This is a genomic window from Streptomyces sp. NRRL S-244, from assembly GCF_000717915.1.
Classification (GTDB): Bacteria; Actinomycetota; Actinomycetes; order Streptomycetales; family Streptomycetaceae; genus Streptomyces.
Genome location: NZ_JOCX01000012.1, coordinates 115,344 through 288,256 on the forward strand (window position 1 = coordinate 115,344; position 172,913 = coordinate 288,256).

Genomic DNA, 172,913 nt, shown 5'->3' on the forward strand with positions numbered 1-172,913 from the left:
AGGAGAGGCCGGCCAGGTCGATCAGGGCGTAGCCGAAGTTGACCGTGGACTGGGCGAGGACGACCGGGGCGACCCCGGGTACGACGTGCCGCAGGCAGATCTGCAGCCCGGAGTGGCCCTGCACCCGGTAGGCCTCCACGTACGGCCGCATCCGTTCGGCGAGGACGAGGGAGCGGGTGAGCCGGCTGACGTACGGGAGGTACGCGATCGCCAGCGCGATGACCGGCGCCAGCAGCCCCTCCCCGTAGACCGACACGATCAGGATGGCCAGCAGCATGCCGGGGAAGGCGAAGACGAGCTCGGTGCTGCGGGACAAGGCGGAGTCCAGCCAGCCGCCCCGCCAGGCCGCGGCCGTCCCGATGGCGACCCCGGCCAGGGTGGAGAAGGTCACCACCCCGAGCGGGCCGAGCAGGGAGGTACGGGCGCCCAGGACCAGCCGGGACAGCGTGTCGCGGCCGGAGGCGTCGACCCCCAGGAGGTGCTCGGCGGACGGCCCGGCCAGGGCGTTGCCCAGGTCGACGGCGTTCGGATCGTACGGGGCGATCCAGGGGGCGAGCAGGGCGGTGAGCACGACCAGGGCGACGAAGCCCAGGCAGAGCGCGGACAGGGGCGCGCGGGAGCTCCGGAGCCGGGCGAGGCCGGGCCGGCGCAGCAGGGCGGTGGCGCTCATGCGGCCTGCTTCCGGGGGCCGAGGGCGACCCGGGGGTCGACCAGCGGATGGAGCAGGTCGACGAAGAGGTTCACGGTCATGAACAGGGCGACCATGATGAGGGAGATGGCCTGCACCGTGGGGAAGTCCTTGGTGGTGGTGGACAGTTCGAGGAGCTGGCCGATGCCGCCCACGCTGAACGCGGACTCGACCAGGACGGTGGTGACCAGCAGGGTGGATACGATCAGCCCGCCGGTGGTGAGCACGGTGCCCAGGGCGTTGCGGAACACGTGCCGCCGGACCACGAGGTGTTCGGCGACCCCGCGGCTGCGGGCGACGGTGACGTGCTCCTGGCCGAGGACTTCGAGCATCGCGGCCCGGGTGACGCGGGCGAGCATCCCGATCAGGTAGAGGGCCAGTGCGACGGCGGGCAGCGTCAGGTGCCACAGCATCTGGCCGATGCCCTCGCCCGTGCCCCCGGTGGGGAACCAGTGCAGTTTCACCGCGAACAGGCCCTGGAGCAGCACCGCGGCCACGAACGACGGGGTGCCGATCGCGAAGGTGGTGGTGACGAGGATGGTCGAATCGGCGGCGCCGCCGCGGACCGCGCCGATCCAGCCCAGCAGCAGGCCGGCGGCGAGGACCAGTACGAGGGCCATGGCGATCAGCACCAGGGTGCTGGGCAGCCGGTCCGCCAGCAGCCGGGACACGTCGGTGCGGTACGTGATCGAGCGCCCGAAGTCGCCCTGCACCACCTGGCCGAGCCAGCGCACGTACTGCACCGCGAACGGATCGTCCAGGTGGTACTGCGCGTTGATCGCCCGCAGCGCCTCCGGGGAGGCCGACCGCCCGGCGAGCAGGAAGCTCGCCGGATTGCCGGGCGCCAGGTACATCGCGCCGAAGATGACGAAGGAGGCGCCGAACAGGGTGGCCGCCATCTCGGCCAGCCGGCGTACGGCGAATCTCAGGAAACTCATCGCGCGGCCGCCCCGACATCGGCGGCCCACGGGTGGTACAGGTACGAGATGGTGGTGGGCGCGCCGGTGATCCGCTTGCCGAGGAAGACGGCCGTCGGCCACTCGGCCACGGGGATCCACAGGACCTCGTCGGCGGCCTTCTTCTGGAGCCGGGCGGCCGTCGCCATCCGGCGGGCCGGGTCGTAGTCGGCCCGGGCCTTGGCGACGAGGTCGTCGTAGGCCGGATCGCTGTAGCCGGCGTAGTTCTGGAACGCCCCGGTCTGGAAGTTGCTCAGCAGGTCCATCGGGTCGGTGATGGAGTCGTAGTACGTCTCGGGGAACATGTCCAGGCCCTCGCGGGCCTGGGGGTCGGTGAACAGGGCGGTGAAGGCGTTCGGGGCGATCGTCTTCAGCCGGACGTCGAGACCGATCCTGCTCCCGGCGGCCTGGACCGCGGTGGCCAGCAGCGACACGTCCTGGCCGATCGCGCTCGTGGCGATGGTCACCGTCTTGCCGGTGGCGCCCGCCTCCTTGATCAGCGCCTTGGCCTGCTCGATGTTCTGCTCGGGCGACGGCAGCCCGTCGAAGGCGGCCTTGCGGACGTCTTCGGGGGCCGCGGCCCAGACGGCCTTGGTGGTGAGGGAGTTGGTGGCGGTGCCCGCGCCACCCAGGCCCGCCTTGACGAATCCGCGGCGGTCCAGCGCCATGGACAGGGCCCGGCGCACCCGTACGTCGCCGAGCGCCCCCTTCATGCTGGTGACGTTGACGTTGACGGTGCTGAGTCCCTCGCCGAAGTAGAGGGTGCCCACGCCGCTCTTGCTCAGCCGGTCGTAGCTCTCCGTGGGGATCAGGTACCCGCCGTCGGCCTCGCCGTTGAGCATCGCGTTGGTACGGGCGGACGGGTCGGTGAGGAAGGTGAAGACCGCCTTCGCCGATTTCGCCTTGGCGCCCCAGTAGCCGTCGAAGCGCTGGAGCTCGATCGACTGGCCCTTGTTCCAGGTGCCCAGTTTGAAGGGGCCGGTGCAGTCCAGGCTGCCGGAGGTTCCGTAGTCCTTGCCCGCCTTCTCGACACCGGCCTTCGAGGCCACGACACCGGCGGCGGTCGCCATGTACTGGGGGAACTGCGAGTCCGGCTGCTTCAGCTTGACCGTGACCTGGAGCGGACCCGTCTTGGTGACCGACTCGACGTTGGCGAAGTTGCTGTTCCAGGCCGATCCGCCCTCCGGGTCGGCCTGCCGGCCGAGGCTGTAGACCACGTCGTCGGCGGTCATCACACCGCCGTCGTGGAAGTTCACGCCCGCGCGCAGGTCGTAGACCCAGGTGTTCGGATCGGGGTTGGTGGCCTTCTCGGCCAGGCCCGGAGCCACGGTGAGCTGCGGGGTCCACCGCATCAGGCTCTCGCAGACGTTGGAGACGATGGTGTTCTGCGGGTAGTCGAAGGCGGCGATGTAGTCGAGCGTGGGCGGTTCGGCGTACAGGGCCCAGGTGAAGGAGTCCAGCTCGCCGGCGGCGGCCGGGGTACCCGCGGAGAGCTTGAACGCGGCGCTCCCGGGGGCCGGTCCGTCCTTGGGCGGGCCGGAGCAGGCGGCGGCCAGGGAGACGGCGGCGAGGGCGGCGGCCGTGCGGGTGGCGGCGGTGCGGGTGGCGGCGGTGCGGGCCCCGGACCGGGGAAGGGATCTCGGCATGGGTGCTCTCTCTTCCTTGCTCGGCGCTCAGCGGGAGGTGGCGACGGGCACCGGGGACGGCACCTGCTGGGTGATGCAGTGGACGCCGCCGCCCCCGTACGCGATCACGCGGGAGCGGACGCCGACGACCTTGCGGCCGGGCAGCGCGGCCGCGATGACGGCGAGCGCCCCCTCGTCCTCGGGGACGCCCGCGACCGGGACGACGACCCCGCCGTTGGCGATGTAGAAGTTCAGGTAGCCGACCTCGGTCTCCCGGCCGGCCACCTCGACGAAGGCGCTCTGCGGCAGGTCGAGGATCTCCAGCCGGCGCCCCGCGGCGTCGGTGGCCTCCTCCAGGACGGCGCGGTTGACGCGCATCCGCTCGTGGTCGGGGTGCTCCGGGTCGCTCGGCAGCTGCACGACCACCTTGCCGGGGGCGACGAACGCGCAGACCCCGTCCACGTGCCCGTCCGTCTCGGTGTCCAGCAGACCGCCGTACGGCAGCCAGATCACCTTGGTGACGCCGAGGCGGGCGATCAGCTCGGCCTCGATCTCCTCCTTGCTCATCCCCGGGTTGCGGTTGGGGTGCAGCAGGCACTGCTCGGTGGTGATCAGCGTGCCCTCGCCGTCGACGGTGATCGCGCCGCCTTCGAGGATCATCGGGGAGGTGATGCGCTCCACGCCGAGGTGCTCCAGCAGGGCGGCCGCTATCTTGTCGTCGGTGTCGTACGGGTGGTGCTTCCCGCCCCAGGCGTTGAAGCGGAAGTCCACCCCCGCACGCCGTCCGTCGGGCCCGAGCACGAAGATCGGCCCGGAGTCCCGGAACCAGGAGTCGTCCAGCGGGAGTTCCACGACGGTGACGCCCTCACCGCACCGCTCACGGGCCTCGGCGCCGGAGCCGGGCAGCGCCACCATGGTCACCGGCTCGAACTGCGCTATGGCGGCGGCGACCTGCGCGTACTCCGTCTTCACCTCGTCGAAGACCTCACCCCACAGCTCCTGACGCGTGGGCCAGGCCATCAGGCAGCCCTCGTGCTCGGTCCACTCGGCCGGCATCCGGAAATCCGTCATGATCACTCCTGTGTGAATATTCAGTCAGTGTGGGAGGGGACTGCGTATGCGGTAGGGAGAAGGCGAGGGGAGGGACGGCGGACGGTGGCCCGCCGGTGCCCCGCATCCTCCTCCGTACTGAAAATTCAGTCAATGGTTCTGGCCAGGCAGTTGCCGAATCGGCCAGAGGTGCGCCCTGCACGGGGGAGCGGCAGGCTCGCGTCGATCGGCTTCGCCCGGGCGACCAGCCCCTGATCAGGGGTGATCGAGGCAGCGTGGCGTCAGAAGGGCCCCTGATACTCTGGTCAGGAAATAGCCCCAGGTGACGAACTCGGCGGGTAGAGTGACACCTCGTGTCAGACCGTCGAACGGAAATACTCAGGGCCGCCACGCGAGTGATCGCGCGCCGCGGCGTGCGCGGACTGCGCGTGGGAGAGCTCGCCGCCGAAGCGGGGGTGTCCACCTCGCTGATCTACTACCACTTCACCGATCGCGCCGGGATCCTCCGCCGGACCCTGGAGTTCATCAGCGACCGCGCCGACCGGTACACGGCGGAGCGCGATCCCGCACTGGACTCCGTGGACCCGCGGACCGAGCTGACGCAGGTACTGCTCCTCGAACTCCAGGACACCCCGGAAGTACGGGAGAACAGCACCGCGTGGGGAGAGCTCAGGGCCAGCGCCGTCTTCGACGCCGACCTGCGCGAGGACGTGGCCAAGGCCACGCACACCTGGGTGCACGAGATCGCCGACCTCCTCGCGCATGCCCGGCCCATGGGCACGGCTCCGGCGCACGCGGCCGCGGCCGAACGCCTGACGGCCCTCCTCGAAGGCCTCAGCGTCCGTTGGCTCAGCGGCTCGCTGCCGCTGGAGCACGCACGCCGGCTCCTCATGGACGCCATCGAGGTGGAGCTGAACACCACCGTCGGGTCCGAGGTGTTCGGAGCCGGCTACAGGAAGTAGAGGCGGCCGAGCGAGACCGAATCGGCGGGTGCCGACACGAGGGGCTCGCCGTCGAGCGAGACCAGGCCCGTGCCGGGGTGTACGTCGACCGTGCCGGTACGGGCGTTGCGGAGCATGTTCCCCGGCCCGATGCCCCGCGTCCCGCGGACCGCCACGCGGCGCCGGCGCGTCGGCATCTGATCGCCGTTGCGGACGGCGGCTTCCGCGACGAACGCGACGGAGATGTCGGCGGCGGTGGCGCCGTGCGCCCCGAACTGCGGTCCGAGGACGAGCGGTTCGCACCGGTCGGTGGAGGCGTTCGGATCGCCGGTCACCCCGTACGCGGGGAAACCGGCCTTGAGGACCAGCTGTGGTTTGGCGCCGAAGTACTGCGGCCACCACAACACGATGTCCGCGAGCTTTCCGACCTCGATCGAGCCGACCTCGTGCGCGAACCCGTGGGCGATGGCGGGGTTGATCGTCAGCTTGGCCATGTAGCGCAGAACGCGCTCGTTGTCGTCCCCGCTCGCCTCCGTGCCGTACGAGCCCTCGCCGTCCAGGGGGCCGAGCTCGGCCTTCATCTTCCCGGCCATGGCGAACGTACGGCGTACCGTCTCGCCGGCGCGGCCCATGCCTTGGGCGTCGGAGGAGGTGATGCCGATGACCCCGAGGTCGTGCAGGACGTCCTCGGCGCCCATCGTCCCGGCCCGGATGCGGTCGCGGGCCATCGCGGCGTCGCCGGGCAGGTCGACCTTGAGGTCGTGCGCCGAGACGATCATGCCGAAGTGCTCGGCCAGCGCGTCCCGGCCGAAGGGCAGGGTGGGGTTGGTGGAGGAGCCGATGACGTTCGGCACGCCCGCCATCTTCAGTACGTTGGGGACGTGTCCGCCGCCGCAGCCCTCGATGTGGAAGGCGTGGATGGTGCGCCCGTCCAGCACGCGCAGGGTGTCCTCGACGGACAGGCACTCGTTCAACCCGTCCGTGTGCAGGGCGACTTGGACGTCGTGTTCCTCGGCGACCCGAAGTGCGGTGTCCAGGGCGCGGGTGTGCGCGCCCATGTCCTCGTGGACCTTGAAGCCGGAGGCGCCGCCCTCGGCCAGGGCCTCGACGAGCGGGGCCGGGTCGGAGGACGAACCACGGGCCAGAAAGCCGATGTTGACGGGCCAGGCGTCGAACGCGTTGAACGCGTGGCGCAGCGCCCAGGGCGAGTTGACTCCCACCGCCCAGACCGGGCCGAACTCCTGGCCGATGATCGTGGTGACGCCGGAGGCCAGCGAGGCCTCCATGATCCGGGGCGACAGCAGGTGGACGTGCGTGTCGACGGCGCCGGCGGTGGCGATCATGCCTTCGCCGGAGACGATGGTCGTCCCGGTGCCGACCACGACCTCGACCCCGTCCAGCGTGTCGGGGTTCCCCGCCCGCCCGATGGAGGCGATACGGCCCTCGCGGATGCCGATGCTGGTCTTGCGTATGCCGAGGACGGCGTCGATCACGAGGACGTTGCTGATGACCAGGTCGCAGGTCTCGCGGACGGCGGCGGCCTTCAGGTGCAGTCCGTCGCGGGCGGTCTTGCCGAACCCGGCCAGGAACTCGTCGCCGGGCCGCTGCGAGTCGGACTCGACGCGCACGATCAGGCCCGAGTCGCCCAGCCGCACCCGGTCCCCGGCCCGCGGCCCGTGGACGGCGACGTAGTCGTACGGGTCCGTGCCGCCGGCCGGGACCGCGCCGGGCCGGCCGTGACAGCCGGCGGCGTCGAAGATGCTGCCACTCATGCCTGCTCCTGGTATGCGGTGAGGTAGCCCGTGGCCCGGGCCTTGGCCAGCGCCGCCTCGCGGGCGCCCGGCGCGTCCAGCGGTCCGTCGACGAGCCCGGCGAAACCGATGGCGACGCGCGCCCCGCCGATCGGCAGGAGCTCCACGAAGACGGTGGATCCGGAATCGAAGCGGACCGTGGAGCCGGCCGGGACGGCGAGCCTCGTGCCGTACGCCGCCGCGCGGTCGAAGGCGAGGCGGGGGTTCGCCTCGAAGAAGTGGAAGTGCGAGGAGACGCTGATCGGCACGGTCGCGGTGTTGCGCACCGGCAGTCGCAGCGTCGGCTCGGCGGGCCGGTAGCCCTCGCCGTCCCCGGGCAGGGTCGCGCCGGGGGCGGCGAGGCCGAGTGAACCCCGCTGCCTGAACGGGTCGTCGATGACGCAGAGCCGGGTCCCGTCGTCGAACACCGCCTCGACCTGGAGGCCGGTGACCACGTCGGGTACGCCGGGCAGTACGTCGTCGGCGTCGAGAACGCGGCGCCCGGCCTCGATGGCCTCGGCCAGGCGGCGGCCGTCCCGGGCCGCCTCGCACACGGTGTCCGTGATCAGCGCGGTCGCTTCGGGGACGTTGAGCTTCACACCCCGGCGGCGCCGGGCGCGGGCCAGTTCCGCTGCCGTGAAGATCAGCAGCCGGTCCCGCTCGGTGGGTGTCAGTCGCATACTGCCTCGATTCGGTGCTCGGAGGTCTTACGGGAGCGGCTCGTGCATCGTGGAGCAGTGGATGCCGCCGCCGCCCGCCATCAGCCGGTCGACGTCGATCTGGACGACCGCCCGCCCCGGGAAGGCCTCCGCCAGGGCGCGCAGGGCGGCGGCGTCCTTCGCCGCGTCCCCGAACTGGGCGGTGACGACGGCTCCGTTGACCACGTGGAAGTTGAGGTAGGAGTCGACGAACTGGGAGTCCTTCGACCGGACGGTGTCGGGGCCCTCCACGCGGATCACCTTCAGCCGCCGCCCCCGGGCGTCCGTGGCGCGGGAGAGGATCGAGAACTGCTCGCGGGCGTCGCGGGCCCAGACGTCGTCGCGGTCCGCGGGCGGGACCTGCACCATCACCACTCCCGGGCGTATGAAGCGGGAGGTCACGTCGATGTGGTCGTCCGTGATGTCCTTGCCCTTGATGCCGGGGACCCAGATCATCTTGTCCGCGCCGTACGCGTGCAGGACGGCGTCCTCGATCTCGGCCCTGCTCATGCCCGGGTTGCGGTTCTTGTTGACCAGGCTGCTCTCCGTGGCCATGACGGTGCCGTCGCCGTCCGTCTCGATCGCCCCGCCCTCGCCGACGAAGTCCGTCCTGATGAAGGGCAGGTGGCCGTCGTCCGCGACGAGCCGTGCGACATCGGCGTCGTAGGAGTGCGTCTGCTTGTCGCCCCACCCGTTGAAGTTGAGGCCGAGGGCGTCGAGGCCGCCGCGGCCGTCACGGCGGAAGACCGGTGCGATGTCCCGCATCCAGAGGTCGTCCGTGGGGATCGAGTCGAGCACGGTGACCCCCGCTCCGCACAGGGACCGGGCCTTGGCGGCCGTATGGGAGTCCGGGGCGCACAGGACCACCGGCTCGAAGCGCGCGACGGTCCGGGCGATCAGGGCGATGTCCTCCTGTACCCCGGCGAGGCGCCGGCCGCCCCAGATGGAGGACCGCGAGGGCCAGGACATCCACGTACGCGCATGCGGTACGTCGTCCCGGTCCACCCACCGGCCCGGTATCGCGGCGCCGGCCCGCTGCGGGGCCGCGGCCATGGAGCCCAGCGCCACCCCCGCGGCTCCGAGCCCCGCTGCGCCGAGGACGCGCCTGCGGGAGGGCCGGCCGGAGCCGAACAGGCGGCTGAGGAGGGAGCGGCTGTTGTCGTGGGAGGTGCTCATGTCCCGACTCTGTCATTGACTGAAAATTCAGTCAAGACGCGAGATGAACAGAAGCCCCTGCCCGGAGGCAGGGGCTGGGGAGGTTCGGGAGGGGGCTCGCCGCGGCGGCTACCCGCCCGGCTGTCCCAGGTGCCGGAGCTCGGCGGCGATGGCCGTGGTCACCAGTTCGCGCGCGTGCGCCAGTGGCAGGCTGCCGCTCAGCCAGCGCGAGCTCAGGCCCTCCACCAGGGCGGTCAGCCGCTCGGCGGCGCCGGCGAGCGCCGCGGCTCCCGCCATGGGCCGGACCCGGCCCAGCAGTTCGCCCACTTCCTGCACCCACACGAGCGTGGCGCGGGCCAGGTCCTCGCGCAGGTCGGGATCGAAGACGGCCGTCGCGCGCAGCTCTCCCCAGGCCGTGCTGTTCTCCCGTACCTCGGGACTGTCCTGGAATTCGAGGAGGAGGGTCTCCTCCAGCTCGCCCCGGGCGTCCAGCGGGGGAGCGTCGGGCTCCCGCTCCGTGGTGTACCGTCCGGCGCGGTCGTTGATGAACTCCAGCGTCGCGCGCAGGATCCCGGCGCGGTCCTTGAAGTGGTAGTAGATCAACGCCGTGGACACGCCCGCCTCGGCGGCGAGCTCCTCCACGCGCAGGCCGCGCACGCCGCGTCGGGCGATGACCCGCGCGGCCCCTTCCATGATTGCTGTTCGACGGTCCGCCACGCCGACACCCTACCTGGGCGCACATGACGCCTACGACCCCATTCCTGACTGAAATTCCAGTCGGATAGGATCCGAGGCCGTTCGGGCGACCGCACAGCCGCCGATCCGCCCTCGTCGCCGGGAGAGCCATGACGACACGACACCCGGGTACCGCCCCGCACCACCTCCAGGGGCCCGCCGCCGACGATCCGCGCGAGGTGGGCGGCTACCGCGTGGTCGCGCGGCTCGGCGCGGGCGGGATGGGCCGGGTCTACCTCGCCTACACCCCCGGCGGCCGCCCTGTGGCGCTGAAGGTGGTCCGGCCCGAGCTCGCGGGCGACCCCGAGTTCCGCCGCAGGTTCGCGCAGGAGGTGGCCAGCGCGCAGCGCATCCACGGCCTGTACACCGCCCAGGTCGTCGACTCGGGGGCCGACGACCCCACGCCGTGGCTGGCCACCGCGTACGTGCCCGGCCCCTCGCTCCAGCAGGCGGTGCACAGCTGCGGTCCGCTGCCCGTGCGCACCGTGCTCCTGCTCGTCGCCGGCATCGCCGAGGCGCTCCAGGAGATCCACCGGGCGGGTGTGGTCCACCGCGACCTGAAGCCCGCCAACGTCCTGATCGCCGCCGACGGGCCGCGCGTCATCGACTTCGGCATCGCGCGGGCCGCCGACGCCGGCGCGCTGACCGGCACCGGGCTGCGGGTGGGCACGCCCGCGTTCATGGCCCCCGAACAGGCGCTGGGCCGCCCGGCGGGCCCGGCCACCGACGTCTTCGCCCTAGGCGCGCTCGCCGCCTATGTGGCCGGGGGCGTGCCGCCCTTCGGCACGGGCCCCGACTCCGCCGCCCTGTACCGGGTGGTGCACGAGGAGGCGGACCTGGGCGGGGTCCCGGACGGGCTGCAGCCGCTGCTGTGGCACTGCCTGGCCAAGGATCCGGCGCACCGGCCGACCACCGCCCAGGTGATCGAGGCCGTACGCAGCCACCCCGCGGTCGGCGGGGAGCTGCGCTTCACCGACGACTGGCTGCCGCACCAGGTCACCACCGAGCTCCGCCGCCACGCGGAGCTGCCCGTACCGCAGGGCGGCGCACCGGCCCCGGTGTCGGCCACGGCGCCCGCCACCGCCACCGCGCCCGCCACCGCCACGGCGCCCGCCACCGCCTTCGACGCGGCGCACACCATCGCAGCCCCGCGGACTCCCGGGCAGGCCCCGGCCGGGGCCCCGCACCCCCCGGCGCGGGACCCGAAGCCGCGCGGCCGCAGACGGGCGCCGGTGTCCGGGCGCGGGCGGGGCCGTACGGTCGCGGTCGCGGGCGCCGCCCTGCTGCTGGGCGCCGCCGGGGCCTTCGCGCTGCTCGACCCGTACTTCGACGGCGGTGAGGACGAGGACGCCGCCGCTCCGGCCGAGGCCGTCGCCGGGGCGCCCGCCTCCACGCCTGCCGCCACCCCCACCCCGCCCCCGTCCGCCGCGGCCGCCGGGTACACCGCCGTCCACACCGGCACCGAACTCACCTCCCCGGACCAGAGCTACGAGTTCGACGTCAAAGCGGGCCGGGTCGTACCGCAGGAGACCGCCTCCTGGTACGTCGGCCGGACCGCCACCGAGTTCTACGTGCCCGAGAGCAGCGACGCGTACGTCATGCAGGCCGGCAGGCAGGGGCTCGCCGACTGCATCAAGGGCATCGACAGCCAACCCGTCACGGCGCTGCCCTTCACCACGCTGCGCGCGGGCCGGGCCTTCTGCGTACGGGCCCAGGACAGCCGGGACGTCGGGGTCCTGACCGTACTCACGGCGAGCCCCGGCGACGGCCCGGTGAAGGTCTCCGTGGACTACTACCGCCACACCGGATGACCCGCCCGGCCGATTGACTGAATATTCAGTCAGTGTCACAGTGGAACCATGACCTCCCCTTCCCCCATGTCCCGTCGTACCGCTCTGCGCGCCTTCGCCGGTATCGGCGGTGCGCTCGCCCTCGGAGCCGGAGCCGGTGCCTGCGCTCCGGCCGGTTCCGGCGATGCCGGGACCGATGCCTCGCCGACCCCCGGCAAGAGCACGATCACGGCCGCCGGGCGCAGGTTCCCCGCCGAGTGGGAGAGCCACGCGCGGACGTTCATGTCCTGGCCCGCGCTGGACCGGGTCTGGTATGAGCAGCTGCCGGCGGTACGGGAGGACATCGCGCGGGTGGCCCGCGCGGTCGCCGCGTACGAGCCCGTCGTGATGCTCGCCCGGCCCGAGCAGCAGGCGGCGGCGCAGAAGGCCTGCGGCTCGGAGGTCGAGGTGATCGCGGTTCCGGTGGACGACCTCTGGGCGCGGGACACCGTGCCGGTGTTCGTCGAGGAGCCCGGCAAACTGCTCGGCATCGACTTCAACTTCAGCGGGTGGGGCAACAAGCAGGAGCACCGCAACGACGCCCAGGTCGGCCGGGTCCTGCTCGCCAAGTACGGGATCGAGCGCGTGCAGGCCCCGCTCGTCGCCGAGGGCGGCTCCTTCGAGACCGACGGCCAGGGCACGCTGCTGGTCACCGAGAGCTCGGTGGTCAACAAGAACCGCAACCCCGGCAAGGGCCGCGACCGGATCGAGGCCGAGCTGAAGAGCACCCTCGGCATCAAGAAGGTGATCTGGCTCGCCGGAGTGCGCGGCCAGGACATCACGGACGCGCACGTGGACAGCCTCGTCCGGTTCACCGCCCCGGGCGTCGTCCTCCTGGACCAGGCGTTCCCCGGCACCCCGCCCGACGTGTGGTCGCGCGCGGCCGATCAGGCGAGGACGGTGTTCAAGGACGCGACCGACGCGCGCGGCAAGCGGCTGGAGGTCGTCGACCTGCCCCAGCCCGACCTCGACAGGATCACCGGCCGCGGCGACGCGTTCGTGTCCACGTACGCGAACTTCTACGTGGCCAACGGGGCCGTCTTCATGCCCAGGTTCGGGGACGCCAAGGCCGACGACCGGGCCAAGGGCATCCTCCAGGAGCACTTCCCCCAGCGGGAGATCGTGCCCGTGAAGATCGACACCATCGCCTCCGGCGGTGGCGGCATCCACTGCTCGACGCACGACCAGCCGGGCAAACCCGCGGCCGAGTAGACGGTGGGACGGGACTTCGACGGCACGACCCAGGGGCGCGCGGGGTGGTGCGCTGCGGGGTGTGCGCGCTTCCGCGCGCCGGGGTCCAGCCCCCTGACACGCCGGTCGGCGGCGGACAGAATCGGTCGCCCGCAGGCAGTTTTCGGCCTGTGCCGCACCATCCCTGAGGGGGGAATCACGCACGTGAAGTCCATCCACACACGCCGGCTCCGGCGCTGGGGCCGAGTGGCGACCGTCGGCGCGGCCGGCGCCGTACTGGCCCTGACGGCCGCCACCCCGGCCGGGGCCGCCGCCTCTCCCAAGACCAACAGCCTGACACCCGCCTACAACAGCCCCTTCGCTCCGCAGGCCCTCGTCGGCGGCATCTTCGGCGGCTGGCCGGTGACCATGCGCTGCTGGCGCGACGGGGTGTGGGCCAACGGCACCAACCGCTGGTTCTTCGTCGAAGGGGGCGGATACAACCCGTTCACGGGCCGCCCGGCCTACGTCCGCGGCTTCGTGTCGGCCAACAAGATCACCAACCAGATCCGGGTCGACCGCTGCGCCTGACCCGGCACGCACCCCTGCTCCGGCCCGCCGCGCCTCGGTAGGCTGGAGCAGAGGGGCGATCCGGGAGCCGTAGCGGAGTTAAGAGAGTTTCGGGAGTTAAAGGAGTTACGGGAGGTACGGGAATGGCCGCGACCCGAGACAGCGCATCCGCACCGTCCCCGCCCCCGCCCCGCCCCGACCCCGGGCTCTACGGGCCCGCGTCCGTCACCTGGCAGTGCCACGGCGACCCGATCATGTGGATCGCCGGAGTGCGCGCGCTCTGCCTCCAGGCCCTGCACCCCCGCGCGGTCCGCGGAGTCGTCGAGAACAGCGACTTCCGCTCCGACGCCTGGGGCCGCCTCATCCGTACCGCCGACTTCGTCGGCACCGTCACCTACGGCACCACCGAGGCCGCCGAGCGCGCCGGCGCCCGCGTCCGCCGGATCCACCGGGCGCTGACCGCGACCGACCCCGCCACCGGCGAGCGGTTCCCCGTCGACGACCCCGAGCTGCTGCTCTGGGTGCACTGCGCGCAGATCGACAGCTTCCTGCACGTCCTGCGCCGCTCCGGGGTCCCCCTCACCGACGCCCAGGCCGACCGCTACGTCGACGAGAACCGGGTGGGCGCCCGCCTGGTCGGCCTCGACCCGGCGCACGTCCCGGCCGACACGGCGGCCCTCGCCGCGTACTTCGAGAAGGTCCGCCCCGAGCTCGCCGCCGGACCCGACGCCCGCGCCGTGATCGCCTTCCTGCGGAGCCCGCCCACTCCCGCCCTCCTGATCCCTGGCCGAAACCTGCTGTGGCGCCCGATCGCGGAACTGGCCTACGGTTCCCTCCCCGGCTACGCGCACCGGCTGTACGGGCGCGCGGCGCCACCGGCGCCCGTCATCACCCGTCGCCTGCGCCTCACCGGTACCCTGCTGCGCAGCATTCCCGCAGGTCTGCGGTGGCAGCTGCCTCCAGGTCACATCTTGAAAGCGATGCGCCGCATGGGCCCCGGGAGCCGCCCCTCGGCGTACACACTGCGTACACCAGCGGCCATACTGGACCGGCCGGGGAGGGCATAGGACGGAGCACGACAACGGGGGCGGCTTTAAGACATGGCGGAGTCCAGACTGATCCAGGGCCGATACCGGTCACTCGATCTGATCGGGCGCGGCGGCATGGGCGAGGTGTGGCGCGCCCGGGACGAGTCGCTGGGCCGGCAGGTCGCCGTGAAATGCCTCAAGCCGCTCGGGCCCGAGCAGGACAAGCACTTCACCCAGGTCCTGCGCGAGCGCTTCCGCCGCGAGGCGCGCGTCGCCGCCTCCCTCCAGCACCGCGGGGTCACCGTCGTCCACGACTTCGGCGACGACAGCGCCGCGGGCGGCCCCCTCTACCTCGTCATGGAACTCCTCGACGGCCGCAACCTCAGCCAGCTCCTGGACGACAACGAGACGCGCCCGCTCCCCGTGGACGTGGTCGTCGACACCGCCGAACAGCTCGCCTCCGCCCTCGGCTACACGCACGACCAGGGCGTCGTCCACCGCGACCTGAAACCGGCCAACATCATGCGGCTCACCGACGGCACGGTGAAGATCTGCGACTTCGGCATCGCCCGCCTCGCCCACGACATCGGCTTCACCGCCAAACTCACCGGCGGCGCCATGGCCATGGGGACCCCGCACTACATGTCGCCCGAGCAGATCGCGGGCGGCGAGGTCGACCACCGCAGCGACCTCTACTCCCTCGGCTGCGTCCTGTACGAGATCGCCACCGGCGCCCCGCCCTTCGACCTCGGCGACTCCTGGTCGGTGCTGGTCGGCCACCGCGACAACGCGCCCGTACCGCTGCGCCGGCACCGCCCCGAGCTGCCCGAGTACTTCGAGCAGGTGGTCCTGGACCTGCTCGCCAAGCGCCCCGAGGACCGCCCCGGCGACGCCCGCGACCTCCACCGGCGGCTCGTCGAGGGCCGGCTCGGCCCCGGCGGCCTGCCCGGCGCCGGGGCGCCCCTGCCCGCCTGGGCCGACGGGATGACCGCCGGCCGCAAGGCGGGCCCGGCCGCCCGCCCCGCGAGCGGCGCCTGGGCCGTGCTCACCGGCTCCTGGACCGCCGGCCGCCCCGGCGGCGAGCACCGGATCCTGCGCCCCGCGGCCGCCGAGGACCCGCGGCTCACCGTGCCGTACGGGGTCCCGTACGTGCGCCCGGCCGCGTCCGGCTCCGACGGGACCGGCCTCGACGGGGCCGGTCCCGTCGCGCTCGCCGCCGGCCACACCCGGGCGTTCGCCCTCAGCCGCGCGGGCCGCCCCGAAGAGGCCCTGGCCGTGTACGAAGCCGTCGTCGAGGGGCGCACCCGGGTGCTCGGAGCCGACCACCCCGACACCCTCGCGGCGCGCCAGGAGGCGGCGTACGAACTGGGCCGGCTCGGACGCCACCGCGAGGCCCACGACGTCTACCGCGCGGTGCTCGTCGCCCGGGAGCGCGGCATGGGCCCGCTCCATCCCGACACGCTGCGCTGCCGCCACAACCTCGCCTGCGAACTCGGGGCGCTGGGCCGGTACGCCGACGCCCACCGCACGGCCGCCGAGGTCGCCGCCGACCGTGCGGCGGTGCTGGGCGCCGAGCACGCGGACACGCTGCTGACCCGGTACGAGGTCGCGTACGCGCTGGGCCGCCAGGGCCGCTGGCAGGAGGCCCTGGACGGCTTCCGCCAGGTCGCCGCCGTACGGGAACGGGTGCTCGGCCGGGACCATCCGGACACCCTCGCCGCCCGCTACGAGGTCGGCATCGCGCTCGGTCGCACCGGGCACGCCGCCCAGGCCCTGGACCTGTTCCGGGGCCTGGTCCGCGACCGCACCCGCGCGTACGGGGCCGCGGACCCCGAGACGCTCCGCGCCCGGCACGTCCTCGGCGTCAACCTGGGCCGGCTGGAGCGCTGGGAGGAGGCGGTGGCCGAAGCCCGGCAGGTGGCCGCCGCCCGGGCCGACGCGCTCGGCGCCGAACACCCCGACACCCTCGTCAGCCGGCGCGAACTCGCCGTCGGGCTGGGCCGGCTGGGCCGCTGGGACGAGGCCCTGCCCGTCTACCGGGAGCTCTCCGGCATCCGCGAGCGCTCCCTCGGCGACGACCACCCGGACACGGTGGCGGCCCACGCCGACGAGGCGCACTGTCTGGAGCGGCTCGGCCAGGTGTGTTACCAAGAGCCATGACGAGCTTCGGGCACGATGTATACGACGACGTGATCGTGGGCGGCGGGCACAACGGACTGGTGGCCGCCGCGTACCTGGCCCGGGCGGGCCGTTCGGTGCTGGTCCTGGAGCGGCTCGGGAACACCGGCGGCGCCGCGATCTCCACCCGCCCCTTCGTCGGGGTCGACGCCCGGCTCTCGCGCTACTCCTACCTCGTCTCCCTGCTCCCGGCGAAGATCGTGCGCGATCTGGGGCTGAACTTCGCCGTGCGCAAGCGCACGGTGTCCTCGTACACGCCCGTCGAGCGCGACGGACGGGTCGGCGGGCTCCTCGTCGGCGGCGGAGAGTCCCGCACCCGGGAGTCGTTCGCGCGGCTGACCGGCTCGGAGCGGGAGTACGAGAGCTGGCGCGCCTTCTACGGGCGGACCGGGCGGCTCGCGGAGAAGGTGTTCCCGACGCTGACCGAGCCGCTGCCCACGCGGGCGGAGCTGCGGGCCCGGATCGACGACGAGGCGGCCTGGCGGATGCTGTTCGAGGAGCCCCTCGGGCGGGCCGTCGAGGAGCACTTCGCCGACGACCTGGTGCGGGGCGTGGTGCTCACCGACGCCCTGATCGGTACGTTCGCGGACGCGCACGACACCTCGCTCGTACAGAACCGCTGCTTCCTGTACCACGTCATCGGCGGCGGCACGGGGGACTGGGACGTTCCGGTCGGCGGGATGGGCGCGCTCACCGATGCGCTGGCGGCGGCGGCCCGGGCGGCCGGGGCCGAGATCGCGACCGGGCACGAGGTGCTCCGGATCGAGACGGACGGGCGGGCTCCGGCCGAGGTGACGTTCCGTACGGCGACGGGGGAGGGCCGGGTCGTCGCACGCACGGTGCTGGTCAACGCCTCGCCGCGGACTCTGGGCGAGCTGCTGGGCGAGGCGGAGCCGGCGCCCCCGGTGGAGGGCGCGCAGCTCAAGGTCAACATGCTGCTGCGGCGGCTGCCGCGGCTGCGGGACACCTCGGTGGACCCGCGCGAGGCCTTCGGCGGCACGTTCCACATCGCCGAGGGGTACGCGGAGCTGGCGCGGGCCTACGCCGAGGCGGCCACCGGGGAACTGCCGTCCGTACCGCCCTCGGAGATCTACTGCCATTCGCTGACCGACCCCTCGATCCTCGGACCGGAGCTCGTGGAGCAGGGGTACCAGACGCTGACCCTGTTCGGCCTGCACACCCCGGCCCGGCTGTTCGAGAAGGACAACCAGGGCGCGCGCGAGGTGCTGCTGACCGGCACGCTCGCGCAACTGGACGCGCACCTGGCCGAGCCGATCACCGACTGCCTGGCCTTCGACGCGGACGGCAGGCCGTGCATCGAGGCGAAGACCCCGCTGGACCTGGAGCGCGAACTGCGGCTGCCCGGCGGGCACATCTTCCACCGGGACCTGTCGTGGCCCCACGCGCAGGACCAGGGCGCGGCGGGCCGCTGGGGCGTGGGGACCCCGTACGCCAACGTCCTGCTGTGCGGCGCGGGCGCCGTGCGCGGAGGAGGCGTCAGCGGGGTCCCCGGCCACAATGCGGCGATGGCCGTCCTGGGGCACTGACCGCCGTTACGCGGCGTCCCCGAGGGGCTCGATGACGACGATCGGGATCTCGCGGTCGGTCTTGCCCTGGTACTCGTCGTACGCGGGCCAGTGCTTGACCATCACGGGCCAGTACGCGGCGCGCTCCTCGGGGGTCGCCGTGTGGGCCGTGCCCTGGAGGACCTTCGGGCCGACCTGGATGCGGACCTCGGGGTGGGCCGTCAGGTTCTTGTACCAGAGCGGGTGTTCGGGGTCGCCGCCCTTGGAGGCGACGATGAGGTAGCGGCCGTCGGCCTCGCCGTAGATGAGCGGGGTGCGCACGGCGTTGCCGGAGACCCGGCCCACGGTGGTGAGGAGCAGGGTCTGGGTGCCGTTCCAGTCGTGGCCCTCGGCCCCGTTGGACGCGACGTACTGCTTGACGTGGTCGAGCTGCCAGGTGCCCGGCTTGGGGTCCTTGGGGTGGTCCCAGTCGATGTCGGTGGTCGCCATGTGCCTGTACCTGCCTTCGCTGTTGAGCTGCCTGAGGGGGGTTGAACAGTCAACGAACTCAACGAGTGCCAACAGCGTCGGGCACGGTTTTATGCCTCAGCCAGGTCGGCGGCACAGGGCGGTTTAGGATCGGGCCATGATCGCCGAACTTCAGTGTGTGGTACTGGACTGTCCCGATCCGCTGCGGCTTGCCGAGTTCTACCGGGAGGTGCTGGGCGGGGCCGTCAACCGGCCGGATCCGCGCTGGACGCTCGACGAGCACTGGGCGACGCTGCACACCCCCTCGGGCCAGGTGCTCGCCTTCCAGCGGGTGGCGGACCACCGGCCGCCGCGCTGGCCGGACCCCACCCACCCCCAGCAGTTCCACCTGGACTTCGCGGTCCCGGACCTGGACCGGGCGCAGGAGCAGGTGCTGGCCTGCGGCGCGAAGCTGCTGGACGCCCGCACCGGCGCCGTGCCCGACGACTGGCGCGTCTACGCGGACCCGGCGGGCCACCCGTTCTGCCTGGTCCGCGAGGGCTGACGCGGCAGCGGTGGCCGTACGCCCGCTGCGTCAGTCCGTCGAGCGGGTCCAGCCGTCGGCCCGGATGCGGGACGCGTCGGCCGGGCGGTCTTCGGCGAAGAGGAGCCGGGCCGGTTCCGCCACCCGTACGACGTCCACGTACACCCCGCGGCCGACGTAGCGGCCGGTCGCGGTGTGCCGGAAGCGCAGGTGGACCGGGCGGCCGGCCCAGGCGGTGAGGGGGGCCTCCAGGCGGTGCCAGATGCGGCCGGACCAGCCGCCGGCGCTGCCCCGCGGCCACTGCTCGGGAGCGCCGCCCGTCGACCGCAGCGTGCTGAACGGCAGCGGCTCCCAGGTCTCCCCGTCGGCCGAGGCCTCCAGGTGGAAGGCGCCCTCGCCGGGCACGGTGTCCCACCACACGGCGCAGCGCAGCCGTGCCGCGGCCGTGGCCGGGGTCAGCGGCGGCAGGGCGAGGGTGCCGGAGCCTCCCGTCTCCATGCCGGAGTACCAGGCCGGGCCGCCGTGCTTCGTACGGACCGGGACGGCGCGGGCGAAGCGGTTGCCGACCGCGACGCGCGGTGCGCTGCCGGCCCGCCAGGTGCGGACGGGGTGGACGGAGTTGCCGAGCAGGATGAGGAAGGAGTCGGTGGAGGGGTCCAACACCAGGGAGGTGCCGGTGAAGCCGGTGTGGCCGGCGGAGTGCGGGGTGGCCATGGCGCCCATGTACCAGTGCTGGTAGAGCTCGAAGCCCAGGCCGTGGTCGTCGCCGGGGAAGGCGGTGTTGAAGTCGGTGAAGAGCAGTTCGACGGAGGCGGGGCGCAGGATGCGCTTGCCCGCGTAGACGCCGCCGTCGAGGAGGGTGCGGGCGAGGACGGCCAGGTCCCAGGCGGTGCCGAAGACGCCGGCGTGGCCGGCGACGCCGCCGAGGGCGTACGCGTTCTCGTCGTGGACCTCGCCCCAGACCAGTCCGCGGTCCAGGCCGGACCAGGGGGGTCGCTGTACTTCGGTGGCGGCGATGACGCGGCGCCAGGAGAGCGGTGGGTTGTAACGAGTGCGGTGCATCCCGAGTGGAGCGGTGATCTCGTCGTGGAGCAGGAGATCCAAAGGGTGACCGGTGATCCGTTCCAGGAGCAGCTGTAGCGTGATCAGGTTGAGGTCCGAGTACCGGTACACCGTCCCGGGCGTGTCCTGCGGGCGCACGCCGCACAGCATCCTCAACTGCCCCGCGCGGGTCGGCTGCTGGTAGAAGGGGGCCCACGAGCGCAGCCCCGAGGTGTGCGTGAGCAACTGGCGTACCGTGATCAGCTCTTTGCCGCCGCCGGTGAACTCCGGCAGGTACCGGTCCACCGGAGCCTCCAGCTCCAACCGCCCGCGCTCCATCTGCTGCACGGCCAGGAGCGAGGTGAACAGCTTGGTCAGCGACGCCAGGTCGAAGACGGTGTCCTCGGCCATCGGGATGCGCTGCGCCGCCGGGAACTCCCGGACCCGGTCGGTACGGCCGTCGTAGTCCGCGTACCGCACGGCCTCGCCCATCGCGCGGTGCAGGGCGATCGTGCGGCCCCGGCCGGCGAGCACCACGGCCCCGGCGTAGTACGGGTGCTCGGGTGAGGGGCCGAGGAACCGCCGGGCCTCGTCGGCCGCCGCCTCCAGGTGCCTCTCGACCAGTCCCGCCTGCCGTGCGGACCCGTACCGCAGGCGCAGCCCCTGCAAGGCCCGCCGCTCGGCCGGATTGCCCGCGGCCCCCGCGGCCCCGGGCAGCGCGGCGTGCAGGAGCAGCACCCCGCCCAGCGCCAGCAGCCGGCCCCCGAGCCGCCGCCGGCTCAGCACCGCCCCGGCAGGGTTTCTGCGGAGTGCTTCCCCGTCCCCCGTGTGCTCCTCCACCACCGGCCTCCTGTTCGCCGAACCGCCCTCCCGAAGTATCTGCCCGCAGGCGCGGCGGGCTCCGCACCGACCGGCCCGTAAAGAATCTGACGATGCATCAGAAAACCTCTTCCCTCGACCGCCGGGCTGCGGCATGCTGCCGCCCATGGAGACGGAGCTGAGCAAGAAACTGGGAGTCGAGCACGCCATCTTCGGCTTCACGCCCTTTCCGGCGGTCGCCGCGGCCATCACCCGCGCCGGCGGCTTCGGCGTCCTCGGCGCCGTCCGCTACACCGCCCCCGACGACCTCAAACGCGACCTCGACTGGATGCAGGAGCACACCGACGGCAAGCCGTACGGCCTCGACGTCGTCATGCCGGCCAGGAAGGCCGTCGACGGCATCAGCGAAGCCGACATCGAGGCGATGATCCCGGCCGCCCACCGCGCCTTCGTCCGCGACACCCTCGCCAAGCACCACGTGCCCGAACTCGCCGAGGGCGAGGCCTCCGGCTGGCGGATCACCGGCTGGATGGAACAGGTCGCCCGGGGCCAGCTCGACGTCGCCTTCGACTACCCCATCAAACTCCTGGCGAACGCGCTGGGTTCCCCGCCCGCCGACGTCATCGCGCGCGCCCACGACCACGGGGTCCTCGTCGCCGCCCTCGCCGGCAGCGCCAAGCACGCCCGCCGCCACGCCGAAGCCGGCATCGACATCGTCGTGGCCCAGGGCTACGAGGCCGGCGGCCACACCGGCGACATCGCCACGATGGTCCTGGTCCCCGAGATCGCCGAGGCCGTCGCCCCGCTCCCCGTCCTCGCCGCAGGCGGCATCGGCAGCGGCGAGCAGATCGCCGCGGGGCTGGCCCTCGGCGCCCAGGGCGCCTGGCTCGGCTCCCTCTGGCTCACCACCACCGAGGCCGACCTGCACTCCCGCGCCCTCACCGAGAAGCTGCTGGCCGCCGGCTCCGGCGACACCGTCCGCTCCCGGGCCCTCACCGGCAAGCCCGCCCGCCAGCTCCGTACCGAATGGACCGACGCCTGGGACGACCCGGCCGGCCCCGGCGCGCTCCCGATGCCGCTCCAGGGCCTGCTCGTCGCCGAGGGCGTCTCCCGCATCCAGAAGTACGAGGTCCGGCCGCTCCTCGGCACCCCCGTCGGCCAGATCGTCGGCCGGATGAACTCCGAACGCAGCGTGCAGGCCGTCTTCGACGACCTCACCAGCGGTTTCGAGCGCGCCATCGACCGCATCAACCGCATCGCCGGCCGGGCCTGAGAGGTGTGACCAGCATGAGTGAGCAGCTCCCCAACGGATTCTGGGCCCAGGCGGCCGCCGACCCCGAGCGCACCGTACTGATCACCCCCGAGGGCGAGGAGTGGAGCGCCGGCCGGCTGCACGCCGACGTCAACCGCCTCGTCCACGGACTGCGCGCCGCCGGGATGGAGGAGGGCGACGTCTTCGCCGTCGTCCTGCCCAACGGCGTCGAGTTCCTCACCGCCTACCTCGCCGCCTCCCAGGCCGGCTTCTACCTGGTCCCGGTCAACCACCACCTCGTCGGCCCCGAGATCGCCTGGATCGTCTCCGACTCCGGCGCCAAGGTCCTCATCGCCCACGAGCGCTTCGCCGAGGCCGCCACCGCCGCGGCCGACGAGGCGGGCCTCCCCGCGAGCCACCGCTACGCCGTCGGAGCGGTCGCGGGCTTCCACCCGTACGACCGGCTCCTCGACGGTCGGCCCGCGACGCCGCCCGAGGGGCGCACCCTCGGCTGGGTCATGAACTACACCTCCGGCACCACCGGCCGCCCGCGCGGCATCCGCCGCCCGCTGCCCGGCAAGCTCCCGGAGGAGACGTACCTCGGAGGCTTCCTCGCCATCTTCGGCATCCGGCCGTCCGACGGCAACGTGCACCTGGTCTGCTCGCCCCTCTACCACACCGCCGTCCTCCAATTCGCGGGCGCCGCCCTGCACATCGGGCACCCGCTGGTGCTGATGGACCGCTGGACCCCGCAGGAGATGCTGCGGCTCATCGACGACCACGCCTGCACGCACACCCACATGGTCCCGACCCAGTTCCACCGGCTCCTCGCGCTCCCGCAGGAGACGAAGGACGCGTACGACGTCTCCTCGATGCGGCACGCGATCCACGGGGCCGCGCCCTGCCCCGACCACGTCAAACGGGCGATGATCGACTGGTGGGGCACCTGCGTGGAGGAGTACTACGCGGCCAGCGAGGGCGGCGGCGCGTTCGCCACCGCCGAGGACTGGCTGAAGAAGCCGGGAACGGTCGGCAAGGCCTGGCCGATCAGCGAGCTCGCCGTCTTCGACGACGACGGCAACCGGCTGCCGCCCGGTGAACTCGGCACCGTCTACCTGAAGATGAACACCGGCGGCTTCAGCTACCACAAGGACGAGGGCAAGACGAAGAAGAACCGCATCGGCGACTTCTTCACGGTGGGCGACCTCGGGCTGATCGACGAGGACGGGTACCTCTTCCTGCGCGACCGCAAGATCGACATGATCATCTCGGGCGGGGTGAACATCTACCCGGCGGAGATCGAGTCGGCCCTGCTCACCCACCCGGCGGTCGCGGACGCCGCCGCCTTCGGGATCCCGCACGCCGACTGGGGCGAAGAGGTCAAGGCGGTCGTCGAACCGGCCGAGGGCTTCGTCGCCGGGGACGCCCTCGCCGCGGAGATCCTGCACCACTGCGAGCGGCGGCTCGCCGGCTTCAAACGGCCGAAGTCGGTCGACTTCATCGAGGCGATGCCCCGCGACCCGAACGGCAAGCTGTACAAGCGGCGGCTGCGCGATCCGTACTGGGAGGGACGCGAGCGCGCGATGTGAGCGCCCGGAGCCCCGAGCCCTGAGCTCCGGGCTCCGGGCCGCCACGCCCGACATTTCGTGAGAAGTACCACGTCAGAGGCCCGGACGTGTCCCTTGCGCCGCACTCGGGGGACACTTCTGGCAAGTTGGCTGATATGAGTACGGCATCCCGCAGATTCCCCCTGACCGACTGGACCGTCGTGGTCCCCGTGGTGGCGCTCCTCGCGCTCGTCTTCAGCTGGGGACGCGATCTGCCCGGATTCGCCGTGGCCCTGGTCGCCCTCTGCCTCGGGGGTGCGGTGCTGGCGGCCGTGCACCACGCCGAGGTCGTCGCACACCGGGTGGGCGAGCCGTTCGGCTCGCTCGTCCTGGCGGTCGCCGTCACCGTCATCGAAGTGGCCCTCATCGTCACCCTGATGGCCGATGGCGGAGACAAGACCGCCTCCCTCGCCCGGGACACCGTCTTCGCCGCCGTCATGATCACCTGCAACGGAATCGTCGGCCTGTCCCTGCTCGTCGGCGCCCTGCGCAACCGGGTCGCCGTCTTCAACGCCGAGGGCTCGGGGGCGGCCCTGGCCACCGTGGCGACCCTGGCCGTCCTCAGCCTGGTCCTGCCGACGTTCACCACCAGCAAGCCGGGGCCGGAGTTCTCCACCGCCCAGCTTGCCTTCGCCGCCGTCGCCTCGCTCGCCCTGTACGGGCTGTTCATCGCCGTCCAGACGGTCCGCCACCGGGACTACTTCCTGCCGGTGGCCACCGGGGCCGGTACGCAGAAGACGGCAGGGGCCTCCGACGGCGGTGAGGCGGCCGGGGACGGCGACGGGGAGCACGCCGCGCCGCCCACCTCCCGCGCCGCCCTGGTCAGCCTCGGCCTGCTGCTGGTCGCGCTCGTCGCCGTGGTCGGCGACGCCAAGGCCGTCTCGCCCACCATCGAGGCGGGAGTCGCCAAGGCGGGCCTGCCCAACGCCGTCGTCGGTGTGATCATCGCCCTGCTCGTACTGGCCCCCGAGACCCTCGCCGCCGTCCGCGCCGCCCGCCGCGACCGCGTCCAGACCAGCCTCAACCTGGCCTACGGCTCCGCCATCGCGAGCATCGGACTGACCATCCCCGCCATCGCCCTCGCCACCATCTGGCTGTCCGGCCCGCTGCTGCTGGGCCTCGGGCCGATCCACATGGTGCTGCTCGCCCTGACGGTCGTGGTCAGCGCCCTCACCATCGCGCCCGGCCGGGCCACGCTGCTCCAGGGCGGCGTGCACCTCGTGGTGCTGGCCGCGTACCTGTTCCTCGCCGTCAGCCCCTGAGCCCCCCGGCGGGACCGGAACGATCCGGTCCCGCCGGCCACGGTGCGGTGCGCGTCAGCGGCGTTCGCGCGGCCAGACCACCTTCAGCTGAGGCGAGGTGAGGATGTCCCGCTCGCAGAACCGCGAGGTCACCCACCGCTCCTGGGAGAACAGCCGGGTCTGGTCGGCGTAGTACGGCGAGCCCGGGTTCGACGACTGACCGTACGTCAGCAGCGTGCGCGCCACCGGGCACCGGCCGCCGTCCCAGCCGACCGCCTGGATGTGGCTGGAGCCGTGCACGACCTCCGGGTAGCCGCCGGCCGCCGCGTTCCACGGCGCCTCGATCTTGTTCCACACGCCCAGCGCCTCGGTGCCGCCCGGCACCGGCAGCTTCTGCCCGCCGCGCACCACGAACTGGTGCTCGCCCAGCGGAGCGTCCAGCGCGATGCCGGCCGCCCCCAGCTCCGCGACCGCGTCCGCGAGCGCCCGTCCGATCCCGGGCGCCGCCTGGTTGAGCGTACGGGGCGTGCGTACGGGGTCGGCCGCCGAGAACGGCACCAGCCACAGGTCCTTGGCCGGCGTGCTCGCGGTCAGCTTGCGCCAGAACCGGTCGAAGAGCAGCGCGCCGCGGCTTGCGGTGTCGGCCCGGTGGTCCCAGCCCGCTAGCACCGCACAGGCCGCCGAGACGTCCACCGGCCGGCCGTCGCTCGCGGTGGCCGCGCCGCCGGGCAGGGCGGCGCAGGCCTTCGCCGCGTCGGCCGCGGCCAGGTCACCGGCCGGCACCCGGTTCGCGAACTGCTGCTTCTGCAGGTCCGCCACGGTCAGCCCGCCCTTGGCGGCCATCGCGGAGACGTCCTCCACCGCGCCCCGGGTCCGCAGCGAACGCGGGGTGCCGAAGCTGCCCCAGATCCGCTCGTAGCCGGTCACCGGCGTCTCGGCATTGGCCAGCCAGGCGCTGTCGTTGGAGTTCTCGGCGTACGGGGCGTCGCGCAGCGTCGGCGCCTTCCCCGGGCCGAACACCCCCGGCTGCACCGCGTCCGGGTCCGAGCCGAGCGCGCAGTCGCCGCGCGCACCGTCGAGGACCGCGAGCCCGGACGCCGGGTACGTGGCCCGGCCGAGCGGGGTGGAGCAGCGGGCCGCGAGCTCGTCGGTGATCCGGGGGAGTATCTGGGACTGGGTGAACAGCGTGCCGCCGGCCGAGTCCGCGGCGATCGTGTTGACCCAGGGCAGGCCCTGCGTGCGCCGGAGCGCGTCCTGGATCCCGGCGACGGAGCGGGCCTTGCCGACGGCGAGGGCGGTGTCGGAACCGCGCAGGTTCGCCGCGTTCGGGTCGTTCAGCGCGTACGCCGTGCCGGCCGTCCAGGGCAGCGGCAGGCCCGGGCCGAGGCCGCCGACCACGGGCCCGTAGCGGGTCCACCACTGGGTGCGGCTGACCGGGGCGCCGCCCGCCACCCGGACGGTCACCTGGCGCTGCGTCATCTTCTCCGGCTTGCCGTCGACCAGGTAGGCGGTCGGGTCGGCCGGGTCCAGGGTGAGCTGGTGCAGGTTGACGGGGGTGCCGGTGGCCACGGTGTGGCTCCAGGCCACCTTCTCGTTGAAGCCGATGTTGATCACGGGAGTGCCCAGCAGGGAGCCGCCGGAGACGTTCAGCTCGCCGGGTATGGTCTGCTGCGACTGCCAGAACCGGCGGCCGCCCTGCCAGGGGTAGTGCGGGTTCCCGAGCAGCAGGCCGCCGCCGTTCGCGGTGGTGGAGCCGCTGAAGGCCACCGCGTTGGAGCCCATGTCGTAGCGGCCGGTGTCGAAGAAGGCCCGGGCGGCCTCGGCGGCGGCCGCCGGGTCGGCGGGGTCGGCGGCCGGGCCGGCCGTGAGGGAGGCCGCCTTGGCGGGCGGCTGCGCCGCGGCGATGTCGTCGACGGCGCGCCCCTGGCCGCCGATCACCGAGACGGCGAAGGCGCGGGCGGCCACGTCGAGGGCGGTCACCGGGCGCACCCAGGCGGCGCCCTTGCAGGCCGGGTCGGTGATCTTGTTCTGGGCCAGCCAGGCGTTGTACCCGGCGGCCCAGCCGCGCATCAGCTCCTTGAGGTCCCGGGTGGGACCGGCCGGGGCGGGCGTGGCCAGGAGCTTCTCGACGGTCCCGGACTCCCGGACCCCCTTGAAGTACAGGTCGCTCGTGAGGTTCTTGCTCGCGGAGGACAGCGAGCCGTCGGTCGCCGCGTCGGCGCCGAACCAGCGTGAGCGCTCGCCGGCCACGGTCACGAACCCGTCGGCGAGCACACAGGCCTGGTCGGCGGCCTGGGCCCAGCCGGTGCCGAAGCCGAGGTGCGCGTAGTCCTGGGCCAGGATGTGCGGGATGCCGTTCTCGGTGTACCGGATGACGGCCGACAGGCCGCCGCCGGAGGGCGCGCGGTCGGCGCCGGCCGCCCCGGCGGCCCGGGCCGGGGCCTGCGGGGCCGCCGCGGTGGCGGCGAGCAGGGCGGCGCCGATGAGCGCGGCGCGCCGGAGCAGCGGGCGGGTGCGACCGTATCCGTCAAGTAAGCGCAACGTGCCTCCCAAGTAGCCTGCGGATGGGCGGGGTTGCCCGCGGTACAGGCGGTGCTTGTGTGCCCCCACACTCATGCAGGCGACCTGATGATCTGTCAACGTCCCGTTTGGTGTCCCGGTCGTCCGGGTCATTGACCTCGGGTGGGCGCGCAGACGAGGATCACGCCATGACGGCAGCGCGGGCGGTGCGGCAGAACACGGTCGACGGGCTGGTGCGCGACAGCGCGCTGCGGGTCCCCGACCGGCAGGCCCTGCGCTACCGCGAACGGACGTGGACGTACGCGGAGCTCGACGCCGCCGTCTCCACCGGCGCCGCCGTCCTGCGGGAGCGGTACGGGCTGGCCGACGGGGACCGGGTCGCGACGTTCGCCCACAACTCCGACGCCTACCTGCTCGCCTTCCTCGCCTGCGCCCGCGCCGGGCTCACGCACGTCCCGGTCAACCAGAACCTCACCGGCGAGGACCTCGCGCACATCCTCGACGACTGTACGAGCGCGCTGGTCCTCGCCGATCCGGACCTGGCCGGGCGGATCCCCGAGGGCCACGCCGTACGGCCGCTGCGCGACGCGCCCGGCTCGTTCCTGGAGGACCTCGCCGATCCGCTGCCGTTCGTACCGGACCGCGATCCGTACGCGGTGGTGCAGCTGCTCTACACCTCGGGGACCACCGCGCTGCCCAAGGGCGCGATGATGACGCACAAGGCGCTGGTCCACGAGTACGAGAGCGCGATCGAGGCGCTGGACCTGGCCGCGGCGGACCTCCCGGTGCACTCGCTGCCGCTCTACCACTCGGCGCAGATGCACGTCTTCCTGCTGCCCTACCTGGCGGTGGGCGCGCGGAACACGATCCTGGACGCGCCGGTCGCCGAGGAGGTCTTCGCCCTGGTGGAGGCGGGGCGGGCGGACAGCCTGTTCGCGCCGCCCACGGTGTGGATCGGGCTGGCGGGCCACCCGGACTTCGGGAGCCGCGAGCTGGGCGCGCTGCGCAAGGCGTACTACGGGGCCTCGATCATGCCGGTCCCCGTGCTGGAGCGGCTGCGGGCTCGGCTGCCCGGGCTCGGCTTCTACAACTGCTTCGGGCAGAGCGAGATCGGCCCGCTGGCCACCGTCCTGGGACCGGACGAGCACGAGGGGCGGATGGATTCCTGCGGGCGGCCGGTCCGCCACGTCGAGGCGAAGGTCGTCGACGAGGACGGGGCGGACGTGCCGGACGGCACGGCGGGTGAGGTGGTGTACCGCTCGCCCCAGCTCTGCCTGGGGTACTGGAACGACCCGGAGGCGACGAAGAAGGCGTTCCGGGACGGCTGGTTCCGCTCCGGGGACCTCGCGGTACGGGACGCCGAGGGGTACTTCACGGTCGTCGACCGGGTGAAGGACGTCATCAACTCGGGCGGTGTGCTGGTGGCCTCGCGGCAGGTCGAGGACGCGCTCTACACCCACCCGGGGGTCGCCGAGGCGGCGGTGGTGGGCCTGCCCGACGAGCGGTGGATCGAGGCGGTCACGGCGGTGGTCGTGCCGCGCGGGGAGGTGACGGAGGCGGAGCTGCTGGCGTACGCGCGGGAGAGGCTGGCCCACTTCAAGGCCCCGAAGCGGGTGCTGTTCGTGGACGCCCTCCCGCGCAACGCGAGCGGCAAGATCCTCAAGCGCGAACTCCGCGACCGCTTCGGGCAGGAGGACCGGCAGGACCGGCAGGGCCGGTAGGCCCGGCCGGCCAGGGGGTCACTGGGGGGTCACTCCTCCAGCACGCCGGTGTCCCGGAGACGGCGGAGGGTGAGGTGCTCGTGGACCAGACGCCCGACCAGGGCGCCGCCGTAGACCACGAAACCGACGCCGACCAGCCAGGACTGGACGACCAGCAGCGTGCCGAAGGGGCCGTACGTGACGGCGTTGGAGGCGATCAGCGGGGAGAACACCAGCTGGGAGAAGACCCGCAGGCCGAGCAGGCCCAGGCTGGTCGCCACGGCCCCCGGCAGCAGGGCCCGCCAGCGGACCCGGCCGCCGAGCAGCAGCCGCTGGGAGCCCCAGAAGAAGAGGATGGTGCCGAGCAGGTCGCCGGTGGTGCCGAGGATCGTGCCGACGGCGTCGTTCGACGGTGCGGGGATCCCGACGAGCAGCCCGAGGTAGCAGACCAGCAGGGCCAGCCAGACGACGTGCCGCCACATGGTGTGCCAGCGGGCGGTGGGCAGGTCCCAGACCTTCTCGTACCCGGTCTGCACGGCCGAGCCGAAGGTCAGGCCGAAGACGGCGAGGGCCGCGAGACCGAACGCGGTGGTCCGCTCCAGTGCCAGGTCCGCGGCGGCGAAGAGCATCTCGACCCGGGCCCGCGAGGACTCGGTGACCCCGAGGGCCTGGCCGAGCCAGCGGCCGAAGCCGGAGCCGCTGCCGGGGGCGGCGGCCGCGACGACCACCAGCAGCGGCACCAGGGTCAGGAAGCCGAGGGCGGCGAAGCCCATGGCCCGGTGCATGAGCTCCATCTCCCGCCCCCGGCTCCACGCCAGCCCGGCCGGAGAGGCCTGGAGCCGGTCGTGGAGCTGGCGGAGGATCGAGGTCACGCCTCATGGACTACCCGGACGGACCCGCCCGCTCTCGGAGGCTCCCCGGAAGTGGGCCCGAAGGGGTGGTTCCGGGACCCGGCCGAGGTCGCGCCGGATCCCGCCCCTCCCTCTCCCTCCCCCTTTTCCCCCCTCGCACTCCCCGGCCGGCTACCGCGGCTCGCGGAGGTCCATCAGGCGCTTGATCTTGCCCACGGAGCGTTCCAGGGTCTCCGGGTCGACCACCTCGACGGCCACCGAGACCCCGATGCCGTCCTTGACCGCGCGGACCACGGCGGCGGCCGCGGACTGCCGCTGAGCGGAATCCGCCTCCCGGCGCGCCTCCACCCGTACGGTCAGGGCGTCCATCCGGCCTTCCCGGGTCAGCCGCAGCTGGAAATGCGGGGCCAGACCGGGAGTACGGAGCAGGATCTCCTCGATCTGCGTCGGGTAGAGGTTGACCCCGCGCAGGATGATCATGTCGTCGCTGCGGCCGGTCACCTTCTCCATCCGCCGGAAGGCCGGCCGGGCCGTACCGGGCAGCAGCCGGGTCAGGTCCCGGGTCCGGTAGCGGATGATCGGCATGGCCTCCTTGGTGAGCGAGGTGAACACCAGCTCCCCGGACGCGCCCTCCGGCAGCACCTCGCCGGTGAACGGGTCCACGACCTCCGGATAGAAGTGGTCCTCCCAGATGTGCAGGCCGTCCTTGGTCTCGACGCACTCCTGCGCCACGCCCGGGCCCATCACCTCGGACAGGCCGTAGATGTCCACCGCGTCGATGTCGAGCCGCTGCTCGATCTCGCGGCGCATCTCCTCGGTCCACGGCTCCGCGCCGAATATCCCCGTACGGAGCGAGGTGCTGCGCGGGTCGATGCCCTGGCGCTCCATCTCGTCCAGCAGTGTGAGCATGTACGAGGGCGTCACCATGATGACCTCCGGCCGGAAGTCCTGGATCAGCCGGACCTGCCGGTCGGTCATCCCGCCGGACGCGGGGACGACCGTACAGCCGAGCCGCTCCGCGCCGTAGTGCGCGCCGAGGCCGCCGGTGAACAGGCCGTACCCGTACGCGATGTGCACCAGCTGGCCCGGTCTGCCGCCCGCCGCCCGGATGGACCGGGCCACCACGTCCGCCCAGGTGGAGAGGTCCTTGTCGGTGTACCCGACGACGGTGGGGCGGCCCGTGGTGCCGCTGGAGGCGTGGATGCGGCGCACCTCGGCGCGCGGCACGGCGAACATGCCGAAGGGGTACTGGTCGCGCAGGTCGGCCTTGGTGGTGAAGGGGAAGAGGGCGAGATCGGAGAGGGAACGGCAGTCGTCGGGGTGCACACCGGCCTTGTCGAAGGCCTGCCGGTAGTGCGGCACCCGCTCGTAGGCATGGTTCAAGGTGGCGCGCAGCCGCTGCAGCTGGAGGGCGGCCAGCTCGTCGCCGCTGAGCCGCTCGCCGTCGTCGTGGACATCCGCATGCGCCGTCATGCCGTCACCTCATCTTGAACCGTGAACCCGGAGCTTCGATTCGAGTCAACCGACCGATCATTCGGTAGATTGCCCCAGCCCGGCGGCTAAATCAATGACTCGAACGAGTGATCGCATGATGGGATGGGCCCATGTCGATCTTCACCACCTACGACGGAACCGAACTCGCCTACCACGTCCGGGGCGAGGGCGAGCCGCTCGTCTGCCTCCCCGGCGGCGCCATGCGGGCCTCCTCCTACATGGGCGACCTCGGCGGGCTGGCCGCCGGACGCCGGCTGGTCCTCCTGGACCTGCGGGGTACGGGCGGCTCGGCGGTCCCGGCCGACGAGTCCACGTACCGGGTCGACCACCAGGTCGCCGACGTCGAGGCACTCCGGATCCACCTCGGCCTGGAGCGCATGGACGTACTGGCCCACTCGGCCGGCGGCAACCTCGCCCAGCTCTACGCGGCCGCGCACCCCGACCGGCTGCGCCGCCTGGCCCTGATCACCCCGACCTGCTGGGCCGTGGGCCTCGACTCGACCCCGGAGCAGCGCCTGGAGGTGGTCCGCAAGCGGGCGGGCGGCGAGCCGTACGACTCGGCCATCGCCGCGTACGAGCAGCTCCTGGGGGTCCTGGCGGCCGGCGGCGCCCCCGCCCCGGCGGACTGGCGCCGGGTGATGCCCCTCGCGTACGGGCGCTGGGACGAGGAGGCGCGGGCCCACGTCGAGGCGAGCGACCGCGAGAAGAACGCGGTGGCGGCCGCCGCCTACGCGGGCCCCGGCGCCTTCGACCCGCCCGCCACCCGGGCCGCCCTGCGGCGCGTGGCGGGCGAGGTGCTCGTGCTGGCCGGGGAACTGGACAACAACCCGACGGCCGCCCTCGCCGCCGAGCTCGCGGGGCTCTTCCCGCAGGGCGTTGCCGACGTCCAGCCGGGCGGCGCGCACTTCCCGTGGCTGGACGACCCGAAGTGGTTCGCGGCCCGCGTGGAGGGCTTCCTGGCCACCGGGGCCTGAGCGGCGGGAGCGCGCCCGGCCCACCGCGAACCCGCGGGCCGGCGCGCGCCCGCCTGCCGCAACCCCGCGGGCCGGCGCGCCCGGCCCGCCGCAGACCCGCCGGTCAGCGCGCCGCGTCCGCCTCCATCGCCACCGACTTCGCCCAGCGGTAGTCCGCCTTGCCGCTCGGCGAGCGCTGGATGGCCGGTGTCACGACCAGCTGGCGCGGGATCTTGTACCCCGCCAGCCTGGTCCGGCAGTGCCGCTGTATCTCGTCCAGGCTCGGCTCGGGCGCGCCCGTCCGCAGCTGCACCACCGCCGCCACGTGGCTGCCCCACTTCGCGTCCGGCACCCCGGCGACCAGGGCGTCGTACACGTCCGGATGGGACTTCAGCGCCTGCTCGACCTCCTCCGGATAGACCTTCTCGCCGCCCGTGTTGATGCACTGCGAGCCGCGCCCGAGGACCGTGACGATTCCCTCCTCGTCCACCGTCGCCATGTCCCCGAGCAGCACCCATCGCTCGGAGCCCTTCTGGAAGAAGGTCTCGGCGGTCTTCGCCGCGTCGTTGTAGTAGCCGAGCGGGACGTGACCGCGCTGCGCGAGCCGCCCCGGTACGCCCACCGGCACCGGCTCGTGCGTCACCGGGTCCACCACCTGCGTACGGTCGTTGACCACGAGCCGGAAGCCCTTCTCGGGGCCGGAGTCGTCGGCCGCCCTGCCGTTCGACCCGGACTCCGAGGACCCGAAGTTGTTCAGCAGCATCACGTTCGGCACCAGCCGCTGGAACTCGGCCCGCACCGTCTCCGACATGATCGCCCCGGACGAGGAGACGCTGAACAGCGAGGACAGGTCGGTCCCCTCGAGCGGGCCCTTCAGGGCGTCGATGAGCGGCCGGAGCATCGCGTCGCCCACCAGCGAGACGCTCGACACCTTCTCCTTCTCGATCGTGCGGAGCACCTCCTCCGGCGCGTACTTGCGGTGGATGACCACCCGCTGCCCGTAGTTGAAGGCGATGAACGAGGTCAGCGTCGAGGTGCCGTGCATCAGCGGGGGAGCCGGGAAGAAGGTGAGGCCGGCGCCCTTCGACGCGACCCGCTCGGCGAGCTCCTCGGGCCGCTTCACCGGCTCGCCCGAGGGTTCGCCGCCGAAGAGCCCCGCGAAGAACAGGTCTTCCGCACGCCACATGACGCCCTTGGGCATGCCGGTGGTGCCGCCCGTGTAGATGATGAACAGGTCGTCGGGGGAGCGGGGCGCGAAACCGCGTGCGGGTGAGCCGGACGCCTCCGCGTCCGCGTACGCGACCGGCGCGATCGAGGGCTCCGGGGCGCCCTCGGGGGCGGCCCCGACGCGGATCAGGTGGCGCAGCTTCGCCGTCTGCGGGAGGGCGGCGGCCACGCGCCCGGTGAACTCGCCCTCGAAGACGAGCGCGGCGAGGTCGGCGTCGTTGTAGAGGTAGACCAGCTCCTCCTCCACGTACCGGTAGTTGACGTTCACCGGTACGAGGCGGGCCTTGAGGCAGGCCAGGACGGTCTGGAGGTACTCGATGCCGTTGTAGAGGTGCAGTCCCAGGTGCTCGCCGGCCGTCAAGCCGCTGTCCAGCAGGTGGTGCGCGATGCGGTTCGCCGCGGTGTCCAGCTCCGCGTACGTGAGGCGGCGCTCGGCGCCGGTGCCGGGGTGGTCCACGTACACGAGGGCCTCGCGGTCCGGAACCACGTCGACGACCGACTCGAACAGGTCGGCAAGGTTGTACTCCACCGTTCCTCCTCACCCCCGGGGTTTTTCCCGTTGCCGGGCCGTGGCTGTGCGGCCCGCGGCGGTCATTAGAGCGCCGCTCGGCCCAAGTGGGAAGGGCGCGGCCAAGAAAACTGACTGTGTGTCAGAAAACTATTGAACTGCACCCGGCCCTCCTGCAACCTGTTCTAGGTCTTGAGACGGGAGGACGGCAATGGGTGGGACGGAACACCTGACCGTGGAGCGCCACGGCGCCACGCTGGTGCTCACCATGAACCGGCCGGAGGCGAAGAACGCGCTTTCGCTGCCGCTGCTGGTGGGGCTGTACGACGGCTGGCTGGAGGCGGACGCCGACGACACGATCCGCTCGGTGGTCCTGACGGGCGCGGGCGGGGACTTCTGCGCCGGGATGGACCTCAAGGCGCTGGCCGGGAAGGGGATGGCGGGCGACCAGTACCGGGACCGCCTCAAGGCCGACCCCGACCTGCACTGGAAGGCGATGCTCCGCCACCACCGGCCGCGCAAACCCGTGATCGCGGCGGTGGAGGGGTACTGCGTGGCCGGCGGGACCGAGATCCTGCAGGGCACGGACATCCGGGTCGCGGGCGCGGGCGCCACCTTCGGACTCTTCGAGGTCAAGCGGGGCCTGTTCCCGATCGGCGGTTCGACCGTACGGCTGCCCCGGCAGATCCCGAGGACGCACGCCCTGGAAATGCTGCTGACCGGCCGGCCGTACTCGGCGGAGGAAGCGGCGCGGATCGGGCTGGTCGGGCAGGTCGTCCCCGAGGGGACCGCCCTGGCCAAGGCCCTGGAGATCGCCGAGCAGATCAACGCGTGCGGGCCGCTGGCCGTCGAGGCCGTCAAGGCCTCGGTCTACGAGACCGCCGAGCTGACGGAGACGGAGGGCCTGGCCTCGGAACTGCTGCGGGGCTGGCCGGTCTTCGACACCGCGGACGCCAAGGAGGGGGCGCGGGCCTTCGCCGAGAAGCGGCCCGCCGTGTACCGGCGGGAGTAGCCGCCGGCCGTCCGGAAGTGGCCCCGTGCGTGATCCCCCCAGCCGTTCGGAACTTCAGAACATCGGAGAGACAGCCATGACACCCGCCGCGTCCCCGCCAGAGGTGCTGCGCGCGCCCCTCGTCGTCGAGTTCCCCTTCACCCGCTCCCTCGGGCCCGTCCAGAGCGCCTTCCTCACCGGGCTGCGCGAGCGCGTCGTCCTCGGCGTCACGACCGCCGACGGCAAGGTGATGGTCCCGCCCGTCGAGTACGACCCCGTCACCGCGGAGGAGATCCGCGAGCTCGTCGAGGTCGGCGCCACCGGGACCGTCACCACCTGGGCGTGGAACGGCTCCCCGCGCCCGAACCAGCCCCTCGCCGCCCCCTTCGCCTGGGTCCTGGTCCGCCTCGACGGCGCCGACACCGCGATCCTGCACGCCCTCGACGCCCCCGGCCCCGAGGCCGTCCGCACCGGCATGCGGGTACGGATCCGCTGGGCGGACGAGCGCACCGGGGCCATCACCGACATCGCCTGCTTCGAACCCCACGACCACCCGGAAGCCCCGGAAGCCGCGCAAGCGACCCCGCACGACGGGCAGTTCGCCGACGCCGTCACCGGCATCGTCGCCGCCGCCCGCCTCGACTACACGTACAGCCCCGGCCGCGCCCAGACCGCGTACATCAACGCCCTCGCCGAGCGGCGGACCGTCGGCGAGCGCTGCCCCTCCTGCCACAAGGTGTACGTGCCGCCGCGCGGCGCCTGCCCCACCTGCGGCGTGGCCACCACCGACCAGGTCGAGGTCGGCCCGGCCGGCACGGTCACCACGTACTGCATCGTCAACATCAAGGCCAAGAACCTGGACATCGAGGTCCCGTACGTCTACGCCCACATCGCCCTCGACGGCGCCGACCTCGCCCTGCACGGCCGGATCGGCGGCATCCCGTACGACCAGGTCCGCATGGGCCTGCGCGTCGAACCCGTGTGGACCGAGGGCGGCCGCCACCCCGACCACTACCGCCCCACCGGCGAGCCGGACGCCGACTACGACGCGTACAAGGAGCTCATCTGATGCCCACGACGAGCAGGTACGCGCGGGACGTGGCCGTCGTGGCCTTCGCGCAGAGCGACCACCTGCGCCGCAGCGACGAACTCAGCGAAGTCGAGATGGTCATGCCGGTCCTGCACCAGGTGCTCGCCCAGACCGGTCTGAAGGCCGGCGAGATCGGCTTCACCTGCTCCGGATCCAGCGACTACCTCGCGGGCCGGGCCTTCTCCTTCACCATGACCCTCGACGGGGTCGGCGCCTGGCCGCCGATCTCCGAGTCGCACGTCGAGATGGACGGCGCCTGGGCCCTGTACGAGGCCTGGGTCAAGATCCAGACCGGCGAGGCCGACACCGCTCTGGTGTACTCGTACGGGAAGTCCTCCCCGGGATCCGTACGCGACGTCCTGACCCGGCAGCTCGACCCGTACTACCTCGCTCCGCTCTGGCCCGACTCGGTGGCCCTGGCAGCCCTCCAGGCCCAGGCGCTGATCGACGCGGGCGAGACCGACGAGGGCGCCCTCGCGGCCATCGGCGCCCGCAGCCGGACCGCCGCCGGGGCCAACCCGCACGCCCAGCTGAGCGGTGGCGCCGTCCCGCAGGGCGACTACCAGGTCCGGCTGCTGCGTACGGGGGACTGCCCGCCCATCGGCGACGGCGCGGCGGCCGTCGTCCTCGCCGCGGGCGACACCGCGCGGCGGCTGTGCGCGCGCCCCGCCTGGATCACCGGCATCGACCACCGCATCGAGGCGCACGGCCTGGGCCTGCGCGACCTCACCGACTCCCCGTCCACCCGGATCGCCGCCGAGCACGCGGGCGTGTTCGACGCCCCGGTGGACACCGCCGAACTGCACGCGCCGTTCTCCTCCCAGGAGGTCGTGCTCCGCAAGGCACTGGGACTCGGCGGGGACGACGTCGTCGTCAACCCCTCCGGCGGGGCGCTCGCCGCGAACCCGGTCATGGCCGCCGGCCTCATCCGGATCGGCGAGGCGGCCGCCCGGATCCACCGCGGCGAGTCCGACCGGGCCGTCGCGCACGCCACCTCCGGCCCCTGCCTCCAGCAGAACCTGGTCGCCGTCCTGGAAGGGGAACCCGCATGACGCGTACGGGAAAGGAGCCGGTCGCCGTCGTCGGCATCGGCCAGACCAAGCACGTCGCCGCCCGCCACGACGTCTCCATCGCGGGGCTCGTGCGCGAGGCCGCGGTGCGCGCCCTCGCCGACGCCGAGCTGACCTGGGCGGACATCGACGCGGTCGTCATCGGCAAGGCCCCCGACTTCTTCGAGGGCGTGATGATGCCGGAGCTGTACCTGGCGGACGCCCTCGGGGCGGTCGGCAAGCCCATGCTCCGCGTCCACACGGCCGGTTCGGTCGGCGGCTCCACCGCCCTCGTCGCCTCCAACCTCGTCGCCGCCAGGGTCCACCGCACCGTCCTGACCCTGGCGTTCGAGAAGCAGTCCGAGTCCAATGCCATGTGGGGCCTGTCGCTGCCCGTTCCCTTCCAGCAGCCGCTGCTGGCGGGGGCGGGCGGGTTCTTCGCCCCGCACGTGCGCGCGTACATGCGGCGCACGGGCGCGCCCGACGCGGTCGGCTCGCTCGTCGCGTACAAGGACCGCCGCAACGCGCTGAAGAACCCGTACGCGCACCTGCACGAGCACGACATCACCCTGGAGAAGGTCCAGGCCTCGCCGATGCTCTGGGACCCGATCCGGTACTCCGAGACCTGCCCCTCCTCCGACGGGGCCTGCGCGATGGTCCTCACCGACCGTGCGGGCGCGGCCCGTTCGCCGCGGCCGCCGGCCTGGGTGCACGGCGGGGCGATGCGCAGTGAGCCGACGCTCTTCGCGGGCAAGGACTTCGTTTCGCCGCAGGCGGGCAAGGACTGCGCGGCCGACGTCTACCGGCAGGCCGGGATCACCGATCCGCGGCGGGAGATCGACGCGGTGGAGATGTACGTGCCGTTCTCCTGGTACGAGCCGATGTGGCTGGAGAACCTCGGCTTCGCGGAGGAGGGGGAGGGCTGGAAGCTCACCGAGGCCGGGGTCACCGAACTCGACGGCGACCTCCCGGTGAACCCCTCGGGCGGGGTGCTGTCCACCAACCCGATCGGCGCCTCCGGCATGATCCGCTTCGCGGAGGCGGCGCTCCAGGTCCGCGGCCGGGCCGGCGAACACCAGGTCCCGGACGCCCGCCGGGCCATGGGCCACGCCTACGGCGGCGGCGCGCAGTTCTTCGCGATGTGGCTGGTGGGAGCCGAACCGCCCGCCTCCTGAACGGACTCGGGCCGCGGGGCGGGCGCGCGGTGTGGTGCCGGACCGGCCACGGGTGACGCACCGTGGCCTGTGCGGCACCCGCTGCGATGGTTACTCTGGCCCCCGGACGACGTACCGGGAGTACCGGGAGGAGCACGCACGTGGCCGAGAGCATGACTTCACAGCCCCTGGCAGCCGGCTGGGACAAGCCGGACCTCGATCTCAGCGGGGCGGACTGGCAGTCGACCAGCCGGGGAGCGGGCGACGTCCAGATCGCCTTCGTCGAAGGGTTCATCGCGATGCGCAACAGCGAGCGCCCCGAGAGCCCCTCGCTGATCTTCGCGCCCGACGAGTGGCGCAAGTTCGTACTGGGCGCGAGGGGTGGCGAGTTCGACCTGACGTAGCCGGCGCGCGGAGTCCCCGGATCTACGGGAGCGGGGGCCGGGAGTCCTGCTGAGGCGTCGGCGGTGGCGGCGGTGGCGGTGGCGGTGGCGGCGGGAGCCGCTCCACCACCACCCGCGGCCACGCCGCCGCCAGCACCAGCAGCCACACCAGCTGTACGGCCGCGGCCTCCCGGGCCACCGCCCCCGCCACCAGTACGGCGGCCAGCGAAGGCCCCACCAGCAGCAGCACCTCCCGCGTCGCGCGGCCCGAGGCGGCCGCCGCCACCCCCGCGATGGCCAGGTACACCGCGGTGCTCCCGCACAACAGCCAGCGCACCGACCCGGGAACCGGGTGGTCCGTGTACTCCACCGCGTTGCCGAGCGCCGCCGCCAGCGCAGCCACCGAGCCCGCGACGAAGCAGTGCAGCGGCAGGACCAGCCGTACCGGAAGGACGTCCCACGCCAGCAGCGGCACCCCGTCCGCCCCGTGCCGCAGCGACAGCGACCACAGCAGGAGCAGCAGCAGGAACGCGCCGATGCCGACCCCGTACAGCGCCGCGTCCCACTCCACCTGCGAGGCGGCGGCCACCACCTGGGCCACCGCCTCGCCCAGCACGATCAGCAGGAACAGGCCCAGCCGCTCCCCGAGGTGCGGCGCGTCCATCAGCGCCGCCACCGGCCTGGGCGCGGCCCGCCTCCGGCGCGCCGCCCCGTGCGCGTACTGCGCGTTCACCCGGACGGCCAGGCTCGCGCCGGACACGGAGAACATGACCGCCAGATCGATGGCCAGCCCCAGCGCCCACAGCGCGTACCGGGCCGTCCCGTCGAACCACATCGACACGATCCACGGCGTCAGCCCCAGTCCCAGCTGCGTGATCGGCAGGTCCGGCACGTACTCGCCGCGCCGCTCCCACGCCTTGCCCGCCAGTGATCGCACCAGGATGTAGGCCAGCGCGAACGCCCCGGCCCGGTCCTCCCGTACGCCGTGCACCGAGGCCGCCATCACCGCCATGCCGAACATCCCCGCCAGCACCGTCCACGTGCGCGCCTGCTCCCCGCTGACGTTCCCGTACACCGTGAACAGCATCCAGCCCGTCCAGAAGGCCAGGAACATCACCACGTACAGCGCCACGTCGTCCCAGCCGGGGCTGCCGTACAGCAGGTGCGCCAGCTGGGCGACGCCCGCCACCGCCGTCAGATCGAAGAACAGCTCCAGCCAGGAGGCGTGCCGTTCGCCCTCCGCGGGCGCCGACGCTGCCGGCGCGGAATCGGTCATACCGGGATGATAGGTAGGGTGGCGGCATGAGCGGCGAGAGCGACCTGAGGAAACTGCTGAGCGGCATGCGCCCCGAGCTGCACGAGGGGCGGTACGTCTTCTGCACGGTCCCCGGAGCCACGGCGCCCCCGGCCGGGACCACCCCCGTCGCCACCGTCCTGGAGGCCGAGGGGCTCACCCTCGTCCTGCGCCAGGAGGAAGCCGACGCCGCCGGCCTCGCCTACGACTACACCGCAGGGTGGATCACCCTGCGCATCCACTCCGCCCTCGACGCCGTCGGCCTCACCGGAGCCTTCGCCGCCGAGCTCGCCGCGCACGGACTCAGCTGCAACGTCATCGCCGGGTACCACCACGACCACCTCTTCGTGCCCGCCGAGCGGGCGGCCGAAGCCGTGGCCGTACTGGAAGAACTGGCAAACCGTTCGATGTAATTGAGACACCGGTAAACGGCCCGGACCCCCGATCCCGAAGATTCCGATCTTTCTCGGCCGAACGCCTACCCGCGTGCGTGCGCGGGCGTACGCTGATGCCCCGAACCGGCCTGGGGGGTACCAGCCATGACGGAACGCCCGACCCGCAGACGGCGCAAAATGTTCGAACGCGAGGCCGAACTCACCACCGTGGACGAGGCCCTGGAGCAGCTCGGCGGCTCCGGCACCGGCGGCGCAACCGGCTCCGGCTCCGGGACCGGCGCGGGCGGCACGCTCCTCGCCTTCTCCGGCCCCGCCGGCCTCGGCAAGACCACCCTCCTCGCCGAAGTGCGCCGCCGCGCCCTCGCCCGCAACTGCACCCTGCTGGCCGCCCGCGGCGGCGAACAGGAGCAGAGCCAGCCCTTCCACGTCGCCCGCCAGCTCATCCAGCCCCACCTCGCCGGCCGCTCCGAGGACGAACTGCGCGCCGCCCTCGGCAGCTGGTACTCCATCGTCGGACCCGCGCTCGGCCTGTGCGCCCCCGAACAGGGCGCCCCGCCCGACCCCCAGGGCCTGCGCGACGGCCTCGACTGGGTCCTCACCCACCTCACCGTGCAGCGCGCCCCCGTCGCCCTCGTCCTCGACGACGCCCACTGGGCCGACCCCGAATCCCTCTCCTGGCTCGCCGCCTTCGCCCCGCGCGCCGAACACCTCCCGCTGCTCCTCGTCGTCGCGTACCGACCCGAGGAACTCCCGGCCCACGCCGAGGCCTTCCGTACGCTGCCCGGCCGCGCCGGACACCGCCCGCTGGCCCTCGCACCGCTCACCGAGGCCGCCGTCTCCACCCTGGTCCGCGAGGCCGTCGGCGACCACGCCGACGACGCCTTCTGCCGGGAGGCATGGGCCGTCACCACCGGCAACCCGTTCGAGGCCGTCGAGCTCACCGCCAAGGTCCGCGACAAGGGTCTCGACCCCACCTCGGCCAGCGCCCCGCTGCTGCGCGACCTCGCCGCCGCCCAGCGCGGCAGCGGCCTCGTCGCCCGCTTCGAGCGGCTCGGCCCGTCCACCGTCCGCTTCGGCTGGGCCTGCGCCGTCCTCGGCACCGCCATCCCGCAGGAGCTCGCCGCCCGGGTCGCCGGACTCGGCTCCGAAGAGGCCGCCGACGCCACCGCGCGGCTGCGCGAGGCCCGCATCCTGTCCGGACCCGGCGAAGAGCCCGACGCCGGGCTGGAGTTCGTCCACCCGCTCATCGCCACCGCCCTCTACCGGGCGATCCCCGACGCCCTGCGCGTCGCCCTCCACGGACAGGCCGCCGTGGCCGTCGTCGACGCCGGACTCGGGTCCTCCGCCGCCGCCCGCCACCTGCTGGAGACCCACCCCGAGAACGACCCCTGGGTGGTACGGACCCTGCGCGAGGCCGCCGCCGAGAACCTGCGGGCCGGCGCCCCCGAGGCCGCCCGCCGCCAGCTCGCGCGCGCCCTGCGCGAACCCCCGGACTTCGGGGAGCGCGCCGCCGTGCTGTACGAGCTCGGCTGCGCCTCCCTCCTCACCGAACCGGCCAACACCGTCAACCACCTGCGGGCCGCGCTCGCCGAACCCTTCGACGACCCGGCCCTGCGCCAGGGCATCGTCATCCGGCTCGCCCAGGTCCTCGCCCACAGCGACCGCCTCGCCGACGCCTCCGACTCGCTCGCGCGGGAGATCCCGTACACCCGGGACGTCCGGGCCCGGCTGCGCCTGCAGTCCGAGCAGTTCATGTGGGACGCCTTCGACGCCGTCGAGCCCGACTCCCCGGCGCGCTCGCGCCGGCTGGCCCGGCTCGCGGACCGGCTGACCGGCCGCGACCTCACCGAGCGGTACGTCATCGGGCTGCGCGCCTGGGACGCCTGCCTGCGCGGCGAGCCGGTGGACGTGGTCCTGCACCACGCGGTACGCGCGCTCGGCACGGAGTTCAGCTGGGCGTACGAGGACCGGGGCTTCGAAGTGCCGGTGCTCGCCGCCATGGTCCACATGTACGCGGACCGGCCCGGCCGGGCGGAGGAGCTGTTCGAGGCGGGCACCGCCGAGTTCGAGCGGCAGGGCTGGCGCGGGGCCCACCTCTCGTTCGCGTACAGCCTGCGCGCGTACATCCGCTACCGGCGCGGGCGGCTCACGCAGGCCGAGGAACTGGCCCGGGCCGGGCTGCGGCTCGCCGAGCGGGTCGGGCGCGGCACGCCCGTGCACTGGTACGCCATCGCGATCCTCGCCACGACCCTGCTCGCGCGGGGACGGGTGGACGAGGCGTGGGAGCTGGCGCGGGACCACGGCTTCGGGGAGTCCTTCCCGGCGGCGGTCGTCTTCCCGGACGCGCAGACCGTGTACGCCGAACTGCTGCTGGCCCGCGGCCAGACGAAGGCGGCGGCGGCCGAACTGGAGGCCGTGGACCGCAGGCTGAGCCCGCGCGGGATCCGGAACCCGTCCTGGTGCCCGTGGCAGCTGCACCTGGCCCGGGCGGTGGCGGCGGAGGACCCCGACCGGGCGAGGGCCCTGGCGGCCGACGCGATACGGCGGGCCCGCGCCTTCGGCGCCCCGTCGGGGGTGGGGCAGGCGCTGCGGGTGGCGGCGGAGGTGGCGGCTCCGGAGGAGCGGGAGGGGCTGCTGCGCGAGGCAGTGGAGCTGCTGTCCGCCTCGCCGGCGGGGTACGAGCTGGCCTGCGCGCTGGCCGCGCTGGGCAGGGAGCTCGGGGACGCGGAGCTGCTGGCCCGGGCGGTGGCGACGGCGCGGGAGTGCGGGGCGGACGGGCTGGTGGCGAGCCTGGGCGGCGCCGCGGGGGACGGGGTGTGGTCGGACGGGCTGACGGAGGAGGAGCTCCGGCTGGCGGAGCTGGCCGTACGCGACGCCCCGGCGGCCCGGGGCCGGGACCTGTCCCCGGTGTACCGAAAGCTGGGCACGGACCGGAACGGACTGGCCGACGCGCTGACGGCGATCGCCCGCAGCTCAAGCTGATACGGACGGTGCCGGCCGGGGCAGGGTGAGGCCATGGACCACATCCAGCGCCTCGCCCACTTCCGCAACGAGACGGCGGCCTTCGAGAAGGCCATCGCGCGCGCGATCGCCGACGCCGGCGGCGGACCGGTCCCGCTCGTGCCGTCCTGCCCCGGCTGGTCGGCCTCCGACCTCCTCGGCCACCTGGGCGCGGTGCACCGCTTCGTCGGCCGCATCCTGCGCGACCGCCTGTCCGAGGCGCCGGACCACACTGACCTCACGATCTTCGGGATCCCGCAGGACCCGGCGGTCCGGGCTGCCTGGCCGAAGCCCGGGACGGAGCCGAACCGGGGGCCGGTGCCGGACGCGCTCACGGAATGGTTCGCGCAGGGTGCACGGCAGCTGGAAGACCAGTTCCGGGAGCTGGGGCCCGACGTACCGGTGTGGACGTGGTCGCCGGATGCCGCGGAGCACACGAGCGGCTTCTGGCTGCGCATGCAGACCATCGAGCTGGCGGTGCACCGGTGGGACGCGCAATCCGCGACCGGGACGCCGGGGCCGGTCGACGCGGAGATCGCGGCGGACGCGGTCCCGCAGACCTTCGAGGCGATGGCCCCGTTCCGGCGGGCCGTGGCCGGGGCCCCGGCCGGCGCGGGGGAGCGGTACCGCTTCCGGCGCACGGACGGCCCCGGGGTCTGGACGGTCACGTTCTCCGGGGAGCAGGTCACCGTGGAGCACGGGGCCACCGACCCGGTGGACGTCGAAGCCGCGGGCACGGCGTCGGACCTGATGCTGTTCCTCTGGCGGCGGATCCCGGCCACCGCTCTGGCGGTCAGCGGGGCCGCGGACCTGCTGCCGCACTACTTCACCCTGGTCCCGCCGGTCTAGGCCGTTTCTTTCGGATCATGCCGGGCCCGTCTTCCGGATCCGGGAGCGGCTCCGTGCGGCGGCGGCCCGACCCGCGCCCCGAGGAACAGGGGCCCGGGGCCGGAAAGGGGGGAGGGCACGTACCATGGCGGCATGTCCTTCCTCCGCCGCAACCGCGCCGCCACTCCCGCCGGCCCGGACTTCGACGTCCTGGCCATGGACCCGGGGGACTGGCCGGGCAATCTCGGGGCCGGGCTGCTGCCCGCGCCCGACGGCAGCTGCCAGGGCGTCTTTCTCCGCTACGACCTGTTCGGCGGACGCGGCCCCGCAATGATCATCGGAAACCTCCCCGAGGGCTCCCCCGCCCGGGAGCTCTCCGACGGCCAGGTCCCCTTCGAGGTGGCCCAGCTCCTCGACGCCCTCGAGAACGACGAGGACGTCGAGGTCACCGGCATCGAGGACTGCCCCGTCATGCAGGGCGACAACCTCCTCATCGTCCGGAAGGTCAAGCTCTCCGAGGGCCGGATCAGCTGCGTGCAGTTCGACCGCAGCGACAACGTGCTGGTCACCATCGCCAGCTGGGACCGGCCCATCACCGACGACCTGTACGCCCTGCTCAAGCCGCTCCCCGCCGAGCTCTTCCAGCAGGGCTAGGCACCCGCCACTACGCGTCCGCGATGTCGTTCGCCGCCACGTAGCCGAACGTCATCGCGGGGCCGATCGTCGATCCAGCCCCCGCGTAGCTGTGGCCCATCACCGCCGCGCTCGCGTTGCCCGCCGCCCACAGGCCCCGGATCACCGAGCCGTCCGGGCGCAGCGCGCGGGCCCGCGCGTCCGTGACGATGCCGCCCTTCGTGCCCAGGTCACCCGGCACGATCTTGAACGCGTAGAACGGCGGCGCCCAGATCGGGGCCAGGCACGAGTTCGGCTGGACCCCGGGGTCCGTGTAGTAGTGGTCGTACGCCGTGTCCCCCCGGTGGAAATCGGGGTCGGTTCCGTTCCACGCCTGGGCATTGAACCGGTTCAGCGTCGCCCGCAGCGCCCCCGCCGGGACCCCGATCTGGCCCGCCAGCGCGTCCCAGGTCCACGCCTTCTTCGCCGCGCCCGCCTCGTACCACGCGTCCGGGAAGACGATCGTCGGCAGGATGTCCTTGAACAGGTACTTGTTGCGGTAGTTCTGGTCCACGATCAGCCAGGCCGGGATGTGCGAGCCCGTCGCCCCCCGGTCCTTCTCGTACATCACGTGCACCACATCGCTGTACGGGGCCGCCTCGTTGACGAACCGCGCACCCGCCCGGTTCACGATCAGCCCGCCGGGAAGCGTGCGCTCCGCCAGGCAGAAGTACGGCTCCCCGGGCAGCGGGATCGACGGTCCCCACCAGGCGTCCTCCATCAGCGCCAGCGCCGCCCCGGCCCGCTGCCCCGCCCGGATCCCGTCGCCCGTGTTCTCCTTGGCGCCGACCGACCACTGGGTGCCGATGGGCTGCTGCTGGTACTGCGCCCGCATCTCCGCGTTGTGCTCGAAGCCGCCCGAGCCGACGATCACGCCCTTGCGGGCCCGTACGACACCCCGTACGCCCTCCTTGTCCACCACGACACCGGTGACGGCGCCCCCCTCCTGCACCAGGTCCACCAGCGGGCTGTTCAACCACACCGGTACCCCCGCCTGCATCAGCCCGGCCCGCAGCCCGGCCGCCAGCGCCTGGCCCATCGTCAGCGGCATCTGCCCGCACAGCGCGGCCTTGGCGCCGCGCGCCAGGCACTCCGTGGACACCGCGAGGCCCCTGGCGTTCACGGCCGCCAGGTTGAGCCACTTGTAGTCCTGGCTGAAGACCACCATCCCGGCCGGCACCGGCATGTACGCCGGGTTCAGCCGGGCCAGTTCGGCGCCCAGGAGATGGCCGTCGATCTGGTCGGGCTCGATGGACCGGCCGTTCGGCAGCCCGCCCGGCAGGTTCGGGTAGTAGTCGCTGTACCCGTCCATGTACCGGAAGCGCAGCGGGCTGTTGGCCATCACGAAGTCCAGCATCCGGGGGCCGTTGGCGAGGAAGGCCGCCTGCCGCTCCGCCGACGAGCCGTCGCCGACGACCGCCGCCAGGTACGCCGCCGCCTTCTGCGGGGTGTCCGGCACGCCCGCCGCCAGGATCACCGAGTTGTTCGGCAGCCAGATCCCGGCCCCGGAGCGCGCCGCCGAACCGCCGAACGTCGGCGCCTTCTCCACCACCAGCACGCTCAGGCCCCGCTTGGCGGCGGTGAGCGCGGCGGTCATCCCGGAGGCCCCGGACCCGATCACGACCACGTCGTACTCGCCGAGCGGAACCCCCGTACCGGCCCCGGCGGCCCCGTCGGCGGCCCGCGCGGCGGCCGACGGCAGCGCGGCTGCGGCGAGCACCCCCGCCCCGGCCCCGGCGAGGACCGTACGGCGGGAAGGAGGGGTGGGACATGCGGACTCGGCGCTATCGGACATGGGCGGGCTCCAGCGGAGTGGGAGGGCGGGGTCGGTCGGCGGCTCCAGCATTTCTGATGCTGAGTCAGAAAAGGTGTTCGGGGGATCATGTGATGTCAAGGCATGCGCAAGGGTGGCGAGACGGCCGCGAACGCACGAAATCCCGTGGTACGCACACCGGGTGCGTACGGCACGGGATTTTCGTACGGGGTCGGGCCGCCGGGGTCAGCGGGTTCCGACCGCCGCGCGGACTGCCCTGCGGGCCATGCCGCAGTCGTCGTGCAGACGGCGCAGCAGCAGCCGCTGCTCCTCGCCGGAGGACAGGGAGCCCGCCGGAAGCGGGTGGTTCGGGGCGGTCGCCAGCATGGAGCGCTGGACCGCCGTCTCACACATCCGGATCTCCCGTGTCAGCACCAGCATCAGGTTGACCAGGAACGCGTCCCGCGAGGCCGGACCGGCCGACTGGGCGAGCCGGCTGATCTGGCTGCGGGCGGCCGGGGCGTCGCCCAGCACCGTCCACAGCGTGGCCAGGTCGTAGCCGGGCAGGTACCAGCCCGCGTGCTCCCAGTCGAGCAGCACCGGACCCGCCGGGGACAGCAGCAGGTTCGACAGGAGCGCGTCACCGTGGTTGAACTGCCGCTGGACGCCCGCCAGTTTCAGCCCGCACAGCAGCTTCTGGAGATCACCCAGATCCCGGTCGGTGAGCAGTCCCAGCTCGTGGTAACGCGCCACGCGCTGCCCGTAGTTCAGCGGGTCCCCGAAGAGATCGGTCGGCGGACGCCACTGGTTCACCCGGCACACCGCGCCCAGCGCGGCCCGTACGTCGGCCCGCGGCGGGGCTTCCACGGGGTGCCTCTGCAAAGCCGCGACCCGGCCCGCCATCCGTTCGACCACCAGCGTGCAGTTCTCGGGGTCCGCGGCGATGAGCCGCGGCACCCGGACCGGCGGGCGGTGCCGGACGAACGCCCGGTACGACGCTATTTCGTGCCGGTACCGCTCGCGCCATTCCGGCGAGTGGTCCAGTAAAACCTTGGCGACCGCGGTCATCCGGCCCGTCGTCCCGACCAGGAGGACCGACCGGCCGCTGCGCCGCAGCACCTGGACCGGCGCGAACTCCGGACAGATCCGCTGCACCGAGGCCAGCGCGGTGCGCAGCTGCGCGCCCTGCGGCCCCGAGAGGTCGATTCTTCCGCTGAGCGGCTGCGATCCGGCCCCCGGCATCCGCCGCGCCCGTACGGCGCCCTGCGCCGGTGCCGGCTGGCGGCCGGGGTCGAGGTAGGGGCCGCCGCCCGCCTGGAGCGTGCGGTGCGGCCGGACCGGGGCGGACACGGAGGACGTTGCTGCGTACATGGCGTTACGGATCCCTTCGTGCGCCGACGAGTTGCGTACGCCACCCCGCCGGTCCCGTACTTCACCCTGGGGAGTTCCGCCCGGAGACCGGGTCGGGGAGGCGCATTCCTACCTGACACCCGCCCGTGGGTGGCGGACAAGAAGCGTGCCCTGGCGAAGGCTGGCGAATATGCACGGGGCCTCTGACTGCGGGCTAATGTCAAATCAGCCGAGAACCTGGGGGCTTGACGTGAGCAAAGGACCAAACACCCGCCTGAACGACTTGTTCGGCCTGGCCGGCTGGTCGAAGGGTGAGCTGGCGAGGATGGTCAACCGGCAGGCGGCGGCCATGGGCCACCACCAGCTGGCCACCGACACCTCGCGGGTACGGCGCTGGATCGACATGGGGGAGACCCCGCGCGAACCGGTGCCGACTGTACTGGCAGCCCTGTTCACCGAGCGGCTCGGTCGTGTCGTGACCATCGAGGACCTCGGGTTCGTACGGCAGCGGCGCACCACCAAACGGCAGCCGGACGGGGCGAAGGAGAACCCCGACGGAATGCCCTGGGCGCCCGAACGCACAGCCGCGGTCCTCACCGAATTCACGGGAATGGACCTCATGCTCAACCGTCGCGGTCTGATGGGCGCGGGTGTCGCGCTCACCGCCGGCTCCGCCCTCACCCATGCCATGAACGACTGGCTCCACACCGATCCCGCCCCCGCCAAGGCCCCGCAGAACTTCGGCGACTCCTACCAGGCCGACCCGATCGGCTACGACCGCTACGAGGCCGCCCCCATCGGCTCCCAGGAGATCGATGCGCTGGAGCGCTCCGTGGAGGTGTTCCGCGCCTGGGACGCCTCGCGCGGAGGCGGACTGCAGCGCAAGGCCGTGGTCGGCCAGCTCAACGAGGTCGGCGGCATGCTCGCGTACCACCACCCCGACCACCTCCAGCGGCGGCTGTGGGGGGTGGCGGCCAACCTGGCGGTGCTGGCGGGCTGGATGTCCCACGACGTGGGTCTCGAACCCACCGCGCAGAAGTACTTCATCATCGCCGCGCACGCGGCCCGCGAGGGCGGGGACCGGCCGCGGGCCGGCGAGGCGCTGTCCCGGGCCGCCCGCCAGATGGTCCACCTGGGCAAGCCCCACGAGGCCCTGGACCTGATGAAGCTGGCCCAGTCCGGCTCCGGCGAGCAGACCCTGCCCCGTACCCGCGCCATGCTGCACACCATCGAGGCCTGGGCGCAGGCGGCGATGGGCAAGGGCCAGGCCATGCGCCGCACCCTCGGCGAGGCCGAGGACCTGTTCGTCTCGGACAAGGGCGACGTCCCCCCGCCGTGCTGGATGCAGAACTTCGACGAGGCGGACCTGCACGGCATGCAGGCCCTGGCCTTCCGCACCCTCGCCGATCACGACCCCTCGGCCGCACCGATCGCCCAGCGGCACGCCCGGGAGGCGCTGCGGCTGCGGTCCGGCGGCCACCAGCGCTCGCAGATCTTCGACTACATCTCCATGGCGTCGGCCTGCTTCATCGCCGACGACCCGGAGCAGGCCGACCGCTACGCCCGGCTCGCGCTGGTCTCGATGAACGAGACCTCCTCGCACCGGACGTGGGACCGGCTGCGCGAGATGTACCGGCTGACCGGGCAGTACGCCGGGTACGCACGGATCGAGGACCTGCGCGCGGAGATCAAACTGGCCCTGCCGAACAGCCCGTCGCAGCGCACCGTCTAGCCCCCCGTGACACCCGGCCCCGTGCCACCGGGCCCCATGACACCAGGCCCCGTGACACCCGTGCCCATGACACCTGTACGCACGACACCTGTACGGAGACGAGAACGGCCGCGCCTCGCGGCGCGGCCCTGAAGCGGTACCCGTCGGCCCGTCGAGGGGCGGTCAGCCCCCGACCCTGGCCACCAGGACGCAGGCATCGTCCTCGCGTTCACCCACACCGAACTCCTCGACCACCAACCGCACACAGTCCTGCGCCGACCGCGCGCCCGCGAACCGCGGCGCGAGGGCCAGCAGCCGCTCGGTGCCGTCCGCCCGGCTGAACTCGATGCTGCACGGCGTCAGTGCGTCCGTGTGCAGGACGAGCACGTCGCCCGGTTCCAGCCGTTCCTCGGCCTGCCCGTACGCCGCCCCGGAGGTCGCGCCCAGCAGTACGCCCTCCGGCGGCTGCAGGGCGCGGCCCGAGCCGCCGCGGAACAGCAGGGGGGCCGGGTGGCCGGCCTGTGCCCAGGACAGCACACGGCGGGCGGGATCGTAGCGGCAGCACACCGCCGAGCCGAGCGCCGGCTGGACGGAGGCCTCCAGGAGCTGGTTGAGCCAGCCCATCAGCGGGCCTGGCTCGATCCCGGCCATCGCCATGCCGCGCAGGGCGCCGAGCATCATCGCCATCCCGGAGGTGGCCGTCACCCCGTGCCCGGTCAGGTCGCCCACGGTCAGCAGCGAGCGGCCGTCGGGCAGTTCGAGCGCGTCGTACCAGTCCCCGCCGATCAGCGCGCTCGTCGCGGCGGGCAGGTAGTGCGCGGCGACGTCGAGCGTGCCGGTGGTGTGGTGCGGGAACCGCAGGGAGCCGTGCCACGGGGGGAGCACGGCTTCCTGCAGCTCGACCGCCAGCCGGTGCTCGGTCTGCGCGATCTCCCGCCGGCGCTGCAGCGAGTCACGGGACTCGCGTACGGCGCGCTGGCTTCGGCGCAGCTCACTCACGTCCCGGAGCACGGCCCACATGGAGGCCGTGCAGCCGTCGGAGTCGAGCACCGGCTCGCCTCGCATGTGCAGCGTCCGGACGCGGCCGTCGGCCCGGACGATGCGGAACTCGCCGTCGATCGGCTTCCCGTCGACCAGACAGGCCGTCACCATCGAGGTGAGCAGCGGCTGGTCATCGGAGAAGAGGGTGGAGCCGAGTTCGTCGAGGGGGAGCGGGCCCGCCTCGGGCGAGCGGCCGAAGATCTGGAACAGCTCCTCGGACCAGTTGACTTCGTCGGTGAGCAGGTTCCACTCGGCGCTGCCGACGCGGGTCTGCTGCGCCTCCGGCCCGGCCGCGTCGCTCTCCGGCGTGCCCTCGGCGAGCCCCTCGAGTTCGGGGGCGGTCGGCAGGCCCTCCTTGAGCTGGCCCAAGTGCTCGCCCAGGTCGTCGAGTTGGTGGACGGCCAGATCGCACAGCGCGCGCTGCCAGCGGCCCTGCGCGTCGTCGTCGTCGACGACGGTGTCGCGGCGCACCGCGTCCACCTCGCCGCGGAGCCGCCGGGTCTGCGAGATCAGTGCGTCCACCGACCCTGGCTCGGGCGGCTGCGCGGGACGGTCCGCGAAGAGGTGGGACGGCATGAGAACTCCGATACAGGCGGCGCGGTACGGCCATGTCTGAAGGAAGGACCGGTAACGACTGTTGCACAGGCCGCGACGGCCCGTAAGACGTTTGGCAACATCCGTCTCGGCCTTGCTTCAGGCATATGCCAAGGGCCTCCCGGCCCCCCCTTCGCGCGTACGAACGTTTCCGGTCAGCCCTTCCGGGGCCTGCCCGCGGTCTCCGGCGTCACACGCTGATCGGCACCGGGTGGATCTCGCTGGCCGGGTGCCCGGTGCGCTCGTGGATCCGCATCACCGCGTCGGCCGAGGGCGCCTCGGACAGGCAGTAGACCGTGCCGGAAGCGGGGTCGGCCCAGGCGCGCTCGAAGTGCACCTTCTCCTCGTGCTCGATCGCCAGGTCCGCCTTGTGGGCGGCCATCAGCTCGGCTGCCGTAATGCCCTTCATGCCGTGGTGGACATCCATGTACATGGTCACCGCCGCACACCTCCTCACGTGATTTCGGCGCGTACGGCCGTCTCTCCTCCCATCGTCCTCCTACGGCCGGAAAGCGGCCCTCCGGAGGGCGCGGATCGATCGTACGGGCGAGGCGTACGACACTTCCGGGCGGCGCAATCCGTACGCGAGCCGGATCAACGACCCCGCGGGGGTACCCCCGAACGAAGGACCCCGTCCGGGCGCGGGCTGGACGGCACTCGCTTCCCAGATCATCCCGTGATCGCTACGCTACGTGCCGGTAACGAGCCGGTGGAGGTCCGCGGACGCGGATCCGCGCAGGGTGGGGACGCAGAACATGACCGGGCAGAGCCGCCGCTCCTTCCTCACGTACCTCGTCGCGGCGCCGACGCTCGCCCTCGTCACCCGGGCCGGGGCCGACGCCCTCGCCCCGCAGTCCGCCCACGCCGTGGTCCCGAGCCTGCCCGCCCCCGCGGATCTGGTGGACCTCGGAGACCTGTTCATCCTGGCCGGCGCGCCCACCTCGGCCCTGCTGGCGCTCTCCGTGGAGGCGGACGGGAGCATCCGCTTCCGGCTGCCCCGCGAGGAGGTGGGCCAGGGCCTCACCACCGCCGTCGCCATGCTCGTCGCGGAGGAGCTCGACGCGCCGCTGGCCGCCGTCCGCGTGGAACTGGACGACGCGCGGCCCGAGCTGCTGTTCAACCAGCTCACCGGGAGTTCCAACTCCATCCGCTCCCTCTACGGGCCGGTCCGGCAGACCGCCGCCACCGCCCGGGCCCGCCTCGTCGCCGCGGCCGCCCGCCGCTGGAACCTCGCCGCCTCCTCGCTGACCACCGCGAACGGCGTCGTACGGGCGCCCGACGGCCGCACCGCCGCGTACGGCGGCCTCGCCGCGGCCGCCGCCGACCCCGCCCTGGTCGTCCTCGGCGCCGGCCCCAAGAAGGCGGCGGAGCACTCCCTCGTCGGCCGGCCCACCGGCCGGATCGACGCCCGCGCCATGGTGACCGGCGCCCAGCAGTACACCCTCGACCTCGACGTGCCCGGCGCCAAGCCCTGCGTGGTGCGCCGCCCGCCCAGCCTCGGCGGCAGCGTCAAGGGCGTCGCCAACCTCGCCGCCGTCCGGGCCATGCCCGGCGTCCTGCACGTGGTCACCATCCCGACCGGGGTCGCCGTCGTCGCCGAGACCTTCGGCCAGGCCCTCGATGCCAAGGCCGCCCTCCAGGTCACCTGGGGCCCCGGCCCCGCCGACCAGCTCTCCGACGCGCAGATCCGCGCCAAGCTGCGTGCCGCCACCCCGCCGCTGCTGGTGCCGCCGCTGCTCACCCCGTACGTGGACGCCGAGTTCGACTTCGCCTTCGTCAGCCACGCGCCCATGGAGACCAACTCCGCCGTCGCCGACGTACGGGAGGACCGCGCCGAGATCTGGTCCGGGCTCAAGTCCCCCATCGTGGCCCGCGAGACCATCGCCGCCGATCTCGGCCTGCCGCTCGACAAGGTCGCCGTGCACGTGGTCCAGGCCGGCGGCTCCTTCGGGCGGCGGCTCTTCTTCGACGCCGCGCTGGAGGCCGCCCGGGTGTCGAAGGCCTGCCGCCGTCCCGTCCGGCTGATGTGGACCCGCGTCGACGACACCCGGCACGGCCGGATGCGCCCCGCCACCCACCACAAGATCCGCGCCACCCATCTGCTGGGCGAGGTGCTCTCGTTCGAGCACCGGGTGGCCGCCGCCGAGACCGACTTCCGGCACGGGCTCGGCGAGATCATCACCGCCACCGCCGCCAGCCTGCCGCTCGGCATCGGCAACGCCACCCTCGCGCAGACCCTGTTCCACACCACGATCAAATCCCCCTACCACTTCGGGCTCACCACCCACGGGCTCAGCGAGGTGCCCACCGGCATCCCGACCGGCTCCTGGCGCTCGGTGTACTCGGCCAACACCCGGGGCGCCGAGGAGATCGTGGTCGACGAACTCGCCGCGCGGACCGGCAAGGACCCGTACCGGTTCCGGCGCACCTTCCTGAAGACCGACGCCCAGCGCGCCGTGCTCGACAAGGCGGCCACGGAGGGGGAGTGGGGACGGCCGATGCCGGCCGGCTGCGCCCAGGGCATCGCCTTCCACGAGGAGTACAAGTCCCGTACGGCCTGCCTGGTCGAGATCGACGCCCGGGACCCCGAGCACGTCCGCGTCACCAAGGCCGTCATCGCGGTGGACGTGGGCCTGCCCGTCAACCCGCGCGGACTGGAGGCCCAGATGATCGGGGGCCTCACCGACGCGATCTCCACCACCCTGAAGGCCGGGCTGCACCTGGACAAGGGGCTCCCGCTGGAGGGCAGTTACAGCCAGTTCCACTGGGCGCGGCAGCGCGACACCCCGAAGGACGTACGGGTCTTCGTGCTGCCGGCCACCGGGGAGGAGCCGGGCGGCGCGGGCGAGCTCGGCGTCCCGGCGGCGGTCGGCGCGATCGCCAACGCCTGGGCCAGGGCCACCGGTGCCAAGCCGCGCAGCTTCCCCCTCGACTTCGACGTCGACTTCACCCCCTACCCCCGCTAGCCGGTAGCCCGGTTCAGGAGAGTCCGCCGTGCCCTCGCACACCTTCACCGTCAACGGGCAGAGCGTCACCGTGGACGCGCCCGACGATCTGCCCCTGCTGTGGGTGCTCCGCGACATGCTGGGCGTGCGCGGCCCCAAGTACGGCTGCGGCGTGGACGTCTGCAAGGCCTGCACCAGCCATCTCGACGGGGCGGACGTCCGCCCGTGCGTGGTGCCCGTCTCCGCGTGCGCCGGCAAGACGGTGACCACCATCGAGGGGCTGGCGGACGGGGACGTCCTGCACCCCGTGCAGGAGGCCTGGCTCGAACAGGACGTCGCCCAGTGCGGTTTCTGCCAGCCCGGCCAGATCATGGCCGCGGTCGCGCTGCTGAAGCGCACCGGCACGCCCACCGACGAGGACATCGACGCGATCGCGAACATCTGCCGCTGCGGCACCTACTTCCGTATCCGGGAGGCCATCCGCAGCGCGGCCGCCCGGATGTGAGCCGCCCGGCTGCGAACCGTTCGGCTGCGAGCCGTCCGGCCGTGAGCGAGAGGGGCCCCGGCGACTCCCCCGTCGATGCCGGGGCCCGACCGCTCGGGGTCAAACCTAGGCGGCCGGTCGCCGGTTGGCAGGGTCCGCCCTGCACAGTGACGGCGCGGGACGGGTATCACCGAGCACAGTGATACTCCGGGTGGTCGACCGTACGGCGCGACCCGGACCGAAGGGAGCCTCTCATTTCGCACCCGCCCATCCCGCATACGCCCGCGGCGCCGCCTCCGCCCACGCCCCCGCCCGCGGACCGCTCCCGCAGCCGGTCCGAGGACATCCTCAAGGTGCACCGGCTCGCCCACTCCGGCGGCTCGGCCGCCCTGTTGGAGTGGCTCGCCGCCCGGCTGGACGGCTGGACCGGTGTGGTGGACGCCGACGCGGCCGCAGGTCCCGAGCTCGCCGTCCGCGGGGCCGAGGAGCTGCGCGCCCGGGGCGTGCGTTCGGCCGTCCTGCACGGCGAGCGCTCGGCCGCGCTGCTGTTCGCGCTGGACGGGGGCCGCGCGCTGGCCGCCGTACTCGACCTGCCGCACCACCCGGAAGCACCCGCCCTGCTCGCGGACTCCGCCGCCGCGCTGGCCCTCGTCCTGCGCGCCGAGGAGGCCGAGCGGCGCGAGGAGCGGGCCGAGCTCGCCGAATCGCGTGCCCGCGAGGCCGTCCTGCACCTGCTGATGAACGGCCGGCTCTCCACCGCCCACCAGATCGCCGAGGCGCTCACGCCGTCGCTGCCGGATCCGCTGCGGATGTACGTCGTGGAATGCCGGGCCGGGCAGCGGGGCGAGGTGGCCCGGCTCTGCGAGGAACTGACGGGCGGCCGGGCCTGGATCGTGCGCTGCCCGGTGTACGTGCGCCACCTCATCGCCTTGGTCCCGGCCGGTCTCGCGGCGGTCTCGGCCGAGCACGATCCGCTGTCCGAGGCGCTGGCGGGGGTGGCCCGCGACCGCGCGGTCGGGGTCAGCGGGCAGCTGCTGCTGCGCGAGGCCCCGGCCGCGTACACCCAGGCCTTCCACGCCCTGGCCGTGGCCCGCGGCCGCGCCGGGCGGCACGCCCGCTTCGGCCCCGGGCCCGAGCTGGAGCTGGCCGCCCACGCGGCCGGGACCGGCTGGGCCGAGGCGCTGCTCGCGCCCCTGCACACGTACGAACCCCGGCGTCCCCAGGACCCCGGCCCGCAGGAGCTGCGGGCCACGGCCCACGCGTGGCTGAACTTCGGCCCGCACGCGACGCGGCTGCTGAAGATCCACCGCAACACCCTGGCCACCCGGCTGCGCCTGATCGAGTCGGTGCTCGGCCGGGACCTCGCGCGGCTGCCCGAGCAGGCGGAGCTCTCGTTCGCGCTACGGCTGACCCCGGGCGGGCCGGGCACCTCCGCGGGGGTCCCGGCGGGCGCTTCCCCGGGGGCGCCGGCCGGCGCTGCGGCCGATCTGGACGGCGTACTGCGCCACCCCGACCTGGCGGCCTGGGCCCGCGCGCATCTGGCGCCGCTGACCGGGCGCGAGGCCCCGCCCGGCGCCCGCGCGACCGTACGGGCCTGGCTGCGGCACGACGCGCACCTGGTCCCGGCCGCGGCCGCGCTCGGCATCTCGGTGCCCGGCACGCGCAAGCGGCTGACCCGGATCGAGGCCCTGCTGGAGCGCTCGCTGCTCCAGTCGCCCAGCGCCCGCCACGACCTGTGGCTGGCCCACCGGGCCGAGGAACTGGCCGGGCCCGCCGGGTCCGCGGCATGACACAGTCCCGATGAGGGACAAACCGGATGAAACATGCACGATCATGCCGGGATGAGGCGTATCAATCTGAAGCGCGTGCTGGTGGGTGAACCGCTCGACACCGCACGGTTGGGCGAGACGCTCCTGCCCAAACGGCTCGCGCTGCCGATCTTCTGCAGCGACCCGCTCTCCTCCGTGGCCTACGCCACCGAGGAGATCCTGCTGATCCTCGCCCTCGGCGGCGTGGCGCTGCTCCACCTCGCCTGGTACGCGGCCGCCGCCATCGTCTTCCTGATGATCGTGGTCGTCGCCTCCTACCGGCAGACCTGCTACGCCTATCCCGGCGGCGGCGGTGCCTACGTCGTCAGCTCCGAGAACCTCGGCCAGACCGCCGCCCTGACGGCCGCCAGCGCGCTGCTCGTCGACTACGTCATGACCGTCGCCGTCTCCGTGGTCTCCGGCGTGGACGCCATCACCTCCGCGATCCCCTCGCTCAGCGACCACGAAGTCGCCCTGTCGGTGGGGTTCGTGGTGCTGCTGATGCTGATGAACCTGCGCGGCGTACGGGAGTCGGGACGCATCTTCGCCGTTCCGACCTACGGCTTCGTCCTCGTCATCTACGTCATGTTCGCCGTGGCGGCCGTCCGTATCGCGACCGGCGCCACCATCCGCGCCGAGTCCGCCGACCTCCCGATCACCGCGGAGGCCACGTTCACCGGCCTGGGCCTGGTGCTCCTCGCGATGCGGGCCTTCGCCTCGGGCTGTACGGCGCTGACCGGCGTCGAGGCGATCAGCAACGGCGTGCCCGCCTTCCGCAAGCCCAAGAGCCGCAATGCCGCCAACACCCTGGCCGTGATGGGCGTCCTGTCCGTGACCATGTTCCTCGGCATCACCACCCTCGCCATGGTCTACGAGGTGCACGTCGCCGCCGACCCGACGGAACTGGGCCTGCCGGCCGGCACGCCCATGTCCACCGCGCTCGCCCAGATCGGCCGTGCCACCTTCGGGAGCTGGCACTTCCTCTTCTACCTGCTCCAGGCCGTCACCGCGGGCGTGCTGATCCTCGCCGCGAACACCGCCTTCAACGGCTTCCCGATGCTCGCCTCGATCCTGGCCAAGGACCGGTACGCGCCGCGCCAGCTCTTCAACCGCGGCGACCGGCTCGTCTACTCCAACGGCATCGTGCTGCTCGCGCTCACCGCCATCGCCCTCATCATCGCCTTCGACGCCCAGCTGACCCGGCTCATCCAGCTCTACATCATCGGCGTCTTCGTCTCCTTCACCCTCTCCCAGACGGGCATGGTCCGGCACTGGCGCCGCGAGCTCGCCTCCCCGGCCACGCCCGAGGCGGAGCGGATCCACATCCACCGGAGGCTGGCGATCAACGCGGTCGGCGCCACCCTGACCGCCGTGGTCCTGATCATCGTCCTGACCACCAAGTTCACGCACGGCGCCTGGCTGGTCGTCATCGCGATGCCGCTGCTCTTCTTCGGCATGAAGGCGGTCCGCCGGCACTACGACCGGGTCTCGGCCCAGGTAGCCGTCGCCTCCGGGGTCAGACCGCGCAAGCCCTCCCGCCACCATGTGGTGGTGCTCGTGTCCAACGTGCACGCCCCGACGCTGAAGGCACTCGGCTACGCACAGGCGCTGCGGCCCGACACCCTGACCGCCGTCACCGTCGCCGCCGACGAGGAGGACGCGCGGCGGCTGCGCGAGGCCTGGGCGGAGCACGACCCGGGCGTACCGCTGAAGATCCTGCACTCCCCGTACCGCGAGGTCATCGGGCCGGTCCTCGCGTACGTGCAGGAACTGGCCGCGGCCGAGGGGACGGACATCCTGTCCGTGGTGATCCCCGAGTACGTGGTGGGGCACTGGTGGGAACAGCCCCTGCACAACCAGAACGCGTTCCGGCTGAAGGCGAGGCTGCTGTTCACCCCCGGGGTCGCGGTGATCGACGTACCGTACCTGCTGGAGTCGGCCCGGCCGGCGGAGCCGGCGAGGCCGAGGAGGTAGCGGGGGCGTTCGCGCGCTGGAGCACCGCCGCATGGGCGAGTGCCAGCTCCACCACGTGCGCGGGGTCGGAGAGCGTGCGGCCGGTCAGCTGCTCCAGGCGGCGCAGCCGGTTCGAGACGGTGTTGCGGTGGCAGTACAGCCGCTGTGCGGCGTACGTCGTCGAGCCCTGGCAGGTCAGCCAGGTGCCCAGCGTGCCCAGCAGCACCCGGCGGTCCTCCGCGGGCAGCGCCAGCACCGGGCCGAGCACCACCTGTCGCAGCCGGCCCGCGAGTTCGGCCTGGGAGGCGACCAGCGCGGTCGGCAGCCGCTCGTCCAGCAGGGCGGTGCACGGACCGCCGGACGCGGGGGCGGTGCGCAGCGCGAGCGTGGCCAGCCGGTGCGCCCGGGCCAGGTCCCCGGGGCTCCCCACGACCGGGCTGACCCCGGCGCGGGCTCCGAGCGGGCCGAGCAGCTCCCGTACGGACTCCAGGGGATGGTGGCCCAGTTCCACCAGGCCGGCCTCCCCGTCGGCGCGGATCCGCCACAGCACGCGCAGGCCGTCCGGGGCGGGCGGGCCGTCGGAACCACCCGCAGTTCCTCGGGCGCCCGGCGCGCCCGGCGCGTCCGGGGCGAGTACGACGACCGCGAAGCGGCCGCGTTCGGGGAGGCCGAGCCGGTCCGCCGCCTCCGTGGCCGCGGGGCCGTCCGGCGGGCCCGCGCCGTCGAACAGCGCGTCGAGCAGGGCCGCCCGGCGCTCCCGGTCGCGGTCGCGGCGCGCGGTCTCCGTGCCGCGGTACGCGTCGGCCACCGCGTCCGTCAGCTGGTCCAGTACGTCCCACAGCACGGCCGCGGCCGGCAGCAGCCGGGGCAGCGCCGCCGGGTCGTGCGCGGCCACCGCCTCGTTGAGGGTCTGCCACACCATGCGGCCGCCGCGCCGGTAGGTGCGCAGCAGCGACGCGAGCGGCAGACCCTGTTCGGCCAGGAGCGTGCCGGTGGCGCGGGCGCCGGCGAGCTCCACGGGCAGCCCGCGGATGCCGCGGTCCAGGCCCTCGACGGACTGCCGGAGGCCGAGGCGGATCCGCTCGCGCAGCCCGGCCCGGCCGAGCAGGGCGGCGTACGCGGGATCCTCGGCCAGCGTCCGGTCGGCTAGCCGGTCCGCCGTCAGGGCGATCCGGCGGGACAGGTCCTCGCGTATCTCCTCGATGATCCGCTCCATGACGGGCAGGGTGACACGGGGGAGGGGGCGGTGGGGAGGGCCGGGACCGGACCGCGTCCGCCGGCGTGTCCGAATCGCCGCACGGGAGGACCGCGGCCGGGGCGTGGTGATCTTATGTCCGGATGTGCGCGAGTCAGCTGGGATTGCGGGCCGGGAGCGACTTTCATGGGGGTGCCAGGACTCGTACCGGAGCAGGGGGAGTATTCATGGTCACCGACGGCGGTCAGAAGGACAGCGAGAGCGCACCCACCCTGATCGGTTCCGTGCAGCGGGCGCTGCGCCTTCTGGAGGCGATGTACGCCGAGGGCGAGGTGACGGCGAAACGGCTCGCGCGGCTCACCGGGATTCCGCTGCCCACCGTTTACCACCTGCTGCGCACCCTCAGCCACGAGGGATACGTCGAGCGCGAGGGCGGCGCCTTCCGGCTCGCGGAGCATCTTCCGCTTGCTTCGTGAGCCGTCGGCCGAGCCCCCCGGTGACACGCGCACTCCCTGTGCGCCCTGTGCGCCCCGTGCGCCCTCTTGCGTGACCGACGGCCGTGATCAACATTCGCGATCAGAAGTCGACGGGTTCCGGCCATGCAGCCACGTGGTTCTGTGCATGTTCCCGCGGAAAATGCCAGAAGCCCCTTCCGTGCGGTGGAACGTGAGTAAGTTCCCTCCTGTCGCGCCGTAGACCGTGCACTTCGCACGTCTGGCCGGGAGGGGAGCCCGCGTGCCCGGGATCGACGAATGCCTGCTCGAAGCCATGGCCCTGCCTGGTGCGCGGGGGGCCGCGCTGGTCGACTGGAGCAGCGGACTGGCCCTCGGCACCGCCGGGGATTCGCCGGTCGGCGACCACGAGACCACCGCCGCCGAGACCGCCGAGCTGGCCCGGGCGGCCGCCGAGTACGAGTCCTTCGCCCAGCCGGCGCTCGATTCCGCACCCGGACCGGACCTGGGCCAAACGGGCCTGGGCCTGCCCGTGGAGGACCTGATCGTCACCACCCGCACCGGCTACCACGTCCTCCGCTTCGTCGAGACCAGCTTCGACAGCAGCGTCTTCCTCCACCTGTGGCTGGACCGCACCGACGGCAACCTCGCCCTCGCCCGCCACAGACTCCGCATCCTCGCCGAGGGGCTGGTCCTCAGATGACCGCCGCCCAGGTGGGCGGCCTCGCCGCCGTCGCCGTCTCGCCCCTCCTGACCCGCCTCGCCGCGGAGCGCGCCACAGGCGCCCTGCTCCGCGACCGCGGCACCCTCTTCCTGGAGGACGGCCGCATCGTGCACGCCGAGAGCCCGGCCACCCCCGGCCTCGACGTCCTCCTCACCACCGGCGGCGGCCTCGCCCCCGAGCGCTGGCGCGAGGCCGTGGACCGGGCCGGCGCCCGCCGCCAGGTCGCCCGCTTCCTCGTGGAGAGCGGCGGCCTCGCGGGCGGCGAACTGGAGATCTGCCACCTGGCCGCCATATTCGACGCCGCCTTCTTCGCCCTCTCCCCGGGCACCGGCCCCTCCCGCTTCCGCCGCGGGGCCACCCACTGGATCGGCTCCGTCCGCTCGGTCCCGGCCGCGGCCGTCGAACGGGAGACCCGGCGCCGGCGCGAGCTGCTCGACGCCGTGTGGCCGTACCCCCTGCTGGACACCTCCCCCGTGGTGCCCCGGGCCGCCGCCCCCGGCCAGACCGTCACCGCCCGCCAGCGGATCCTGCTCGCCAGGGCGGACGGCGCACGGACCCCGGCGGACCTCGCGTGGGTGCTGGGCCGCCCGGCCTTCCACACGCTGCTCGACGTACGGCGCCTCGCGGCGGCCGGGCTCGTCGAGACCCCGCACACGCCGGTCCTGGCACCGGTCGAAACACCCCTGCCCGACTGGTTAACCCAGACCCAATCCCCGGACGTGGCGCTGCTCCGCCGGTTACGCGACGCACTGGAGGCAAGCCTGTGAGGCTCCCGCTGCGACCGGCCCTGCGCTTGGAGCGCGCCGACCGCTCCGAGCGGAGGCAGCCCGAAAGGAGAGAGGCCGACATGAGCACGGCGATGGTGCCCCCCGAGGCCGAAGCCGACATACTCGCCGAGCTCCGCAGGCTGCGCGCCCGGGTCCCCCAGCTCACCGGCGCCCTCGCCGGCAGCGCCGACGGCCTGGTCCTCGCGCAGGACAGCGCCGCCACCGAGGTGGAGTCCGTCGCGGCACTGACCGCCGCCGCCCTCGGCGTGGCCCAGCGGCTCAGCGACACCACCGGCCAGGGCGGATTCCGCGAACTCCTCATACGCGGCGAACACGGATACGTGGCCACCTACGCGGCCGGGGACGCCGCCGTCCTCACCCTGATCGCGGAGCCCCGCGTCAACGTGGGCCGGCTCCACCTGGAGGCCCGCCGCTCCAGCCTCCGCATCGCCGAGCTCATCGACCACGTCCTCGGGCGCCGCGGCCCCGAGGGCCCTCAGGTCCCGCAGGTACCGCAGGTCCGGCAGGTTCCGCCGGTCCCTCAGGTTCCGCCGGTCCATATTCGTACGGACCAGGCGTAGTCGGTGCAGACCGGGCGTGAATCGTGCAAACGCCAGAAGACCACTTGAAATCCGTAACAAACCCAGAGAAAGAATGAGGAGCCACTCATGGCCAACGTGGAAACCGCACTCAAGGAAACCCTCGCCACCATCGACGGCGCGATCGGCGCGGCCCTGGTCGACTACGGCAGCGGCATGGCCCTCGGCACCATCGGCGGCGGCAAGGACCTCGACCTCACGGTGGCCGCGGCCGGCAACACCGACGTGGTCCGCGCCAAGGTCCGCACCATGGAGATGCTCGGCCTCAAGGACGAGATCGAGGACATCCTGATCACCCTCGGCACCCAGTACCACCTCATCCGGCTGATGAAGAGCCGCGACTCCAAGGGGTTCTTCCTCTACCTCGCGCTCGACCGCGGCCGGGCCAACCTCGCGATGGCCCGGCACCAGCTCACGAAGATCGAAGCAGAGCTCGAAGTCTGAGCAGACGTTCGGTCGGACTCCGACGCCGAGGTGGCGGGCGGCTGAATTCTTTGCCGTCCGCCCCGGGGGGCATGGGGCGTATGTCCAGGATGGGGGGACTTTATCATCCTGTTACCGAGTAGGATGCTCTCATCACCTGATCATCGAAATAGCTTGAAACGCTGGAGAACCCGCCACCCATGCCCCCGCGCCTGAGCATCGTCGTCCCCGTCTACAACGTCGAGCTCTATCTCGACGAGTGCCTGGAGTCCATTGCCGCCCAGACGTTCGCCGACTTCGAGTGCATCCTCGTCGACGACGGGTCCACCGACACCAGTGCCGTCATCGCCAAGGCCTTCGCGGCGCGGGACAAGCGGTTCCGGGTCGTCATGCAGGAGAACGCCGGACTCGGCGCCGCCCGCAACGTGGGCGCCCGCCACGCCGCCAAGGACAGCGAGTACCTGGCTTTCGTCGACAGTGACGACACGATGCCGGACTACGCGTACGAGCGCCTGATCGCCGCCCTCGACGAGACCGGTTCGGACTTCGCCGGCGGCAACGTGAAGCGCTTCCGCTCCGTCGGCATGCAGCAGTCCTGGGGCCACCGGGCCGCCTTCGCCAAGACGCAGCTCAAGACCCACATCTCCAAGTTCCCGGCGCTGGTCACCGACCGCACCGCGTGGAACAAGGTCTACCGGCGCAGCTTCTGGGACGAGCACGGCTTCCAGTACCCCGAGGGCATCCTCTACGAGGACGCCCCCGTCAGCATCCCCGCGCACTACTTCGCGTCCAGCGTCGACATCATCAGCGACTGCGTCTACCACTGGCGCGTGCGCGAGACCGGCGAGCGCTCCATCACCCAGCGCTCCACCGACCCGGTCTCCCTGATCGACCGCGTCACCTCCGTCCGCCTGGTCCGCGAGTCGCTCAAGGCCAAGGAGGGCGCCAAGTACGCCCGCTACCTGCGCGACTACGACTACAACGTGCTGAGCGAGGAACTCCCGCTCATCTACAAGTACGTCGGTGAGGGCGGAGCCGACTTCCGCGCCGCCTTCGTCAAGGAGGTCGGCGGCCTCGTCCGCGAGATCGGCACCGGCCCCTGGTCCGACCTGACCGTCGCCGACCGCCTCAAGGCGTACCTGGCCCGCGAAGGCCGCGTCGAGGACTTCATCGCCCTCACGAAGCACCAGAGCGACTACTCGTACAGCGTCCCCGTCAAGGGGCTGGCCCGCCCGCAGGCCGACTACCCGTTCCTGCACGGCCGTCCGCCGGTCCCCGCCAAGATCCTCACCCTCGGCCCGCGCGAGCGCCGCGTCGTCAGCCGCCTGGAGCAGGCCGTCTGGAGCGACGGCAAGCTGCTCCTGCGCGGCTACGCACTCCCCGGCCACCTCGGCGCGGAGAGCCGCCTCGGCTCGCGCAAGATGCTCGTCTTCCGCGAGGGGGGCAAGCGCCGCCGTACCGTCGTCAGCGCTCGTACGGTCGCCTCCCCGATGGCCACCGTCAACGCCGCGCACCTCGCGCTGCGGCACGCCGACTGGGCCGGCTTCACCGCCGTCGTCGACCCCACCGCCTTCCAGTCGGGCGGCAAGTGGAGCGACGGCATATGGACCACTTCCGTCGCCGTCACCGGCGCCGGCGGCCTGCACCGCGCCCGCCTCAAGGGCGGTGAGTCCGACTCCGGCCAGAACCCGCCCGCCCACTGGGTGACCCCGGACGTCCGCATCGTCCCGAACGCCACCGGCGCCCTCACCATCCAGGTCGAGACCGTCCGGGCCCGCGCCCTCGACGTCCGCCGGGCCGGCGAGGACGCCGTCGAGGTGGTCGGCGAGCTCGCCGCCGAGATCGGCGCCGGCGCCACCCTGCGCGCCGAGCACGTCTCCACCGCCGCCGTCCTCACCTTCCCGATCGAGACCGCCGCCGCGAGCGGCTCCGGCGGCGCCGGCCGGATCCCGTTCACCGTCCGCGTACCGCTGACCGAGCTGGCCGCCGTACCGGACGCGGATGTCGAGCCCGGCGAGTGGGCCCCCGAGCCGTGGAGCCTGACGGTGATCGGCGCCGACGGCTCCGAGCACCGCCTCGCGCACGACGAGCGCGGCGGATTCGCCGGCCTGGTCGTGCCGCTGACCGGTGGGGACACCGGCCGCGCCCTCTTCGCCAAGCGCGGCAACACCGGACACCTGACCCTCTCCGTGCAGCCCTCGCCGCCGCTCGTCGACTCGGTCACCGGCCAGGACGGCACCCTCACGGTCAAGGGCCGGTTCGTCGCGCCCGCCGACGAGCCGTACGAGCTGGTCCTGCACGACGCGCACGGCACCGAGTTCAGCTATCCCGTCACCCGGGACGGCGACCGCTTCGAAGCCGTCTTCGAGCCCGTCCTCCCCGAGGCCTACGCCGGCCGCACCACGCTGCCGAAGGGCCGCTGGTGGCCCACCCTGCGCCCGGTCGCCCAGGCCGGCACCACCGCGGGCCTGCTCGGTGTCGACCGCGGCGCCCCGGTGCAGCTCGCGCCCACCGCCCTGCACGCCGGACCGCACGCGATCACCGTCGAGGGCCGCCGGATGCGGGTCGAGGCCCGCTTCTACGACCGCATGGTGCTCGTCGCCGACCCGCTGCTCAGCCCGCACGACCGCACCCGGTACGCCCAGCGCGTCACCCGCTACGAGACCTACCCGGCGCAGCGCGCCCTGCCGGTCAAGGACATCGTCGTCTACGACACCCACCAGGGGAACGGAGCGGGCGACTCGCCCCGCGCCATCCACGAGGAGCTGCTGCGCCGCGGCGAGAAGCTGGACCACGTCTGGCTCGTCCGCGACGGCCGCGCCGAGGTCCCCCCGACCGCCCGCGCCGTGCAGTACGACAGCACCGAGGCCTGGGAGGTCCTGGCCCGGGCCCGGTACTACGTCGTGAACGACAGCGTGCCGCAGCGCTTCCAGCGCCGCGCCGGCCAGATCGTCGTCCAGACCTGGCACGGGACGCCGATCAAGGAGATCGGCCACGACTTCATCCACGACTACTACACGAGCCCCGAGATCCTGGAGGCGCTGGAGCACGACAGCGCCCAGTGGTCGCTGCTCGCCTCCCCGAGCTCGTACGCGACGCCGCTGCTCAAGCGCGCCCTCGGCTACCAGGGCGAGGTCATCGAGTCCGGCAGCCCGCGCACGGACGCGCTCGTCAAGCCCGACGCGCAGCGGATCGCCGAGGTCCGCCGCCGGCTCGGCCTGCCCGAGGGCAAGAAGGTCGTCCTCTACATGCCGACCTGGCGCGAGAACCGCGAGGGCTGGTCGGGCGGTTACAAGCTCGACCTCCAGATCGACCTGGACGCGGCGCGGCGCGAGCTCGGCGAGGACCACGTCCTGCTGGTCCGCGGCCACCACCACGTGACCGAGCAGGTACGGGACAACGTGCGCGACGGGTTCGTCGTCGACGTGTCCCGCTGGCCCGACGCGACCGACCTGCTGCTCGTCGCCGACGTCCTGATCTCGGACTACTCCTCGGCGCTGTTCGACTTCGCGCTCACCGACCGGCCGATCCTGCTCTTCACGTACGACCTGGAGCACTACCGGACCACGCTGCGCGGCTTCAACTTCGACCTGGAGGCGAAGGCCCCCGGCCCGCTGCTGGCGGACTCGGCGAGCCTGATCGAGGCCGTACGGGGCGCGGACGCGGTCGGGGCGGAGTTCAAGGAGGCGCGGGCCGCGTTCCGCGCCGAGTTCTGCGACCTGGACGACGGCGGCGCCGCCGAGCGCGTCGTCGACCGGATGCTCTCCATGGCGGCCAAGCCGGCGGTGTAAGCCGTCGGAGTGCATTCAGGAAGCGTTGCCGACCGGCCCCGGGCCCACCGATGAATTTCGGGCCCGGGGCCGGTCTGTATAGGAACGAGACGGTGCCCCACCGCACGGACTCGACCACGCACCCGCCTGGAGGCAGTCATGAGCAGCAGCAACGGATTCACCACGTGTCTGTGGTTCGACGGCGACGCCGCGGACGCCGCCGACTACTACGTGTCCGTCTTCAAGGACGGGAAGATCGGGCGGACCGGCTACTACAACGAGGCGGGACCGGGCAAGGCCGGTGACGTGATGGTCGTCGAGTTCGAGATCAACGGCCAGAAGTTCATCGGCCTCAACGGCGGCCCGCAGTTCCCGTTCACCGAGGCGATCTCGTTCCAGATCCACTGCGCCGAGGAGTCGGAGTCGGACTACTACTACGACGAGCTGACGAAGGACGGCGGCCAGGAATCCGCCTGCGGCTGGGTCAAGGACAAGTTCGGGGTGTCCTGGCAGGTCATCCCGCCCGGCGCCATCGACCTCCTCAACGACGCGGACCCGGGCCGGTCCGCCCGCGCCACCGCGGCCATGATGAAGATGAAGAAGCTGGACGTGGCGGAGATGCGCAGGGCGGCCGACGCCGACTAGGCCTCGTCGCCGCCCGCGGTGATGCGGGCCAGCAGAGCCGGGAGGGCGGTCCCGATCGGCTCGCGGACCACCTCGTCGGCGAGGGAGTCGTACGGGGTCTCCTCGGCGTTCACGATGATCAGGCGGGCCCCCGCCTCGGCGGCCATCCCGGCCAGCGAGGCGGCGGGCTGTACCTGGAGCGTCGTACCGACGGCGATGAACACGTGACAGCCCACGGCCACGGCCACGGCCTGCGCCAGCACCTGGGGGTCGAGCCGCTCGCCGAACATCACGGTCGCCGACTTGAGGATCCCGCCGCAGACCTGACAGGCGGGATCCGGCTCCCCGGCGGCGACCCGAGCCAGCGCCTCGTCCATCCCCGACCGGGCGTGGCAGGCCGTGCAGACCACCGACCGGGCGGTCCCGTGCAGCTCGAACACCTTGCGCGGCGGCATCCCGGCGAGCTGGTGCAGTCCGTCCACGTTCTGCGTGATCACCCGTACCGGGGTGCCCGTGCGCTCCAGCTCGGCAACGGCCAGATGCGCGGCATTCGGCTGCGCCCCCAGGGCCCCGACCTCGGCGCGCATCAGCCAGGAGCGGCGCCGGATCTCCGGATCCGCCATGTAATACGAGTACGTCACCAGCTTCTCGGCCTCGGGGTCCCGGCGCCACAAACCCTGCGGCCCCCGGTAGTCCGGGATCCCGGAGTCGGTGGACATCCCGGCCCCACTGAACACTGCGACGAGCGGCTTCCCCATGTCCCCGACGCTACGTACGGTCGGTCCGGACCCGCGACCGTATTGAAGGGCGGCGGGTCCGAGAGGGGTGTTCCTGCGGTGAATCCCGCCCCCCACAGGAGTGAGATCCGCGGCCCACCCCTGCCCGTGAAGACGCGCGGTGGTTACACATGCCGCATGAAGAACACCCCGTACAGCCTCGGTGCCCTGCTGCTGACCCTGCTCGCGCTGTCGGCCCCGACCCCCGCCATCGCCGCCGCCGACCCCGCCGACCCCGCCCCGGTCGGCGCCCGCCACCGGCACACCGGCTCCGAGATCAGTGCCTTCCTCACCTCCTTCTACGGCCACCACGGCCCCTCGGCGCGAGACCGTGACCAGCGGGTCTCGCAGCAGCTCAAGGAGAAGCAGGCGCACGCCCCGAGCTCGGACGTGCTGCTCTGCGCCCAGAAGGAGCCCTCGAACGAGCCCTGGGAGATCGCGGTCGGCCCGGTCACCGTCGCCCAGTCGGCCGGGGTCGGCTGGGCCACCGTCACCACCCACTGGGGGGCCGGCCAGCCGGACACCTTCACCGCGTACGTGCGCCTCGACTCCCGGCCGATCAAGCTCGACGACGTGATCTGCGCCGGCTGACCGCCCGTACGCCGTCTGGTACAACACCGGACATGACAGGATTCGAGATCGGCGGCGCGAGCGCCGCCGACATGGAACTGATCCGCCGCTGGGCCGACGAGGAGGGGTGGAACCCGGGCGACTCCGACCGCTTCGCGTTCGCGGTCGCCGATCCGGCCGGCTTCCTCGTCGGCCGGATCGGCGGAGAGCCGGTGGCCTGCATCTCGGCCGTGCGGTACGGGTCCGCCTTCGGGTTCATCGGCTTCTACATCGCCCGCCCCGCCTTCCGCGGACGGGGCTACGGGATGCGGCTGTGGCAGGCCGGGATGGAGCGGCTCGACGGGCGGCTCGTCGGCCTGGACGGGGTGGTCGACCAGCAGGACAACTACCGCAAGTCCGGGTTCCGTCCGGCCTGGAACAACGTCCGCCACGAGGGCGTCCCGCAGCCGAACGGCTCGCGTGGCGGCGCCGCCGGGTCCGAGGTGGTCGACGCCGCGTCGCTGCCCTTCGGGCTGCTCGCCGCCTACGACCGCCGGTTCTTCCCCGCGTCGCGCGACGCGTTCCTGTCCGCCTGGACCGGGCTGCCGGGCCGTACCGCCCTCGCCGCCGTCCGCGACGGCCGGATCGAGGGCCTCGGGGTGATCCGCCCGTGCAGCGGGGCCTCCCGGATCGGCCCGCTGTACGCCTCCACCCCGGCCGTCGCGGCCGCGCTCTTGCACCGGCTCGCGGAGCACACCCCCGACGGGGTGGTCGCCGTGGACGTGCCCGACGCCAATCCGGCGGCCACCGCCCTGCTGGCCGGCCTGGGGCTGGCCCCCTCGTTCGAGGCCGCCCGGATGTACACCGGGCCGGCCCCGGAGGTGGAACTGGCCGGGCTGTACGGGGTGACGAGCCTCGAACTGGGCTGACGGACGCGGGGTTGCCGGTCGCTGGTTGCCGGGCGGCGGTCGCACGACGCCGCCCGGCCGGTCGCGTCGTGGCGGGTCAGAAGCCGAAGAGCGCGCCGCTGGTGTGCCGCAGACCGCACGGGTTGCCGAAGGTGTACGAGTAGCTCAGCCGGCGGCCCTGCCACACCCCGTCCGCGGTCACCGTCATCGGGTTCCACTCCCGGGTACAGTCGACGCCCGGGCCGGGCGCGGCGACCGCATCCAACTGGTGTGAATTCGCCCGCAGTTCGGCGCACGCGGCGGCCGGTGACGGGTGCGTCCCGCCCGGGGTCGGCGCGCAGACGAGCGTCACGGCGCGCATCACCGTGCCGTACGTGGTGTCCTCCCCGGCCGTGATGCTCAGGACGAGGGCGGAGGGCGCGTACAGGCTCTCCGCACCGGACGGTGCGGCGTCGGCAGCTCCGGGCCAGGCCAGGGCCGTGAGAGCGGTGAGCGCCATGGCGGCGGAACCGAGGCCGAGACCCTTTGCGATGGACCGCATTTCGAACTCCCTTGAGTGGTTGCTTCGGATAGCGGACAGGAGTCTTGCCGACACGGACCGTGAACGCCCGTTCGCACCCCCATTTTTCGTCACCGATCGTAAGTGAATGTATGCAGACCGCAGCGGTGCGAGGCGTGCTGACCTGTGGGGGAGCGGACCGCCGAAACGGCCGAACACACGCGCTGAAACATTCCCGGGGGCGGTTCCGGGCCGGTCCCGGGCCGGTCCCAGGGTGGTTCCGGTTCCGCCCCGGGGTGCCTGCCGGGTCTCCGTCCGGGGCCGCTGGCGGCGGGCTAGCGGGCCGTCGCGATGCGGGGGGCGTAGAGGTCGATCAGCCGGGTCCGGGTCTGCTGGAGCCGCAGCGCGAGCACGCGCCCGACCCAGTGCCCGATGGCGGAGCCGAAGGCGGGATCGGCGTCCATCAGCATGCGTACGGAGGTCGCGTCGAACTCGTACGAGCGCACCGGGGTCATCGCCTCGGCGCTCAGCTGCCACGTGTACGGCGGGAAGAGCCAGGACCAGCCGACGAGTTCCCCGGGGCCGAGGTTCTCGACGGGGGCGGGCCGGCGGGTGGGCAGCGGGATCTGGAGCGTCACCGTGCCGGATCGCACGATCCAGAAGGACTCGGCGCGCGAGCCCTCCTCGAAGATCCTCGCGCCCTCGGGGAAATTGACCTCGCGGGCCTGGGACATCAGCCGCCCACGGTATTCGGCGGAGAGGACGGCGGCGATTCGGATGGGGGAAGGTGTGCTCACGACGGCCTCCGATCAGGGCCCCCCGTTACCCCCAGTGTGACCGACACCCGGACGAATCCGGGCGCGGCGCATCACCCGGTTGTTCGAGTACCCCGCGGGCGGCCCCGCACACGCGTTCCGCGGCCCCGGCGGCCGACTCCCCGAAGTCGGCCGGTGGCGCCCTGCGAGGGGTCATTCCTCGGCGTTGGCCTCCAGGCAGGCCAGCTCCATCGCGTCGAGGACCGCCTCGTGGCTGCGACGGCTCAGCTCGGCGACGTTCTCGATCTGCGCCGTGGCCCAGGCCGCCAGGGTCATCACCAGGACGCGCAGCCCGTCGGTGCCGTGCTCGGCCAGGATCGCGTCGGCGACGATCATCGCGTCCTCGGGCACCTGCTCCGGCGGCTCCAGCCCGGCGAGCCCGCGCAGCATCGTCAGGGTGCGGCGGGAGATCTCCGGCGTCATCCTCGCCAGCCGCATGTCCTCTTCTTCGTCCATCCGCCCCACCCTCCCGTACGGTCCCGTCCCCCCAGGGCACGGTAGGCGCTGACGGCCCCGCGCGGGGCCGTTTCGCCAGGGTGGCCACACCTGGGGAACCGGCCCGGGCGCCGGCCCGGCCGGGAGCCGGGCCCGAGCCGACCGGTGCGGGCGGTGGTGGGAAAGTCGGTGCCCGCGTGGGTTCCATGGTCGGCGACCGGCCGGTAACTTGGCCGCGGCATCCGTCCGTTGCCCGATCCGCCAGGAGCGACATGAAGAGCCTCATCCGTGCGCTGTGCGGCGCCCTCCTGCTGCTGGCGGGGGTCCTGCCGGCGGTGGCCGGACCGACGCCCGCCGAGGCCGCGCCGGCCGCGCCCGCGTCCCCGGCCGAGGCCTGGACCCCGCCGCTGTCCACCCGCGGCCGCTACATCGTCGACGCGCAGGGCAACCGCTTCCGGCTCCGCTCCGGCAACTGGGACGGCGCCCAGGGCTCCTGGAACGGCAGCGGCGACCGCAACGACCCCGCCACCCATCACGCCGGCCAGAACTCCAATGGCATCCCGATCGGCCTGGACCGGGTGGCGCTGCCCACCCTGCTGGCCGACTTCCGGGCCCTCGGCCTCAACAGCATCCGCCTGCCCTTCTCCAACGAGATGCTCCGCACCACCGCCCCCGTCCCGGACGCGGCCGTCGCCGCCAACCCCGCGCTGCGCGGCCGCACCCCGCTCCAGGTCTACGACGCCGTCGTCGCCGCGCTCACCGACGCAGGCTTCGCCGTCATCCTCAACAACCACACCGTCACCACCCGTTGGTGCTGCGGACTCGACGGCAACGAGCGCTGGAACAGCGGCCGGACCACCGCCCAGTGGGCCGACGACTGGGTCTTCCTGGCCCGCCGCTACCGCGACAACCCGCGCGTGGTCGGCGCCGACCTGTACAACGAGGTCCGCCGCGACACCCTCGACGACCCCAACTGGGGTCTCGGCGACGGCCACGACTGGCAGGCCGCCGCCCAGGAGGCGGGCGACCGGATCCTCGCCGAGGCCAACCCGAACCTGCTCATCGTGGTCGAGGGCATCAACTGGACCGGCATCCCGCTGGACGGCCTCCCGCACGGCCGCCCCACCCTGACCCCCGTACGCACCCTGTCCCACACCCTCGTCGTCTCCAACAAGCTCGTGTACTCGGCCCACTTCTACGGGTACACCGGCCCCCACCACAGCGGCGCGACCGGCCTCGGTGAGACCCACGACCCCCGCTACCAAGACATGAGCCGGGCCCAGCTCGAACAGACCCTCTACGACCAGGCCTTCTACGTCTCCGCCGAAACCGGCACCCACTTCACCGCACCCGTCTGGGTCAGCGAGTTCGGCATCGGCGCCGACGAGACGGGCGCGCTCCCGCGCGCCTGGTTCCAGAACCTGACCGGCCATCTGAACGCCGTCGACGCCGACTTCGCGTACTGGCCGCTCGTCGGCTGGAGCACCACGGCCCAGGGCGCCCCGGGCGGCGACTCCTGGGCGATGCTCCGCTACGACGCCGCCGGCCGCAGGTCCGGCGTGCTCGACGCGGCCGACTGGCGCACGCAGCCGTGGACGGCCCTCGCCGGCACCCCCGGGCGCTCCGGCCGGATCCCCGCCACCCCCGCCTGGTACCAGCTGACCACCGACCACCGCGACCACAACGCCTCGCTGCTCACGCGGGCCACCGGCGACTGGGACGGCGGGGCCCGCAAGGCGGTCTGCCCCGACGGCTCCCGGCTGGCCGGACTCGGGCACACGGGCGGCCGAGGCCTGTGCGGCACCTCCGACCTGCGGGCCGCCACGGGCGGGCACACCGTGGTCCGCGACGAGGCGTACGTCCCGCAGGGCGGCGACTGGGCCACCGGCTATACGAAGTTCCAGTGCCCGGCGGGCCAGTTCCTGATCGGGTACAGCCTGCGCGGTGAGCGGGTCTCGGCGGCCCTGTGCGCGCCGAGCCGGACCACCCTTCCGGCGGGCGGCCGCACGCTCTGGTTCGACCGCGGCGACAATCGCCCGCCCGGCACCGCCGGCGGCGAGTTCGCGTACGGCGACTACAAGGGCCAGTGCCTGCCCTCCGAGTACGCGGCGGGCATCGCCTTCACCACCCGTGCCGCCTCCCGCCCGGGCCCGGCAGCCCTCTTGTGCCGCCCCTTGCCGCCCGCCTGACCCGTCCGCCGACGAGGCCGGCGGCGTCAGCGACCGCCGTCGGCGCCGGGAGCGGCACCGGCACCGGCCAGCAGGTCCGGGAGGTCGCGCATGTCGGTGAAGAGGACGGTGCCCGGGCCGGCGAGGTGGGCGGCCGGGGTCAGGCCGCCCGCGTAGCCGAAGGAGCGCATGCCCGCCGCGCGGGCCGCCTCGACGCCCGGGCGGCTGTCCTCGACCACGGCGCAGGCCGACGGGGCGACGCCCATGCGCCGGGCGGCGTACAGGAAGAGGTCCGGGGCGGGCTTGCCGCGGGCGACCTCGGTGGCGCTGTGGATGCGGCCCGCGAACCGCTCGTACAGTCCGGTGCGGCCGAGGGTGTGCCGCATCTTCTCGTGGGTTCCGCTGGAGGCGACGCAGGCCGGCAGGGTGATCGCGTCGAGCGCCTCGGGCAGGCCGTCGACCGGGGTGAGCCCGGCGTCCACCGCCTCCGCGTGCATCCGTGCGAAGCGCTCCTCCCACTCCCGGGCCGCCTCCGCGCCGAGCCGGCCGGCGACCGTCTCCCGGTTCGAGGCGCTGGACCGGCCGATGAACAGGCGGATCGCCTCCTCCTCGGTGAGCGGCCAGCCGAGCTCCGCGCCCAGGGCGACGTTCACCCGGGCCGCGATCCGCTCGGTGTCGACGAGTACCCCGTCACAGTCGAATATGACGAGTCCGATCGGTTCAGTGGAAGTGATCATGGCGGGAAGGATATGCGGCCGCCGACTCCGCCGATTTGGCATCCGATGCGTCAAGTGGGGTGAACGGCTCCGCAAAGGGGCTTAGGGTGCGCCCGTACGCACGGTCGCGAACGGCTGTACGCCTGTTTTCGGCCATCACCGCACAGTGACACCGAACTGGGGGGTTCATGCGTAGATCCAGAGGGCTCGCGGCCGCTCTCGCCCTGTCCCTGGCCGGGACCGGCGCGGGCATAGGCCTCGGCCTCGTCCCGCAGGCGGCGGCCGTCACCCCGCCCGTGGCCTTCACCGCCGACGCACTGTCCACCTGGCAGCCCAACGGCGTCGTCTGGGCCCTCGCCGAGGCGGGCGGCACGGTGTTCGTCGGCGGCACCTTCTCCGCCGTGCGTCCTCCCGACGGCGACGGCTCCGGCGCCGCCGAGCAGCCCGCGGTGAACTTCGCCGCACTCGACGCCGCGACCGGCGCCCCGACCTCCTGCCACCTCTCGTTCACGGTCGGCGGCGGCACCGCCACCGTCCGCGCGCTCACCCTCTCCCCGGACAAGCAGACCCTGTACGCGGGCGGCTACTTCGGCGCCGTCAACGGCACCCCGGTCTCCAGCCTCGCCGCCATCGACGTGGCGACCTGCACCGTCAAGACCTCCTTCCGCCCGGCCTTCGCGGCCACCGTGCGCGCCCTGGCCGTCACCGACGACACCGTCTACGCGGGCGGCGACTTCCTCACCGTCGCCGGCCAGCCGCGCGAGCGCTTCGCCGCCGTCGACGCGGCCGACGGCGCGCTACGGCCCTTCCGGGCCGACGCCGACGAGCCCGGCCGCGCCGTCGAGGTCACCCCCGACGGCGGCAACGTCGTCCTCGGCGGCGACTTCTTCACCGTCAACGGCACGAACACGCACGCGCTGGCCGTCGTCGACTCCACCAGCGGCGCGCTCACCAAGAGCTACCCCGGCTTCATCGAGACCAACTCCGTCGTCAAGGACATCGCGACCGACGCGACCGGGTTCTACACCGGCCACGAAGGCACCGGCGGCGGCGTCTTCGACGGCCGGATCGCGCTCAACCTGAGTGACTTCAACCAGCGCTGGCGCGACACCTGCCTGGGCGCCACGCAGGCCGTGCTCCCGTACCAGAACGTGCTGTACAGCGCCTCGCACGCGCACGACTGCTCCAGCGTGGGCGAGTACCCCGACGGGCAGCGCCACCACCTGCTCGCGCAGCCGACGACCAGCGTCGGCAAGCTGGGCTGGGCCCCCGACACCAACGACGGCATCGGCGAGGGCATCGGCCCGCGCGTGATGGCGGTCGGCTCCAAGGGCGGCGTCCGGTACCTGTGGGTCGGTGGCGAGTTCACCACCGTCAACGGCTCCGCGCAGCAGAGCCTGACCCGCTTCGCGTCCACCGGCGACGCGGGCGCGCCCACCGTGCCCGTCGCGACCGCGGCGAGCTTCAAACCCGGCGAGGTGCAGGTGCGCTGGCGCACCAGCCTCGACCTGGACGACAGCGCGCTGACGTACCGGATCTACCGGAACGGCGCGGGCACGCCCATCGCCACGGTCACGGCCGACTCGCTCTTCTTCAAGCGCCCGCAGGCCTCCTGGACCGACACGACCGTCGCCGCGGGCCAGTCGTACACGTACCGGGTGACGGCCACCGACGCGGCCGGCAACACCAGCGCCCTGTCGGCGACCGCGAGCGTGACCGTGCCGACCTCGGTCGACGCGTACCCCAACCAGGTGCGCGCGGACGGCGCCCAGCTGTTCTGGCGCTACGACGACGCCTCCCTGCCGAACGCCGCCGACTCCTCCGGAAGCGGCAACCAGAACGGCGTGCACCTGAACGCCCCCGCCCTGCGCCAGACGCCCGGCGCGGTCTCGGGCGCGAGCACGGCGATCGGCTTCAACGGCATGGACAACCGGGTCTACGGAGACCTGCGCCAGAGCATCGGCGGCAGCTACACCATCGAGACCTGGTTCAAGACGAACACCACCCGGGGCGGCAAGCTCTTCGGCTTCGGCAACAACCAGGTGCGCGGCAGCAGTCAGTACGACAAGCACGTCTACATGACCAATGACGGGCGTCTCGTCTACGGCGTGTACACCGGAGCCACCCGCACCATCACCACCGGCGCCGCCTACAACGACAACCAGTGGCACCACGTCGTCGCCACCCAGGGGCCGGGCGGCATGGTCCTCTACGTGGACGGCGCGCAGAAGGGCACCCTGGCCGTCACCACGCACGAGAACTACGCCGGCTACTGGCACGCCGGCGGCGACAGCCTCGGCGGCTGGCCGGACCGCCCGACCAGCGAGTTCTGGGCCGGCCAACTCGACGAGACGGCCGTCTACCCGAGCGTCCTGAGCGCGGCCCAGGTGCAGAACCACCACGCCCTGGCCACCGCCCCGGCCGACTCGGTCGTCCAGGTGCAGGCCGCCGAGGACACGTACGCCAACGCGGGCGCACCGGACGGCAATTACGGGAGCTCGTCCTCGCTCGCCGTACGGGGCACCTCGCTGTACACGAGCTACCTGCGCTTCAACCTGCCCACCGCGCCCGCGGGCACCGTGCTGAAGTCGGCCTCCCTGAGCGTGAAGACCAGCACGATGAGCGGGGCCGGTACGGCGGACACGGTCTCGGTGGTCCCGGTCACCGGTCCGTGGACGGAGGCGGGCACCACCTACAACAACCGGCCCGCCACGGGTACTCCGGCCCTCGGCAGCTTCGCCGGAGTCCCGGACGGTTCGGCGGTGCACACCACCGGGCTGAGCACGGCCGCCCTCGCGGGCGCACTCGGTACGGGCTACGGCCTGGCGCTGACCAGCCCGGGTACGGACGCGCTGTGGCTGTGGTCCTCCGAGGCGACGGCGAACGAGGGCACGCCGCAACTGACGCTGACCTTCGGCGCGCCGTAGCGGTAGCCGCGGCCGTGGCCGTAGCCGCGGTTGACGGGACGCAAGGGGACGGGGGCGCGGGCCGATGCGGTCCGCGCCCCCTGAGGCCGGCTACGCCGTGGTGTAGGTGAACTCGTACGCGACGGACGTGTCGCCGTGGCGGTAGGTGAACGCCCCCGAGCCCGAGAGCCCGGCCAGCTCGCCCGACCCGGAACCGGGGACCACCTCGAACGTGCAGCTGGTGCCGGCGGCGTCGAAGGTGCCGCGCTCCTCCAGGACGAACGCCCCCTTCCGGCCGTCGACGGCGCCCGACAGCAGCTCGAGGCCGGTGTAGAAGCCCGTGCCCTCCCCGGTGTAGGTGATCGTGTAGCCGACACTGGTCGCCCCGGCCTCGATGCCGCCCGTGAAGGCGTTGACGACCGTCGAGCGGGCCAGGCGCGGGGTGGAGTCGGCCGAACCGATCGGCTGCTCCTCCCAGTCGGCGAACGTGAAACGGCCGGTGGTGGTGGTGCGGGCGGACATGGAGGACCTCCTGGTTGACGGCCGGGCGGGCTCGGTCCCCCCGACACGAGAACAGCTTGTCCGGGATACCTGACACCTTCTGTCAGGTATCCCGGATCCCGGCCACAATGGCCCCATGCGCGCCGACCGGCTCCTCTCCCTGCTCCTCCTGCTGCAGAACCGCGGCCGGATGACCGCACCCGAACTGGCCGCCGAGCTGGAGGTGTCGGTCCGTACCGTCTACCGGGACATCGAGGCCCTCGGCGCCTCCGGCGTCCCCGTCCACGCCGACCGCGGACCGGCCGGCGGCTACCGGCTGATGGACGGCTACCGCACCCGGCTCACCGGCCTCACCGGCGCCCAGGCCGGCTCCCTCTTCCTGGCGGGTGCGCCCGGGCCCGCGCAGGATCTGGGCCTCGGCGCCGATCTGGCCGCCGCCCAGCTCAAGCTCCAGGCGGCGCTGCCCGCCGCCCTCGCCGAACGGGCCCGCCAGCTCCAGGACCGCTTCCACCTGGACGCCCCGGCCTGGTTCCGCGACGCCGACCCCGTACCGCACCTCGCGCGGATCGCCCAGGCTGTCTGGGACCAGCGCGTACTGCTCACCCACTACCGCCGCTGGAGCGGCCAGGAACGGGCCGGGCGCCCGCTGCACCCCCTCGGCCTCGTCCTCAAGGGCGGCATCTGGTACCTGGTGGCGCGGGCCGCCGACGAGCGCGTACGCAGCTACCGGGTCTCGCGGTTCCTCGCCGTGGACACCTCCGGGGAGGGCTTCGAGCGTCCGGCCGGCTTCGAACTCGCCGCGTACTGGGCGGAGTCCGCACGCCGGATGGAGGCGGCGACCCGGCAGGGCACCGCCCGGCTGCTGCTGTCCCCGCGCGGGAGCAGGCTGCTCCCGATGCAGTTCGGCGCCGCCGGCGTACGGGCGCTGGACGGCGCCGCCCCGGCCGAACCCGGGGACCCGGAGGGCTGGATCCGCGTCGACCTGGAGGTCGACTCCGAGGCCGTCGCGGTCGGAGACCTGCTCCGCCTCGGCACCGAAGCCGAGGTCCTCGCCCCACCCGAACTCCGCCGCGCCCTCGCGGACACCGTCGCCGCCCTGGCCGAGCGCTACGCCTGAACGCGCCGGTGCCCACCGGGCCGCCGGACGCCGGTGACGGGCGGGGCCGGCGGGCGGTGTTCCCAGCGGATCTCGCCGTCCTCGCGGTGCGGGGTCGGGGCGAAGCCGCAGGCCGCGGCGACCGCCGCCGAGGCGTGGTGGTCCGGGTGGACGTGCGCGACCAGCAGCCCGATGGGGAGTGACGCCAGCCATGCCGTGACCGTCCGGGCCGCCTCGGTGGCGAAGCCCCGGCCCTGCCAGCGCGTTCCGATCACCCAGGCCAGCTCGGCCGTGTCCCGGTCGGGCGTGACGGTGGCCTGTACGGTCCCCACCAGCGGCCCGTCCCCGCGCAGCCTCAGCACCCAGTTGCACCACACGACCGCGGGGTCCGCGGACCCGGCCGCCAGCCGGGCGTAGCGCTCGCGCAGCGCGCCGGCCGGGAGCGGGGCGCCGCCGATGAACTCGTGCAGTACGGGATCGCCCAGGACGAGGGCCATCTCCGCGGCGTGCTCGACGCCCAGGGGGAGGAGCTCCAGGCGGCCGCTGCCGGGCCCGACGAGCGCGGGGGCGACCGGGGCGACCCGGACGCGCTGTCCGCTGTGGATCAGCGGGACCATCGAGTCGCCGGCCGGCCGGAACTCCACGGTCTCGCCCCGGCCGATGCGGTCCGCCGCTGCGTCGAGCATGCCCATCGGGCGAGTGTGCCCGGTGCGGCGGGATTCCGGGAACCGCATTTCCGCGGATGCGGGCCGGGCCGGTTTGCGCCGGGCCGTCAGCGCGGCGGTTCCACCTCCAGGAAGCGGCGTCGGCGCGGCCCCCGGTAGAGCAGACAGCCCCAGCCCAGGGGTTCCAGCGCGGCCGCGCAGGCCGTCAGCCGCTCCTGCTCCGCCTCTGCCGCGCCGCCGCCGGGCGGGCCGAGCCAGGTCACCTCCACGGCCGCGCCCCCGGACGGGCCGGGCGCCACCCGGTACCCCGTCCGCGTACGACGGCCCTCCGCGTCCACCGCCGACGGCGCGAGGCCCGCGGCCTCCAGTACGAGGGCCACCGCGCGCGGCATCTGCCGCAGCTCCCACGGGGCGGGAACCGCCGTCCCCGCCCGCCCGTTCACCAGGCGGCGGATCTGCAGCAGGCCCTCGTACGCCGTCCGGACCTCGGCCGCCCGCGCCGCCGTGGCGGACCGCTCCGGTCCGTCGCCGGTCGCCGGCTCGAAGGAAGCCGTCACCACCCACCACCTCCCTCGGTACGGTCTGAGTACCTCACACCCAACGACCTGAGTATCCGCCCCGATTCCCCGCGACCCCGCCGCTGATCGAATACGGGCATGACCTTCGAAGACGCCGCCGCCGGCCGCCCGCGCCGCATGCAGCACGTGACCTCCGCCGGCTCCGCCCTGGCCGTGGCCCTGGTCCCGCTCGTGGTCGGCGTCCTGGTGGCCAAGGGCATCGCGGCAGACCCGCACACCCCGGTCAACGCCCTCATCACCGGCGGCGGCCAGCGGGCGGGCCTGCCCCGAGCCGAGTGGCGCCGCCGCGGCCACGCCACGATGCGCCGCCTGCGCACGGCCCGACAGCGCACGGCCCGACAGCGCACGGCCCGCCCCTGCCGCCGCCCCGCCGTCGTCCAACGGGGTGCGGACCGGCCCGACAGCTCCTACCCGACGGGCGCGAGCGGCTCCTGGAGTTCCGTGACCCACTGGGTCCGGTCCTCCGGGCAGGCGAGGGTCAGCTCGCGCGCGTAGCCCGCCGAGCGGTGCCCGTTCGCGTCGATCCAGCGCGCGAGCGCCTGGGCGGTGGGCAGGACGGCGTCCATCGAACCCCGGTGCACCACGGTCGCGGCCCGCTCGACCCCGGGCAGCTCGACCACGCGTACCGCGCCCCCGAGTGCCTCGGCGCGCACCGAGGCCCCCACCGGCAGCCCGGCATGGACGAGGACGGCGCCGGGCTCCGCGCCCGGGGCGTCCTCGTAGTAGGCGATCCCCGGGCCGGTCGGGACCACCCCGGCGGCCTCGATCCGGCGGCAGAGCTCGTCGTAGAGCGGGCCGATGACCGGCCCGATGTCCTGCGGTTCGTAGCTCCCCGCGACCCCGGTCAGCTCGACGAGCCGGACGGGCGGGAGGCTTTTGACGACGATGTCGACGGTGGACATGGATCCCTCGCTCTCGATGGTCCGGAGCCTCGTCTCGACCTGGGTCAGCCGGGCCGCCGCGGCGGCCGCGGCCGACTCCAGTTCCGCCCGGCGCAGGCGGAGCATGCCGCGCAACTCCTCCGCGCCCAGCCGCTCGTCGAGGATCGACCCCACCTGGTCCAGGCTGAAGCCGAGCTCCTTGAGCGCGATGACGCGGTTGAGGCGGGCGAGCTGCCCGGCCTCGTAGTAGCGGTAGCCGCTGGCGGGGTCGACACGCGCCGGGCGCAGCAGTCCGATGGCGTCGTAGTGGCGCAGCATGCGGACCGATACCCGGCCGTGCTTGGCGAAGTCTCCGATGGTGAACATGACGTCCTCCAGTGCAGGCCCTGACACGGGGGGAGGGTCAAGTCCTGAGCGATGTCTGCTGGTCAGCGGCCATACTGCCGGATGCAGAGATCCACGATGGAGGGCGGTACGGCGCCCTCGGCGGCCGCGCACAGCTCGTCCGGGCGGGGCAGCCGCGGCGGGGCCGGCTGCCGCGGGGTGCGCGGCGGCGCGGGCTTGGGCGGGTGCGCCCGGCGGGGCGCCGCGGGCGGTTTCGCACCGCGTACGGCGGGCGGCCGCTCCGGGGCGGCCCGGCCCGGGGGATCGGCCGGTGGCCCGGGGAGCCGCCCCAGCGGCAGGGGCAGGGACTCCGGGGGACCCGGCGGCAGGTCGGGGGCGGGCGGCGCCTCGGGCGTGTCCTGCGCGTCTGCGGGCGCCGAGGTACCGCGCGCCGGAGCCGGGGCCACGTCCGGGCCGACGGAGACGCAGCCGGTGCTCGCGAGCAGTGCGACGAGGGACAGGGGCAGGGCCCGGCGTAACTGCATCCGACCACCATGCCGTACCGCGGCCCGCCCGTCGGCCCGCACTCACGCGTCCGGGTGAAGCGGCAGCGGAGTCGGCTGCGGAGCCCGCAGCAGAGCCCCCCTGCGGAGCCCGCAGCGGAGTCGGCCCGGGCGCCCTGATCGTCACGGTCCGGATGCCGAGGGCTACCGGGGCCGACAAGCGGAACGGACGGATGGGGCAATGTGGACACCCGGCTTGACCCGGGCCGTCCAGGGAGGAAAGAGTGCGCCGATCAAGCACTCAAGAACCACCGCATGACCTGCACTTCGGAGATATCTCATATGTTCGCACCGGTCCGCGATTCGCTTGACCCCATGACAGCGGGAGGCGCCCTTCAGCCGGGCACCCCCACGGGCATGGTCCTGGTCGCGCGGCGGCGCAGGGCCTGACCGGCAGGGTGGGGGCCGACACCGCACCGCCGCGCCGGTCCCCACCCCCGCCGGGAGACAACCGTGTCCCACCACTCCGACGAGAGCGCAGGCGCGCCCGACGACCGCCTGTTCGTGCGCCCGTACGTCGCCCCCTCCGGGCGGCCGTCCCGGGCGACGACCCCCGCCTGGCCGCACACCGGGCCCGTCCCCGTGTCGTTCCGCGCGCCCGAACCCCGGCGTGACGACGATCCCGAGCCGGCCGGTTCCGGGCGGGAGCGCGGCAGCCGGGTTCCGCTGGTGGCCTCGGCCCTGTTCGCGCTCGCCCTCGCCGCGGCCGGCGGGACGGTGTTCCTGCTGAGCGGACCCGACCCGGAGCCCCGGCGGGCGGTGAAAGCGCCGGAGTTGTCCGTTCCGGTGCTCCCGGCGCGCAGCCCCGGAGCCGGGGCCGACGCCGGTCCCTCGCCCGAGGGCTCCGTACGGGCCTCCGCGCCCTCGGCGGCCGCATCGGCATCCGCACCGGGACCGGGACCCGGAGCGGCGGGGCCTTCCGCGGGGCAGACCTCCAAGCCGGCGCCGCCGGGCGTCCCGTCCGGGCCGCCGTCCTCGGGGGCTTCCGGGACGCTGCGGATGGGCGACCGCGGGCCCGAGGTGCGCGCCCTCCAGGAGCGGCTCTACGAGCAGGGGTTCACGTACGTCTCGGTCACCGGCGAGTACGACAGCCAGACCAAGCGCGGGGTCGCCCAGCTCCAGCGCGACCGGGACATCAAGGGCGACCAGCCCGGGGTCTACGGCCCGGCCACGCGGGCGGCCTTCGGAGGCTGACGGCGGCGTCAGCGGCCGCCCGAGATCCGCAGGACGGCGCCCGTCGTGTACGAGGCGTCCGGGGACAGCAGCCAGGCCACGGCCCCCGCGACCTCCTCCGGCCGCCCGGCCCGCCCGAGGGGGATCCCGCCGGCCGCCCGTGCCGGTCGTCCGGGGTCTCCCATCGCGGCGTGCATGCCGGTCTCGATGATGCCGGGCGCCACCGCGTTGACCCGGATCCCGTCCGGGCCGAGCTCCTTCGACAGCCCCACCGTCAGGGCGTCGGTGGCGGCCTTGGTCGCCGCGTAGTGGACGTAGTCGCCGGGGCTGCCGAGCGTGGCGGCCGCCGAGGACACGTTCACGATGGCCCCGCCGCCCGCTTCCGCCATGTCCCGGGCGGCGCGGCGGCAGCACAGCAGGTAGCCGAGCAGGTTCACCTCGACCACGCGCCGCAGATCCTCGGTCGCGGTGTCGGCGAGCCGGCCGAGCGGGCCGGTCACCCCCGCGTTGTTCACCAGCCCGGTCACCGCGCCGAACTCCGCCCCGGCGATGTCGAAGAGCCGCTCCACCCCGCACTCGTCGGAGGTGTCGCCGCGTACGGTCAGGCAGCGTGCGCCGGCCGCCCGTACGCGCTGCGCGACGGCATCGGCGGCCGCGTCGTCGCGGAGATAGCCGAGCACCACGTCATGGCCGTCCGCGGCCAGGCGCAGGCAGGTCGCGGCGCCGATTCCTCTGCTGCCTCCGGTGACGACGGTGACCGGACGACGTGGCACGGGGACCTCCTGCACGGGGGCGGCGGGGCGGTGGACGACGGGTTGGCGGGTTGGCGGCGGGGGCGCGTCAGGCTAACACCGGGATTTCGGCTGGACCAGCAGAAATGCCAGGTAGCACAGTGGACTCCCGGTGCACACGACACCATCCATCCGTCCCGGCCGAGGAGTTGCGCACATGTCTACCTTGCGGGTCACCGCCGAAGAGCTGACCGTTCACGAGCATCCCAACGCCGACGCGCTGGAGCTCGCCCAAGTGGGCCTCTACCGGGCCGTCGTCGCCAAGGGCGCCTACCGGACCGGCGAGTTCGCCGTCTACATACCCGAACAGGCCGTCCTCCCGGCCGACTTGATCGAGGAACTCGGTCTGACCGGCCGCCTCGCCGGAGGCTCCGCCGACCGGGTCAAGGCGGTCCGGCTGCGCGGCGAGCTGTCGCAGGGGCTGGTGTGCCGGCCGCGTGCCCTGGCCGATGTGGACCTGGCGCGGGCGGCCGAGGAGGGGACGGACTTCGCCGAGCTGCTCGGGATCACCAAATGGGCGCCGCCCGTCCCGACGACGATGAACGGCGAGGTGGAGTCCGCGCCCGAGCTGCTGCCGTGGGTGGACATCGAGAACCTCCAGCGCTACCCGGACCTGTTCGAGCCCGGCGAGCCGGTCGTCCTGACCGAGAAACTGCACGGCACGGCCTGCCTGTTGACGTACGTCGTCGACGGCGGCCGGGTGCTGGTCTCCTCCAAGGGCTTCGGCTCGAAGGGGCTGGCCCTGCGCGAGGACGAGCGCAACCTGTACTGGCGGGCCGTACGCGGCCACGGCGTACCGGAGGTCGCCGCGAAGCTGGCCGAGCGGCTGGGCGCCACCCGGATCGGCGTCTTCGGCGAGGTGTACGGCGCGGGCGTCCAGGACCTGGCGTACGGTACGGACGCCCGTACGGCCGCCACCGGCCCGGGATACGCCGTCTTCGACGTATCGGCGGAGATCGACGGGCGGGTGCGGTGGCTGGACCCGCACGAGCTGTTCCAGGACGGTGAACTGCCCTTGGTGCCCCGGCTGTTCGAGGGGCCGTACGAGCTCGGCACGGTGCTGGAGCTGGCGACCGGCCGGGAGACGGTCTCCGGCCGGTCCACGCACCTGCGCGAGGGCGTCGTGATCCGCCCGGTGGTGGAGCGCCACAGCCCGGTGGTCGGCGGCCGCGCCGTGGCCAAGGCCGTCAGCCCGGCCTACCTCACCCGCAAGGGAGGCACGGAGTACGAGTGACCCCGCCGGAGCCGGAGCCGGAGCCGGAGCCGTCGCCGGAGCCGGACGCCCTCGTCCGGTGTACGGAGGACGGGGGCGTCTGACCCGCAAGCTCACGGCCGCCGGGCCGGCGATCCGGCGCGGACCTCCAGGGACGTGCGCCAGCCCGGGGCTTCCGGCTGCGGGGGCCGGGGCGTGGGACGGCCGCCCGTGGCGAAGAACGCCGACAGCGGGAGCGTTGCCGCGCCGACCGTGACCGCGTCCGGGCCCAGGGAGCCCAGGTCGATGGTGACGCGCTCGGCGGGATGGCGCAGGGAGTACCGGGCCGCGTGCTCCCGTACGCCGGGCAGGATGTGCGGGCCCAGCATCAGGCCCGCCCAGCCGCCGATCAGGATGCGCTCCGGCCGGAACAGGTTGATCACGTCCGACAAGCCCGCGCCGAGGTACTCCGCGGTCTCCTCCAGGACCTCCAGGGCCACCGGATCCGCCGCGACGGCCGCCGCCAGCAGCGCCGACAGGGCCTCCTCCTCGTCCGCCGCAGCCGCGGCGCCGCCGCCCCGCTCCGACCACCGCTCCAGCAGGGACTCCGCCCCCGTGTACGCCTCCAGGCAGCCCAGCGCCCCGCACCGGCAGCGCCGTCCCCGTACGGAGACGGTCAAGTGCCCCCACTCCAGCGGGGTGCCCTCGGTCGTGCCCCCGTCGGGCGAGCCGTCCGTGATCAGGCTGGCGCCCACGCCCGAGCCGAACAGGACGACGACGGCATCGCGGGCGCCGCGCCCCGCCCCGAACCACATCTCGGCCTGGCCGAGCGTGCGCGCCCCGTTGTCGATGATGTACGGGACCTCCGGAGGCACGGCTCCCGTCGCCCGCAGCAGCGCCTCCAGCGGGACCGCGTCCCAGCCGATGGTCTGGCCGTGGACGACCGCTCCGCCCGGCCCCTCGCGGTCCACTATGCCGGGGACGCCCACGCCCACCCCCAGCAGCCGGTCCGTCCCGACCCCGGCCTCCGCGAGGACGGCGGCGATCCCGGTCCGGACGTGGTCCACGACCGGGCCGACGTCGTAGCAGCCGCGCGGTTGCAACGGCAGCTCGGCGCGGGCGAGTTCGGTCAGCGCCAGGTCGAACAGCTCGACGCGGACCCGGGTTTCGCCCACGTCGACCCCGATCATGTGGGCGCTGCCGGGGGCCACGCGCAGCAGGGTGCGCGGCCGGCCGCCGTCCGAGTCGACGATGCCGGCCTCCTCCAGCAGTCCGTCCGCGACGAGTTCGCCGACCACGTTGCTGACGGAGCCGGAGCTCAGGCCGGTGGCGGGCCCGAGTTCCTGCCGGCTCATCGGCCCGCCGAAGTACAGCCGCTGGAGCACGGCGCTGCGGTTGCCGCGCCGCAGGTCCCGTACCGTACGGCCGCCACGCGCTGTGGTCATCTGGCTCCTTCCGTCCTGCCGTCCGCCCTGTCGTCGCTCGCAACATACCCTTGCGAGACCCCTTGACGCGACCCTTTCACGAGGCTTAACTCACGTCCTGAATTAAGGCCTTGAGGCGCTGGGCTCCGATGCGGTGGGCGCCGCCGAAGCGTCCCCGCCGAGGCGTCGCCGCTGAAGCATCACCGCCGGAGCGCCGCCGCCCGAGCCGAGAACACCCGCCGGCCTTCCCCGACCCTGCCGAAAGGGGCCGATCCGCCATGCGCAGAACCCGAGCCGCCGCTGCCGCCGTCACCGCCTCCCTGCTCGCCGCCACCGCCACCGCCTGCGGCGGCGGCGCCGCGGACACCGGCGGCGGCTCCAACACCGCCCCCAAGGAGCTCACGTACTGGGCCTCCAACCAGGGCCCGGACCTGGCGGCGGACCAGGCGGTCCTCGGCCCGGAGCTGAAGAAGTTCGAGGAGCAGACCGGCATCAAGGTCAAGCTCGAGGTGGTCCCCTGGTCGGACCTGCTCAACCGGATCCTCGCCGCCACCGCCTCCGGCCAGGGCCCCGACGTCCTCAACATCGGCAACACCTGGTCCTCCTCCCTCCAGGCCACCGGCGCCCTGCTCCCGTGGAACGCCGGGAACTTCGCGGCGATCGGCGGCAAGGACCGCTTCGTGGAGTCGGCCATCGGCTCGGCGGGCGCCACCGGCCAGGACCCGGCGGCCGTCCCGCTGTACTCGATGGCGTACGCGCTCTACTACAACAAGAGGATGTTCCAGGAAGCGGGCATAGCGAAGCCCCCGGCCACCTGGGACGAGATGGTCACGACAGGGCAGCGGCTGTCCAAGGACGGCAAGTGGGCGCTCGGCGCCGAGGGTGCCAACCTCTCCAACAACATCCACCAGGCCTTCGTCCTCGGCAAGCAGCACGGCGCGGACTTCTTCGACGCGGCGGGCAAGCCCACCTTCGACTCCCCGGGCGCCGTCGACGCCGTCAAGCAGTACGTCGACCTGATGGCCAAGGACAAGATCATCGCGCCGGGCAACGCCGAGTACGCGCAGAACCAGTCCCTCCAGGACTTCGCCAACGGCAAGACCGCCATGGTCCTGTGGCAGAGCGCCGCCTCCTCCTTCAAGAGCCACGGCATGAAGGAGGGCGACTGGGGCGTGGCCCCGGTCCCGGTGCCCGCGGGCGGCACACCCGGCTCCGGCCCGGGCACCAACTCCATGGTCGCCGGCATCAACCTCGCCGTCTTCAAGAACACCGACAACATCGACGGCTCCCTCAAGTTCGTGAAGTTCATGACCAGCGACGACGAGCAGAAGATCCTCAACAAGACGTACGGCTCCATTCCGCCCGTCAAGGCCGCCCAGAACGACCCCGCGTTCGCCACCGAGGACCTCACCGTGCTCCGCACCACCCTGGGCACGAGCGCGGCCCCGCTCCCGCAGGTCCCGCAGGAGTCCCAGTTCGAGACCGCCGTCGGCACCGCCGTCAAGGAGCTCTTCGCCGACGCCGCGGCGGGCCGCCCCGTCACCACCGAATCGGTCAAGGCCAAGCTCACCAAGGCCCAGCAGCAGATGGCGAGCTGAGTCCGGCCCGATGAGCCTCAAGACCGTACGCCTGCGCCGCAGTTCCGTCCCGTACCTCCTGCTCCTGCCCGCCCTGCTCCTCGAACTGCTCATCCACCTCGTCCCGATGGTGATGGGCATTTTGATGAGCTTCCGCCAGCTGACCCAGTTCTTCATCCGTGACTGGTCCCGAGCCCCCTGGACGGGCCGGGCCAACTACGAACTCGTCCTCGACGTCAACCGGCCCATCGGCGAAGCCCTCTTGCGCTCCTTCCTCACCACCTGCCTCTTCACCCTGCTCTCCGTCGGCCTGTGCTGGCTGCTGGGTACGGCGGCGGCGGTGTTCATGCAGGAGGGCTTCCGCGGCCGCGGCCTCCTGCGCGCCCTGTTCCTGGTCCCGTACGCCCTGCCCGTGTACGCGGCGGTCATCACCTGGGCGTTCATGTTCCAGCGGGACAACGGCCTGGTGAACCACGTCCTGCACGACCAACTCGGCCTGATCGGCGGCGAGCACACCTTCTGGCTGCTGGGCGACAACGGCTTCTGGGCCCTGCTGACCGTCTCCGTCTGGAAGGGCTGGCCGTTCGCCTTCCTCATCGTGACCGCCGCGCTCCAGAACATCCCCGGCGAGCTGTACGAGGCCGCCGTGCTGGACGGCGCCGGCATCTGGCAGCAGATCCGCCGGATCACCCTGCCCTCGGTCGGCGCGGTCAACCAGGTCCTGGTCCTGGTGCTGTTCCTGTGGACCTTCAACGACTTCAACACGCCGTTCGTGCTGTTCGGCAAATCGGCCCCCGAGGCCGCCGACCTGATCTCCCTCCACATCTACCAATCCAGCTTCGTCACCTGGAACTTCGGCACCGGATCGGCCATGTCCGTCCTGCTGCTGCTCTTCCTGCTGCTGGTCACCGCCGGGTACTTGCTCGTCACGACCCGCGGAAGGAGGCGCGAGCATGCCTGACCGCAGCAGGAACGCCGACAGCGGCAGCCGCCGGTCCTCGCCGCTCGCCCCGCCCCTCACCTACCGGGTGATCCGCGCGGTCTTCCTCACCCTGCTCTGCGGCTTCGTCCTGCTGCCCGTCTACGTCATGGTCACCAGCTCCCTCAAGCCGCTCCAGGACGTCGCGGGCCGCTTCCGCTGGATCCCCGGCGGGCTCACCGTCCGCCCCTACATCGACATCTGGCACACCGTCCCGCTCGCCCGGTACTTCGTGAACTCCCTGATCGTGGCGGGCGCGGCCACCGCCGCCTCCGTCGTCATCGCCGTCTTCGCGGCCTACGCGGTCAGCCGCCACCGCTTCCGCGGCAAGCGCCTGTTCACCGTCACCGTCCTCTCCACCCAGATGTTCCCGGGGATCCTCTTCCTCCTCCCGCTGTTCCTGATCTTCGTGAACATCGGCAACGCCACCGGAATCGCCCTCTACGGCTCCCGCGGCGCGCTGATCCTCACGTACCTGACCTTCTCGCTCCCCTTCTCCATCTGGATGCTCATCGGGTACTTCGACTCGGTCCCCCGCGATCTCGACGAGGCGGCCACCGTCGACGGCTGCGGCCCGCTCGGCGCGCTGCTGCGCGTCGTGGTCCCGGCCGCCGTCCCCGGCATCGTCGCCGTCGCCGTGTACTCCTTCATGACCGCCTGGGGCGAGGTGCTGTTCGCCTCCGTCATGACCAACGACACGACCCGAACCCTCGCCGTCGGACTGCAGGGCTACTCCACGCAGACCGACGTCTACTGGAACCAGATCATGGCCGCCTCGCTCGTCGTCAGCCTCCCCGTCGTCGCCGGATTCTTGCTGCTCCAGCGGTACTTGGTGGCCGGCCTCACGGCGGGAGCCGTCAAATGACCCTTTCGGCAGGAGCCGTCGAATGACCCTTTCCGAAGCCCGTTTCGACACCGGTGAAGAACTCGGCTCCATCGATCTCGCCGCCCTGCCCCGCGCGTTCGCCTGGGGCACCGCGACCTCCGCCTACCAGATCGAGGGCGCCGTCGCCGAGGACGGCCGCGCCCCCTCCATCTGGGACACCTTCTCCCACACCCCCGGCGCCGTCGACGGCGGCCACACCGGCGACACCGCCTGCGACCACTACCACCGCTGGCGCGAGGACATCGCCCTGATGCGGGAGCTCGGCACCAACGCCTACCGGATGTCCATCGCCTGGCCGCGCGTGGTCCCCGGCGGCGACGGCCCGGCCAACCCCAAGGGCCTCGCCTTCTACGACCGGCTCGTCGACGGCCTGCTCGCCGCCGGGATCACCCCCTCCGTCACCCTCTACCACTGGGACCTGCCCCAGGCCCTCCAGGACCGCGGGGGCTGGCCCGAGCGGTCGACCGCCGAGCACTTCGCCGCGTACGCCGGGCTCGTCGCCGCCCGCCTCGGCGACCGGGTCACCCAGTGGGCCACCCTGAACGAGCCGCTGTGCTCGGCGTGGATCGGCCACCTGGAGGGGAGGATGGCCCCCGGCTGGACCGACCTGACCGCCGCCGTCCGCGCCTCGTACCACCTGCTGCTCGGCCACGGGCTCGCCGCCCAGGCCGTACGGGCCGCCGCCCCCGGCGCGCAGATCGGCATCGTCAACAACCTCTCCACCATCGAGCCCGCCACCGGCTCCGAAGCCGACCGGGCGGCGGCCTTGCGCATGGACGGCCACGTCAACCGCTGGTGGCTCGACCCGGTCCACGGCCGCGGCTTCCCCGCCGACATGCGCGAGGTCTACGCCGTGGACCTCCCCGAGCGCCCCGGCGACCTCGTCGCCATCGCGGCCCCGCTCGACTGGACCGGCCTGAACTACTACTTCCCGCAGACGGTCGCCGCCGACCCGGCCGGCCCCGCCCCGTACGCCCGCCAGATCGACCGGCCCGGCGTCGCGCGCACCGGCATGGACTGGGAGGTCGACGCGAACGGCCTCGAGGTCCTGCTCATGCGGCTGACCGAGGAGTACGGGGCCCGGCGCATCCACGTCACCGAGAACGGCTCCTCGTACCACGACACCGTCGCCGCCGACGGCAGCGTCCACGACCCCGAGCGTGCCCGCTACCTGACCGGGCACCTGGCGGCCTGCGCCCGCGCCGCCCGCCGCGGCGCACCGCTGGCCGGCTACTACGCCTGGTCCCTCCTGGACAACTTCGAGTGGGCCTACGGCTACGACAAGCGCTTCGGCCTGGTCCGCGTCGACTACGCCACCCAGCGCCGCACGGTCAAGACCAGCGGGCGCCGCTACGCCGAGGTGATCGCCGCGCACCGGGCGCTGTGAGCCCCGCGGCCCCCGCCGCGCCGCGCCGTGCCCGCGCCGCTTCTCGGGGCGGGCACGGCCTTTCGTGATGGGATGGGAGGCGGTGCTTCCACCAGCTCACGGCTCATGGCACACGGAGAGGTCGGGTAGATGTCCGAGGACACCATGCGGGCGATGGCGTACGAGACGTACGGCGGGACGGAGGTGCTCACCGAGACCGAGCTGCCGATGCCCAAGCTGGCCCCCGGCGAGCTCCTCGTCCGGGTCAAGTGCGCCTCGGTCAACCCCATCGACTGGAAGATCATGGCGGGCGGGCTCGACCTCCTGATGGACGTCATGTACCCGGTCGTCCCCGGCTGGGACGTCGCCGGGACGGTCGAGCGGGTCGGCATCGACACACCCGAGTTCGCGGTCGGCGACGAGGTCATGGCGTACGCCCGCAAGGACTACGTGCACGGCGGGACCTTCGCCGAGTACGTCAGCGTGCCCGTACGGGCCGCGGCCGCCAAGCCCGCCTCGCTGAGCTGGCAGGAGGCGGCCGGCCTGCCGCTGGCCGGGCTCACCGCGTACCAGCTGCTCACCCGGCTCGCCACCGGGAAGGACGACACCGTCCTCATCCACGGGGCCGCGGGCGGGGTCGGGTCCTTCGGCGTGCAGATCGCCCGCGCGCTGGGCGCCCGGGTCATCGGCACGGCCTCCCCGCGCAACCACGACCGGCTGCGCGAACTCGGCTGCGAGCCCGTGGAGTACGGGGAGGGCCTGGTCGACCGGGTGCGCGCGCTCGCGCCCGACGGGGTCACCGTCGCCGCGGACTTCGTCGGCGGCGTCCTCGACGTCACCCAGGCGGTCCTCGCCGCGGGCGGCCGGCACGCGTCCGTCGCCGATCCCACCGTGCTCGGCGCGGGAGGCCAGTGGATGTGGGTCCGGCCCGACGCCGAAGGCCTTGCCGAACTGGGCAGGCTCGCCGACAGCGGGCTGCTCACGGTCACCATCGCCAAGACGTTCCCGCTCTCGCAGCTCGCCGAGGCCTTCGAACTCAGCCAGACGGGACGCACCGCCGGAAAGATCGTCCTGGAGGTCTGAAGCTCCCTCAATCGTTGCTGACCGTCGCCATGTTGTGCAGATCGACCATCGTCCGCACGGCCGGGGGCAGCCAGTCCCCCTCCGGCTTCGCGTCCCCGCCGCCCAGGCGCTCCAGGATCTGCGCCGGGGTCGGCCGGGCCGCCGGGTCGGGGGAGAGGCAGGCCGTCACGATCGCCGAAAGGTCCGAGGGCAGCGACCGCAGGGCCGCCCCCAGCTCCGCTCCCGCCGGGAAGGGCGCGGCCCCGCACGCGTGGGCCAGCACCATCCCGAAGGCGTACGCGTCGACGGCCGGCGTGAGCGGAGCCCCCGTCAGCTGCTCCGGGGCGAGGAAACCCAGGGTGCCGATCAGGAAGTCCGTCCGGGTCAGGGCGGTGGCGTCCAGCGCCCGCGCGATGCCGAAGTCGATGACCCGCGCACTGGTCTCCGCGATGATGATGTTGCCGGGCTTCAGATCGCGGTGGACGATCCCGCAGGCGTGGATCCCCTCCAGCGCCTCGGCCACCCCCAGCGCCAGGGTGCGCACGGTCCGTGCGGGCAGCGCTCCGTGCTCCCGCAGTACGGTGGCCAGGGACGGGCCCGGAATGTACTCCGTCACCAGCCAGGGCTGTTCGCCTTCGGCCGACGCGTTCACCACTGGCGCCGTGTGGAAACCGCCCACCCGGCGCACGGATTCGATCTCCCGCGCGAACCGCTTGCGGAACCCCGGATCCGCCGCCAGGTCCGCCCGTACGACCTTCACGGCCACCTGCCGCTCACCCGGCGACAGCCCCAGGTAGACCGTTCCCATGCCGCCCTCGCCGAGCCGGGCCGTCAGCCGGTAGCGGCCGATCCGGCGGGGGTCTCCCGGCTGCAGCGGATCGTGCTGCACGGGTCGTACGGGCCGTACGGGCCGTACGGGAACCCCGTTCGGAGTCGCGGCCCGTGCGCCGCCGCGGCGGTGGATCTCCGCGACCGCCACCTCGGACTCGGCCCGTAGGATCGCCGCCTGCTTCTCCCCTTCGGCGCGCAGGATCTCGGACTGCCGGACGCCCTCGGCCTGGAGGATCGCGGCGCGCTTTTCGCGGTCGGCGCGCAACTGCCCCTCCATCGCCGCCCGGATGGCGGCCGGAGGCTCGATCTCCTTGAGTTTGACGCGGTTGACGCGGATGCCCCACTTGCCGGTGGCCTCGTCGAGGACTCCACGCAGGGCGGCGTTGATCTCCTCGCGGGAGGTCAGGGTCCGCTCCAGGTCCATGCCGCCGATGATGTTGCGCAGGGTGGTGACGGTGAGCTGCTCGATGAGCGGCCGGAGCGTTCGACGACCGCGGCGCTGGCCTGCGGGATCACGTGGGTCGCCTTGACCAGTGCGATGAAGGCCAGAACCACCAGAATGACCAGGACGATGATGATCGGTTCCATGCGGTCCTCCGTGCCCTTCCGGCCGGCTGTGCTGCCCCGTTGATCGGAGTCTCGCAGACCCCCGGGGCCGCGCACACCGATTGGGCGAGGTTGCCGCCGAGCAGGGGAGTGCAGGGCGGCCCCCCGGCCGCCCCGCACTCCCCGGCCTTCCGTGGGTCAGGGGAAGGAGACGACCGTGGAGGGGGTCGTGGACGTGCCCGAGGTGGGTGCGCCCGTGGTGTTGATGACGTGCTCGTACTGACCCTGGCCGCCGAGCGAGACGACGAGCAGGTCGTGGAACTTCACGCCGGGCTTCACCGGCGCCTGGAATCCGTGGTCCTGACGGATCGTCGGGTCCACGTTGTAGTAGCAGTAGCTGCCCAGGCCCCAGCCCTCGTGGACGGTCACCGAGTCGGCCACCTTGTACGCGGCGTATCCCTTGGTCGTGCCGTTCTGGATCGCCGCCTGGTTCGGGGCGTCGTACGCCTTCTCGTTCTGGAAGAAGACCGTGCGGCCGCGCTCGCCGTTCCACTGCACGTCGTACTTGTTGAAGTGCTCGACGAACAGCCCGGTGGCCAGTACGTCGTCACCGTTCACGCGGAACCCGTAGTCGGCGCGGTTGGTCTCCCAGCCCACCCCGTCGCCGTGGTCGGCCCGCCAGATCCAGGTGTGGTCGACGATCGTGTCGTGGTTGTTGATCACCATGCCGACGGTGGCCTTGCCGGGGCCGGCGCCGCCGACCCGGATGAACACGTCCTGCACGGTCGTCGGGTTGGCGCCGTGGTCCGTGGCCGTGCCGGCCGGGCCGACCTCCAGCAGGCTCGGCGAGTTGACCGGCCCGGCGTCGATCAGGAAGCCGGCCAGCCGCACCCCGTCCACGTCGGCGACCTTCATCGCCGTCACCCCGTTGTCCGGAACGATCGTGGCGAGGCCGAGACCCAGGACGACCGTGTCCGCACGGTTCACCTGGAGGGTCTGGTCGACGTGGTAGACGCCGGGAGTGAAGAGCAGGTGCAGGCCCTGGGCCAGGGCCTGGTTCATCGTCGCGGCGGTCGTGCCCGGCTTGACCAGGTAGAACCGGCTCAGCGGGAGCGAGGTGCCCTGCGGCGCGCCGTTGCCCCACGAGGTCCCGCGCGCGTTCTCGCGCTTGGCCGGGACGAAGACCTTGTACTCGGTCCCGTCGAGGTAGAGGAGGGGCTTCTCCCGGGAGACGGGAGTGGTGTCGAGCGTGGTGTACGGCGGGTTGGGGAAGGACTGGGCGGGCGCGCCCTGGACCCCGGAGAAGACCTGGTTCCAGACGCCGTTGCCCCAGCCGCCGATCGCGCTGTCGCGCGTGTACCACTGCTGCTGCGAGTAGTTGCCGACCTGTCCGTCGATCTTCGAGTCGGCGATGTAGCCGCCGGAGGCCCAGCCGTAGCCGTCGGGGGCGAGGTTGAGCCCGCCCTTGACGTGCATGCGGCGGAAGGGCGCGGCCTGGGACACGGCCCAGCGGTCGGTGCCGTTCACGGGGTTGAGCGCGAGGTTCTCGGCCGAACGCCAGAAGTTCTGGGTTGCGTTGCCGCCGAACCAGCCCGCGTCGACGGTCACGTCGCCGTTGATGGTGGTGTCGTCGGGGCTGAGGCCCAGACCCGAGATGGAGGTGTAGAAGCCGATCTGGGCGTTGAGGCCGTTGTACGTGCCCGGCTTGAAGAGGAACTGGTAGCGGCCGGCACCGAACTGGGCCGACTCCTGCTGCCGGAACACCTCGTCCAGCCTGGCCTGGATGTTCGGGGTCGACGGGTCGAAGACGATCACGTTGGGGCCGAGGTCGCCGCCGCCGGGGAGGGTGGGGCCGCCGCCGGAGGTGCCGAAGACCTGGAACTCGTAGAGGGAGTAGCCCCACTGGGTCGCGCGCTGGGTGCCGTACACGCGGACGTAGCGGGCGGTGCCGGTGATGGCGTGGGTGGCGACCCCGCCGGTGGCGGCGGTCGTGGAGTGGGCGGTGCTCCAGTGGGCGCCGTCGTCGGACAGCTCGATCCGGTACGCCTTCGCGTACGCGGTCTCCCAACGCAGTACGACCTGGCTGAGCTGGGCGGGGGCGCCGAGGTCGACCTGGATCCACTGCGGGTCGGCGAACTGGCTCGACCAGCGGGTGGCGTTGTCGCCGTCGACGGCGGCGGAGGCGGGCGTGCCGGCGTTCTCCTCGCTGGAGGCGGTGACGGGTCTGCCTTGGGACAGCAGGACGGGTGCGGCCTGGGCGGCGGCTCCCGGGAGGAGCACGAGCAGGGCCGCTATGAGCGCGGTGACGAGGGCCGCGGCCGTCAGTCGCGGCGGATGGTCCGAGAGGCGGGGCATGGGGGGCTCTCCTGACGTCGTGGATCCGGGGGGATCGAAGCGTGAGTGAACTGCCCGCCATGGGGGCCGTCAAGGGTTTCAGCGTTCATGAAGTGAACGTCTGAGAGGGTGTCAATTGCCCGTGGGGCCTGTGAACTCGGAGTTTCTTCAATCCTTGTGAAAAGTGTTGACGAAAAAAGGTGGCAGGACTCTACTGAGACGCCTGGCCGCTCTGTCCCGCCGCGCCCGCTGGGACCCGCTCGGCGGGACAGGGCTGGGTCGTCTTCGGAGAGTGACCCTGGGATGAAGGTGAGAAGTCGCGTGCGTTCGTTACTTGGCGCCACGGAGTGGGCGGTTCACCGGAGCGAGGGGACCGCTCCGCACTCCGCCCAGGTGACCTCGACGCCGGGGAGGTCGGCGGACCAGCGGTCCGCGAGCGCGGCCAGCCCGGCCGCGTCGGGCGGGGCCGCGCCGAGCCCGATCGCGTACCGGGCCGAGACGGGGGAGAGCGCGAAGGGACGGGGCCAGGCGTGCGCGTCCCGGACACCGGCCTCCGCGAGGGCGCCGAGCAGGGCGCGCATCCGGCCCCGGGCCCGGCCCAGGTGCTCCTCGAACTCCCGGGGCTCGTCGGCCCGTACGGTCACCACCGCCCATGCCGCGTGCCGGCGGTGCATCGGTGGGGTGGCGGGGGTGAAGGCGGGGGCGGGCGCGGGGGTGGGGGCCTCGGCCTCGATCTCCGCGGCGAGCTCCGTCTCCAGGAGCTCCCAGGTGTGGTAGAGCTCCCGGACCAGCAGATCGCGTAGCCCCGGGCCGACCTGGGCCGTGCAGCTGCGGACCGGCGCGGAGGGGGTGAGGACCGTGACGGGGTCGGGGTCGGGGGCGGAGCCGGGGGTTGGGGCCGGGGCCGGGGGTGTCAGGGCGACCGGGTCGCGCCAGTCCCAGGCGGCCCAGGTCCCGAAGAACTCCCGGAGCAGGGCCGCGGGGGACAGGTCGACGGCCTCCCGGACCGTACGAGCCGCCAGCACGGCCCAGGCCAGCCCCGGCAGCCCGCCGAACGGCGCCGAGTCCAGCCCCCGGGCGCGGGCCCACGACTTGACCTCCCGGGCCAGCCGGACGAACTCCGCATGCCGTTCCGCGCCCACGAAGTCCCGTACGGCATCGGCGTCGCTGACCGCGCCGAGCGCGATCGCGGCCGCCTCGCCGAGCTCCGCCCGCAACTCCACCGCCCGCGCCGGGTGTACCGCGCCCGTGGCGACGAGCACCAGGTCCACATCCCGTCCTGCCGCCCGCAGCCGCAGCCCCGGGACCCGCGCCCCGACGACCTCCCGCAGCCGCTCGGCCTCCGGAAGTGCTGCCGCGACCCGCCCCCGTACCTCCGCGATCCCGGCCGTTCCCGGCAGGGCCGCGACCAGGTCGAGGTCCGCCCCGGGCAGGGCGCAGCCCATGCGGCGGGACCCGGCGAGGTGCACCGCTCCGTCGCCCAGCGCCTCCGCGATCCGGGCGGTGAGGGCCTCCGCATCGGCCTCGACCCGGGCCTTGCGGGCCGATGGTGCTTCCGGCTCGGATTGCGGGTCCGGTACCCATCGCCACGCGCCCGTGCCGAGTTCCACCGTCGCCCGTACCCGCATCGGCCCGTCCCCGCGCCGGGACAGCACCGCGAGCTCCCCGACCCGGGCCGAAGTCCCGCTCCCGGTCCCGCTCCCGGATCCGCCGAGTCGCGCGGCGAACTCCGCCAGTGCCCGCTGCGGATCCCGGCTGCGCCCCAGCGTCAGGTGCGGGGTGAAGCCGTCGCGCCCCCGGCACCCCGGGAACCGCTCGGCGAGCCCCCGCCGCAGCTGCTGCCACGGCTGGTCGCCGGCCGCCGCCGGGTCCAGCCACAGCGTGGCGTCCTCCCGGTGCCCGAAGCTGTGCACCCCGGCCAGCCGGGCCGTGAACGGCGCCGCCTGCGCGGCCACTTCGGCCAGCAGCGGCAGGGCCGCCTCGAACGAGGACTCCGGTACGAAGCCGAACAGCAGGTTCACGTGCGCCGGCCAGCGGTGGACCGCCGGGTCGTGCGCGCGGCGCAGCTCCTCGACCGCCGGATCGTGCGGCGGCAGCCAGGCCACCGCCGTCCGCGCGGTCGCCCGTACGTCGAGCACCGCGCGCCCGTCACCCCGCTCTCCGAAGTCCACCACCGCCTCCACCCCGAAGTGGTCGGAGATGAACAGCCCTTGCGGACCAGGGGTGTTGCCCCGCAGGGCGGCCTCCCGTACCCGTGCCCCCGCCGAGCGCAGCAGGACCCGGTCCAGCCGGCCGGGCCGCCCCGACAACGAGCCCACCGCGGCCAGCGGATTGGCCACCGGATCGAAGGTCGGCGTGGTGTCCCGCGCCCCGTGCACCTCGGTCCAGGCGTCCCGCATGCCCAGTGCCGCCGCGGGCCCCTCCGGTCCGGAGCGTCCGTCGTTGAAGTCGCCGAGCAGCGCCGCGTCCGCCTCGATGCCGCTCAACCCCTCTGTGATCCGCGCCAGTTCGGTGCTGCGCCGCCCGGCGCCGTTCTCCGTGTGATCACTCGTCAGATGGACGCAGGCCACGACGAGGGGGCCGCCCGCGGTGTCCACCGTCACCGCCGAGACCGCCTTGTGCGGCCCCAGCAGGTGAAGCCCCGCCTCCCGTACGGGCAGCCGGCTCAGCACCAGCAGCCCGCTCGCGGCGACGTCCTTGCCGCGCGGATCGGTACCCACCGTGTACGCGGCGCGCACCCACGGCTGCGCCAACAGCATGTCGAGCAGCGCCGGTTCGACCTCCTGGAGGGCGATCACATCGGCGTCGGCGGCCGCCAGGTCGGCCAGCAGCATCGGCCTGCGCAGGGCGGTGCCGATGTGCGGGGCGTCGTACCGGTCCCACAGGGTGTTCCAGGTCAGCAGCCTGACGCACTGCGGCCCGGGGTCGGTTCCGGCCGGGGCCTCGGCCGGCCGCCAGGCACCGCCGCCCGCCGGATCCCATGCGTACGGGGTCCGGGCGGTGAAGAACGGGGCCCGCAGGAGCCGCGGTTCGCGGACCCGGCCCGCCTCGGTGGAGTCGATCAGGTCCACACCGCTGGCCCGGTCCCATACGAGCTCGCCGTCCGCCTCCACGAACAGCACCCGGTGCCAGGGGATGTCGCCGCCCGGCACGAAGGACGGCAGCGGGACCCGCTTCGGCGGCGCCCCGCGCTGGAGCAGCCCGAACACGAAGCGCGCGGGATCGAAGCGGGGGTCCCAGCGGACCTGGTGGTAGAGCTCCTCACTGGTACGCATCAGCCGTCCTCGCCCACTGCCGTAGCCACTGCCACTGCCGCGGCCGCCGACACCGACGCCGTCCCGGCCGCGGCTTCGATGGACCCCGCCGTGTCCTCCACCGTCCCACCCGCCCCGATGTACCGGATGCGGTGCGCGGCCCCGTGTCCCGGATACGGCGGGCTGAACCGGTGCAGCTGGGTGCTCAGTACCTCCGCCGGCACGGGATGGGGCCGGACGGCATTGCGCCTGACCAGCTCCGCCTCCTCGACCAGCACCACCGCCTGGGTGACCAGCGCGTCCCGGCGCCGCGCGACCGCACCGGCCAGGCCCCGCTGCTGTTCGGTGAGGGAGGTGGCGTCCCACACCACCGTGGAACCGGCTCCCGCCGCCGCGGCCAGCGCGGCGTCCAGCCGGTCCAGGCCCTCGCGCAGCACGTCCGCATTGGCCCGCTGGTCGGCCCGGGAACCCCGGGCGGCGCGCAGATCGTCCAGACTGATGTACGCGGCCACGCCCGGCAGGCTCCGGGCGTAGGTGCTCTTCCCGCTGCCCGAGGGCCCGCACAGCTGCACCAGCCGCGGGAAGCCGCCGTCCCGCCACCGCCAGGTCGCGGCCACCGCCTCCTCGGCGGTGGAGATCCCGCCCCGCCCGAACGCCTCCCGGGCCTCCGCCCAGCAGCGGTCCGCCGCGTCCGCGCCGAGACCCCCGAGGGCCTCCCGCAGCCCCGCGCGCAGCGGGCCCAGCGGATCGGGGCCGAGCAGCCCCGCCTCCTCGGCGTACAGCGCGGACCACTCGACGCACTCCCGCGCCTCGGCATCCGCCGCATCCCCCGCGGCCGCCCCCGCGAGCGCGTGCAGCACCCCGAGATCGGCGGCGACGGCCATCCGGACCAGCCCGGCCCGCCGCCCCTCGTCCGGGAACGGCCGCTGCAGGTACGGGTAGAGCCCGACCAGGTCGGCGACCCGCCGGGCGAGCGGCATGCCGACCGGCCCCGCTGCCAGCCACGCCCCGATCCGGGCCCGCGGCGCGCAGTGCAGTACGGCGGCCAGCACCCCGGCCAACCGGTCCTCGCCGGTGCGGCGGGATGCGAGCGCGTCGAGCCGGCCCGCCACCTCGGCGACGACCTGCTCGACTCCCGCGAGGACCGTCTCGGCTCCCGCGGCGACCGGCTCGACTCCGCCGCCGACGGGCGCGGACTCCAGGCCGAGGGCGGCCGCCAACTGCGCCGCATCGGGCTCGGAGCCCGAGCGCACCGCCCACAGCGGGGCCTGCGGACCGAGTCCGTTCGCCACCACCTGCGCGTACATCCAGTGCGTGTCCGTCTGTACGTGGCCGCCCCGCACCCACTTGGCGACGTACCGCCCGAAGTCCGCCCGCGCGAACCCGGCCACCGTCCGTACGACGTACCCCTCCTGCCGCGTGGTGTCGAGCCGCAGCTTGCGCAGCGCGCGTTCGTCGAAGACGCCGCGCCAGAGCACGCGTGGGGTGGGCACCCCGAGGCCGTGCAGGAAGCTCACGGTCCGGTCCCAGTCCAGGCAGTGCTCGCCGGCCCACACCGAGAACCCGTAGAACCAGCTGTCGAGGTCCTCGTACGGGAGCGAGTGGCGGGCGTACAGGTTCTCCCCGCACACCCGCCACCCCGCCGGTATGCCGGCGCCGATCCGGCTCTGGAGGCCCTTGACCCAGGCCCGTGAGGGGTGGTGGCCCGAGTCCAGCGAGCGCGCGTGGAGGCCGTCCGCGTACAGGGTGGTGTTCTCCCCGTCGAGCTTCTCGGTGACCACGACCTCACGCCCGGCCAGCCCCGCGAGCCCGGCGGCGCGCACGTCGTCCGCCGCCGCCCCGGGGGACCAGGGCAGGTGCGGGGTACGGGGGTAGTGCGTGCGCATGGCCGGCTCCAGCAGTGACGACATGGGTTCGGCGTCACTCTAGGTATCCGGAGCCGGGGCATCCAATCAATAACGCGGCCCCTCGGGCTTCAGGGCCTCAGGGCCTCGACCCCTCGGGCCTCAGGGCCGGCGGCCGGCCCAGGCCACCAGCCGGTCGACGGCCGGGGCGTCGGGGTCCACGGTCACGACCTCGGCGAACGGGATGCGCCCGCCGCGGGTTTCGGCCGGCAGCGCGCGACGTACGACGCCGATCACCCGCTCGATCAGGGCCGTGTCCCAGTCGGGGCTCTGGCCGGTCGCCTTGGCGAGGTCCCAGGTGTGCACGATGAGTTCGTGGGTGTACACGGCCGCGGCGGCCGCGCCCGGCAGGACGCCCATCGGAAGGCGCAGCTTCCGGTCGAGGATGTCCGGGTCCGCCCACACCTCCGCCACCTCGCGGGCGCCCGGCTCCCAGGCCGCCGCCCAGGCGCCGTCGGCGATCTCGTCGGCGAAGGAGGGGACGCTGAACGGGTCTTCGCCCCGCCCGATCACCGAGATCCGGCGGACGACGGCGACGAGGTGGCTGGACAGCCGCCGGACGTCGAACTCGTCGCAGGGGGTCTGGGCGTCGTACTGCTCGGGCCGCACGGCGGCGAGGGTACGGCCCGCCAGCTCAACGGCCGCGGCGAGGTCGAGCCGCGGATCGAAGGAGGGGGCGGAAGAGGAGGCGACGACGGTCCCGGTGTCGGTGGAGGTGGTCTCGATGAGCTGCTTGGTCTCGTTCATGTGTTCATCCTGAAAGCCAAACTGGCCACCTTCTGGCCAGTTTTCCGAAGAGAATGAAACGGACCGCGAAAGACGGGAACGTCACCGACGCGCAAGGAAAAGAGACACATGAGAGCCGACCGCTTGGTGGCGACCCTGCTGTTCCTCCAGGAGCGCGGCCGCGTCACCGTCCCCGAAGTGGCCGCCGAACTGGAGGTGTCCGAGCGCACCGCGCGCCGCGATCTGGAGGCCCTGGCCGCGTCCGGGATCCCCGTCTACTCGCAGCGCGGCCGCGGCGGCGGCTGGTCCCTCGTCGGCGGGGCCCGTACCAACCTCACCGGCCTGACCGCCGACGAGATCCGGGCGCTCTTCTTCGTCACCGGGCCCCTGACCGCCACCCCGGAACTGCGCACCACGCTGCGCAAGCTGGTCCGGGCCCTGCCGCCCACCTTGCGCGCGGAGGCCGAGGCCGCCACCCGCGCCGGAGTCGTCGACGCCACCGACTGGTCCCGCAACGCCGTCACCGCCGATGCCGCCCACCGCTCCGCGCTCCAGGGCGCCGTCGTCGACGGGATCCGCGTCCGCCTCGGGTACGCGGGCGTGGGCAAACCGGCCGGCGAGCGTACGGTCGACCCCCTCGGGCTCGTCGCCAAGGCGGGGCTCGACTACCTGGTCGCCGGTACGGACAAGGGCCTGCGCACCTTCCGGCTCAGCCGGGTCACCTCCGTCGAGCCGACCGGCGAACCCGTGGTCCGGCCGCCCGATTTCGACCTCGCCACGGCCTGGCGCGCCCTGTCCGGGGCGTTCCAGGACGGCATGTACGCGGTGACCGCGCGGGCGCGCGTCCGCCCCGACACGCTGGCCCTGCTGCAACGGTTCCTCGGCGGCCGGGTGCGCGTCGGCGGTCCGCTGCCCGACGGCTGGACCGAGGTGTGGGTCGACGGCCCGGCCGCCAAGGCGCTGGCCGGGCACCTGGCGGGGCTGGGGGACGGAGTCGAGGTCCTGGAGCCGCCCGAGGTACGGCAGCGGCTGGCCCGGCTCGGCGCCGAACTCACGGCGATGTACGCGGGGGAGGAGGCGGGGAAGGGCGCGCCGGACACACCGCCCGGTCAGTAGCCGATGGTGAACCGCTTGCCCGCGTGCGCGTCGCGCTCGATCTCGTCGACCAGAGCCACGGCGTAGTCCTCGACCGAGACGTGGCTGCCGCCGTCCTCGTCCACGACCAGGTCGTCGAGGGCCAGCCGGTACGTGCCCGTGCGCGTGCCCGGCTCGATCTGCGCGGCGGGGCTCAGACAGCTCCAGCGCACTTCCTCGACGGGCACGGTGCGCAGGAAGTCCAGGGCCTCCCCGTGGGCGTGCATCAGCGCGCGGATCGGCTCCGGGATGCCCGCCGCGTCCCAGACCAGCGGGCCGCCGGGGGTACGCAGCGAGCCCGCCCCGCCCACGACGATCACCCGGGGGCGGGGGATGTCCGGGTCGAGCGTGCAGACGCCGCCGATCAGGGACTTGGCGGCGGCCACGAGGGTTCCCGGGTCCTCGGAGCCGGGGCCGACGGCGCTGACGACCACGTCCCGGCCGGCGGCCGCCTCGGCGACCGAGTGCGGGTCGAGGACGTCGCCGGGTACCACCTCGGCTCCGGAATCCGCGAGCCGCGCGGGATCGCGGACGACCGCGGTGACCTGGTGGCCGCGGTCGAGCGCTTCGCGCAGCACGCGGGATCCGATGGTGCCGGTCGCGCCGAACAGGGCGATCTTCGCCATGGCGACTCCCTGGGGGTGGAGGCGGTACGGGCCTCAGGTCGGACCCGCGCCGCCCATCCAAGCGAACCGGCCCCCCGCCACCCGGCAGCCGGGCCGAGTCCACACGGATGATCCGGCAGGATCCACCGGACACCGCCAACCATGCACGAGCTCGTTAGTGACACAAGGCGACGATGGACGGGGAGACCGTGCCCTTCGCCGCCTCGCACAGGGGTGCCATGTCGTACGTGCGCGCCGGCGCGGGCCGGGGCTTCGGCTGTGCGGGCTGACGCTTGCGGGGCCCCGGCTCCGGGGCGGGCCGTACGGGCCGTACGGGCCGTACGGGCCGCCCCGGCCGGACCGGCGCACGATCGCGGGTCCGGGGCTGCGGCGGCCGGCCCTCCTCGGCCCGCGCCGGGGCCAGGGCCGGCGCAGGAGGCTCCGGCACCGGCGCCGACGGGGTTTCCGACTCCGGCAGCCGCCCCAACGGCAAGGCTTCGACCGGCGCCGCCGGGCCGCCGCCCGCCGTCCGGTCGGCGGCCGGAGTCGTACGGGCCGCCTCCGCGGGCCGGTCCGGCCGTACGGTCACGCACCCGGCGGTCAGCGCCACCGCGGCGAGGATCAGGGGCAGGGGCAGAGCCACCCGGCGCAACTGCATCCGCCCACCCTGCCGTACGACGGCTGCCGGAGCCTACGCACCGTCACACACACGAGTGACGGCACTCCGGGCGGGGCTCAGGGGCGGGGCTCAGGGGCGGCCCTGCGCGGCCAGGCGGAGCAGGTGTTCCAGGGGCCCCCGGCGCAGCGGGCTGTCCGCCCAGAAGCGTTGCCAGGCCCAGGCCGCCGCCAGCGCCACGCCCGCGAAGCCCGCCAGCGCGCCCCAGGACGCGGCCCCGTGGGCCGGTCCGGCCAGCACCAGCGCATGCAGGACGTACGCGCTGAGCGCCATCGCCCCGAGCGCGGTCAGCGGCCGCAGCAGCCGTGCCCCGGCCCGGCCGCGCGCGGCGAGTACGAAGAGCCCGATGAGTGCGCAGCCCACCCCCGCGTTGCCGATCGTCTCCAGAGGGGTCTGGCTGTACGGGTCCGCCACCAGCAGCCAGTCCCACGAGGTGCTCGGCACGGCGCCGAACTGCCCCCGCAGCACCTCCCGTACGGGATCGGCCGCGCCGAGGGCCTCCGGGTGGCGGGCCGCGATCACGTCGAGCAGCCGCTCCCGGCCGCCGAGGAGGTGGGTGGCCACCCAGGCAGAGCCGTAGCCCGCGGCCGCGGCGGCCGCGCCCCACACCGCCATCCGCCGCGCGACCCGGCGCTCGCGCAGATCGCACAGCCGGCCGAGGGCCAGTCCGACGAGGACGTAGGGGAAGTAGGTGGCCAGCGGATACGCACCCGTGAGCAGCAGCTCGCACAGCGTCCGGCCCAGCCCGTCCCAGTCGGTCAGGGCGGTGAGTTCGGGAACCGCGCCGCGCCCGGAGGCCTCGTACCCGAACACCGGGCCGAGCAGGAACGAGAGCAGCGGGCCGGCCACCACGCTGACCCCGGCGACGGCGGTGAGCACGGGGCTGGTCAGCCGGGTGAAGGGCTCGGCGGCGAGGAAGTAGACGGCGAAGAAGGCCAGGATGACGAGGATCCCGGGCCAGAGCGCGGCCAGCAGCAGGCCCAGCGCGGCCAGGACCGCGCAGCGGATCAGCAGCGGGCGGTAGCGCCGCGCCCAGCCGGCCGGCTGCTGCGCGGGGGTGCGGCAGCGCTGGGCGAGGGCGAGCGAGAACCCGGCGAGGAGGGTGAACAGCGCCGGCGCCCGCCCGTCGGCCGCGACGATGAGGTACCCGGCGCCCTCGGGCCGCGGGCCGGGGCCGACGTGCACGGCGAACATCCCGAGGACGGCCACACCGCGGACGGCGTCGACGGCGGCAAGCCTGCCGCTGGCGCCGCTGCCCCTCGTCCCCGTCATCCGCAGGTGATGCTGTCGCGCGGGGTGTAGCGGGTCTTCATCGTCTCCCGCTCGACCTCCTGGCCGCCCTGCACGAACACGCGGTCGACGGCGACGCCGAAGCCCTCCAGCGGGGACCGCGGTTCGCACTCGGGCCCGCTGTCGGTGCGGGTCGCCGGCTGCTTGACGTTCGTACGGGGTCCCCGGGTCGCGCGTATCTCCTCGTACTTCTTCGTACCGAGGAAGGTGATGGTGATGGACGTGTCGGTCGCCTCCGCCTGGATGGAGAGGGCCTTGCCCGAGTCGTTGGCGAAGCGCAGGTCGAGGCTGCCCCGGGCGACGGTGGCCTCGCGGCCCTCGGCGACGGATACCCGCCCCGAGCCGGCGAGCAGGAGCTTCGCCTCGGCCGGGCGGGGGACGGCCCGGCGCAGCGGATCGGCGAAGGCCGGCTCGGCCAGCAGGGCCTTGGCATCGAGGGTGGGGGCGAGGCGCCCGCTGCCGTCGTCCTTCAGGGAGAGGTGGCGGGCGAGGACGGCAGGGCCGACCGGTATGCGCTTGCCGTCGGCGGTGAGCGTGAGGGGGGCCGATACCGCGGGCTCGGCGAGCTCCTTCAGGGCCCGGCCGGTCTCCTGCTGTCCGATGCGGGGTTCCGCCCGGCGGACCGGCAGTCCGAGCGGGTCGCCGCCGCCGCCGTCGCCGCCGTCGGCGCGGGCGGCCCGGTCGACGGTGGCGGCGGTGTCCAACGACAGCCCGAGCGCAGCCGGTTCGGCCTGCTCGGTGCGGTCGCCGATGCGCAGCCCGAGCGGGGCGGCGGCGGCCGGGCCGAGTTCCCGGTCCAGGCGCCGGCCGGCCTCGGCCCGGCTGAGCCCGCCTGTGCCGACTCCGCGGACTTCGGTACCGGACGCGATGTCCTCGCCGGCCAGGAGCAGGCCGGCGGCGTACAGCCCGCCGAAGCCGAGGGCCGCGGCCCCGCCGGCCCCGCCGGCCACGCCCGCGACGGCGGGCGCGCTCCACCGCCGGGCGGGGGCGGCCCTGTTGGCCGTACCCGCGCCCGTGTCCGTACGGGAAGCGCGTCGCATACCGCTGTCTCTCCTCGGTCCGGTGACGTGGTCGGACCGGCGGTTTTCATGCCGCCAGTCCGCGCGACGAACGTACCAACGAGGACGTAACAAGGTAATAAGGAGGTATAGGGGTTGCAAAGCCGCGGTCAGGGACCGGGGTGGTGCGAGCGGCGTAACCCCCGGGCGGTGCGGGCTGTTGCACAGGCCGAGGGTCCACCCACGGTGAACGGAGTGCCGATGCCGCAGCTGACCGACGAGGCCTTGTCCGAAGACGAGGGCGGCGGGCGGAGCACGTGGATGACCCCGCAGGAGTACGGGGCTTCGCGGGCCGCGCTGTGGACCGGCGCGGTCGTCCTGGTCACCGACACCGACGGCCGGGTCCTCGTCCAGAGCGTCGACTATCGCCCCGACCGGCTGCTGCCCGGCGGCGCCGTGGACGCGGGCGAGGCCCCGTCCGCCGCCGCGGCCCGGGAGGTGCGCGAGGAGCTCGGCGTCGACGGCCGCTTCCCGCGCGGGCTCGCGGTGGACTGGATCCCGGCCGACACCCCGGGCATCCCGCCCGAGATGGGCTTCCCGGGGGAGATCCTGCACGTGTACGACGGCGGCACCTGGACCCCGGACCGGATCGACGGGATCCGCCTCCCCGCCCAGGAGATCACCGGCATCCACTTCGCCGAACCCGCCGACCTGCCCGCCCTGATGGACCCGGGCGACGCCCGCCGCGCCCTGTCGGCGCTGCGCGCCCGCATCAACGGCGGCGGCCCGGCCCTGCTGGAGGACGGCCGCCCCACCCTGCCGACCGCCCTGGACCTGCTCGGCGTCCTGCGCACCCGCCGCACCCCGCTCCACGGCACCTGGCACGCCGGCCCGGTACCGTCGGGGGTGCCCGTACGGGAGCCCGCGGCCTGGTTGTTCGCCCCCGACGGGCGGGTCCTGCTCCTGATCTCCCGAGCCACCGGCGGAGCCCACCTCCCGCCCCCGACGGCGGACTCCACCCCGCTCGGCCACCGCCACGCCGACGGGGCGGCCCATCCCCGCACGGTGGGCCGCCTTCCCTCCCCTCCCCCGGCCGGGGACCCGGCGTACGCGCGCCTGCTGGCCACCCCCGAGCAGGTGCGCGAACTCGCCGACTGGGGCCCGGCCGGCCACGCCGAACTCGCCGCGGTCCACGAGGCCCGCACCCGCCTCTCCCTCCCGCCCCCGCCCCGCACCCCCCTCACCGAACTCCCGGAGGGCACCCGCGGGTGACCGTACGGGGCGGCGCTGTCAGTGGCGCCTCGTAGCGTGACGGTCATGGGATTCACCAGCGCCTGGTCGATCAGCAGCCACCCGGACTCCGTCATCGCGGAGTTCGCGCCCCGCCTTGCGCCGGCCCTCGAAGCCGACCGTTCGGATCCGGCGGCCCGCCGCCGCTGGGCGGCCTGGCAGCGCTCCCCGCTGCCGGACCACCGCACCTGGCACGCCGATCGGGCACACGCCGAGGCCATCGACTCTTTCCGGACCCTGACCCGGCCCGGCGAGCGTGTCGACGACGCCTGCAACGGCATCACCGACCCCGGGTTCCATGTCATGGAGGACCTCTGGGAGCCCGGGCCGGACCCGGCCGACATGTTCGTCTCCGTGCACAGAAAGGACTACGCGGTCGCCGCCCTGTTCCACGCCATGGGCCCGTACCGGGCCGCCCTGTTGCCCGGCTGGTGCGGAAACGTGCTCCTCACCGCGGCCGAGGTCCGCCGGACGCTGCCGCGCGTGGAACGGGCACTGACCTTCACCGCCGAGGAGCAGGCCCGTGTCGGCGACCGGGACTGGCTGGACTACGGCGCCCGCGAGGAACACGTCACCGACGGCCCCCTCCGCGTCTGGCGGGCGGCCGCCGCAGCGGGACGCGGGCTCTGCGCGGTCGCGCTGCACATCTACTGATGACCGCCATGACCGCCATGACCGCCATGACCGCGATGACCGCACTGCCGCAGGCCGGTCGCCGGGGGGAGGCACCCCTGGGCATCGGGTGTTCAGCCGGGTCGTGTGGAATGGGCGCATGGGGAGAAGCGAGAACCACATAGGGGCCGATTCCACGGCCACCGTGCCCGAGCACTGGCGTTACGGGCGCCACCTCGAGGCCCTGGCCGCCGCGGCCCTCGGGGCGGGCGAGGCCGACGCCGTGGCCGACGTACTGCGCGATCGCGACCCGGTGATGGCCGAGAGCGCGGTGGTCACCCACCTCGACCGCCGCGCCGCCCAACTGCTGACCGATCCGCGGTTCCCCGGCTGGGCCCGCGCCATGGGCACCGCGATCGGCGCCCGCGCCTTCCCGGCCCGCCGGCTCCGCGAGTGGATCCTGCTGAAGGCGATCACCGACGGCGAGCCGTGGTCCGCGGCCGAGCTCACCGCCGCCTCCGACTGGTGCCAGCGCACCGCCGCCCAGTCGCTGGGCTCATACGAGGCCCTCGACGTCCTCGCCGCCACCGCCCGCACCCACCGCGTGCGCAGCGCCGCCGCCGCGCGCCTGCGCCGCCGGAACGTCACGGGCTGAGCCCGGCAGGCAGCCCGGCGGGAGGTTCGGCGGGAGGTGCGGCGGGAGGTCCGGCGGGAAGCCGCACGGGAAGAAAGGGGTAATCCGGAGCAAGAGGGGAAGGCGGCGGCAGCGGTTCTATCCGCTTCGCACAGAGTCTCGTCACACGGCCGTTCGGGGGTTTAAAGTCTGCCTACCTGGCCGGGTATCAGCGTTGATTCCGATGCCGTTCCACTGGAGGCTGCTCTCCGTGTCGCACGTTTCCCAAGCTCCCGTCACCACCCCCGACGGCGAGCCGGCCCCGCCCGCACCCACCGCGTACGACCAGGTCAACGGTTGGTTCTCGGGCTATGACCAGGTGCTCTTCGACTGGTTCCTGAGCCGCCGCAGCGGTGCGGAGGAGAAGCCGGGCGATCTTCTCGAACTCGGCGCGTTCATGGGGAAGAGCGCGATCTTCCTCGGGGGGTACCTGAGGGAGGGCGAGGAGTTCACCGTCTGCGACCTCTTCGACTCGCCCGCGCCGGACGACTCCAATCTCGCCGAGATGCAGGACTCGTACCCCACGCTCACCCGCCGCGGCTTCGAGACGAACTACCTGGCCTTCCGCGAGGCGCTCCCCACGATCATCCAGGCGCCGACCTTCGTCGTCGCCGACCGGGTGCGCCCGGCGAGCTGCCGGTTCGTCCACATCGACGCCTCGCACCTCTACGAGCACGTCGTCCAGGACATCGCGTCCTCGCGCGTCGTGGCGGCCCCGGGCGCGGTCGTCGTCTTCGACGACTACCGCTCCGAGCACTGCCCGGGCGTGGCCGCCGCGGTCTGGGGCGCGGTGGCCACCGGCGAGCTGCACCTCATCTGCGTCTCGGCGTCGAAGCTGTACGCGACCTGGGACGACGCGGCGCCGTACCAGGCGGAGCTGCTCACCTGGCTGGAAGGCCGCAACGACCTGTGGCACGGGGTGGACCTCGTGGCCGGCCAGTCGCTGGTCCGCATCGGTGACGAGGGGGCCGTCCCGCCGGCGCCCCCGCAGCCGCTGCGTCCGGCGCCCGAGCCCGTCGCGGCGCCCGTGCAGCAGCCGGGGCACCAGCGCGGACCCCGCCCGCGGGCCGGCACGGCCTGGCGCAGGCTGGCCAAGGACCTGCTCCCGCCGGTGGTCACCCGCGCGATCGTGGCCTGGCGGCGGCGCCACCGCTGACCGGCCGCCCGCGCCCGCATCCGTATGTGGTCCGTGCGGGTACGGTGCCGGTCCCCTTGCCGGGGGCCGGCACCGGCACGTCCGGACCGCGTCAGCCGCCCCTGCGGACCCGGGCCGCGCGGCGCGCCTCGGCGAGCTTCCGGGCCTCCGAGGTCTTGCGGGACTCCTTGCCCGCCCCCGGCCGGCCCGGACGCGTGCCGATCCCGCGGAAGCCGAGGTCCGAGCCCGAGGGCCGGCCCTTGGCGTCGGTCGGCTCGGCGCCCGCCAGCGGCACGCCGGACGGGGCCTTGGCCCCGGTGATCCGGCTCAGCGCGGCCTCGCCGGAGCGGACCTGGGTGGTGGTCGGCCGGATCTTGGCCTCGGCCATCAGCCGGACCATGTCCCGGCGCTGGTTCGGGGTGACCAGGGTGACGACCTTGCCGGACTCGCCGGCACGGGCGGTACGGCCGCCCCGGTGCAGGTAGTCCTTGTGGTCGGCCGGCGGGTCCACGTTCACGACGAGGTCCAGGTCGTCGATGTGGATGCCGCGCGCGGCGACGTTCGTCGCGACGAGGACCGTGACGGCCCCGGTCTTGAACTGCGCGAGCGTGCGCGTGCGCTGCGGCTGCGATTTGCCGCTGTGCAGCCCTTCCGCCCGTACGCCCATGGCCCGCAGGTGTTTCACGAACTGGTCCACGCCGTGCTTGGTGTCCAGGAACATCAGCACCCGGCCCTCGCGCGCCGCGATCTCGGTGGCGGCCGAGTACTTGTCGGCGGAGTGGATGTGCAGCACGTGGTGGTCCATCGTGCTCACCGAGGCCGCCGACGGGTCCACGGTGTGGGAGACGGGGTCCTTCAGGTAGCTGCGGACGAGCTGGTCCACATTGCGGTCCAGGGTGGCCGAGAACAGCATCCGCTGCCCGGCGTGGTGCACCTGGTCCAGGATCTCGGTGACCTGCGGCATGAAGCCCATGTCGCACATCTGGTCGGCCTCGTCGAGGACGGTGATCTTCACCCGCTCCAGGTGGACGTCGCGCCGCCCGACCAGGTCGCTGAGGCGCCCGGGGGTGGCCACGACGACCTCGGCGCCGGTGCGCAGCGCGCTCACCTGCTTGCCGATCGACAGCCCGCCCACCACCGTGGCCATCCGCAGCTCCAGGGCCTGCGCGTACGGAGTCAGCGCCTCGGTCACCTGCTGCGCCAGCTCGCGCGTCGGTACGAGGACCAGGGCCAGTGGGCGCTTCGGATCGGCCTTGCGGCCCGCGGTGCGCGCCAGCAGCGCCAGGCCGAAGGCCAGGGTCTTGCCGGAGCCCGTCCGGCCGCGGCCGAGGATGTCCCGGCCGGCCAGGGAGTTGGGGAGCGTGGCCGCCTGGATGGGGAACGGCTCCGTCACCCCCAGGTCGGTCATCGTCTTCACCAGCTCACGGGGCAGGTCGAGCTCGGAGAAGGCCGCCACCGGCGGGAGCGCCGGCTCGACCGTCTTCGGCATCGCGAACTCGCCCTGCAGGGGGGCGGTCCGGGGGGTCTTGCCGCCCGACTTCGCACCGCCCTTGGGGCCTGCCTTGGCTCCGGCCTTGATGCCGAAGCGCCCGTGAACCGACGGGTTCTTCATGCAGAACCTTCCGTGAGACGTGAAAAGTCGAATTTTACCATCGGGGCCGCGGTGCCACGGGGGTGCTATGGCACCTCGTGGGCGCTACGGCGCCTCGGGGCCGAGCCGCCCGCTCCGCACCTCGGCGAGATGGGCCGTGATCTCGACCGTCGCCCGCGCGAACCAGTCGGCGATGACGGCGATCTCGTCGGGGGAGTACTCGGCGAACACCGCGCCGAGGCGGGCGTAGAAGGGCTCGTACACGGCGAAGACACGGGCCGTGGCCGCCGGGTCGGCCACCACGCGCACCCGGCGCCGGTCCGCGGGATCCGGCTGCCGGCGGGCGTATCCGGCCCGCTCCAGGCGGTTGAGCACCCCGGTCACGGCGCCGGTGGTCAGGTTCGTGAGCTCCGCGAGGTCCCCGGCGCCCAGCGGGGCGTCCCCGGCTCCCAGGATGTGGCCCAGGCAGGTCAGGTCGGTGACGTTCAGCCCGAGCAGCTGCGCGACTTCCTGCTGGCCGATGAGGCCCAGCGCGACGTACCGGTCCATGCGCGACAGCGCCTCCTGGGCCGTGGCCGCGGGGCGGGACTTGCCCTGCACGCAGATACTCCTTAGTGTCTAAGTAACTTAGCTTGTGAGATGCTTATCTTGTTCACTAAGGCATCTCGCCGTACGAGCCTACTGCCGCCCGTCCGTCAGGGGAGAATCATGAGCGCGCACGGAGACGTCGACATGGGTCACACGGTCGCCGGCTGGACCGGCACCGCCCTGGCCCTGCTGGGCTGTACCGGAGCCGGGGTCGCCCTGTGCGTGGCCTGGGCCCCCGGGATCTGGTTCGGCCTCGGCCTCGTCGCGGTGGCCGGACTCGTCACCTGGGTCCTGCACCTCGCCGGCTGGGGCAAGCCCGGCGGTCCCCGCCCCCGCGCCGAGTGGGACTGGCGCACCAGGGACACCGCCGCGCTGTCCGGGCACGCGCACTGCCTGGGCTGCCGGGCCGCCGGACCGCGCCGAGCCGCGGCGGCGGCCCCTCGGCCGGTTCCCGCCGAGTCGGGCGGTCATGAGTTCGAACCTGCCCCGGTTGGCCGTGCCTGAGGTGTGGTGGGAGTGACGGACGGGCAGGATTGGGACGGTTGCACCGCACGTGTGGCCCGCGTGGAACGTTGAGAAGGATCAGTACTGATGGCAACAGGCACCGTGAAGTGGTTCAACTCGGAGAAGGGGTTCGGCTTCATCCAGCAGGACGACGGCGGCCCCGACGTGTTCGTGCACTTCTCCGCCATCCAGACCACCGGATTCAAGGAGCTGCAGGAAGGCGCGAAGGTCGAGTTCGACGTCACCCAGGGCCCCAAGGGCCCGCAGGCGGAGAACGTGGTTCCTATCGGGTGACGCCGCTTTCGGTGACGCCGCTTTGACGCCACTTCACGAGCCCAGCCCGTGACATGAGCCCCGCCGGTCGGTCCGGCGGGGCTCATGGCTGTCCGTCCTGGATCACGGCGCCGGCCGGGAGCCCGCGCGGTGCAGGGCCAGCAGCAGCGGCCAGAGGTGGTCCGCCAGTTCCGCGGGGGAACCCGGGACGCTGCCGTGCAGCCAGTCGGCGAGGATCCCGGTGAACGCGGCGGCCACCGCCGAGGCCACCAGGTCGGCGTGAGGGGCGCCGGCCGCCGCGCGCTCGGCGCGGGCCCGGGCGCGCAGCTCCCGGTGGAGCCGCTCGCCGAGCGGGCCGCCGCCGCCCGGCAGGAGCAGGGTGCGGTACAGGGCCGCGTGCGCGGCGGCGTCGGCGAGGAAACCGGCCAGCGCGGCCGGGGGCCGGGCCGGGGCCCGGGCCCCGGGCTCCGTCTGCCAGGCGTGCAGGGCGTCGACCGCCGCGTGCACGACATCGGCGCAGGCGTCGACGGCCAGCGCCGGGAGGTCCTCGTAGTGCAGGTAGAACGTGGCGCGGCCGACCCCGGCCCGGCGGGCCACCGCCGAGACGCTGACCTCCCCGAGCGGCCGGTCCGCGCACTCGGCGAGGAGGCTCTCGCGCAGCCGGGCCTTGGTGCGGGCGGTGCGCGGGTCCTCCGGGCTCACGCGGCCAGCAGCGCCGCGCCGAGGGCGAGGGCGCCGGGCAGTGCCTGGGCGACGAGGATGCGGCGGTTGGCGGTCGCGCCCCCGTACAGCCCGGCGACGATCACGCAGACGAGGAAGAAGACCTGCGTGGCGAGCGAGTCGATGACCAGCGACCAGACCAGGCCGGCGGCCAGGAAGCCGTTGTAGAGGCCCTGGTTGGCGGCGAGCGGCGCGGTGCGGCGGGCGAGGTCCTCGTCGAAGCCCGACAGGGCCCGGCCGGGCGGCCGCTGCCACAGGAACATCTCCAGGACCAGGAAGTACACGTGCAGGGCGGCGACGACACCTATGAGGACCTGAGCGACCGTGTGCACGGCCACCTCCGTTTCGCGGGCTGGTGGAGCAGCGTCAGCGGGCAACTTCCTGGACAACTGTACAGGAAGTCGTGGTGGCCGGCCGCCCGGCCGGCGGTCGTGAGTTCACCCGGTCGGGCGCGGCTACGCTGGCCGCATGACCCCGCTCGTCTATTCGGACTTCGGCACCGGCCGCCACCGCGAGAGCTCGCTCATCCGCCACGCCCTCGGGAGCGTGCACGACGAGGTGCTGATCGCAGGCCTCGCGGGCGGGATCGGCTTCATGTACTTCGTCTTCGAGTACGCCGGCCACCTGCCGATGCCGACGATCGTCGCCCAGGCCCACCCCCAGCCCTGGGTGCAGACGGCTCTGGGCCGGCTGAACGTCCCGTACGAGGCCACGCGCAGCGCCAAACCACGCTGGGGCAGGGTGTGCGCGGCCCTGGACGACGGGCGTCCGGTGTTCTGCACCGTCGACCGGTCCCGGCTGCCCTGGCATCAGGGCGTCCCGGAGATGGCCGGCGCGGATCCGTACACCGTGGTCGTGGCGGGGTACGAGGGCGCCGGGGGCGAGACCCTCTACGTCGAGGACGGGGCGAAGGCCCCCTACCGGATCGGCCGGGAGGAGTTCGGCGCCGCCTGGACGGGGCACCGCAAGGGCCATCACCAGATGGTGGTGCCCACCGGGCCGGCCACCGCCGGGCCGGACCTCGACGAGGCCGTCGCCACCACCGCCGCCCGGCTCACCGGACCGGTCCTGGGCAACCAGTTCGACGTCAACTTCGGCTTCTCCGGCATGGAGAAGTTCGCCGCGCAGCTGCGCGACACCAGCACCAGGACGGGCTGGGAGCGCCGGTTCGCCGGCCCGGAGGCCTTCCGGGTGGGCACCGGGCGGCTGTACGCCTGCCTGGAGGAGGAGTGGACCGCCCCCGGTGCCACCCGGCCGCTGTACGCCGACTTCCTCGACCTCGCCGGGCGGCGGGAGGCGGCCTCGCTCCTGCGGGATTCCGCCGGGCACTGGTCACGGCTGGCGGCTCTGGCCCGTACGGCCGAGCCGGACTCCGACGCCGCCGCGCGGCGGGCCCTGTTCGACGCATGCGCCGAACTCGTGGACCGCTCGCTGGAGCTGGAGCGCCGGGCCGTCGCCCTGCTCTGAGCCGTACGGGGCCGTACGGGGCCGTACGGGGCCGTACGGGGCCGTACGGGCCACCGCGGCGGGACGCCGCGGTGGCCCGCTCACTCCTCCCGGATGCTGATGGCGGCCACCGGGCAGGCGCGGGCGGCCTCGCGCAGCAGCGGGCTGCCCTTGCCGTCCTCCCGGCCCGGGAGCACCTGGCTGAAGCCGTCGTCGTCCTGGGTGAACACGTCCGGCGCGGTCAGGGCGCACTGCCCGGCGCCGATGCAGATGTCCGTGTTGATGTCGATGCGCTGTGGCGACATGCTCCTCACCATGCCACGGGGAGTTCGACCATGCCCTGAATGGTGTCGCCGGGCCGGAACGGGATCCGGTCCGGATCGGCCGCCAGCCGGAGCCCGGGCAGCCGCGCGAACAGCGTCCCGAGGGCGATCTCCATCTCGGCGCGGGCCAGGTTCTGCCCGAGGCACTGGTGGATGCCGAAGCCGAACGCGACGTGGTGCCGGGCGGACCGGTGCCAGTCCAGCGAGTCCGGCCGCTCGAACGCCGCGGCGTCCCGGTTGATGACGGAGGTGGAGAAGACCACCCCGTCGTCCGGGCGGATCGTCACCCCGCCGATCTCGATGTCCTCGGTGGCCACCCGCAGCATTCCGTCCGCGATGGACAGGAAGCGCATCAGCTCCTCGACGGCCACCGAGATCAGCGACGGGTCGGCGCGCAGCTCGGCCAGCTGCTCCGGATGCCGCAGCAGGGTGAACGTGCCGAGCGAGATCATGTTCGCGGTGGTCTCGTGGCCGGCGACCAGCAGGATCGCGGCCAGCGAGACCAGCTCATCGACGTCGGTCTCACCGGTCTCCAGGCGGGTGGCGACGAGCTCGTCCAGCAGCCCCTCGCCCGGCTCCCGCCGCTTGCGCTCGATCAGATCGGCCAGGTAGCCGTTGATCTGGTCCCGCGCGTTCTCCACGTCGGCGAGCTCCGGCCCGCGCAGCAGCAGCCGCGACTGCGCCTCGAAGAACTCGTGGTCCTCGTACGGGACTCCGAGCAGGGCGCAGATCACCATCGAGGGGACGGGCAGGGCGAAGTCGCCCACCAGCTCGGCCGACGGGCCCCTGGCGATCATCTCGTCGATCAGCCGGTCCACGGTCTCCTGGATGGCGGGCCGCAGGGCCGCGGTCCGCTTCAGGGTGAAGCTGGGGATGAGCATGCGGCGCTGGACGTTGTGCTCGGGGTCGTCGAGGCCGAGCAGTGCCGTACGGCGGTTCTGGAGCCCCTTGAACCGCTTGGTGGGTGTGGGGAAGGCCTGGTTCTGCCGGTCGGCGGAGAGCCGTCCGTCGGAGAGCAGGGCGCGCGCCTCGGCGTGCCCGGTGACCACCCAGACCGAGCGGCCGTCGAAGAGGGTGACCCGGGAGAGCGGCCGGCTCTCGCGGAGCGGGTCGTACGCGGTCGGCGGGTGGTAGGGGCAGGTTCGGTCCTGGGGAAAGGCAACGGTCTCTGACATGCAGCACCTCGTAAGCATGGTTCCGTGGGTCCGTCTCGCCGGAATCCATTACATGCCCTAGGCACCTATCTGACCTATGCCACTTTCGGCCAGATAGCCCACTTTGGCCCGCCCGGCCCAGCGGCCGCCGGGACGCTCAGAGGTGGGCGTCCAGGAAGGCCCGGAGCTCGGCGCGGCTCATCGCCCCGGCGTGGCTCGCCACGGCCTCGCCGTCCTTGACGAGGACGACGGTGGGGGCGGCGGCCACGGCGAAACGCCTGGTCGGCTCCGGACAGCGGGTCATGTCGGTGCGTACGGCCGTCAGGCGCGTGCCGTACTCCTCGGCCGCTTCGGACACGAGCGCGTCCATCGCGCGGCAGGCCTCCAGGGCCTTGGGCCAGGTCCCGGTGAAGTAGGCGAGAACCGGCCCCTCGGTCATGCCGAGGATGAAGTCGAACTCCTGGTTCTCCAGCGGCTGGTGTACCCGACGTGCCATGGGGTGGTGCTCCTGCTTCGTGTGCCGAGTGATGCGTGGGCGGGCCCCCATCATCGCCGCCGGGTCCGTCCGGCCCGAATTCCCGTGCGGAACGGGTGTTTCCGCCAAGGGTCCGGGGCGTTTGCCGGGGATTGCGGGAGGGCCTTTCGGCCGATGCTCCAGGGCGGTTTTCGCGGGGTAGGGCACATGCGGGACTTCATGTATGTTGCGCACGGCATTTTCGCCACATGGGGGCTGATCGCCTTGCATCTGCGGGGTAGTTGATCGGCGTGTCGGGAGGGGTCGTCCATGGAACGTCGCAGGAATCTTCGGAGAGCGGGCCTCGCGCTCGCGGCGGGTGCGCTGTTCCTCGCGGGCTGCGGGACGTCGGCGGCGGGGAAGGGCGGGAAGGACACGAAGGCGGATCCGGCGGCCTCCGCCTCCGCCTCCGCGGGCGCCTCCGTCGGCGCGGCGGCGGGCGCGTCGGCGAATGCCTCCGCCGCGCCGCTCAAGCCCGGCGAGGTACGGGTCGGCGGCGCGGTCGGCAAGCCCTACACCCTCACCCTCGCCGACCTGCGCAAGCTGCCGCAGAGCTCGGCGCCGGTGAAGTTCACCAGCGCCAAGGGCGATCAGGAGCACACGTACGCGGGCGTGCCGCTGTACGAGGTGCTGAAGACGGCGGAGCCGCGCTTCGACCAGAGCAAGAAGAACGGCCAGCTGCGCGGGGTGGTCGCCGCGACCGGGGGCGGCGACTACCGCGCCGTCTTCGCCTGGGCCGAACTCGACCCCGGGTTCGCCAAGAGCCAGATCCTGCTCGCGGTCTCCGAGGACGGCGTGCCGTTCGACGACGCGGCCGGACCGCGGCTGGTCGTACCGCAGGACACCAAGGGCGGCCGGTACGTGTCCGAGCTGAACCAGCTGTGGGTCGGGGCCGTCGACCCGGTGGTCGACGGGGCGAGGTGACGGTGGAGGCCGAGGCGTCGGGCGAGAGCGGCGACGGCCGTTCGGGGGTCGCCCGCCGGGCCCTGCTCGGGGCCGGGGGGCTGGCCGCCCTGGCCGCGGGCGGCGCCGTACTGACGACCTCCGGGGCCGGCGCCCGGACCGGGGAGCGGCGGCCGGCCGCCGTCATCCCCTTCCACGGCCCGCACCAGGCCGGGATCCTGACCAGGCGCCAGCCGTACGCGCATCTCGCCGCCCTCGATCTCGGGCCCGACACGGACCGGGCCCGGGCGGCCGCCCTGATGCGCACCTGGAGCGAGGCGGTGGCCCGGATGAGCGGCGGCGAGCCGCCGGCCGGCGCCGAGAGCGACACGGGCGTCGCCCTCGGCGCCGGGCCCGCCTCGCTCACCGCCACCTTCGGTTTCGGGGCGGGCCTCTTCGACCGGCTCGGGCTCGCCGCGGCCCGGCCGCAGGCCCTCGCCCCGCTGCCCGCCTTCAACGACGACCGGCTCGACCCGGCCCGCTCCGGCGGCGACCTGTTCGTGCAGATCGGCGCCGACGACCCGTTCGTCGCCGTGCACGCCCTGCGCACCCTCCAGCGGCTGGCCCGGGGCGCGGCGCGGACCCGCTGGGTGATGTCCGGCTTCACCCGCCCGCCCGGAGCCTCGGCTTCCGCAGCTGCCTCCGGTACCCACCGGAACCTGATGGGCCAGTTCGACGGCACCGCCAACCCGGCCCCTGCCGAGGACCCCGCCCAGCGGGCCCTGATCCTGGTCTCCGGCCCGGACGCGCCCGCCTGGCTGACCGGGGGCTCGTACGTGGTCGTACGCCGGATCCGGATGCTCCTCGACACCTGGGAGGGGCTGCCCGTCCACCACCGCGAGGAGGCCGTGGGGCGGCACGTGGCCGACGGGGCCCCGCTGACCGGCGGCACCGAGCGGACCCCGGTCGACCTGGACGCCGCCCGGCCGGACGGGATCCCCGTCATCGCGGCCAACGCCCACATCCGGCTGGCCGCGCCGCGCAGCAACGCCGGCGCGACGATGCTGAGGCGCGGATGGTCGTACTACGACGGCCTGCGCCCCGACGGCACTGCGGACGCGGGGCTGCTGTTCGTCGCCTGGCAGGCGGATCCCCGTACGGGCTTCGTCCCCGTCCAGCGGCGGCTGGCCCGGGGCGACGCGCTCGCGCGGTACACCGAGCACGAGGCGTCCGCCCTGTTCGCCGTACCGGGCGGGGCCGCGCCGGGGGAATACGTCGGGCAGCGGCTCCTCGAAGGCTGAGGACCGGCGCTCCGGGGCCCGTTGTCAGTGGTGGCTGTGAAGCTGGGCCCATGGACGACAGGATGCTCGGGCGCCGGGTCTACGGCGCCGACCACGACGACCCCGACCCCGGCCCGCGCCCCGGCCACGTCTACGGCGAACTCGTGGGCGGCCCGCTGGACGGGCTCCTCCTGGACATCACGGACTGGAGCCCGCGCCACCTCGCCGAAGAGGCCCGGCTCCCCACCGAGATAGGGCGCTACGGAGCCGGCGGCCGCGCCCACTACCGCCGCCGCGCGGCCGATCCGGACCGCTGGGACTGGTCGGGCGACAGCCGCTGATCCGGCCTGATCCAAAAGACACGGCCCAGGCGTCAGCCGGCGGCGGCGCCCGCGCCCCGGCTCACGTTCCGGGCCCACAGGACCAGCGGGATCTGCAGCGGCAGCCGGGCGAGCGTCGCGGCCCGGACGGCGGGGGAGCGGCGGCCCGCGTCGACGGCCATCTTCACGTTCGCGGGGAACACCCCGACGAAGAACGCCGCCGCGGCCAGCGCCGCCACCCGGCGGGTCCGCGGATGGGCGACACCGGCGGCCAGCGCCAGCTCGGCTGCGCCGCTCGCGTACGTCCACTGCCGGGGGGTGCCGGGCAGGGCGCCGGGGACGATCGCGTCGAACTGCTTCGGCGCGAGCGCGTGCGCGACGCCCGCGGTCGCCAGCAGGCCGGCGAGCAGCAGAGGAGAAGAAGGAGTGCGCGGCATCGGAAGGTCCTCTCGGAAGGGCCGGAGCCCGCGATCCTACTCGCGGGTAGCGCTTTTCGGCCTGGAAGATTCTTTTCGAAGAAATCTCCGGGGAGCTGTCGATCCGGGCGCCTCCCGTTCGACGAAGCAGTGAGAGGCGGGGAAAGCCCCCGCCCGTCCGGCCGAGGAGTCACCATGCCGCGCTTCCTTTCCCTGATCCGCATCGACGAGCAGGCCCTTCCCGCCAACACCGAGTTCCCTCCGGAGTTCGGCGAGCGCATGGGCGCGCTGATGGAAGAGATCACCAAGGCCGGGGTCATGCTCGACACCGCCGGGCTGCTCCCCACCGCCGAGGGGACCCGGGTGACCTGGTCCGGCGGCAAGCTGAGCTACACCGACGGGCCCTTCACCGAGACCAAGGAGGTCGTCGGCGGCTACGCCATCCTCCAGGCCAAGGACAAGGCCGAGGCGCTGGAGTGGACCAAGCGGTTCCTGGAGATCCACCCCGAGGAGTGGACGGTCGGCGCCGAGCTGCGCCAGATCGACGGGAGCTGACCGCGCCACGACCGCGCCACGACGCGCCACGGCGGCGGGGGCCCCGCGCCGCGCCGCGTTTGCCCTGCCTCGTCACGGCTGCTCTGATGGGTGGCCGTGACGGCAGTGAGTGCGACCCAGGCGGTCGAGACGGTGTTCCGGATCGAGTCGGCGCGGATCATCGCCGCTGTCGCGCGCATCGTGCGCGACGTCGGCATCGCCGAGGAGATCGCCCAGGACGCGCTGGTCGCCGCCCTGGAACAGTGGCCGGAGTCGGGTGTCCCGGACAAGCCGGGCGCCTGGCTCATGGCCACCGCCAAACACCGCGCGATCGACCTCGTGCGCCGCAAGGAGACCTACGCCCGCAAGCTCGCCGAGGTCGGCCGGACCCTGGAGGACGTACCGCCGCCCGCCGAACCGGCGGCCCCGGACGACATCGACGACGACCTGCTGCGGCTGATCTTCACCGCCTGCCATCCCGTCCTGGCCACCGAGGCCCGGATCGCGCTCACCCTGCGGCTGATGGGCGGGCTGACCACCCAGGAGATCGCCCGCGCCTTCCTCACCTCGGAGCCCACCGTCGCCCAGCGCATCGTCCGGGCGAAGCGGGCCCTGGCCAAGGCGGGGGTGCCCTTCGAAGTCCCGTACGGAGCCGACCGCGAGGAGCGGCTCGCCTCGGTCCTGGAGGTCATCTACCTGATCTTCAACGAGGGCTACTCGGCGACCGCCGGCGACGACCTCGTCCGCCCCGCCCTGTGCGAGGACGCCCTGCGGCTGGCCCGGGTACTGGCCGGCCTGATGCCCAAGGAGCCCGAGGTGCACGGGCTGGCGGCGCTGCTCGAGTTCCAGGCCTCCCGGATCTCCGCCCGTACCGGCCCCGACGGCGAGCCGGTGCTGCTCGCCGACCAGAACCGGTCCAAGTGGAACCGGTTGCTGATCCGCCGGGGCGCCCTGGCCATGCGGCACGCGGGGAGCGGTCCGTACTCCGTGCAGGCCGCGATCGCCGGCTGCCACGCGGAGGCCGTGCGCTACGAGGACACGGACTGGGCGACGATCGCCACCCTCTACGGCCGGCTCGTCGAGCTGGTCCCCTCACCGGTCGTGGAACTCAACCGGGCGGTCGCCGTCTCGATGGCCGAGGGCCCGGAAGCCGCGCTCCCGCTGGTCGACGCCCTGGCCGGGGAGCCGGCCCTGCGCGCCTACCACCTGCTGCCGAGCGTACGGGGCGACCTGCTGGAGCGGCTGGGCCGCAGGGAAGAGGCCCGGGCCGAGTTCGAACGCGCCGCCTCGCTCACGCACAACGCACGGGAACGGGACCTGCTGCTGGGGCGTGCCGCCCGCGCGTGAACACGGGCGGCCGGCGTCGTCAGGAACGGCGGGTGTACGGGGCGTACGGGGCCGTGCCGTTCGGGAGCGCAGCCGCGCCGAGCGGGGCAGCCGCGCCGATCGGCGAGCCGAGCGGCGAGCCGACGGGGCGGCGCGGCGCGGTCAGCGCGATCGGGCGGCGGAACGAGCCGTGCCGGGCGATCTCCCGGACCGTCGCGCGCAGCGCCTCCTGGAAGTCGTCCATGGTGTGGCGCGCGTCGGCGGTGTCCACGTAGATCGAGTTCATGTGCAGACCGTCGGCGTCCCGCTGAAACCAGGAGCAGGCACCGTTGGCCCGCGCCGACCACACGTGCGAGGTCGGCCGCCAGTCCTCGTGCCGCTCGGCGCCGGGACACTTGCGGACGTCGATGTACGAGAAGAAGTTCACCGGGTACGGCCACGAGCGGGCGGCGAACTCGGCGGGCGCCAGCAGCTGCCAGGCCCGTACGAACGGCACGTCGATGTGCTCCATCATCTCGCCGAAACCGGCCCTGACCGCCGCCATGACCTGGGCGAAGTCCCGGCCCGGCGAGGCGTCGAACTCGATGGGCATGGTGTTGACGAACCAGCCCACCGAGTTGGCCCAGCCGGCCCGGCCGCGCTCGCTGACCGGCATGAAGCCCCGGTACACGCCCGGCCCGCCGGCCTCGCGCAGACAGACCGCGACGGCCGCCAGGACCCCCATGAACGGCTTGCCGTCCACCGCACGGCAGGCCTTCTCGAACACCTCGGCCTCGCCCGCGTCCAGCAGCGGCGAGGCCTCGTTGACGATCGGGTACATCCGGTCCGGCTCCACCCCGAGCTCGAGCGGGAACCGGGGGAAGAACTCGCCGCCGCCGCGCTCCATGAACGATTTCCAGTAGCCGAGGCGTTCGTCATCGGCGGCGATGGAGAGGTAGCGGCGCCGCTGCTCCTCGGCGAAGTCCAGGTAGCTCGGCGCGGGTGGCAGACCGATCTCCTCGCCGCGGCACAGCGCCTCGTACGCGTTCTGCACCTCGTGGACGACGATCGGCATCGACAGGCCGTCGCAGACGATGTGGTCGAAGGCCAGGTAGACGGTGGCGGAGTCCTCGCGCAGGACGGCGCCCATGGTGAACAGCGGCCAGGACAGCGTGTCGATGCTGCGCGTGAACCGTTCGGCGAGGAAGCCGCGCAGGGCCTCGGAGGAGTCGAAGGCGGCCACGGGCACGGCATCGAGGACGAGTTCGGCGGCGGCGATCGGCTCGCACGCCAACTCGCCCGCCAGGCGGCGGAATTCGCACCGCAGCACCTCGTGCCGGCGTACGAAGGCCAGCAGGGCCCGGGTCAGGGCGTCCTCTACCAGCGCGCCCTTGACCTCGAAGGTGACCGCGATCCAGGACGCGACGGGATCGTCGGCGCCGCGGCTCTCCTCGGCGACGGTGAAGTGCTTGTCCTGGTTGAACGAAGCCCTCCTGCCCGCCGTGTCACTCAGCGCATCGCCCGGCGCACCGCCCGTGCCGCCGGTGTCCGCCGGCGCCCCGGCCGTGGACCGCAACCGCCACTCGACGACCCGTCCGGGCGCCATCTGGTGCATCTCCAGAGGAAACTGCCGCATTCCGTCATCCCTTCGCCCCCAGAGTCAACCCCGTGCCCCTAACGACACCCGCCCCACGGAAGTGACGCCCACCCGTTCGCTCACCGCTCGCGGCATCACGCGGATCGCAACACGCCCCCCCGGCCGGGGGGGGCGCCGGAGCGGAGGCTCAGGCAGGCCCGTCGGACGGGTCCTCCGCCGTGTCGGGGCGGACCTCGATGTGGTCCGCTGCCAGGTCGACCGCCACGCGGTGTTCCATGCCCAGCGCCTCCAGGAACTTGTGCGGGAGCTGCACGCGGCCGGTCCGGTCCAGCATCACGTACTCGCGCTCGCTCACCGACTCCGCGCCGTGCTCGTCCGTGACCGTGCGGCGCAGCACCTCGCTGCTGGTGCGGCCGTCGCGGATCGCCACCGTACGGCGGACCTCGCCCGCGACGAGCGGGTCGTGCGTCACGATGACCACGGTGGCGCCGAGCTCCCGGTTGACGGTGCGGAACGCCTCGAAGATCGCCGCTCCCGTCTCGGAGTCGAGCTCGCCGGTGGGCTCGTCCGCCAGCAGGACCGCCGGGTCGTTGGCCATGGCGACGGCGATGGCCACCCGCTGCTGCTGGCCGCCGGAGAGCTCGGCGGGACGCCGGTGCGCGAGATCGGCGATCTCCAACGCCTCCAGGAGACGGGCGACCCGCTCTGCCTGCGGGCCCGCCGCGCCGCGCCCGCGCCGACCCCGCAACTGCATGGGCAGGGCGATGTTCTGAGCTGCCGTCAGGAACGGCAGGAGGTTGCGGGCGGTCTGCTGCCAGACGAAACCCACCGCCTCGCGCCGGTAGCGCAGCCGGTCCTTCGCCGACATCCCCAGCAGGTCGAATCCCTCGACGGTGGCCGAACCGGCCGTGGGGACGTCCAGCCCGGCCAGGATGTTCAGCAGGGTGGACTTGCCGCTGCCGGACGCGCCGACCAGAGCGACCAGGTCGCCCCGCTCCACGGTCAGTTCCAGGCCTTGCAGGGCCTGCACCTCGACCCCGTCGGCGCTGAAGATGCGGACCAGGCGGTCGCAGGCGATGGCGGTGTCGGCCCGCCCGGTGCGCGGTCCGGCGGCGGCCACGGCCTGCCGGCGCAGCTCCTCGTAGGTCGGCTGGTCGCTGTTCAACGCTGGTCTCCCGCTCTCAACTCGGTGGTGATCTGGCGCCGTCCGGATATCGCCGCCTCGGCGAGCACGGCCACGGCGACCAGGAAGGCCAGACCCAGTGCCTGGGTCAGCACGGGCGGCGCCGTGAGGCGCAGCCCCGTGGGCACGGTCGAGCCGACCAGGGCGGACAGGTCCATGGCCGGCCCCAGCAGGGCGACCGCCGCGGCCGCGACGAGTGCCCCGCCGAGGGTGGCGGTCAGCGCCTGCGGCAGCGCCTCCGTCAGGATCAGCCGGATGCCGTCCCGGGGCAGCAGCCCCATCGTGCGCAACCGCGCCAGCAGCGCGGCGCGTTCGGGCGCCGCCCGTACCAGCGTGAGCAGTACGGCCAGCAGCGCGAAGCCCGCGGCCCCGGCCACCGAGGCCCAGAACAGCCGGACCGCCGACCGCTGGAGCGGGTCGCTGCCCAGCTCGGCGGCCGTGGCGGCGCTCGTACGGACGGTGAACTGCCCGGCGGTGTCCGCCGGGGCGGTGGCCCGGACGGCCTCGCGCAGCCGGTCCCCGTCGACCTCCCCGGTCGCCAGCCACCGGTCGGGGTTGCCGGTCTTGGGCAGCCGCGCGGTGGTCGGCCCGGCCGGCAGGACGACCACGGCGCCGCCCGCCCCGGGCTTGGCCGGGGTCCCGTCGACCACGCCGACGGAGCCGATCTGCAGTTCGCCGCCGTCGCCGAGCGACAGCCGGTACGTACCGGCCTCCGCCAGCTTGGCCAGGTCGCCGCTGAACAGCGCCGGCACCGGGGCGTCGGCGGAGCCGCCGCCACCCTTGCCCGAGAGCAGGGCCGGGTCGAACTGCCCCCGTCCCACGGTCCTCGCCAGTTCCGCGTACGCCACCGGCTCGGCCACGACCACCGTGACCTGGGTGGAGCCCTGGACGGTGCCGAACACGAACGCCTTGTCGTCCGTCCACACCCCGACCGACGTCCGTACGCCGGGCAGCGCGGCGGCGGCCTCCGCCATCGCCGGGGGCAGGGCGCCCCCGTACGGCGCCGCGATCTGCACGTCGCCGCCGACGGCGAGGCGGGCCACCCGCAGCCGGCCGGTGTCCACCGAGTCCAGCACCGTGGCCCCGAACCCGCCCGTGGTCACGGCCAGCAGCACGGCGATCAGCGGCAGCACCGGGGGGCGCGCCCGGCCGCCGGTGCCCCGGGCGGCGCGGGCCAGGCCGAGGAAGCCGACCAGGCCGGGACGCCGGCCGGCCGCCCGGGCCAGTGCCCCCACCACAACGGGCTGGAGCCGGGCCAGCACCAGACCGCCGCACAGCGCGAGCAGCAGCGGGGCGGCGACCAGCAGCGGATCCAGGCCCTCACCGGCCGGCGCGACCCCGCGCCGGCGGACCTCGAACACGGCCGCCGCGGTGGCGGCGGCGACCAGCAGCTCGGCGACCAGCCGTCGGCGCGGGGCCGGCCCGCGGCGCCGCGCGGACAGCAGCACGGCGGCCCGTACCGGAAAGGCGAGCAGCGCCAGCAGGGTGACGGCGGCGGCCGCGAGCAGGGCGGCGGTCCCACGCGGGGTCGGCAGCAGCCACAGCGCGAGTACGGTCGCCAGCGCGGAGGCGGGCAGGACGGACACGGCGCCCTCGCCGAGCAGCCGGCCGACGATGCCGCGCGGCGAGCCGCCACGGGCCAGCAGCAGCCGCAGCTCCGACTCCCGCCGGTCCCCGGTCAGGGCGGCGGCCAGGCAGAACACCACGGCCGCCACCCCGGCGACCCCCGCCGGGCCTATGGCGGCGAGCGGCGCGACCGCCTGCTGCCGGGCCTCGGTCTGCTTGAACAGCTCCGGGAGCCGGGAGACGACCCGCAGGTCGCTCCGCTGCGTCGTGCTCCGCAGGGCGGACGCGGTCGGGCCGCCCACGTACGCGGCGACCTCCCGGGCGACGCCGGGCAGCAGGTCGGCGCGCAGCCGGCCGGTGTCCACCGGGAGCCGCCAGAAGTCCTCGGCGCCGTTGCCCCACGGCCCGAGCCGGTCGAGCCCGTCGGGCCCGACGAGGGCGGCCGTCTGCCAGTACCGCTGCGGCGGAACGGTGGAGGTGTTGGCCTGGCAGGCACGGGTGAGGCAGGGCAGACCGGCCCAGAAGACGTCGTCCTCGTCGGTGGCCCGGTAGAGGCCGACGATCTCGGCGCTCATCGGATCGGAGCTGCTGGCGATGGACTCCAGCACCGTGCCGACCCGGACGCCGAGGGTCTGCGCGGCCTGCTGGGACAGTGCGATCGGCACGGGCCCGCCCGGGGCGCCGCCGCTCGGCCAGCGCCCGTCCACCAGCTCGGTGTGTGCGGCGACCTCCCGCAGGTACAGCATGTCCATCCGGGGCGGGACGCCGTCGGGGCTGGGCAGTCCGGGGTTGGCGAGGCCGCGCTGCTTGGACGCCTGGGTGCCGTGGACGACCCCCGTGGGGGCGATGGCGAAGCCGGCGCCGGTACGGGCGAGGAGCGCGTTCCGTACGGAGTCCAGGTTCTCGGGGGACTGGCTCCCGTACCGGGCGGTGGAGGTGGCGAGCAGGCTCGTCGCAACGGGACCGCGGTCGTGGAGGAACGAGCGCAGGGCCTGATCGGCGCCCCGGTCCACGGCGCGCGGCAGGGCGGCCGCGAGCAGTACGGCGACGAAGGCGAGGGCCGCGGCGAGCAGGGCGCTCGACGGCGCAGACCGCAGCCGGGTGCGCACCCACGGCGCCGGCCTGACGGCGGACGGGTCCGGCGTCCGTGACCGGGACGGGTCTGCGGTCCGTGCCGCGGACGGGTCTGCGGTCCGTGACCCGGGCCCTCGGGCGGGACCGGACGCCGGCGCGTGGTCCGGCGGGCCGTCCGGTGCGCCGTCCTGCGCGCCGTCCGGGGTGTCTGCGGGCCTGGTCACAGCTCCTCCACGTGCCGCAGCCGGGCGGCCGCGTTCGATGCGTTCCGGTCGCGGCGGCCGCCGAGCACCGCCGACAGCAGCGGCACCGCCGCGATCGCGACGGTCAGCAGCAGCGTCGTGCCGTTCGGCAGATCGACGATCACCTGCGGCACCGGGCGGCGCGCGGCGGGCGTCAGCACCACCAGCGGCACCACCAGATGGACGATCGCGGCGCCCAGCCCGACCCCGACGGCGCAGCCGAGCCCGACCAGCAGGCAGCTCTCGGCGGCCGCCGTCCGGGCCAGGGTCCGCCCGGGCGACCCGAGCGCCAGCAGGACCGCCGACTCGCGGGCCCGCTCCCGGGCGCCCGCCGCCGCGGAGGCCGCGAAGCCGATCGCCGCCAGCACCGCGCAGGCGGCGGCGAGGGCGGCCAGCGCGCTCTGCGGGCCGGCGCTCAGCGGATCGTCCAGCAGCCCGGCGGCGACCTCCTCGCGCAGTCGTACTTGCTGCACCCCGGCCCCGGCCCGCAGTTCGGCCGCGGCACGGGCCGGCGCGGTGTCGGCGGGGGACTTCGCGGGCAGCCACCACTCGGTGGGCGCGGGCAGCTCCCGCGCGCCACCCGCCGCCAACAGGCGTCCCACGGCGCCCAGATCGACGGCGAGCGCGGTGTCCCCGGCCACGGGCAGCGAGCCGATCGCGGCCGTGATCCGCACCGGCACCGACACGCCGCCCAGCGGTACGGGGACCAGGTCGCCGACGGCCGCGCCGACCCCGGTGAGGTAGGCGCGGGTGGCGATCCCCGGCACCTCGGCGGCGCTCTGCGCACCCGGAGGCGCCAGCGCCAGCTGGATCCCGGCCCTGGCCTCGCGGCCGCCCCGGTAGCGCAGCCGCAGCAGCTCCGAGCCGTCCTGGGCGCCCGGCAGCAGCTCCGCGGCGGCGGAGCCGTCGGTGAGGGCGGGCCCGGAAAGCGTCCACGGGCTCGCGCCCGCGCCCGCGCCGGCCGCGGCCGCCACCGGCTGGGCCGGGCCGGCCGCGGTCTCGGCCACGGCCAGCCGCCGTACGGCCAACTCCACGCCGGTGGCCGCCGCTTCACCCGTACCGAAGTCCGATCCCTCCTCGCCCGATCCGTACGACACCGCGATCCCGGCCAGGGTCAGCGGAGCCGCGGCGGAACCGAGCGGGGCGCCGGTCAGCGCGCCGAGGTCCACCGAGGCGGTGGCCGCCCCGGTCGCGGGCAGCTGGACCATCGGCGTGCGGTAGGTCAGCCCGAACCGGTCGCGCACCAGCAGCCCGATCCCGGGATGACCGCTGTCACCGCCGGGCACCCGCAGCTCAACGTCGAGGTCGATGCGCTGCGGCTTCCCGGGCAGGGCGATGCCGCCCGCACCGGAGCCGGGCGGCGGCGACAGGGGCGCGAACAGCTCCCGCATACCGCGCCCGTCGCGCAAGTCGGCGCGCAGCGGCACCCGTTCGGCCATGGCGGCCGCGTCGAGCGCGAGCACCTGCGCGGCCCGCCCGCCCGGCAGCTCCTGCGGCTTCCGGACCACCGGGATCACCCCTTCGCCTCCGGGCAGCGCCGCGTACCGGCCGGCCTGGCCCATCGCGGCGAGGTCGCTGCCGGAGATCCGCAGCCCCCCGGCGGTGGCGAACTCGGCCTGGTCGCGCTGGGAAGCGGACCATGCCGTGTGCTGGCCGAGGGCCAGGACCCCGCTGGAGACGGCGAGTACGAGCAGCAGGACGGGCCCGGTGGCCCGACCGGGCCGACGGGCGAGCTGCCAGCCCACGAGCGCCGGGCCGAGCCCGCGGCCACGGGCGGCGATCCGCCCGCCCAGCCGCGCGGCGAACGGCAGCAGCCGCAGCACCAGCAGCGTGCCCGCGCACAGGGCCAGCGTCGGCGCGGCCACCAGCACCGGGTCCACGCCGATCGGCCCGCCGTCGGCCGCCGCACCGGCCGTGAGCCCGTCCCCGCTCTGCCGGGACAGCTGCTGGTAGGCGAGGGCGGCGAGCGCCAGCAGCGCCAGGTCGGCGCCCGAGCGGGCGGCCCCGGCCACCAGGGCCTGGCGGCGTCCGCTGCGGCGCAGGGCCGCGGCCGCCACGCCGCGCAGTACGGCCGGCAGCGCGGCCAGCAGTACGCAGGCCAGGGCGCAGCCGGCCGCGACCGGCCACAGCAGCCAGGTCCCGGCGGTGTCGAACGGCACCCGCGCGAGCGGGCCGAACCCGCCGAGCAGGCGCAGCAGCGGCGGGGTGAGCAGCGGTGCGAGGACGGCGGCGGGCAGGGCGAGCAGCATCGCCTCGGCCGCGCTCAGCGCGCCGAGTCGGCGGCGGGACGCACCGCGCGCGGCGAGCAGTACGCGCTCGCCCTCCTGGCGCTCCGTCAGGAGGTGTGCCACGAGCAGCAGGGCGGCCCCGGCCAGGACGGCGAGCTGGAGCGCGCCGATGAGCAGGGTCGACCGGGCGACCAGCTGGGCCGAGGCCAGTTCGCCGAGGAATTCCGGCAGTTCGGTCTTGGCCTGGAGGGACCTGGTGCGTTTCAGCGCCTCGGCGGCCGCCGCCGTACGGCCGCGGATCGCCTCGGCGTCGGAGCCGTGGGTGGTGGCGAGGTCCGGGGTGAGGAGCGAGCCGCGGTTGTTCTGGACCAGACCGCCCGCGGTGAAGGCCGTGTCGTCCACGAGCAGCGGGCCGTACGTGGTGAAACTGCCGACCTGGAGCTCCCGGCCGCCGAGCGGGTCGAGCCGCCAGTAGGGCGCGTCGGGGTCGGCCGCCCGGTACACCCCGGTGACCAGCACGGTCAGCGGGGCGCCGCCGTACCGGTCGTCGAGCCGCACCTCGGCGGGCAGCGCCTCCGGGCTCAGCCCGAGCCGGGTCAGCGCCGCCCGGGGGACGGCCACCGGTATCCGGCCGCCGGGCGCGCCGACCGGCTCGGGCCACTGGCCGGAGAGCAGGCGTACGTTCTGATGGCCGAAGGCGGCGAGCAGGGTCAGGTCGGCGTCCCGGCCGGGGGTGCGCGCACCGGGGAGCCCGTACGAACGGCTGCGCGCCACGCTCTCGACGGCGACGGGCAGCCGGCCGAACAGCTCGTCGGCGAAGGCCCGTACGGCGTCGTCGTCCTTGGCGCGGTCGGCCGTGGCGTGTTCGCCGGTGACCAGGACGGTGGTCCGGGCCCGGTCCGGACCCTGAAGGGCCTGGCGCAGCCCGGCCTCGCCCACGCTGCTGGTGAACGCGGACAGCGCGGTCAGCACGGTCGTGGTGATCAATACGGTCAGCAGCACGGCGGCGGCGAGCGGCACTCGCCCGCGCAGCCGACGCACGACGAAGCCGAGCATGTGCCGTTTTCCTCCCCCATCCGGACCGCTGGCACCGGATAGCGGACGATGCTGTCAGATTCGAACGCGTGAAGGAAGGGTCTTGCGCGAAGGGTGGGGCGGATGAACAAATTCGAAACGAAGCGATTGAGGGCGATTGAGGCGATTGCGTTGACCGCAGCGGCGATCGCCGGCCGATTCCAGGGGGAGTCCACACCATGACGCAGAACCAGGTCGACACGGCGGCGACGCCCATGGTCGTGGCCGAAGGCCTGCACCGCAGTTTCGGCAGCGGCGAGCGTGAGGTGCACGCCCTGCGCGGGGTGTCGTTCGAGGTCGAACGCGGCCGGCTCACCGCCCTCAAGGGCCGCTCCGGCTCCGGCAAGACGACCCTGCTGAACCTGGTCGGCGGCCTCGACACCCCGACCGGCGGCAGCGTCGTAATCGACGGCACCGATCTCGCCGGGCTGGACGACCAGGGCCTGCTCGCGCTGCGCCGCGACCGGATCGGCTTCGTGTTCCAGTCCTTCGGACTGATCCCCGTCCTGACCGCGGTCGAGAACGTCGGTGTCCCGATGCGGATGCGGAAGATCCCGGCGAAGCAGCGCGAGGAGCGCGCCCGCACCCTGCTCGCGCTGGTCGGCCTCGCCGAGCACGCCGAGCAGCGGCCCGGCGAGCTCTCCGGCGGGCAGCAGCAGCGGGTGGCCGTGGCCCGCGCCCTGGCCAACGAGCCGGCCCTGATCATCGCCGACGAACCCACCGGCCAGCTCGACTCCGAGACGGGCCGCTCGATCATGCAGCTGCTGCGCGCGGTGGTCCGCAGCGAGGGAGTCACGGCCCTGGTCGCCACCCACGACCCGGCCCTGATCGAACTCGCGGACCGCGTGGTGGAGCTGCGCGACGGCCGGATCGTCGAAGACTCAGACGCCTGAACGGCCCCCCGCCCGCGGACCGTCCGCGAGCAGCCCCGCCATGACGCCGACCGGCAGCGCGGGGTTGGCGGCCGCCGCCCGCGCCACCTCGGGATCGGCGTCCGCGAGCAGGCCGAGGAGGACCGCCGGGGCCAGCGCGGGGTGCCGGGCGGCGAGCGGACGGGCCCTCTCGTCGGCGAGGCAGGGCAGCAGCGCCGCGGACGTCGCACGCGGGTGCCCGGCGATCTCGCGGAAGGCCCGCCGCACCGGCGGATCGTGCCGGGCCAGGTCCTCCAGCAGGGCGGGCGGGGCGTCCGGGTTGGCCGCCACCCGCGCGAGGACCCGTACGCCGTGCCGCGCGACCATGGCCCGCAGCAGCTCCTCGGACAGACCCGGATGCGGGGCGACTGCCTTGACCACCGACGCATCCGGGTCGGCGGCGAGGGCGTCGCGCAACTCCGGTGCCAGATCCCGACGTTCGCCCACGAGCCTGCGTACGCGCGCATCCGTCGACGCGGCCGCTCCGGCGAGCTCGGCGGGCGATGCGGTGGCGATCCGCGGGAGCAGGACCGGCCCGATCCGGGCCACCCCGGCCAGGTGCGCGAGCACGTCGAGCGGCACTCGCGGGTTGCGGGCCAGGTCGGCCGCGACGCCGTCCGCGCCGCCGGCCGCGAGGGCGCGGATCAGCGGCTCGCCGATCGCCGGATTCCCGGCCACCTCCGAGCGCACCCCGGGCACCGGGTCAGCGGCGAGCCGTGCGTACAACTCCTGCGGGAGGTCGGCCCGTTCGGCCAGCGCCCAGCGGATCAGCATGGACGGATGGCCGACGAGGGAGGCGGCGGCCGCCACCGGCGTGGCCGGGTTCCGCGCGGCCTGCTGCACCGTCTCGTGCACGGTCGACTCGTGCCCGCCCGCGCAGGCGGCGCCGCCGCGCAGCTCGCAGTCCGTCCGGGCGCAGTACGGATCGTGCGTGAAGGGGATCTCCTCGCGGTCGCAGACCAGGCAGGTACGCGCCGGAGCGAGCCCCTCGCCGGTGATCAGCGCGGCCAGCGCGGCGGGCGGGGTCGCCTCGTTGGAGGCGGCTCCCCTGCGGACCTCGGCATGCGGATGCGCTGCGAGGCGGGCGGCGACGGACGGCTCGGTCGTCCACAGAGCCAGCTCGGCGACCACCTCGACATCCGGATCGGCGGCGAGCCGTTCCAGTACGTCGGGCGGCAGACCGGGTCGGGAGGTCAGGGCCTCGCGGATCCTGCGGTCCGGATGGGCCGCCAGCAGGCGGGCCCAGCCGGGTGGTCCGACCCCCTCGTCCAGCAGGGCGAGGGCCACCGCGGGCCGGGCCGCCGGGTCCACCCCGGCGGCGTCCAGCAGGCCCTCGTGGGCGAGATGGAGCGCGGCGTCCTCGTCGCACGCGGCGAGCGCGGTCACTCGGGCGGGCCCGAGGCCGGTGCGCTCGCTCAGCGCCCGGCCGAGCTCCGCGTCGTCCTCGTCCGCGCCCGCGTCCGGGCCCGCGTCAGAGCCCGCGTCCGGGCCCTCGTCCGGTTCCGGGGCCGCGCGCGCGAGCAGCCCGTCCGCCAGCCGGCCGATCAGCCGGTCGAGCAGCTCGTCCGGCAGCGCCGGGTTGGCGGCGAGACCCGCCAGCAGGTGCCTGCTCACCGCTCCACCGCCTCGGCCAGCGCCGACGTCAACGCCGCCGCGTACGGGTGCGGGCGCCGCCGGAGCGGGGTGACCACGCCGATGTGCCGGGCGGGGCGCGGCGGTTCGACCCGCACGAGGGCGACCGAGGTCTCCGGGGCCAGCGACACGTGCGGGATCAGCGCGACGCCGACGCCCGCGGCCACCAGGGTCTGGGCGAAGAAGTAGTCGGTGGTGGAGGCCGCCACCCGCAGGTCGAAGCCCGCGAGCCCCGCGTACCGGCGCAGGTAGGCCTCCGTCTTCAGGCAGCCCAACACCCAGCGGTCCGCGGCGAGTTCGGGCAGGGCGAGCGAGTCCCGGCCGGCAAGCGGGTGCTCGGGCGGCAGGGCCAGCCACAGCGGATCGTCCATCAGCGGTGTCCAGTCCAGCCCGCCCCGCAGGGGCAGCGGACCGTCGAAGTGGTAGGCCAGGGCGAGGTCGGCCCCGCCCGTTCGCACCATCGGGACGGCGGCCTCCGGTTCGGCCTCCCGTACGATCAGCTCCACCTCGGGGTGCGCCGCCACGAAGGCGGCCAGCGCGGCGGGCAGCAGCCGCCGGCCGCCGCTGGTGAACGTGGCCACCGTCAGCCGGGGCCGGTCCGCCGTCAGCCGCTCGATCTCGTGGCGGACCTGGTCGAGCTCGGCGGAGATCGTCTCCGCCGCCTCCACCAGCAGCCGCCCCGGCTCGGTCAGGGTGACCCCGCGGGTGCTGCGCACCGCCACCGGGTGGCCCAGGCTCCGCTCCAGCGAGGCGATGTGCTGCGAGACGGCCGAAGGGGTCAGCAGCAGGGCCCGGGCCGCCTTGTTGAAGCTGCCGTGCTCGGAGACGGCCCGCAGGATCCGCAGCCGCTGCACATCGATCATCAGTTTTCCTTCATACCCGTTCAGCAGGTGATCGGTTCTGCTGGGGACGATACAGCGGCACAGTCGAACCCATGCAGAAGATTCTTGTGATCGGCGGAAGCCGGTACTTCGGAAAACACCTGGTCAGCCTCCTGCGCGACGCGGGCGACGAGGTCACCGTCCTCAACCGGGGCTCCGCCGCCCCGCCGCCCGGCGTCGGCCGCCTCGTCGCCGACCGCGACGACGAAGGACGGCTGCGCGCCGCCCTGGGCGGGCGCACCTTCGACACCGTCGTCGACCAGGTCTGCTACACGCCGCACCAGGCCGCCGTCGCCCGCCGGGTCTTCGCCGGCCGGACCGCGCGGTACGTGATGACCTCGACGATGGAGGTCTACGATCCGGCGCCACCCACCCCCGAGGCCCGCGCCTACGCCGAAGGCAAGCGCCGGGCCGAGGCCGTGTTCCGCGGCGCGGGCGAAGGCGGCGGCCCGTTCGGCTTCACCGCGGTGCGGACGGCGCACGTGCTCGGCGGCGGCCCGCAGGAGTTCACCGGGCGCCTCGCGCACTACGTCGGGCGGACCGCCGCCGGAACCCCGGTGGACGTCCACGAAGCCCCGTACGCCACCTCGTTCGTCCACCACCACGAGATCGCGCGGTTCCTGCAGTGGACGGCCGGGCAGTCCTTCACCGGCGTCGTCGACGCCGCGTCCCACGGGACGCTGGACGTCCTCGGGCTGTGCGCGCTGGTCGCCGAGCGGGTCGGCCGCCCCGCTCGCCTGCGGATCGTCGAACCGGGCGCCCCCGCCTCGCCGTTCTCCTTCGACCGCGACTACGCCCTCGACAACAGCCGGGCGACAGGCCTGGGTTACCGCTTCGGCGCGGTCGCCGACTGGCTGCCCGGGGCGATCGACGAAGCGGCCGCCGAGCTCGCGCGCTGAGCCGTCAGCCCTCGCCCGTACGGCGCTCCAGGGGAGTGGCTACCGCCGAGTTGCTCACACTGAAGGTGACGCTGCCGGCGCGGTATCGGTCGTCGGTCCACTCGATCGGGCGACCCGTGGCGGTGGCCGAGACGTGCCGCTGGCGCAGCAGCGGGCTCCCGCGCCGGATCTCCAGCAGCCGCGCGTCCTCGCTGCCGGCCGGCAGCGCGTCGATGAGGTGCTCGCCGTAGTGGGCGACGATCGCGGAGTCGTTCGCGAGGCTGTCCATCACCGAGCGGACGTCGTCCGGCAGCGCTTCGACCGCGGCCGCGACCCAGTCGGCGTACGCGGTCCGCTCCACCATGGTGGGCTCCCCGTCGAGCAGCCGCAGCCGCAGTACGGCCAGGATCTCGGTGTCCGGCGCGAGCGCGAGCCGTTCCGCCTCCTCGGCGGTGGCCGGCCGGCGGACCCGGGAGAGGAAGCGGCTGGTGACCTCCTGGCCGAGCCCCTCGGCCCACTGGGCGAAGCTGTTCAGCTCGCCGAAGCTGTGCCGCCGCTCGTGGCGCAGAACGATCCTCCGGGCGCCCTGCCGGGAGCCGATCAGCCCCTCCGCGGCGAGCGTGGCCACCGCCTGCCTGACGGTTCCGCGCGAGGCGGACCAGCGGGCGGCGAGATCGCTCTCCGAGGGCAGCTGGGCGCCCACCGCGTACTCGCCGGAGAGGATCGCCGTGCGCAGCGCGCCGGCGATCTCCAGATACCGGATCGTGCCCATGCCGTACTCCGCCCCCAAGCCGTCGGCCGTGGTGTGTCACCTGACGCCGTCGACCGTATCCCGACGGGTCCGCCAACCAGGGCGTTGAAGATCATTACACCCTCCTTGTCACGGCTTCTTTCGGTCAATCTCGTCTCTTCCACGACTCGTGCCCCGCGGTCCAGCCCCCGTTCATCTTCCGTATAGCGAGGCCGGGCGAACTGGAGCCAACTTGTTCAGACAAGTCGACCCCCGTCAGGAACCCGTCTCCGGGAGAGACCGTGCTCAGTTCCTCCGCCCGCCGTAGCGCAGCCGTACTGCTCAGCGCCGCCGTCCTCACCACGCTCAGCGCGTGTGGCGCCGCTCCGGACAAGGCCGCCGGCACCGCCGGCGACGGCAAGTCCAAGGTCCAGCCGGGCGCCGCCGCCTCGGCAGCCGACCTCGGCGGCATGGACGCCCTCGTCGCGGCCGCCCAGAAGGAGGGCCAGCTCAACGTCATCGCGCTGCCGCCGGACTGGGCGAACTACGGCGAGATCATCAAGGCCTTCGAGGCCAAGTACAAGATCAAGGTCAACAGCGAGAACCCGGACGCCTCCAGCGCCGACGAGATCGCCGCCGTGAAGTCCCGCAAGGGCCAGAAGCGCGCCCCCGACGTCATGGACCTCGGCATCGCCTTCGCGCGCAGCGGCGCCGGCGAGAACCTGTTCGCCCCGTACAAGGTCACCGCCTGGGACAAGATCCCGGCCGGCCAGAAGGACGCCGACGCCCGCTGGTACAACGACTACGGCGGCTACGTCTCCATCGGCTGCGACGCGGCCAGGATCCCGAACTGCCCGACGACCTTCGCGGACCTGCTGAAGCCCGAGTACAAGGGCAAGGTCGCCCTCAACGGCAACCCGACCAAGTCCGGCTCCGCCTTCGGCGGCGTCTACGCGGCCGCCCTCGCCAACAAGGGCTCCTTCGCCGACATCCAGCCCGGCATCGACTTCTTCGGCCGGCTGCGCAAGAACGGCAACTTCATCCCGGTCGAGTCGACCCCGGCCACCGTCGAGAAGGGCGAGACGCCCATCTCCATCGACTGGGACTACCTGAACGCCGGCTACGCAGAGCAGTTCAAGGGCAAGGGCGTCGACTGGAAGGTCGCCGTCCCCACCGACGGCGTCTACGCCCAGTACTACTCGCAGGCCGTCAACAAGGAGGCCCCGAACCCGGCGGCCGCCCGCCTGTGGATGGAGTTCCTGTACAGCGCCGAGGGCCAGAACCTCTACCTCAAGGGCCACGCCCGCGCGGTCCTGCTCCCGGTCATGACCCAGGACGGCACCGTCGACAAGGACGCCGCCGCCAAGCTCCCGCAGATCCAGGGCACCCCGGCCTTCCCCGCCTCCGCGGAGCTGGACAAGGCCAAGGCCACCCTCGCCGAGAAGTGGGACAAGGCCCTCTCCTGATGTCCCCCTCCACCCCCACCTCCCACCCGGAGGGGACCGCCGGCGGCAGCACCACCAGCCGCCGCCGGCGGCGCGGCCCGCGCACCTGGCTGGCCGCCCTCCCGCTCCTCGCCTTCACCGGGCTCTGCTTCGGCATCCCGCTCGGCGCCATCGCGTTCGGCGCGGTCACCCGCACCGACCCGTCGACCGGCGCCACCCGGCTGACCGGCGAGCACCTCTCGCGCTCGCTCCAGGGCCCGTACCTCGACTCGCTCATCGGCAGCGTCCAGCTCTCCGCCCTCACCGCATTGACCGGCGGCGTGCTCGGGGTCCTGATCGCGCAGGCCGTGGTCACCTCCCGGTCGCAGGCCCTGCGCAGCGCCGCGCTGACCGCGTCCGGCGTCCTCGCCAACTTCGGCGGCGTGCCGCTCGCGTTCGCGTTCATCGCCACCGTCGGCATCTCCGGGGTCGTCACGCAGCTCGCCGATCTCACCGGATTCGGCTGGAACCTGTACTCCTTCACCGGCCTGACCGTGGTCTACCTGTACTTCCTGATCCCGCTCATGGTGCTCGTGATCGCCCCGGCGCTGGACGGACTGCGCCCGCAGTGGCGCGAAGCCGCCCAGAACAACGGGGCCACCGGATGGCAGTTCTGGCGCCATGTCGGACTGCCGGTCCTGGCGCCCTCCCTGCTCGGCGGGTTCGTGCTGCTCTTCGGCACCGCCTTCGCCGCGCACGCCACGGCCGCGGCCCTGGTCGGCGGCTCCGTACCGCTGGTCACGCTCAAGATCGCCGACGCGCTGTCCGGCAACGTGCTGACCGGACAGGAGAACGTGGCGCTCGCCCTCGGCCTCGACATGATCCTGATCGCCGGCCTCGTCATGGCGGTCTACCTGCCCCTCCAGCGACGGAGCGCCCGATGGCTGCGATGACCCCGACGCCCGCACCGACCGCCCCGGAGACCGGGGACACCGCCCCGGACTCCGGTGCGGCGCCGACCGGCGTCACGGCGCAGGTCCGCCCCCCGCGCCGCCGCCCCCGTCCCCGGGTCTGGCGCGGAGCCGTACTCCTGCTGGCCGGCGCGTACTTCCTCGTCCCGCTCCTGGCCTCCTTCGTCTTCACCGTGCACGTGCCCGGCCAGGGCATCGGCTTCGAGGCGTACACCCAGCTCCTCGCCGCCGACGGGTTCACCGAGAGCATGCTGCTCTCCCTCGGCCTGGCCGCCGCCACCATCGCGACCTCCCTGCTGCTCGCCGTGCCCGCCCTGGTCGCCGTACGCCTCGGCTCGCCGCGGCTGCGCCCGGTTGTGGAGGTGATGTGCATGCTGCCGCTGGTGGTCCCGCCGATCGCGCTGGTCACCGGCATCACCACCGTCCTGCGCTGGGGCCCCGAGCACCTGTCGCGGACCCCGCTCTACCAGACCTTCCTGGCCGTGCAGAACGAGCAGTTCCCCGTCGTCCTGGTCCTCGCCTACACCGTGCTGGCGCTGCCGTTCGTCTACCGCTCGCTCGACGCGGGCCTGCGCGCCATCGACGTGCCGACACTGGTCGAGGCCGCCCGCAGCTGCGGCGCGAGCTGGCCGTACGTGGTCCTGCGCGTGCTCCTGCCCAACCTGCGGGCCTCGCTCGCCGGAGCCGCCTTCCTCACCCTGGCGCTGGTCCTCGGCGAGTTCACCATCGCCTCCCTGCTGGGCTTCAGGCCCTTCGCCGTGTGGATCGTCACGATCTCCGGTGCCCACGCCCGGATGTCGGTCGCCGTCTCCATCCTCAGCCTCCTCATCACCTGGCTGCTGCTGCTCGTCCTCTCGCGGGCCGGGACCAACCCCGCCACGGTGTCCTCCGCGCCCCGTACGTCCCCCACCTCCCGCAAGGAGTCCTGACCTCCATGTCCACCACCCTTCCCGCGGCCAGGCAGTCCGAGGGCTCCGACGACCGCGCCGGCTCCGCGCCGGGCGCGCGCGTCGAATTCCGCGGCCTGCGGCGGGCGTTCGGCTCGACCGTAGCCCTCGACGGGCTCGACCTGACCATCGAGCCGGGCGAACTCGTCGCCCTGCTCGGCCCGTCGGGCTGCGGAAAGACCACCGCACTGCGCGTGGTCGCGGGCTTCGAGCAGCCCGACTCCGGTGAAGTCCTGGTCGACGGACAGGACATCACCCGCGTACCGGCCAACCGGCGCGACGCCGGGATGGTCTTCCAGTCGTACAGCCTCTTCCCGAACCTCAGCGCCCGCGACAACGTGGCCTTCGGCCTGCGCGTACGCAAGGTCGGCGCGGCCCAGCGCCGCGAGCGCGCCGCCGAACTCCTCGACCTGGTCGGCCTGCCGGAGCACGGCGACCGCTACCCGCACCAGATGTCCGGCGGCCAGCAGCAGCGCGTGGCCCTCGCCCGCGCCCTGGCGCTGCGCCCCCGCGTCCTGCTGCTCGACGAGCCGCTCTCCGCGCTCGACGCCAAGGTACGGGCCAACCTGCGCGACGAGATCCGCCGCCTCCAGCTCTCCCTCGGCATCACCACCGTGTTCGTCACGCACGACCAGGAGGAGGCGCTGTCGATGGCCGACCGGGTCGCCGTCCTGAACGCCGGCCGCCTGGAGCAGTGCGCGGCCCCCGCCGAGCTGTACGAGCGCCCCGCGACGCCGTTCGTCGCCGAGTTCGTCGGCACCATGAACCGGCTGCCCGGCCGGCTCACCGACTCCGGCCTGGTGGAGGTGGCCGGCACCCGGCTGCCCGTCGACGGCCCCGCCCCGACGGCCACCCGGGAGGTGGAGGTGCTGGTCCGGCCCGAGAACGTCACCGCGACCGCCGACCCCGAGGGCACGGCCACCGTGGTCTCCGCGTCCTTCTTCGGCGCGGTGACCCGGCTCCACCTCGACCTGCCCGGCGGCACCTCCGTCAAGGCCGACCTGCCCTCGCGGGACGCGGGCGAGCTGTCGCCGGGTGCGCGGGCCGCCGTCGGCCTGGCCGAGCGCCCGGTACTCGTCGTGGCCCGGTCCGCGTGAGCGGCCTCGCGGCCGTCCTGTTCGACATGGACGGCACCCTGGTCGACACCGAGGTGCTGTGGTGGCGCTCCACCGAGCAGGTCGCGCAGGGCCTCGGCCACGAACTCACCGACGCGGACGCCCCCGAGGTCGTGGGGCGCGCCGTCGAGGACACCGCCGCCCACCTCGTACGGGTCTCCGGAGGGGGAGACCCGTCCGAGGTGGCGCAGGCGCTGACCGCGGACTTCTTCGGCCGGGTGGAGGCCGGGGCGCCGATGCGGCCCGGCGCCCGGCGGCTGCTGGCCGCGCTCGAAGCGGAGGGCGTGCCCTTCGCCCTCGTCAGCGCCTCGCCGCGGCTGGTCGTCGACTCGGTCGTCGGCGGCTCGCTGGCCCACGTCCCGTTCGTGTTCACGCTGTCCGCCGACGACACGGACCGGACCAAGCCCCACCCGGACCCGTACCGCAGCGCCGCCGAGCGGCTCGGCGCCGACGTACGGGACTGCGTGGCCGTGGAGGACTCGCCGGACGGCGCGGCCTCCGCGGAGGCCGCCGGGTGCCGGGTCGTGGTGGTGCCGTCGCTGCTGGAGGTGCCGGCCTCGCCCGTACGCACCTTCGCGCGGTCCCTGGAGGACGTCACCCCGGAGCTGCTGCGGAGCTGCCTCGGCGCCGCCGCGGGCGTTCCGCCTCAGGAGCCCAGGCCGAGCAACTCCACCACGCCGTCCACGTAGGCGGCGGACACGGAGCCCGGAGCGGCGGCCGCCGCGTGGCGCAGCGAGGGCAGACCGGCGCGGACGAACGCCGCGCACTGCCCGTACAGCCCGGCCTCGTGCGAGGACCCGTCGTCCTCGGTGCCGAGCAGGGACAGCAGCGTCCACAGCAGCGCCTCGCGGGTGGCCAGCCGCGGCGGGCCCGCCGACCACACGGCCATCAGCACCCCGCACACCGCGGGAGCGGGCGGGTGCAGCCGGCCGGACAGGAAGGCGTGGCCCTCCAGGGCGCGGAAGGCTGCCGGATGTCCCTCGGCCGCCGCCCACAGGGTGTCCACGAGATGCCCCGCGCCGCGGCCGCAGCCGCAGGCGACGGCCTCCCAGTCGTGCCGGCCGATCTCCGCCCCCACCGCGTCGGGCACCAGGGGGCTGCTGCGCGGCGTGCTGTCCGTCCCTCTCATGCGAGCAGTATGGGGATCGGGAACCGGCCTGACCAGGGGGTTCCGCCAGTCGGAACGGTCCTGTGACCGCCCGGCCGGAACCGGATCACGGGGGCCTTCGTCTGAGACCCCGTGTGGATGAAACGAAGAATTGCCGCCCTGCTGCTGGCCCTGCTCGCGACGCAGTTGGGATCCCTGATCAGCCCGGCGTACGCATGTGGCTGCGGGGCGATGATCCCCGAGGGGTACGCCCGGATCGGCGTCGAACGCGAGACCTCCGTCGTACGCTTCGACGGCCGTACGGAACAGATCGTCATGCGGTTCGTCGTCCGCGGGGACGCCCCGCGGGCGGCCTGGATCATGCCGGTGCCGGGCCGGGCGACGGTGGAGCTGGGCGACGGGGAGATGTTCCGTCAGCTGACCTGGCTGACCCGGCCCGAGTACAAGACCCGCGGCTACTTCTGGCCGCGTGACCGGGACTGGCCGTTCTCCTCCACCAATGGCGACTCCGTGGGAGCCGCATTGCCCGGCGCGGGCGCTCCCGCGGTCGGCGTCGTCGGCCGCGAGCAGCTCGGCGACTTCGACGTCGCGCGCCTGACCGCGACCGACCCCGACGCGCTGCGCAACTGGCTGGAGGCCAACGGCTTCAAGCTGCCCGACGGGCTCGCCACCGAGCTGAAGCCCTACGTCGACCAGAAGTGGGAGTACGTCGCCGTACGCCTCGCCCCCCGTCAGCAGGGCAAGACCCTCACCGGCACCCTCGACCCGCTGAAGATCCGCTTCGACAGCAACCGGCTGGTCTACCCGATGCGGCTGTCCCGGCTGGCCAAGACCCCGCAGTCGCTCGGCCTGTACATCCTGGCCGACCACCGGATGGAGCCCGCCTCCGCGATCGGCGGCGCCAAGCCGAAGGTCACCTTCGCCGGCGAGGTCACCCCGCAGGACGGCCTCGCCGCACTGACCGGCGGCAAGCCGGCGTTCCTGACGGCGATCGACCAGGAGTTCCCGGAGCCGGGCCGCATCGACGGGGACCACGAACTGCGCGCCACGGCCGCCGACACCCCGTACCGCAAGGTGATCTACCACGGAGAACTGATCACCGTCGGGGGGATCCCGGCCTGGCTGCTGACCGTCGCGGCCGTCCTCGTCGCCGCCCTCGCGGCGACCGCGTTCACCCTCCGCCGCCGCGGGTCCCGTACCGCGAGCGCCTGACGCCCTCCCCTGCTCCGTACCGCGGCCGCGCTCGGCCTCAGAGCGGCCGGGGTGGCTGGGTCTTCCAGAACGCGCACTGGTGGTCCGACCCGAACGAGGTGCCCGTCCGCGTCGCCGCGGGGTCGAGGGTGAGGACCGTACCCCCGGACCCGGTCGGCGGCCATGCCGTCTGACCCGGCACCACGGGGGCTCCGTAGCGCGCGAACGCACCCCAGTAGCGCTTCATCCGTGTCGCGAGCGCGACCTGGTCAGCCGCCAGCGGACGCTCGCCCATGGTGAAGTCGTGCAAGTACGCCAGCTCCGCGCTGTGCGCGTTCGACTCGTCCAGGCCGGGTACCTGCGCCCCGTACAGCGTCGGCGAGTTCGGATCGTCGAACTCGTAGACGTACGTGGGCACTTGGGCGGCGAACAGCTGCGCCGTCCACGCCGTCTGGCACGCGAACGTCGAGTCCGTCATGACCGCCGACAGCGCCAGGTACGGGGACCCGTACGCCGCCACCGGATACCGGGCGAGCACCTCAGGCCCCGCGGCCCCGTACCCCGCCAGGACCTGCGCGGTGTACTGCTCCTGCGTCAGGTACGGCTGCGTCAGCGCCACGAACAGGCGCGCCTCGGAGCGGGTGCTCCCGATCATCACCGGCACCTTGTTCCACTTCCCGCTCCCGATGGCCGCCGCCGGATCGACCGGCAGCAGCCCGTCACCGGACGCCGGACCCGAGGTGGGCACCGTACGGGCCGCCTCGACCAGGGCCGTACCGGAAGCGCCGCGCAGACACGCGGCCAGCGCGTCCCGATCCGTACAGCCCGCGCCCGCGGCGAAGGCCCGCGCCTCGGACTCGGCCCGCGCGCCGTCCGGCGTGCCGAGCAGCGTGCACGGCCCGCTCTGCAGCACGGCCCGGTGGAACAGCCCGGCCGCCGACGGCGCCGCGAGCAGCGCGCAGACGGAACCGCTGCCCGCGGACTGCCCCGAGACCGTGACGTTCCCGGGGTTCCCGCCGAACGCGGCGATGTTCTCCCGGGTCCAGCGCAGCGCCGCCATCTGGTCCATCAGCCCGAAGGAGCCCGAGCGTTGTGCGTTCTGGCCGGTTATCTCGGGCAGCCCGAGATAACCGAGCTGCCCCAGCCGGTAGTTGATGCTGACGACGACACTGCCGGTGAGATCGGCCATGGTGCGGCCGCCGAACTGCGTTCCCGTGCCCTGGCTGTACGCACCCCCGTGCACCCATATGATCACCGGCAGCCGGGCTCCGGCCCGGGCCGCGCGGGGCCGGTACACGTCGAGGTACAGGCAGTCCTCGCTGACGGCCTGCGGATCGCGCAACCCGAACGGCGAGAACTGCAGGCAGGCCGGGGCCTGTCGGACCGCCTCGCGGACCCCGGTCCAGCGGCGCGGGGGCTGCGGCGGGCGCAGCCGCGCGTCCCCGACCGGGGGAGCGGCGTAGGGGACACCGAGGAACTCCTGGGCGCCGTCGCGGGTCTGGCCGCGCAGCACGCCCTGCGCGACGCTGGCCAGCGGGCGCGGGGATCCGTCGGACGAAGCCCTCGTGGTCGCCGCGGCGGGGAGCGCCGAGGTGAGGAGGGCCGAGGTGAGCAGGGCCGCCACGGCGCAGGCGGCGGTGAGCAGCGACCGCGCCGTGCTCGTACGCGGCCTGCTCACGGGCGGATTCCCGCGAGCAGGGCCGCGGTGGCGGCGAACTCGGCCGGTCCGGTGTTCCAGTCGGCGTTCATCGGGCTGATGGCGATCTTGCCGGCGCTCACCGCCTCCACGTCACCGCCCTTGGCGGCCGGCTGCGGGCGGAACTGCACGTTCACCTTCCAGGTACCGTCGCCGGAGTCGGTGAAGTCCGGCTGGAGCGGGGCCTGCGGGTCCTGGAAGGTCGCGGCCACGCCGGCGGCGGTGCCCGTGCCGTCCGCGCCGACGACCGGGTGGTTGACGTTCAGGCCGACGCCCTTGGGCAGCAGCGGTCCGGACCTCGCCCGGGTGCGCAGGCGGTCGATCAGCTTGACCGCGAAGTCCATGGTGGGGCCCATCGCGTTGATCGTGGCGGTCGGGTCGGGAGCCGCCATGCCACCGGTGCTCAGGGCGATGGCCGGGACGCCGCTCTCGAGGGCGGCGACGGCGCCGCCGACCGTACCGGAGTGGGTGGCGAGACCGGCGACGTTCGGGCCGAAGTTGGTGCCGGAGACCACCAGATCGGGGGCGCGGCCCTCGAAGACCTCGGAGAGGCCGAAGAGCACGGCGTCACCGGGGGTGCCGTCGACGGCCCACACCTTCGGCTCGGGGTGTTTGACCGCGATGGTGGGGGCGCTCATCATCTTCGTGCCCGTGCCGCTCTGGTTGGTGAGCGGGGCGACGATCGTGACGTCGTACCCGGCGGCGGTCAGCCGCTCGAACGCCTTGCGGATGCCGGGCGCGTTGTAGCCGTCGTCGTTCGTGAGCAGGATGCGCAGCGGGGCCGCGGGAGTTGCCGCGGGCCGTGTGGGTGCGGGTGCGGGCGCGGTCAGCGGCGAGGCGACCGCGGGGGCCGTACCCGCGAGGGCCGCCGTGCACAGGATGAGCACGGCCGGCGGCAGGACTCGCTTGCGTCTCACAGGGGACTCCTTGGAAAAGGGAGGGAAGGAGGCGAAGGTGCGCTGAAGTGCGGTGAGGGTGCGGGGGTGGGGACCGGCGGGCGCACGACCCTCGGCATGCGCCCGCCGGAGTCCGGGAGCCGGGCCGCCGGCAGGTGCGGGAAGCGGCGACCCGGCAGTGATCAGCGCACGCTGCGGATCGGGAGGATGGCGAGTGCGCCGATCAGCGAGAGGGCCCCGCCGACGAGGAAGAGCGGGGTGTACCCGCCGAGGGCGCTCACGACGGCCGAGGCGACGAAGGGGGCGATGATCTGCGGCCCTGCGTTCGCGATGTTGAGGACGCCCATGTCGCGGGCGGCGTCCTCGGCCCGGGGCAGGACCAGGGTGACGAGCGCGGTGTCGACGGCCATGAAGCAGCCGAACGCGAGCCCGTTGAGCGCGCTGAAGACGAGCATGCCGGTCCAGGTGGGGCTGATCACGGGGACCACCATGACGAGCCCGGCCAGGGCGGCCGAGACGGCGACGAACACCTTGCGGCGGTCCCACCGGTCGGACAGCATCCCGCCCACCACGGTCGAGACGGCCATCGCGACCATCGACACGGGGGTCAGCACCGCCATCGCGGCGGGCGGGGTCAGCCCGGCGGGCAGGCTGATGTGGTCGTCCAGGATGTACAGCTGGTAGCCGACGACGGAGAAGTAGCCGAGCACCATCAGGGCCCGGCCGATGAACGCCCACCGGAAGTCGTGGTTGGCCAACGCGGAGAGGAACGCCGCCAGTTGGGCCTTCTTCGAGACCGCGGCCGGGGCGGGACCGGTGCGCGGTACGTCCCGGCACAGGGTGGTGAGCAGCAGCGCGGAGGCGGCGACCATCGCGCCGAAGACCAGGTACCCGGTGCGCAGGTGCTCCGCGGTCGCGGAGGCGATCAGCACCCCGACCGTGCCGCCGATCGGCAGGCCCAGCCCGACCAGCGCGGACGCGGTGCCGCGCCGGGCGACGGGCACCCGGTCGGGGACGATCGCGGTGACCGCGGCCTGGTAGACGTTCATCGTCGCCTGTACGAGGCACCAGCCGATGCCGACGAGCAGCGCGGTGGTCGCGTAACCGAGGAAGGCCAGGGCGGCGAGCGCGGCGAAGGCGCCGCCGAGGATCCAGGGGTTGCGGCGGCCGCTGCGGTCGGAGAGGGCGCCGGCCATCGGGTTGAAGGCGGTCGCGAAGACCGCGCTGATCCCGCCGATCACACCGAGTACGGCGACCTTGTTGGCGGGGTCGATCTCCGCGATCTGGGTGGGCAGCAGGATCGATCCGACGCCCATGTAGACCGCCAGGAGGGCGGAGTTCGCGACCAGCAGCAGGGGCAGGAGCGCGCGCTGGCGGGGAGGTTCCGGATCCGCCTGGGCGGGCGGGTCGATGAGTTCGTTCTGGGCCATGACGACTCCTCGGGGGACGGAGCGAGAAGGGGGTGCGGAGGTGCGGCGCGGGGGAGGGGGCGCAACCTGCGGCTTCGATGGGTGTGGCGGCGCGCCCGGGGGTGGCCCGGCAGGCGATGACGCTTCACGTGATGTTGTTACACGTGTCACCTTCGGCGCTTGGACACTGTGTAGCACCCAATCCGGAGCCCCGCTAGAGGTTGCGGCCGGGCGGTATGCGGATCGTGATCGATGGACGGTCGAGGGTGCGAGGACGTGTAACCACCCCCTCAAGGCCACTGAGCAGGGAAATTGTGTCCGGAATCCATCTTGCGCTTGTGGCGGCGGTCACGAATACGCAATACTCCGTGCCGCACCGCGACGACTCCCGCCGCCGCTCGCCGGGAGGGTCCGCGGCAGGCCGGCCGACTTGCCGGCCTGCCTGCCGGCCGTCCTGTCTGGCATCCCCTGCGTCCCCGGCTCGCGGCCGCCGAAGTCCCTGGTCCGCGGCCGCCGGGTGTCACCGACGTCCCGTGTCCCCGGCGTCTTCGGCGTCTCCGGGGTCCCCGGTCTCCGCGTCCCCGGGGTCCCCGGTGTCCCCGGCGTGCCTGGTCACCCGGGCCCTCGGGGTCTCGGGGGTCTCGGGGGTTCGGGGCGGCGTCTCCGGGGTCCCTGGTCGCCGGGATCCCAGGTGCCCGGTCCCCGCGCCGCCGCCGTGAAGTCCTCCATCCGCCCGTGCCTGCCTGCTCCCCGCGTGCCCCCACCGCCCGGGGGGCCATCGTGAAAGGCCCGTCATGCCACGCCCCTCCGCTGTACCCCCGCCCGCGCACCGCGCATCCCGGTCCCTGATCCCCGCTCCCCGGCACCACCTCCCGGCGCCGCCGCCCCGCCACGCGGTCGCCCTCGGAGCCGCCCTCCTCCTCGGGGCCCTGCTGATCGGCCTCCTGATCTCCATCGCCGAACGCCCCTTCTTCCAGGGGCTCGACGACACCTGGGCCGCCTCCGTGAACGGCTCGCGCGGCGACGGCCTCACCGGCTTCGCCACCGTTCTCGACCGCCTCGGCGGCCCGATCGGCACGGTCCTGCCGATCGCTCTGGTCGGCTGCCTGTGCGTCTACGGGCGCTGGCGGTCGGGGCTGTTCGCCCTCGCCGCCGGCATCGTGGCGAACATGCTCGTGGTCCTCCCGCTCAAGCAGCTCGTCGACCGTCCCCGCCCGCCGCATCCGTGGGTCCTGGTCAACGACGGCTCGTTCCCCTCCGGCCAGGTGTTCACCGCCGTGGCGCTGGTGATGGTGGCCGCCGTCCTCGTGTTCCCCCCGCGGGCCCGCCGCTGGTGGTGGGTCTTCGGTGCGCTGTACGTCCTCGCCATGATGGGCAGCCGGACCTGGCTGCACGCCCAGTGGCTCAGCGACACCTTCGCCGGGGCGCTGGCCGGGGCCGGCAGCTGCATGCTGCTGTGGAGGGCGTTCGAACCGCTGCTGAGGGTCGAGGCCGAGCGGATGGCGGCCGACAGCCTGTGGCTGTGAGGGGCGCGGGTATCGCGCATATCGAGAATCATTGACGGTCGTCCAAGATTCGCAATACCCTTGTGGCCGGGGCCGGCCTGCGTCCAGCGCACCCCGGCCCCCGGAACGACGAAGGAAGGGCCCCATGGCACACACCGAGCACCGCACTCCGCCGCCCGTGGTCGACCTCCCCGCAGGGCGGCTGCGCGGGGCCTTCGAAGACGGGCTCGCCGTCTTCCGGGCCGTCCCGTACGCCGCACCGCCGGTCGGCGACCTGCGCTGGCGGCCCGCCCGGCCGCACCCCGGCTGGAGCGGCACGCGCGAGGCGAGCGCCGACGGCCCCAGCGCCCCGCAGATGTACAGGGAGGGCGGCGACCCGGTCCTCGGCGGCCACGGGTCGCCCCCCTTCGACGAGGACTGCCTCACGCTCAACGTCTGGACGCCCGCGGCCGACGACGCCCGCCGCCCGGTGCTGGTGTGGATCCACGGCGGCGGCTTCGTCTCCGGATCGGGCTCGCTGCCCGGCTACGGCGGCGCGGCCTTCGCGCGCGACGGCGACCTGGTGTTCGTCGGCATCAACTACCGCATCGGACCGCTCGGTTACTTCTCCCCGGACGAGGACGACGAGGCGGCCAACCCCTGGCTCTCCGACCAGCTCGCCGCCCTGCACTGGGTGCGGGAGAACATCGCCTCCTTCGGCGGCGACCCGGACGACATCACCGTCGCCGGCCAGTCCGGCGGCGCCGTCTCCACCGCCGCCCTCGCCGGGCACCCGCTGGCCGAGGGCCTGATCCGCCGGGTGATCCTCCAGAGCCCGCCCTTCGGGCTGGACCTCCCCGACCGCGACACCTACCGCGAGCGCACCGCCGCCTTCCGGGAGCTGGCCGGCGCCGAGACCGCGCAGGAGCTGCGCGCCCTGCCCTGGCCGGCCCTCATCGGCGCGACCGGCGGCCTGTTCGCCCGCACGACGCGCTGGGGCTACTGGCCGACGCCCTTCCTGCCCGTCGTCGACGGGGTCACCCTCGGGCGCCACCCGGTCGAGGCCCTGCTCCACGGGGCCGCGGCCGGAGTCGACGTCATGATCGGCTGGACCCGGGAGGAGGCCAACTTCGGCTTCGCCCTGGACGAGGGGTACGCCGCCGCCACCAGGGAGCAGGTGACCGACCGGATCGCGGAGACCTTCGGGGCCGAGGCCGCCCCCGGGGTCTACGCTGCGTACGAGGCGGCCCGTCCCGGCGCCCGCCCGGCCGACGTCCTCATGGACCTCATCTCGGACGAGCTCTTCCGCGTCCCGTCCGTCGGGCTGGCCGAGGCGCGGGCCGACTCGGAGCACCCCGTCTGGGCCTACCAGTTCGACCTCCAGGCGGCCGCGTACGAGGGCCGGCTCGGCGCCGCGCACTGCCTCGAACTCCCCTTCGTCTTCGACAACTTCGAGCAGTGGTCGCACGCGCCCTTCCTCGCAGGGCTCAACCCCGGCGTACGCGACGGGCTCGCCCGCACCATGCACCGGGCGTGGATCGCGTTCGTCCGCACCGGCGACCCGAACCACCCCGGCATGCCGCGGTGGGAGCCGTACGACGCGCGGACGCGGACCACGATGCGCTTCGACTCGGCGGTCACCGCCCTCGACGACCTCGCCGGGGCCTCCCGCCGCCTGCACGAAACCCGGAAGGCGCAATGATCTAACTCGTGTAACCTGGGGAGAAAGCCGATGACGGCCGACCCGAGGGAGCACCGAGGACCATGCCCAGGGAGCCCAAGGCCAGGGAGACGAGCGGTCCCGCGTCGCCCGTGTCGATCACCAGCGCGGACGTGGCCCGGCTGGCCGGGGTGTCACGCGCCACCGTGTCGTTCGTGCTGAACGACACCCCCGGCCACCGCGTCAGCGCGAGCACGCGCACCCGCGTACTCGACGCGGCCCGGCAGCTCGGCTACGTACCCCACGCCGCGGCCCGGTCCCTGCGCGCAGGGCGCAGCAACCTCGTCCTGATGCCCGCCTCGATCTCCGCGATCGGCCGGCTCGTCAGCGACTGGGTCGACGACCTGCACAGCGAGCTCGACCGGCACGGCTACACGGCCGTCCTGCACGCGGGCCGCTTCGCCGACCCCCTCGACGCGGCCCGCGCCTGGGCCGAGCTGCGCCCGGCCGCCGTCATCGCCCTCGACGGCGACCGCTTCACCGCCCAGGCCGCCGAACTCCTGAGCCGCGCCGGGGTGCGCGGCCTGCTCGCGTTCGCCGCCCGCCCGGTGGCGGGCGTCCACACCGTCGGCTTCGACCACGCCGACATCGGCGCCACCGCCGCCGAGCACCTCATCGCCACGGGCCGGAAGCGGATCGGCGTGGTCCTGCCCGGGGAACGCGGCCTCGGCGCCCTTGCCCGGCCGCGCCTCGCCGGAGCCGAGTCGGTGGCCGCCCGGCACATGGCGACGGTGACCCCGGTGGAGCTCGCGTACACCCGGGAGTCCGCGACCGCCCTCGCCCGGCGCTGGCGGAGCCTGGGTCTGGACGCCGTCTTCGCGTACAACGACGAGTACGCGGCGCTGCTGCTGCACGCCCTCCGGGCCGAGGGCATCGCGGTACCGGACGAGGTCGCGATCGTCGGCTCCGACGACCTTGTCCTCTCCGCCCTCCAGCAGCCGGCCCTGACCACGGTCCGCCTTGACCTGCCCTCGGCGGCGCGGGTCGCCGACGCCGTGCACGAGCTGATCGAGACGGGGACGACGCCCCCGGTCCCCGCCATGGAGGCCGTCCTCGTGCACCGCGCCACCTCCTGAGGGGCCCGCCCGACCGCCGCCCCCCGACGGCGGTCGAGCCCCGTTCCGGGCACCTTGGCGGCCGAGCCTCCCCTGCGATCCGCCTATCGGGTCTCCGCGGGGGCCGATCGGGCCCGTCCGCCGTGCTCCCGGGCGAGGGCGGGGGAGAAGGCCCACCACGCCAGCAGCGCGGCCCCGGCCCCGGCCGCCGCACCCGCCACCGTGTCGCTCAGCCAGTGGGCGTGCAGCCAGGTGCGGCTCCACATCATGGCCAGCGTGAACACCGCGCCGCCGGCCCACCAGGCCCGCCGCCGGGCGGCCGGCACCAGCAGGACGCCGACCAGGACGACGAGCAGGGCCGCCCCTGCCGCATGGCCCGACGGGAACGAGCCGTGGTCGACGCGGACCATAGGGTTCGCCGGGCGCGGGCGGTCCACCAGGTGCTTGAGCCCCTGCACCACCAGCATGCTGCCCAGCAGGTAGACGCCGAGCAGGAAACCCGCCGAAACCCAGCGCCTGCGGACGAGCAGGAAGCCCAGCAGCGCGAGCGGTACGACGACGCCCAGCGGCCCGCCGAACCAGTTGAGGACGGCCGCGACCGCCGCGGGCAGCCCCTCGTGCGGGCCGCCCATCCACTCCAGCCACCGCTCGTCCGCGCCCTGGAACGGCGGGTTCGCGACGTCCGTGCGGACGGTGAGGGCCAGCGCTGCGGCGAAGCCGAGCAGCAGAGCGGCCAGGAGCAGGGTGCCGGGGCGGCGGCGCGGGTCTGCCGCCTCCGGCCCGGCCGCGGTGGCGCGCGGCGCGGTGAGTGTGTGCCGGGACATGACTGCCTTTCGACGTACGCGTGGGGGCGCGGCCGGGCCGCGCCCCCACGGTGGGACTGGTCTGCGAAGCGGTGTGCGGGCCGGGGTCAGACCCCCGCGCCCAGGTGGCGGGCCAGGAACGCCACGCTCTGCGCGACGATCGCGGGGATGTCCGTGGAGCCGAGGAAGATGTGGTCGGCGTCCGCCACGGGGTGCAGCGTCACCTCGCCGCCCGCGCCCGTCAGCGCCTCGGCGAGGGTCTCGCTCTGGCTGTAGGGCACGAGCCCGTCCGCGGTCCCGTGCACCAGCAGGAACGGCGGCGGGTTCGAGCCGGGGACGGCGTACGTGACCGGGCTCGCGGCCCGGGCCGGCTCCGCCTGCTCGGCCACGGGAACGCCCAGCAGGGCCTCGTACGGGTTGGGGAACTCGGCGCCGGTCGGCATCGGCAGCGGGTGTCCGACCAGGGCGACGAGGTCGTGGACCCCGTACCAGTCCACGACGGCCAGGACGCCGGTGTCGCCGGAGCCGACGCCATGGGAGCCCTCCAGCGCCGCCAGGGTCTCGGCGTCCGTGCTGCCGGGGCGGACGAGGCCGGCGAGCGCGGCCAGGTGGCCGCCCGCCGACTCGCCCCAGACGCCGATCCGGTCCGGGTCGATGCCGAGGGTCGGGGCGAACTGCCGCACGTAGCGGATCGCGGCCTTGACGTCGTGCAACTGGGCCGGGAAGGGGGCTTCGAGGCTGTGCCGGTAGTCGATGGAGACGAGCGCGAGCCCGGCGCCCAGGACCGCACCGTGCAGCAGGGCGGCGGGCACGGTCGGCGGCGGGTAGCGGCGGTCGCCGTCCAGCCAGCCGCCGCCGTGGATCCAGACGACCGCCGGGAAGGGGCCCTCGCCCGGGGGGAGCTGTACGTCGAGGAGGCGGGGGCGGTAGCCGGGGGTGGTCGCGTACGTGATCCCGTCGAAGCGGCGGACGCCGTCCGCGCCGGTCACGGGCGCGACGGGCTGCTGGTACGGCGGGGGCGGCCAGGTCATGTCGGCGGTGTCGAACTCGACCGGGGGGGATTGCGTCATTGAGGCTCTTCCCAAATTCGGTGTGCGGCCTCGGCGGCCGGCGGGTCCGGTGCGGGCGGTGCGGCGGTCCGGGCTTCGTAACGTTTGTCCGAAATGCTTGCGCGGGCACCGGGGGAGGCTTAGCGTGTTACACGTGTAATCACAACTCTAGCGACGCGTTTCTGCTGACCACAAGCCCACGGGGCATCTGAGTTCCCAGGTAGTTACACGAGCCACTCGCAGCGGCGTCGCCTTCCCCCTCCGGGAGCACGACATGCTCACCACCGCCACCCTCCCCGCCGAAGCGGGTGCCGCAGGCGCCACCGCGAGCGCCGCGACCCCCGGCGCCCCGGCGTCACTCCGCGTCCGGGGCTCCGCCCACTGGGTGGCCGAGCCCGCCCCGGCCGCCGTCCCGCTGCTGCGCACCCGCGTCCGGGCCGTCCTGGCGGGCTGGCCGGTCTCCGCCGAGGTGGCGGACGTCCTGCTGCTGGCCGTGAGCGAGCTCGCCGGCAATGTCGTCCAGCACGCCGCCGCGGGCGGCCGGATGCGGGTCGGGCTGGCCTTCGACGGGGGGTGGCTGCGGCTGGAGGTCGCCGATCAGGTGGTCCGGCCGCCCCGGCCGCCCCGCCTCGCCGAGGAGGTCGACCCGGACGCCGAGAGCGGCCGCGGACTGCTGATCGTCCAGCTGCTCGCGGCCGAGGCGGGCGGCGAACTCTCCTTTTCCGCAGGCGAGTTCGGCACGACCGTGCGGGTGTTCCTGCCCGCCTCCTGAGGCCGTCCGTGGATGTCCCGGAGTCGGTCCGAGCGGTGGTCGGGGGTGGCCCGGCGGCATCGAAATATCGAGGAATGTTGACGGACGCAAAATTATCGAGATAACTTCCATGCATCTCCCCCGCTGCTCCCTGATTGAGGTGCCGCCCCATGGAGCTCTCCCCTTCCGCCCACGCCGACTCCTTCTGTCGAGACCGGCTGCCGGCCTTCCCCCTCTGGCCCGAACTCCACTTCGACCTCCCCGAACTGGACTACCCGGACCGCCTCAACTGCGCCGCACGCCTGCTCGACGAAGCCGTCGAGCGCTGGGGCCCCGACCGCCCGTGTCTCCTCACCCCGACCGGGCGCTGGACGTACGGCGAGCTCCAGCAGCGCGCCAACCAGGTCGCGCAGGTGCTCACCGAGGACTTCGGTCTCGTACCCGGCAACCGCGTCCTGTTGCGCGGCCCCAACAACCCCTGGCTCGTGGCCGCCTGGTTCGGCGTCCTCAAGGCGGGCGGGGTCGCCGTCACGACGATGCCGCTGCTGCGCGCCGCCGAACTCGCCGAGCTCTGCGAAATCAGCCGTCCCACCGTCGCCCTCTGCGACCACCGTTACGTCGACGAGCTCGCCGCGGCCGCCACCGCCACCGCCGACGCCCAGGACCCCGCCGGCCTCCCGGTCCTCGCGTACGGCGGCCCCGGCGTCATGGACCTGACCGCGCGCTGCGCGGCCAAGAGCGGCGTGTTCGCCACCGTCCCCACCGCCGCGGACGACGTGGCGCTGATCGCCTTCACCTCCGGTACGACCGGGCGGCCCAAGGCGACGCTGCACTTCCACCGCGACGTCCTCGCCAACGCGGACACCTTCTCGCGGCACGTCCTGAAGCCCCGTCCCGACGACGTCTTCACGGGTACGCCGCCGCTCGCCTTCACCTTCGGGCTCGGCGGGCTCGTGGTCTTCCCGCTGCACGTCGGGGCCGCGACCCTGCTGATCGAGCAGGCGACCCCGGAGCAACTGGCCGACCTGGTCGCCGAGCACGGCGTGACCGTCCTGTTCACCGCGCCCACCGCCTATCGCGCGATCATGGCGGCCGGCGCGGTGGGCCGACTGGCGGGACTGCGCCGCTGCGTGTCCGCCGGAGAGGCGCTGCCCGCCGCCGTGTGGGAGGAGTTCCACGCCGCCACCGGGCTGCGCATCATCGACGGCATCGGCGCCACCGAGATGCTGCACGTCTTCATCTCCGCGGCCGACGAGGACATCCGGCCCGGCGCCACCGGCCGGCCCGTGCCCGGGTACCGCGCCGCCGTGGTGGACCAGTACGGCGAGCCCGTCCCCGACGGACGGCCCGGCCTGCTGGCGGTCACCGGCCCCACCGGCTGTCGCTACCTCGCCGATCCGCGCCAGACGGCGTACGTCAGGAACGGCTGGAACATCACCGGCGACACCTACGTCCGCGATGCGGACGGGTACTTCTGGTACGTCGCCCGCAGCGACGACATGATCGTCTCCTCGGGCTACAACATCGCGGGCCCGGAGGTCGAGAAGGCCCTCGCCGCCCATCCGTACGTCGAGGAGTGCGGGGTCGTCGGCGCGCCCGACGAGCGGCGCGGCATGCTGGTCAAGGCGTACGTGGTGCTCGGCGCCGGGGTCCCGGCGGACGAGGCGACGGCCCGGGAGCTCCAGGCCTACGTCAAGGGGGCCATCGCCCCCTACAAGTACCCCCGTGCCGTGGAGTTCGTCCCGCGGCTCCCGCGCACCGGCAACGGGAAGCTCCAGCGCGGCGAACTGCGCGAGTGGGCCCGGGCCTCCGCTCCGGTCCGGGCCAAGCCGGCCCCGGCCTTGGTCCCGGCCCCGGCCACCCCCGTCGAGGCCGACGCCGGCTGCGCCGCCGGATGCCCCGAGGCCCTCGTCCCGCACCTGCCCAGCGTGGTCATCGAGCGCCGTGTCGAATGGCCCGACACGGACGCCGCCGGCCACTACCACCACTCCACCGTCGTGCGCTGGGTCGAAGCCGCCGAGGCCGTACTGCTGCGCCGCCTGGGCCTCGCGCACCTCTTCGGCAGCACCCCGCGCGTCCACTTCGAGGCCGACTACCGCGCCCGCCTCTGGTTCGGCGAGGCCGTGCGGATCGAGCTGAGCGTCGCCAAGGTCGGCTCCAGCTCCCTGACGTACGTGTTCACGGTCCAGGGCGAGGAGGGCGCCGAAGCCGCCACCGGGCGCATGGTCATCGCCCACTCCGCCGCCCGCGCGACCGGGACCACCCCCTGGCCCGCCGACGTGCGCGAGGTCCTGACGAAATCGGGCCCGCAGGCGCCCGAACTCCTCACCCTCCCCACGAGAGATGTCGAGCATTGTTGACGGTCGCCAAATCTGCGCCATATGTTGTTCCGGAACCACGAGGAGGTACGCCGTGCGCGTAGCAGTCATCGGAGGAGGGCCCGGCGGGCTGTACTTCGCGGCCCTGGCCAAGCAGCTCTCCCCCCACTGGGACGTCACCGTCTGGGAGCGGAACGCCCCCGACGACACGTTCGGCTTCGGGGTCGTCTTCTCCGACGAGACCCTCGACGGCATCGCGCAGGCCGATCCCGAGATCTACGCGGCCATGTCGGCGGAGTTCGCCCGCTGGAGCGACATCGACGTCACCTACCGGAGCCGGACCCTCACCTCCGGCGGCCACGGCTTCGCCGCCCTCGGCCGCCGGCAGCTCCTGCGGATCCTCCAGGAGCGCTGTGCCGCGCTCGCCGTGGACGTCCGCTACCGCACGCAGTCCCCGCCCGCCGCCGAGCTGGCGGCCTCGTACGACCTCGTCGTCGCCTGCGACGGCGTACGGTCCGCCACCCGCGCCGCCTACGCGGACACCTTCGGGCCCGACCTGGACGAACGCTCCGGCCGCTACATGTGGCTCGGCACGGACAAGGTCTTCGAAGCCTTCACCTTCCTCGTCGAGGAGCGGGACTTCGGCACCCTCCAGGTGCACGCCTACCCCTACGACGACACCCGCTCCACCTTCATCGTGGAGATGGACGAGGCCGCCTGGCGGCGCGCCGGCTTCGCGCAGTTCGCGGACCGCGACCACCCGCCCGGCACCAGCGACCTCGACAGCATCGGCCGCTGCGAGGAGCTGCTCGCCGATCACCTCGACGGGCACCGGCTCCTCCCCAACAACTCCAAGTGGCTGCGCTTCACCACCGTGCGCAACCGCACCTGGCGCCACGAGAACGTGGTCCTGCTCGGGGACGCCGCCCACACCGCCCACTTCTCCATCGGCTCCGGCACCAAGCTGGCCATGGAGGACGCCCTCGCCCTGGCCGCCTGCCTGCACGAGCACCCGGACGTGCCCGGCGCGCTCGCCGCGTACGAGGACGAGCGCCGCCCGGTGGTGGAATCCACCCAGCGCGCCGCCCAGGCCAGCCTCGAATGGTTCGAGAACATCGGCCGCTACGTGGACCAGGAGCCGCCGCAGTTCGCCTTCAACCTGCTGACCCGCAGCCGCCGTGTCACCTACGACAACCTGCGGGTGCGCGACGAGGAGTTCGCCGCCGCCGTCAACTCCTCCGCTCCCGTGCCGCCGATGTTCACCCCCTTCCCCCTCGGCGGACTGCTCCTGCGCAACCGGGTCGTGGTGCCGCCCACCGCCCTCGGTACGGCGAAGGACGGCGTCCCGGGCGATTTCGACCTCGTCCACCTGAGCACCCAGGCCCTCGGCGGCTCCGGGCTGGTCCTCGCCGGGAGGACCGCGGTCAGCGCCGAAGGCCGGACCACGCCCGGCTGCCCCGGCCTGTACACCGACGAACAGGAGGCCGCCTGGCGGCGGATCACCGACTTCGTCCACGGCCAGTCCGACACCTGCCTCGGCGTCCAGCTCACCCATGCCGGCCGCCGCGCCGCCGCCGGAGGCGACGCCCCGCCGATCGCCGCCTCTGCCGTCGCCTGGGACGAGCGGAGCCCGGTCCCGCGGGAGGCCACCACGGCCGATATGGACCTCGTCGTACGGGACTTCGTCCGGGCGGCCCGGCGCGCCGACCGGGCCGGCTTCGACGCACTGGAACTCCAGTACGGACACGGGCAGTTGCTCTCCGGGTTCCTCTCGCCGCTGACCAACCTGCGCACCGACGAGTACGGCGGCACCCTCGCCGGGCGGCTGCGCTTCCCGCTCGAAGTGCTGCGTGCGGTACGGGAGGTGTGGCCCGCCGGCAAGGCGCTGCTCGTGCGGATGTCCGCCGCCGACTGGGCCGAGGGGGGCATCAGCGAGGCCGACGCCGTGGCCGTCGCCCGGGCCCTCGCCGAGGCGGGGGCCGACGGGATCGACGTCTCCACCGGCGAGGTCGTCGCCCACGAGCGGCCCCGCTACGGCCGCAGCTACCAGACCCCGTACGCCGACCTGATCCGCAACGCCACCGGGGTGCCCACCATCGCCGTCGGCGCGATCTCCACGTACGACGACGTGAACTCGATCGTCCTGGCCGGCCGGGCCGACCTCTGCGGGGTGGGCCGCGCCCAGCTCCACGACCCGCTCTGGACCCTGCACGCCGCGGCCGCCCAGGGCTACCGCGGGCCGGCCGCGCCCTGGGCCCCCGGCTGGCAGGCAGGCAGCGGCAGACCGCCCGCCGCCCGGACCGACCGGGTCCCGCCGCGCCTGGAACTGCTGCGGCAGCCCGCCCCGCCGGTGCACCAGCGCTGGCTCCCGCGCCTCGCCGCCACCGCGCCGGCCAACTGAGGAGACCCCGATGGAGACCCTGCCCCCGAACGGCCCGACTCCGAACGGCCCTACTTCGAACGGCCCCTCCCCGAGCCGCCCGCCCCTGCCCCTGAGCCACCTGCCCCGCTTCACGGCGGCGGCGGTCCAGGCCTCGCCCGTCTACCTCGACCCGGCCGCCACCGTCGACAAGGCCGTCGCGCTCATCGCGGAGGCGGCCGCGAACGGCGCCGAACTCGTCGTCTTCCCCGAGGTGTTCGTCCCCGGATACCCCTACTGGAACTGGACGATGAACCCCGTCCAGGGCTCGCCCTGGTTCGAGCGCCTCCAGCGCGCCTCGGTCGACGTCCCCGGCCCCTATGTCGACGCCCTGCGCGCGGCGGCCCGCCAGTACGGGGTCGTCCTCGTCATCGGCGTCAACGAGCGCGCCGCGCACAGCCTCGGCGTCCTCTACAACACGCTGCTCACCATCGGTTCCGACGGCCAACTCCTCGGCGTGCACCGCAAACTGGTGCCCACCTGGGCCGAGAAGCTCACCTGGACCGGCGGCGACGGCAGCTCCCTGCGCGTCCACTCCACCCCCGTCGGCCCGCTCGGCGCCCTCGCCTGCGGCGAGAACACCAACACGCTGGCCCGGTTCACCCTCCTCGCGCAGGGCGAACTCGTCCACGCCTCCTGCTACATCGCCCTGCCCGTGGCCCCGGCCGACTACGACATGGCCGACGCCATCGCCGTCCGCACCGCCGCCCACAGCTTCGAGGGCAAGGTCTTCTCCGTCGTCGCCTGCTCCACCGTCTCCCCGGAGATCGTGGACCTGCTCGCCGGGGACGACGAGGAGCTGCGCGCCCTGTTCCAGCGGCCCCGCAGCGCCCTGTCCGGGATCTTCGGCCCCGACGGCCGCCCGGTCACCGAACCGCTCGTCGACGACGAGGGCATCGTCTACGGCGAGATCGACCTCGGCCGGTGCATCCAGCCCAAGCAGATGCACGACATCACCGGCCACTACAACCGCTTCGACATCTTCCGCCTCGAAGTCGACAACCGCCCGCGCCTGCCGGTGACCTTCACCGCGCCGCCCGCGGGCTCCCGGATCACCACGCCTGAGGAGGACGTATGACCATCGAGCAGGACGACACCATGCTCGGCCGCGCCCGGGTTTCCGACACCCCCGAGCTCACCGCGTACTACGGCGAGCTCGAAGCCCTGGACGCCGGCGCCCTGTGGACCGTCGCCAACGACATCGAGCCCTGGTACCCGCAGCCCAAGTCCGTTCCCGTGCTGTGGCGTTACGAGGAGCTGCGGCCCCTGGTCCACAAGGCCCTCGGCCTGGTCAAGGCCGACGACGCGGGCCGCCGCGTCGTGATGCTCGTCAACCCCGGCCGCAAGGACGTCAGCGCCGCCGCCGGCCTCCTCTACACCGGGCTCCAGATCATGGGCCCCGGCGAGGCCATGACCGCCCACCGCCACCAGGCCGCCGCCCTGCGCTTCGTCCACGAGGGCACCGGCGCCTGGACCGTCGTCGACGGCCAGAAGCTGAAGGTCGGCCCGCGCGACTTCGCGATCACCCCCAACGGCACCTGGCACGAGCACGGCAACGACGGCGAGGACGGGCCGGTCATCTGGCAGGACGGCCTCGACATCCCGCTCGTCAACGCCCTGGACGCCGGGTTCTACGAGGTCCACCCCGAGCTCCACCAGACGCCCGGGAAGGTGGTCAACTCCTCCGTGCTCCAGTACGCCGCGAACCTGCTCCCGTACGGCTCCGAGCGCTGGAGCCGGCCCTACTCGCCGCTGCTCGCCTACCCCTGGGAGCCGACGTACGAAGCCCTGCTCGGCCTCGCCAGGGCGAGCGAGGGCTCCCCGTACGACGGGGTCGTCGCCGAGTACACCAACCCGGTCACGGGCGGCCCGGTGATGCCCACCATGGGCGCCCACATGCAGCTGCTGCGCCCCGGGCAGGCCACCCGCGCCCACCGGCACACCGGCTCGGTGATCTACACGGCGGCCAAGGGGCACGGGGTCTCGGTGATCGCCGGGCAGCGCTTCGAATGGCGCCAGGGCGACATCTTCTGCGTCCCGTCCTGGGCCTGGCACGAGCACCACAACCTGGACGCCTCCGAGGACGCCTGCCTGTTCTCCTTCAACGACTTCCCGGTCATGCGCTCGCTCGGCTTCCACCGCGAAGAGGCCTACCCGGACAACGACGGCCACCAGCCGATGCCCGCGGCCGCGCCGACCTCCGCCGCCCCGACCGCCACCGCCTGACTCGAGGAGCCCCACCATGCGTCTGCTCACCTTCACCACCGGGACCACCGGCACCACCACCACCGCCGCCGGCGGCGACGGCGCCCCGCGCCTCGGCGCCGAGGCCGACGGCCTCGTCCTCGACCTCGCGGTCCTGGCCGACCACGCGGGCGTGGACCTCCCGCGCGATCTGCTCTCCTTCGTCCAGGCGGGCCCCGCCGCCCAGGAGGCCGCGTCCCGCCTCCTCGAGGCCTACGCCCACGCCGACGCCTCCACCCGCCCGGCCGGGGCCGCTCACCGGCTCGAGGAGGTCACCCTGGCCGCCCCGCTGCGCCCCGGCAAGATCATCGGTGTCGGCCTCAACTACGTCGAGCACGTCGAGGAGTCCAGCCGCAGCCTGGACACCGACAAGGAACTCCCGCCCCGCCCCGTCCTGTTCAGCAAGCCCGCCACCGCCGTCACCGGCCCCGGCGCGCCGATCCTGCACAACGGCGACCTCACCCGGCAGCTCGACTGGGAGTGCGAACTGGCCGTCGTCATCGGCCGCACCGCGTTCCGGGTGAGCGAGGAGGACGCGTACGAGCACGTCTTCGGCTTCAGCATCGTCAACGACATCAGCGCCCGCGACCAGCGCCGCTCCGGCCAGTGGTTCTTCTCCAAGGGGCAGGACTCCTACGCGCCCTTCGGCCCGGTGGTCGTCACGGCGGACGAGATCCCCGACCCGATGGCCCTCGACCTCTCGCTGCGCGTCAACGGCGTCACCAAGCAGAAGTCGAACACCCGGCACATGCTGTTCCCGATCGCCCGCCTCATCGCCGACATCAGCTCCGGCGTGACCCTGGAGCCCGGCGACGTCATCGCGACGGGATCGCCGTCCGGGGTGGGCGCCGGCATGGTGCCGCCGGAGTTCCTGGTTCCGGGTGACACGGTCGAGGCGACCGTCGAGCGCATCGGCACCCTGGCCAACCCCGTCGTCGACGCCCGCTGATCCCCGCACACCCCGTACGCACCGAGGAGTACCCGTGCCGCCGCCCCGCACCTACCGCATCGGCCAGATCGTGCCGAGTTCGAACGTGACCATGGAGACCGAGGTCCCCGCCATCCTGCGCGCCCGCCAGGCGCTGCTGCCCGACGAGAGGTTCACCTTCCACTCCAGCCGGATGCGCATGACCCATGTGACTCCGGAACAGCTCAAGGCCATGGACGCCGACTCCGACCGCTGTGCGGTGGAGCTCTCCGACGCCCGCGTCGACGTGCTCGGCTACGCCTGCCTGGTCGCGATCATGAGCATGGGCCTCGGCTACCACCGCACCTCGGAGCAGCGCCTGCACACCCGTACGGTCGAGAACGGCGCCCCCGCACCCGTCGTCACCAGCGCGGGCGCCCTCGTCCACGGACTGCACACCATGGGCGCCCGCAAGATCGCCCTGCTCGCCCCGTACATGCGCCCGCTCACGCGGACCGTCGTGGACTACCTCACGTACGAGGGCATCGAGGTCCTCGACTACGAGGCCCTCGAAATCCCGGACAACCTCGACGTGGCTGCCCACGACCCGGCCAAGCTGCCCGGGCTCGCCCGCGCGCTGGAGTACGCGGACGCCGACGCGGTCGTGCTCTCCGCCTGCGTGCAGATGCCCTCCCTGGGCGCCATCGAGGAGGCCGAACAACTGCTGGGCAAGCCGGTGGTGTCGGCGGCCGTCTGCACCGCCCACCAGATGCTGCGCGCCCTCGACCTGCCGGCCGTGGCCCCGGGCGCGGGCCATCTGCTCTCCGGCGCGTACGCGCAGACGCCGCTTCCGCGGACGCCGCTTCCGCCGCCGCTTCCGCAGTAGGGGCAGGGCCGCGGGGGGAGCGGCTGGATATGATCGCGACCGCGCACAACGGAAGGCGATCATGTCGGACAGTCCCCTCAGGCCCAGCTCGTTGATCAACACGGTCTACGGAGCGTTCCTGCGCCGCCTCGGCGGCTGGATCTCCATCGCGGACCTGATCACGCTGATGGGCGAGCTGGACGTCGACGGCCCGGCGGTGCGGTCGGCGATCTCGCGGCTCAAGAAGCGCGGCGTACTGGAACCGGAGCGCCGGGGTGCCACCGGGTACCGGCTCAGCCCGGCGGTGCACCCCGTCTTCGACGAGGGCGACCGCCGCATCTTCGCCAGCCTCGAACCCGCCGACCTGGCCGACGGCTGGGCCATGGCGGTGTTCTCCGTACCGGAGTCCGAGCGCTCCCACCGCTACCAGCTGCGCACCCGGCTGACCTGGCTCGGCTTCGGCAACATCGCGCCGGGTGTGTGGCTGGCCCCCGGGCGGCTGCTCGACGACGCCCGGGCGATGCTCGTACGGCTGGGCCTCAGCGAGTACGTGCACCTGTTCGCCGCCGACTACGCCGCCTTCAGCGACCTGGCGCAGACGGTGAGCGACTGGTGGGACTTCCCGGCGATCCAGACCCAGTACGCGGCCTTCACCGACACGTACGCCCCCGTCGCCGCGCGCCTCGCGGCCGAGGGGGAGCCCGACCCGGCCGAGGCCTTCCGCCACTACGTGCCGCTGCTCACCCAGTGGCGCCGCCTCCCGTACCTCGACCCGGGCCTGCCGACCGAACTCCTGCCGGCCGACTGGAACGCGGTGGCGGCCCGCCAGCTCTTCCAGCAGCTCCACGCGGTCCTGCTGGACCCGAGCCTGCGCCACGTCCGCGCGATCACGGGCCTGGAGGAGGAGACCCCCGGGGCGGACACCCGCTAAGGGGCGCCCGTCCCGGCCCGGGCCAGGGCGACGATACCCCCGCAGATCAGGGCCACGCCCAGCAGTTGGGGCAGCACCCACCAGCCCGCCCGCAGGTGCTCCTCGTACAGGACCACGCCCAGCGCGACGCTGACGCTCGCGTCGCCCAGCGTCAGCGCGGGCTGCGAGGCGACCAGCGGCCCGCCCTGCATGGCGTGTTCGAGCAGCAGCAGGGCGCAGATGCCGGTCGCCCCGAAGGCGTACGTCTGCCACGCGGTCAGGAATCCGACGATGCCGTGCTCGGTCAGCACGTACACGGAGTGCTTCATCAGGGCGGCCGTGATCGCGTAGCAGACGGCGGTGGCCGCGCCGAGGCAGCCGGCCCGGGCGCGCCCCGGCGGGCGGCGCAGCCCGGCCACCGTCAGGCCCGCGACGACGGCCGCGCACGCCACGAGGGCCGGGATCCACCGGTCGACCGGCACCTGCGTCCGGTTCCCGGCGGGGGAGGCCGCGGCCAGCGCCACCCCGAGCCCGGCCACCACCCCGGCCACGGCCAGCCACAGCGCCCCCGGCAGCCGTCGCCGCGCCACCAGCGAGGCGATCAGCAGCGCGAGCGGCAGCTCCAGCACGAACAGCGGCTGTACGAGGACCAGGGCACCGGTGGCCAGCGCCGCGGCCTGCCCCACCCCGGCCGCGATCACGGCCAGGATCCCGACGACCCACACGGGCCGCCGAAGCAGGTCGAGGACCAGCCCGAACCGGAAGCCCTTGCTCTGCGGCACGGTGAGCGCCGCCCGCCGCTGGAGCACGGTGGCCAGCGCATTGCTGAGCGCCGCGAACAGCGCGAAGAGGACCGGCAGTACGACGCCCATCCGCCGATCCTCGGGGCGCCCGCGGCGGCCCCGGCCCGCCGACACGCCCCGACGCGCGGATTCCCCCTGTCCGGTCCCCCGCCCGCCCCGGCGGGATCAGCGACGGGCGGCCGCCCGGTCCAGGGCGAGGGCCGCCAGGGCCTCCGGGGCGCCGGCCTGGCCGCGGATGCCGGGGAAGGCGTTGACGTCCACGATGAGCGGGGCGGCGTCGCCGGTGTCGATGAGGTCCACCCCGTAGACGTCGAGCGAGAACACCTCGCCGGTGCGGCGGACCAGGTCCGCCCAGCCGGGCGGCAGTTCGGCGAGGGGGAGCGGCCGGGTCGGACCCCGGCCCTCCGGTGCGAGCTCGGAACGGCGCAGGGCGGCGAAGACCCGGTCCCCGATCGCCCACAGCTTGTGGTCCCAGCCGTTGTTGGGCGCGAACTCCTGCACCACGACGGGCTCCTGCGGCCAGGCGTCGGCGAGCTCGCGCAGCCGGGCCCCGTCGTCGACCCGGGCGACCAGGTCGTGCCGGCGGCTGTGCCGGCTCTTGACGACCAGGGGCGGGCCGCCGAGTGCTGCGCCGGCCGCCCAGGCCGCGAGGGAGCCGTAGGTACGGGTGCCCGCGAACGGCAGACCGGCGCGCAGGGCCAACTCCGCCATCCGCGTGCGGTCCTGGCAGAGCGCGGTGGCCGCGGCCGAGTTCAGCACCGGCGCCCCGCGCCGCTCGAGCTCCCGCGCGAGGTCCAGCGCCCGCGGCGTCCGCGCCTTCAGCAGGTATACGTCGGCCAGGTCCGCGGGGGCTGCGTCCGCCGCGTCCGGATCCAGCGATTCCCCCCGGTGCCCGGCGGCTTCGAGCAGCGCCGTCGCGGCGGCCAGCAGCGGATGGCCGGGCTCCGGCGTGACCAGGCAGATCCTCACAGCGCGGCCTCGCCGGCCCGGGCGGACGCCTGTGCCGGGATCGACAGGGGCAGTGCGCGAGCCGGCACAGGACAAGCCGCTGCCGCCGATGCCGCCGCTGCGGCCTGGCCGCCCGCCCGCGCCAGCCCCAGCACGGCCCGCCCCACCCGGGCCGCCGCGTCCGGAACCTGACGGAAGCTCGGGAAGTCGTTCACGTCCACCACCACCGGCCCGTCCGGACCGAGCAGCACGTCCACCCCGTACAGGTCGAGCCCGTACACCGCCCCCACCTGCGCGGCGATCGCGGCCACTTCGGCCGACAGCGGCACGCGCCGCTCGCGCACCGCCGGATCCGGGTGCAGGGGCGAGCAGCGCTCGGTGGCGAAGAGCTCCCCGCCGACCGCGTACACCTTGATGTCGGTGCCCGAGTTGGCCACGTACGGCTGGGCGATGAGCATGTGCTCGCCCGCCAGTTCCGGGAGCAGCGCTTCGAGTTCCCCGGGCGCGGACACCAGGTGCACGGCCCGCCCGGAGCTGCCGTCCGCGGGCTTGACGACGAGCGGGTACTCCGCGCCCGGTATCTCCCGCAGCAGCTCCGGCCGTGCCACGGCGTACGTGGGCGGCATCGGGAGCCCCCCGGTCCGGCCGATGGCGGCGGCCAGCGCCTTGTCCCGTACGCCCCGGATCGAGCGGGCGTCGTTGACGGTGGTCATGCCGGCCGCCGCCGCGGCTTCGAGCAGGGTCAGCCCGGGGCCGCCGGAGACGGTCTTGAGCACCCAGGCGTCGTGCGTGCCCGAGGCCACGACCTCGCCCATGCGCAGCAACGAGCCCCCCGGCCGCACCACGTCCACCTGGTGCCCCCATGCGGTCAGCTGCCGGATCACCTCGTTCGGCATGCCGTCGTGGCGGTAGTGCTCCTCCACCAGGAAGCAGAGCCTCATCGACCTTCCCCATATTCCCCGGACGTCCGCCGATCCCGTCCGGCGAGTTGTGACGTCACAGGATGTCATGGAGCGCAATGTGATGATCAGTCCGGTTGGGGAAGACTTCGCCGAGGCTCTGCCGGCCGGTCACTCGCCGTGTGTGAACGCCACCAGTGCCGCGTCCCGAACCTCCTGCTCGGTGTGCCGCCTCAGCCCCCGCAGCACCTCACGCCACTCCGGCGGCCAGCCGCAGCGCCGGCCCATGGCCGCGGTGAGCGCGACGGCGAACAACCCCGCCACCGCGGCCCCGTCCTCCGCGAGCCCGCGTACGGCCTCCAGCACCACGGCGGGATCCCGGACCAGGTCGCCGTGCCAGTTCCCGTCGCGCAGCGAGTTCGCCGTCGCCGCGGCCAGCCCGGGCCGGCCCGCATGGGCCTCGACGAGGACGTCCAGGGCCGCCCGCAGCTCCGGCAGGTCCGCGCGCAGGTCGACCGAGCGCCGCAGCAGCGCCACGCGGAGCGTGGCCAGGGCGGGTTCGCCGGCGAGCTGCCGCACCAGGGCGGCGCGCAGCTCCCCGTGCTCCGCCGAGACGATCTGACTCAGGAACCGCACCCGCTGGAGCGCCGGGAGGTCCCGCTCGGCCCCCGCCTCCGGGTCGTCACCGGAGCGTACGGTGTCCAACAGCTCCTCCACGGCGCGGTGGAACTGGCTCCCGGGCTCGCCGCCGCCGACGGGGTGCGGCAGCTTCGAGCCGGCGATCTTCTCGAGGGCCGTCGCCGCCGACTTCCAGCCGGGGCCCGACGCCAGGTCGCAGACGGCCCGCCGTACGGGGTCCGCCGCCTCGGGCGCATAGGCGACCCAGTCGGGCAGCGCCGTGACCGCATGAGCGGCCACGGACCGGTGCGGGGAGGCGGCGAGGAGCGCCACCAGGCGGGCATAGCGCGGCCGGTGCCGCTGCGCCACCCGGAGCGTCGGGGTGCGCCCGATCACCTCCCCGGCTTCCCGGGTACCGCTCGCCGCGGCCCTCTCCAGCAGGTTCCAGACCTCCCCGGTCCCCAGGAGCCCGATCGCGTGGCTCACGGCGGCGGTCACCACATCGGGGTGGCTGTCGGCGTCGCCGGCAACGCGCGCCAGCAACGCCGCGGCCCGGCGGGGCGGCAGGAACCGCGCGGTCAGCCGCACCGCCTCCTTGCGGCTGGTCACCTTGGCCCCCGACGGCGCGCCCAACAGCCCGTCCAGCAGCTCCGCGAGCCGCATCGGCGCGGTCGCGGCCGCGGCCCGCCCCGCGGCGTACACCGCGACGCGGGCGTGGTCGTCGCCCGCGTGCGCGAGCAGGTCGGGCAAGGCCGCGGCCGGCTCCGACGTCCGTGCCGAGGCGGCGAGCGCGGTCTCCGCGAGCACCGTGTCCGCCGAGCGCGCGTGCCGCCGTACGAGCTCCAGCCCGTGGTCGGGGATCCGGGCCGCGCCGCGCAGGACCTCCGACCGCTGGTGCACCGTCCTGGACTCGTCGCCGACGGCGACCTCGGCCAGCCAGGCCGCCTCCTCCTGCTGGCGGGGCACCCACCGGTCCGCGCGGTCGAACCGGGGGAGCGGCCGCTCCGCTCCCTCCCGCAGGAACCGGCCGTACGGCGGGCGCGCTGCGAGCACGCCGTCCAGCAGATCCGTACGGTGCGCAGACAGCACGTCCAGCACGGGTTCCAGCGCGACAGCCGACGGCTCTTGTTCCAGCAGCACGGCCACCCGCTCGCCGCGCGTCGCCGGATCCGCCAGCCAGACCCGCGCGAATTGCGGGAACCACACGTCGGTGCACCGCTGCCGGGCCTCGTCGAGCATCCGCTGGAGCTCCGGCATGCGGTGGCCGTGCTCGCCCCAGTGGTTCGCGAACGTGAGCAGCGGCTCGTACTCGCCCTTGGCCGCGCGGACGTCGAGCCAGGGACGCAGGACGTCGAGGATCCGCTGCGCCCGGCCGGGCGGCAGCACGCTCCCGTACGGAGGGTGCACGACGCGGCCGGTGCGGGCGGTGAGCTCGTGGAGGGTACGCAGCGCCCAGCCGAGCAGGGCGGGGGAGGCGGCCGGGTCCCCCAGCGCCGCGAACACCAGCCGCTCCAGGGCCCAGTGCGTCTCGCCGGAGCAGTCGCGGGCCTCGACGGCGTCGGTGGCGATCCGGTCCAGGCGGGCGACCGAGGTCTCGGCGGCCAGCAGCGGCACCGGTACCCCGGCCAGAGCGGACAGCGCGGCCGCGCGCACGGGGTCGCGGTCGTTGCGCAGCCGCGTCACCATCAGCTCGAGCACCTCGCCCAGCGCTTCGGCGTCGCGCGCGTGGACCGCGTTCTCCACGAGCCGCGGCCAGGCCGCCCGGCGGGTGTCGGCATCGGACAGCCGCGTCGCGGCGAGGAGTTCGGGCCGGGCCTCGGCGACCGGAAGGTGCGCGAGGGCTTCGAGGAGCCGCTCGGTCGGCAGGGCTTCGCGGCGGGCGTGGTCCGCGCATCGCCGCGCCTCGGCCTGGCGGCACTCGCGCGGGAGCAGGGCCAGGACCTCGTCGGGGATCATCCCGTCGGGAGCGGGGGTGTGCGCGGTGGCCGCGTCGTGGAACGCCGCGCGGCGGCCCGGAGGCAGCGCCTTCAGCAGCGCGGCCAGGTAGGCGGGACGCCCAGCCCAGCGGCGGCCGAGGTCGGGCAGGGACGGCGGATCGGCGCGGACGAGCTGCCGCAGCCGGGACGGCGGAGGGAGGTACGCCTGGTACCCGTCCGCGCGTTCGGGGGCGGCCAGCCAGCGTACGAACCGTTCCGCGTCCGCGGCGATCAGATCGCCGGCCCGGTTCTCCAGGGGCCGGGGCAGCCGGGCGGGCCCGTACCGCTCCAGCATCCCGAGCACGCGGTCCGGCGCGGCGGGCAGGGCCGCGGCGATTCCCGGCGCCCTGTGGTGCCACCAACCGGCGCGCAGGTTCTCCGGCAGCTCCGCCAGCTCGGCCGCCGCCTGGTCCAGCACCGGGCCGGGATGGCAGCGGGCCAGCCGGACCCAGTGCGTGACGGCGTGGGCCAGTTCCGGCAGCAGGGCGGAGACGAACTCCGGCCCGCAGGCCGGGAGCAGGGAGGCGGCCTCGCCGTCGCCCCACTGGGCCCGCAAGGCGGGTATCAGCCGCTGCGCGAGCGCCGGGCGCGAACCCCGGAGCACGGCCAGCGACAGCTTCCGGCGGATCTCGGCGGAGGCGTCGTCGTACGCGGCTTCGATCGCCTCGTCCGGCACGGGCAGGGTACGCACGGCCCGGTGGGCGAAGGAGCGCACCACCGGGTCCGGGTCGGCCAGCCGCTGCGCCAGGTACCCGCTCTGCCGCCCCGCGAACGCCGCCAGTGCGGCCAGCCGCCGCTCGTAGCGGCCGCGGCCGGCCAGCCCGTCCAGGACGCCGGGCAGTTCGCCGGTGCGGGCGAGGTCGCGGGCGGTGGTGGCGAGCAACCTCAGCCGGTCGGCGTGCGGGAGCGGATCGAGTTCGGCGAGCAGGTGTTCGACAGAGTGTGGCATGGGGTCAGTGTGCCGACCGGGGCAGGCGGCGAGAAAACGGATTTCGCGCTGGTCACGTACGGCCCGGAGCCCGGGCGGCCGTTGGTACGGCCGCCCGGGCTCCGTTCGCGACGAGACCGCCGGTGGCACCGGCGGGGCGAAGCGGTTACACCGGCATGGGCACCGACACGAACCGCTTGCCCGACTCGTTCTCGACCACGACCTCCTTGACGTCGGTCGGGTCCACCGCCGCCGAGCCGTCCAGCGACGCGCCCTTGCCCTCGCCGTTCTGGCTGCCGACGACCCAGCTGCCGGCGGAGGTGCGCTTGCCGTCCTTCCCGACCACGATCAGCAGGCAGCGCTCGCCCGGCGGGATCCCCGCCACGGCCGCGTGCACCCGGACCCACTTGGCCGCGGGCATGACCTGTACGGTCATCCGCGCACTGGTGCGCGGGTCGGTCGCCGAGGCCACCTTCGTACCCGCCGGCGGCGGCGAAGGCTGCGCCGAGACCGACGGCGTGGGCGGCGGCGGCTGGGCGATCGGCGTGCCGTCCGCCGAGCCCAACTGCGCCCCGGCCCAGAACACGGCGGCCAGCGAGGCCGCGGCGGCCAGTCCCGCGATGCCCCATCGTCGGCGCCGCTCGCCCGACGCCTCGTTCCGCACCTGCCGCAGCGTGCGCTGGAGCAGCAGGTCACCGCCCTGCGGCGGTCCGTCGAGGAAGGCCTCCGCAGGCACCTCGCCCAACGCCGCTTCCATCTCGCGCAACGCGGTCACCTCCTCTCGGCATTGAACGCAGCCGCGCATGTGATCCTCGACCCGGCGGACCTCTTCCTGGTCCAGGACGCCGAGAATGTACGGGCCGAGCAGTTCCTCCTCCTCGTGCCGCTGCCGGTTCATGCCACCACCTCCCGCAGTCCAGCACCCTGCCGGGGTGGCCTGCCCATTCGATTGCCCGCCCGGCCCTCCGCGGCCCCGCCTTGGCGGAACACCTCGCGCAGTGCCTTGAGCGCGTAGTGCGCGCGTGATTTGACCGTGCCCGCCGGGATGCCGAGGCTGTCGGCCGCCTCGGCCACGCTCAGCTGGCGGTAGTACAGCTCCTTGAGCACGTCCCGGTGCTCCGGGGACAACTGGTCGAGGGCCCCCAGCACGGTCATCGTGTCCACGATGGAGTCCGCGTGGTCCAGCTCCACCGGGGGAGCGGCCGCCTCCCCGGAAACCTCCGCGGGGCGGGCCGCCTTGGCCCGGTACCGGTCGGTGATGATGTTGCGGGCCACCGTCAGCAGCCAGCCGCGCACCGATCCCTTCCCGTTGACCAGCACCTCGGAATGCCGCCAGGCGCGGATGAGCGTCTCCTGGACGACGTCCTCGGCGGTGGCCCGGTCTCCGGTCAGCCGGGTGGCATACGCGAGCAGGGCGTGGCCGTGCTCCTCGTACACCGACCTGATCAGTGCCTCATCGGTCGAGCCCCGCCGTGTACGGGGCCACAGTGGTCCGGCCATCTCACCCTCTCCGTCTTCCTCGCCCATCTGGTGCGGTCAGAACACGCGCCCCGGCGCGGCCCGGTTCATGTGACCCCCGTCACTTCGAACGGGCGGCTCTCAGGTGCGGCAGGTACGCCCCTCGTTGAGGCAGACGACGACGGCGGCCATCTGCGCGTCCGTCATGGCGTCCACGAACATCGCGTGGTCCGTCTTGGGGCTGTGCCGCTGCTCGGGGAAGGAGTCGACGGCGACCGGCACCCCCGGCGGCACCTCGTACGCGAGGGAGATGCGCAGCTGGGGCACGGCGAACGTGCCCTGCGGGCAGACGCCGTTGGCAGCGGGGAAGCCGAGGTGCGCGCGGTGACCGGGGCTCTCGGTGTCCAGCCCGTTCCAGCAGCTGGGGAAGACGAGCGTACGGGTGATGCGCTCGCCGGCGGGGCAGCGCGGGTAACGGGTGGTGAACCGGTCCGGGGAGCCGGAACAGCCCCAGCGGGCGCGTACGTCCGCGTCGCTCGCCGCCGTGTACCCCACCGCGTCGCCGGTCATCGCGCGCAGGAAGCGCGGCATCGGCACGACCTTGCCCACCGGGTTGCCGCGGAACTCCAAGGAGACCGCCGCCTCGGGCAGGATCTCGCCCGTGTTGCCGTGCCCGGCGGAGCCCTCGTGCGGATGGCTGCCCGCCCGGTCCGTCCGGCGCAGGACCGGCCAGTAGTACGTGGACCGGTCGCCGCCGCGGCAGCTGGTCGCGGCGGCGGCCAGGGAGGCGTCCGTCGACATCGCGTCCGTGGACAGGTTCCCCACGTACGCGTGGGTGTGGTGGGCGCCCGAGCGCAGCCCCGGCGACACCACGAGGTTGTCCTCGTTGTAGTGGCGCTCCTCGTTGCGCCCGCAGTCCACCGTCACGGTGCCCGTCGAGGCGTCGGGTCCGGTCGGCGACGGATCGCGGGGGCCGGGCGGTACGTCCTGTATGTCCACGTAGTCGCGGGAGTTCATCCCGGAATGCGCGGTCCCGTCAGGGCCCGCCACCCGGGTGGCGCCCAGCACGGCGGCCGCCAGCCCGATGCCGAGCACCAGGCAGACGAGCAGTGTGAGCAGTCGGCGTTCGTTCCCCATGCGGGTCACGGTTGCCGCTGCGCGCCGCAGCGTCAACCTGACGTCCCGTATGCCGGCCAGGGCCCCGCCGCCGGTGGCCCGCGCGCTTGCCGAGCCGTCGGGGGACCGCGCACAGTGACCGGCATGACACCCGCTGAGCTCCTGCACGCGTTCGCCCGCACCCGCGCCTCGCTCGACGGCGGCGAGGTGACCTACTGGTGGTCCGGGGACATCTACTCCTGGGCCCCGGACCAGCCGTACCGGCGCCTCTTCGGCTTCGAGGGCCTCAACGTCGCCCGGCTCGCCCCGGACCCGGAGACCGACGGCTTCCAACTGCTCACCAGGGAGGCCGCGTTCTTCCTGGATCCGCAGACCCGGGAGATCCTGGAGACCTGGGAGGACAAGCCGGTCATCCACATCTGGAACGATCCGGCCAACCTGAGGCTGCGGCCCTTCCCGGTCCCCCTGACCGAGCTCGGGGACCAGGTCTGCTTCAGCCTGGAGATCCCGCTCGCCTATCCGTCGCCGCTGCCGGTCGCCGACTACCCGCTGAACTCCGCCGACGACACGTACCGGGCCCTGGAGCTCTTCCAGTTCTTCGCTCCGGGCACGGTGCTGACCACCGACGAGCCGAGCGTCCCCGCCACCATGTCCTGGACGCGGATGTCCCCGTGGCTCCCGTGGATGGAGCAGGGTCAGCGGCCCGGCGGCCTCACCTTCCACTGCCGGGGCCGCAAGCTGGGCTCGTACGCCGAGGTCCCGGAGCGCACCCGCGCGTACATCGCGGCCCGCCACCCGGAGTACGCGCACGCGCCGGAGAAGTGGACCGAACCCAACGAGACGAGCTGGACCTACTTCCGCGCCCACCACGCCCGACCCTGACGGTCGCGGCCCTCGGCCCGGTCGTACACGCCCGGGAGGTGTCCGGGTTCAGGGGGTCTGGTACGGGTTGGCCCGAACCCCTCGCGGAGGGGCGCTCGGCGGGGGGTTCGGGGGGGCGGGATACGGG

Annotated in this window: 148 protein-coding genes and 3 pseudogenes (1 of these 151 only partly in view); 81 read left to right on the forward strand and 70 right to left on the reverse strand. The window is 73.8% G+C overall.

Features of this window, described 5'->3' with window-relative positions; genetic code table 11:
• The 4 genes in view from IF02_RS0117035 to IF02_RS0117050 are tightly spaced (at most 27 nt apart) and all read right to left on the reverse strand, a layout consistent with a single transcriptional unit that may run on beyond the window.
• On the reverse strand, positions 1 to 670 hold the 5' portion of the coding sequence (locus IF02_RS0117035) for an ABC transporter permease (RefSeq protein WP_030157778.1). Its footprint begins 188 nt before the window's first position; 670 of the gene's 858 nt are visible here — the first part of the coding sequence; the start codon lies at positions 668 to 670; its stop codon lies off the left edge, out of view.
• On the reverse strand, positions 667 to 1,626 hold the full coding sequence (locus IF02_RS0117040; protein WP_030157779.1) for an ABC transporter permease: 960 nt from the start codon (positions 1,624 to 1,626) through the stop codon (positions 667 to 669). The genes IF02_RS0117035 and IF02_RS0117040 overlap by 4 nt, the downstream gene beginning before the upstream one ends.
• Entirely contained in the window at positions 1,623 to 3,290 is a 1,668-nt protein-coding gene (locus IF02_RS0117045) for an ABC transporter substrate-binding protein (RefSeq protein ID WP_030157780.1), read from the reverse strand. The genes IF02_RS0117040 and IF02_RS0117045 overlap by 4 nt, the downstream gene beginning before the upstream one ends.
• Before the next feature lie 27 nt (positions 3,291 to 3,317).
• Positions 3,318 to 4,340: an agmatine deiminase family protein gene (locus IF02_RS0117050; RefSeq protein ID WP_030157781.1), complete on the reverse strand. Its 1,023-nt coding sequence runs from the start codon at positions 4,338 to 4,340 to the stop codon at positions 3,318 to 3,320.
• Positions 4,341 to 4,672: 332 nt separating this feature from the next.
• Between IF02_RS0117050 and IF02_RS0117055 the strand changes: the two genes are divergently transcribed.
• On the forward strand, positions 4,673 to 5,281 hold the full coding sequence (locus IF02_RS0117055; protein ID WP_037836460.1) for a TetR/AcrR family transcriptional regulator: 609 nt from the start codon (positions 4,673 to 4,675) through the stop codon (positions 5,279 to 5,281).
• Here IF02_RS0117055 and IF02_RS0117060 read toward each other — a convergent pair.
• From IF02_RS0117060 to IF02_RS0117075, 4 genes are all read right to left on the reverse strand, one after another.
• Entirely contained in the window at positions 5,269 to 7,032 is a 1,764-nt protein-coding gene (locus IF02_RS0117060) for an urease subunit alpha (RefSeq protein ID WP_234318232.1), read from the reverse strand. The two genes, IF02_RS0117055 and IF02_RS0117060, sit on opposite strands and share 13 nt — an antisense overlap.
• On the reverse strand, positions 7,029 to 7,730 hold the full coding sequence (gene ureA / locus IF02_RS0117065; RefSeq protein WP_030157784.1) for an urease subunit gamma: 702 nt from the start codon (positions 7,728 to 7,730) through the stop codon (positions 7,029 to 7,031). The genes IF02_RS0117060 and ureA overlap by 4 nt, the downstream gene beginning before the upstream one ends.
• A 27-nt stretch (positions 7,731 to 7,757) precedes the next feature.
• A complete protein-coding gene (locus IF02_RS0117070) occupies positions 7,758 to 8,924 on the reverse strand; it encodes an agmatine deiminase family protein (RefSeq protein WP_051696278.1) in 1,167 nt (388 codons plus the stop codon).
• 108 nt (positions 8,925 to 9,032) lie between these two features.
• Entirely contained in the window at positions 9,033 to 9,596 is a 564-nt protein-coding gene (locus IF02_RS0117075) for a TetR/AcrR family transcriptional regulator (protein WP_030157786.1), read from the reverse strand.
• A gap of 152 nt (positions 9,597 to 9,748) precedes the next feature.
• Here IF02_RS0117075 and IF02_RS0117080 point away from each other — a divergent pair, with 152 nt between their 5' ends.
• From IF02_RS0117080 to IF02_RS0117105, 6 genes are all read left to right on the forward strand, one after another.
• On the forward strand, positions 9,749 to 11,449 hold the full coding sequence (locus tag IF02_RS0117080; protein WP_051696279.1) for a serine/threonine-protein kinase: 1,701 nt from the start codon (positions 9,749 to 9,751) through the stop codon (positions 11,447 to 11,449).
• Between the two features lie 48 nt (positions 11,450 to 11,497).
• The gene (locus IF02_RS0117085; protein WP_030157788.1) at positions 11,498 to 12,679 is read left to right on the forward strand and encodes an agmatine deiminase family protein; all 1,182 of its coding nucleotides are present in this window, start codon (positions 11,498 to 11,500) and stop codon (positions 12,677 to 12,679) included.
• A gap of 183 nt (positions 12,680 to 12,862) precedes the next feature.
• Positions 12,863 to 13,228 (forward strand): hypothetical protein, encoded by a 366-nt coding sequence (locus IF02_RS0117090; protein WP_030157789.1) that lies wholly within the window; start codon positions 12,863 to 12,865, stop codon positions 13,226 to 13,228.
• Positions 13,229 to 13,350: 122 nt separating this feature from the next.
• Complete coding sequence (locus tag IF02_RS0117095; protein ID WP_030157790.1) at positions 13,351 to 14,274, forward strand: oxygenase MpaB family protein; 924 nt, start codon at positions 13,351 to 13,353, stop codon at positions 14,272 to 14,274.
• 33 nt (positions 14,275 to 14,307) lie between these two features.
• The gene (locus tag IF02_RS0117100; RefSeq protein WP_030157791.1) at positions 14,308 to 16,395 is read left to right on the forward strand and encodes a protein kinase domain-containing protein; all 2,088 of its coding nucleotides are present in this window, start codon (positions 14,308 to 14,310) and stop codon (positions 16,393 to 16,395) included.
• Positions 16,392 to 17,960 carry a phytoene desaturase family protein gene (locus tag IF02_RS0117105; protein WP_030157792.1) on the forward strand — a complete coding sequence of 523 codons (1,569 nt, stop codon included), beginning with the start codon at positions 16,392 to 16,394 and terminating at the stop codon, positions 17,958 to 17,960. The genes IF02_RS0117100 and IF02_RS0117105 overlap by 4 nt, the downstream gene beginning before the upstream one ends.
• Positions 17,961 to 17,966: 6 nt before the next feature.
• On the opposite strand, the gene IF02_RS0117110 is transcribed toward IF02_RS0117105, so the two are convergent.
• Complete coding sequence (locus tag IF02_RS0117110) at positions 17,967 to 18,428, reverse strand: nitroreductase family deazaflavin-dependent oxidoreductase (RefSeq protein WP_037836461.1); 462 nt, start codon at positions 18,426 to 18,428, stop codon at positions 17,967 to 17,969.
• A 136-nt stretch (positions 18,429 to 18,564) separates the two neighbouring features.
• Here IF02_RS0117110 and IF02_RS0117115 point away from each other — a divergent pair, with 136 nt between their 5' ends.
• Complete coding sequence (locus IF02_RS0117115; protein ID WP_030157797.1) at positions 18,565 to 18,951, forward strand: VOC family protein; 387 nt, start codon at positions 18,565 to 18,567, stop codon at positions 18,949 to 18,951.
• A 30-nt stretch (positions 18,952 to 18,981) separates the two neighbouring features.
• Here the strand turns inward: IF02_RS0117115 and IF02_RS0117120 are convergent, their stop codons facing one another.
• A complete protein-coding gene (locus IF02_RS0117120; RefSeq protein WP_420708164.1) occupies positions 18,982 to 20,814 on the reverse strand; it encodes a serine hydrolase in 1,833 nt (610 codons plus the stop codon).
• 142 nt (positions 20,815 to 20,956) lie between these two features.
• Between IF02_RS0117120 and IF02_RS0117125 the strand changes: the two genes are divergently transcribed.
• From IF02_RS0117125 to IF02_RS0117135, 3 genes are all read left to right on the forward strand, one after another.
• A complete protein-coding gene (locus IF02_RS0117125) occupies positions 20,957 to 22,063 on the forward strand; it encodes a nitronate monooxygenase (RefSeq protein WP_030157800.1) in 1,107 nt (368 codons plus the stop codon).
• A gap of 14 nt (positions 22,064 to 22,077) precedes the next feature.
• Positions 22,078 to 23,631 (forward strand): acyl-CoA synthetase, encoded by a 1,554-nt coding sequence (locus tag IF02_RS0117130; protein WP_030157802.1) that lies wholly within the window; start codon positions 22,078 to 22,080, stop codon positions 23,629 to 23,631.
• 134 nt (positions 23,632 to 23,765) lie between these two features.
• Entirely contained in the window at positions 23,766 to 24,911 is a 1,146-nt protein-coding gene (locus tag IF02_RS0117135; RefSeq protein WP_030157804.1) for a calcium:proton antiporter, read from the forward strand.
• 54 nt (positions 24,912 to 24,965) lie between these two features.
• On the opposite strand, the gene IF02_RS0117140 is transcribed toward IF02_RS0117135, so the two are convergent.
• Positions 24,966 to 27,431 carry a penicillin acylase family protein gene (locus tag IF02_RS0117140; RefSeq protein WP_234318234.1) on the reverse strand — a complete coding sequence of 822 codons (2,466 nt, stop codon included), beginning with the start codon at positions 27,429 to 27,431 and terminating at the stop codon, positions 24,966 to 24,968.
• A 167-nt stretch (positions 27,432 to 27,598) separates the two neighbouring features.
• On the opposite strand from IF02_RS0117140, the gene IF02_RS0117145 reads away from it, so the two are divergent.
• Entirely contained in the window at positions 27,599 to 29,131 is a 1,533-nt protein-coding gene (locus IF02_RS0117145) for a fatty acyl-CoA synthetase (protein WP_037836463.1), read from the forward strand.
• 29 nt (positions 29,132 to 29,160) lie between these two features.
• Here the strand turns inward: IF02_RS0117145 and IF02_RS0117150 are convergent, their stop codons facing one another.
• On the reverse strand, positions 29,161 to 29,982 hold the full coding sequence (locus IF02_RS0117150; protein WP_030157809.1) for a YhjD/YihY/BrkB family envelope integrity protein: 822 nt from the start codon (positions 29,980 to 29,982) through the stop codon (positions 29,161 to 29,163).
• Positions 29,983 to 30,132: 150 nt separating this feature from the next.
• A complete protein-coding gene (paaK, locus tag IF02_RS0117155) occupies positions 30,133 to 31,434 on the reverse strand; it encodes a phenylacetate--CoA ligase PaaK (protein WP_030157810.1) in 1,302 nt (433 codons plus the stop codon).
• A 131-nt stretch (positions 31,435 to 31,565) separates the two neighbouring features.
• Here paaK and IF02_RS0117160 point away from each other — a divergent pair, with 131 nt between their 5' ends.
• A complete protein-coding gene (locus IF02_RS0117160) occupies positions 31,566 to 32,429 on the forward strand; it encodes an alpha/beta fold hydrolase (RefSeq protein WP_030157811.1) in 864 nt (287 codons plus the stop codon).
• Positions 32,430 to 32,532: 103 nt separating this feature from the next.
• Here the strand turns inward: IF02_RS0117160 and IF02_RS0117165 are convergent, their stop codons facing one another.
• Complete coding sequence (locus IF02_RS0117165; protein ID WP_030157812.1) at positions 32,533 to 34,164, reverse strand: acyl-CoA synthetase; 1,632 nt, start codon at positions 34,162 to 34,164, stop codon at positions 32,533 to 32,535.
• 190 nt (positions 34,165 to 34,354) lie between these two features.
• On the opposite strand from IF02_RS0117165, the gene IF02_RS0117170 reads away from it, so the two are divergent.
• The 5 genes from IF02_RS0117170 (at position 34,355) to IF02_RS0117190 (ending at position 38,831) form a co-directional block, all read left to right on the forward strand.
• A complete protein-coding gene (locus IF02_RS0117170; RefSeq protein ID WP_030157813.1) occupies positions 34,355 to 35,155 on the forward strand; it encodes a crotonase/enoyl-CoA hydratase family protein in 801 nt (266 codons plus the stop codon).
• 76 nt (positions 35,156 to 35,231) lie between these two features.
• Positions 35,232 to 36,203: a Zn-ribbon domain-containing OB-fold protein gene (locus IF02_RS0117175; protein WP_030157814.1), complete on the forward strand. Its 972-nt coding sequence runs from the start codon at positions 35,232 to 35,234 to the stop codon at positions 36,201 to 36,203.
• On the forward strand, positions 36,203 to 37,276 hold the full coding sequence (locus tag IF02_RS0117180; RefSeq protein ID WP_030157815.1) for a thiolase domain-containing protein: 1,074 nt from the start codon (positions 36,203 to 36,205) through the stop codon (positions 37,274 to 37,276). The genes IF02_RS0117175 and IF02_RS0117180 overlap by 1 nt, the downstream gene beginning before the upstream one ends.
• Complete coding sequence (locus IF02_RS0117185) at positions 37,273 to 38,448, forward strand: thiolase domain-containing protein (RefSeq protein WP_030157817.1); 1,176 nt, start codon at positions 37,273 to 37,275, stop codon at positions 38,446 to 38,448. Before IF02_RS0117180 ends, IF02_RS0117185 begins: the two co-directional genes overlap by 4 nt.
• Positions 38,449 to 38,600: 152 nt before the next feature.
• The gene (locus IF02_RS0117190; protein ID WP_106977298.1) at positions 38,601 to 38,831 is read left to right on the forward strand and encodes a DUF397 domain-containing protein; all 231 of its coding nucleotides are present in this window, start codon (positions 38,601 to 38,603) and stop codon (positions 38,829 to 38,831) included.
• Positions 38,832 to 38,853: 22 nt separating this feature from the next.
• On the opposite strand, the gene IF02_RS0117200 is transcribed toward IF02_RS0117190, so the two are convergent.
• On the reverse strand, positions 38,854 to 40,086 hold the full coding sequence (locus tag IF02_RS0117200) for a low temperature requirement protein A (protein WP_051696281.1): 1,233 nt from the start codon (positions 40,084 to 40,086) through the stop codon (positions 38,854 to 38,856).
• Between the two features lie 26 nt (positions 40,087 to 40,112).
• Between IF02_RS0117200 and IF02_RS0117205 the strand changes: the two genes are divergently transcribed.
• From IF02_RS0117205 to IF02_RS0117220, 4 genes are all read left to right on the forward strand, one after another.
• A complete protein-coding gene (locus tag IF02_RS0117205) occupies positions 40,113 to 40,517 on the forward strand; it encodes an ACT domain-containing protein (protein ID WP_030157822.1) in 405 nt (134 codons plus the stop codon).
• A gap of 159 nt (positions 40,518 to 40,676) precedes the next feature.
• Positions 40,677 to 43,481: an ATP-binding protein gene (locus IF02_RS0117210; RefSeq protein WP_234318235.1), complete on the forward strand. Its 2,805-nt coding sequence runs from the start codon at positions 40,677 to 40,679 to the stop codon at positions 43,479 to 43,481.
• A 33-nt stretch (positions 43,482 to 43,514) separates the two neighbouring features.
• A complete protein-coding gene (locus IF02_RS0117215) occupies positions 43,515 to 44,348 on the forward strand; it encodes a maleylpyruvate isomerase family mycothiol-dependent enzyme (protein WP_030157826.1) in 834 nt (277 codons plus the stop codon).
• Between the two features lie 132 nt (positions 44,349 to 44,480).
• A complete protein-coding gene (locus IF02_RS0117220; RefSeq protein ID WP_030157828.1) occupies positions 44,481 to 44,981 on the forward strand; it encodes a hypothetical protein in 501 nt (166 codons plus the stop codon).
• Between the two features lie 10 nt (positions 44,982 to 44,991).
• On the opposite strand, the gene kstD is transcribed toward IF02_RS0117220, so the two are convergent.
• Both kstD and IF02_RS0117230 read right to left on the reverse strand, forming a co-directional pair.
• Positions 44,992 to 46,794 carry a 3-oxosteroid 1-dehydrogenase gene (kstD, locus tag IF02_RS0117225; protein ID WP_030157829.1) on the reverse strand — a complete coding sequence of 601 codons (1,803 nt, stop codon included), beginning with the start codon at positions 46,792 to 46,794 and terminating at the stop codon, positions 44,992 to 44,994.
• Between the two features lie 204 nt (positions 46,795 to 46,998).
• A complete protein-coding gene (locus tag IF02_RS0117230) occupies positions 46,999 to 48,123 on the reverse strand; it encodes an aminoglycoside phosphotransferase family protein (protein ID WP_030157831.1) in 1,125 nt (374 codons plus the stop codon).
• 229 nt (positions 48,124 to 48,352) lie between these two features.
• Here IF02_RS0117230 and IF02_RS0117235 point away from each other — a divergent pair, with 229 nt between their 5' ends.
• On the forward strand, positions 48,353 to 49,834 hold the full coding sequence (locus IF02_RS0117235; protein ID WP_030157832.1) for a hypothetical protein: 1,482 nt from the start codon (positions 48,353 to 48,355) through the stop codon (positions 49,832 to 49,834).
• 162 nt (positions 49,835 to 49,996) lie between these two features.
• On the opposite strand, the gene IF02_RS0117240 is transcribed toward IF02_RS0117235, so the two are convergent.
• Both IF02_RS0117240 and IF02_RS0117245 read right to left on the reverse strand, forming a co-directional pair.
• Positions 49,997 to 51,430: a PP2C family protein-serine/threonine phosphatase gene (locus IF02_RS0117240; protein WP_030157834.1), complete on the reverse strand. Its 1,434-nt coding sequence runs from the start codon at positions 51,428 to 51,430 to the stop codon at positions 49,997 to 49,999.
• Between the two features lie 208 nt (positions 51,431 to 51,638).
• Positions 51,639 to 51,887: an SCO4226 family nickel-binding protein gene (locus IF02_RS0117245; RefSeq protein ID WP_106977293.1), complete on the reverse strand. Its 249-nt coding sequence runs from the start codon at positions 51,885 to 51,887 to the stop codon at positions 51,639 to 51,641.
• A gap of 316 nt (positions 51,888 to 52,203) precedes the next feature.
• On the opposite strand from IF02_RS0117245, the gene IF02_RS0117250 reads away from it, so the two are divergent.
• The 4 genes from IF02_RS0117250 (at position 52,204) to IF02_RS0117265 (ending at position 58,659) form a co-directional block, all read left to right on the forward strand.
• A complete protein-coding gene (locus IF02_RS0117250) occupies positions 52,204 to 54,414 on the forward strand; it encodes a xanthine dehydrogenase family protein molybdopterin-binding subunit (RefSeq protein WP_030157838.1) in 2,211 nt (736 codons plus the stop codon).
• Positions 54,415 to 54,442: 28 nt separating this feature from the next.
• Entirely contained in the window at positions 54,443 to 54,898 is a 456-nt protein-coding gene (locus tag IF02_RS0117255) for a (2Fe-2S)-binding protein (protein ID WP_030157840.1), read from the forward strand.
• A gap of 332 nt (positions 54,899 to 55,230) precedes the next feature.
• On the forward strand, positions 55,231 to 56,667 hold the full coding sequence (locus IF02_RS0117260) for a helix-turn-helix domain-containing protein (RefSeq protein ID WP_030157841.1): 1,437 nt from the start codon (positions 55,231 to 55,233) through the stop codon (positions 56,665 to 56,667).
• Between the two features lie 51 nt (positions 56,668 to 56,718).
• Entirely contained in the window at positions 56,719 to 58,659 is a 1,941-nt protein-coding gene (locus IF02_RS0117265) for an APC family permease (RefSeq protein WP_030157843.1), read from the forward strand.
• Here IF02_RS0117265 and IF02_RS0117270 read toward each other — a convergent pair.
• Positions 58,577 to 59,854 (reverse strand): PucR family transcriptional regulator, encoded by a 1,278-nt coding sequence (locus IF02_RS0117270; RefSeq protein ID WP_051696282.1) that lies wholly within the window; start codon positions 59,852 to 59,854, stop codon positions 58,577 to 58,579. The genes IF02_RS0117265 and IF02_RS0117270 overlap by 83 nt on opposite strands.
• Positions 59,855 to 60,060: 206 nt before the next feature.
• Between IF02_RS0117270 and IF02_RS0117275 the strand changes: the two are divergent.
• The 7 genes and pseudogenes from IF02_RS0117275 to IF02_RS0117305 all read left to right on the forward strand — a co-directional run.
• Positions 60,061 to 60,282: pseudogene (locus IF02_RS0117275) on the forward strand (helix-turn-helix domain-containing protein); the annotation flags it as partial.
• A gap of 286 nt (positions 60,283 to 60,568) precedes the next feature.
• Positions 60,569 to 60,988 carry a hypothetical protein gene (locus IF02_RS0117280; RefSeq protein ID WP_030157848.1) on the forward strand — a complete coding sequence of 140 codons (420 nt, stop codon included), beginning with the start codon at positions 60,569 to 60,571 and terminating at the stop codon, positions 60,986 to 60,988.
• Positions 60,985 to 61,776, forward strand: a complete 792-nt coding sequence (locus IF02_RS0117285; protein WP_030157850.1) for a hypothetical protein — start codon at positions 60,985 to 60,987, stop codon at positions 61,774 to 61,776. The genes IF02_RS0117280 and IF02_RS0117285 overlap by 4 nt, the downstream gene beginning before the upstream one ends.
• Positions 61,777 to 61,868: 92 nt before the next feature.
• Positions 61,869 to 62,357 carry a roadblock/LC7 domain-containing protein gene (locus IF02_RS0117290; RefSeq protein WP_199809237.1) on the forward strand — a complete coding sequence of 163 codons (489 nt, stop codon included), beginning with the start codon at positions 61,869 to 61,871 and terminating at the stop codon, positions 62,355 to 62,357.
• An 87-nt stretch (positions 62,358 to 62,444) separates the two neighbouring features.
• Positions 62,445 to 62,819 carry a hypothetical protein gene (locus IF02_RS0117295; RefSeq protein WP_030157853.1) on the forward strand — a complete coding sequence of 125 codons (375 nt, stop codon included), beginning with the start codon at positions 62,445 to 62,447 and terminating at the stop codon, positions 62,817 to 62,819.
• 179 nt (positions 62,820 to 62,998) lie between these two features.
• Entirely contained in the window at positions 62,999 to 66,589 is a 3,591-nt protein-coding gene (locus IF02_RS0117300) for a bifunctional glycosyltransferase/CDP-glycerol:glycerophosphate glycerophosphotransferase (RefSeq protein WP_030157855.1), read from the forward strand.
• 138 nt (positions 66,590 to 66,727) lie between these two features.
• On the forward strand, positions 66,728 to 67,213 hold the full coding sequence (locus IF02_RS0117305) for a VOC family protein (protein WP_030157856.1): 486 nt from the start codon (positions 66,728 to 66,730) through the stop codon (positions 67,211 to 67,213).
• On the opposite strand, the gene IF02_RS0117310 is transcribed toward IF02_RS0117305, so the two are convergent.
• A complete protein-coding gene (locus IF02_RS0117310) occupies positions 67,210 to 67,950 on the reverse strand; it encodes an SIR2 family NAD-dependent protein deacylase (protein WP_030157858.1) in 741 nt (246 codons plus the stop codon). The two genes, IF02_RS0117305 and IF02_RS0117310, sit on opposite strands and share 4 nt — an antisense overlap.
• A 156-nt stretch (positions 67,951 to 68,106) precedes the next feature.
• On the opposite strand from IF02_RS0117310, the gene IF02_RS0117315 reads away from it, so the two are divergent.
• Together IF02_RS0117315 and IF02_RS0117320 are read left to right on the forward strand one after the other, a co-directional pair.
• Positions 68,107 to 68,559 carry a hypothetical protein gene (locus tag IF02_RS0117315; RefSeq protein WP_030157860.1) on the forward strand — a complete coding sequence of 151 codons (453 nt, stop codon included), beginning with the start codon at positions 68,107 to 68,109 and terminating at the stop codon, positions 68,557 to 68,559.
• 32 nt (positions 68,560 to 68,591) lie between these two features.
• Positions 68,592 to 69,446 (forward strand): GNAT family N-acetyltransferase, encoded by an 855-nt coding sequence (locus IF02_RS0117320; protein WP_030157862.1) that lies wholly within the window; start codon positions 68,592 to 68,594, stop codon positions 69,444 to 69,446.
• A 76-nt stretch (positions 69,447 to 69,522) separates the two neighbouring features.
• Here the strand turns inward: IF02_RS0117320 and IF02_RS0117325 are convergent, their stop codons facing one another.
• From IF02_RS0117325 to IF02_RS0117335, 3 genes are all read right to left on the reverse strand, one after another.
• Positions 69,523 to 69,966, reverse strand: a complete 444-nt coding sequence (locus IF02_RS0117325) for an SSI family serine proteinase inhibitor (RefSeq protein WP_030157864.1) — start codon at positions 69,964 to 69,966, stop codon at positions 69,523 to 69,525.
• Positions 69,967 to 70,259: 293 nt separating this feature from the next.
• A complete protein-coding gene (locus IF02_RS0117330) occupies positions 70,260 to 70,721 on the reverse strand; it encodes a cyclic nucleotide-binding domain-containing protein (RefSeq protein ID WP_030157866.1) in 462 nt (153 codons plus the stop codon).
• A 171-nt stretch (positions 70,722 to 70,892) separates the two neighbouring features.
• Positions 70,893 to 71,195 carry a hypothetical protein gene (locus IF02_RS0117335; protein WP_030157868.1) on the reverse strand — a complete coding sequence of 101 codons (303 nt, stop codon included), beginning with the start codon at positions 71,193 to 71,195 and terminating at the stop codon, positions 70,893 to 70,895.
• Positions 71,196 to 71,446: 251 nt separating this feature from the next.
• On the opposite strand from IF02_RS0117335, the gene IF02_RS0117340 reads away from it, so the two are divergent.
• Positions 71,447 to 73,363, forward strand: a complete 1,917-nt coding sequence (locus tag IF02_RS0117340) for a glycoside hydrolase family 5 protein (RefSeq protein WP_030157870.1) — start codon at positions 71,447 to 71,449, stop codon at positions 73,361 to 73,363.
• Between the two features lie 26 nt (positions 73,364 to 73,389).
• On the opposite strand, the gene IF02_RS0117345 is transcribed toward IF02_RS0117340, so the two are convergent.
• Positions 73,390 to 74,079: an HAD family hydrolase gene (locus IF02_RS0117345; protein ID WP_030157872.1), complete on the reverse strand. Its 690-nt coding sequence runs from the start codon at positions 74,077 to 74,079 to the stop codon at positions 73,390 to 73,392.
• Positions 74,080 to 74,246: 167 nt separating this feature from the next.
• Between IF02_RS0117345 and IF02_RS0117350 the strand changes: the two genes are divergently transcribed.
• Positions 74,247 to 76,985 (forward strand): DNRLRE domain-containing protein, encoded by a 2,739-nt coding sequence (locus IF02_RS0117350; RefSeq protein WP_030157874.1) that lies wholly within the window; start codon positions 74,247 to 74,249, stop codon positions 76,983 to 76,985.
• A 90-nt stretch (positions 76,986 to 77,075) separates the two neighbouring features.
• Here IF02_RS0117350 and IF02_RS0117355 read toward each other — a convergent pair whose 3' ends face one another.
• Positions 77,076 to 77,486 carry a DUF3224 domain-containing protein gene (locus tag IF02_RS0117355; RefSeq protein ID WP_030157876.1) on the reverse strand — a complete coding sequence of 137 codons (411 nt, stop codon included), beginning with the start codon at positions 77,484 to 77,486 and terminating at the stop codon, positions 77,076 to 77,078.
• 115 nt (positions 77,487 to 77,601) lie between these two features.
• On the opposite strand from IF02_RS0117355, the gene IF02_RS0117360 reads away from it, so the two are divergent.
• On the forward strand, positions 77,602 to 78,582 hold the full coding sequence (locus tag IF02_RS0117360) for a helix-turn-helix transcriptional regulator (protein WP_030157878.1): 981 nt from the start codon (positions 77,602 to 77,604) through the stop codon (positions 78,580 to 78,582).
• On the opposite strand, the gene IF02_RS0117365 is transcribed toward IF02_RS0117360, so the two are convergent.
• A complete protein-coding gene (locus tag IF02_RS0117365; RefSeq protein WP_420708165.1) occupies positions 78,573 to 79,253 on the reverse strand; it encodes a GNAT family N-acetyltransferase in 681 nt (226 codons plus the stop codon). The two genes, IF02_RS0117360 and IF02_RS0117365, sit on opposite strands and share 10 nt — an antisense overlap.
• A gap of 80 nt (positions 79,254 to 79,333) precedes the next feature.
• Entirely contained in the window at positions 79,334 to 79,786 is a 453-nt protein-coding gene (locus IF02_RS0117370) for a hypothetical protein (RefSeq protein WP_030157882.1), read from the reverse strand.
• A 96-nt stretch (positions 79,787 to 79,882) separates the two neighbouring features.
• Between IF02_RS0117370 and IF02_RS35555 the strand changes: the two genes are divergently transcribed.
• On the forward strand, positions 79,883 to 80,299 hold the full coding sequence (locus IF02_RS35555; RefSeq protein ID WP_234318237.1) for a hypothetical protein: 417 nt from the start codon (positions 79,883 to 79,885) through the stop codon (positions 80,297 to 80,299).
• Here IF02_RS35555 and IF02_RS0117380 read toward each other — a convergent pair.
• Entirely contained in the window at positions 80,212 to 81,051 is an 840-nt protein-coding gene (locus tag IF02_RS0117380; RefSeq protein ID WP_030157886.1) for a MerR family transcriptional regulator, read from the reverse strand. The genes IF02_RS35555 and IF02_RS0117380 overlap by 88 nt on opposite strands.
• Before the next feature lie 62 nt (positions 81,052 to 81,113).
• Positions 81,114 to 81,554, reverse strand: a complete 441-nt coding sequence (locus IF02_RS34395) for a hypothetical protein (protein WP_030157888.1) — start codon at positions 81,552 to 81,554, stop codon at positions 81,114 to 81,116.
• A gap of 471 nt (positions 81,555 to 82,025) precedes the next feature.
• On the opposite strand from IF02_RS34395, the gene IF02_RS33165 reads away from it, so the two are divergent.
• Positions 82,026 to 82,766 (forward strand): peptidoglycan-binding domain-containing protein, encoded by a 741-nt coding sequence (locus tag IF02_RS33165; protein ID WP_051696284.1) that lies wholly within the window; start codon positions 82,026 to 82,028, stop codon positions 82,764 to 82,766.
• Positions 82,767 to 82,774: 8 nt separating this feature from the next.
• Here IF02_RS33165 and IF02_RS0117395 read toward each other — a convergent pair whose 3' ends face one another.
• On the reverse strand, positions 82,775 to 83,518 hold the full coding sequence (locus tag IF02_RS0117395; protein WP_030157892.1) for an SDR family NAD(P)-dependent oxidoreductase: 744 nt from the start codon (positions 83,516 to 83,518) through the stop codon (positions 82,775 to 82,777).
• Between the two features lie 175 nt (positions 83,519 to 83,693).
• Here IF02_RS0117395 and IF02_RS0117400 point away from each other — a divergent pair, with 175 nt between their 5' ends.
• Entirely contained in the window at positions 83,694 to 84,770 is a 1,077-nt protein-coding gene (locus IF02_RS0117400) for an RNA ligase (ATP) (protein ID WP_030157894.1), read from the forward strand.
• 92 nt (positions 84,771 to 84,862) lie between these two features.
• On the opposite strand, the gene IF02_RS0117410 is transcribed toward IF02_RS0117400, so the two are convergent.
• Complete coding sequence (locus IF02_RS0117410; protein WP_030157896.1) at positions 84,863 to 86,173, reverse strand: ROK family transcriptional regulator; 1,311 nt, start codon at positions 86,171 to 86,173, stop codon at positions 84,863 to 84,865.
• 257 nt (positions 86,174 to 86,430) lie between these two features.
• Here IF02_RS0117410 and IF02_RS0117415 point away from each other — a divergent pair, with 257 nt between their 5' ends.
• The 5 genes from IF02_RS0117415 (at position 86,431) to IF02_RS0117435 (ending at position 92,043) form a co-directional block, all read left to right on the forward strand.
• Positions 86,431 to 87,750, forward strand: coding sequence for an ABC transporter substrate-binding protein (locus tag IF02_RS0117415; protein WP_030157898.1), 1,320 nt, complete (start codon positions 86,431 to 86,433; stop codon positions 87,748 to 87,750).
• A gap of 10 nt (positions 87,751 to 87,760) precedes the next feature.
• The gene (locus IF02_RS0117420; RefSeq protein WP_037836468.1) at positions 87,761 to 88,690 is read left to right on the forward strand and encodes a carbohydrate ABC transporter permease; all 930 of its coding nucleotides are present in this window, start codon (positions 87,761 to 87,763) and stop codon (positions 88,688 to 88,690) included.
• The gene (locus tag IF02_RS0117425; protein ID WP_030157901.1) at positions 88,683 to 89,573 is read left to right on the forward strand and encodes a carbohydrate ABC transporter permease; all 891 of its coding nucleotides are present in this window, start codon (positions 88,683 to 88,685) and stop codon (positions 89,571 to 89,573) included. The genes IF02_RS0117420 and IF02_RS0117425 overlap by 8 nt, the downstream gene beginning before the upstream one ends.
• Positions 89,574 to 89,595: 22 nt before the next feature.
• Complete coding sequence (locus IF02_RS0117430; protein WP_051696285.1) at positions 89,596 to 90,981, forward strand: GH1 family beta-glucosidase; 1,386 nt, start codon at positions 89,596 to 89,598, stop codon at positions 90,979 to 90,981.
• Positions 90,982 to 91,125: 144 nt separating this feature from the next.
• Positions 91,126 to 92,043: an NADP-dependent oxidoreductase gene (locus tag IF02_RS0117435; protein ID WP_030157903.1), complete on the forward strand. Its 918-nt coding sequence runs from the start codon at positions 91,126 to 91,128 to the stop codon at positions 92,041 to 92,043.
• Positions 92,044 to 92,050: 7 nt separating this feature from the next.
• Here the strand turns inward: IF02_RS0117435 and IF02_RS35560 are convergent, their stop codons facing one another.
• The 6 genes and pseudogenes from IF02_RS35560 to IF02_RS0117460 form a co-directional block, all read right to left on the reverse strand.
• Positions 92,051 to 92,830 (reverse strand): serine/threonine-protein kinase, encoded by a 780-nt coding sequence (locus IF02_RS35560; RefSeq protein WP_234318243.1) that lies wholly within the window; start codon positions 92,828 to 92,830, stop codon positions 92,051 to 92,053.
• A 129-nt stretch (positions 92,831 to 92,959) separates the two neighbouring features.
• Positions 92,960 to 93,441 (reverse strand): annotated as a pseudogene (locus tag IF02_RS35565) (SPFH domain-containing protein); the annotation flags it as partial.
• A gap of 156 nt (positions 93,442 to 93,597) precedes the next feature.
• Complete coding sequence (locus IF02_RS0117445; protein WP_030157905.1) at positions 93,598 to 95,754, reverse strand: discoidin domain-containing protein; 2,157 nt, start codon at positions 95,752 to 95,754, stop codon at positions 93,598 to 93,600.
• A gap of 335 nt (positions 95,755 to 96,089) precedes the next feature.
• Entirely contained in the window at positions 96,090 to 99,008 is a 2,919-nt protein-coding gene (locus IF02_RS0117450; protein ID WP_030157906.1) for a poly(A) polymerase, read from the reverse strand.
• Positions 99,008 to 100,873, reverse strand: coding sequence for an RNA ligase family protein (locus tag IF02_RS0117455; RefSeq protein ID WP_051696307.1), 1,866 nt, complete (start codon positions 100,871 to 100,873; stop codon positions 99,008 to 99,010). Before IF02_RS0117455 ends, IF02_RS0117450 begins: the two co-directional genes overlap by 1 nt.
• Before the next feature lie 120 nt (positions 100,874 to 100,993).
• A complete protein-coding gene (locus IF02_RS0117460) occupies positions 100,994 to 101,638 on the reverse strand; it encodes a TIGR03086 family metal-binding protein (RefSeq protein ID WP_051696286.1) in 645 nt (214 codons plus the stop codon).
• Positions 101,639 to 101,746: 108 nt separating this feature from the next.
• On the opposite strand from IF02_RS0117460, the gene IF02_RS0117465 reads away from it, so the two are divergent.
• On the forward strand, positions 101,747 to 102,733 hold the full coding sequence (locus IF02_RS0117465; protein WP_030157912.1) for a helix-turn-helix transcriptional regulator: 987 nt from the start codon (positions 101,747 to 101,749) through the stop codon (positions 102,731 to 102,733).
• Here the strand turns inward: IF02_RS0117465 and IF02_RS0117470 are convergent.
• The 4 genes from IF02_RS0117470 to IF02_RS0117485 form a co-directional block, all read right to left on the reverse strand.
• On the reverse strand, positions 102,727 to 103,377 hold the full coding sequence (locus IF02_RS0117470) for an NAD(P)-dependent oxidoreductase (RefSeq protein WP_030157914.1): 651 nt from the start codon (positions 103,375 to 103,377) through the stop codon (positions 102,727 to 102,729). The two genes, IF02_RS0117465 and IF02_RS0117470, sit on opposite strands and share 7 nt — an antisense overlap.
• 154 nt (positions 103,378 to 103,531) lie before the next feature.
• Positions 103,532 to 104,014, reverse strand: a complete 483-nt coding sequence (locus tag IF02_RS0117475) for a hypothetical protein (protein WP_158708504.1) — start codon at positions 104,012 to 104,014, stop codon at positions 103,532 to 103,534.
• A gap of 90 nt (positions 104,015 to 104,104) precedes the next feature.
• Positions 104,105 to 105,304 (reverse strand): DUF418 domain-containing protein, encoded by a 1,200-nt coding sequence (locus IF02_RS0117480; RefSeq protein WP_158708505.1) that lies wholly within the window; start codon positions 105,302 to 105,304, stop codon positions 104,105 to 104,107.
• Positions 105,301 to 106,362: a VanW family protein gene (locus IF02_RS0117485; protein ID WP_030157920.1), complete on the reverse strand. Its 1,062-nt coding sequence runs from the start codon at positions 106,360 to 106,362 to the stop codon at positions 105,301 to 105,303. Before IF02_RS0117485 ends, IF02_RS0117480 begins: the two co-directional genes overlap by 4 nt.
• A gap of 219 nt (positions 106,363 to 106,581) precedes the next feature.
• Between IF02_RS0117485 and IF02_RS0117490 the strand changes: the two genes are divergently transcribed.
• The 4 genes from IF02_RS0117490 to IF02_RS0117505 all read left to right on the forward strand — a co-directional run bounded on the left by IF02_RS0117490 (position 106,582) and on the right by IF02_RS0117505 (position 110,051).
• Complete coding sequence (locus tag IF02_RS0117490) at positions 106,582 to 107,592, forward strand: NUDIX domain-containing protein (RefSeq protein ID WP_037836470.1); 1,011 nt, start codon at positions 106,582 to 106,584, stop codon at positions 107,590 to 107,592.
• 45 nt (positions 107,593 to 107,637) lie between these two features.
• On the forward strand, positions 107,638 to 108,264 hold the full coding sequence (locus IF02_RS0117495) for a hypothetical protein (protein WP_030157923.1): 627 nt from the start codon (positions 107,638 to 107,640) through the stop codon (positions 108,262 to 108,264).
• Between the two features lie 118 nt (positions 108,265 to 108,382).
• Positions 108,383 to 108,877 carry a hypothetical protein gene (locus tag IF02_RS0117500; protein ID WP_051696288.1) on the forward strand — a complete coding sequence of 165 codons (495 nt, stop codon included), beginning with the start codon at positions 108,383 to 108,385 and terminating at the stop codon, positions 108,875 to 108,877.
• 229 nt (positions 108,878 to 109,106) lie between these two features.
• A complete protein-coding gene (locus IF02_RS0117505; RefSeq protein WP_030157927.1) occupies positions 109,107 to 110,051 on the forward strand; it encodes a class I SAM-dependent methyltransferase in 945 nt (314 codons plus the stop codon).
• Between the two features lie 91 nt (positions 110,052 to 110,142).
• Here IF02_RS0117505 and IF02_RS0117510 read toward each other — a convergent pair whose 3' ends face one another.
• Both IF02_RS0117510 and IF02_RS0117515 read right to left on the reverse strand, forming a co-directional pair.
• Complete coding sequence (locus tag IF02_RS0117510; RefSeq protein WP_078622142.1) at positions 110,143 to 111,642, reverse strand: DEAD/DEAH box helicase; 1,500 nt, start codon at positions 111,640 to 111,642, stop codon at positions 110,143 to 110,145.
• A gap of 84 nt (positions 111,643 to 111,726) precedes the next feature.
• Positions 111,727 to 112,221, reverse strand: a complete 495-nt coding sequence (locus IF02_RS0117515; RefSeq protein ID WP_030157930.1) for a MarR family winged helix-turn-helix transcriptional regulator — start codon at positions 112,219 to 112,221, stop codon at positions 111,727 to 111,729.
• Between the two features lie 108 nt (positions 112,222 to 112,329).
• Here IF02_RS0117515 and IF02_RS0117520 point away from each other — a divergent pair, with 108 nt between their 5' ends.
• Both IF02_RS0117520 and IF02_RS0117525 read left to right on the forward strand, forming a co-directional pair.
• Positions 112,330 to 112,713, forward strand: coding sequence for an HGxxPAAW family protein (locus IF02_RS0117520; RefSeq protein WP_037836473.1), 384 nt, complete (start codon positions 112,330 to 112,332; stop codon positions 112,711 to 112,713).
• 87 nt (positions 112,714 to 112,800) lie between these two features.
• The gene (locus tag IF02_RS0117525) at positions 112,801 to 113,007 is read left to right on the forward strand and encodes a cold-shock protein (protein WP_030157934.1); all 207 of its coding nucleotides are present in this window, start codon (positions 112,801 to 112,803) and stop codon (positions 113,005 to 113,007) included.
• Between the two features lie 102 nt (positions 113,008 to 113,109).
• Here the strand turns inward: IF02_RS0117525 and IF02_RS0117530 are convergent, their stop codons facing one another.
• The gene (locus IF02_RS0117530; RefSeq protein WP_030157935.1) at positions 113,110 to 113,688 is read right to left on the reverse strand and encodes a TetR/AcrR family transcriptional regulator; all 579 of its coding nucleotides are present in this window, start codon (positions 113,686 to 113,688) and stop codon (positions 113,110 to 113,112) included.
• A complete protein-coding gene (locus IF02_RS0117535) occupies positions 113,685 to 114,038 on the reverse strand; it encodes a DUF1304 domain-containing protein (protein WP_030157937.1) in 354 nt (117 codons plus the stop codon). The genes IF02_RS0117530 and IF02_RS0117535 overlap by 4 nt, the downstream gene beginning before the upstream one ends.
• 136 nt (positions 114,039 to 114,174) lie before the next feature.
• Between IF02_RS0117535 and IF02_RS0117540 the strand changes: the two genes are divergently transcribed.
• Positions 114,175 to 115,173 carry a BtrH N-terminal domain-containing protein gene (locus IF02_RS0117540; RefSeq protein WP_051696289.1) on the forward strand — a complete coding sequence of 333 codons (999 nt, stop codon included), beginning with the start codon at positions 114,175 to 114,177 and terminating at the stop codon, positions 115,171 to 115,173.
• 80 nt (positions 115,174 to 115,253) lie between these two features.
• Here IF02_RS0117540 and IF02_RS0117545 read toward each other — a convergent pair whose 3' ends face one another.
• From IF02_RS0117545 to IF02_RS0117555, 3 genes are all read right to left on the reverse strand, one after another.
• Positions 115,254 to 115,457, reverse strand: coding sequence for a ferredoxin (locus tag IF02_RS0117545; protein ID WP_030157941.1), 204 nt, complete (start codon positions 115,455 to 115,457; stop codon positions 115,254 to 115,256).
• A 5-nt stretch (positions 115,458 to 115,462) separates the two neighbouring features.
• The gene (locus IF02_RS0117550) at positions 115,463 to 116,650 is read right to left on the reverse strand and encodes a cytochrome P450 (RefSeq protein WP_030157943.1); all 1,188 of its coding nucleotides are present in this window, start codon (positions 116,648 to 116,650) and stop codon (positions 115,463 to 115,465) included.
• Positions 116,651 to 116,786: 136 nt separating this feature from the next.
• The gene (locus tag IF02_RS0117555) at positions 116,787 to 117,125 is read right to left on the reverse strand and encodes a thioredoxin family protein (RefSeq protein ID WP_030157945.1); all 339 of its coding nucleotides are present in this window, start codon (positions 117,123 to 117,125) and stop codon (positions 116,787 to 116,789) included.
• A 288-nt stretch (positions 117,126 to 117,413) separates the two neighbouring features.
• Between IF02_RS0117555 and IF02_RS32465 the strand changes: the two genes are divergently transcribed.
• Genes IF02_RS32465 through IF02_RS0117575 form a run of 3 tightly spaced genes read left to right on the forward strand, consistent with a single transcriptional unit; the run spans position 117,414 to position 119,646 of the window.
• Positions 117,414 to 118,067, forward strand: a complete 654-nt coding sequence (locus IF02_RS32465) for a molybdopterin-dependent oxidoreductase (RefSeq protein ID WP_051696290.1) — start codon at positions 117,414 to 117,416, stop codon at positions 118,065 to 118,067.
• A gap of 2 nt (positions 118,068 to 118,069) precedes the next feature.
• On the forward strand, positions 118,070 to 119,326 hold the full coding sequence (locus tag IF02_RS0117570; RefSeq protein ID WP_030157949.1) for a Dyp-type peroxidase: 1,257 nt from the start codon (positions 118,070 to 118,072) through the stop codon (positions 119,324 to 119,326).
• Between the two features lie 50 nt (positions 119,327 to 119,376).
• Entirely contained in the window at positions 119,377 to 119,646 is a 270-nt protein-coding gene (locus IF02_RS0117575) for a hypothetical protein (protein ID WP_030157950.1), read from the forward strand.
• A gap of 32 nt (positions 119,647 to 119,678) precedes the next feature.
• On the opposite strand, the gene IF02_RS0117580 is transcribed toward IF02_RS0117575, so the two are convergent.
• The gene (locus IF02_RS0117580) at positions 119,679 to 120,062 is read right to left on the reverse strand and encodes a membrane protein (RefSeq protein WP_030157952.1); all 384 of its coding nucleotides are present in this window, start codon (positions 120,060 to 120,062) and stop codon (positions 119,679 to 119,681) included.
• Between the two features lie 174 nt (positions 120,063 to 120,236).
• Here IF02_RS0117580 and IF02_RS0117585 point away from each other — a divergent pair, with 174 nt between their 5' ends.
• Both IF02_RS0117585 and IF02_RS0117590 read left to right on the forward strand, forming a co-directional pair.
• Positions 120,237 to 120,596, forward strand: coding sequence for a YciI family protein (locus IF02_RS0117585; protein WP_030157954.1), 360 nt, complete (start codon positions 120,237 to 120,239; stop codon positions 120,594 to 120,596).
• A gap of 105 nt (positions 120,597 to 120,701) precedes the next feature.
• Positions 120,702 to 121,922: an RNA polymerase sigma factor gene (locus tag IF02_RS0117590; protein ID WP_030157956.1), complete on the forward strand. Its 1,221-nt coding sequence runs from the start codon at positions 120,702 to 120,704 to the stop codon at positions 121,920 to 121,922.
• A 19-nt stretch (positions 121,923 to 121,941) separates the two neighbouring features.
• Here the strand turns inward: IF02_RS0117590 and IF02_RS0117595 are convergent, their stop codons facing one another.
• From IF02_RS0117595 to IF02_RS0117610, 4 genes are all read right to left on the reverse strand, one after another.
• Positions 121,942 to 123,516: a condensation domain-containing protein gene (locus tag IF02_RS0117595; RefSeq protein WP_078622143.1), complete on the reverse strand. Its 1,575-nt coding sequence runs from the start codon at positions 123,514 to 123,516 to the stop codon at positions 121,942 to 121,944.
• Positions 123,517 to 123,664: 148 nt separating this feature from the next.
• Positions 123,665 to 124,642, reverse strand: coding sequence for an ABC transporter ATP-binding protein (locus IF02_RS0117600; protein WP_030157959.1), 978 nt, complete (start codon positions 124,640 to 124,642; stop codon positions 123,665 to 123,667).
• The gene (locus tag IF02_RS0117605) at positions 124,639 to 127,335 is read right to left on the reverse strand and encodes a hypothetical protein (RefSeq protein WP_030157961.1); all 2,697 of its coding nucleotides are present in this window, start codon (positions 127,333 to 127,335) and stop codon (positions 124,639 to 124,641) included. The genes IF02_RS0117600 and IF02_RS0117605 overlap by 4 nt, the downstream gene beginning before the upstream one ends.
• Before the next feature lie 185 nt (positions 127,336 to 127,520).
• A complete protein-coding gene (locus tag IF02_RS0117610) occupies positions 127,521 to 130,826 on the reverse strand; it encodes an FtsX-like permease family protein (protein WP_030157963.1) in 3,306 nt (1,101 codons plus the stop codon).
• Positions 130,827 to 131,023: 197 nt separating this feature from the next.
• Here IF02_RS0117610 and IF02_RS0117615 point away from each other — a divergent pair, with 197 nt between their 5' ends.
• Positions 131,024 to 131,737: an ABC transporter ATP-binding protein gene (locus tag IF02_RS0117615; protein ID WP_030157965.1), complete on the forward strand. Its 714-nt coding sequence runs from the start codon at positions 131,024 to 131,026 to the stop codon at positions 131,735 to 131,737.
• Here the strand turns inward: IF02_RS0117615 and IF02_RS0117620 are convergent.
• Together IF02_RS0117620 and IF02_RS0117625 are read right to left on the reverse strand one after the other, a co-directional pair.
• Positions 131,726 to 133,369, reverse strand: coding sequence for a hypothetical protein (locus IF02_RS0117620; protein WP_030157967.1), 1,644 nt, complete (start codon positions 133,367 to 133,369; stop codon positions 131,726 to 131,728). The genes IF02_RS0117615 and IF02_RS0117620 overlap by 12 nt on opposite strands.
• Positions 133,366 to 134,250 carry a LysR family transcriptional regulator gene (locus tag IF02_RS0117625; RefSeq protein WP_030157969.1) on the reverse strand — a complete coding sequence of 295 codons (885 nt, stop codon included), beginning with the start codon at positions 134,248 to 134,250 and terminating at the stop codon, positions 133,366 to 133,368. Before IF02_RS0117625 ends, IF02_RS0117620 begins: the two co-directional genes overlap by 4 nt.
• A gap of 71 nt (positions 134,251 to 134,321) precedes the next feature.
• On the opposite strand from IF02_RS0117625, the gene IF02_RS0117630 reads away from it, so the two are divergent.
• Entirely contained in the window at positions 134,322 to 135,167 is an 846-nt protein-coding gene (locus IF02_RS0117630) for an NAD-dependent epimerase/dehydratase family protein (protein ID WP_030157970.1), read from the forward strand.
• Positions 135,168 to 135,171: 4 nt separating this feature from the next.
• On the opposite strand, the gene IF02_RS0117635 is transcribed toward IF02_RS0117630, so the two are convergent.
• Positions 135,172 to 135,918 (reverse strand): GntR family transcriptional regulator, encoded by a 747-nt coding sequence (locus IF02_RS0117635; protein WP_030157972.1) that lies wholly within the window; start codon positions 135,916 to 135,918, stop codon positions 135,172 to 135,174.
• A gap of 260 nt (positions 135,919 to 136,178) precedes the next feature.
• On the opposite strand from IF02_RS0117635, the gene IF02_RS0117640 reads away from it, so the two are divergent.
• Genes IF02_RS0117640 through IF02_RS0117660 form a run of 5 tightly spaced genes read left to right on the forward strand, consistent with a single transcriptional unit; the run spans position 136,179 to position 141,022 of the window.
• Entirely contained in the window at positions 136,179 to 137,342 is a 1,164-nt protein-coding gene (locus tag IF02_RS0117640) for an extracellular solute-binding protein (protein WP_030157974.1), read from the forward strand.
• Positions 137,342 to 138,253 carry an ABC transporter permease gene (locus IF02_RS0117645; RefSeq protein ID WP_030157976.1) on the forward strand — a complete coding sequence of 304 codons (912 nt, stop codon included), beginning with the start codon at positions 137,342 to 137,344 and terminating at the stop codon, positions 138,251 to 138,253. Before IF02_RS0117640 ends, IF02_RS0117645 begins: the two co-directional genes overlap by 1 nt.
• Positions 138,241 to 139,200 carry an ABC transporter permease gene (locus IF02_RS0117650; protein WP_078622144.1) on the forward strand — a complete coding sequence of 320 codons (960 nt, stop codon included), beginning with the start codon at positions 138,241 to 138,243 and terminating at the stop codon, positions 139,198 to 139,200. Before IF02_RS0117645 ends, IF02_RS0117650 begins: the two co-directional genes overlap by 13 nt.
• A 5-nt stretch (positions 139,201 to 139,205) precedes the next feature.
• Positions 139,206 to 140,315 (forward strand): ABC transporter ATP-binding protein, encoded by a 1,110-nt coding sequence (locus IF02_RS0117655; protein WP_030157980.1) that lies wholly within the window; start codon positions 139,206 to 139,208, stop codon positions 140,313 to 140,315.
• Positions 140,312 to 141,022, forward strand: coding sequence for an HAD family hydrolase (locus IF02_RS0117660; protein ID WP_420708167.1), 711 nt, complete (start codon positions 140,312 to 140,314; stop codon positions 141,020 to 141,022). Before IF02_RS0117655 ends, IF02_RS0117660 begins: the two co-directional genes overlap by 4 nt.
• Here IF02_RS0117660 and IF02_RS0117665 read toward each other — a convergent pair.
• Positions 140,980 to 141,462 carry a hypothetical protein gene (locus tag IF02_RS0117665; RefSeq protein ID WP_158708506.1) on the reverse strand — a complete coding sequence of 161 codons (483 nt, stop codon included), beginning with the start codon at positions 141,460 to 141,462 and terminating at the stop codon, positions 140,980 to 140,982. The genes IF02_RS0117660 and IF02_RS0117665 overlap by 43 nt on opposite strands.
• 117 nt (positions 141,463 to 141,579) lie before the next feature.
• Between IF02_RS0117665 and IF02_RS0117670 the strand changes: the two genes are divergently transcribed.
• A complete protein-coding gene (locus IF02_RS0117670) occupies positions 141,580 to 142,653 on the forward strand; it encodes a DUF2330 domain-containing protein (protein ID WP_037836522.1) in 1,074 nt (357 codons plus the stop codon).
• 37 nt (positions 142,654 to 142,690) lie between these two features.
• Here IF02_RS0117670 and IF02_RS0117675 read toward each other — a convergent pair whose 3' ends face one another.
• From IF02_RS0117675 to IF02_RS0117685, 3 genes are all read right to left on the reverse strand, one after another.
• A complete protein-coding gene (locus IF02_RS0117675; protein ID WP_051696291.1) occupies positions 142,691 to 144,310 on the reverse strand; it encodes a carboxylesterase/lipase family protein in 1,620 nt (539 codons plus the stop codon).
• Positions 144,307 to 145,245, reverse strand: coding sequence for a 5'/3'-nucleotidase SurE (surE, locus tag IF02_RS33175; RefSeq protein ID WP_051696292.1), 939 nt, complete (start codon positions 145,243 to 145,245; stop codon positions 144,307 to 144,309). Before surE ends, IF02_RS0117675 begins: the two co-directional genes overlap by 4 nt.
• 161 nt (positions 145,246 to 145,406) lie before the next feature.
• Entirely contained in the window at positions 145,407 to 146,654 is a 1,248-nt protein-coding gene (locus IF02_RS0117685) for an MFS transporter (protein ID WP_030157990.1), read from the reverse strand.
• A 773-nt stretch (positions 146,655 to 147,427) separates the two neighbouring features.
• Here IF02_RS0117685 and IF02_RS0117690 point away from each other — a divergent pair.
• From IF02_RS0117690 to IF02_RS0117700, 3 genes are all read left to right on the forward strand, one after another.
• Positions 147,428 to 148,159, forward strand: a complete 732-nt coding sequence (locus tag IF02_RS0117690; RefSeq protein WP_051696293.1) for a phosphatase PAP2 family protein — start codon at positions 147,428 to 147,430, stop codon at positions 148,157 to 148,159.
• A 124-nt stretch (positions 148,160 to 148,283) separates the two neighbouring features.
• On the forward strand, positions 148,284 to 149,819 hold the full coding sequence (locus IF02_RS0117695) for a carboxylesterase/lipase family protein (RefSeq protein ID WP_030157993.1): 1,536 nt from the start codon (positions 148,284 to 148,286) through the stop codon (positions 149,817 to 149,819).
• 62 nt (positions 149,820 to 149,881) lie between these two features.
• Positions 149,882 to 150,913, forward strand: a complete 1,032-nt coding sequence (locus IF02_RS0117700) for a LacI family DNA-binding transcriptional regulator (RefSeq protein ID WP_051696294.1) — start codon at positions 149,882 to 149,884, stop codon at positions 150,911 to 150,913.
• An 83-nt stretch (positions 150,914 to 150,996) separates the two neighbouring features.
• Here the strand turns inward: IF02_RS0117700 and IF02_RS0117705 are convergent, their stop codons facing one another.
• Positions 150,997 to 151,716: a phosphatase PAP2 family protein gene (locus IF02_RS0117705; RefSeq protein WP_051696295.1), complete on the reverse strand. Its 720-nt coding sequence runs from the start codon at positions 151,714 to 151,716 to the stop codon at positions 150,997 to 150,999.
• An 86-nt stretch (positions 151,717 to 151,802) separates the two neighbouring features.
• Complete coding sequence (locus IF02_RS0117710; protein ID WP_051696296.1) at positions 151,803 to 152,765, reverse strand: alpha/beta hydrolase; 963 nt, start codon at positions 152,763 to 152,765, stop codon at positions 151,803 to 151,805.
• A 253-nt stretch (positions 152,766 to 153,018) separates the two neighbouring features.
• Between IF02_RS0117710 and IF02_RS32470 the strand changes: the two genes are divergently transcribed.
• The 9 genes and pseudogenes from IF02_RS32470 (at position 153,019) to IF02_RS0117750 (ending at position 163,179) form a co-directional block, all read left to right on the forward strand.
• Positions 153,019 to 153,516 carry an ATP-binding protein gene (locus IF02_RS32470; RefSeq protein WP_051696297.1) on the forward strand — a complete coding sequence of 166 codons (498 nt, stop codon included), beginning with the start codon at positions 153,019 to 153,021 and terminating at the stop codon, positions 153,514 to 153,516.
• Between the two features lie 149 nt (positions 153,517 to 153,665).
• A pseudogene (locus IF02_RS0117720) lies at positions 153,666 to 155,297 on the forward strand (AMP-binding protein); the annotation flags it as partial.
• Positions 155,283 to 155,855, forward strand: coding sequence for an acyl-CoA thioesterase (locus IF02_RS35575; RefSeq protein WP_420708171.1), 573 nt, complete (start codon positions 155,283 to 155,285; stop codon positions 155,853 to 155,855). The pseudogene IF02_RS0117720 and the gene IF02_RS35575, both read left to right, overlap by 15 nt.
• Positions 155,856 to 155,907: 52 nt before the next feature.
• On the forward strand, positions 155,908 to 158,214 hold the full coding sequence (locus IF02_RS0117725; protein WP_030158005.1) for an FAD-dependent monooxygenase: 2,307 nt from the start codon (positions 155,908 to 155,910) through the stop codon (positions 158,212 to 158,214).
• 10 nt (positions 158,215 to 158,224) lie between these two features.
• A complete protein-coding gene (locus IF02_RS0117730; protein ID WP_078622145.1) occupies positions 158,225 to 159,310 on the forward strand; it encodes a carbon-nitrogen hydrolase family protein in 1,086 nt (361 codons plus the stop codon).
• Entirely contained in the window at positions 159,307 to 160,458 is a 1,152-nt protein-coding gene (locus IF02_RS0117735) for a cupin domain-containing protein (protein ID WP_051696298.1), read from the forward strand. Before IF02_RS0117730 ends, IF02_RS0117735 begins: the two co-directional genes overlap by 4 nt.
• 16 nt (positions 160,459 to 160,474) lie before the next feature.
• Entirely contained in the window at positions 160,475 to 161,425 is a 951-nt protein-coding gene (locus tag IF02_RS0117740) for a fumarylacetoacetate hydrolase family protein (RefSeq protein ID WP_030158011.1), read from the forward strand.
• Between the two features lie 34 nt (positions 161,426 to 161,459).
• Complete coding sequence (locus IF02_RS0117745) at positions 161,460 to 162,269, forward strand: Asp/Glu racemase (RefSeq protein WP_030158013.1); 810 nt, start codon at positions 161,460 to 161,462, stop codon at positions 162,267 to 162,269.
• A gap of 61 nt (positions 162,270 to 162,330) precedes the next feature.
• Positions 162,331 to 163,179 carry a PaaX family transcriptional regulator C-terminal domain-containing protein gene (locus tag IF02_RS0117750; protein ID WP_037836478.1) on the forward strand — a complete coding sequence of 283 codons (849 nt, stop codon included), beginning with the start codon at positions 162,331 to 162,333 and terminating at the stop codon, positions 163,177 to 163,179.
• Here the strand turns inward: IF02_RS0117750 and IF02_RS0117755 are convergent.
• The 7 genes from IF02_RS0117755 to IF02_RS0117785 all read right to left on the reverse strand — a co-directional run bounded on the left by IF02_RS0117755 (position 163,176) and on the right by IF02_RS0117785 (position 171,925).
• Positions 163,176 to 164,030 carry a DMT family transporter gene (locus IF02_RS0117755; RefSeq protein ID WP_030158018.1) on the reverse strand — a complete coding sequence of 285 codons (855 nt, stop codon included), beginning with the start codon at positions 164,028 to 164,030 and terminating at the stop codon, positions 163,176 to 163,178. The two genes, IF02_RS0117750 and IF02_RS0117755, sit on opposite strands and share 4 nt — an antisense overlap.
• Before the next feature lie 96 nt (positions 164,031 to 164,126).
• Entirely contained in the window at positions 164,127 to 164,930 is an 804-nt protein-coding gene (locus IF02_RS0117760; RefSeq protein WP_030158020.1) for an ATP-grasp domain-containing protein, read from the reverse strand.
• Complete coding sequence (locus tag IF02_RS0117765; protein ID WP_030158022.1) at positions 164,927 to 165,850, reverse strand: ATP-grasp domain-containing protein; 924 nt, start codon at positions 165,848 to 165,850, stop codon at positions 164,927 to 164,929. Before IF02_RS0117765 ends, IF02_RS0117760 begins: the two co-directional genes overlap by 4 nt.
• Before the next feature lie 129 nt (positions 165,851 to 165,979).
• Positions 165,980 to 169,351 (reverse strand): hypothetical protein, encoded by a 3,372-nt coding sequence (locus IF02_RS0117770; RefSeq protein ID WP_030158024.1) that lies wholly within the window; start codon positions 169,349 to 169,351, stop codon positions 165,980 to 165,982.
• A 145-nt stretch (positions 169,352 to 169,496) separates the two neighbouring features.
• Positions 169,497 to 170,228, reverse strand: coding sequence for a zf-HC2 domain-containing protein (locus IF02_RS0117775; RefSeq protein WP_030158026.1), 732 nt, complete (start codon positions 170,226 to 170,228; stop codon positions 169,497 to 169,499).
• Positions 170,225 to 170,830, reverse strand: coding sequence for a sigma-70 family RNA polymerase sigma factor (locus IF02_RS0117780; protein WP_030158028.1), 606 nt, complete (start codon positions 170,828 to 170,830; stop codon positions 170,225 to 170,227). Before IF02_RS0117780 ends, IF02_RS0117775 begins: the two co-directional genes overlap by 4 nt.
• A 99-nt stretch (positions 170,831 to 170,929) precedes the next feature.
• A complete protein-coding gene (locus tag IF02_RS0117785) occupies positions 170,930 to 171,925 on the reverse strand; it encodes a DUF1996 domain-containing protein (RefSeq protein WP_030158030.1) in 996 nt (331 codons plus the stop codon).
• A 123-nt stretch (positions 171,926 to 172,048) separates the two neighbouring features.
• Here IF02_RS0117785 and IF02_RS0117790 point away from each other — a divergent pair, with 123 nt between their 5' ends.
• The gene (locus IF02_RS0117790; RefSeq protein ID WP_030158031.1) at positions 172,049 to 172,786 is read left to right on the forward strand and encodes a DUF1838 family protein; all 738 of its coding nucleotides are present in this window, start codon (positions 172,049 to 172,051) and stop codon (positions 172,784 to 172,786) included.
• Positions 172,787 to 172,913: the final 127 nt, after the last annotated feature.

What these genes read in the sequence shown, in the direction of transcription:
- IF02_RS0117040 (WP_030157779.1), bottom strand. Translation starts at nt 1,626, where the DNA reads ATGAGTTTCCTGAGATTCGCCGTACGCCGGCTGGCCGAGATGGCGGCC.
- IF02_RS0117045 (WP_030157780.1), bottom strand. Translation starts at nt 3,290, where the DNA reads ATGCCGAGATCCCTTCCCCGGTCCGGGGCCCGCACCGCCGCCACCCGC.
- IF02_RS0117050 (WP_030157781.1), bottom strand. Translation starts at nt 4,340, where the DNA reads ATGACGGATTTCCGGATGCCGGCCGAGTGGACCGAGCACGAGGGCTGC.
- IF02_RS0117060 (WP_234318232.1), bottom strand. Translation starts at nt 7,032, where the DNA reads ATGAGTGGCAGCATCTTCGACGCCGCCGGCTGTCACGGCCGGCCCGGC.
- ureA (WP_030157784.1), bottom strand. Translation starts at nt 7,730, where the DNA reads ATGCGACTGACACCCACCGAGCGGGACCGGCTGCTGATCTTCACGGCA.
- IF02_RS0117070 (WP_051696278.1), bottom strand. Translation starts at nt 8,924, where the DNA reads ATGAGCACCTCCCACGACAACAGCCGCTCCCTCCTCAGCCGCCTGTTC.
- IF02_RS0117075 (WP_030157786.1), bottom strand. Translation starts at nt 9,596, where the DNA reads ATGGAAGGGGCCGCGCGGGTCATCGCCCGACGCGGCGTGCGCGGCCTG.
- IF02_RS0117080 (WP_051696279.1), top strand. Translation starts at nt 9,749, where the DNA reads ATGACGACACGACACCCGGGTACCGCCCCGCACCACCTCCAGGGGCCC.
- IF02_RS0117085 (WP_030157788.1), top strand. Translation starts at nt 11,498, where the DNA reads ATGACCTCCCCTTCCCCCATGTCCCGTCGTACCGCTCTGCGCGCCTTC.
- IF02_RS0117095 (WP_030157790.1), top strand. Translation starts at nt 13,351, where the DNA reads ATGGCCGCGACCCGAGACAGCGCATCCGCACCGTCCCCGCCCCCGCCC.
- IF02_RS0117100 (WP_030157791.1), top strand. Translation starts at nt 14,308, where the DNA reads ATGGCGGAGTCCAGACTGATCCAGGGCCGATACCGGTCACTCGATCTG.
- IF02_RS0117105 (WP_030157792.1), top strand. Translation starts at nt 16,392, where the DNA reads ATGACGAGCTTCGGGCACGATGTATACGACGACGTGATCGTGGGCGGC.
- IF02_RS0117110 (WP_037836461.1), bottom strand. Translation starts at nt 18,428, where the DNA reads ATGGCGACCACCGACATCGACTGGGACCACCCCAAGGACCCCAAGCCG.
- IF02_RS0117115 (WP_030157797.1), top strand. Translation starts at nt 18,565, where the DNA reads ATGATCGCCGAACTTCAGTGTGTGGTACTGGACTGTCCCGATCCGCTG.
- IF02_RS0117125 (WP_030157800.1), top strand. Translation starts at nt 20,957, where the DNA reads ATGGAGACGGAGCTGAGCAAGAAACTGGGAGTCGAGCACGCCATCTTC.
- IF02_RS0117130 (WP_030157802.1), top strand. Translation starts at nt 22,078, where the DNA reads ATGAGTGAGCAGCTCCCCAACGGATTCTGGGCCCAGGCGGCCGCCGAC.
- IF02_RS0117135 (WP_030157804.1), top strand. Translation starts at nt 23,766, where the DNA reads ATGAGTACGGCATCCCGCAGATTCCCCCTGACCGACTGGACCGTCGTG.
- IF02_RS0117145 (WP_037836463.1), top strand. Translation starts at nt 27,599, where the DNA reads ATGACGGCAGCGCGGGCGGTGCGGCAGAACACGGTCGACGGGCTGGTG.
- paaK (WP_030157810.1), bottom strand. Translation starts at nt 31,434, where the DNA reads ATGACGGCGCATGCGGATGTCCACGACGACGGCGAGCGGCTCAGCGGC.
- IF02_RS0117160 (WP_030157811.1), top strand. Translation starts at nt 31,566, where the DNA reads ATGTCGATCTTCACCACCTACGACGGAACCGAACTCGCCTACCACGTC.
- IF02_RS0117170 (WP_030157813.1), top strand. Translation starts at nt 34,355, where the DNA reads ATGGGTGGGACGGAACACCTGACCGTGGAGCGCCACGGCGCCACGCTG.
- IF02_RS0117175 (WP_030157814.1), top strand. Translation starts at nt 35,232, where the DNA reads ATGACACCCGCCGCGTCCCCGCCAGAGGTGCTGCGCGCGCCCCTCGTC.
- IF02_RS0117180 (WP_030157815.1), top strand. Translation starts at nt 36,203, where the DNA reads ATGCCCACGACGAGCAGGTACGCGCGGGACGTGGCCGTCGTGGCCTTC.
- IF02_RS0117185 (WP_030157817.1), top strand. Translation starts at nt 37,273, where the DNA reads ATGACGCGTACGGGAAAGGAGCCGGTCGCCGTCGTCGGCATCGGCCAG.
- IF02_RS0117190 (WP_106977298.1), top strand. Translation starts at nt 38,601, where the DNA reads ATGACTTCACAGCCCCTGGCAGCCGGCTGGGACAAGCCGGACCTCGAT.
- IF02_RS0117200 (WP_051696281.1), bottom strand. Translation starts at nt 40,086, where the DNA reads ATGACCGATTCCGCGCCGGCAGCGTCGGCGCCCGCGGAGGGCGAACGG.
- IF02_RS0117205 (WP_030157822.1), top strand. Translation starts at nt 40,113, where the DNA reads ATGAGCGGCGAGAGCGACCTGAGGAAACTGCTGAGCGGCATGCGCCCC.
- IF02_RS0117210 (WP_234318235.1), top strand. Translation starts at nt 40,677, where the DNA reads ATGTTCGAACGCGAGGCCGAACTCACCACCGTGGACGAGGCCCTGGAG.
- IF02_RS0117215 (WP_030157826.1), top strand. Translation starts at nt 43,515, where the DNA reads ATGGACCACATCCAGCGCCTCGCCCACTTCCGCAACGAGACGGCGGCC.
- IF02_RS0117220 (WP_030157828.1), top strand. Translation starts at nt 44,481, where the DNA reads ATGTCCTTCCTCCGCCGCAACCGCGCCGCCACTCCCGCCGGCCCGGAC.
- kstD (WP_030157829.1), bottom strand. Translation starts at nt 46,794, where the DNA reads ATGTCCGATAGCGCCGAGTCCGCATGTCCCACCCCTCCTTCCCGCCGT.
- IF02_RS0117230 (WP_030157831.1), bottom strand. Translation starts at nt 48,123, where the DNA reads ATGTACGCAGCAACGTCCTCCGTGTCCGCCCCGGTCCGGCCGCACCGC.
- IF02_RS0117240 (WP_030157834.1), bottom strand. Translation starts at nt 51,430, where the DNA reads ATGCCGTCCCACCTCTTCGCGGACCGTCCCGCGCAGCCGCCCGAGCCA.
- IF02_RS0117250 (WP_030157838.1), top strand. Translation starts at nt 52,204, where the DNA reads ATGACCGGGCAGAGCCGCCGCTCCTTCCTCACGTACCTCGTCGCGGCG.
- IF02_RS0117265 (WP_030157843.1), top strand. Translation starts at nt 56,719, where the DNA reads ATGAGGCGTATCAATCTGAAGCGCGTGCTGGTGGGTGAACCGCTCGAC.
- IF02_RS0117270 (WP_051696282.1), bottom strand. Translation starts at nt 59,854, where the DNA reads ATGGAGCGGATCATCGAGGAGATACGCGAGGACCTGTCCCGCCGGATC.
- IF02_RS0117285 (WP_030157850.1), top strand. Translation starts at nt 60,985, where the DNA reads ATGACCGCCGCCCAGGTGGGCGGCCTCGCCGCCGTCGCCGTCTCGCCC.
- IF02_RS0117290 (WP_199809237.1), top strand. Translation starts at nt 61,869, where the DNA reads ATGGTGCCCCCCGAGGCCGAAGCCGACATACTCGCCGAGCTCCGCAGG.
- IF02_RS0117295 (WP_030157853.1), top strand. Translation starts at nt 62,445, where the DNA reads ATGGCCAACGTGGAAACCGCACTCAAGGAAACCCTCGCCACCATCGAC.
- IF02_RS0117300 (WP_030157855.1), top strand. Translation starts at nt 62,999, where the DNA reads ATGCCCCCGCGCCTGAGCATCGTCGTCCCCGTCTACAACGTCGAGCTC.
- IF02_RS0117305 (WP_030157856.1), top strand. Translation starts at nt 66,728, where the DNA reads ATGAGCAGCAGCAACGGATTCACCACGTGTCTGTGGTTCGACGGCGAC.
- IF02_RS0117310 (WP_030157858.1), bottom strand. Translation starts at nt 67,950, where the DNA reads ATGGGGAAGCCGCTCGTCGCAGTGTTCAGTGGGGCCGGGATGTCCACC.
- IF02_RS0117315 (WP_030157860.1), top strand. Translation starts at nt 68,107, where the DNA reads ATGAAGAACACCCCGTACAGCCTCGGTGCCCTGCTGCTGACCCTGCTC.
- IF02_RS0117320 (WP_030157862.1), top strand. Translation starts at nt 68,592, where the DNA reads ATGACAGGATTCGAGATCGGCGGCGCGAGCGCCGCCGACATGGAACTG.
- IF02_RS0117325 (WP_030157864.1), bottom strand. Translation starts at nt 69,966, where the DNA reads ATGCGGTCCATCGCAAAGGGTCTCGGCCTCGGTTCCGCCGCCATGGCG.
- IF02_RS0117335 (WP_030157868.1), bottom strand. Translation starts at nt 71,195, where the DNA reads ATGGACGAAGAAGAGGACATGCGGCTGGCGAGGATGACGCCGGAGATC.
- IF02_RS0117340 (WP_030157870.1), top strand. Translation starts at nt 71,447, where the DNA reads ATGAAGAGCCTCATCCGTGCGCTGTGCGGCGCCCTCCTGCTGCTGGCG.
- IF02_RS0117345 (WP_030157872.1), bottom strand. Translation starts at nt 74,079, where the DNA reads ATGATCACTTCCACTGAACCGATCGGACTCGTCATATTCGACTGTGAC.
- IF02_RS0117350 (WP_030157874.1), top strand. Translation starts at nt 74,247, where the DNA reads ATGCGTAGATCCAGAGGGCTCGCGGCCGCTCTCGCCCTGTCCCTGGCC.
- IF02_RS0117355 (WP_030157876.1), bottom strand. Translation starts at nt 77,486, where the DNA reads ATGTCCGCCCGCACCACCACCACCGGCCGTTTCACGTTCGCCGACTGG.
- IF02_RS0117360 (WP_030157878.1), top strand. Translation starts at nt 77,602, where the DNA reads ATGCGCGCCGACCGGCTCCTCTCCCTGCTCCTCCTGCTGCAGAACCGC.
- IF02_RS0117365 (WP_420708165.1), bottom strand. Translation starts at nt 79,253, where the DNA reads ATGGGCATGCTCGACGCAGCGGCGGACCGCATCGGCCGGGGCGAGACC.
- IF02_RS35555 (WP_234318237.1), top strand. Translation starts at nt 79,883, where the DNA reads ATGACCTTCGAAGACGCCGCCGCCGGCCGCCCGCGCCGCATGCAGCAC.
- IF02_RS0117380 (WP_030157886.1), bottom strand. Translation starts at nt 81,051, where the DNA reads ATGTTCACCATCGGAGACTTCGCCAAGCACGGCCGGGTATCGGTCCGC.
- IF02_RS34395 (WP_030157888.1), bottom strand. Translation starts at nt 81,554, where the DNA reads ATGCAGTTACGCCGGGCCCTGCCCCTGTCCCTCGTCGCACTGCTCGCG.
- IF02_RS0117400 (WP_030157894.1), top strand. Translation starts at nt 83,694, where the DNA reads ATGTCTACCTTGCGGGTCACCGCCGAAGAGCTGACCGTTCACGAGCAT.
- IF02_RS0117410 (WP_030157896.1), bottom strand. Translation starts at nt 86,173, where the DNA reads ATGACCACAGCGCGTGGCGGCCGTACGGTACGGGACCTGCGGCGCGGC.
- IF02_RS0117415 (WP_030157898.1), top strand. Translation starts at nt 86,431, where the DNA reads ATGCGCAGAACCCGAGCCGCCGCTGCCGCCGTCACCGCCTCCCTGCTC.
- IF02_RS0117420 (WP_037836468.1), top strand. Translation starts at nt 87,761, where the DNA reads ATGAGCCTCAAGACCGTACGCCTGCGCCGCAGTTCCGTCCCGTACCTC.
- IF02_RS0117425 (WP_030157901.1), top strand. Translation starts at nt 88,683, where the DNA reads ATGCCTGACCGCAGCAGGAACGCCGACAGCGGCAGCCGCCGGTCCTCG.
- IF02_RS0117430 (WP_051696285.1), top strand. Translation starts at nt 89,596, where the DNA reads ATGACCCTTTCCGAAGCCCGTTTCGACACCGGTGAAGAACTCGGCTCC.
- IF02_RS0117435 (WP_030157903.1), top strand. Translation starts at nt 91,126, where the DNA reads ATGCGGGCGATGGCGTACGAGACGTACGGCGGGACGGAGGTGCTCACC.
- IF02_RS35560 (WP_234318243.1), bottom strand. Translation starts at nt 92,830, where the DNA reads ATGGGAACGGTCTACCTGGGGCTGTCGCCGGGTGAGCGGCAGGTGGCC.
- IF02_RS0117445 (WP_030157905.1), bottom strand. Translation starts at nt 95,754, where the DNA reads ATGCCCCGCCTCTCGGACCATCCGCCGCGACTGACGGCCGCGGCCCTC.
- IF02_RS0117450 (WP_030157906.1), bottom strand. Translation starts at nt 99,008, where the DNA reads ATGCGTACCAGTGAGGAGCTCTACCACCAGGTCCGCTGGGACCCCCGC.
- IF02_RS0117455 (WP_051696307.1), bottom strand. Translation starts at nt 100,873, where the DNA reads ATGCGCACGCACTACCCCCGTACCCCGCACCTGCCCTGGTCCCCCGGG.
- IF02_RS0117460 (WP_051696286.1), bottom strand. Translation starts at nt 101,638, where the DNA reads ATGAACGAGACCAAGCAGCTCATCGAGACCACCTCCACCGACACCGGG.
- IF02_RS0117465 (WP_030157912.1), top strand. Translation starts at nt 101,747, where the DNA reads ATGAGAGCCGACCGCTTGGTGGCGACCCTGCTGTTCCTCCAGGAGCGC.
- IF02_RS0117470 (WP_030157914.1), bottom strand. Translation starts at nt 103,377, where the DNA reads ATGGCGAAGATCGCCCTGTTCGGCGCGACCGGCACCATCGGATCCCGC.
- IF02_RS0117475 (WP_158708504.1), bottom strand. Translation starts at nt 104,014, where the DNA reads ATGCAGTTGCGCCGGGTGGCTCTGCCCCTGCCCCTGATCCTCGCCGCG.
- IF02_RS0117480 (WP_158708505.1), bottom strand. Translation starts at nt 105,304, where the DNA reads ATGACGGGGACGAGGGGCAGCGGCGCCAGCGGCAGGCTTGCCGCCGTC.
- IF02_RS0117485 (WP_030157920.1), bottom strand. Translation starts at nt 106,362, where the DNA reads ATGCGACGCGCTTCCCGTACGGACACGGGCGCGGGTACGGCCAACAGG.
- IF02_RS0117490 (WP_037836470.1), top strand. Translation starts at nt 106,582, where the DNA reads ATGCCGCAGCTGACCGACGAGGCCTTGTCCGAAGACGAGGGCGGCGGG.
- IF02_RS0117495 (WP_030157923.1), top strand. Translation starts at nt 107,638, where the DNA reads ATGGGATTCACCAGCGCCTGGTCGATCAGCAGCCACCCGGACTCCGTC.
- IF02_RS0117500 (WP_051696288.1), top strand. Translation starts at nt 108,383, where the DNA reads ATGGGGAGAAGCGAGAACCACATAGGGGCCGATTCCACGGCCACCGTG.
- IF02_RS0117510 (WP_078622142.1), bottom strand. Translation starts at nt 111,642, where the DNA reads ATGAAGAACCCGTCGGTTCACGGGCGCTTCGGCATCAAGGCCGGAGCC.
- IF02_RS0117520 (WP_037836473.1), top strand. Translation starts at nt 112,330, where the DNA reads ATGAGCGCGCACGGAGACGTCGACATGGGTCACACGGTCGCCGGCTGG.
- IF02_RS0117525 (WP_030157934.1), top strand. Translation starts at nt 112,801, where the DNA reads ATGGCAACAGGCACCGTGAAGTGGTTCAACTCGGAGAAGGGGTTCGGC.
- IF02_RS0117540 (WP_051696289.1), top strand. Translation starts at nt 114,175, where the DNA reads ATGACCCCGCTCGTCTATTCGGACTTCGGCACCGGCCGCCACCGCGAG.
- IF02_RS0117545 (WP_030157941.1), bottom strand. Translation starts at nt 115,457, where the DNA reads ATGTCGCCACAGCGCATCGACATCAACACGGACATCTGCATCGGCGCC.
- IF02_RS0117550 (WP_030157943.1), bottom strand. Translation starts at nt 116,650, where the DNA reads ATGTCAGAGACCGTTGCCTTTCCCCAGGACCGAACCTGCCCCTACCAC.
- IF02_RS0117555 (WP_030157945.1), bottom strand. Translation starts at nt 117,125, where the DNA reads ATGGCACGTCGGGTACACCAGCCGCTGGAGAACCAGGAGTTCGACTTC.
- IF02_RS32465 (WP_051696290.1), top strand. Translation starts at nt 117,414, where the DNA reads ATGGAACGTCGCAGGAATCTTCGGAGAGCGGGCCTCGCGCTCGCGGCG.
- IF02_RS0117575 (WP_030157950.1), top strand. Translation starts at nt 119,377, where the DNA reads ATGGACGACAGGATGCTCGGGCGCCGGGTCTACGGCGCCGACCACGAC.
- IF02_RS0117580 (WP_030157952.1), bottom strand. Translation starts at nt 120,062, where the DNA reads ATGCCGCGCACTCCTTCTTCTCCTCTGCTGCTCGCCGGCCTGCTGGCG.
- IF02_RS0117585 (WP_030157954.1), top strand. Translation starts at nt 120,237, where the DNA reads ATGCCGCGCTTCCTTTCCCTGATCCGCATCGACGAGCAGGCCCTTCCC.
- IF02_RS0117595 (WP_078622143.1), bottom strand. Translation starts at nt 123,516, where the DNA reads ATGCGGCAGTTTCCTCTGGAGATGCACCAGATGGCGCCCGGACGGGTC.
- IF02_RS0117610 (WP_030157963.1), bottom strand. Translation starts at nt 130,826, where the DNA reads ATGCTCGGCTTCGTCGTGCGTCGGCTGCGCGGGCGAGTGCCGCTCGCC.
- IF02_RS0117615 (WP_030157965.1), top strand. Translation starts at nt 131,024, where the DNA reads ATGACGCAGAACCAGGTCGACACGGCGGCGACGCCCATGGTCGTGGCC.
- IF02_RS0117625 (WP_030157969.1), bottom strand. Translation starts at nt 134,250, where the DNA reads ATGATCGATGTGCAGCGGCTGCGGATCCTGCGGGCCGTCTCCGAGCAC.
- IF02_RS0117630 (WP_030157970.1), top strand. Translation starts at nt 134,322, where the DNA reads ATGCAGAAGATTCTTGTGATCGGCGGAAGCCGGTACTTCGGAAAACAC.
- IF02_RS0117635 (WP_030157972.1), bottom strand. Translation starts at nt 135,918, where the DNA reads ATGGGCACGATCCGGTATCTGGAGATCGCCGGCGCGCTGCGCACGGCG.
- IF02_RS0117645 (WP_030157976.1), top strand. Translation starts at nt 137,342, where the DNA reads ATGTCCCCCTCCACCCCCACCTCCCACCCGGAGGGGACCGCCGGCGGC.
- IF02_RS0117650 (WP_078622144.1), top strand. Translation starts at nt 138,241, where the DNA reads ATGGCTGCGATGACCCCGACGCCCGCACCGACCGCCCCGGAGACCGGG.
- IF02_RS0117655 (WP_030157980.1), top strand. Translation starts at nt 139,206, where the DNA reads ATGTCCACCACCCTTCCCGCGGCCAGGCAGTCCGAGGGCTCCGACGAC.
- IF02_RS0117665 (WP_158708506.1), bottom strand. Translation starts at nt 141,462, where the DNA reads ATGAGAGGGACGGACAGCACGCCGCGCAGCAGCCCCCTGGTGCCCGAC.
- IF02_RS0117670 (WP_037836522.1), top strand. Translation starts at nt 141,580, where the DNA reads ATGAAACGAAGAATTGCCGCCCTGCTGCTGGCCCTGCTCGCGACGCAG.
- IF02_RS0117685 (WP_030157990.1), bottom strand. Translation starts at nt 146,654, where the DNA reads ATGGCCCAGAACGAACTCATCGACCCGCCCGCCCAGGCGGATCCGGAA.
- IF02_RS0117690 (WP_051696293.1), top strand. Translation starts at nt 147,428, where the DNA reads ATGCCACGCCCCTCCGCTGTACCCCCGCCCGCGCACCGCGCATCCCGG.
- IF02_RS0117695 (WP_030157993.1), top strand. Translation starts at nt 148,284, where the DNA reads ATGGCACACACCGAGCACCGCACTCCGCCGCCCGTGGTCGACCTCCCC.
- IF02_RS0117700 (WP_051696294.1), top strand. Translation starts at nt 149,882, where the DNA reads ATGCCCAGGGAGCCCAAGGCCAGGGAGACGAGCGGTCCCGCGTCGCCC.
- IF02_RS0117705 (WP_051696295.1), bottom strand. Translation starts at nt 151,716, where the DNA reads ATGTCCCGGCACACACTCACCGCGCCGCGCGCCACCGCGGCCGGGCCG.
- IF02_RS0117710 (WP_051696296.1), bottom strand. Translation starts at nt 152,765, where the DNA reads ATGACGCAATCCCCCCCGGTCGAGTTCGACACCGCCGACATGACCTGG.
- IF02_RS32470 (WP_051696297.1), top strand. Translation starts at nt 153,019, where the DNA reads ATGCTCACCACCGCCACCCTCCCCGCCGAAGCGGGTGCCGCAGGCGCC.
- IF02_RS0117730 (WP_078622145.1), top strand. Translation starts at nt 158,225, where the DNA reads ATGGAGACCCTGCCCCCGAACGGCCCGACTCCGAACGGCCCTACTTCG.
- IF02_RS0117735 (WP_051696298.1), top strand. Translation starts at nt 159,307, where the DNA reads ATGACCATCGAGCAGGACGACACCATGCTCGGCCGCGCCCGGGTTTCC.
- IF02_RS0117740 (WP_030158011.1), top strand. Translation starts at nt 160,475, where the DNA reads ATGCGTCTGCTCACCTTCACCACCGGGACCACCGGCACCACCACCACC.
- IF02_RS0117750 (WP_037836478.1), top strand. Translation starts at nt 162,331, where the DNA reads ATGTCGGACAGTCCCCTCAGGCCCAGCTCGTTGATCAACACGGTCTAC.
- IF02_RS0117755 (WP_030158018.1), bottom strand. Translation starts at nt 164,030, where the DNA reads ATGGGCGTCGTACTGCCGGTCCTCTTCGCGCTGTTCGCGGCGCTCAGC.
- IF02_RS0117765 (WP_030158022.1), bottom strand. Translation starts at nt 165,850, where the DNA reads ATGAGGCTCTGCTTCCTGGTGGAGGAGCACTACCGCCACGACGGCATG.
- IF02_RS0117770 (WP_030158024.1), bottom strand. Translation starts at nt 169,351, where the DNA reads ATGCCACACTCTGTCGAACACCTGCTCGCCGAACTCGATCCGCTCCCG.
- IF02_RS0117775 (WP_030158026.1), bottom strand. Translation starts at nt 170,228, where the DNA reads ATGAACCGGCAGCGGCACGAGGAGGAGGAACTGCTCGGCCCGTACATT.
- IF02_RS0117780 (WP_030158028.1), bottom strand. Translation starts at nt 170,830, where the DNA reads ATGGCCGGACCACTGTGGCCCCGTACACGGCGGGGCTCGACCGATGAG.
- IF02_RS0117785 (WP_030158030.1), bottom strand. Translation starts at nt 171,925, where the DNA reads ATGGGGAACGAACGCCGACTGCTCACACTGCTCGTCTGCCTGGTGCTC.
- IF02_RS0117790 (WP_030158031.1), top strand. Translation starts at nt 172,049, where the DNA reads ATGACACCCGCTGAGCTCCTGCACGCGTTCGCCCGCACCCGCGCCTCG.